Here is a 227,088-nt window from a genome sequence, read left to right on the forward strand (position 1 = left end):
GCCCGTGGTAACCGATCGGCAGGTGCTTCCAGTTGGGGGTGAGCGCCGAGCCGTCCGGCCGGAAGATCCGGCCGACGTTGGTGGCGTGGTGCTCACTGGCGTAGAAGTCGACGTAGTCCGCCACCTCGTAGGGCAGGTGCATCGTCACCGCGTCGAGCGGGTGCAGCAGGGGCTCTATGTCCGGGCGGTGCGCAGGGACGGTCACCCACGCGGTGAGCGCGCGCCGCACGTCCCGCCAGGCGGTCCGGCCCGCCGCCAGGAGCGGCATCAGGCCGGGCTGCGCCAGCAGTCGGGCGTACGGCGATCCGAGCGCCTGCGCGGCGGCTCCGGCGTCCAGCACGTGGCCGCCGATGCGGACACCGACCCTGCGGTCGTCCGGGTGCTCGGGGGTGGAGAACACGCCGTACGGGAGGTGGTGCGGACCGAAGGGGTCGCCCTCGGCCAGATCGAGCGGGCTGCTCTGCTCGGGCATCTGTTGCTGCCTCGCTTTCCAGGTCGCTTGAGGGACACGTTACGTCGGCGACGCCACCCCGCGGCAGTGCCTCAAGCCTGCGTAATGCCCGGAAAGTCACCCCGTACTCCCCTTGCCCGGGCCCGTCACCCGGCCGTGCGCGGGATCCTCTTCTCCCAGGTCCGGTGGAAGACGATCTCGTCGCCGTCCTTGCACACGACCTCGTTGGACGTGATGAAGTCGTCCGCGTCCGCGCTCGTCTCCGAACGCGTCTCGACCCGTGCGTCCCAGGACATCTCCGGCCGGTGCAGCCGGATCGTCCAGTCCGAGCGGGCCCGTGCCGACAGCGGGTCGTCCTCCTGGACCGTGTAGGTCTCCACCGCGTCCTCGGTGAATTCGAGCCCGTCCGGGTAGACCCGCGTACCGCCGTAGCGCGGATCGACCTCCAGGCGCCATTCGCCCTTGGCGACGTCGCGGACCACCAGACGCTCCGGGCGCTGCTCGTCGAGCGTGACCGGGAAGACCACCCCGAGCGGTTCCGACTGCTCCGGTTCGCCGAAGGTGATCGCCGGGTCCTCCGTGTGCCGGCGCACCGGGAGTTCGACGAGGCTGCCGTCCGCGTCGAGCGTGAAGCCGTCCGAGCCGGCCTGCGGCCAGATCCACGGCCAGTACGAGGACGAGACGGCGAGCCTGATCCGGTGGCCGGGCGGGAAGGTGTGCCCGACGCCGTTCAGCTCGAACGCCACGTCCTCGGTCTCGCCGACGGGCCAGTCCTCCGACCGGTCCCGCCCGTGCCGGGCCGACAGGTTGAGCACTCCCCGGGTCACCAGGGTCGAGGCGCCGTCCGGGGCCACGTCGCACAGCCGGGCGATCGCCTGGCCGCGCGGTACGTCCATCCGGACGCGCAGCTTCACCCGGGGCCTGCCGAGGATCTCGATGGGGGCCTCGGCGACGGGGAACTCGAAGCACACCGACTTGGCGTCCTCGTCGCGCTGGTCGGGCGGCAGGTCGGCGTCGTTGCCGAACGGGAAGAAGCGGCCCGCGTCCAGCCCCGTCTGCTGCGGCGAGCGGACGATCTGCGGACCCCCCTGGAGGGCGTACGCCACCGGTGCGACGTTCTCCGACGGCCACCGCGCGTCGCCGACCCAGCGGCCGGGCAGCGTCTCGTAGACCGTGGCGGGGCGGTGTGAGCCGCTGATCCAGGACCGCAGCAGGGGCTCGTTCATCACCCCGGTGTCCTCGTCCTTGAGGTGCTGGTCCCACCAGCGCAGCGTCTCCTGGAGGAAACCGATCGCGGGCCCCGGCGGCAGCCCCCGGTCCGGGTACTGGTGCGACCAGGGCCCGATCAGCCCACGCACCTTCCCGGGGTCCAGGTGCTCGACGAGCCGCAGGACGGTGTCGCGGTACGGGTCGTGCCAGCCGCCGACGGCCAGGACGCTCGCCTCGATGGCGCCGTAGTCCTCGCACACGCTGCCGTGCTTCCAGTAGTCGTCACGGGTCTGGTGCGACAGCCAGGTGTGGATGAACGGATCGACCGCTTCAAGCCGCCTCAGCCACATGTCCTTCCAGTCGTCGCCGACGTCGGCCGGGTCCGGGGGGCGGGAGACGAAGGCCAGCATGGTGGCCGCCCAGGCGTGCATGTCGACGGCGAGGACGGAGCCGCCCATGTAGTGGACGTCGTTGTCGTAGCGGTCGTCCGCCGAGCAGACGGTGACGACCGCCTTCAGCGGCTCCGGGGCCAGAGCGGCGATCTGGAGCGAGTTGAAGCCGCCCCACGAGATGCCGAACATGCCGACCCGGCCCGTGCACCACTCCTGCCGGGCGAGCCAGTGCACCACGGCGACGCCGTCCGCGAGCTCCGTCGCGTCGTACTCGTCGCCCGGCATGCCCTCGCTGTTGCCGTGCCCGCGCACGTCGACCCGCACGGAGGCGTAGCCGTGGCCCGCGTACCAGGGGTGGCGCTGCCAGTCGCGCGGCGCCGTCCAGTCGCTCAGCCGGTAGGGCAGGTACTCCAGCAGCGCGGGCACCGGCTCGTCCGTGACCGGCCGCCAGATCCGGGCGTACAGCTGGGTGCCGTCCGACAAGGGGATGTAGAGGTCCTCGTGGGTCGTCTCGTACGGGAATTCGGTGCGGATCTGCATGGCATACCTCAGTGGACGGGGTGCATGGTGCGCTTCAGCCAGGGAGCGGCGGCGATGACGGCCACACCGGCGGCCACCGCGATTGCGCCATTGACACCGAAGTAGGCGGGGTTGGAGACCTCGCCGTACAGCTTCACGATCTGTGCCTGGATCCCGTTGGCGAGGGCCAGGGACAGGAACCACAGGGCCATCGTCTGGCTGGCGAAGGCCTTGGGGGCGAGCTTCGTGGTGGCGGACATGCCGGAGGTCTCCAGGAGGACGTCTCCGAGCCCGAGGAGCAGGTAGGAGCCGACGATCCACCACGCGGCCATCCGGTAGGTGTCGTCGGCGTGTCCGGAGGTCGGCAGGACCATCAGGAGGAAGGACAGGCCGCCGAGGATCACCCCGATCGCGATCTTGTTCGAGGCGTGCGGCTGGCGTGGCCCCATCCGGGCCCACACGGTGGCCACGACGGGCGCCAGCGCGACCTCGAAGGCGCCCAGCGCGGAGGCGTACCAGCTCGCCGGGAAGTGGAAGCCGAAGATCTCCGTACGGGCGTTGGTCGAGGCGAGCAGCATCATCGTCGAGTACGCCTGGAAGAGGATGAAGTTGAAGACGACGGACGCGAGGAACAGCACGACGTACGGCCGCAGCCGGCCGCGTTCCTCCGCGGTCACCCGGGGGCTCCGGAACATGACCACGAAGTACACGACGGGTGCGATCACCGACACCAGGGTGAGCACGTCGACGAAGCGGTCCATGGTGAGCCACCCGGCCAGCGTCAGGGCCGTCGCCACGAGGGCGGTCACGACGACGCCCGCCGTGATCCGCAGCACCGCCCGGCGCATCGGGCCGGGCGCCAGGGCGTACTCGGCGCCGTGCTTTCGCCCGGCCAGGTGACGCCTCCCCAGTACGTACTGGATCAGACCGAGCGTCATGCCGACCGCGGCGGCCGAGAAGCCCCAGTGCCAGCTCGCGTGCTCGCCGAGCCAGCCGGTGACCAGCGGACCGGCGAAGGCGCCGATGTTGATGCCCATGTAGTAGAGCGCGAACCCGGCGTCCCGGCGCTCGTCCTCGGTGCCGTAGAGCTTGCCGACCATGGAGGCCACATTGGGCTTGAGCAGACCCGTTCCGGCGCTGATCAGGCCGAGGCCCACCCAGGTCATCGTGGCCGTCGGCACGGCCATCGCGTAGTGGCCGCAGGCGATGAGGACGCCGCCGTACAGGACGGCGCGGTAGGAGCCGAGGATCCGGTCGGCCAGCCAGCCGCCCGCCACGGAGACCAGGTAGACGAGGGTGCCGTACGCGGCGGACACGGAGGCGGCGGTGCCCGGGTCCATCCCCATGCCGCCGTTCGCGACGGTGTCGGCGAAGAAGAGGACCAGGATGGCCTGCATCCCGAGGAACGAGAACCGCTCCCAGACCTCCAGGCCGGACAGGGTCATCAGGCCCCGTGGCTGGCCGAAGAAGGCATGGTCGTCACCGGGAGGCGGGCTGGCCGGCTCGGTACCGGTCGTGGTGTGGGACAAAGCGGCAACTCCTGATCGTATGAGCTGATCCCGAACATACCGGCGGTGGCGGGAAGGCGCCCACGGTGATCCAAAGGCGACCGGATACGCTGACTTGAGTGAGGACACCGACACATCGACATTCCGTGTGATCGTCAGCAGACAGGAGATCCCCTCGTGACCGTCGTCGGGCCGTTCGGACTGCGCGTGCGGGACCAGGCGCTTGAGGCCGATGTCCAGGCCGGCTTGGCCGCTGTCGAGGCGGGGCTGCTGGACGCCACGAAGAGCGAGGTCCCGTTCATCACGGAGGCCGCCCAGCACCTCGTCAGCGCGGGCGGCAAGCGGTTCCGGCCGCTGCTGGTAATGCTGGCGTCCCAGTTCGGTGACCCGGACGCGCCGGGAGTCGTCCCCGCGGCCGTCGTCGTCGAGCTGACCCACCTGGCCACGCTGTACCACGACGACGTGATGGACGAGGCGGACGTACGCCGCGGGGTGGAGAGCGCGAACACCCGCTGGGGCAACTCCGTCGCCGTCCTGACGGGTGACTTCCTCTTCGCCCGCGCCTCGCACATCCTGGCCGACCTCGGCCCCGAGGCTGTACGCATCCAGGCCGAGGCGTTCGAGCGACTGGTCACCGGCCAGATCCTGGAGACCGCGGGCCCGCGCGACGGCCGCGACCCGGTCGACCACTACATGGACGTGCTCGGCGGCAAGACCGGTTCGCTGGTCGCCGTGTCCGGGCGCTTCGGCGCCCTGATGGCGGGCGCCGACGAATCCGTCGTCGACATCCTCACCCAGTACGGCGAGCGGCTCGGCATCGCCTTCCAGCTCGCCGACGACGTGCTCGACATCGCCTCCGACTCCCACGAGTCCGGCAAGACGCCCGGCACGGACCTGCGCGAGGGCATCCCCACCCTTCCGGTCCTCCGCCTCCGCGCACGGGCGGAGGCCGAAGGCAGACCGGACGACCTGGAGCTCGTCGAGCTCCTCGACGGCGACCTCAGCGACGACGACCGGCTCGCGGAGGCGCTGCGCAGGCTGCGCGCCCACCCGGCGCTGGAGCAGGCGCGGCGGGACACCATCCGCTACGCGCAGGAGGCGCGGGCGACGCTGGCACCGCTGCCCGAGTGCTACGCGAAGGCCGCGCTCGAAGAGCTGTGCGACGCCGTGGTGCACCGCGCGGGCTGACGCCCGACCGGCCGCGCGGGCCCCCGCCCGTTCGGCCGACCCCTACTGGATGGCCGATTTCCTGCCCCTCCGTGTCATACCGGAGGGGTAGGCACAGTTGATCCCGCGGGCTGACGCCTGAAGCCGTTCGATTTGGTCAGATGGAGAACAACCACTCCTGACCACATCGGGTGAGAATGGCGGCGGGGAGTGGACGAGTGCAACGGGATGGCAGCCGCCGACCACGGAGGTAGGGCACACATGGCACCGAACGACAGCGCGGAGACCACCGGCGAGGCCACGGGCACTGTCGTGGTCCGGCGCAAGGCAGCGCGCTACATCGTCCCCGTCGCGGTGGCGGGAGTGGCGGCGGCGACGATCGGACTCGTCCCGGCACTCGCCGACTCCGGCGACCCCCAGCTGCCGAAGATCACGGCGCAGGAACTCATCGAGAGGATCGCCGCGTCGGACGAGCAGCAGCTCTCCGGCACGGTGAAGATCAGCACCGACCTCGGCATCCCGTCCTTCGGCGGGCTCACCGACTCCTTCCTGCCGGGCGCCGGCGCGGCCGACAGCACGTCGAGCGCCGCTCCCGACACCAAGCTGATGGAGCTCGCCTCCGGTACGCACACGCTCCGCGTAGCGGCCGACGGCCCCGACAAGCAGCGCCTGTCCATCCTCGGCGAAGGCTCCGAGTACAGCCTGATCCACAACGCGGGCGAGGTCTGGGCGTACGACAGCGCGAGCAACGAGGCGTACCACGCGCAGTCCGGCCAGGCCGGGCCCAAGGGCGGGAAGGCCGAGGAGCGCACGGCGCCGGAGGGGGTGCCGACCACGCCGAAGGAGCTGGCCGAGGAGGCCCTCGCCGCGGTGGGCGACACCACGTCCGTCACCGTCGACGGCACGGCGCAGGTGGCCGGCCGCGACGCGTACCAGCTGCTGATCAAGCCCAAGCAGTCCGGTTCCACGATCCGTTCGATCCGGGTCGCGGTGGACGCCCGGAACGGCGTGCCGCTCAAGTTCACCCTGGCCCCGAGCAGCGGTGGCAAGGCCGCGATCGACGCCGGATTCACCAAGGTCGACTTCTCGAAGCCCGACGCGTCCTCGTTCTCCTTCACCCCGCCCAAGGGCGCGAAGGTGACCGAGGCCGAGGAGCTGAAGGCCGGGGCGGAGAAGGACGGTGCGGCGGACAAGGCCCACGAGGACCTGTCCGCGCTGGAGGACTTCCGGGGCCTCAACGTCATCGGCGAGGGCTGGAGCGCGGTCGCCGAGATCGACATCCCCGGTGGCTCCGGGCTCCCCGCGGGGGGCTCCGGCGATGTGCCCGCCCAGGCCCAGCAGTTCCTGGACGCCCTCGGTGACAAGGTCACCGGCGACTTCGGCTCGGGCACGGTCTTCAAGACCCGCCTGGTCAACGCGCTGATGACGGACGACGGCAAGGTCTACATCGGCGCGGTCACCAAGGACGCGCTGGTGAAGGCCGCCGACACCGCCAAGTAGTACACGCCGTACGCCACCGCCCCGCCGTACCCTCCGTACGGCGGGGCGGTGCGTACACGGCGGGAAGAGGACGAGAGCCCATGACCGACACGGCGGCCGGGACACGGGTGGCGGGGCCCGGCGGGGAGACGGCCGCGGCCGTGATCGAGACCCGCGGCCTCACCAAGCGCTACCGCGGCGGCCGGCCGGCCGTCGACGGGCTCGACCTGCGCGTCCCCGGCGGCAGCGTCTTCGGCTTCCTCGGCCCCAACGGCTCCGGCAAGACCACCACCATCCGGATGCTCCTGGGCCTCATCGACCCGAGCGCCGGCACCGCGCGCGTCCTCGGGAGCCCCATGCCGGCCGCCGCCCGCACGGTCCTCCCGCACGTCGGCGCGCTGATCGAAGGCCCCGCCCCCTACGGGTTCCTGACCGGCCGGGACAACCTGGTGCGCTACGACTCCGCGGACGCGGCGGCCGATCCGCGCACCCGCCGCGCACGCGTCGACCGCGCCCTGGAGCGGGTCGGCCTCGCGGCCGCCGCGGGCAAGAAGGCCAAGGCGTACTCGCTCGGCATGAAACAGCGCCTCGGACTCGCCGCCGCGCTCCTCCAGCCGCGCAGACTGCTCGTCCTGGACGAGCCGACCAACGGTCTCGACCCGCAGGGCATGCGCGAGATCCGCTCCCTGATCCGCGAGCTGGCGGCCGAGGGAACGACCGTCTTCCTCTCCTCCCACCTGCTCGACGAGATCGAACAGGTCTGCACCCACGCCGCGGTGATGGCACGCGGCCGGCTCCTCGTCCAGGGCCCGGTCGCCGATCTCGCCGCGGGGGCGCGCGGCCGGCTCGCCGTCACCACCCCCGACCCGGGCGCCGCCGCCCGCATCCTCGGGGAGCACGGAGCGACCGGCCTCCTGACCGACGGGGACCGGGTGAGAGCCGACGCGCCGCCCGGCGGCGTGGAACTCGCCGACCTCAACGCGGCCCTGGTGCGCGGTGGCGTCCGCGTACGGTCCTTCGGCGTCGAACGGGCCTCGCTGGAGGACGCCTTCGTCGCACTCACCGGAGAGGGATTCGATGTCGCAGGCTGAGTCCGTCGCGGCGGCACCCCGCGTGCCACGCCGCGCCTTGTGGACCCTTGGGATCCTCCGCTCCGAACTGACCATGACCCTTCGCAGGGGGCGCACCCTGGCCCTGCTGGGGGTGCTGGCCGCCGTCCCCGTACTCGTCGGGATCGCGGTGCGGATCGAGACGGGCGACGGCTCAGGGCCGGGCGGGGGAGGCGGCCCCGCGTTCCTCGCCCAGATCACCAACAACGGGCTCTTCCTGGTCTTCGCCGCACTCTCCGTGACGCTCCCCGTCTTCCTCCCGATGGCGGTCGGCGTCGTCGCGGGCGACTCCGTCGCCGGTGAGGCGAGTGGGGGCACCCTGCGCTACCTGCTGGTCGCCCCCGCGGGCCGCACCCGGCTCCTGGTGGCGAAGTACGCGTCCGTGCTGGTGTTCTGCCTCGTGGCGACGCTGGTCGTGGCGGTCTCGGCGCTCGCGGTGGGGGCGGCGCTCTTCCCCGTCGGCGAGGTCACCACGATCTCGGGGACCCGGATCGGCTTCGGTGAGGGACTCCTGCGGGCCGGACTGATCGCGGTGGTGGTGGCGGCGTCCCTGACCGGGTTCGCGGCCCTGGGACTGTTCGTCTCGACGCTCACCGACAGCGGGATCGCGGCGATGGCGGCCACGGTCGGCGTGCTGATCACCGTGCAGATCCTGGACACGATGCCGCAGCTGGAGGGGATCCACCCGTATCTCTTCCCGCACTACTGGCTGTCCTTCACGGACCTGCTGCGCGACCCGGTCCGCTGGGACGAGATCGTCGGTAACCTCGGTCTGCAGGCGGTGTACGCGGCGGTGTTCGGCTCTGCGGCCTGGGCACGGTTCACGACGAGGGACATCACCGTCTGAGCCCTGCGGGACGGACTCGTCAGGGACCGTCCGTGCCGTCGGCCGGTCGAGCCGTCCCCCGATCGGCTCGTCGCGGCACGAACGGCACGAACGGTGTACAGCACGGAACGTCACGACACGGTACGTTCCGTTTCTGCCTGGTCATTGTTCGACTTCTGGCGACGGGCTGTCAATAAGCCGCGGCCTGAATCCCCCTATGCTCACCGAATGATCACATCGCCGAGTTCCCTGCGCCGCAGCGAGCGATCACGGCGGGCGACGCTGGACGCCGCCCTGGAGTTGTGCACGGAGAAGGGGTACGGCCGGGTCACCGTCGAAGCCATCGCGGCGCGCGCCGGCGTGAGCAAGAAGACGATCTACCGCTGGTGGCCGTCAAAGGGCGCGGTGCTGCTGGAGGCTTTCACGGAGGCGCTCGTCGGTGCCACACCGTTCGTCGACACCGGCGACATCGCGGCCGACCTGCGGACGCACATCAACGGCGCGGTGCGGTTGATGTCCACGGCGCCCTACGGCCCGGCCTACGCCGGGATCCTCTCCGAGATGCACCACGACGACGACCTCGCGGCGGCCGTCAGGGACCAGCTGGTCGGCCCGCGCGTCGAAGGTGCGGTGGCGCGCCTCCGCGGCGCGCAGGAGCAGGGGCAGATTCCGGAAACCGCCGATCTCCCGCTGGCGGTGGAGATGCTCTACGGGCCCGTCTACTACCGCCACGTGCTGCGCAAGCCCGCCCAGGACGAGGCGACGGTCGCCTCCCTGGTGGCCCACGTCCTGCGGTCGCTGGGCGCCGGGGAGTAGCCGGCCGGCGTCTCCCCGGGCGGCGTCAGCTGAAGAAGGCCGCGGCCCGGGACACCGCCGCGCTGTCGGACAGGACGTCACCGGGCTTGCTGCCGTTGCCCAGCAGCACCCCGCCCCACCGCATCCGCAGGTACTGCGCGGAGGCCCGCAGCGTGCCCGCCAGGGGCTCGGCGACCGCCGGATCGTCGTCCGCGAGCGCCGTGACGCCCCACAGGGTCTTCCCGGCCATCCGCTGCTCGAAGTCGATGCCGGGTGCCTCCAGCCATCCCGACCAGTGGTCCAGGTAGCGCTTGGTGGAGGTGGACACCGCGTACCAGTACAGCGGCGAGGCGATGACGACGTCGGTCGCTGCCAGCGTCGCCTCCAGCAGGGTCGCGGCGGGGCCCTCGGGGGCCGGATGGCCACCGTCCGCGTGCCGCAGATCCTCGAAGTCGGGCAGTGGAAGGTCCCGCAGGTGCAGCCACCGCTGCCGCGACCCTGCCGGGAGCTGTTCGGCGGCGAGCCGGGCGAGCGCTTCGGTGTTGCCGTCGGCGCGGCTGCTGCCGAGCAGGAAGAGGAAGCTGCGCGTGGCCATGAGGTGATCTCCCCAGTTAGCTGCATGCGAATGTAACCAGCGTTCGCATTATATGCACACGCATTGAATCGGGGGCGGTGGTTTCAGCCGAACAGCCGCTCCAGCACGAGGGCGACGCCGTCGTCCTCGTTGGACAGCGTCACCTCGTCCGCCGCGGCCCGCAGCTCCGCGTGGGCGTTGGCCATGGCCACCCGGTGGCCCGAACGCCGGAACATCGGCAGGTCGTTGGGCATGTCGCCGAACGCCACCGCGTCCGCCGGGTCGCAGTCGAGCAGCGCGGCGGCCAGGGCGAATCCGGTGCCCTTGTCCACGCCGTGCGGCGCCAGCTCGACCGTGCCGGGCCCCGCCATCGTGACGCCGGCCAGGTCGCCCACGGCCCCGCGCGCGGCGGCGGCCAGTTCGTCGTCCGTCAGCTCCGGGTGGCGCACCAGGACCTTGATGATCGGTGCCGCCCACAGCTCCTCGCGGCGGCCGGTCCGCTGCGCGGGGAGCGAGGGGTGCGGCATCAGGTAGCCCGGCTCGATCAGGGTCCGTCCCTCGGGACCGTCCTGGTCCACCGCGGCGAACACCTGGCCGACCTCCGCCTCGATCTTGCCGAGCGCCGCGTCGGCCAGCGTGCGGTCGAGCGTCACCGAGCTCAGCATGCGGGCCGACCCGGCGTCGTACACCTGGGTTCCCTGGCCGCAGACCACCGGGCCCTCGTAGCGGAGGTCGGCGAGCAGCGCGCGTATGCCGGGAACCGCCCGGCCCGTGACGATCAGGTGCCGCGCGCCGGCCGAGGCGGCGCGGGCGAGGGCGGCGCGGGAGCGGGGGCTCACGGTGTCGTCGGAACGCAACAGGGTCCCGTCGAGGTCCGTGGCGACGAGGGAATATGCGGGTGGCGTCGGCATGGGGCAAGCCTAGGGAGATCGGCCTCCAGCCGTACGCCGCTGACCTGCGCGGACGGTCAGCCCTCTCAGTGGACGCAGAATTCGTTGCTCTCCGGGTCCAGGAGGATCTGCCACGAACCGCCCGGCACCTCCACGGTGCGCAGCACGCCCGCCCCCAGCCTCGCGAGCCGGGCCACCTCGGCGTCGCGCTGCCCGGGGGCCGTGTGCACGTCCAGGTGGAGGCGGTTCTTCACCGTCTTCGGCTCCGGCACCCGCTGGAAGAGCAGGCGCCGTCCGAGGCCCGTCCCGCTCTTCTGCTCGTACGGGTCGTCAGGATGCCGCACCGCCGCGAGATCTCGCCAGGCGCGGCGTCCGTGGGACTCGACCGTGGCCGACTCGGGCGCGGCCCCGGAGCGGAGCACCTCCTCGATCAGGGCGCTGTTGTCCTCGATCAGGTAGCCGAGGGCCTCGGCCCAGAAGTCGGCCTGGGCGTGCGGGTCGTTGGCATCGATGACGAGCTTCCAGTGCAGGGTCATGGACACCGTTCATAGCGGCTGTACGGCATCCGTGGCAACGGGCGCGCCCGGCGTCAGCGGGGCGCGTCCGGCCTTCCCTGTCCGGTCCGGCCCGGCCGGAAGGCCCCGGGCCGGTGGGCAGGACCCGCAGACGTGCGTGTCGAGGGCGGCCAGCAGCTCCTGGGCGGACCGGCGCACCGACGGGTCGCCGTCCCCGGTCAGCCGCTCGGCCGTCGCCCGTCCGGCCAGGACCGCCCGGTGGGCGTCCCGTGTCCACTCCGGGTGGTGCGCGTGCCCGTGGGAGAGGATCGTCCGCAGCAGGCCGAGCACGCCGACGCGGTCCTTCACCGTCCGCACGGCGGCCAGCTCCCACAGGAACGGCACCGTGGCCACCGTGGAGTCGAACACCGTCATGGCGCCGATCCACCGGCCCAGGTCGCTCAGCGCGTCCTCGGCGGACTCACTGTCACCCCAGGCTATTCGCGACAGCATGCCGGGGACCTGGGACGCGGAACCATGGGCATGGCGCAGCTCATGCCACGGAACGTGCCTCATGTCCGCCAGAACGGTCCCCATCCGGGGCACTCAATCAGCCTTTGCGTGTGCCGTCCACCATGCATGCCTCACCCATCCGGTCGGCCGCCCGCGCTCCGGACGCCCACGCGGCGCGGAGGTGTCGTCCGTCCGGTCCGGCGAGGCCGGAGGGCGCCGGTCAGGGCGCCGGGGTCCGCTCCGTGGCCGTCGTGCCGGTGCCCGGTGAGGCTTCGGTGCCGGTCCTCGTGGAGGGTGCGGCTCCGGTGCCGGCCGTCGTGTCCGGTGCCGGAGCCGTGTCGACGGGCGCCCCGGCCTCCGCGGCCGGCACGGCGAGGCGCAGTGCCCGGGCCCGTGTCCGCCGTGCGGTCCGCAGCGCGTCCCAGGTCAGCATCATGAGTGCCGCCCAAACGAGGGCGAAGCCCGCCCACCGCTCGGGCGGCATGGCCTCGTCGAAGTACAGGATGCCGAGCCCGAACTGGAAGACCGGCGCCAGGTACTGCAGCAGGCCCAGGAGGGACAGCGGGACCCGGATCGCCGCCGCACCGAAGCAGACGAGCGGGATCGCGGTGACGAGGCCCGTCGCGGCGAGCAGGAGGCCGTGCCCCGCACCCCCCGAGAGGAAGGTCGAGTCGCCGCGCGCGCCGAGCCACAGCAGGAAGCCGAGCGCGGGCGGGAACAGGACGGCGGTCTCGGCGGCCAGGGACTCCAGGCCGCCCATGCCGACCTTCTTCTTCACCAGGCCGTACGTCGCGAACGAGAACGCCAGCACCAGTGAGATCCACGGCGGCTGCCCGTACCCGATCGCCAGCACGAGCACCGCGGCGAAGCCTGTCGCCACCGCGGTCCACTGCGCGGGCCGCAGCCGCTCACCGAGCAGCAGGACGCCCATGGCGATGGTGACCAGCGGATTGATGAAGTAGCCGAGTGACGCCTCGACGACATGGCCGTTGTTGACGGACCAGATGTAGAGGCCCCAGTTGACCGAGATGACGGCCGAGGCGATCGCGATCAGTCCGAGCTTCCGGGGCTGGCCGACCAGCTCGCGTATCCAGGCCCAGCGGCGCAGGAACAGCAGGGCGACCCCCACGACGGCCAGCGACCAGACCATCCGGTGGGCGAGGATCTCCACCGCGCCGGACGGCTCGAGCAGTGGCCAGAAGAGGGGCACCAGGCCCCACATCCCGTACGCGCCGACTCCGTACAGCAGGCCGGCCCGCTGGTCGTTCTCTTGCTTCACGGGCCCTCCCGGCACGCTGTGCCGGCGAGCGGCCGACCGCACGACGGTAGCGCCGGAAGGGCCTCCGTGTCATAGCCGTCTCACGGAGACGGTCGTGACAGGGTCGGCTTGCGTCACACCGTGGCCACCGCGGCGGCCACCGTCTCGGCCAGCGGTGTCGTCGGCCGGCCGGTCAGGCGGGCCAGGTCGCCGCTCGTACCCGCCAGCAGCCCGCGCCCGATCGCCTCGTCGACGTCGACGAGGATCGCGGCGAAGCCCTCGGGCACGCCCGCGCCCACCAGGATCTCCTGGTGTGCGGCGGCCGGGACCTCGGTGTACGTGATCTCCTTGCCGGTGGCGGCGGAGACCGTGGCGGCGTACTCGGCCAGCGACCAGGCGACGTCACCGCTCAGCTCGTACGCGGCGCCGAGGTGGCCCTCGCCGGTCAGCACGGCGGCAGCGGCGGCGGCGTAGTCGGCCCGGGTGGCGGAGGCGACGCGACCGTCGCCCGCGTTGCCGACGACGGTCCCGTGCTCCAGGACGGGGGCCAGGTTCGCCGTGTAGTTCTCGGTGTACCAGCCGTTGCGCAGGAAGGTGTACGGCAGTCCCGATTCGAGGATCAGCTGCTCGGTCACCCGGTGCTCCGCGGCCAGCTGGAAGTCCGCTGCCGGTCCGCCCAGCACGCTCGTGTAGGCGAGCTGCGCGACGCCCGCGGCCTTGGCGGCGTCGATCACCGCGGTGTGCTGCGGGACCCGCTTGCCGACCTCGCTGCCGGAGATCAGCAGGACGCGGTCACCCGCCTCGAAGGCCCCGGCGAGGGTCTCCGGACGGTCGTAGTCGGCGATACGGATCTCGACGCCCCGGGCGGCGAGGCCGGCGGCCTTCTCCTCGCTGCGGACGACTGCGGCGATCCGGTCGGCCGGGACCGTGTCGAGCAGCTGCTCGACGACGAGACGGCCGAGCTCGCCGGTGGCTCCGGTGACAACGATGCTCATGGGGTGCTCCTTCTGGGACGCGCTGTTCCTCGTACGGACTGTTCACTCACTGTAGGACGGGCACTAACCAAACGAAAGTACCCACTTTGAAGTAAGGTACTGGCATGAGCGTAAGTGCCGAGCGGACTCCGAGCGTGAACCAGCCCATGTGCCCCTCCCGGCTGGTTCTGGAACACGTCACCAGCCGATGGGGGGTCCTGGTGCTGGCGGCGCTGCTGGAGCGCTCGTACCGCTTCAGCGAGCTGCGCCGCACGATCGGCGGCGTCAGCGAGAAGATGCTGGCCCAGACCCTGCAGACCCTGGAGCGGGACGGCTTCGTGCACCGGGACGCGAAGCCCGTGATCCCGCCGAGGGTGGACTACTCGCTCACCCCGCTCGGCAGGGAGGCCGCCGACCAGGTCTGGGGCCTGGCCCGCTGGACCGAGCGGCGCGTGGACGCCGTGCACGCGGCGCGCGAGGCGTACGACGAGGCCCGGAGCTGACTGGTCGGGTCGGCTCCGGGCCTCGTCGTACGTGTTCCGGGCCTCCGCGGCCCCGGGTGGCGGCCGGTCAGCCGACCACGGTCCAGGTGTCGTTGCCGGCGAGGAGGGTGCTCAGGTCGCCCTTGCCGTGCTGCTCGACGGCGGTGTCCAGCTGGTCGGACATCAGGCTGTCGTAGACAGGGCGCTCCACACTGCGCAGGACCCCGATGGGGGTGTGGTGCAGCGTGTCCGGGTCGGCGAGGCGTGAGAGGGCGAAGGCGGTCGTGGGGCTGGGGTTGTGGGCGTCGTGGACGAGGATCCGCGACTGGTTCTCCTCGGTCACCGCGACGACGTGCAGATCACCCGTGACCGGGTCCCGGACGACGCCCTTGGACCCCTCCGCCCCGAAGCGGATGGGCTGGCCGTGTTCGAGGCGGATGACCGCCTCCTCGGCCTTCTCCTTGTCCTTGAGGGCGTCGAAGGCGCCGTCGTTGAAGATGTTGCAGTTCTGGTAGATCTCGACGAGTGCGGTCCCGGGGTGGTCGGCGGCCGCCCGCAGCACCCCGGTGAGGTGCTTGCGGTCGGAGTCCACGGTGCGGGCCACGAAGGACGCCTCGGCGCCGAGGGCCAGGGAGACCGGGTTGAAGGGGGCGTCGAGCGAACCCATCGGGGTCGACTTGGTGATCTTCCCGACCTCCGACGTGGGGCTGTACTGCCCCTTCGTCAGACCGTAGATGCGGTTGTTGAAGAGGAGGATCTTGAGGTTGACGTTGCGGCGCAGGGCGTGGATCAGGTGGTTCCCGCCGATGGAGAGCGCGTCGCCGTCGCCGGTGACGACCCACACGGACAGGTCGCGGCGGGAGGTCGCGAGCCCTGTCGCGATGGAGGGGGCGCGGCCGTGGATGGAGTGCATCCCGTAGGTGTTCATGTAGTACGGGAAGCGGGACGAGCAGCCGATGCCGGAGACGAACGCGATGTTCTCCTTCGCCAGCCCGAGCTCGGGCATGAAGCCCTGCACCGCCGCGAGGACCGCGTAGTCACCGCAACCGGGGCACCAGCGCACCTCCTGGTCGGACTTGAAGTCCTTCATGGACTGCTTGCCCTCGGCCCTGGGGACCAGGTGGAGGAGTTCGTTGGTGTCAGGCATCGATGGCCTCCCTGAGGACGGTGGCGAGCTGCTCGGCCTTGAAGGGCATTCCGTTGACCTGGTTGTAGCTCTGCACGTCGACGAGGTACCTGGCCCGCAGGAGCATCGCGAGCTGTCCGAGGTTCATCTCGGGCACGACGACCCTGTCGTAGCGCTTCAGCACGTCGCCGAGGTTCTTCGGGAACGGATTGAGATGGCGCAGGTGCGCCTGCGCGATCGTCTCGCCGGACGCCCGCAGACGGCGGACCGCCGCGGTGATCGGCCCGTACGTCGAGCCCCAGCCCAGGACGAGCGTCGTCGCGCCCGCCGGGTCGTCGACCTCGAGGTCGGGGACCACGACGCCGTCGATCTTCGCCTGGCGGGTACGGACCATGAAGTCGTGGTTGGCCGGATCGTAGGAGATGTTGCCCGTGCCGTCCTGCTTCTCGATCCCCCCGATCCGGTGCTCCAGGCCGGGTGTGCCCGGCACGGCCCAGGGGCGGGCCAGCGTCTCCGGGTCACGCTTGTACGGCCAGAACACCTGGGTGCCGTCGGCGAGTTCGTGATTCGGGCCGGTCGCGAACCGCGTCCGCAGGTCCGGCAGGCTGTCGGCCTCCGGGATCCGCCACGGCTCCGAGCCGTTCGCCAGGTACCCGTCCGACAGCAGGAACACCGGCGTCCGGTACGTCAGGGCGATACGCGCCGCGTCCAGCGCGGCGTCGAAGCAGTCGGCCGGGGTCCTGGGCGCGACGATCGGGACCGGTGCCTCGCCGTTGCGGCCGTACATGGCCTGTAGCAGGTCGGCCTGCTCGGTCTTGGTGGGCAGCCCCGTGGAGGGCCCGCCCCGCTGGATGTCGATGATCAGCAGCGGCAGCTCCAGGGAGACGGCGAGCCCGATCGTCTCCGACTTCAGCGCCACCCCCGGGCCCGACGTCGTCGTCACCGCGAGGGAACCGCCGAACGCGGCGCCCAGCGCGGCCCCGATCCCCGCGATCTCGTCCTCCGCCTGGAACGTCCGCACACCGAAGTTCTTGTGACGGGACAGCTCATGCAGGATGTCGGACGCCGGGGTGATCGGATAAGAACCGAGATAGAGCGGGAGATCCGCCTGCCGGCCGGCCGCGATCAGCCCGTACGACAGTGCGAGATTCCCGGAGATATTGCGGTACGTACCCGTCGGGAACGCCTGGGACGCGGGGGCCACTTCGTAGGAGACCGCGAAGTCCTCGGTCGTCTCCCCGAAATTCCAGCCCGCCCGGAAAGCAGCCACATTCGCCTCGGCGATCACCGGCTTCTTCGCGAACTTGGACCGGAGGAACTTCTCCGTACCCTCCGTCGGCCGGTTGTACATCCACGACAACAGCCCGAGCGCGAACATGTTCTTCGACCGTTCGGCCTCCTTGCGGGAAAGACCGAACTCCTTCAATGCCTCGATCGTCAACGTCGTCAACGGCACGGGATGCACGTTGTACGCATCGAGCGACCCGTCCTCCAAAGGAGACGTCTCATATCCGACTTTCGCCATCGGGCGCTTCGTGAACTCGTCGGTGTTCACGATGATGTCGGCCCCGCGCGGCACATCCGCGATATTCGCCTTCAGGGCGGCGGGATTCATTGCGACCAGCACGTTCGGTGCGTCGCCCGGCGTCAGGATGTCGTGGTCCGCGAAATGCAGCTGGAACGACGACACGCCCGGCAGGGTCCCGGCGGGCGCCCGGATCTCGGCCGGGAAGTTCGGCAGGGTCGACAGGTCGTTCCCGAACGACGCCGTCTCCGACGTGAACCGGTCACCCGTCAGCTGCATCCCGTCGCCGGAGTCACCCGCGAAGCGGATGATCACCCGGTCCAGACGGCGGATTTCCTTCTCAGTGGCACCCGTTCGATCGGACTGGGGGGCGCGTTGCTCCCCGACGACAGCCTCACTGGGCTCGTCGGTCTTTCCGGCTGGGCTACTGACCTGGCTGGTCACTGAACTGGACCTCCCTCGGGGCGGCGGCTCGGGACCGGCCGGCCCGCCGGCGGTCCAGGCCCCACCTTACTTCTGTAAGGGTCGCCTTCCTTGGACCGATCATATGGTGGACGCGTTTTCGAGACATCGGTTCGTCACGCTTTGCCATGGTCACGGACCCCCCAAGCCGTCGGACGAACGCCCTCGGGGCTCATCCTTTCGTTGTAGGCCTGGGATTTCGCTGCACTGCCGCTAGATCATCCGACTTTCAGGACTTCAGATAGGTGAGAACCGCCAGAACACGCCGGTGATCCCCGTCACTGGGGGAAAGTCCCAGTTTCAGGAAGATGTTGCTGACGTGCTTTTCCACCGCTCCGTCGCTGACCACCAGCTGTTTGGCGACCGCCGAATTCGTGCGGCCCTCCGCCATCAGGCCGAGGACCTCCCGCTCGCGCGGCGTGAGCCTGACCAGCACGTCCTGCTTGCGGCTCCGGCCCAGCAGCTGCGCCACCACCTCGGGGTCCAGCGCCGTCCCGCCCCGCGCCACCCGCACCACGGCGTCCACGAACTCCCTGACCTCGGCGACCCGGTCCTTGAGCAGGTAGCCCACCCCCCGGCTGCTGCCGGCCAGCAGCTCGGTGGCGTACTGCTCCTCGACGTACTGCGAGAGCACCAGCACCCCGATGTCCGGGTACTCCTTCCTCAGCTGCACCGCGGCCCGCACCCCTTCGTCGGTGTGGGTCGGCGGCATCCGCACGTCGGCGACCACCACGTCGGGCAGCTCCTCCTGCGCGGCGAGGTCGCTCACCGTCTTGATCAGCGCCTCGGCGTCCCCCACCCCCGCCACGACATCGTGTCCGAGGTCGGTCAGCAACCGGGTGAGTCCCTCCCGGAGCAGTACCGAATCCTCGGCGATGACGACCCGCACTCTGTCCTCCACGACGCTGTTGTCCCCCACTGTCGGTACTGCTCCGTGTGCGCCGCTGTACGCGCCGCCCCTGCGGCGTCCAGCATCCCAGGATCAGGCGCCCGGGTGGGGCCGTACGCGGACCTTTCCGTCGGCGCCCGCGGGCGCCGACGGTCCTGTGCGGGCTGTGCCCCACGCGCTCAGCAGCGCCCCGGACGCCGTGGTGGCGTCCGGGGCGCTGCTGTCCGCGGCTCCGTGCGAGGCTGTCCGCTGCTCCCGGGTGCGGGGCCGGGCGGGTCAGCCCCGCCAGGGCAGCTCGGCCGTGACCGTCGTCGGTCCGCCCGCGGGGGAGCCGACGACGAGGACACCGTCCACCGCGTCCAGGCGCTCGGTGAGCCCGGCCAGGCCACTGCCCGACGCGATGTCGGCCCCACCGCGCCCGTTGTCGGTGACCTGGAGCATCAGCCGGTCCGCGGTGCGCCACACGTCGATCGAGGCGCGGGTGGCGTGGCTGTGCTTGCTGACGTTCTGGAGCAGTTCGGACACGGTGAAGTAGGCGATGCCTTCGATGGCTTGTGCGGGTCGTGATGCGAGGTCCACGGATACGTTGACGGGGACGGTGCAGCGGGAGGCGATGGCGGAGAGTGCGGCGTCCAGGCCGCGGTCGGTGAGGACGGCGGGGTGGATGCCTCGGGCGAGGTCGCGGAGTTCCTGGAGGGCGACCTTGACCTCGCCGTGGGCTTCGTCGACCATGCGTGCGGCGGCTTCGGGGTCGTCGGTGAGCTTCTCCTTCGCCAGGCCGAGATCCATGGCGAGGGCGACGAGGCGGGCCTGGGCGCCGTCGTGCAGGTCGCGTTCGATGCGGCGCAGGTCCGCGGCTGCCGTGTCCACGACCACACCCCGGTCCGACTCCAGCTCCGAGACGCGGGTCGCCAGCCGGGAGGGGCCGAGCAGGCCGGCGACCATCAGGCGGTCGACGGACGCCAGGCCGCGGATGATCCACGGGGTGACCAGGACGAGCGCCAGACCGACACCGCCGGTCACCGCCAGCTCGAAGGGGGAGTCGAGATAGACCTGGTGCGTGCGGTCCCCGTACAGCTGGATGCCGTCGATGCCCACGTACGCCGGGAAGACCCAGTGCCACAGCGGATAGGTGAACGCCGCCCAGCCGTACGACCAGAACGTCAGCGCGACGACGAAGGCGAACAGGGCCCACGGGAGGTGCAGAACCGCGTAGAGCAGGTGCCGCCAGGACGCCCCGCTCTTCAGCACCGCGCCGACCCAGGACATCAGGCCGCCCGTCCTCCCGCGCAACGGCTCCGGGTCCGCTACGTCGAGCTTCAGCAGCCCGCGCGCCCGGCCCCGTTCCATCGCGCCGAACCCCCGGCACATGACGAGCCCGGCGGCGAGTACCGGAATGCCGAGGAAGGTGATGAGCATGCCCAGCCCCAGCGACGTCATCGTGATCGCGAAGCTGAACAGCACCACGCTGATCGGCAGGCTCAGGAGAAGGTAGGCCAGCTCGCGGTAGGTGCGTGCCTCCAGGGGCGCACGCAGCACCGCCGGGAAGAGGTGCCTCGTCCGCGGTGCCTGCGGGTGGTCGCCCGATCCGGCACCGGTCCTGTGGTGGTTCCGGGTGTCCGGTCCGTATGCCGTGGCCATCAGAGGCGTCCGTCCGTTTCTTCCGAGCGGGAACTTCCCGCGGGCCTGTACATCGGCTGATATCCCCAGACTGCTCCGCCGGGCGGCTCCGCACCATGAGGGCGGTCTCCGTATCCGGCCGGGGGTTTTCCCCACCCGCGGGCGGGGGTGTCCGGACGGGCCCCGTCCCTGGCCGGGCGTGTCCGGACGGGCCCCGTCCCTGGCCGGGCGTGTCCGGACGGGCGTCCGGGGGCTCGGGGCGTGGTCCTCCCCGCTGGGCCCGGTCCGGTCAGGCGTGTGCCGCCGTGGCGTCCGAACGGTCCCGCCAGGGCAGCTCCGCGGTCACCGTGGTGGGCCCGCCCTCCGGGGAGTCCAGGACGAACAGCCCGTCGACCGCCCCCAGCCGCTCCGCCAGCCCGGCCATGCCCGTACCACCGTCCAGCCGCGCACCGCCGGCCCCGTCGTCCTGCACCTGGATCATCAGCCGGTCCGCGGTGCGCCAGACCTCTACCGAGGCCGAGCGGGCGTGGCTGTGCTTGCTGACGTTCTGGAGCAGTTCGGACACGGTGAAGTAGGCGATGCCTTCGATGGCTTGTGCGGGTCGTGATGCGAGGTCCACGGATACGTTGACGGGGACGGTGCAGCGGGAGGCGATGGCGGAGAGTGCGGCGTCCAGGCCGCGGTCGGTGAGGACGGCGGGGTGGATGCCTCGGGCGAGGTCGCGGAGTTCCTGGAGGGCGACCTTGACCTCGCCGTGGGCTTCGTCGACCATGCGTGCGGCGGCTTCGGGGTCGTCGGTGAGCTTCTCCTTCGCCAGGCCGAGATCCATGGCGAGGGCGACGAGGCGGGCCTGGGCGCCGTCGTGCAGGTCGCGTTCGATGCGGCGCAGGTCCGCGGCTGCCGTGTCCACGACCACACCCCGGTCCGACTCCAGCTCGGCGATCCTGCGTTCCAGTCCGTCGGAGGGCGACAACAGCCCGCGCGCCATCGCCCGGTCGGCGTTCGTCAGCACCCGTGCGATGAAGGGGAGCACCGGCCAGAGCACGACCAGGCTCACCAGCGTCACGGCGAACGTCACCACACCCCACGGCAGCCGCATGAACGAATACAGCAACGCCCGCCAAGCCACCGGGTCCTTCAGCCCCGACCAGAGCCAGGGGAAGAACCCGGTCTCCCGGGTGCTGCGTGCCATCGGACTCGGCTCGTCGATCCGCACCCCGAGCATGCCCCGCGCCCGCCCCCGCTCCGCCCGGCCGAGGCCGCGCGCACCCTGCAGCCCGAGGGCGAGGAGCGGCAGCCCGACCACCGTGACCGAGAGTCCCGCGCCCACACCGATCAGGAAGACGGTGTAGACGAACCCGGCGATCGCCATCGGCAGGTTGGCCAGGAGGTAGGCGATCTCCTTCCACGTCGACCCGTCGAAGGCGAAGCGCGCGGGTGGCGGAAGGTCACTGTCCGGCATGGCGGGGCTCATGGTCATACGGCCACCCTGCCGGGCCGGCGGCGCCCACGCCATGGGGTTCGTGGGTGGGGGCGAAGTAGGGATAACCCCACTACTTGTGTGACGCGGCTGCTTACCCTCTCTTTAACAGGGCCTAGACTCCCGTGCGTACAGACCGTCGAACAGGCTGAGGGAGCGAGGGGCGGACGTGGCGGACGTGCCGGGACCGACCGTTCTCGCGTCGGACTACTTCCAGAGCTACTCAGTCGTCGGACTGCTCGCCGTGGTCGGCGTGCTGTTCGTCGCCGTCGCCTTCGGGGCCGGCCGACTGCTCAGGCCCGTGGTCCCGACGCCGGAGAAACTCCTCACGTACGAGTGCGGCGTGGACCCCGTGGGGGAGGGCTGGGCCCACACCCAGGTTCGCTATTACGTGTACGCCTTCCTGTACGTGATCTTCGCCGTCGACTCGATCTTCCTGTTCCCGTGGGCGACGGTGTTCGCGGCGCCCGGATACGGTGCGACGACGCTGGTGGAGATGTTCATCTTCCTCGGCTTCCTGGCCGTGGGACTGCTCTACGCATGGAAGAAGGGCGTCCTCGAATGGGCGTGACGCGCCGGCCGAATCCCGAACCTCCCGTTTCGCTGCCCGATCCGACGCCGTTGCCCGAGCCGCAGAGGCTCGGCGTGTTGTCCCGGCTCGCGCCCGAACCTATGAAGGTGGTCCTCAACTGGGGCCGCCGCTACAGCCTCTGGGTCTTCAACTTCGGACTCGCCTGCTGCGCCATCGAATTCATCGCCGCGTCCATGGCACGGCACGACTTCATCCGGCTCGGCGTGATCCCGTTCGCGCCCGGGCCCCGGCAGGCCGACCTCATGATCGTGTCCGGCACGGTGACGGACAAGATGGCTCCGGCCGTGAAGCGGCTGTACGAGCAGATGCCCGAACCGAAGTACGTCATCTCCTTCGGCGCCTGCTCCAACTGCGGCGGCCCGTACTGGGATTCGTACTCCGTGACGAAGGGCGTCGACCAGATCATCCCCGTCGACGTGTACGTGCCCGGCTGCCCGCCCCGGCCCGAGGCGCTGCTCCAGGGCATCCTCAAGCTCCAGGAGAAGATCGCCCGCGAGTCGCTCGCCGAGAGGTACGCCACGGGGGGCCCGGGCCGCACCTCGGCCGCCGCCCTGCGCAGCGGTCTCGTCGCGGCCCCGCAGACGCCGGGGGAGGAGCGGGAGTGACCGCCGCGGACACCTACGACCGGCTGCCGGACGCGGTCACCGACATCTTCGGCGCGGAGGCAACCGCCGCGTTCGCGTACGACCTGCTGACCGTCGACGTCCCCGCCACCGCATGGACCGACGCCCTCGAGACGGCCCGCGACGTACTGGGCTGCCGCTATTTCGACTGGCTGAGCGCGGTCGACGAACCGGGCACCGGCTTCCGGGTCTGCGCCCATGTCGCGGCGCTGGGCGAGGGTACGGTCCGGCGCCTGCTGGTCCGTACGGTCGTCCCGCACGACGCGCCCACCCTGCCCAGCGCCATCGGCGTGTACGCGGGAGCGGCCTGGCACGAGCGCGAGACGCACGAGATGTTCGGCATCGGCTTCGAGGGCCATCCGCACCTGGTCCCGCTGCTGCTGCCGGAGGGGTTCGAAGGCCACCCGCTGCGGAAGGACTTCGTCCTGGCGGCCCGGGTCGCCAAGGCCTGGCCGGGCGCGAAGGAGCCGGGCGAGTCCGAACACGGGGGCCCCAAGCGGCGCACGATGCTGCCGCCGGGCGTACCCGATCCGAACGAATGGGGCCCGCTCAAGGGCCAGCTCCCGCCGGCCCCGGCCCGCCCCGCGAGGGGCGCCCGCGCGGCGGGCGACCGCCCCGTACGCCGGGCCCGCAGCGTGAGCGAGGGCTCGGCCGCGCAGCGGCCCGCCGAGACGGACCCGACTCCGGGGGCGGCTGCGGGTAGCGCGACGGATGCCGCGGCGACCCCGCGGGCCGCACCGGCGCGGCGCACCCGAAGCGCCTCCCAGGGCTCGGCCTCCCAGACCACCGGCACCCCGCCGCCGGCACCGGCCGGTGCTGGGCAGGGCGATGCGCGCCCGTCCGGTGCCGGGCAGAACGCGCCGTCCGACGCCGGGCAGATCGCACCGTCGCGGGCCGACGGGCCGGACGAGGCGTCCGTCACCGAGGCACCGGCTGACGCCGGGGCCACCGGTGCGCCGCCCAAGGGGCCGCGCGGGTCGCGCGCCGTCCGCAGCACGGATGCGCCCTGGCACCACGCCCGGCCCGCCTTCGACGGAGACCCGGAGCCGGGCTCCAGCACTGCGGGCAACGGCACTCCGGGCGAGGGCACTCCGGAGAAGCGCATCCCGGGCGAGGGCTCCACCGCCCCCGGCCCGAAGTCCGCGCCCACCACCGAGCCGCAGCCGGGGTCCGAGCCGCAGCCTGGGGCGGTGACGCAGTCGGACGCTCAGACGCAGCCGGGCGCCGGACCGCAGCCAGGCGCCGCCGAGCGCGACTCGCCGAACACGGCAGAGACCCCTGAGCAACGGCAGCCCGAGGCCCCGGAGCAACGGCAGCTCGAGGCCCCGGAGCAACGGCAGCTCGAGGAACCGCAGGCCGACTCCGGAAGCGAGTCCGAGGCCCCCGCACCGGAGCCCCAGGACGACACCGGCCCCGAGCCCGATCCTGACCCCGCGCCCCGAACCGACCGTCCCGCCGGAGGCGATACCGCGTGAACGACGTACTCGACGTCGCCCTCCGGCTCCTCATCGTCTTCGCCGTGTTCATGGTCGTCCCGCTGGTCGTCGGACAGGCCGAGCACAAGGTGATGGCGCACATGCAGGGCCGGCTCGGCCCCATGTACGCGGGCGGGTTCCACGGCTGGGCCCAGCTCGTCGCGGACGGGGTGAAGTTCGTACAGAAGGAAGACGTCGTCCCCGCCGAGGCGGACCGCCGTATCTTCCAGCTCGCCCCCGCCGTCGCCCTGCTGCCGTACCTGCTCGTGATCGTCGCCATCCCGATCGGCCCCGGGGAGGGCGCGGTCGGCCAGGTCGTCGACGCGGGCATCTTCTTCGTGCTCGCCGTCATGGGCGTCGGCGTGCTCGGCTCACTGATGGCGGGCTGGGCCTCCGCCAACAAGTTCTCCCTCCTCGGAGGCCTCCGTACCGCCGCGCAGCTGCTCGCGTACGAACTGCCGATGCTGCTCGCCGCAGCCTCCGTGGCCATGGCGGCCGGCACCGTCTCGCTCCCCGGCATCCTCGATGCCTTCGAGTGGTGGTGGCTGCCCTGGCAGATCGTCGGCGCACTGGTCTTCTTCGTGGCGGGGCTCGCCGAGCTGCAGCGTCCGCCCTTCGACATGCCGGTCGCCGACTCGGAGATCATCTTCGGCGCCTACACCGAGTACACGGGCCTTCGGTTCGCCCTGTTCCTGCTCGCCGAGTACGCCGGAATCGTCGTCCTGTGCGCGTTGACCACCGTCCTCTTCCTCGGCGGCTGGCACGGTCCGCTCGGCGACGACGGGCTCGGCTGGGTCTGGACCCTGCTCAAGACGGGTGTCCTCGCCTTCGTCGTCATCTGGCTCCGCGTCACCTATCCCCGTCTCCGCGAGGACCAGCTGCAGAAGCTCGCCTGGACCACGCTCATCCCCCTCGCCCTCGCGCAGATCGCGCTCACCGGCATCGTGAAGGTGGCGATCAACTAGTGCCTCCGATTCCCGGCGCAGGCCTGGCCAAGGGTCTCGCCGTCACCCTGCGGACCATGACGAAGCGGACCGTCACCGCGCAGTACCCCGACGTCCAGCCCGAACTGCCGCCCAGGACCCGGGGCGTCATCGGGCTGTTCGAGGAGAACTGCACGGTCTGCATGCTCTGCGCCCGTGAGTGTCCCGACTGGTGCATCTACATCGACTCCCACAAGGAGACGGTGCCCGCGGCGGCCCCCGGTGGGCGCGAACGCAGCCGCAACGTCCTGGACCGGTTCGCGATCGACTTCGCCCTCTGCATGTACTGCGGTATCTGCATCGAGGTCTGTCCCTTCGACGCGCTGTTCTGGTCACCCGAGTTCGAGTACGCCGAGACGGACATCCACGAGCTGACCCACGAGCGCGACAAGCTCCGCGAGTGGATGTGGACCGTGCCCGAGCCGCCCGCGCTCGACCCGGGAGCCGAGGAGCCGAAGGAGATCGCCGCCGCCCGCAAGACGGCGGAGAAGCTCCGCGCGGCCCAGGCCGCGGAAGAGGCGGAGGCGGCAGCCACAGCGCAGGCGGGACAGCCGGGACAGGCGGCGCAGGCAGAACGGCCGACGGACGTGGCAGAACCGGAACAGCCGAAACAGGAGGGACAGGAGTGATGCTGGCAGCCGCCGCCGGCCACCCCGGCTTCCTCTCCCCGACCGGCGTCGAGATCGCCTTCGTCCTCGTCGGCATCGTCACCCTCGGCGCAGCGTTCATCACCGTCACGACCAGGCAGCTGGTGCACGCCGCCCTCTGGCTCGTCGTGGCGCTCGGCGGGCTGGCCGTCGAATACCTCCTGCTCACGGCCGAGTTCATCGCCTGGGTGCAGGTCCTGATCTACGTCGGCTCCATCGTCGTCCTCCTCCTCTTCGGGCTGATGCTCACCAGGGCTCCCATCGGCCACTCCCCGGACGCCGATTCGGGCAACCGGTGGATCGCTCTCGGCGTGGCCGGAGCCTCGGCGATCGCCCTCGTCTGGGTCGTCGTCGACGCCTTCCGCACGACCTGGATCGACCTGGACGGGCCGGCCCAGGGCTCCACCGACGCCACCGGTGCGTTCCTCTTCCGGCACTGGGTGCTGCCCTTCGAGGCGCTGTCCGTCCTGCTGCTCGCCGCCCTGGTCGGCGCGATCGTCCTGTCCCGCAAGGACCGAGAGGACAAGAGCTGATGCACCTCGCCTATCCCGCCGTGCTCGCCGCCCTCCTCTTCTGCACCGGTCTGTACGGGGTCCTCGCCCGGCGCAACGCGATCCTCGTCCTGATGTCCGTCGAGCTGATGCTCAACGCCGTCAACCTCAACCTGGTCGCCTTCGACGTCTGGCTCCGCGACGCACTCCACTCCGGCCAGGCACTCACCCTCTTCACGATCGCCATCGCCGCAGCCGAGATCGGCATCGGCCTGGCGATCGTCCTCGCCGTCTACCGCAACCGGGGCAGCTCGGACATCGACCGTCTCCGCGACACCGCGGAGACCGACGAGGCCGAAACGCTCCCCGGCGACGCGGACGCCGACGACGCCACCCACGGCACCGCAGACCAGGCCACTGCTCCGGCAGGGAAGGCAAAGAAGGCAGAGGCCACCGCGTGACCACCACGACCCTCGCCGTCCTCGTCCCCCTCCTCCCCTTCCTGGGCGCCGCCGCCGCACTCCTCCTGGGCAGGACAGCCCCCGGCTTCGCCCGCCCGCTCGCCGTGCTGCCCACCTTCACCGCAGCCGTCATCGCCGTCGTCGTCGCAGTGCGCCAGGGCGGCGGCCGGGCCATCGACGCCTCGACACAGCTCACCCCCACCGGCTCGGTCCCCATCGACCTCGCCCTGCACCTCGACGGCTTCGCCGTCCTCACGGCCGTCCTCGTCGGACTCGTCGCCACCTGCGTACAGATCTATTCGACGGCCTATCTGCGTGACGACACCCGCTACACGTCCTACTCGGCCCTCGTCTCCCTCTTCACCTCCGCGATGCTGCTCGTCGTCTACTCCGGCGACCTGATGGTGCTCCTGGTCGGCTGGGAGATCATGGGCATCTGCTCGTACTTCCTCGTCGGCCACTACTGGGAGACGCCCGAGGCCCGCGCCGCCTCCCTCAAGGCCTTCCTCGTCACCAAGCTCGGCGACGTCCCCTTCCTCATCGGACTGTTCGCCCTGGCCGCCGACACCGGCACGTTCCGCATCACCGGCATCCTGGCGGCCGTCACGAACGGCGGACTCGACCACCCCACCCTCATCGCCCTGCTGCTCCTCGCAGGGGTCGCCGGCAAATCCGCGCAGTTCCCCCTGCACACCTGGCTGCCCGACGCGATGGCCGGCCCCACCCCCGTCTCCGCGCTCATCCACGCCGCGACGATGGTCGCCGCCGGCATCTACTTCGTGGCCCGGCTCCTCCCCGTCTTCGCCGCCTCCGGCGCGGCCCTCGTCGTCCTCGCCGTGATGGCGGCCGTCACGATGATCGGCTCCGGACTCGCCGCCCTCGCCCAGGACGACATCAAACGCGTCCTCGCCTACTCGACCATCGGTCAGCTCGGCTACATGGCCGGTGCCCTGGCCGTCGGCGACCGCGGGGCCGCCGTCTTCCACCTCATCTCCCACGGTGCGTTCAAGGCGGTCCTCTTCCTGGCAGCCGGTGTCGTCATCCACGCCGCGGGAACCAACTCGCTCGCCGCCATGTCACGCATGAGCGGCCTCACCAAGCGGATCCCCGACGCCTACTGGACGATGACCGTCGCCCTCCTCGCGCTCGCCGCCATCCCCCCGTTCGCCGGCTTCTTCTCCAAGGAAGCCGTCCTCGTCGCCGCCGAGCACACCGCCCTCGGCGACCGCGACATCGCCCCGGCCGCTGCCGGCTGGACGGTCCTCGTCGCCGGACTCCTCGCAGCGGTCCTCACCGCCGCCTACGCCATGCGCCTGTGGCTCCTCACGTTCCACGGGCGCGGCACCGAGGCCCCCGACCACGGCAGGCAGCCCGCCGCCATGACCTCCGTCCTCTGGGTCCTCGCCGTCCCCACCATGGCCTTCGGCCTCACGGCAGGCGTCATCAGCGACTGGTTCGACGGACACAGCCTCGCCCCGACCCTCACGACCGCTGTCCTCTCCACCGGCGTCGGTCTCGTCGGCGGGCTCGTCACCTACGGGGCCTGGCGCCACACCACGGCGCTCGCCGCCCGCCCGCCGGTCGGCGCGGTCGCCGCCCACCCCGACGCCGAACCCGCCCTCGTCGAGCTCGAGGCGATGACGTCGCACACCGCCGCGTACGGCACCATCGCGGACGCCCCCGACCCGTCCGACCCCGGCCGGCTCCTCCTCGGCCCCCTCCACCGTCACGCGGTCACGGGCTTCCACCTCGACGCCCTGTACTCGACGCTCTTCGTCCGCCCCGTCCAGGCCGCCGCCCGCCTCGTCCGGTTCCTGGACCGCGAGGTCGTCGACACGTACGTCCGCGGCTCGGGCAGCCTCGCCCGCGGACTCGGCACCGCCGTCCGCCGCGCCCAGACCGGCAACGTGCAGACCTACCTCGGCGCGCTGCTCGCCGGAACCCTTGTCCTGGCGATCGCCGCCGTCGTTTTTGCCAACGTCAACGCCGGGGCGTGAGCCGTGATCGATATCAGCGCATCCGTGATGCAGTTCCTTCTGGCGTTCGTCGTCGTCGCCCCGCTCCTCGGTGCCGTCGCCGCGCTCCTGCCCGCCCCGCCCGGGCTCAGGGGCAGGAACCCCGACCAGGCCGTGCTCCGCCACGGCGTGACCGTCACCGGCGCCGTTCTCCTCGCCGCTCTCGTCCTGGCCGCCGGCTTCGACCACGACCACCCGTCGAGAATGCAGGCCACCACCGACATCAGCTGGATCCCGGCACTCGACGTCCGGATCCACCTCGGCACCGACGGCATCTCGCTCCCCCTTCTCGTGCTGACCGCGCTGCTGACCTTCCTCTGCGCGCTCTACAGCTACTTCAAGCTCCCCGCAGGCCCCTCCCCGAAGGCCTTCGTCGCTCTCGTCCTCGTGCTCGAGTCCGGCACCCTCGCGACCTTCGCCGTCCTCGACCTGCTGCTGTTCTTCCTGGCCTTCGAGATGGTCCTCATCCCGATGTACTTCCTCATCGCCCGCTGGGGCGGCGACCGGAAGCAGCCCGCCGCCTGGAAGTTCATCCTCTACACCCTGCTCGGCTCCGTGGTCATGCTGCTGGGACTGCTCCTCATCGGACTGAAGAGCGGCACCTTCGACATGGTGGCACTCGCCACTGACAACGGCCGTGGCCTCACCGCATCCGTGCAGGTCGTCGCCGTACTCGCGATCGGGATCGGCCTCGCCGTGAAGACCCCGATGTGGCCTCTGCACAGCTGGCTCCCCGACGCCCACACCGCGGCCCCGACCGTCGGCTCCGTCCTTCTCGCCGGCGTCATGCTGAAGATGGGGACGTACGGCTTCGTCCGCATCCTGCTCCCCATCGCCCCCGACGGTATGCGGACCTTCGCGCCCTACCTCGCGGCGTTCGCCGTGGTCGGCATCGTCTACGGATCCCTGGCCTGCCTCGCTCTGGCCCGCCCCGGTGCCAAGGGCGACCTCAAGCGCCTCATCGCCTACTCCTCGGTCGGCCACATGGGCTTCGTGCTCCTCGGCATCGCGACCATGACCCCCACCGGGGTCAACGGCGCACTCTTCGCCAACATCGCCCACGGCCTCATCACCGGCCTGCTGTTCTTCCTGGTCGGCGCCATCAAGGACCGCTACGGCACCGCGGACCTCGACACCCTCGCCGGAGCCACCGGAGCCGCGCTCTACGGCCGCACCCCCAGGCTCGGCGGCCTCCTCGCCTTCGCGGCGATCGCCTCGCTCGGCCTCCCCGGCCTCGCGGGCTTCTGGGGCGAGATGCTCACCCTGTTCGGCGCCTTCGACCCCGCCGAGGGCCTCAACCGTCCCGCCTTCCTCACCTTCATGTCCATCGGCGCGTTCGGCACCCTGCTCACCGCCGCGTACATGCTCATCGTCGTGCGCCGCGTCTGCATGGGCGAGAAGCGGGACGAACCGCACCCGGTCGCCGACATCCAGACCTACGAATTCGCCGCCTGGACCCCCCTCGCAGCCCTCACCGTCCTCGCCGGACTCTGGCCCGCGGTCCTCCTCGGCCTCACCGACCCGGCCGTGCAGAAGCTCCTCGCAGGAGGCAAGTCGTGACCGTGGCAGCCGACAGCGCAACCGGGGCGGCAAGCCTCGTCCAGTCCGTCGACTGGCTGGCGATCGCACCCCCCGTCACCGCTGCCACGGTGGCCCTCCTCGTCCTGGTCGCCGACCTCTTCGTCGGCGAACGGCACAAGCCGCTCCTCGGCTACGGCGCCGTGGCCGGACTCGTCGCCGCGCTCGCCCTGCTCGTCCCGCTGCGCGCGGGGGACCGCTCGACGTTCTGCCTCACCGGCGGCACCCAGGCATGCAGCTACACCGCCGACCACTTCGCCCTCGTCATCCAGGCCCTCGTGCTCGGCGGCGCGCTGCTCACCGCGCTGCTCTCGATCGGTGACACCCGCAAGCTCCCCGCCGGAGAGTTCTGGTTCCTGCTGCTGGCGTCCGCGGCGGGAGCCGCGCTCCTGCCCGCGGCCCGCGACCTCGCCACCCTCGTCGTGGCCCTCGAAGTCGCCTCGCTCCCCGCCTTCGCCCTCGTCGGTATCAAGCGCGGCGACCGGCGCAGCTCCGAAGCCGCACTGAAGTTCTTCCTCTCCTCCGTCGTCGCCACCGCCGTCATGCTCCTCGGCGTCAGCTTCGTCTACGCGACCACCGGCACCCTGCACCTCACGGAGATCGCCGCGCGCCTCGACGAGGTGCCCGGCCGGTTCGACACCCTCGCCCAGGCCGGCGTCGCCCTCACCCTCGTCGGCTTCGCGTTCAAGACGGCCGCCGCGCCCTTCCACTTCTGGGTCCCCGACACCTACGTGGGAGCCCCGCTGCCCATCGCCGCCTACCTCTCGGTCGTCGGCAAGGCAGTCGGCTTCTCCGGCCTCATCCTCGTCACCGTGATCGGCTTCCCGTCGTACGCGGACGTCTGGGGACCCGCCCTCGCCGTCCTCGCGGCCCTCACCATGACCGTCGGCAACGTCGCCGCACTCCGGCAGACCGCCACCCGCGCCCGCAGCGCCGTACGCCTGCTCGCCTGGTCGTCCGTCGGCCAGGCCGGCTACCTGCTCGTCCCGATCGCCGCCGCCGCGTACTCCAGCGACGCACAGATCGGCTCCACCGTCGCCTACGCCCTCATGTACGCCGTCGTGAACCTCGGCGCCTTCGCAGTGGCCGCCCTCGTCGCCCGTACCCACCCGGGCAACCGCCTCAGCGACTACCGCGGCCTGTACGCCACCCGCCCCCTCGCCGCGCTCGCCCTGGGTTTCTTCCTGCTGTGCCTGGCCGGGCTGCCGCCCGGCATCATCGGCCTCTTCGCCAAGGTCACGGTCTTCTCCGCAGCCGTCGACGCCGGACTGGGCTGGCTCGCCGTCGTCATGGCCGTCAACGTGGTGATCGCGCTCTACTACTACCTCCAGTGGACCGCGGCACTCTTCCGCTCGCCGGAGGCGGCCGCCGGGGGGGAGGCCCCCACACAGCAGAAGCACCGTGTTCCGGCGCCGCTCACCACCGCCATCGCCCTCACCGCCGTGACCGGTATCGCCCTTTCCGGCGCACCCCAGCTCGTCCTCCGCTTCGCTGCCGTCAACCTGTTCTGACCCCCCGCAAGATCGGCTTGCTCGCCGAGGTCCGCGCAAGGCATGGTCATGCCTGCACGTCACCCAAGAAGAGCAAAAGGAGCCAGAGCGGTGCTGAACGGGTTCAAAGACTTCATCCTGCGTGGAAACGTCATCTCCCTGGCCATCGGCCTCGCCGTGGGAGCCGCGTTCACCGCCGTGGTCACCGGCTTCAGCAACGCGTTCATCGTGCCGCTGATCGCCCTCTTCACCCGGGGCACAGGCGACTTCAGCAAGGCGACGTTCACCGTGGACGGCGCGATCTTCCCCTACGGCCTGTTCATCAGCGCGGCGATCGCCTTCCTCATCACCGCCGCCGTCCTCTACTTCCTGGTCGTCGTCCCCATGGCCAAGGTCCAGAACCGCTTCACGGCCAAGGAGGAGGAGGAGAAGGCCGACATCAAGGCCGCCCTGCGCGACTGCCCCCGCTGCTTCTCCGAGATCCCCGTCGTCGCCACCCGCTGCGGCCACTGCACCAGCGACGTCGAGCCGGACGCCGAGGCCCGCGCGCTGGCAGGCCTCCCCGCGCAGCGCTGACGCCGCGCCGCGGCCCGGGGCCACACCGCAGCGCCGAACGGCGCGGCGGCGGCCCACACGGCGCGGCAGGAACGGCCACCCGTACGGCCCAGACACGGCCACCCGTACGGCACAGGGGCGGCCACCCGTCCGGCACGGGGCCGGATCCGGTCGGATCCGACCCTTCCGCCCTGCCCCCGGCCTCCACGCACAAGGGAACTAGCTCCCCCCGCCTCGCGTTGACCAGTACGGGAGGCTCCACTGGGGAGTGGAGCACCACCGAGCAAGGGTTCCCCTGCTGCACCATTTGGAGGGCGTACCGTGCACCGCCGGCACAACGGGCTGAAGACCGCCGTACTCCTCGGGGGACTGTCCGCACTCATCATCGTCATCGGCAGCTTCTTCGGACGCGCCGGCCTGATCGTGGCCCTTCTCGTCGCGCTCGCCACCAACGCCTACGCCTACTGGAACAGCGACAAGCTCGCCCTGCGCGCCATGAGGGCCCGCCCCGTCAGCGAATTCGAGGCGCCGCAGCTCTACCGCACCGTACGGGAGCTCTCGACCGCGGCCCGTCAGCCCATGCCCCGGCTCTACATCTCCCCGACCCAGGCGCCCAATGCCTTCGCCACCGGCCGCAACCCGCGCAACGCCGCCGTCTGCTGCACCGAAGGCATCCTCCAGATCCTCGACGAACGCGAGCTGCGCGGTGTCCTGGGCCACGAGCTCAGCCACGTCTACAACCGCGACATCCTCATCTCCTCCGTCGCGGGAGCCCTCGCCTCCGTCGTCATGTTCCTGGTCAACTTCGCCTGGCTCATCCCGGTGGGCCGTTCCAACGACGACGAGGGCCCCGGCATAGTGGGCATGCTCCTGATCATGATCCTCGGCCCGCTCGCCGCCTCCGTCATCCAGCTCGCCGTCAGCCGCTCCCGCGAGTTCGAGGCCGACGCGTCCGGAGCCCAGCTCACCGGCGACCCGCTCGCCCTCGCCAGTGCCCTGCGCAAGCTCGACGCCGGCACCAAACAGCTTCCGCTGCCGCCCGAACCGAGGATCGAGACCGCGAGCCACATGATGATCGCGAATCCGTTCCGTCCCGGCCGTGGCATGTCCAAGATGTTCGCCACCCACCCGCCCATGGCGGAACGCATCGCCCGACTCGAGCAGATGGCAGGTTATCGACCGTGAAGACAATCCTGAACGTCATATGGCTGGTCCTGTGCGGTTTCTGGATGTTCCTCGGCTACATCGCCGCGGGCCTCCTCCTCTGCATCACGATCATCGGCATCCCCTTCGGCCTGGCCGCGTTCCGCATCGGCGTCTACGCCCTCTGGCCCTTCGGCTACAGCGTCGTCGACCGCCACGACTCCGGCGGCCCGTCGTTCATCGGGAACATCCTCTGGCTGGTCCTGGCCGGCTGGTGGCTCGCACTCGGCCATATCTTCACCGGCATAGCCCTGTGCGTCACGATCATCGGAATCCCGCTGGGGATCGCGAACTTCAAGCTGATCCCGGTCTCCCTGATGCCCTTCGGCAAGGAGATCGTCCGCACCGACCAGCCGTTCGCGACGCGGTAGACCGGCAGCGATCCGGCAACCGAACCCGCCCCACGAGCGTCCTGGCTTGCAGGATCACGTGACGGGTAGGTTCGCGGACATGAGCATCATCAGCTGGATCATCCTCGGCCTGCTGGCCGGGGCCATCGCCAAGTTCCTCCTGCCCGGACGCGACCCCGGCGGCATCATCGGCACGACCCTCATAGGCATCGTGGGCGCGTTCCTCGGCGGCTGGCTGTCGTCCCGCTTCCTCGACCGCCCGATCAGCACCGACTTCTACGACACGGCGACGTGGCTCGCCGCCATCGGCGGCTCCCTCGTTCTGCTGATCGCCTACCGGCTGCTCTTCGGCAACTCCCGCGACCGCCGCTGAACTACGCCCCGGACCTCTCGCCCGACTCCGAACCGCCGCCCAGGCCCGTATCGCGCAACGTCAGATTGAGCCGGCCGGCCCGCATCCCCGACGCGGGGCCGGCCGATCCTTCGAGCACCTTCGTCACCCCGTGGAACGCGTACCGCGACGGACCGCCGAACACGAACAGATCGCCGGAGGCCAACTCCACATCCGTGTAGGGCCGCCCCCGGTCCTCGGTGTTCCCGAAGCGGAACACACAGGTGTCACCGAGGCTCAGCGACACCACGGGAGCATCCGAACGCTCCTCCCGGTCCTGGTGCATCCCCATCCGCGCCGCACCGTCGTAGAAGTTGACCAGCGCGGCGTCCGGTGTGTACCCGGCTCCCGCCCCGGCGTCCCCGTAGGCATCCGCCACAGCTGCCCGCCCCAGCTCCGCGAGCCAGGGCGGGAAGGCGGCGACCCGGGCCCCGTTGACGTCCTCGGCCGTCCGCGCGTACCGGTACGGCAGCCAGTGCCACCCCAGACACACGGTCCGCACCGACATCACCCCGCCCCCCGGCAGTACGGTGTGCCGCAACGGCACCGGCCCGCGCGCCCACTCACGGCACGCCTCCACCAACTCCCGCTGCCGCGCCGCCGACAGCCACCCGGGCACATGAACCGCCCCCGGCGCCACCACCGCCCGCGGCCGCGGGAACAGCCCGTCGGACGCGTACGGCGCCCCGCGCGACATCACCGGCCCGCCAGGGCGCCCTCCAGCCCCAGCAGCCGCTCCTTGCGCTCGACGCCGCCCGCGTAGCCCCGCAGCGCCCCGTCCGCTCCGATCACCCGGTGGCACGGCCGGACGACCAGCAGGGGATTGCGCCCGATCGCCGTCCCCACGGCCCGGACCCCGACGCCCGCGGATCCCACCTGCGCGGCGATCTGCCCGTAGGACATCGTCCGGCCGTACGGAATGGCGTCCAGGGCCTTCCAGACCCGTCGCTGGAACTCCGTGCCCACGCCGTCCGCGTACACGAGGTCGAAGCGGGTCAGCCGCCCCTCGAAATAGGCCGCCAACTGCCGAGCGACTCCGCTGAACAGGTCAGGGTCGTGCCGCCACCCGTCCTGGACGGTCGCGGCGCCCTTCTGCCCGGGCAGCGACAACGAGGCCAGCGCCACTCCGTCCGCCCCGCCCGCAGCGGCCCGCTCCTCACCGGCCAGCAGCAGCTCGCCCAGCGGGCTGCCGACTCGCGCGTACACCGTCGTCATCACTCGTCACACTCCCTGCCCGGTGGGCCGCGGAACGGCCCCGTCGCAACCCCGTACTCACGAGTCTGCGACCTCCGCCGCATCCCGACCGGCGGTTTTCAGACATCGCATACGCGGGCGGGGCGGGACGTGCCGACCGGCACGCCCCACCCCGCCCGAACGCCGCCGCACGCGGCGGCGGACCGTCTACCGGTAGTTGGCGAACTGCACCGCGAAGTCCAGGTCCTTGCCCTTGATCAGTGCCTGGACGGTCTGCAGGTCGTCCCGGCTCTTCGAGCTGACCCGCAGCTCGTCGCCCTGGACGAGGGCCTTGACGCCCTTCGGGCCCTCGTCACGGATGATCTTCGCCACCTTCTTGGCGTTCTCCTGGGAGATGCCCTCCTCGATCGTGGCGAAGATCTTGTACTCCTTGCCGGACAGCTGCGGTTCGCCCGCGTCCAGCGACTTCAGGGAGATCCCGCGCTTGATCAGCTTGGACTGGAAGATGTCGAGGATCGCCTTGACCCGCTCCTCGCCGTTCGCCTCCATCAGGATCTTCTCGCCCGACCACGAGATCGAGGCGCCGGTGCCCTTGAAGTCGTAGCGCTGGGAGATCTCCTTGGCGGCCTGGTTGAGGGCGTTGTCGACCTCCTGCCGCTCGACCTTCGAGACGATGTCGAAACTGGAGTCGGCCATGACGTGTGGCTCCTTGCGTCGTATGCGTTGGGGTACGCCGCAAAGCCTAGCCACCCCCGCCGGCGCCGAGCACTGATCAATCAGGTGGCGTAGCACCCCCGGGCATCGGGTATCGTTTACGACGTCGCCAAGGAGCCCCCACAGGGATCCGACGCGTCGTTCGAGGCGGTGTGCCCGAGTGGCCAAAGGGAGCAGACTGTAAATCTGCCGGCTCAGCCTACCCAGGTTCGAACCCTGGCGCCGCCACATGAACGAGAGGGCCCGTGAGCAGCAGAAATGCTGCTCACGGGCCCTCTTTCATGGGCCAGCGCTGATGAGTCCCATAAGTGCCGTAAGTCCCACGCTGTCTCACTGAATCTCGCGTGCTGACCAGCTTGGGTGGGGCAGGCGTGGGGCAGAGTTCGGGGCTACCGCCCGCCCCGCAAGGTCGCTTCGATCCGGGCATTGGCCGTCGCCGCGGCACCATCCAGGCACTTGGCGTAGACGCGGAAGAGAACGGCCACGCTGTGGCCGGCGCGCTGTGCCACCACCTGAGGTTCCACACCGGAACTCAGCCAGGTCGAGACTGCCGCGTGGCGTAGGTCATACGGCCGCTTGGCCAGCGGGGAACTCCGCTGTGCAGGAGTCAGGGCCCGCGAGCGGGCTTCCGCCCACACCTCCCCGTATCCGGTGTCCTGGACCAGCCCACCGCGCTGCGTGCGGAAGAGCCGACCATCAGGCGCGACCCCGTAGACGGTGACGTGCCAGCGGAGCAGAGCGACCAGGTCAGGCGGGATCGGTACGGAGCGCACCGCCTTCCTGGGGCGATGCTTGAGCCCGCGTCGATCGTGTGACGTGCCACTGTCGGTCCAGGCAGCACCTGAGCGTGGGCGGGTCTCACGGAGCCGCAGAGCGCCCCAGCCACGCCGGGGGAGGTCGCAGTCCGAGATGCAGAGCCCGATCACTTCGGCTGGCCGTGCAGCCGCGTAGTACATGCACCCGAAGAACGCCACCAGGCGCCGGCCTCTGGCGCTCTGCGTCCGCACGGCATCGAGGAGGGCGAGCGCCTGGCGAGGGTCAGGCACGGTCGCCGGGTCCAGCTCCTCCTCCACCTGCTCAGGTGCCTTCCACTGGACCTGGGGGAGGGGATTCTGAGATAGGCGCCCGGCGTCGACGGCGTAACCGAGCGCGTTGTGGAAGATCGCCCGCTTCCTGCGAATGGTCGAGGCAGCGGCAGTGGTTCCGTCCAGCTTCTTCGTGAGGGCATCGAGCGCGGCCCGGACGTGCATGCGGTCGGCCAGCGCGGACGTGGGCAGCGACTTGCGCTCGAACCAAGCAAGAACCGTAGCGACTTCGGGTGGGGGCTCCTCCGCCCGCCGTGTCATGTTGAACGCCCAGCCGTAAAGCGCGGTGCGCACGGTCCTGGGGTCGGCCATGCCCTTGGTGTCTGCGACCAGCGCCGGCGCGATGGTCGCCATGGCCTCGGCGAGGGTTCGCCGCGTGGAGCCGGGAGAGTGCGGCCACTTCATCTCGATGTACTGGCGTGCGTGCTGATACCAGCTCACGTCGTTGCGCTGACGCAGCTCCCGAACTGGTACGCCGGTCGCCTCATCGAAGGGTTCGCCTGCGTGGGCCGCTCGGAGCAGTTCCGCCCGTCGTCCCTCGGCAAGTGTCTTGGTGCGGAACGTCTGCGAATGCGGAGTGCCTCCGGTCTTCCACCGGAGTTCCGCGGAGCTCTGGTTACGGTCCTTTCGCTGTCGCACTGCCCAAATCCGTACGTCGTACGTCTGCATATTGCTCCCATGCGAAAGGGGCCCGTCTGCGTGACGGGCCCCATGTGGTTACTGCGGTGGTCTTACGCGGCAGCTTGCTCGCAGGACTTCCACCAGGCGTCCAGGTCGGCGCGACTGACGCGAAGGTGCCCGTTGGGCAGCTTCTGGATGCGGGGCGCCTGGCCGCGGGCGCGCATGCGGTAGAAGGCGGCGCGGCTCATGTCGATCTCTTCGAGGACTTCGGGGAGCTTGAGCATCTTGGGGCGGGCCATGGTGCGACTCCTCTTTGAGGTGGTCTCTTGTCTTCGCTCTGGTGGATCCGCCACGTCCGCCACGCCGCCACATCGCAGGTCAGAGGCCTGCGTTTGTGGCGGATAGCGGTTCTGTGGCGGATAGGTGCCGCCACACCTGTGAAGCGGCGGCACCTGAATGTGCTGGGGTTCAGCCCGCGACCGGGAAGAGCGGTGTGGCGGTTTCCGCAGACATGTGGCGGATGGCTGTGGCGGTATCCGCCACGGATTCACCCCCGCTGACCTGCGGTGTGGCGGACGTGGCGGACGTGGCGGATTCCTCCGGGGGCGGAGGGCAGTACCGGGTCCAGGCGTCCGTGAGGTCTTCCGCGTAGTAGCCCTTGGGAAAGCCGGACGGGGTGCGGATGCCCCGCGGCTTGATGGGCTTGTTGCCAGGGGTGACGTACTGGGCGAGCAGCCGGGCGAGCGTGCGGGAGCTGATCGGTTTGTCGTCCAGGTCTCCCCACGGGCCGTCGTCCATGGCCAGGAGGCATTCGAGGATGACGGCGGTGGGCATGCGGTCCGCACCACAGAAGACCCGGTCCCGCAGATCGGTGAGCAGCCGGACCCCGAGGGATGCTTCGTCGTTGTCGTGGGCCGCGTTGATCAGCTCCAGGCAGGCGGTGCGTGCGCGGGCGGGCCAGTCGCCCCCGGCGGCATCGGCGACGGCGAGCAGTGGTTCCCATACGTCGGCCGGCCGGTCGGTGACTCCCTCGGGCATCTCGGGCCACGCTTCCGCGACCTGGTCGCGGATGGTGTCGGCCCACGCGGCGAGCCGCTCGCGCAGTTCGTGGCCCTGCTTCTCGTGGATGCGCTGCCGGTAGGGCTCCACCTTCTCGTTCGGGGCGCGCTTGCGCATACGGACGATGATCGAGCGGGTCAGCACCGTGTCCGGCAGCGAGCCGAGCCCAGCCATGGCAACGGCGCAGTATGAACCGAAGACCTGCGCGTTCTGGTTGGAGCCCTCTCCCACGCACCGCAGAGCACCGCCGATGCGCCGGTACCCGGCGTTCAGGAAACCGCGTAGCGCTTCGTCCGCGCCTGCCTTCGGGCCGAAGATGGTGTCCACCTCGTCGAAGAGCACGGTGGGCAGCCCGGCGGCGGAGTCGACCAGCCGGTACAGGGCGTTCGCGGATGCCGAGACTGTGCTGACCGGTCGTGGGGTGAGGAGTTCCACGATCTCCAGCGCCCGGGACTTCCCCGACCCCGGCTCGGGCGAGAGGAACGCGATCCGGGGTGTCGTCTCGAAGCACTCCACCAGGTGCGCGTGAGCGTCCCACAGCGTGACGGCAACGTAGGCGGCCTCGGTGGGGAAGACGTTGAACCGGCGGTGGAAGGCTTCCACTTCGTTGAGGAGGGTGGCGCCGTCGAGGGGCGGTGTGTTCGGTGTCGCGTTCATGCGGCGGCGCCTTCCTGATGGGTGCGGAGCGAGCAGAGGTCGCGGTGGCGGGTGTGGTCTTCGATCAGGGCGAGTGCCTTGCGGTGTCCGGCGGCGAACCGGTTACGGCCGCACTCGCAGACGCTGGTCGCGGTGGGGACTGCGCCGCGGGGTGCGGTGATGGTGAGCCAGGCGATGGGGTAGCGGCTGTCTCCGGTGTGCTGGTCAGGGCGGACAGCAGTGGGGACGCCTTCGGCGACGACCTTCGGCGCGCCACTGCCGGATCCGGCGGGGGCCGGTTCGGCGATGCTGGGGTTGGTGGGTGTGGCAGGGAGGCTTTTCAGGTCCTGGCGTTGCTGGGGGCTCATGAGGCGGTCTCCCTCGGCCGGCAGGTCCGGATGGACCAGTTGAGGGCGCTGCGCACGGTGGAGCGGCACTCGGCAGCCGACAGTCCGGCCGACTCACCCGCAACCTGAAAAGCCTGCTCCACCTCGTGCCGGGGGAGGTCGCCCCATGCGACGAAGCGGCCCACGGCCCGGGTACTCCTGAGCAGTTGTGCGTTGCGGTCGCCCTCGGGTGCGGTGGCAACGGCCGCGGTCTCGCGTTGCAGGGCGACTTCGGCGGCCCGGTTGCCGCATCGGGGCACGTGGAGGCGTACCGGCTGCGCGGGCCGCGGTGCGGGCGTGAGAGCGGTCAGCAGCCATGCGGGGAGTTCGGCGACGGGGGCGGGGTCGGTGACCTCGTATGCCTGGCCGTTGACGGTGCTGCCGGGGGCGACGACGTTGCCGCCCCATGCCCGGGTGTCGATCCGCTTGGCCAGCTTCCCCTTGCTGCTGGTGAGCTGGATGGTGGTGGGGGCGGTGAAGTACAGGTGCGCTCCGCCGCTGGGAGTCCGCACCCGGTAGGTGGTGGGGACGGCCTGCCCGGCGCGCTCGCAGAGCGCCTTGAAGGAATCCACACCGGAAGGTGTGTCCGCATCGTCTTCAGGTTTGGGCATGTCGAGGTCGATGACGACCAGCCCCGACGGGCCCGGTGCGATACCGACGTTGAACGCCCGCACCGCCCACGCACCACGGATGCGGTCGGCGTCCAGGGTGGCGCGCTGCTCCCACTTCAGGTGGCCGGTCGTGCAGGCGCCGGTGCGGGTGCAGTGGTCCTCTCCGTGCAGTGCGGGGGCTTTGCCGCCGGGGCGCAGGGGGTGGACGTACCAGCCGAGTTCGGCGGCTCGTAACGCTGCACCGAGCAGCGCGGATCGTGCGTCATGGGTCATGCTGGTTGTCTCCAGTTCTGATGAGTGCTGGCAGACGAGAGCGGCCCCGGGATCATTGGCGTGAGATGGGGGCCGCTTTCGGCGTTCAGCTGTGGAAGCGGTTGGACGTGGGGTGTTGGTCGCACCAGTCCTCGGCGCACACCTTGTGGACCGGTTCGCGGTCGTGGGAGCGCATGGGGGTGGGTTTGCCGCAGAGCACGCACGGCAGGTTCCGGGTGGCGTCGAAGTGGCGGGCGTCCCGTCAGTCCAGGAGCGGCACGACCGGCCCCCGGTTTAGTGGTGGTTGATGGTGCCGTTGGCCTTGCCGAACATCCCGGACGCGGTGATGTTCTGTGTGATGTGCGTCGTGCCCCTCCCGGTGCCGGCCGCACTTCGGCTGAGCCGGAGGAGCATGGGGACGCCGATGGCTGCGGCGGCGATGAGGGCGACGGCGGCCCAGAGGGCTTGGCTCATGGCGATCAGTCCCGGGGCTGCGTAGGAGATTCCGATGCCGGCGGCGGCGACGCCCCCGCCGACCGTCGGCGTGAGCAGGGCGGTGGTCTTGGCCCAGGCCGGGATCGGCTGTGCGACCGGAACCGGCGGCGCGGGCGGGGCCTGCTGCGGGGTGTAGGCGAGGGTTCGGATGCCGCCGGGGAGGGTGACCATCTGGACTCCCGGGGGGATCTCGTGGGGCAGCATCGCGGGGTGTTGGGTGGGCTGCTGGGGGGTGAGGGTGGTGATCTCGTACGTGGGCTCATGCACGACGGGGCTCCTTCAGCAGCGCGGGGGACCACCCCTGAACGTCAAGGTGTGGTCCCCTGCGGCTTGTCGTGTTGCTTGTCGTCCGGCTTGTCGTGTGCCTTGTCGCTTGTCTTGTCTTGTCGCTTGTCGCCTTGCAGGTCACAAGCCGTTTCCGGCCCTCCCAGAGCCACCCAGGGTCCTTCTCCGACCGGTGGCGACAAGCGACAGGCGGTCAGCCCTCGGTGGGGTTGTCGGGGGCGTGCCGACTGTGGACGTAGCGGGCTTTCGTGCCGGTGCCGACGCGGACGGCGGTGCCGTCCTCGGTCCATGTCTTGAGCCAGCCGACGACCGTCTGGCGGGTCGTGCCGTGCGCGTCGGTGAGCGCGCGGGCGATCGCCGACGCCCCGGTGCCGTCCGGGCCTGCGGCGAGGAGCAGGGTGAGGGCGGCCTGGCGGGCGGCGTTGTCCTCGTTCTGCAGCGCCGACAGGTTCAGCCCGCCCGGTGTGGGCGGCTCGGTGTTCGTACCGGGGTGGGAGAACGTCGCGAACTCGGCGTCGATCTGCTCCCGGAACTTCCGGGCCAACGCTTCCTCCGGCGATTCCTGACCGGTCCGCAGAGCCGACAGGTTCAGCCCGCCACCAGCCGCGGGCTGCTCGGCCGGTCCGGCACCGGCGGCCGGGGTGTGCGTGGTGTCCCGCATCCACGCGGTGCGCTCCGGGTTCCACCGGTTCGCGTAGGCGTCGCCCGCGGCCTTGGCGGAGATGGCGTCGAGGGTGGGGTGCATGTTGGTGGTGGCGTGGACGATGTCGCGGATCTGGTTGGGCAGGATCCGCCAGTTCTTGAACAGGGCTGCTGCGGACTCCGGGGTGCCCATGTACCCGGCCCCCTTGTAGGGAGCCTGGTCCGGGCGGAGTCCGCGGGAGCCGGGGAAGACCTTGCTGAGGTCCATCCCTTCGACTTCCCCGCCGGTGAGGCAGACCCGGGCCTTGGCCTCGCGGCGGATCATCAGGTTCCCGAGGACGGACCCGGTGGCACCGAGGGCGGTGAGCACGGTCCGGGCCCCCATGGCGCGCAGCATCCGGATCACTTCGAGGATCTTCTTCGCGAGTTCCTTCATGCTCCGGTCGGTGCTGGTCAGGATCTCGGCGCCCTCGTCGACGACCAGCATGATCTGCGGGATCTTCGCGCTGATGGGGAGCTGGTCGGTGTTCCGCTCGGCCATGAGGTCCTGGTAGGCGACCTTGCGGCGCATCCCGACCGCCAGGGCCGCATCGAGCATCAGCACGGCTTCCTCGTAGGTGGAGGCGAGCCAGTCGATGCCTGGTCGCACTCCTTCGACCGGGGCCCCGTTGGTGTCGAGGGCGGGGCGGACCCAGGGCAGGCCGGCGGATCCGGCGTTCAGGTCGATGACCCAGGTCAGGACATCGGTGGTGCGGGCGAACCCGGCCAGGATGACGTGCACCATGTTCGTCTTGCCGGACCCGGTGGGGCCGACGACCAGCGCGCACTGTTCGCGCAGGAACACGCAGATCTCTTCGGCGTTGGTGCGGTAGCCCCACGGGATCCCGGTGTAGATCGACAACGGACTGTAGTCCGACGGGTAGGTGCGTTCCTCGGAGAGCACGTTGACCGTGGTCACATCGATCAGAACCCGCCCCTGATCGATGCCCTGGGAGGCGACCGCGGTGCAGCCGTGCGGGAGTCGGGCATCGGCGGACAGGGCGGCGGAGTGCTGGGCGATCCGGTCGTATGTGGTTCCGCCGGCGGGGAGTTCGGCGTCGATGGTGAACCCGGTGCCGGTGGGCCAGATCTCCACCGCGAGGATCCGCAGGGTGAGGTTGCAGACCCGCTGGACCCGGTCCACCCACTCCGCAGCAATCGCCCTGCGCTCCGCGGACAGTTCGTGGGAGATCTGACGTTCATCGGCGGCGATGGCCTCCAGCTCCCGCGCCTCCTCGTGGAGCAGGGTGGAGCGGGCGGCGGCGCCGATGCCCACCCCGATCGTGGCCAGCGATCCGAGGGCGGCCCAGGTGAGGGGGCCGGTGGTCATGGCCCAGGTCGTCCATCCGGCGCCTACCAGCCAGGAGGCGGAGCGCAGGGCGATGGTGCGGGCGGAGAGCCGTTCGCGCAGGCTGCTGATGGTGTGGCCGATCGCCCCGGCCGCACCGACCGTGAGGACCCAGCCCGCGGGCATGCCGGTGGCTGCTCCGGTGGTGGCGACGGCAAGGCATCCGGTGGTGGCGGACAAGGCGCCGGTCACGGGTCCGTGACCGGCAGCCCAGTCCCACACCGGCCCCGAAGAGGCGGTGTTGGTGGTCATGTCAGACGTTCCATCCCTTCTCGGCCTCGGCCCCGTTGCGCGGGTCCTCGTGGCGGGCGATGTCCTGCTCGTGGGACTGGCGGAACAGCGGACCCATGTCCTCGGCGACGGCGACGGCGGCCATGAGGGCGCCGAAGATGTCGTTGAAGCCGTCCGCGACGTCCTTCTCCAGCGGGAACTCCGAGTCGGCCCGCTCGGCCAGGACCCGCATCACGTTCGCCACGCTCGTGAGCGCGGCCGGGAGCCCTTCGACCATGGCCAGGATCTCCATGGCGTCCTCGGGGTCGTACTGACCGGCCGCGGACTCCATCTCCGCGGCGTACTCCTCGAACCGGAAACCAGACACGTTCTCTCCCTCACTCGCGCAGATGATGGGTGCTGCTGCCGACGGCAGCCTCTTGGGCCGTGCCGCCGTGTCACTGATCCGGTCGGCACTCTCGGCCGCCTCCCGGTCGACGGCGGCCTCGTCCTCCTGCAGGGCGGCGCATATGGCGTCATCCCGGCGGGTGCGCTGTTCCTCGGCGGTGCAGGTCATCCGGGCGTAGAGGCGACGCCCGGGGTACTGGAGCCAGGCCCAGCCGAGCCTCCGGCCCAGCGGGGTGGACACCATCCCGACCAGTCCAAGAGCCCCAGCGAGCAGGGCGGCGAGCAGGCGGCGTCCCTGGAACCGGGCGGCGGAACGCCACAGAGCCTTACGGGCTGCCCTCCTGACCGGTGCCTTACGCACGTCGTCACGCAGGGCGGCGACCTGCCGGGCAGCCCGCCGGTCGCGCGCCTGGCGGCTGCGCTCGACAGCCGCGCCCCGGGCCGATCCGACCCGGCCCGCGGCCCTGCTCACGGACCGGCCGACCGGCCCCCTACCCGGCATAGAAGCCGACCGGGCCGCGCTCCTGGCACCCCGGCGAGCATCCGCCAGAGACCGCCGCGCCCCGGCCGTGTCAGCCCGGCGAGCGGCCCGCGACGGAGACGACTTGCGGGCCGACTCGCGCAGCGCCTTGACCTGCCCCGCACGACTCGGCGACTTGCCCGGGGCGGCCCCGATGGATCCGTGCTCGGCCGACGACTTCCCAGCGCGGCCCGGGCTGTTCTTCGATCCGCTCGACTTGCCGGTGCCCAGGAGGGAACCAGCAGCACCACGAACGGCCTTTCCTCGACCGCGACCTGCGCTCTTACCGGCGCCGGCATTCCCGCTGCGAGCCTGGCCGGGCACCCGGCCGGATCCGCCGTGACTGGCGGTCCGGCCAACCGATCCGGCCGAAGAGCGGGACGTGCGGCCGGTGGCCTTACGTGACTTGTTGCCGCGGTGCTTGCGGGTCGCCGCCACGGTGCCGAGGACGACGGCACCGGTGGCGGCGACGGCCAGAGCGGCCGGGCCGCCTACGAGCGCGGCGGCGGCGAGCAGGGAGGTGGTGGCGTTGGTGCCGGTCACCGCGAGCGGGACAACCGGCCAGCCGCCCGGGGTGTGCTCCACCTTGGGTGCAGCCGCGGTCGGGGTCGGTGTGGGGTTGGGCTCAAGGGGCGGGATACGGGGCCCCGGGGTGGCTTCGGGGGCCACTACCGGGGTCATGGTGGTGTCGGTCATGCTGAGTGCACTCCTTGTCGGAGTAGGGGCCCGGCCGAATCTGTGGTGGAGAGGGCCGGGCCCTGCTGGTTTTCAGGCGGCGCACTGTTCTTCGGGGAAGGCGCAGGCCACACACATGCCGAGCGAAGTCGGGATGCGATAACCGGCGTCCTGGTCGCAGTTCGAGCAGACCTGCTGAGCGGCATTCGCCTTGGCCAGTGCCGCCCACCGGGCCGGAGTCATCGGCCGGACCGGCTTGGCCCGGTCGACGCGGTAGAGGTAGGCGACCAACGGGCCCCGGCGCCTGCGAGGACGTTCGAGCACGGCGGCGACGTCCTGCCCGCCCGGCCGCAGCCCCTGGGCACGAAGCTGCCGGAAGGTCGCGTAGCCGGGCGGCGCCAGGCGCCACGGGAAAACGGGCAGGGAGTTCACTGGCTCGCGCCTTCAAGCGCCCGGGTCGTCGAGTCGTCGCGCAGTTCCTGGTAGCGGGTGGAGATCCAGCCGACGGACCAGCCGGTCAGCTCGGCCGCAGCCCGCACCGCAAGTCCCGCTTCGAACGCTGCGCGGGCAGTTGCCCGGGCCTTCTCCTCGGACTGCTTCTCCGTGGCGGGGCCGGCCGCCAGGAGCGCGGCCCGATCACGCTCGGCCCGCTCCTGCCGCTCGGCCTGCACACGGCGTTCACGCTCATCGCGCTCACGACGCTCAGCAGCACGGCGTGCGGTGGCCTCTCGTTCGAGGCGTTCACGCTCAGCCTGCTGCTGTTCACGCTCACGTTCACGGCGTTCACGAGTCTCCCGCTCGGCACGCTCCCGGGCCTCGGCCCGCTCCCGCTCCTCCCGCCGCGCCGCTTCCTCCCGTGCCGTCTGTTCACGGGCGAGCAGGGCTTCATGGTCGCGCTGTTCACGCACCAACTGAGCGGCCTGCTCGCGCTCCTCCCGGTCCCGCCGCTCAGCCGTCTCACGGCGCTGGGCGGCGGCCTGCTCGCGCTCTGCCTGCTCGGCTTTCTGCCGGGCCTCCTGAGCGGTCAGGGCGGCGGTGATGGCCTGCCGGTAGGCGAGACCGGTCTCCGCCGTGACGATGAGCAGGAGCGGGGCGACCGCGTGCACGGCCACGCCGACCAGCTCTTTCTTCAACGCGGAGTCGGCCACGTTCAGGGCCAGAGTCATGCACCCGGTCATCCACCGCAGGACCACCGGCCACCGGCCCCCGTGCCCACCCAGGCGGGCCAGAACGGCATCGAGGCGGACCACGATGACGACCGCGGCGTCGACTACGAGGGGCAGGATGGGGGCGGTCCACTTGAATCCGTCCGGTGTGTGCCGCTCCATGAGCGGGGTCACCGTGAGGATCGAGAAGAGCATCGCCCCGGCCACGATCAGCCACGTCCCAACGGACAGTGCCCGTTCCGCTGAACGGATCTGAACGCTGTTCACGGCATGCCCCCGTCCCGTGAACGCACCCGGATCGAAGCCAGCAGCCGCACCGGCGACGCGTCGTCGCCGTGCGTCTCGCTGTACTCCGTCCACTCCCACTCAGCGCCGTCCGTGAACACGAACCCGAGTCCGGTGAGCGCCCGTGAACGCGCACCCACCGTCGGCACGACGGGCGTGGGACCGAAGTCATGCTCCGGCCACTGCGACCCCGGATCGTCCAGCAGAACGACGTACAGACGCCACCAGCCGCCACGGTTGGAACACTGCGCGGTGTACTCCTTCATGCGGCCACCGCGGACCCGGCGGTGGCGCCCGTCGTGGCCGGACGGCTGACCCTGCGGCGCGGGCGCCGGCCGATGGGCTGCGTCTTAAGCGGCAGCGTCCGCAGCAGGCTCGCGGCGTAGGCCGCGGTCTCCGGGTCGCTCTCCCGCAGGTCCGCCAGGACCTCGTGGGCGACGTCCAGCCGCGCGGCCCGCTCCATCGCGGACTCCGTGGCCGAACCGGTGAACAGCTCCAGATCGATCCCCAGAGCCAGCTCAATGAACTCAGTCGCGGTAACAGGCTCGCGACCAGCAACGATGGTCTTCATGGGTCGTGTTCTCCTTCGACGGTGGGACGGCCCAAAGCGGCCCCGGTGTGTCAGCACCGGGGCCGCGCCGTCATGGGTTGGGCTCCCTGCCATTGCGGGGAGCCCGGAAGTGGGTGGGTCAGCCGCGCTTGCCGTGGGTGGCGTTCAGTTCGGCGACGGCGTTCTTGCACTTGCCGGAGCTGATCCGGTCGTAGACCTTCTGGCTCCGGGCGACGGCCTTGGGGGTGGTGAGGTCGGTCGACGTGCTCTTCGGCTGCTGGCCGGACATGCGAACTCCTCATGAGGTGGAAGGTGTGGACCCGGCCGGATATCCCGGCCCCGGCTCCCCTCAGCCCCGCCCGTACGGCACCCGAAAGGGTCCGGACGGGCGGAGGAGGCAACCGGTCGCAGCGGTCGTGGGCGCTGCGAAGTGGTTGAGTAGCGCGGTTGAGCACACGGGACGGTGTCCCGTGCTGCCGCCTGCTTGGGGCACAGGAGAGGCGGCGAATCCTTGGCACGCTGTTCAGTTCTCAAAGAACGGCCGCTTCCTTTGGACCCGTTTCACGGAGCCCTCCGGGCGGTGCGAGCAGGCACGCAGATAAGACCCCGAGAGTTGTAGTCCTGGGACTGCGTGACCGCTAGTGAGACAATGCACCCACAGTCCCAGGACTGTCAACAGTCCTGGGACTGTGTTTGACTGGACAGGTCGAGAGGAGGCTGGAATGGCACCGAAGTGGCGGGAGCTCGCAGACACGCTGGCTGCTCGGATCAGGTCGGGCGAGTACGCCCCTGGTCAGCAGTTGCCGCACATCAGAGAGCTCGTCGAGGCTGGCGAGGGCTCAAAGTCCACGGTTCACGCGGCGTACAAGGCGCTGGAGGCCGAAGGGCTGGTCGCGTCATCGCGTGGGCACGGGACGGTAGTGCGACAGCAGACGCCGCTGAAGCGACTCGGCGTTGCGCGCTACGACAAGGCGAAGTGGCGCGACGGCGACCAGGTGGCGTTCATTGCCGACCGGGTAGCCACAGGCCGGGCCTACCGCCGGGGAGATCAGACGCAGACGGTCTCTCTCATCGAGGCGCCGTCGGCCGTAGCGGAGGCACACGGCCTACCGGTTGGTGCGGATGTCTACGCGCGAGCTCGCCTGGTGAAGGAGGGCGACCAGCCCACACACACCTTGACCAGCTACTACCGGCCCGAGCACGTCGAGGGTACGCGCATCGTCGACCCCACGCCGGGTCCCGCCGGCCGCGGTGGGGGATTCCGTGTCCTGTACGACGCGGGGTACGAGATCGACCACATGAAGGAGCAGCTCTTCGCGCGCGTGCCCACGTCCGACGAGGTGAAGCTCCTGCAGCTGGCCGCCGGCGAATGGGTAGTCGAGCTGCACCGCACCACGTTCACGGCGGACGACACGGTGGTCGAGTTCGCGATCGGCGTCCACGCGGCGTCCCGCTTCGCGTGGGAGTACGACTTCAAGGTGCCCGACTCGGCGCAGGGCGGAAAGGTGGAGCGGTGATCTCAGAGCAGTCCTGGGCAGACGCACGGGTGTTGTGGGACTACCACCAGATGCACCACGAGCTGCGGCCCTGCTCGGTGGCGATCGGCCTGGGCAGCCACGACCTGGGTGTGGCCGACACGACGGCAGACCTCTACAAGCGCGGCATGGCTCCCCTCATCGTCTTCACCGGCGCCACGAGTCCTACGACACGGGAGCGCATGCCGCGCGGGGAGGCCGTGCACTACCGCGATCGTGCGCTAGACCTTGGAGTCCCTAGTTCAGCCGTACTCGTCGAGTCGAAGGCACGCAACACCGGAGAGAACATCCAACTTTCGAGGCTTCTGCTCGACGGGGCGGGAGTGGATGTCGCGTCCGTGCTGCTGATCAGCAAGCCCTACGAGGAGCGGCGCGCTTACGCGACAACGCGAAAGCTGTGGCCGGAGGTCGAGGTCGTGAGCGCATCGATGCCGATGGCGTTCGACCACTACACCGATTCCATCGGGGACAGTCGAATGGTGCTTGACATGCTGGTCGGGACACTACAGCGACTGCTGATCTATCCAGTGCGTGGCTTCGCGATCGAGCAGGAAGTGCCGGACGAGATCACTGCCGCGTACGAACGGCTAATCTCGGCGGGCTTCACAACTCGTCTGATTTCAGAGAAATCATAAACCCGCAATCTCGTCGAATTTTCGGAAAGACCACCTGCGTGCGGAGTGCCCATCAGCTTCCGATGAGAATCATTCTTCCTCTTACGCTCGAATCGTTGGCTTTCAAAAGTTCTGGATGATCATAGAGTTTAGACAGGGCTTGCATGGCGATGTCAATGGAGCGATTCATGTGACCGATGGCGTCTTGATCGCTCGGTTCTGCTGCGCCATGCACGAGTTTACTCCGGATGGAATACAGACTCTTCACCTCGTCGAAGAGCTCTTTTCTGGCTGCGCGATCGTTTGGTTGCAGGAGATGCGCCAGCGCCCCAGAAAGCCGGAACACTACCTCACCCTCCCCAGTGCCAAACATATTCTCCCAGCAGACTACGGCATCCACGAATGCATCCATCGGGGAAAGTCGACTGGATACCGAAGACAGAAGGCGCCGCATGGTCATGTCGAGCTTAGGGGGATGTTCGGTAAGTCGCAGTGACCATGCCTGGACACTCCGAGCCACTTCCTCATCAAGGGCGCAAGAGCCAAACATGGAGACTGGGTTGCGAAGGTGGCTTACGCCGACACTCATTCCATACGCCAGAGGATTAAGGACCGTTGATGCTACTTCGGTTGGTGCAATGTACTTTTCGGCAGGCGACGAAAGCAGCAGTGCCAGTCGCGCAAGGTCAACCGTCCGCCTGAATTTTCTGCGGTGCTTTTCGAAATCTGACTGGTGCGTGTCCCAGCGGGCCCAGTGATCTGCATTGTGGGAGTCGCCTGCAGTCGAACTGGGGCCACGGATGCTTAGCAATTTGATTGGGGCAGAAACCTCTAGAATTGCGGTCACATGCTCGGCGCCCATGAGGCATTGGCTGTCCCGACTGGACGGCTTTCTAATTTCCCCACCCTCGAATTCGATCATGGGAGTGTTGGATAGCTCAATGTGCGCCATGCCGATGAGGCCGGGGATGGCTGTTTCCTTTTTTCGTGCAAGCGTACGAGCCAAGGTCAATGCATTCCGCAATGCGTTAAGAAATTGTTCAAGCGTTGACGGATCACGCAGGCGCAATGTTGAGTAGCGGATTATGCTTTCGGGCAGCATGGCGAGTTGCAGGCCGCCGCCGCTACCATTGGACCAAATTACCTCGGATGTGATGTCGATTCCGTCCCCTTGGTAACTTTCAGAATCTGTTACTCCGGGAAAGAGTCGGTGTAGATCTCGATCTAGCAGAATTTCCTTCACTGTTCTGCGGTGATTTGGATTGTTGAATGTCATTACTCCCGTGAAAGGCATGCGATCATCGCCCGAGGCGTTTGGGAGGAGGAGTTGAGGGTAAGTGTCGACACCCAGGAGTAGCAGATTCATCTCTAGCGAATCATCGCTTTGAATGGTGGGGATTTCGCCGCCACAATGGAGCCGCCAGGCATTTGCGGGGCTAGATCCATGACTTTCGCTGTAGGAAAGAGTTGCGGCTAGATTGAATCGGCGAATTGTTTCATCGCCGGAGTGGGCCTCGATGCCTCGAATGGTCGCTTGTAGGGCTTCGATGACCTCGTTTTGCTGGTTAGTGAATTGGATCCTTCTGTCTGAGAACTCGTCAGTCGATAGGTTTAGGCAGTACTCCATGAAAGTGTTGCCGTAGAAATGCCGTAGCTTCTCCATGCGCGCATCATAGGGCTGGTGCACCCCTCAATGCCATGTAAATGAGTGGGAGGGAACAGATTGGGCGTGACAGGCAAGCACGTGGGGCTATGCCGGAAGGAACCGCTTCGTAACCGGGCGGTGAGGGCGAGGGCCGTGTGACGCCGGTGGAGCCAGGAGATTGCGGGGCTTAACGGAGCGGGTGGTCTGTACGGACTTCCGCCGGATGACTGCAGGCAACTCTCCGGTCCCACAGGTCCATGGGCCGTCTACGGGGGGACTGGCTGACCACGACCCCTGAGCGGGCAGTTCGCCAGAGACTCCTGCGTCACTGCGGCAGTGGCCATCCTGACTTCCCCAGGTGTCCCCCAACGGCGCGGTCCGCAAAGGAATCAGCAGGTCATGCGGGTACGCGGAGCCCGCTGTAAACCTGTTGGCTGCAGTGGGCATCAAGCCGTGCGGGGTGAGCCTGGGGCTACTGAGGTGGGTTAGCGGGAAATTGCAGCTCAGAGGGGGTGGCCTGCGCGGTCTGTAAATCTGCCGGCTCAGCCCACCCAGGTTCGAACCCTGGCGCCGCCACGCGAACAGAGCCCCCGACCAGTACATCTGGTCGGGGGCTCTCTCGTTCTCCGGTGGCCGGGCCGACGGTGTCGGCCCGGCCGGAGGTCAGTTCCCGGCCACGTCCTTCACGGCCACCGTCACGGGCACGTTCCCCGAGATCAGCTCCAGCGTCAGGCCCGCCGTCGCCGGGGTGTCCAGCAGCTCCAGCAGGACCGCCGCCACGTCGTCGCGCGGGACCGGGCCGCGGCCCGTCGAGGCCTGGAGCAGGACCTGGCCCGTGCCGGCGTCGTTCGTCAGCATGCCGGGGCGCAGGACCGTCCAGGCCAGGGCTGCCCGGGAGCGTACGTACGCGTCGGCTTCGCCCTTGGCCCGCAGGTACGCGTCGAAGACCTCGGTGCCGGGATGGTCGGGATCGGCACCCATGGAGGAGATGACGATGTACCGGCGCACGCCCGCGTGCTCCGCCGCGTCGGCGAACAGCACGGCCGCGCCGCGGTCCACCGACCCCTTGCGTTCCGTACCGCTGTTCGGGCCGGCACCGGCGGCGAAGACCGCCGCGTCCGCGCCGCGCAGGGCCTCGGCAACCTCCTCGGCCGAGGCCGATTCGAGGTCCAGGACGAGGGGCTCGGCGCCCGCGGCCCGGAGGTCCTCGCTCTGCTGCGGGTTGCGGATGATGCCCACCGCTTCGTCGCCGCGGGCGGCGAGCAGCCGTTCCAGTCGTAGTGCGATCTGACCGTGTCCACCTGCAATGACAATGCGCATGCCTCCGACCGTACGCCCGAGCGCGCGCTCGTGCTCAAGGGCTGCCGCCCGGGCCGGAATCGGCGCGTCCCTGGCGGGGGAGGTCCAGGGCGGCGACGGCCTCCGAGTCGCAGTACTCGCGTACGGCGCTGGTGCGCGCCACCACCCGCCCCCGGTGCACCACGATCCTGCTGTACGCGAGGGAGAGCGCCCCGGAGAGCTGGTCCCCGCGTACGGCGAGGAGATCGGCGGGGAAGCCGGCCTCGACGCGGACGTCGGGCAGGCCCATGACCGCCCGCGCGGTGGTGGAGACGGCCTCGTAGGCGTGCTCGGGGGTGAGCCCGCTCCGGGAGGCCAGGAGGTAGGCGGCCTCCAGGGGGTCACCGCGGCCCACCGGGTTGGCGGTGTCGCGCAGGGCGCCGCTGCCCGCCGCGACCCGCACTCCGGCGGCCCGCAGGAGGCGCACCGGAGGGGTACCGCGGAGCCGCGCACCGGAACAGCCGCCCTGGGGGAGGCAGATCACCGTCACGGCCGCGGCGGCGAGACGGTCGGCGGCACGGGCCGCCGCGTCGCCGGGGAGCCGGGAGAGGCCCGCACAGGGCCCCAGGGAGACGCGGGGGCGGAGCCCGCCCGCCATGGCGGCGAGCCGGGCCAGTCGTACGGGGTCGTCGGCGTCCGTGTGGAGGTCGACCGGGCGGCCGCGTTCCGCGCCGAGGCCCAGCACCGCCTCCGCGTAGCCGGACGGGTCGGGGTCGAGGTCGGGGCAGCCGCCGATGACGCCCGCGCCCATGTCCAGCGCGTCCCGGAGCACGGCGAGGCCCTCCGCCCCCGCCACACCGGTGAGCAGCCGGGGCGCGGCGACGGCGGAGACGTCGGTGAGTCCGCGCAGGGAGCGGCGGGCCGCCAGGACGGCTTCGAGGGAGGCGAGGCCCTGCACGTCCCCGACGCGCACGTGGGCGCGCAGGGCGGTGGCCCCGTGGCTGAGCTGGAGGAGGGCGGCCTCGGTCGCGCGGCGCCGGACGTCCTCGGGGCGGTGGGAGACGGGGCCGGCGGCCGAGGCGGTGAGCGCCGTGTCGCCGTGTGCGTGGGGTTCGGCGGGGGCGGGGAGCAGCAGATAGCCGCGCAGGTCCAGGCGTGTGCCCCGGGTGGTGAGGCTGCCCGCGGTGCCGACCGCCTCGATGAGCGGCCCGTGGATCCGGACGTCGACCGTGCGCCCGTCGGTGAGCCGGACCCCGCAGAGCAGGAGCGCCGACGTGCCGGCCGGGGCGCCGGGGGCGGTTTCGCCGTTGTCGGGCCGCCGCGGCGGGCTTTCGGGCATCGCGCTCCTGGGAGGGGGTGCAAGATCACGTCACGCAGAGTGGGCCGAGCCTATTGCGGGGTCCGACGCGTCCGACGGAGGAGCGGAATAGTCGTACGAATGTGGCCCTGTGGGGCCTGCGGGGAGGGTGGGTCTCCCGGACTCGGCGGCGGGGGCGCGGGGCGGCTCGACCAGGTGGCATTGGACCTGATCAACGGCCTGATCAGGGCACCTCGACCGAGGTCTCCCGGGAGGTGGATCACGGGCCGGGCGGGGGCCGCGGAAACGGATTTGGGCGATCGGCGACAGAGCGTGTAATGTCTTCCTCGCTCGCCCCAATAGCTCAGTCGGTAGAGCGTCTCCATGGTAAGGAGAAGGTCTGCGGTTCGATTCCGCATTGGGGCTCTGGTGATCGGGTGACCCCGCTTCGGCGGGGAAGCTCGTCATCAAAGCGGTGTAGCTCAGTCGGTAGAGCAAGCGGCTCATAATCGCTGTGTCACCGGTTCAAGTCCGGTCACCGCTACTAACGGTAGCCGATTGTGGGGTCGGTCCTTCGATCGGCTACTCTTTTTTGCGTTCATCCGTCCATCCGTCCGTCCAAGGAGCACTCACGTGGCTGCCACCGACGTCCGCCCGAAGATCACGCTGGCCTGCGTGGAGTGCAAGGAGCGGAACTACATCACCAAGAAGAACCGGCGTAACAACCCGGACCGTCTTGAGATGAAGAAGCACTGCCCGCGCTGCAACTCGCACACTGCGCACCGCGAAACGCGCTAAAAACAGGCTCGTGCACGAGGCCGTCCCCACTGGGGGCGGCCTCGTGTCGTTGTATTGGGTTGTTCCTCGCCCTGTTTTCGACTTTTCATCAGGAGGTAGCGAGCTCATGGCGCTCGACCAGTCCTTCGTGGGGCGGACCTATCCGCCCACCCCGGCGTACGAGGTCGGCCGGGAGAAGATCCGTGAGTTCGCGGAGGCGGTGGGTGACACCCACCCCGCCTATGTGGACCCGGAGGCCGCCAAGGCTCTGGGGCACGCGGACGTGATCGCTCCGCCCACGTTCGTCTTCTCCATCACATTCAAGGCAGCAGGTCAGGTGGTCCAGGATCCGCAGTTGGGTCTGGACTACAGCCGTGTGGTGCACGGTGACCAGAAATTCGCGTACAAACGCCCGGTGCGGGCGGGGGACCGGCTGACGGTCACCTCGACGATCGATGCCGTCAAGTCCATGGCGGGCAACGACATCCTGGACGTCCGCGGCGAGGTGCACGACGAGTCGGGCGAGCACGTCGTGACCGCCTGGACGAAGCTGGTGGCGCGTGCCGCCGAGGAGGCGTGATGACGGCGACTGTGGAGTACGCGGCCGTCGAGGTCGGCACCGAGCTGCCGGCGCAGTCGTTCCCGGTGACCCGGGCGACGCTGGTGCAGTACGCGGGCGCATCGGGGGACTTCAATCCGATCCACTGGAACGAGAAGTTCGCACGTGAGGTCGGGCTGCCCGATGTGATCGCGCACGGCATGTTCACGATGGCCGAGGCGATCCGCGTGGTCACGGACTGGGCCGGGGACCCGGGTGCGGTCGTCGAGTACGGCGTGCGGTTCACCAAGCCGGTCGTCGTGCCGAACGACGACACGGGCGCGGTGGTCGAGGTCAGCGGCAAGGTCGCCGCGAAGCTGGACGACAACCTGGTGCGGGTGGACCTGACGGCGATGAGCGACGGCAAGAAGGTGCTGGGCATGTCCCGCGCCGTGGTCCGGCTGGCCTGAGGGCCGGAGCCGGTCACGACCGGCGGTGAGGGGCGTCTCCTTCGGGAGGCGCCCCTTCGTCGTCCGTGGCGGGCGTCCACGGTCGTCGCGGCGAAGCCCGTCCCCGCCGCCGGCCGGGTGTTTCGCCGCGTGGGGCCGGGGGAGCGGGCATCGCCTCCGCCGCCGACAGCGCTCCGTGGAGGCCGGCGGCGCTCCCGGAGTCGCCGCGCGGGCCTCCCCTTCCTCTCCGTGCGGTGCGCCGCAGGCCGGGTGAGGGCTCCCCGGCAGGCCCTCCGCGCCCCTGCGGTCCGTGGCCCCGCCCGAGCGGCGGGGCCGCGGACCGTACTCTTGTCCCCGTGCAGGAACTCCACGATGCCCCCCTCGCCCCCCTGACCACCTTCCGGCTGGGCGGCCCCGCCAACTGCCTCCTGACGGCCACCACCGATGCCGAGGTGATCGCCGCCGTGCGTGAAGCCGACGCGAGCGGCACCCCGCTGCTGATCATCGGCGGCGGGTCCAACCTGGTCATCGGGGACAAGGGCTTCGACGGGACCGCCGTGCGCATCGCCACCCGGGGCTTCGAGCTCTCCGGTACGACGCTGGAACTGGCAGCCGGCGAACCGTGGGCCGACGCGGTCGCCCGCACGGTCGAGGCGGGCCTGGCGGGCATCGAGTGCCTCGCCGGAATTCCCGGATCGGCCGGGGCGACCCCCATCCAGAACGTCGGCGCCTACGGGCAGGAGGTGTCCTCGGTCATCACCGAGGTCGTCGCCTACGACCGGCGCTCCGGTGAGACGGTCACGATCCCGAACGACGCGTGCGCCTTCTCTTACCGACACAGCCGCTTCAAGGCGGAACCCGATCGCTTCGTGGTGCTCCGTGTCCGCTTCGGGCTGGAGGACGCGGACGGGCAGTCCGCACCCCTGCGCTACCCGGAGACGGCCCGTGCCATGGGTGTCGGACAGGACGACCGCGTTCCCGTCGCCGACGCCCGCAAAGCCGTTCTGCGGCTGAGGGCCGGCAAGGGCATGGTGCTCGACCCGGAGGACCACGACACGTGGTCGGCGGGGTCCTTCTTCACCAACCCGATCCTCGACGAGGCGGAGCACAGCGCCTTCCTCGCGCGCGTCAGGGACCGCCTCGGCGAGGACACCGCACCCCCCGCCTTCCCCGCCGGAGAGGGCCGCACGAAGACCTCCGCCGCCTGGCTCATCGACAAGGCCGGCTTCACCAAGGGATACGGCACGGGCCCGGCCCGCATCTCCACCAAGCACACACTCGCCCTCACCAACCGCGGCGGAGCGACCACCGAGGACCTGCTGGCCCTGGCCCGCGAGGTCGTCGACGGGGTCCACGAGGCCTTCGGGGTCACCCTCGTCAACGAACCGGTGACGGTCGGCGTCAGCCTGTAGCGGTACGGCCGGACGAACGGAACAGCGGGGCGGGGGCCGCGCCCCGCTCCGCCTCCGCAGGATCGTCGGTCAGCGGGAGCACGGCACGGGCCGCGTCAGCCGGTCCAAGGGCTCCACACCCCTCCGCGCACCGGATGACGGGCACGCGCCGTACCACCGGCGGTCCGAACAGCTGACCACCGGCGCGCCGGACAGCGACCTCAGCGCGCCGGACAGCGGGCGCGCCCCCTCCGCGCGGACACCGATACCCGCGCCGCCCCGTCCCTGCTGCCGGCGCCCGTAGCCGGCCGCGCGCCATGGCCCGAGGGCGCCCTCGCGGCCGACGGAGGACTCCACCGCGTCGGCCGCCCGCACCCCGTTGGGCGGAATCAGCCGGCGAGCCACGCGTCGATGCCGCCCAGCAGCCTCTCGCGTACGTCGACGGGCGCCACCGACCCGCGTACGGACTGCCGCGCCAGCTCGGCCAGCTCCTCGTCCGTGAACGCGTGATGACGGCGTACGAGGTCGTACTGCGCGGCCAGCCGCGAGCCGAAGAGCAGTGGGTCGTCCGCTCCGAGCGCCATCGGGACGCCTGCGTCGAACAGAGTGCGCAGGGGTACGTCGCCGGGCTTCTCGTAGACGCCGAGTGCCACATTGGAGGCCGGGCAGACCTCGCACGTCACCCCCCGCTCCGCGAGCTTGCGCAGCAGCCTCGGGTCCTCGGCCGCCCGCACGCCGTGCCCGATCCGGCCCGCGCCCAGGTCGTCCAGGCAGTCCCGGACGCTGGAGGGGCCGGCGAGCTCACCCCCGTGCGGGGCCGCGAACAGGCCGCCCTCGCGGGCGATGGCGAAGGCGCGGTCGAAGTCGCGGGCCAGGCCGCGGCGCTCGTCGTTGGAGAGCCCGAAGCCGACGACCCCGCTGTCCGCGTACCGCACGGCGAGGCGGGCGAGCGTCCGGGCGTCCAGCGGGTGCTTCATCCGGTTCGCCGCGATCACGACCCGGATCCCGAGCCCGGTCTCGCGGGACGCGCTGTCCACGGCGTCCAGGATGATCTCGATGGCCGGGATCAGACCGCCGAGCAGCGGGGCGTACGAGGTGGGATCGACCTGGATCTCCAGCCACCCGGAGCCGTCCGCGACGTCCTCCATGGCGGTCTCGCGCACGAGCCGCTGGATGTCCTGGGGGGAGCGGAGGCAGGACCGGGCGATGTCGTAGAGGCGCTGGAAGCGGAACCAGCCGCGTTCGTCGGTGGCCCGTAGCTGGGGCGGTTCACCGCCGGTGAGCGCCTCGGGCAGGCGGACCCCGTACTTGTCCGCCAGTTCGAGCAGGGTCGTGGGCCGCATCGACCCGGTGAAGTGCAGGTGCAGGTGGGCCTTGGGCAACAGCCTTACGTCACGCTCCATTGAAGGATCTTGCCGCATGCGGTGCGTGTCGCGGTAGCCGGTTCCCTTCCTGAGTTACCTCTCGAACAAAGAAATGGCCCCCGGCCGGAGCCGGGGGCCACTCACTCACTCGGGGAGCGGGCGGATCAGTCGCGCGCCTCGCCCAGCAGCTTCTGGAGCCGCGAGACGCCCTCGGCGAGGTCCTCGTCGCCCAGGGCGTAGGACAGCCGCAGATAACCGGGGGTACCGAAGGCCTCGCCCGGGACGACGGCGACCTCGGCCTCGTCCAGGATGAGGGCCGCGAGCTCGACGGAGGTGGCCGGGCGCTTGCCGCGGATCTCCTTGCCGAGCAGCTCCTTCACCGACGGGTACGCGTAGAACGCACCCTCGGGCTCGGGGCAGAACACGCCGTCGATCTCGTTGAGCATCCGCACGATCGTGCGGCGGCGCCGGTCGAAGGCGGTGCGCATCTCCGCGACCGCGTCCAGCGGGCCGGAGACGGCGGCCAGCGCCGCGACCTGCGCGACGTTGCTGACGTTGGAGGTGGCGTGCGACTGGAGGTTGGTCGCGGCCTTCACGATGTCCTTCGGGCCGACGATCCAGCCCACCCGCCAGCCGGTCATCGCGTAGGTCTTGGCGACACCGTTGACCACGATGCACTTGTCGCGCAGCTCGGGCACGATCGCCGGGAGCGACGTGAACTCCGCGTCCCCGTAGACCAGGTGCTCGTAGATCTCGTCGGTCAGCACCCACAGGCCGTGCTCGACGGCCCAGCGGCCGATCGCCTCGGTGTCGGCCCTGCTGTACACGGCACCGGTCGGGTTGGACGGCGAGACGAACAGGACGACCTTCGTGCGCTCGGTGCGCGCGGCCTCCAACTGCTCGACGGACACCCGGTACCCGGTGGTCTCGTCGGCCACCACCTCGACCGGGACACCGCCGGCGAGACGGATGGACTCGGGGTAGGTGGTCCAGTACGGCGCCGGGACGATGACCTCGTCGCCCGGGTCGAGGACCGCGGCGAAGGCCTCGTAGATGGCCTGCTTGCCGCCGTTGGTCACCAGGACCTGGGACGGCTCGACCTCGTAGCCGGAGTCGCGCAGCGTCTTCTCTGCGATGGCGGCCTTGAGCTCGGGAAGCCCGCCCGCCGGGGTGTAGCGGTGGTACTTCGGGTTGGAGCACGCCTCGATCGCGGCGTCGACGATGTAGCCGGGGGTCGGGAAGTCGGGCTCGCCGGCGCCGAAGCCGATCACCGGGCGCCCGGCGGCCTTGAGGGCCTTTGCCTTGGCGTCGACGGCGAGGGTGGCGGACTCGGAGATCGCACCGATGCGGGCCGAGACCCGGCGCTCGGACGGAGAAGTTGCAGCGCTCATGCCCCCCATGCTCGCAGACCCGAAATGCCGTCGGCACAGGGGTTTCAGGGACCGGACAGCACTCGGACAGCATGCGGACAGGAGCGGTCGGTAGTTGTCTGTTCGACGCAGCGCCGCTGAGCACGTACACTCACCTGTCGTTGGCCTTCATCAGCCACACCGTTTTCCCACCCGGCCCACCGGGGCGGATGCGGTAGGTTGGTGGAAACCACAAAGGGTCGTAGCTCAATTGGTAGAGCACTGGTCTCCAAAACCAGCGGTTGGGGGTTCAAGTCCCTCCGGCCCTGCTACACACTCCTTCGCCAGGATGTGTGCGCATGTACGTACTTCAATGCACCGCCGTGCGGCTCCACCGGGCGCGGCACGGCCATGACCCGGAATCAGGTGAGTAGCGTGACGGACGCCGTGGGCTCCATCGACATGCCTGATGCCGAGGACGAAGCCCCCGAGTCGAAGAAGAAGTCTCGGAAGGGCGGCAAGCGCGGCAAGAAGGGCCCTCTGGGCCGTCTCGCGCTTTTCTACCGCCAGATCGTCGCCGAGCTGCGCAAGGTCGTATGGCCGACGCGCAGCCAGCTGACGACGTACACGGCCGTGGTGATCGTCTTCGTCGTAGTCATGATCGGTCTCGTCACCGTGATCGACTTCGGATTTGCGCGGGTCATCAAGTACGTCTTCGGCTGATCCCCGCGGAGGGCGCCTCACCGGCGCCCCTTTCGCATGTTCCACCCATTTGTATCCAGGAAGAAGCAGCCATCGTGTCTGACCCGAACCTGAACGACGACGCCGAGCCCACGGCGAGCGCCGTCGAGTCCGCCGAGGACGAGCTCGACATCGTCGAGGCGGCGGATGCCGTGGCCCCGGACCAGGTCGAAGCTGCTGACGCCGCCGACGGTGAGCCCGCCGAGCAGGACGCCGTGCACGTCGAGTCCGACGAGGAGGCGGAGGCCGAGGAGGCCGCCGAGTCCGACGAGGACACCGAGGACGAGTCCGCAGAGGACGAGGACGCCTCCGAGTCCGACGAGGAAGAGGCCGAGCCGGCCGCTCCCGTCGACGCCGTCACCGCCCTGCGCGAGGAACTGCGCGGACTTCCCGGCGAGTGGTACGTCATCCACACGTACGCCGGTTACGAGAAGCGCGTGAAGGCCAACCTGGAGCAGCGCGCCGTCTCGCTCAACGTCGAGGACTTCATCTACCAGGCCGAGGTGCCCGAGGAAGAGATCGTCCAGATCAAGAACGGTGAGCGGAAGAACGTCCGTCAGAACAAGCTCCCGGGATACGTCCTGGTGCGCATGGACCTGACGAACGAGTCCTGGGGTGTTGTCCGCAACACGCCCGGCGTCACCGGCTTCGTGGGCAACGCCTACGACCCGTACCCGCTGACTCTGGACGAGATCGTCAAGATGCTCGCCCCCGAGGCCGAGGAGAAGGCGGCCCGCGAGGCTGCCGAGGCCGAGGGCAAGCCGGCTCCGGCCCGCAAGGTCGAGGTCCAGGTGCTGGACTTCGAGGTCGGCGACTCGGTCACCGTCACCGACGGCCCGTTCGCGACGCTGCAGGCGACGATCAACGAGATCAACGCCGACTCGAAGAAGGTCAAGGGCCTCGTCGAGATCTTCGGTCGCGAGACCCCGGTCGAGCTGAGCTTCGACCAGATCCAGAAGAACTGACGCTTTCCGCCGACTTCTGGACACATGCCTACCGAGCAGGTCAGACAGGCTTCGCAGCCGGTCTGACCTGCTCGGTTTTTGGTCGCGCAGCTATACCCGTTATCGTTGTGCGGTATGCCTCCATCCGGATGACCGGAATGGCGGCGAAACACTCTCACTAGGACCCGGAGAGAGCAATGCCTCCCAAGAAGAAGAAGGTCACGGGGCTTATCAAGCTCCAGATCAACGCCGGTGCGGCCAACCCGGCGCCGCCGGTCGGCCCCGCACTGGGCCAGCACGGCGTCAACATCATGGAGTTCTGCAAGGCCTACAACGCCGCGACCGAGTCGCAGCGTGGCATGGTCGTGCCGGTGGAGATCACGGTCTACGACGACCGCTCCTTCACCTTCATCACGAAGACTCCGCCGGCCGCCAAGCTGATCCTCAAGGCCGCGGGTGTGGACAAGGGCTCCGGCGAGCCGCACAAGACCAAGGTCGCCAAGCTCACGGCTGCCCAGGTGCGCGAGATCGCCACGACGAAGCTCCCCGACCTGAACGCCAACGACCTCGACGCCGCGTCGAAGATCATCGCTGGCACCGCCCGTTCCATGGGCATCACGGTCGAAGGCTGAGTCAGCCCCGTAGCCCCACAGTGGTAGGACCAAGCGCTGGTCCGCACCACGACTCCACACTCTGAAAACAACAGGAGTAGAAGTGAAGCGCAGCAAGAACCTCCGCGCTGCGGACGCGAAGATCGACCGGGAGCGCCAGTACGCCCCGCTCGAGGCCGTCCGTATCGCCAAGGACACCGCCTCCACGAAGTTCGACAGCACCGTCGAGGTCGCGTTTGCCCTGGGTGTCGACCCGCGCAAGGCCGACCAGATGGTCCGTGGCACCGTGAACCTCCCGCACGGCACCGGCAAGACCGCCCGGGTCCTGGTCTTCGCGACCGGTGACCGTGCTGCGGCCGCGGAAGCCGCGGGCGCCGACATCGTCGGCGCCGACGAGCTCATCGACGAGGTGGCGAAGGGCCGTCTGGACTTCGACGCCGTCGTCGCCACGCCGGACCTCATGGGCAAGGTCGGCCGCCTCGGCCGTGTGCTCGGTCCGCGTGGTCTGATGCCGAACCCGAAGACCGGCACCGTCACCCCCGATGTCGTCAAGGCTGTCAACGACATCAAGGGCGGCAAGATCGAGTTCCGCGTCGACAAGCACTCGAACCTGCACTTCATCATCGGCAAGACGTCGTTCGATGACACCAAGCTGGTCGAGAACTACGGCGCGGCGCTGGAGGAGATCCTCCGTCTGAAGCCGTCCGCCGCCAAGGGCCGCTTCATCAAGAAGGCGACCATGAGCACGACGATGGGCCCCGGCATTCCGCTGGACTCCAACCGCGTGCGCAACCTCCTCGTCGAGGAGGACCCGGCCTCCGTCTGAGCATCCGTGCTCACGCGGTAGCCGTTTTCTCGGCATGTGACGGGCCCTGCAACCTTTCGAGGTGCGGGGCCCGTCCTCGTATCCGTAGAACCAATCGCCGAGCAAGGGGTGGAGCGATCCATGACGATCAATACGGTGCGGCGTGCGGGGGTCTCACTGGCCGCGGCAGCGGCCCTGATATCGGTGGCGGCCTGCGGCGGGCCGGACGGCTCCGCGGGCTCCTCGGGTGCGGACGGCGGCGGTGCGGTGAGCACCCAGGCCGTCGCGGCCCTGCGCCTGGTGCAGAAGGAGACGGGCGGCGCCGAGTCGGCCAGGGTCGAGGGCACCACGGTGATGGGCAGCAGCATGTCCATGAAGCAGTCCGGTGCCATCGACTGGACGGACGGGATCACCGGCGCGCTGGAGATCACGTACACCGGGGGCACGATGGGGGACGCCCTGAAGCAGGCCGGCGGTGACGGCACGATGCGGGCCCGCTACCTGAAGGACGAGTACTACGCCAACATGGGCGACGCCTTCGCGGCGAACGTGGGCGGCAAGCACTGGATCCGGTACGGCTACGCGGATCTGGCCGAGCTGGCGGGCGCCTCCGGCGAGGTCATGAGGGAGCAGATGCAGAACAGCACCCCGCAGCAGGGGGTGAACGCGCTACTGGCCTCCGGCGACGTCAAGAAGGTCGGCCAGGAGGACGTACGGGGTGTCGCCACGACCCACTACTCCGGCACGGTCGACGTGGCGGAGCTGACCGCGGAGAACTCGGCGCTCGACGCGGGGCAGCTCGCGGACTTCAAGAAGCAGCTGGAACAGCTCGGGATCACGACCGAGACGGTCGACATCTGGGTCGACCAGGACAACCTGCTGGTCAAGAAGACCGAGCGGGGCGAGACGAAGACCGGCGAGCTCAATTCGACGGTCTTCTACAGCGACTACGGCACCGCGGTGGCGGTGGAGAAGCCCGCGGCCGGTGACACGGTCGACTTCAAGGACATCCTGAAGCAGCAGGGCAGCACCGCCGGCGCCTCCTGACCCTGGTCGGCCTCTCCCAAACCTCCCGCACCGGTCGAACCGGGACGGATTTGCTCGGCGCGGCCCCGGTCGCGTACTCTCCACAGGAAGCCAAAGACCGCTGGTCGTTACCGCGCTCTCGCAAGAGGGACGGTGACCGAAGGATCCGTCGAGAACGGACGACCTGCGCAGGTGACTGTGGAAAGCTCCCGGATCTGATCCGGTCGAGCTACGCCCTGGCGCCTGCGCCGGGGCGTTTCGTCTTTCCCGGCCCCTTCTGAGCGGTCCTCATCACCCGGAAGGAGGCCGACGCTCATGGCAAGGCCCGACAAGGCTGCCGCGGTAGCCGAGCTGACGGACCAGTTCCGCAGCTCGAACGCCGCTGTGCTGACCGAGTACCGGGGTCTCACCGTGGCGCAGCTCAAGACGCTGCGTCGTTCGCTCGGTGAGAACGCCCAGTACGCCGTGGTGAAGAACACGCTGACCAAGATTGCGGCCAACGAGGCCGGGATCGACACGCTGGACGACCTGTTCGCAGGTCCGACGGCGGTTGCCTTCATCACCGGTGACCCGGTGGAGTCGGCGAAGGGTCTTCGTGACTTCGCCAAGGACAACCCCAACCTCATCATCAAGGGCGGTGTCCTTGACGGTAAGGCGCTGTCCGCCGATGAGATCAAGAAGCTCGCGGACCTCGAGTCCCGCGAGGTTCTGCTCGCCAAGCTGGCCGGCGCCATGAAGGGCAAGCAGACGCAGACTGCGCAGCTCTTCCAGGCTCTGCCGTCGAAGTTCGTCCGCACCGCGGAAGCGCTTCGCGCCAAGAAGGCCGAGCAGGGCGGTGCCGGTACGCCGGCTCCCGCCGACGCCGAGGTGGCGGAGTAACACTCCGCTCCACCGGCTCGCAGCGGGCCCGTACGCCCGCCTACAAATACATCCGGCACCTGCCGAATTAGTGGAAGGACGCCATCATGGCGAAGCTCAGCCAGGAAGACCTGCTCGCCCAGTTCGAGGAGCTCACCCTCATCGAGCTCTCCGAGTTCGTTAAGGCGTTCGAGGAGAAGTTCGACGTCACCGCCGCCGCCGCGGTCGCCGTTGCCGGTCCCGCGGGCGCCGGCCCGGCCGCCGAGGCCGTCGAGGAGCAGGACGAGTTCGACGTCATCCTCACGGGTGCCGGCGAGAAGAAGATCCAGGTCATCAAGGTCGTGCGTGAGCTGACCTCGCTGGGCCTCAAGGAGGCCAAGGACCTCGTGGACGGCGCCCCGAAGCCCGTCCTCGAGAAGGTCGCCAAGGAGGCCGCCGAGAAGGCTGCCGAGTCCCTCAAGGGCGCCGGCGCCTCCGTCGAGGTCAAGTGACCCTGCGAGTCATCTGACTCCTCAGGACCGTCCCTGCCGCAAGGCGGGGATGTCACATCGCAGAGGGCGATCACCCATCCGGGTGGTCGCCCTCTGGCGTACCCCGGGCGGCTGCCTTGATCTTCCGGCGGCGACGAGTAGGGTGATCTTCGCTGTGCGTCTCCCAGGGGGCGTCAACAGCCGTCCTGGGGGCCCAGGTGAAGATCGCCGGGGATCCGTCCCGGCCTCGGGGCCTTGACGAACCGCACGCGGCGCGCAATTCTCAGGACGCGTCGTCATCTCGATCCGCATCCGAGGCATGGATCGAGAGCGAAGAGGGCAGTAAAGAAGAGCGCACACCGCGCGAGGGCTATTCATAGGTGTTGAGAACAGCTGTTGAGAGCAACGTGGGTCTCTGAGAACCCCGACTGGACATCAGTGTGGCGTTTGGCTACACTGACCCTTTGCGCTGCCTGTTAGCTGCCTCCTGCCCGTCACCAGGGGCATGCCCACGCCTAGCATCGATGACCGATTATTCCCTGACCTTGGGATTTCTGTCTCTGTGTGCGGCTTGGGGCCGGTACGCGCGTAGTGAGTCCGAGCCCTCGGAAGGACCCCCTCTTGGCCGCCTCGCGCAACGCCTCGACCTCGAATACGAACAACGGTGCCAGCACCGCCCCGCTGCGCATCTCTTTTGCAAAGATCAGGGAGCCCCTCGAGGTTCCGAACCTCCTCGCGCTGCAGACCGAGAGCTTTGACTGGCTCCTCGGCAATGCCGCCTGGAAGGCTCGCGTCGAGGCTGCTCTGGACAGCGGACAAGACGTCCCCACCAAGTCCGGCCTGGAAGAGATCTTCGAGGAGATCTCGCCGATCGAGGACTTCTCCGGGTCGATGTCGCTCACGTTCCGCGACCACCGCTTCGAGCCCCCGAAGAACTCCATCGACGAGTGCAAGGAGCGCGACTTCACGTTCGCCGCGCCGCTCTTCGTCACGGCCGAGTTCACCAACAACGAGACCGGCGAGATCAAGTCCCAGACGGTCTTCATGGGCGACTTCCCGCTCATGACCAACAAGGGCACCTTCGTCATCAACGGCACCGAGCGTGTCGTCGTGTCGCAGCTGGTCCGCTCGCCGGGTGTCTACTTCGACTCCTCCATCGACAAGACGTCCGACAAGGACATCTTCTCCGCCAAGATCATCCCTTCCCGGGGTGCCTGGCTGGAGATGGAGATCGACAAGCGCGACATGGTCGGTGTCCGCATCGACCGCAAGCGCAAGCAGTCCGTCACCGTCCTCCTCAAGGCTCTCGGTTGGACCACCGAGCAGATCCTCGAGGAGTTCGGCGAGTACGAGTCCATGCGCGCCACCCTGGAGAAGGACCACACCCAGGGCCAGGACGACGCGCTGCTCGACATCTACCGCAAGCTGCGTCCCGGCGAGCCGCCGACGCGCGAGGCCGCTCAGACGCTGCTCGAGAACCTCTACTTCAACCCGAAGCGCTACGACCTCGCGAAGGTCGGCCGCTACAAGGTGAACAAGAAGCTCGGCGCGGACGAGCCGCTCGACGCCGGTGTCCTCACCAGCGACGACATCATCGCGACCATCAAGTACCTGGTGAAGCTGCACGCCGGTGAGCTCGAGACCGTCGGTGAGTCGGGCCGTTCGATCGTCGTCGAGACCGACGACATCGACCACTTCGGCAACCGTCGTCTGCGCAACGTCGGCGAGCTCATCCAGAACCAGGTCCGTACGGGTCTCGCCCGTATGGAGCGCGTCGTGCGTGAGCGCATGACGACCCAGGACGTCGAGGCGATCACGCCGCAGACCCTGATCAACATCCGGCCGGTCGTCGCCTCCATCAAGGAGTTCTTCGGCACCAGCCAGCTGTCCCAGTTCATGGACCAGAACAACCCGCTGTCGGGTCTCACCCACAAGCGCCGTCTGTCGGCGCTCGGCCCGGGTGGTCTCTCCCGTGAGCGGGCCGGCTTCGAGGTCCGTGACGTGCACCCGTCCCACTACGGACGCATGTGCCCGATCGAGACCCCTGAAGGCCCGAACATCGGCCTGATCGGTTCGCTCGCCTCGTACGGCCGCGTCAACGCGTTCGGCTTCATCGAGACGCCGTACCGCAAGGTCGTCGACGGCCGGGTCACCGACGAGGTCGACTACATCACCGCCGACGAGGAAGACCGCTTCGTGATCGCCCAGGCGAACGCGACGCTCTCCGAGGACATGCGGTTCACCGAGCCCCGCGTCCTCGTCCGCCGTCGTGGCGGAGAGGTCGACTACATCCCCGGTGACGACGTCGACTACATGGACGTCTCGCCGCGCCAGATGGTGTCCGTCGCGACCGCGATGATCCCCTTCCTGGAGCACGACGACGCCAACCGTGCCCTCATGGGCGCGAACATGATGCGTCAGGCGGTGCCGCTCATCAAGTCGGAGGCGCCGCTCGTCGGCACCGGCATGGAGTACCGCTGCGCCACCGACGCCGGTGACGTCCTGAAGGCCGAGAAGGACGGTGTGGTCCAGGAGGTCTCCGCGGACTACATCACCGTCACGAACGACGACGGCACGTACACCACGTACCGCATCGCCAAGTTCTCGCGCTCCAACCAGGGCACCTCGGTGAACCAGAAGGTCGTCGTCTCCGAGGGCGACCGGATCATCGAGGACCAGGTCCTCGCCGACGGGCCGGCCACCGAGAACGGTGAGATGGCGCTCGGCAAGAACCTGCTCGTGGCGTTCATGCCGTGGGAGGGTCACAACTACGAGGACGCGATCATCCTGTCGCAGCGCCTCGTGCAGGACGACGTCCTCTCCTCGATCCACATCGAGGAGCACGAGGTCGACGCCCGTGACACCAAGCTCGGCCCGGAGGAGATCACCCGGGACATCCCGAACGTCTCCGAAGAGGTCCTCGCCGACCTCGACGAGCGCGGCATCATCCGTATCGGTGCCGAGGTCGTCGCCGGTGACATCCTCGTCGGCAAGGTCACGCCCAAGGGCGAGACCGAGCTGACCCCGGAGGAGCGCCTGCTCCGTGCGATCTTCGGTGAGAAGGCGCGCGAAGTGCGTGACACCTCGCTCAAGGTCCCGCACGGCGAGATCGGCAAGGTCATCGGCGTCCGCGTCTTCGACCGCGAAGAGGGCGACGAGCTGCCGCCGGGCGTGAACCAGCTGGTGCGCGTCTACGTCGCGCAGAAGCGCAAGATCACCGATGGTGACAAGCTCGCCGGCCGTCACGGCAACAAGGGCGTCATCTCCAAGATCCTGCCGATCGAGGACATGCCGTTCCTGGAGGACGGCACCCCGGTCGACATCATCCTCAACCCGCTGGGTGTCCCGTCCCGAATGAACCCGGGACAGGTCCTGGAGATCCACCTCGGCTGGCTCGCCAGCCGCGGCTGGGACGTCTCCGGCCTCGGTGACGAGTGGGCCAAGCGCCTGCAGAGCATCGGCGCCGACCAGGTCGCCCCCGGCACCAACGTCGCCACGCCCGTCTTCGACGGTGCGCGCGAGGACGAGATCACCGGTCTCTTCGAGGCCACGATCCCGAACCGCGACGGCAACCGGCTGGTCCAGCCCTCGGGCAAGGCCAACCTGTTCGACGGCCGCTCCGGCGAGCCGTTCCCCGAGCCGGTCTCGGTCGGCTACATGTACATCCTCAAGCTGCACCACCTGGTCGACGACAAGCTCCACGCCCGTTCGACCGGCCCGTACTCCATGATCACGCAGCAGCCGCTGGGTGGTAAGGCGCAGTTCGGTGGGCAGCGATTCGGCGAGATGGAGGTGTGGGCCCTTGAGGCTTACGGCGCCGCATACGCCCTCCAGGAACTGCTGACGATCAAGTCCGACGACGTGACCGGCCGCGTGAAGGTCTACGAGGCGATCGTCAAGGGCGAGAACATCCCCGAGCCCGGCATTCCCGAGTCCTTCAAGGTGCTCATCAAGGAAATGCAGTCGCTCTGCCTCAACGTGGAGGTGCTGTCCTCGGACGGCATGTCCATCGAGATGCGCGACACGGACGAGGACGTCTTCCGCGCGGCGGAGGAGCTCGGTATCGACCTGTCCCGGCGAGAGCCGAGCAGCGTCGAAGAGGTCTGACGGGTTGGCCGGCCGGATCCCAGTGATCCGGCCGGCTCTCCCCGGACCCGTTCAGACCATTGCTGAAGTGCCCCGATTTCTCGCGTGAAGCGAGGGGGCTCGAACCCCCGAAAGAGGGATTGACGACAAGTGCTCGACGTCAACTTCTTCGACGAGCTGCGGATCGGCCTTGCCACCGCGGACGACATCCGGACCTGGTCCCACGGCGAAGTGAAGAAGCCGGAGACCATCAACTACCGCACGCTCAAGCCCGAAAAGGACGGACTCTTCTGCGAGAAGATCTTCGGTCCGACCCGGGACTGGGAGTGCTACTGCGGCAAGTACAAGCGTGTCCGCTTCAAGGGCATCATCTGTGAGCGCTGTGGCGTCGAGGTCACGCGCGCCAAGGTGCGCCGTGAGCGCATGGGCCACATCGAGCTTGCCGCTCCCGTCACCCACATCTGGTACTTCAAGGGTGTCCCGTCGCGCCTGGGATACCTGCTGGACCTCGCGCCGAAGGACCTCGAGAAGGTCATCTACTTCGCCGCGTACATGATCACGTTCGTCGACGAGGAGCGCCGCACGCGCGACCTCCCGTCGCTGGAGGCACACGTCTCCGTCGAGCGCCAGCAGGTCGAGAACCGTCGCGACTCGGACCTCGAGAACCGCGCCAAGAAGCTCGAGACCGACCTGGCCGAGCTCGAGGCCGAGGGCGCCAAGGCCGACGTGCGCCGCAAGGTGCGCGAAGGTGCCGAGCGTGAGATGAAGCAGCTGCGCGACCGTGCGCAGCGCGAGATCGACCGCCTCGACGAGGTGTGGAGCCGCTTCAAGAACCTCAAGGTCCAGGACCTCGAGGGCGACGAGCTGCTCTACCGCGAGCTGCGTGACCGCTTCGGCACGTACTTCGACGGCTGCATGGGCGCCGCTGCCCTGCAGAAGCGCCTGGAGTCCTTCGACCTCGACGAGGAGGCCGAGCGCCTCCGCGAGATCATCCGGACCGGCAAGGGCCAGAAGAAGACCCGTGCGCTGAAGCGCCTCAAGGTCGTCTCGGCGTTCCTGCAGACCAGCAACAAGCCCAAGGGCATGGTGCTCGACTGCGTGCCGGTCATCCCGCCGGACCTGCGTCCGATGGTGCAGCTGGACGGTGGCCGCTTCGCGACCTCCGACCTGAACGACCTGTACCGCCGTGTGATCAACCGCAACAACCGCCTCAAGCGTCTCCTTGACCTCGGTGCCCCCGAGATCATCGTGAACAACGAGAAGCGGATGCTGCAGGAGGCCGTCGACGCGCTGTTCGACAACGGCCGCCGCGGTCGCCCGGTCACCGGTCCCGGCAACCGTCCCCTGAAGTCCCTCAGCGACATGCTGAAGGGCAAGCAGGGCCGGTTCCGTCAGAACCTCCTCGGCAAGCGCGTGGACTACTCCGCGCGTTCCGTGATCGTCGTCGGTCCGCAGCTCAAGCTGCACCAGTGCGGTCTGCCGAAGGCGATGGCGCTGGAGCTCTTCAAGCCGTTCGTGATGAAGCGCCTGGTGGACCTGAACCACGCGCAGAACATCAAGTCGGCCAAGCGCATGGTCGAGCGTGGCCGCACCGTCGTGTACGACGTCCTCGAAGAGGTCATCGCCGAGCACCCGGTGCTGCTGAACCGTGCGCCCACCCTGCACCGCCTCGGCATCCAGGCCTTCGAGCCCCAGCTGGTCGAGGGCAAGGCCATCCAGATCCACCCGCTCGTCTGCACCGCGTTCAACGCGGACTTCGACGGTGACCAGATGGCCGTGCACCTTCCGCTCTCCGCGGAGGCGCAGGCCGAGGCCCGCATCCTGATGCTGTCCTCGAACAACATCCTGAAGCCGGCCGACGGTCGTCCCGTCACCATGCCGACCCAGGACATGGTGCTGGGCCTGTTCTTCCTCACCACGGACGAGGAGGAGCGCAAGGTCATCGGTCAGGGCCGGGCGTTCGGTTCCACGGCCGAGGCGACCATGGCCTTCGACGCCCGCGAGCTCTCGCTCCAGGCACAGGTGGACATCCGCTTCCCGGTGGGCACCATGCCCCCGCGTGGCTGGGTGCCGCCGGTCGCCGAGGAGGGCGAGCCCGAGTACCAGCCGGGTGACACCTTCCGGCTGCGTACGAGCCTGGGCCGCGCGCTCTTCAACGAGCTGCTGCCCGAGGACTACCCGTTCGTCGACTACTCGGTGGGCAAGAAGCAGCTCTCCGAGATCGTCAACGACCTGGCCGAGCGCTACCCCAAGGTCATCGTGGCGGCGACGCTCGACAACCTGAAGGCCGCGGGCTTCCACTGGGCGACCCGTTCCGGGGTCACCGTCTCTGTTGCCGACATCGTCGTCCCCGAGGCCAAGAAGGCCATCGTCAGGGGCTACGAGGAGCAGGACGAGAAGGTCCAGAAGCAGTACGAGCGCGGTCTGATCACCAAGGACGAGCGCACGCAGGAGCTCATCGCGATCTGGACCAAGGCGACCAACGAGGTTGCCGAGGCGATGAACGCGAACTTCCCGAAGACGAACCCCATCTTCATGATGGTCGACTCGGGTGCCCGAGGAAACATGATGCAGATGCGTCAGATCGCGGGTATGCGTGGTCTGGTGTCGAACGCCAAGAACGAGACGATCCCCCGTCCCATCAAGGCGTCCTTCCGTGAGGGCCTCACCGTTCTGGAGTACTTCATCTCCACGCACGGTGCCCGTAAGGGTCTGGCGGACACCGCCCTGCGTACCGCCGACTCGGGTTACCTGACCCGTCGTCTGGTGGACGTCTCGCAGGACGTCATCATCCGCGAGGAGGACTGCGGCACCGACCGCGGCCTCAAGCTGAAGATCGCGGTCAAGGGTGCCGACGGTGTCCTCCGCAAGACGGACGACGTCGAGACCTCGGTGTACGCCCGCATGCTCGCCGAGGACGTCGTCATCGACGGCAAGGTCATCGCGCCTGCCAACGTCGACCTCGGTGACGTCCTGATCGACGCCCTCGTGGGCGCCGGCGTCGAGGAGGTCAAGACCCGCTCGGTCCTGACCTGTGAGTCCGCGGTCGGCACCTGTGCCTTCTGCTACGGACGCTCGCTCGCCACCGGCAAGCTGGTCGACATCGGTGAGGCGGTCGGCATCATCGCCGCCCAGTCCATCGGTGAGCCCGGTACCCAGCTGACGATGCGTACCTTCCACACCGGTGGTGTGGCCGGTGACGACATCACGCAGGGTCTGCCCCGAGTCGTCGAGCTCTTCGAGGCCCGTACGCCCAAGGGTGTCGCCCCGATCTCGGAGGCCAAGGGCCGGGTCCGGATCGAGGAGACCGAGAAGACCAAGAAGCTCGTCGTCACGCCGGACGACGGCAGCGAGGAGACGCCGTTCCCGATCTCCAAGCGTGCCCGTCTGCTGGTCGGCGAGGGCGACGCGGTCGAGGTGGGCCAGAAGCTCACCGTCGGTGCCACGAACCCGCACGACGTGCTGCGGATCCTCGGTCAGCGCGCGGTCCAGGTCCACCTGGTCGGCGAAGTCCAGAAGGTCTACAACTCGCAGGGCGTGTCGATCCACGACAAGCACATCGAGATCATCATCCGGCAGATGCTGCGCCGCGTGACGATCATCGAGTCCGGCGACGCGGAGCTGCTGCCGGGCGAGCTCGTCGAGCGGTCGAAGTTCGAGGTCGAGAACCGTCGTGTGGTCACCGAGGGCGGTCACCCCGCCTCCGGCCGTCCGCAGCTGATGGGTATCACCAAGGCGTCGCTCGCCACCGAGTCGTGGCTGTCGGCGGCGTCCTTCCAGGAGACGACCAGGGTTCTGACCGACGCGGCGATCAACGCCAAGTCGGACTCCCTGATCGGCCTCAAGGAGAACGTCATCATCGGTAAGCTCATCCCGGCCGGTACGGGTCTGTCCCGCTACCGCAACATCCGGGTCGAGCCGACCGAGGAGGCCAAGGCCGCGATGTACTCGGCCGTCGGCTACGACGACATCGACTACTCGCCGTTCGGCACGGGCTCCGGCCAGGCCGTTCCGCTGGAGGACTACGACTACGGTCCGTACAACCAGTAAGCGAGTCGCTTGATACGACCGAAGGGCGGTCACCCCGTTGCGTACGGGGTGGCCGCCCTTCGGCGTGTCCGGGGTCAGCGCGGGGGACGTTCGTCCAGGTAGGGCTGGAGGCGCTGGAGCCGGTCCGCGTAGTCGGGGTGCGAGGACAGCAGCTTGGCGAGACCGGCGGCGCGGGGGGCGCGGGGCCCCGCAGCCGCGTACCGGGCCTCCTCGTGCGCCCGCATGGTGTGCAGGACCCCGGCGAGGGGGTGTGCGAAGCCGAGGCCGGCCGCGTGGGCGTCCGCCCGGAGCTCGGCCCTCCTGTTGACCAGGGCCAGCAGGTACGGAGCGACCGCCATCGGCAGGAGGACCATCCAGGCCGCCGCGACGAGGGCCAGCAGTCCGCAGCCGAACAGCAGGACCAGGACGCCCGTCGCGGGCAGCGAGATGACGCGTGCCACGCGCAGCGCGAACCGCGACATCGCGCGTATCGCCCGCCAGGTCAGCTCGGCCGGCTGCGCGTACCACTGGCCCAGCAGGGAGGCCCAGGCGTGGCCGCCCGTGTGGTGGCCGAGTTCGTGTGCGAGTGCGGCGGCCAGCTGCCCGTTGGGCAGGTGGTTCAGCGAGAAGGTGGTGACGCCGACGATGTGGCCGGCCGCGGCGTACGCGTTGATGTCGTCGCTCTCCTCGATCCACAGCTCGTACCGCTGGTGGTCGACTCCCGCCCGCGCCGTGACCTCGCGCCACACCGGCTCCAGCCGGGCCCGTTCGGCAGGCGTCGGGACGCGCAGCCGCAGCAGCCTGCGGGCGAGGAAGCTCTCCGTGGGGCGGTGGAAGACCAGGGCGCCGCTGAGCACCCAGACGGTGACGGGCAGCCAGGCCGCCGACCCGAAGAACGCACTCGCGAAGCCGGTCACCACGGCGAGGCTGCAGAGGAACGCGGGCACCTGGACGAGCAGCCGGCTCAGTGCGGTGGCGTCCGCGCCCCGTTGGCGGGCGGTGAGATGGACGCGCCGCTGCTCGAAGTCCATCTGGTGGGGGTGCTGCTCCGGCCGGCCCGGCAGCGGGTCCGGGGCCGGGCCGAGCTGCCCGGGGGGCGGGGGAGGCGCCGGGTCACGGGGGTACGCGGGTGCGGCGCTCACGGGCGCGCCGGGATACAGGGGTGGGGTGTCGTCCGGTGTGCCCGGGTATGCGGGTGGTGGTGCGGTGACGGCCGGTGTGCCCGGGTACGCGGGTGGTGGTGCGGTGACGGCCGGTGCGGCGGGGTACGCCGGTGGCGGTGCGGCGTCGTCCGCTGTGCCCGGGTACGCGGGTGCGGGTGCGGAGGCGAGCGGTCTGTCCGGGGTGTCGGGTGGGGGCGGGGTGCCGTCCGGTGTGCCCGGGTACGCGGGTGCGGAGGTGTCCGGGTGCTCGGGCAGGGGCAAGGAGGCAGCCGGTTCGACCGGGTGTCCGGGGTACGTCGGCGGCGGGGGTATGTCCTGGCCGGGAGAGTGGGTCATCGGGCTTGCTCCTCGGGTGTGCGGCGCGGGTGCGGGCTGACTGGCCGGGCGGCTCAGCCCAGGAGCCCCGCGACCGGGAAGAAGACGGTGCTGAGGAAGAAGGCGGCCAGGCCGATCCGTATCCAGCGGTGCTTGTCCGCGACGATGCGGCTGGTCTCCGCCAGCGAGACGAGCAGGGCGTCGGCCGGGGACCGGGCCGTGTCGGCCAGGGCCTGTGCGAGCAGGCCCTGGGACGAGGCCCGCCGGGTGTCGGCGAAGTAGGTGAGCGGCTGCCCCGGTGCCCAGGAGCTCGGCCGGTACCTGGGCAGGATCGCCATGAGCAGGGACAGCAGCGCCAGCGCCACGCAGCAGGCCCCGGCCCACCACAGCACGCTGCTGAATCCGCTGAGGTCCCACGGGCGCCAGCGCCTGGCCGACAGGAAGCCGCTGAGGACACCCACCGTCACCCCCAGTGCCCCGGCGAGTACCGCGGCCTTGCTGTCGGCGCGTGCGATCTCGCTGCGGGCGTCGGTGAGCAGCCGGACCGCCGCCTCCAGGGAGGCCGCCTCCGTGGGGACTCCGGCCGGTTCGGCGGTCATGACGGCCTGCCTTCGCGGTCCGTGGCGGAGGGCTCGTCCTGGGGCCCGGTGACGGGCTCCTGCGAGGGGGCGGTGTCGTGAGGGGGGACGAGGCTCCGCGGGGTGACGGGACCCTGTGACGGGGCCGTGAAGGGCATGGCGGGCATCGGGGGCGGGCTCGCGGCCCGTGTGGCGGGCGCGGCGGGAGGCTGCGGGGGCGGAAAGCCGTACGGCGGTGGCACGGACGGTCCGGGCGGGGCCGTGAGCGGCGGACCGTGGAGCGGCTGCCGCCCCGGATACGGTCCGAGGGCGGTGGGCGGCGGTACGTACCCGTCGAAGAGCGCCGTGCCGTGGACCGCAGCCCCGGCGAGCGGGGGGCCGGATTCGGCCGAGGGCGGAGCGGTGCCGGGCTGTCCGGGAGCGGTGCCGGGCGGCGCGGGTGGTGCGGCGTCCGCAGGTGCGTGCGGGGCGGGCGGGAGCGCCGGCTCGGGAGGTACGGCGTCCGCCGGTGGGAGCGGGGCGGGCGGGACCGGGGTCGGTACGGTGTCCGCCACACCGGGCAACCGCTGCGCGAGGATCTCGGTGACGGTCCTGAGCGCGAGCTCCTTCGGCCCGTCCAGCTCGAACGCCTCCGCGTGCTTGCCCCCGAGCAGCTCCGAGACCAGCTCCTTCTGCTGCTGGATGAGGCGCAGCTGGTCGTCGCGCATGGACTGCATCACCAGTCGGGAGTCCTCCGGGTGCTCGGAGAGGTGGAGCGCCCAGGCGTGCACACCGCCGTGCTGGAGGTGGTAGGCGTAGAAATTGATCTTCTGTGCCTGCAGGGCCTGCAGCTCCAGGTCCTGGCGGCCCGCGAGCAGCGCGTGCTGGTGCTGGAGCGCCTGCTGCTGCATGGCCAGTTCGTGCTGCTGCCGCTGGTGTTCGAGGGACCGTCCCGCCAGGAGCAGGTCCTGCTGCCGGGAGCGGAGGTCGGCCTCCAGATCGATGTCCATGCCGCGCCGGGCGATGAGGACCTGCTCCGCGCTCTGGTGCTCGATGGCCTGCTTGCGCTTCTCGTGCGCGATGTTGTCGTCGTCCCGGCGGACCCGCACGGTCCACGTGACCAGGAGTCCGGCCGTCGCGCCCAGCACGCCCTGCGCCTCGACCGCCCGCAGCACCGCCTGTTCCGCCTCGGCACTGCGGTGGACGGGGTACGTCCGGGTGACCGGCCGCGCGGCCTGCTGCAGCTCGCCGAGCAGGAGTTCGGGGACGTGGCGGTGGCCGCTCCTGACGAACACGTCGGGCTCCCGTACCTGCCAGGACAGGTCGACCGCCACGCCGAACTCGAACGCGTCGTTGTCGCTGGGCAGGGCGAGCTCCGCCCGCACCGGATGGATCCCCATGTCCACCTCGTAGACCGCGGTGTAGCGCCGGGTCGCCATGTCCGCGCGTGCGGGGCGGTGGGGAGGCAGGAAGGTGTCGTACTCGCCCCTGGCGGTGACGAACACCAGCGCGTGATCGACCTGGGTGACCGGCTTGCGGGTCACGTACTCGAAGCGCGTCAGCTGCCGCACGGTCAGCACCGGATCGGTCAGCTGTGTGTGGCGGTCGGCGCTCTGCTGCCATTCGGGCGGACGGCGGAAGTCGGCCATCGGGACTCTTCTCCTTGACGGGTGCGGCTGGTTCAGCCGGGATCGACGACGGCCAGCAGCCGGCCCGCGACCGGCGGCGGCGTCGTACCGCCGTCCTCGGCGGGCATCGTGCGCAGCAGGTGGGCGAGCCGCCTGCGGTCGGTGTCGGTCCCGACGAGATCGGGGAGCAGGGTGGCCAGGGCGGCCTCCGCGCGGGGGACACGGTCCGCCGACCACGTCCACGTGCGCAGGACGGTGAGGGCGTCGTCCGTGTGGTGGCGGTCGCGGAGGGCGGTCGTCCACAGGTCCGCGAGGCCCCGGGCCTGTGCCGCGCGCGCCGCGGACGCCAGCGCGTACCACTCGAGCAGCGGGGCCGCCGAAGCCGTCGGATCGTCGTCCTCGGGGTGCGCGCACGCGGAAAGGAAGGCGCGCAGGGCGAGGTCGCGCAGGGCGGGGTCGTCATTCAGCCAGCGACCCATCTCGGCGAGCACCTGCCCGCCGGCCGGGGAGAGCAGCAGCAGGGCTACGGACGACGCCAGTTCGTCGACCTCCTCGGCGAGCCCGGTGGTGTCGTCGCCCCGTCCGTCGCCCGCCGCGAAGTGCGTACGCGCGGCGGAGCGCAGGGCGTGCAGGGCCTCCGTCGGATGGGCGGGGCCGATCAGGGCGTAGGTGCGGATCGCCGTCCAGCGTTCCCTGCGGTCGCCGCCGGTGCACCAACTCCCCAGGATCCTCTGGATGTTGGGGGCTCCGAGAAAGTGGGCCAGCGTGAGGGCGTTGACCGCGACGAGCCGATGGCGATAGCGCCGCGAGGTGGCCCAGCGGCTGATGACGAGAGCCATCGCCGACGGCAGGTCCGCCGCGGCGAGCACGGCCGCGGTCGAGGCCGCACGGGTCCGCACGAGAGGGCGCCCGTCGTCGGCCAGCCTGTCCAGCCAGGCCACCAGGGCCGGGCGGGCCGACGGATGGCCGGTCCACACCTCGCGCAGCAGGACGAGGGCGGCGCGGTCGTCGCGGTACCGGGCCTTGCGCTGGGCGACCGGGCCCCACTCGGTCACCTCGTTCTCCTCGTACCGCTCGGCCCGCGCCCGGTCGAGCCGGCCGCTCGCCGCGTTGCCGAAGACGGGTACGCGGGGCGGTTTCGAGGGGTCCTCGGTCTTCTGGAGCAGCGCGTACAGCACATCGCTCAGCTCGGCGGTCAGGGCGTACGGGGCCTCGTTGAAGGCGGCGAGCGAGACGAGGAAGGCCTTGTCGGAGAGGGAGGCCGACGGATCGCCGAACCACTCCTCGACCTGGCTCTCCAGGGCCGCGAGCGAGAAGCGGTCCAGGTCCTGCCCGGCGGCCCGGCCGAGGGCGACGCGGGCCAGCAGCCGGGCGAACGCGGCCACCTCGCGCAGTTGGTGGCCCCGGTCGAGGAACTCCTTGACGGCGCTGTGCTCCAGCAGCGCTCCGGCGTCCGCCCCGACGTCGCCGGAGCCCTCCAGCAGTGCCGCCAGATGGGCCTCCAGGACGGCACGCGACCGCGGGGGCTGCCACTGCGCGACGGCCACGTCCTCCAGCGCCGCGGCCGTGTCCACGGTGATGACCAGATGGGCGTCCTGCTCGACGAGGCGCTCCCGCAGGGCCAGCAGATGCGTGTCGCGCAGGGGCTGATCGCGGCGGAGGGCGAGGTCGCAGAGCACGTGGCCCCGGGCTCCGTCGAGCAGCCCGGCCAGCGAGGCGGGGGCGATGTCGCGGTCGAGGGAGCGCACGGGAGTGGCACCCAGCCGGTTCAGCAGCATCAGGGCGGCGGTGCGCCGGCCGCTGAAGTGCCGGCCGGAGAGCACCAGGACACGCTCGGCCCGCAGCCGTTCCACGAGCGCGGCGAACGCCGCCCCGTCCCCGCCGGGGACGAACAGGGCCGCCGTCCGGTCCAGGCTGTCCTGCGGAACCAGGCCCGAGGTGTGCGTGTCGCCGGCCACCCCGAGCTGGTAGATCTCGGTCTTGCTGCCCATGATCACGTCACCCACGACGTGTCCGCCGCTGACACCGTGCTGGTCACGGCCGCTCAGCCCGCCCGCGAAGCGGGCCGACGCGCCGACCATGATCCCCGGGCTGTGCGCGTAGAGGTCGCGTCGTGCGCTCCAGGCGTCCTGCGGCTGTTCCTCCTCTTCCTCCGGCACGTCAGACGCGGGGGAGGGCGAGCCGTCCCCCGGCTGTGGTGCCTCCGCGTCGGGCGCCGCCGTGGACGCGGCGCCGGGGGTGGCCGAGGCATGGGCGGGCCCGTCGCCGTCCGGCCCGGACGGGTCCTGGATCATCGGCGGGCACTTCCGTCCGAGGGTCCGTCGGAGGGACGGGGGTCGCGGGGGCCCTCGGGCCGGCCGTCGCCGGTGCTGCCGAGCACGACGTCGCCGGCGACGAACCCGCCGCTCACTCCGTGCAGGTCACCGCCGACGAGACTGCCGCCGAAGGAGGGGGCGCCGCCGTGGAAGTGGAACACGGCGGCGCCTCCCGCCCCCGACGCCGGGCCGCCGGAGGGACCCCCGTCCGCCCCCTCCGGCGACCCGCCCGCGACGCCCCCGTGCGCCGCTTCCCCCGTGGCGGAGGCGACGCCCCCGTGCGCCGCCTCCGCCGTACCGGCCGCGGCGCCCCCGTCCGCCGCCGCGGCCGTTCCCGCCCCTGGCACCGTGCCGTGCAGCCAGGCCTTCATCGGCCCGTTCTTGCCGGCCACGGTGACGGGGCGGAACTCTTCCGGCACGATGCCGGGGTGTCCGTGCCGCACGATCCCGCGGTGCACGTCCTCGGACACGCACAGCGCGAGATCGCCCGTACGCTCGCGCAGCGCCGCCCTCAGTACGTCCCCGTCCAGCAGCCGGCAGGCGTGGTTCAGGTCGGACCCCACCCAGCCGTCCCGCTCGTCGATCGCGACGTACCCCGTGGCCAGGACGGCCCGCAGCCGGATCTGGGCGCTGCTCGAAGCCATCCGGTTGACCCCGTGCAGCTGTACGGGGGTCTCGGTCAGCAGCGCCCGCAGCAGTGCGGTCACCGAGGCGTTCGCGTCGATCAACTCCATGACCGCGTCGCCCCGGTCGGCGCGGATCCGCCGGTCCTCCCCGATCCCGGCCGCCGTGAGCGTGCGGTCGGCGATGTCGTAGAGCATGCGCCGCAGGTAGTTCTGCTCGATGTCGTCGCGGTCGCTGAAGCGCTCGATGTCGAACAGCAGGATGGTGCGGCTCACGGGATCGGTCATGGCTGCCTCTCGGTGATCTGCGAGTGGCAGCAGCCTGGGCCCGCCGGGACCGTACCGGTGAGGGCAGATGACCCACTGGAAGTGTGACCGTGTGTACATACGGTCGGGGCGGGGCCCGAGTGGGGAGCCCCGGGTCAGTCCCCGGGGTCCTGGGACCGGGCTATCCGGCGCAGGACGTCCGGGCGGAGGATGAGCAGGGTCCGCCGACCGGTCGACACCACCTGCCGGGCGCGCAGGTCCCTGAGCAGCCGCTGCACCATCTCCCGGGACGCCCCGACAGAACCCGCGAGCTCCTGCTTGCTCAACGGCACGGTGAGCTCGATTCCCTCCGGAGTACGGACACCGTGGGTGCGAGCCAGGTCGAGCAGCAGTACGGCGAATCGTTCCCGCACGGTCAGGGAGGCGAACTCCAGCCGTCGGCGGTCGGCGGCCCTGGTCCGGTCGGACGTCAGCCCGAGCAGGGTGAAGGACGCGGCGGGGGAGCGGGACAGGTACTCCCTGAACAGGTCGTGCTCCACCGCCACCGCCTTCACCGGTTCCAGCGCGGTGACGGTGGCCGACCTCGCGCGGCCGGTCAGGGCCGACGACTCCCCGACGATGTCCCCGGGGCCGCGCAGGGCGAGGAGAGCCTCGTAGCCGTTCGCCGCGGAGGCGGTGACCTTGGTCCAGCCCTCGGTGATCAGCAGGACGTGCGAGGACGGCTCCTGCTGGTGGATGAGCGCGGACCTCGTCCCGAAGCGGAGCACGCTGCCCAGTGCGAGCAGTGCGGTGCGGTCCGCCCGCTCCAGCCTGGCGAGAAAGGGAACGCGGTCGTCCAGCCCGTGGCCCCCCGGCGGATCCAGCATGGTCATCGTGCCCCCTGAACATCACGCGTCGGCTGTCCCGCTCCGGTGCGGACGGCCCGTCCTCGGCCCCGCACCCGTCCCGCCGTCGCGACAGCGGGACCCCGTGCCCGTCCCGCTGTCGAGGCGGCCGCGCCGGCGGCTCTCCCGCCGACGCAGCGGGCAGGTCAAACTACTGGCAGTGAACGCCGTCCGCCGGGAGAAAGCCGGTTTTGGCCCTTGGTGACGTGCCGGGGTGTTCCCGGGGGCCCCGCACGCCGCACTCCACGGCATTTGTTTTGACCCAGCTCCGTGAGGTAGGTACGCTCAAGCCTTGTGCCTGGGGTGTGCCTGGGCTCGGGTGCGTGTCCTCAACCGCATGGCGAGTCCGTAAGTGGCCACCGCAATCTGCGCTCCGCCTGCCTCACGGCAGGAGCTTGCAGTGTTCGACACACCCGACCGCGTGGGTCGGCGAGTGTTCCAGGTTAGTTTCAACGAACGGCACACAGAAACCGGAGAAGTAGTGCCTACGATCCAGCAGCTGGTCCGGAAGGGCCGGCAGGACAAGGTCGAGAAGAACAAGACGCCCGCGCTCGAGGGTTCGCCCCAGCGTCGTGGCGTCTGCACGCGTGTGTTCACGACCACCCCGAAGAAGCCGAACTCGGCGCTCCGTAAGGTCGCGCGTGTGCGTCTGACCTCCGGTATCGAGGTCACGGCCTACATCCCGGGTGAGGGACACAACCTGCAGGAGCACTCCATCGTGCTCGTGCGTGGTGGCCGTGTGAAGGACCTGCCGGGTGTTCGTTACAAGATCATCCGCGGCTCGCTCGACACCCAGGGTGTCAAGAACCGCAAGCAGGCCCGCAGCCGCTACGGCGCCAAGAAGGAGAAGTAAGAATGCCTCGTAAGGGCCCCGCCCCGAAGCGCCCGGTCATCATCGACCCGGTCTACAGCTCTCCTCTTGTCACCTCGCTGATCAACAAGATCCTCCTCGACGGCAAGCGTTCCACCGCCGAGCGGATCGTGTACGGCGCCATGGAAGGCCTCCGCGAGAAGACCGGCGCTGACCCGGTCATCACGCTGAAGCGCGCGCTTGAGAACGTCAAGCCCTCGCTCGAGGTCAAGTCCCGCCGTGTCGGTGGCGCCACCTACCAGGTGCCGATCGAGGTCAAGCCCGGCCGCGCCGCCACCCTCTCCCTGCGCTGGATCGTGGGTTACTCCCGCGCCCGTCGTGAGAAGACGATGACCGAGCGGCTCATGAACGAGCTGCTCGACGCCTCCAACGGTCTTGGCGCTGCCGTCAAGAAGCGCGAGGACACGCACAAGATGGCCGAGTCGAACAAGGCCTTCGCGCACTACCGCTGGTAGTCGCTCACCCCATCGAGACCGAGAGAAGATTGAGCCTTATGGCCACCACTTCGCTTGACCTGGCCAAGGTCCGCAACATTGGGATCATGGCCCACATCGACGCGGGCAAGACGACCACCACCGAGCGGATCCTCTTCTACACCGGCGTTTCGTACAAGATCGGTGAAGTCCACGACGGCGCAGCCACGATGGACTGGATGGAGCAGGAGCAGGAGCGCGGCATCACGATCACGTCGGCCGCGACGACCTGTCACTGGCCGCTCAATGATGTTGACCACACGATCAACATCATTGACACCCCGGGTCACGTCGACTTCACCGTCGAGGTGGAGCGTTCGCTCCGCGTCCTCGACGGTGCCGTCACCGTGTTCGACGGTGTGGCGGGCGTCGAGCCGCAGTCCGAGACCGTCTGGCGTCAGGCGGACCGCTACGGCGTGCCGCGTATCTGCTTCGTCAACAAGCTCGACCGCACCGGTGCCGACTTCCTTCGTTGCGTCGACATGATCGTCCAGCGCCTCGGCGCGGTCCCGATCGTCATGCAGCTCCCCATCGGCGCCGAGGCCGACTTCCGCGGCGTCGTCGACCTCGTGACCATGAAGGCCTTCGTTTACCCCGAAGAGGCCGTCAAGGGCGAGATGTACGACACCGTCGAGATCCCGGACAACCTCAAGGAAGCCGCCGAGGAATGGCGCGGCAAGCTCCTCGAGGCCGTCTCGGAGAACGACGACGAGATGATGGAGCTGTACCTGGAGGGCGTCGAGCCCACCCAGGACCAGCTGCACGAGGCGATCCGTCGGATCACCCTCGCGTCGAAGGGCACGGCCGACTCCGTCACGGTCACCCCGGTGTTCTGTGGCACCGCGTTCAAGAACAAGGGCGTCCAGCCCCTGCTCGACGCGGTCGTCCGCTACCTGCCTTCCCCCCTGGACGTCGAGGCCATCGAAGGCCACGACGTCAAGGACCCGGAGAAGGTCATCCAGCGGAAGCCCTCGGACGACGAGCCGTTCTCCGGCCTGGCGTTCAAGATCGCGAGCGACCCGCACCTGGGCAAGCTCACCTTCGTCCGGATCTACTCCGGTCGCCTCGAGGCCGGCACCGCGGTGCTGAACTCGGTCAAGGGCAAGAAGGAGCGCATCGGGAAGATCTACCGTATGCACGCGAACAAGCGTGAGGAGATCCCCTCGGTGGGCGCCGGCGACATCGTCGCCGTCATGGGCCTGAAGCAGACCACCACCGGTGAGACGCTGTGTGACGACAAGAACCCGGTCATCCTGGAGTCCATGGACTTCCCGGCGCCGGTCATTCAGGTCGCCATCGAGCCCAAGTCCAAGGGTGACCAGGAGAAGCTGGGTGTAGCCATCCAGCGTCTCTCGGAGGAGGACCCCTCCTTCCAGGTGCACTCCGACGAGGAGACCGGCCAGACCATCATCGGTGGTATGGGCGAGCTTCACCTCGAGGTGCTCGTCGACCGCATGAAGCGCGAGTTCCGCGTCGAGGCGAACGTCGGCAAGCCCCAGGTCGCGTACCGCGAGACGATCCGCAAGACCGTCGAGCGCATCGACTACACGCACAAGAAGCAGACTGGTGGTACCGGCCAGTTCGCGAAGGTGCAGATCGCCCTCGAGCCCATCGAGGGTGGCGACGCCTCCTACGAGTTCGTCAACAAGGTCACCGGTGGCCGCATCCCCCGTGAGTACATTCCCTCGGTGGACGCGGGTGCCCAGGAAGCCATGCAGTTCGGCATCCTGGCCGGTTACGAGATGGTCGGCGTCCGCGTCACCCTTCTCGACGGTGGTTACCACGAGGTCGACTCCTCGGAGCTCGCCTTCAAGATCGCCGGTTCGCAGGCGTTCAAGGAGGGTGCCCGCAAGGCGTCCCCCGTGCTCCTCGAGCCGATGATGGCCGTCGAGGTCACCACGCCCGAGGACTACATGGGCGATGTCATCGGCGACCTCAACTCCCGCCGTGGCCAGATCCAGGCCATGGAGGAGCGCAGCGGCGCTCGCGTCGTGAAGGGCCTCGTGCCCCTCTCGGAGATGTTCGGCTACGTCGGAGACCTCCGCAGCAAGACCTCGGGTCGCGCAAGCTACTCGATGCAGTTCGACTCCTACGCCGAGGTTCCGCGGAACGTCGCCGAGGAGATCATCGCGAAGGCCAAGGGCGAGTAACTCTTCCGAGTCCACGCTTTAGGCTTGTCACCGGAGCCCGGACGGGCATTCGTCGCACCGCGGCGAATGCCCCCGGCACCGGCATTCCAGCAAAGATCACCTGGCGCCGATGAAGCAAGGCGTACAGAACCACTCAGGAGGACCCCAGTGGCGAAGGCAAAGTTCGAGCGGACTAAGCCGCACGTCAACATCGGCACCATCGGTCACATTGACCACGGTAAGACGACCCTCACGGCCGCCATTACCAAGGTGCTGCACGACGCGTACCCGGACCTGAACGAGGCCTCGGCCTTCGACCAGATCGACAAGGCTCCTGAGGAGCGTCAGCGCGGTATCACGATCTCGATCGCGCACGTCGAGTACCAGACGGAGTCGCGTCACTACGCGCACGTCGACTGCCCGGGTCACGCCGACTACATCAAGAACATGATCACGGGTGCGGCGCAGATGGACGGCGCCATCCTCGTCGTCGCCGCCACCGACGGCCCGATGCCGCAGACCAAGGAGCACGTGCTCCTGGCCCGCCAGGTCGGCGTTCCGTACATCGTCGTCGCCCTGAACAAGGCCGACATGGTGGACGACGAGGAGATCCTGGAGCTCGTCGAGCTCGAGGTTCGTGAGCTCCTCTCCGAGTACGAGTTCCCGGGCGACGACCTTCCGGTCGTCAAGGTCTCGGCGCTCAAGGCTCTCGAGGGCGACGCCGAGTGGGGTCAGACCGTTCTCGACCTCATGGCTGCCGTGGACGAGTCCATCCCGCAGCCCGAGCGTGACGTCGAGAAGCCGTTCCTCATGCCCATCGAGGACGTCTTCACGATCACCGGTCGCGGTACGGTCGTCACCGGCCGCATCGAGCGTGGTGTCCTGAAGGTCAACGAGACCGTCGACATCGTCGGTATCAAGACCGAGAAGACCACCACCACGGTCACCGGCATCGAGATGTTCCGCAAGCTGCTCGACGAGGGCCAGGCCGGTGAGAACGTCGGTCTGCTCCTCCGTGGCATCAAGCGCGAGGACGTCGAGCGCGGCCAGGTCATCATCAAGCCGGGTTCGGTCACGCCGCACACCGACTTCCAGGCCCAGGCCTACATCCTGTCGAAGGACGAGGGTGGCCGTCACACCCCCTTCTTCAACAACTACCGCCCGCAGTTCTACTTCCGTACCACGGACGTGACGGGCGTTGTGACCCTCCCCGAGGGCACCGAGATGGTCATGCCGGGTGACAACACCCTCATGGACGTCGCGCTGATCCAGCCGGTCGCCATGGAAGAGGGCCTGAAGTTCGCCATCCGTGAGGGTGGCCGGACCGTGGGCGCCGGCCAGGTCACCAAGATCATCAAGTAGTTCCTGCTTGATCGTCTGACCTGGTAGCTCCGCACAGAGCACCAAGAAGGGCCCCGCACCTCTCGCGAGAGGTGCGGGGCCCTTCGCCGTGTGCGGGGTGCGCTGCGCTGCCGGTCAGCTGCTGGTCCGCTGCCGACCGGTCCGCTACCGGCCGGTCAGCCGCCGGGAAGGAACGCGATCACGGCGAAGGTGTCGTCCTGCCGCCGGGTGTGCAGCGTCCCGCCCAGCGTGAGCACCCGGTAGCGGAGTCCGGCCAGGCCGGTGCCCGGCCGGCCGGGCTCCGGAGCGGGCGTCCCGGCGGGGACGCCGTCGTTGCGCACCAGGAGACGGATTCCGGAGGCGTCGGACCGCAGCTCTATCTCGCACAGGGCGGCCCTGCTGTGCTGGAGGACATTGCCCACCGCCTCGCGCAGTACGAAGCGGAGGCACGCCGACACCGCCGGATCCGGCACGGCGTGCGGACGCAGCACGGTGCGCACCGCGACGCCGGAACCGGTCAGCAGGCGCTGGACGTGGGTCAGCTCCTCGCTGAGCGAGGAGCCCTCGTCGTCCGGGAGGCCGATGGCCCGTATCTCCGCGTGCAGGCGGCGGGCGTGCGCGACGATCTCGGTGAGTGCCTGCCGCGACGGGTCGGGGGGAGAGTCCTCGGGGCGGGTACGCAGCGCCGCCTCGCCCTGCACCACGATCGCAGAGAGGGACGAGCCCGCCAGGTCGTGCAGGTCCTGGCGCATCCGCGCCTGCGCCCGCTGTTCGGCCAGCCGCGCCGCCTGCTCGCGGCTGCCGTGCAGACGGGCCGAGAGCAGGGCGAGATGGCCGACGGCGAAGACGGTGCTGGCCGTGATCACCGTACTGAGCAGGACGCCGATCGCCCCGCGGTCGGTGCGGACCAGGCCCGTGTGCACCAGCAGGGGTCCGCTGACGACCACCAGCAGGGCGACCGGTAAGGACCGGGCCGGCGGCAGGGTGAGCAGCACCGCTCCGGCGAGGAAGCCCATCAGGCTGAGCCACCGGTAGTGGAAGAGCAGCAGAGGCAGGTAGGTGAGCAGTGCCTGGATCATCAGGAGTCCCCACCGCCAGCGGTACGGAAGCCGGTAGGGCGGTGGCGCGTACTGGCCGAGTAACACGGCGGGCATCAGCACCAGCAGCGACAGGCCGGTGGTCACCGAGCGCCTGCTGAGGTGGGAGCCGGCGACCTCCTGGGCGACCAGGGCCAGTGAGCAGACGACCAGGACCACCAGTGCCCCGAGCGCCACCGGGGAGCCCTGCGGCCGAGGGGCCCGACGGAGCGTCCCGCACATGTGGTCCCCTGTCCCTCGGCCGGCCCGCATCATTGTGGCCCAACCGTGGGCCGTCGAAGATCATTTCTGTGGTTCGCCGGCCCGGACCGACTCCGCCCGGGGCGACCTCCGGCAACAGGTGCCGTGGACCGGAAGAGGTCCATCCGGGAGAGGCGGGCCGGGCACGGGAGTGCCGAGCCCGGATGAAGGGAAGATCCCATGCGCGACTACCGACTGACCTCACTGCTCTTCTTCGTCCCCTTCATGGCCGTCGGCGGGATCGACCGGGTCCAGGAATCCGGCTGGTCGCCGCTGTTGGGGGCGGGCGAGATCGTCCTGGCCGTCTGCATACTCGCCGGTGCCGTCAAGGAGATCCGTGGCGGCCTGCTCCACAGGAAGACGGGACGCGCCACCGGCCGGAACGGCTGACGTCGGAGTTCGCGGCCCGCCCCGGGGCCGAGCACCCGGAGCGGTGAGACCGCCGGTGCCACCCGCCCGGCGCGGTGGGCCTCGCCACCGCGTCGCCACCGCGTCCGGCCCGCCGATGAGCGAAGGACCACGCCGGGCCCGCCCGAGGAGTGAATGACCACGCCGGGCCCCGTCCGACACGTGAACGACCACGCCCGGTCCACCGACGCGTGACCGACCACGCCGGGCCCGCCGACGCGTGAACATTTCACTCCCGCTGCGGCCCGCCACGTGGTCGGATGGGTCCGACGTGCTGCCTGGACCGCGTAGCGCGCATCGGGCGGGTGCGAGCAGGGGGACTCATGGCGGCCAGTGTGCTCACACGACGTGAGCGGGTCGAGACCGCCGCCGTATGGGTGCTCGCGGTGCTGGTGCACGGGGCGGCCTTCGTGTCCGTGGTGGTGGCCGGACCCTGGACGCTGGTGCCGTTCGTGCCGGCCCTGATCGGCTCGCTGGTGGCGGTCCGGTTGGTGCGCCGAGCGATCGCCGAAGCCCGGGCCGGGGCGGCCGGCCGGGAGTCCGGAGGCCCGGAGCGGACCGGCACCGAGCCTGACGGGCCGGGCCGGCGGGCCGCGGAGACCGGTGATAATCGGGCCCATGATCAAGGTGCTGGTGGTTGAGGACCACGCCGTCGTGCGGGCCGGGCTGACGGCCCTGCTGGCGAGGGAGATCGGCATACAGGTCGTCGGTGAGGCCGCCGACGGCCGGGACGCGCTGGACGAGGCCCGGCGCCTGTGCCCGGATGTGGCGCTCCTCGACATCGACCTGCCGGGAGCGGACGGCATCACGGTGGCGGGTGAGCTCGCCGAACGGATGCCTGACTGCCGCTCCCTGATGCTCACGGCACTGGACCGGCCCGGACATCTGGAACGGGTACTGGCGGCGGGCGCCGCCGGCTTCCTCCTCAAGACGGCGGCCCCGGCCGAGCTGTCGGACGCCATCCGGCGGGTCGCCGGGGGCGGCCGGGTGATCGACCCCCGGATGCGGGACGCCCTGCGCTCCCGGCCCAGCCCGCTGACGGACGGTGAGGCGGAGGCACTGCGGCTGACCGCCTCCGGCGCGCACGCGCGGGAGATCGCCGCCGACCTCTTCCTGAGCCTGGGGACCGTACGCAACCGGCTGTCCTCCGCCGTCGGCAAGCTGCACGCCCGCACGCTGGTCGACGCCGTCCGCATCGCCGAGGACCACGGCTGGCTGTAGCCGGACCGAGGGGCGGGCGGGACCCCCTGCGTCGCGGCCGTCTACGGGCGCCAGAGCCACGGCAGCGCGTCCGTGCCCAGCCCCGCCACAGTCGGCCGCCCCGCCTCGCCGATGTGAAGGGCCGGCCCGTCCAGGGCGGCCCGGCCCCCGGTACGCATGAGGACGCCCGCCGCCGTACGGAGCTGGAGCAGCCCCTCACCGGAGCGGCCGAGCAGTGCCGGGCCGTGCGGCGAGACGGCTGCCGTGACCGGGCCGTACCCGTCGGAACCGGGCAGCTCCGCCGTGCCTCCCGCGTGCACGGAGACCAGCGCGGCCCCGGCCTCGGCGCGGTAGAAGAGGTCCACGGATCCGTCGGCGGCGGGCAGGGCGGCCGGGGGAGTGCCGGGCACCGGGCCCGCGTCGATCTGGGTGCGAGCGGTCAGTGCGTGGCCCGGCCCGTCCTGCGTCCAGTGGTGCACCGCGTGGTGGCCGGCCCCGTGCACATGGACCCGCCCCTCGCCGTCCACCACGGCGCTGAAACCGTCCTGGACCTCGCCGCCGCCCATGTCACGCCATCCGCTCCACCGGCCGTCCCCCTCCCGTACCCGGGTGCTGAGGCCCTTCTCCGCGTTGCGGACGAAGAGGTGGATGCGACCGTCGGGCGCCGTGACCGCGACGGGCACACCGATACGCCGCCCCCCGTCCGGCCCGGGCGAGGGGGTGCCGAGACCGCGCCAGGCGAGGAAGCCGCCGCCCGGAGCGCGCTGCTCCAGCACCACGATCTCGCGCTCGTTGTCACCGCCGTGCCCGCCGAGCGCCGCGAAGCGGAGCCCGAACAGCAGCAGTCGGCCGCCGGCCGTGGTCGTCGAGCCCAGCACCGGTGCCAGCGGACCCCCGCCGAGGTCGTGCGGCGGCCCCCAGACCCCGCTGCCCGGCTCCGTCTCGCGCCACCGTACGACCCGCAGCCCCAGCACCGCGTGCGCGGCGAGTCGCCCGTCGGGGTCGGCGGAGACGGCGACCCGGGCGCCCGGGTACCGGTGGTGGGTGGAGCGGACCCACCCCTTCCTGTTGGTCAGCGGACGGTCGCCGCCCACGTTGTAGTCGCCGCAGCCTGCCGCGTTCCCGCACTCCCAGTCCGGCGAGCCGCCGTACGGGACGAGGTGCGCGGCCTTCGCGGACAGCACCACCGGCGGCAGGTTCTTGGGCCAGTGCCGGTTGTAGTACCCGCGGTAGGAGGTGGTGACGAAACCGGGTACGTCCCCGCCGCGCGCCGTCGTCCGGGCCACCCAGCGGATCATCGCGGCCCAGGCGAAACAGGCGGCCGCGGTGTGGTCGGGGTGGTCGGAGTACCCGGGCTGCTCGCTGTCCGCGCGGCGGACTGCCTCGGGGCTGCGCTGGATGTCGGGATCGGGGTCCAGGGTGTGTACGACGGTCGGCCGGTAATTCTCCAGCAGCCCGGCGAGTACGTCGACGAGTCCGTCGTACGTGTACGAACCGGCCCTGGTCAGAGGTGACCCGTCGGCGACGACGGTACGCAGCACGAGCCGCCGGTCCTGCCAGAGGCTCGGGAGCCCCGGCCGGTGACGGCCGGTGTGCATGGCCGTGTTGAGGAAGACCAGCTCGACCCGTCGTGCCCCGGCGGTGAGGGTGTTCACCTCGGCCCGTCGGCCGCCGTCGAGCTCGGCGACGGATGTCTCCCAGGGCGCGAACTTCTCCAGGCCGAGCAGTGTCGCGTACGCCTGGCGCAGTCCCTGGTGGCGGGCGGAGGAGTAGGCGCCCTTGTCCGGTGCGGGGCGCGGAGCACCCGGGACCCTGTTGACACCGTCCGCCTCGCCCGCCGTGAGGTAGACGCAGACCAGTGGCGTACCGGCGTCGACGGCCAGCCGGGTGTCCGGGTTCATGAAGTACAGGTCGTCGTCGGGGTGGGCGAGGATCTGCATCAGCAGGGCCCGCCGCCCGGTGCTGATCGGGAATCCGGGTGCCGGGTCCGGGGGAGGGTCGGTGCGCCGGGGCGGCGGCACGGAGCAGGCGGTGAGCGCGGATCCCAGGGCGGCGGCCGTGAGCAGGGCCCGTCGCCGCACGCGTGGTGCCGCCCCGCGCCGTGGCCGGTCGAGCCGCTCACCGTTTCCGGGCAGGCCGAGTTGGTCCCTCATGCTGTGCACGTCGTCCGCTCCCCCCGCAGCGGATGGGCACCTCATGGCCCGGTGCTGCGCTCTCGCGAGGGGTCAGACGGCGATCAGCCCGTCCGGGTTGCCTGCCCGGCGGCCGGAGTGCGGCCGGGGCCGCTCGCCCGGATCATGTCGGGCCCGCGTGCCCGGTGCCGCACCTCGTCGGCCGGCGACGCCCCGCGCCGCGATGCACGGCACCGGGCCCGGCTCCCTGATCCAGCCTGATCCGGCGAAGGACCCTAGCCCCGGGCGAACACTTCCTCGGTGGTGGACGCGGTGGCGGCACGGTTGAGCCAGTGGCTGAGGAGCTGGGGGTCGCCGCAGCCGGTGATCTTCTCGCGGGTCTCGTCGTCGACCTCGACGCCGCGCGCGGCGAGGACCAGGAGCAGGCTCTTCGCCTGGCCTTCGGTCCGGCCCTCTTCTCGGCCTTCGTCCCGGATTTCTTCCGAGAGGGGTGACTTGTAGAAAGAGAGGTCCACGGCCACCAGGTTCCTCCATTGTTGTGCGGCCGGACGGTTGCCCAGGCCTTGTGCGATGAGTTCGACGATGGGCTCTGCGACTGCGTCCGGGGTGTCTCGAAGCGCGGCAGACACCGTTTTCAGTATCACACCGACGTCCGGATCACCGGCATGTGTGATGGCGGACAGCGTGGCCAGCGCGAGGTCCTTGCGGGCCTCGGCCACGTCGGTGATGACCGGAATGTTGTGCGGTCCCGCTACCAGCGGGTGCAAGGTCATCGCGGGCCACTGGGGTGCGCCGAGCGGGACCGGACGGGCCGCCCATTGGGCGGTGGCGCGGTCCTGGCAGACGATCAGCAGCATGGTGGGCAGACGGTACTTCTCCAGCAGGTAGGTGAAGTAGTACGCCCAGCTGGCGAACTTGTCGGGGTCCTTCCTGCCCTGGGCCTCGATGGCGAGGAGGAAGGGCCCGTCATTCTCCGTTTCGATGCGGAGGAGGGTGTCGACCCTGCGTTCGATGGGCCACGTTTCGGTGAGGTCTGTGGGTTCGACCCGGGTGGAGGTCGACTGCGGAAAGTCGACCCCGAGCACTTCGGAGAGGCGCGAGAACAGGCTGGGGTACTCCTGGAAGATCCGGTGCATGGCTTCGTGCGGTGAGCTGACCATGGAGGTCCGTTCGGGTCGCGGGTGGTGTTCTCGGTCGTCAGGCCGCCGTGGGCAGATCGGGTCGGCAGCCGCGGCAGTGGCCCGGATGGCGGGAGCGGAAGGCCCGGTCGCAGGTGTCGCAGTTCTGGAGCGGGATGACGAGGACTCCGCTGCGTACGGGTGCGAGCTCCTGCGTCCCGGGCAGCGGTGGCGGCAGAAGCGTGGTGACGCGGTGTCGCAGGAGCTTCGCCGGGTGCTTCAGGGGGAAGGGCAGGTCGGTGACGAGGGCCTGGCGGACGGTGTCCGGGTGGGCGTCGCGTTCGAGCCAGGTGGCGACGCCGGGGGTGAGGGCCAGGACGTCGCGCTCGGAGAGCACGAGCTGCGGCGCGTGGCGGCGCAGGTCGGCGAGGATCGCGGCGGCGGCCCGGTGCAGCTCCGGTACGGCCTCCCGCGGCTGGGGCAGCGGCGGTGGCGGAGCCGTGCGTGCGGTGGGAGCCGGTCCGTGGACGGGCGCGGGCAGCGGCACCGACGTGGGCGGGGGTCGTTCGGTCGCGGGTGCCGGGGCGCGCGGTGGTACGGGAGATGCAGGGGCCGCAGGAGCTGCGGGGGCTGCGGGGGCTGCGGCGCGACCGGCACGCTGCCGGGGGATCGTGGGGGCCGGAGCCTCGGCGCCTGGCCGGTTGTACGAGACGGTACGAGTGACGACGCGCCCGTCGGGGAGGCGTACGCGGCTGCGGTGGAGGTAGCCGGTGGCCTCGAGCTCCCGCAGGGCGGCGGCGATGCGGGTCTCGCTCTCCGGAAAGCGGCCTGCGAGGACCTTGATGCCGACCTTCGCCCCGGCGGGCAGCGACTGGATGTGCACGGCGAGCCCGAGGGCGACGAGCGAGAGGCCTCGATGCTGGGCGAGATGGTTGCCGATGACGGTGAAACCCGACGCGTGCCGGACGTTGTCGTGCATGACGCCGGACGAGGGCGGGATGCCCCCGGAGACGGGGGACGGGGCGCACGGGGGCGCGCTAACCTGCTGGGTACCCATCGGGAAGCCTCTTACTTCCTCGTGGTCAGGCCCTCGGTCGGGATTGCTGTCCCGCCGGGGGCCGTCGCATGTCTGTGGTTGTCGGGGCGAGCATATGCCCGGCAACCCGCCGCAAATCCAGCCCAGTTGCCCTAATTCACCCGTGTGAGTGACCGGGTGGTGGGTGGGGTCGGGTTGGGGTGGGGAAGGTTGTTTCTTCCAGTTCTTCAAAGCTTTATGCGTCGTGGCGAGCCGGGTCGCGGACCACCGGGTCGTGGGCCTCCGCGACCCGGTGGGGGCGGTCACGGCGCGGGGTCGATCTCGGCCCAGACGGTCTTGCGCGGGAGAGGGCCCGGGATCACGCCCCAGCGGTCGGCGAGCGCCTCCACGATCAGCAGGCCTCGCCCGGTCTCCGCGTCCGGTGCAGAGGCGGCAGGCTGCGGCAGCCGCTCGCCCCGGGTGTCGGTGACCTCGATCCGCAGCAGCCCGTCGCAGTGGGCCGCCAGGCGCAGCCGGAAGTCCCGGCCCGGTAGGCGGCCGTGGAGCATGGCGTTATTGGCCAGCTCGGCGACGATCTGCGCGGCTGCCTCCGTCGGCAGTCCCCAGTCACCCAGATGCGCGGTGGTGAGCAGCCGGGCGAGCCGGGCCGCACGCCGGGTCGGTGACAGCAGCACGGTGAACTCCCGGGTGGGAGCGGACCGTTCGGTTCGGGTGGTTTCTCGGTTCACGTCACTCAGCGTGGTCGCCCCGTGCCCCCGCCGGAAGGAGTGACGTCCGTGCCGAGTGTTCTTGTCCGGGTGTGGTCCCGATCGGTCCGGCCCGTACGCCGTGACGTGCCGAGCACGGGCGCCGTTGGACACGAGCACGACGGAGGTGGGCACGCATGGGCGTGGGCGGTGGCGGCGCGGGACACGCGGACCGCACGACGGACGGCGCGGACGGCTCGCGCTGGGACACGGACCTGGAGGACGACTCCGGGGCGGTGATGAAGGCGGTCGGCCGGCAGATCAAGCTGTGGCGCGAGTCCGCCGGTCTGAGGCAGGCGGAGCTGGGTGCCGCCATCGGGTACAGCGAGGAGATGGTCTCCTGCGTCGAGCGTGGCAGACGTGCCCCGAAGCCCGAGTTCCTGGACAACGCGGACCGGGTGCTGGAGGCGGGCGGCAAGATCGCGGCGATGCGGGGGGACGTGGCGGAGGCCCGGTACCCGAAGAAGGTGCGGGATCTGGCGCGGTTGGAGGACGACGCGGTCGAACTGGGCGCGTACAGCAACCACAACATGCATGGCCTGCTGCAGACAGAGGAGTACGCGCGAGCACTGTTCGCCATGCGGCGTCCGGCATACGGGGAGGACGAGATCGACGGCCATGTGGCCGCTCGCATGGCCAGGCAGGAGATCTTCGGCCGGCGGCCTGCCCCGCTGCTCACCTTCGTCCTGGAAGAAGTGACGCTTCGACGCCCGATCGGCGGCAGGATGGTACTGCGACGCCAGATCGAACGGCTGTTGGAGAGCGGCCGGTTGCGGCACGTGGAGATCCAGGTGATGCCGACGGACCGCGAGGAACACGCCGGGATGGCCGGGGAGCTCCGTGTGCTGAAGATCAAGGACGGCACGACGGTGGGCTACTCGGAAGCGCAGCTCACCAGCCGTCTGATCTCCGATCCCAGGGAGGTCCAGATCCTTGAGATGCGGTATGGAATGATCCGGGCCCAAGCGCTCACACCGCGTGAGTCACTGGCCTTCATCGAGAAAGTGCGAGGAGAGACATGAGCCTCAAGTCCACTGGCGGAGAAGACTTCACGCCGACCTGGTGCAAGAGCAGCTACAGCAGCAACGACGGACCCGACTGCGTCGAGGTCGCGGCTGCTCCAGGTGCGGTGCAGGTGCGCGATTCCAAGAACGTGCCGGGCCCGCAGATCGGCTTCACGTCCGACGCATGGGCGGACTTCGTGACGTACACGGCCGGCGGCTGACCCCACCGGCAGGAGCGGCAGAGGTCCTGGTGCGTCTGCGGGCGGACCAGGACCTCTGTGCGTCGGGCGTGCGGTGCGACCCTGGCTTTCGGGGGTGGCCTGCCGAGTCGGACGGGCCTGGAGGGCGACTTCCGCGCGGTGACGAGCCCGGCCGGCGGATCAAGCCATGGAGCGAGTCCACCGCGATGCGACCACCGGCCGGAGAAGTGGTCAGGTGAACAGGTCCTCGGCCTCGGTCACCGAGAGCGCCCGGGCCAGCCACTGGTCGAGCACGTCCGTGTCGGTGCAGCTGCTGACGCGGTCGCTGATGTCCTGGCCGACGGGCACGCCGCGCCGTTCCAGAATCCTCACCACGGCTTCGGCCAGGCCCTCGGCCTTCCCCTCGGCGCGCAACCGCTGCGAGGTCTCCGAGCGGAAGAATGAGAGGTCGACGGCCATGAGGTCCCTCCAGATCTGGGCGGCCGGGGTCTTTCCCAGGCCGAGTTCGGTGAGTTCGCCGAAGATGACCGCGGTCTCTTCGTCGACGGTCTTCAGTGCGGCGGCCAGGGCTTTGAGTATGGCAGGCGCATTCGGATCCTTACCATGTGTGATCGCCGAGAACGCGGCGAGCGGGACGTCGCGTGCCGCCGCGGAGGGATCGGTGACCGCCGGCACGTTGTGCGGGCCGAGGACCAGGGGCCGAACGGTCAGGGAGGGCCACTGCGGGGGGCCGATGCGAATGGGCCGTGCGGCCCAGCGTGCGGTCGACTCGTCCTGGCAGACGACGAGCAGGACCGGGCCGATGCCGTACTTGGCGTTCAGGTGTGCCAGGTAGTAGGTCCAACTGCTGTGCTTGGCCGGGTCCTTCCTCACCTGGGCCTCGACGGCGAGCAGGTACCCGTCGCCGTCGGCCGTGTCCACCCGTAAGAGGGTGTCGACCCGCCGCTCCAGCGGCTTCGTCTCGGTGAGATCCGTCGGGAGGAGCGACACGGCGACGGGGTCCGGGAACGGGATGCCCAGGGTTCTGAACGTCCTGGTGAAGATGCCTGGGTCTTCCTGGAAGATCCGGTGCATCGCCTCGTGCGATGAATTGACCATGCTCCGGACGCTAGAGCCGAATCGCCCCTGGAATATGCCAAGGGCGATTCGGCTCACTCGATGCAGTGATCAGGTCGCACCTTCGTGCGATCTTCGGCTCAGTCGGAGGCGAGGGCCGTGCGCAGCGTGGCGACGGCCTGGGCGATGGCGGCCTCGGCGGCATGGGTCCCGCGCAGGGCGTTGAGCATCACGAAGTCGTGGATGACGCCCTGGTAGCGGACGGCGGTCACCGCGACCCCCGCCTCGCGGAGCTTGGCCGCGTAGGCCTCGCCCTCGTCGCGCAGGACATCGGCCTCACCCGTGATGACGAGGGCCGGGGGCAGGCCGGTGAGCTGGTCGACGGTGGCGCGCAGCGGCGATGCGGTGATCTCGGCGCGCTGCTTCTCGTCGGTCGTGTACTGGTCCCAGAACCACTGCATCGCGTCGCGGCGCAGGAAGTAGCCCTCGGCGAACTCGTGGTACGAGGGGGTGTCGAAGGCGGCGTCGGTCACCGGGTAGAAGAGCACCTGGTGGGCGAAGGCGACGTCGCCGCGCTCCTTGGCGAGCAGGGTCAGGACCGTCGCCATGTTCCCGCCGACGGAGTCGCCGGCCACAGCCAGCCGCGCGGGGTCGAGCCGGTGGGCTGCGCCCTCGGTGGTGACCCAGCGGGCGACCGCGTAGCTCTGCTCGACGGCCACGGGGTAGCGGGCCTCGGGGGACAGGTCGTACTCCGGGAAGACGACGGCGGCCCCCGCTCCGACGGCCAGCTCGCGCACGAGGCGGTCGTGGGTGTGCGCGTTGCCGAAGACCCAGCCGGCCCCGTGGACGTACAGCACGACGGGGAGCGGCCCGTCGGCGCCGGCGGGCCGGGTGATGCGGGCCCGGACGGATCCGGTCGGGCCGCCCTCGACCGTGACCCACTCCTGTGTGACCTCGGGTGCCTCGACGGGACCGGACTGCACCTCGTCCACGGTCTTGCGGCCCTCGACCGGGCCGAGGTCGAACAGGTAGGGCGGGTTCGCGGTGGCCTCGGCGAAGGCGGCCGCCGCCGGTTCCAGTACGACAGGTCGGGGGGTGGTCTGCTCGGACACGACGGACTCCTCGGGGGACGGGACGTCCACCGGAGTGGTGGACACGAGCTGAACCATAGCGCTCGACTTAGTCGTGCACAACTTAATCGAGTGCGATGTCATCGCGGGTACCCGAAGAAGTACACTGGGCGCTCCGCCGGCGCCCCACGGCTCGCCGTCGACCGCAGTGAGGAGTCAGCCCCATGGAGACCGCCGCGAACACCCCGCCCGCCGAGGGCTCGCTCCAGCTGCGGGACCAGCTCTGCTTCGCCCTCTACGCCGCCTCGCGTGCGGTGACGGCGCGCTACCGCCCCCTGCTCGACGAGCTGGGCCTGACCTACCCGCAGTACCTGGTGATGCTGGTGCTGTGGGAGCGGGACGCCGTCTCCGTGCGGGACCTGGGTGCGGCGCTGCAGCTGGAGTCGAGCACGCTCTCGCCGCTGCTGAAGCGCCTGGAGGCGAACGGCCTGGTGCGCAGGGAGCGGCGTGCGGACGACGAGCGCTCGGTGGCGGTACGCCTCACCGGGGCCGGGGTGGACCTGCGGGAGCGGGCGCGCGCGGTGCCTCTGGCCATCGGCGACGCCATGGGGCTGACGCCCGAACAGGATGCCACCGCCAAGCAGTTGCTCCGTCTGCTGACGGAGAACGTCACCCGCGGCTGACCGGTGCGCGGCCGGGGCGGGTGGAAGCGCCGCCGGACGTGAAGGACTCCGAAACGCGCCTGCGTTTGACCGTTCCCTCGCGGGGGGTAGGATCCTGCGCCCGATTGGCCAGGCTCACGCACCGTATGGCACACTAGCCAGGTTGCTCGGTTGAGTGTCAATGCTGCGCGCCTCCCGCCGGGAGGACCGGAAGCGAGTCCCACAGTACTCGTCGGCCCCATGCGGGCCGGAAGTACGGGAATCTTCCGGGAAGCGTCAGTGGGGTACTGACCAGGCGCCCGGTGGGGTTTCACCCCCGGCAGCGCGGTTTCGGCCCGCACCCCCTTGGTTGGGATTTCCTTCGGGAGATTTTCGTAGAGGGGATGCGACACGCCCGACCGCGTGGGTCGGAGGTGGAGTTACGAGAACTCCCGGGTTCCAGAGCGTTATGAGAGACAGGACTACTAGTAGCCATGGCGGGACAGAAGATCCGCATCCGGCTCAAGGCCTACGACCACGAGGTCATCGATTCCTCGGCGAAGAAGATCGTCGAGACGGTGACGCGCACTGGTGCGTCGGTCGCGGGCCCGGTGCCGCTGCCCACTGAGAAGAACGTGTACTGCGTCATCAAGTCGCCGCACAAGTACAAGGACTCTCGCGAGCACTTCGAGATGCGCACGCACAAGCGCCTCATCGACATTCTCGACCCCACGCCGAAGACGGTTGACTCGCTGATGCGCCTCGACCTCCCGGCGGGCGTCGACATCGAGATCAAGCTCTGAGGGGACGGGCCGAGATGAGCAAGAACATCAAGGGCGTCCTGGGCGAGAAGCTCGGCATGACCCAGGTCTGGGACGAGAACAACCGGGTCGTCCCGGTGACCGTCGTCAAGGCCGGGCCGTGCGTCGTGACGCAGGTCCGTACGAACGACAGCGACGGCTACGAGTCGGTCCAGATCGCCTTCGGCGAGATCGACCCGCGCAAGGTGAACAAGCCCCTCAAGGGTCACTTCGCCAAGGCCGACGTGACCCCGCGCCGCCACATGGTGGAGCTCCGCACCCCTGACGCCAGCGAGTACACGCTGGGCCAGGAGGTCACTGCCGAGGTGTTCGAGTCCGGCGTCAAGGTTGACGTCACGGGCAAGAGCAAGGGCAAGGGCTTCGCCGGTGTCATGAAGCGTCACAACTTCAAGGGCCTCGGCGCCGGCCACGGCGTCCAGCGCAAGCACCGTTCCCCCGGTTCGATCGGTGGCTGCGCCACCCCTGGGCGTGTCTTCAAGGGCATGCGCATGGCCGGCCGGATGGGCAACGAGCGCGTCACCACCCAGAACCTGACCATCCACGCGGTTGACGCGGAGAAGGGTCTGCTCCTCATCAAGGGCGCAGTCCCCGGTCCGAACGGCGGCCTCGTCCTGGTCCGTACCGCGGCCAAGGGGGCTTGAGGTAATGAGCACCATTGACATCCTTTCGCCGGCAGGCGACAAGGCCGGTACCGTCGAGCTCCCCGCGGAGATCTTCGACGCGAAGACCAGCGTTCCGCTGATCCACCAGGTCGTTGTCGCACAGCTGGCAGCTGCCCGTCAGGGCACGCACTCGACCAAGCGCCGCGGTGAAGTCCGCGGTGGTGGCCGCAAGCCTTACCGCCAGAAGGGCACCGGCCGCGCCCGCCAGGGTTCGACCCGCGCGCCGCAGTTCGCGGGCGGTGGCGTCGTCCACGGCCCCAAGCCGCGCGACTACTCGCAGCGCACCCCGAAGAAGATGAAGGCCGCCGCCCTGCGCGGTGCCCTCTCCGACCGGGCGCGTCACTCCCGCATCCACGTCGTCACCGGCGTGGTCGAGGGTGGAGTTTCCACGAAGGCCGCCAAGACGCTGTTCGGCAAGATCTCGGAGCGCAGCAACCTGCTCCTGGTCGTCGACCGCGCCGACGAGGCCGCGTGGCTGTCCGCACGCAACCTGCCCCAGGTGCACATCCTGGAGCCGGGCCAGCTGAACACGTACGACGTGATCGTCTCTGACGACGTGGTCTTCACCCAGGCCGCTTTCGAGTCCTTCGTGTCTGGCCCCCAGACCGCTGAGACCGAAGGGAGCGACGCCTGATGAGCGAGGCGACCGTTACCAGCTCGACCATCACGAGCAAGACCTACTCGGACCCGCGTGACGTTCTCGTCAAGCCGGTCGTGTCCGAGAAGAGCTACGCGCTGCTCGACGAGAACAAGTACACGTTCATCGTCGCGCCCGGCTCCAACAAGACCCAGATCAAGCAGGCCGTGGAAGCGGTCTTCTCGGTCAAGGTCACCGGGGTCAACACGATCAACCGGCAGGGCAAGCGCAAGCGGACCAAGACCGGCTTCGGCAAGCGCGCTGACACGAAGCGCGCCATCGTGACCCTCGCCGAGGGCGACCGTATCGACATCTTCGGCGGCCCGACCTCCTAACGGAGTCGAGTCGTCCGGAATCGGACGAGGACTGAGAAATGGGTATCCGCAAGTACAAGCCGACGACCCCGGGCCGTCGTGGCTCCAGCGTCGCCGACTTTGTCGAGATCACGCGGTCCACGCCGGAGAAGTCGCTGGTCCGCCCCCTGCACAGCAAGGGCGGCCGTAACAACGCCGGTCGTGTGACCGTTCGCCACCAGGGTGGTGGCCACAAGCGCGCCTACCGCGTGATCGACTTCCGTCGTCACGACAAGGACGGCGTGCCGGCCAAGGTCGCGCACATCGAGTACGACCCGAACCGCACCGCGCGCATCGCGCTGCTGCACTACGCGGACGGCGAGAAGCGTTACATCGTCGCCCCCCGTGGTCTGTCGCAGGGTGACCGCGTCGAGAACGGTCCGACCGCAGACATCAAGCCCGGCAACAACCTGGCGCTGCGTAACATCCCGGTCGGTACGACCATCCACGCCATCGAGCTGCGGCCCGGCGGCGGCGCGAAGTTCGCCCGTTCCGCGGGTGCCTCCGTGCAGCTGCTGGCGAAGGAGGGCACGATGGCCCACCTTCGTATGCCTTCCGGAGAGATCCGGCTGGTCGACGCCCGTTGCCGCGCCACCATCGGTGAGGTCGGCAACGCCGAGCAGTCGAACATCAACTGGGGCAAGGCCGGCCGTATGCGCTGGAAGGGCGTTCGCCCGACCGTCCGCGGTGTCGCGATGAACCCGGTTGACCACCCGCACGGTGGTGGTGAAGGCAAGACCTCCGGTGGACGTCACCCGGTCTCGCCGTGGGGTCAGAAGGAGGGTCGTACTCGCTCGCCGAAGAAGGCATCGAGCAAGTACATCGTCCGCCGCCGCAAGACGAACAAGAAGCGCTAGGAGCGGGTTTAGATGCCGCGCAGTCTCAAGAAGGGGCCCTTCGTCGACGGCCACCTCATCAAGAAGGTGGACGTACAGAACGAGGCAGGCACCAAGAACGTCATCAAGACCTGGTCCCGTCGCTCGATGATCATCCCGGCCATGCTGGGTCACACCATCGCGGTGCACAACGGCAAGATCCACGTCCCGGTGTTCGTCACCGAGTCGATGGTCGGCCACAAGCTCGGCGAGTTCTCGCCGACTCGCACCTTCCGCGGCCACGTCAAGGACGACCGGAAGTCGAAGCGCCGCTAAGCGCGGGGTGGAAACGACTATGACTCACACCGAAGGGACAACCATGGAAGCCAGGGCCCAGGCGCGGTACATCCGCGTCACGCCCATGAAGGCCCGCCGAGTGGTGGACCTCATCCGTGGCATGGATGCCACGGAGGCTCAGGCGGTCCTGCGTTTCGCCCCGCAGGCCGCGAGCGTGCCGGTTGGCAAGGTGCTTGACAGCGCCATCGCCAACGCTGCACACAACTACGACCACCCTGACGCCTCTTCGCTGGTCATCAGCGAGGCGTACGTGGACGAGGGCCCGACCCTGAAGCGGTTCCGTCCGCGTGCTCAGGGCCGTGCCTACCGGATCCGTAAGCGGACCAGCCACATCACCGTGGTCGTCAGCAGCAAGGAAGGAACCCGGTAATGGGCCAGAAGGTTAACCCGCATGGGTTCCGGCTCGGCATTACCACGGACTTCAAGTCCCGTTGGTACGCCGACAAGCTGTACAAGGACTACGTCAAGGAAGACGTTGCCATTCGTCGCATGATGACGAAGGGCATGGAGCGTGCCGGCATCTCGAAGGTTGAGATCGAGCGCACCCGCGACCGCGTCCGTGTCGACATCCACACCGCCCGCCCGGGCATCGTCATCGGCCGCCGCGGCGCCGAGGCCGACCGCATCCGTGGCGAGCTGGAGAAGCTGACCGGCAAGCAGGTCCAGCTGAACATCCTCGAGGTCAAGAACCCCGAGGTCGACGCTCAGCTGGTGGCCCAGGCCGTCGCCGAGCAGCTCTCCTCCCGCGTCTCCTTCCGTCGTGCCATGCGTAAGAGCATGCAGAGCACGATGAAGGCCGGCGCCAAGGGCATCAAGATCCAGTGCGGTGGCCGCCTCGGCGGCGCCGAGATGTCCCGCTCGGAGTTCTACCGCGAGGGCCGCGTGCCCCTGCACACGCTCCGTGCGAACGTCGACTACGGCTTCTTCGAGGCCAAGACGACCTTCGGCCGCATCGGCGTGAAGGTCTGGATCTACAAGGGCGACGTCAAGAACATCGCCGAGGTTCGCGCCGAGAACGCCGCGGCCCGCGCCGGTAACCGTCCGGCTCGTGGCGGCGCTGACCGCCCGGCCGGCCGCGGTGGCCGTGGTGGCGAGCGTGGCGGTCGCGGCCGCAAGCCGCAGCAGTCCGCGCCGGCAGCGGAGGCCCCCAAGGCCGACGCTCCCGCCGCCGCTGCTCCGGCTGAGAGCACCGGAACGGAGGCCTGACCGAAATGCTGATCCCCCGTAGGGTCAAGCACCGCAAGCAGCACCACCCGAAGCGCAGCGGTATGTCCAAGGGTGGCACGCAGGTTGCGTTCGGCGAGTACGGCATCCAGGCGCTGACCCCGGCGTACGTGACGAACCGCCAGATCGAGGCAGCTCGTATCGCGATGACCCGCCACATCAAGCGTGGCGGCAAGGTCTGGATCAACATCTACCCGGACCGCCCCCTGACGAAGAAGCCTGCCGAGACCCGCATGGGTTCCGGTAAGGGTTCTCCCGAGTGGTGGATCGCGAACGTCAAGCCCGGTCGGGTGATGTTCGAGCTGTCCTACCCGAACGAGAAGATTGCTCGTGAGGCGCTCACCCGCGCTGCTCACAAGCTTCCGATGAAGTGCCGGATCGTTCGGCGCGAGGCAGGTGAGTCGTGATGTCGGCCGGTACCAAGGCGTCCGAGCTGCGCGAGCTGGGCGGCGAGGAGCTCCTCAACAAGCTCCGCGAGGCCAAGGAAGAGCTGTTCAACCTCCGCTTCCAGGCGGCGACCGGACAGCTCGAGAACCACGGTCGGCTCAAGTCCGTCCGTAAGGACATCGCCCGGATCTACACCCTGATGCGCGAGCGCGAGCTGGGCATCGAGACGGTGGAGAGCGTCTGATGAGCGAGAAGACTGTGACTGAGACCAACACCGACCGCGGTTTCCGCAAGACCCGTGAGGGTCTCGTCGTCAGCGACAAGATGGACAAGACCGTCGTCGTCGCTGTCGAGGACCGCGTGAAGCACGCGCTGTACGGCAAGGTCATCCGCCGTACGAACAAGCTCAAGGCCCACGACGAGCAGAACGCTGCAGGCGTCGGCGACCGCGTCATCATCATGGAGACGCGTCCGCTGTCCGCCACGAAGCGCTGGCGCATCGTCGAGATCCTCGAGAAGGCCAAGTAATCCCTGAGGGGGTCTCCCCTCAGGAAAGTTCCGCCAGGCTCGGCGGGGACTCCTTCACCGGAGTCCCCGCCGGGAACCGGCAGACGATCAGGAGATAGACGTGATCCAGCAGGAGTCGCGACTGCGCGTCGCCGACAACACGGGTGCGAAGGAAATTCTCACCATCCGTGTTCTCGGTGGCTCGGGTCGCCGCTACGCGGGTATCGGTGACGTCATCGTCGCCACCGTCAAGGACGCGATCCCCGGTGGCAACGTGAAGAAGGGTGACGTCGTCAAGGCCGTCATCGTTCGCACCGTCAAGGAGCGTCGTCGTCAGGATGGCTCGTACATCCGCTTCGACGAGAACGCCGCTGTCATTCTCAAGAACGACGGCGACCCCCGCGGCACCCGTATCTTCGGCCCGGTGGGCCGAGAGCTGCGCGAGAAGAAGTTCATGAAGATCATCTCGCTCGCGCCGGAGGTGCTGTAAGCATGAAGATCAAGAAGGGCGACCTGGTTCAGGTCATCACCGGTAAGGACAAGGGCAAGCAGGGCAAGGTCATTGTGGCCTACCCCACGCAGGACCGTGTTCTCGTCGAGGGTGTCAACCGGGTCAAGAAGCACACCAAGGCCGGTCAGACGGCTCGCGGCTCGCAGACGGGTGGCATTGTCACCACCGAGGCCCCGATTCACGTCAGCAACGTTCAGCTGGTCGTGGAGAAGGACGGCAACAAGGTCGTCACCCGCGTCGGCTACCGCTTTGACGACGAGGGCAAGAAGATCCGCGTTGCCAAGCGGACCGGTGAGGACATCTGATGACGACCACCACTGCGCCGCGTCTCAAGACGCGCTACCGCGAGGAAATCGCCGGCAAGCTGCGTGAGGAGTTCTCTTACGAGAACGTCATGCAGGTTCCCGGTCTGGTCAAGATCGTGGTCAACATGGGTGTGGGCGACGCCGCCCGCGACTCCAAGCTGATCGACGGTGCCGTCAGGGACCTCACCACGATCACGGGCCAGAAGCCGGCCGTGACCAAGGCCCGCAAGTCGATCGCGCAGTTCAAGCTGCGTGAGGGGCAGCCGATCGGCTGCCACGTCACCCTTCGTGGTGACCGCATGTGGGAGTTCCTGGACCGTACGCTGTCGCTCGCGCTTCCGCGTATCCGTGACTTCCGCGGCCTGTCGCCGAAGCAGTTCGACGGCCGTGGCAACTACACCTTCGGTCTCACGGAGCAGGTCATGTTCCACGAGATCGACCAGGACAAGATCGACCGGGTCCGGGGCATGGACATCACCGTGGTCACCACGGCGACCAACGACGACGAGGGTCGTGCCCTGCTTCGTCACCTCGGCTTCCCGTTCAAGGAGAACTGACCGTGGCGAAGAAGGCTCTGATCGCTAAGGCCGCCCGTAAGCCGAAGTTCGGCGTTCGCGGGTACACCCGCTGCCAGCGCTGCGGCCGGCCCCACTCCGTCTACCGCAAGTTCGGCCTGTGCCGCGTGTGCCTTCGTGAGATGGCTCACCGTGGCGAGCTGCCGGGCGTGACCAAGAGCTCCTGGTAATTCTCCTTCGCCCCTCGGGGCAGGGAGGACCAGAAAGCTCTCGGTAAGTATCTGGTCGGCAGGAGCCCCTCTCTTCATGCCGTAGGCTTGAAGGGTTGGGCGCCTGCCGCCCTGACCGACTTACTACGCCGTAGGTCCCCGCACCGCACCCGTCCCGCCACTGAGTGGGGAGAGGGATGGCGCATACAGGAAACCCCGGCGAGAGAGGCCGAAGGCCAACTCATGACCATGACTGATCCCATCGCAGACATGCTCACGCGTCTGCGTAACGCGAACTCGGCGTATCACGACGATGTCGCAATGCCGCACAGCAAGATCAAGTCGCACATCGCGGAGATCCTCCAGCAGGAGGGCTTCATCACCGGCTGGAAGGTCGAGGACGCCGAGGTCGGCAAGAGCCTCGTTCTCGAGCTGAAGTTCGGGCCGAACCGCGAGCGTTCGATTGCCGGCATCAAGCGCATTTCGAAGCCGGGTCTGCGTGTATACGCAAAGTCCACCAATCTGCCGAAGGTTCTCGGCGGCCTGGGCGTGGCGATCATCTCCACGTCCCACGGTCTCCTGACCGGCCAGCAGGCCAGCAAGAAGGGCGTAGGTGGGGAAGTCCTCGCCTACGTCTGGTAGTCGGGAACGGAGGAATAGCTCATGTCGCGAATCGGCAAGCTCCCCATCCAGGTTCCCGCCGGTGTGGACGTCACCATCGATGGCCGCACGGTCGCGGTGAAGGGCCCCAAGGGCACCCTCTCGCACACCGTTGCCGCGCCGATCGAGGTCACCAAGGGTGAGGACGGCGTGCTCAACGTCGTCCGCCCTAACGACGAGCGTCAGAACAAGGCCCTTCACGGCCTGTCCCGCACGCTGGTGGCGAACATGATCACCGGCGTGACCGCGGGATACAGCAAGGCGCTCGAGATCAGCGGTGTCGGTTACCGGGTCCAGGCGAAGGGCTCCAACCTGGAGTTCGCCCTGGGCTACAGCCACCCGATCCTCATCGAGGCTCCGGATGGCATCACCTTCAAGGTCGAGTCGCCCACGAAGTTCAGTGTCGAGGGCATCGACAAGCAGAAGGTCGGCGAGGTCTCCGCGAAGATCCGCAAGCTGCGGAAGCCCGACCCGTACAAGGCCAAGGGCGTCAAGTACGCCGGCGAGGTTATCCGCCGCAAGGTCGGAAAGGCGGGTAAGTAAGCCATGGCATACGGTGTAAAGATCGCCAAGGGTGACGCCTACAAGCGTGCCGCCCTCAAGCGCCGCCACATCCGCGTCCGCAAGCACATCTCCGGTTCGCCGGAGCGGCCGCGCCTGGTTGTGACGCGTTCCAACCGCCACATGGTCGCTCAGGTCATCGACGACATCGCGGGCCACACGCTCGCGTCGGCGTCGACCCTGGACGTCTCCATCCGTGGTGGCGAGGGTGACAAGAGCACCCTGGCCAAGCAGGTCGGGGCCCTGGTCGCCGAGCGCGCCAAGGCCGCAGGCGTCGAGACCGTCGTGTTTGACCGCGGTGGTAACAGGTACGCCGGGCGGATTGCCGCTCTGGCTGACGCCGCCCGTGAAGCCGGGCTGAAGTTCTAAGCCCCGGTTCCTACGCACAGCGGACGTAACAGAGAGAGGTAAATCCAATGGCTGGACCCCAGCGCCGCGGAAGCGGTGCCGGTGGCGGCGAGCGGCGGGACCGGAAGGGCCGTGACGGTGGCGCCAGCGCCGCCGAGAAGACCGCGTACGTCGAGCGCGTCGTCGCGATCAACCGCGTCGCCAAGGTTGTGAAGGGTGGTCGTCGCTTCAGCTTCACCGCGCTGGTCGTGGTGGGCGATGGTGACGGCACCGTCGGTGTCGGATACGGCAAGGCCAAGGAAGTTCCCGCGGCCATCGCCAAGGGCGTTGAAGAGGCCAAGAAGAGCTTCTTCAAGGTTCCGCGTATCCAGGGCACCATCCCTCACCCGATCCAGGGCGAGAAGGCTGCGGGCGTCGTTCTGCTCAAGCCCGCTTCCCCCGGTACCGGTGTGATCGCGGGTGGCCCGGTGCGCGCCGTTCTGGAGTGCGCCGGCGTTCACGACATCCTGTCGAAGTCGCTCGGTTCTTCGAACCCGATCAACATCGTGCACGCGACCGTGGCGGCCCTTCAGGGCCTGCAGCGTCCCGAGGAGATCGCGGCTCGCCGTGGTCTGCCCCTCGAGGACGTCGCCCCCGCGGCTCTGCTTCGTGCACGTGCGGGAGCGGGTGCGTAATGGCTCGCCTCAAGATCACGCAGACGAAGTCGTACATCGGCAGCAAGCAGAACCACCGCGACACCCTGCGTTCGCTCGGGCTCAAGCGCCTGCACGACGTAGTTGTCAAGGAGGACCGCCCCGAGTTCCGCGGAATGGTTCACACCGTCCGCCACCTCGTGACGGTTGAGGAGGTTGACTGACATGGCGGAGAACAACCCGCTGAAGGCCCACAACCTCCGGCCTGCCCCGGGCGCCAAGACCGCCAAGACCCGTGTGGGTCGTGGTGAGGCGTCCAAGGGTAAGACGGCAGGCCGTGGTACCAAGGGTACGAAGGCTCGTTACCAGGTTCCGGAGCGCTTCGAGGGTGGCCAGATGCCCCTCCACATGCGTCTCCCGAAGCTCAAGGGCTTCAAGAACCCGTTCCGCACCGAGTTCCAGGTCGTGAACCTGGACAAGCTCGCGACGCTCTACCCCGAGGGTGGAGAGGTCACGGTGGCCGACCTGGTCGCCAAGGGCGCTGTGCGCAACAACCACCTCGTCAAGGTCCTCGGACAGGGCGAGATCTCCGTGGCACTGCAGGTTTCGGTTGACGCCGTCTCCGGCTCCGCCAAGGAGAAGATCGCCGCTGCCGGCGGCACCGTCACCGAACTCGTCTGAGACAACACGGACAAGTCGGTGGTCTGAACATCCGACCGGGGATGCCTCTCATATGGGGCATCCCCGGTTGGTCGTTCCTAGGGGGGCATGTCCGCCGGTAAGGTGGCGTCCACTTGCTGTGGTAAGTCCTGGGCAAACGCCCGGGATCCTTTGACCGTTACGTAATCGTCGATCCTCAAGACCGTCACCTCTACGCATTGCGCGGGGGTCGCAGGAGGCACCGTGCTCACCGCGTTCGCCCGGGCGTTCAAGACGCCCGACCTGCGCAAGAAGCTGCTCTTCACGCTCGGCATCATCGTGCTCTACCGTCTCGGGGCGCACATTCCCGTTCCGGGGGTGAGCTATGAGAACGTCCAGATTTGTGTTGATCAGGCCAGCAAGGGCAACAACAGCCTGTTCGGTCTGGTGAACATGTTCAGCGGTGGTGCACTGCTGCAGATCACGATCTTCGCGCTCGGAATCATGCCCTACATCACGGCCAGCATCATTCTTCAGCTGCTGACCGTCGTCATCCCCCGTCTCGAAGCCCTCAAGAAGGAGGGGCAGTCGGGCACGGCCAAGATCACGCAGTACACGCGTTATCTGACCGTGGCGCTGGCCATCCTGCAGGGCACCGGCCTGGTGGCAACCGCCCGCAGCGGGGCGCTGTTCAGCGGCTGCCCCGTCGCCGACCAGATCGTGCCGAACCAGTCGATCTTCACGACCGTCGTCATGGTCATCACCATGACCGCGGGAACGGCCGCCGTCATGTGGCTCGGTGAGCTCGTCACCGACAAGGGCATCGGCAACGGCATGTCGATCCTCATGTTCATCTCGATCGCAGCCAGCTTCCCGGGCGCCCTCTGGGCGATCAAGGAGAGCGGCAAGCTCGCCGACGGCTGGATCGAGTTCATCACGGTCATCCTCATCGGCTTCGTGATGGTCGCCCTCGTCGTCTTCGTCGAGCAGGCCCAGCGCCGTGTCCCGGTGCAGTACGCGAAGCGGATGATCGGCCGGCGGTCCTACGGCGGTACGTCCACGTACATCCCGCTGAAGGTGAACCAGGCGGGTGTGATCCCCGTCATCTTCGCTTCTTCGCTGCTCTACATCCCGGCTCTGATCGTCCAGTTCTCCAATTCCCAGGCGGGCTGGGCGACCTGGATCCAGGACCACTTCGTCAAGGGCGACCACCCGTACTACATCGCGACGTACTTCCTGTTGATCGTCTTCTTCGCCTTCTTCTATGTGGCGATTTCGTTCAACCCCGAGGAAGTCGCCGACAACATGAAGAAGTATGGTGGCTTCATCCCGGGTATCCGGGCTGGTCGACCTACCGCTGAGTACCTGAGCTACGTGCTCAACAGGATCACTTGGCCGGGATCGCTGTACCTGGGTCTGATCGCTCTGGTGCCGACGATGGCGTTGGCAGGCTTCGGCGGCGCGAACCAGAACTTCCCCTTCGGCGGGACGAGCATCCTGATCATCGTGGGTGTGGGTCTGGAAACCGTGAAGCAGATCGAGAGTCAGCTCCAGCAGCGCAATTACGAAGGGTTCCTCCGCTGATGCGAATCGTCCTCGTCGGGCCGCCCGGTGCCGGCAAGGGAACGCAGGCTGCGTACCTTGCCAAGAATCTCTCGATTCCGCACATCTCCACGGGCGACCTCTTCCGCGCCAACATCAGCCAGGGCACGGACCTTGGCAAGCAGGCCCGCGCCTACATGGACGCGGGACAGCTGGTGCCGGACGAAGTCACCATCGGAATGGCCAAGGACCGCATGGCTCAGCCGGACGCCGTCAACGGCTTCCTGCTGGACGGCTTTCCGCGCAACGTGGGCCAGGCCGAGGCGCTGGACGAGATGCTCCGGAGCGCGAGCCTCAAGCTGGACGCGGTTCTCGACCTGGAGGTCCCCGAGGACGAGGTGGTCAAGCGCATCGCGGGCCGCCGCATCTGCCGCAACGACAGCGCGCACGTGTTCCACGTGACGTACAACCCGCCGGAGACCGAGGGCGTCTGCGACGCCTGCGGCGGCGAGCTGTACCAGCGCGACGACGACAGCGAAGAGACCGTGCGCACGCGGCTCGAGGTCTACCACACGCAGACCGAGCCGATCATCGACTACTACCGGGCCCAGGGCCTGGTGGTGACGATCTCCGCGCTCGGCAAGGTCACGGACGTGACCGAGCGGGCCATGGAGGCTCTCAAGAGCTCCGACGAGGGCTGAGCCCTCCTGTTCCACCACTGCAGCCGGCCGCGGCGCCTCAGGGCGCCGCGGCCGACTGTTTGCGCCGTATCGTGGAGTACGGCTCCAACCGTTCCCCTTCGTACGCAGAGAGGCGCCGAGCAATGGTGCAGATCAAGACCCCCGAGCAGATCGCGAAGATGCGCGAGGCGGGCCTGGTGGTCGCTGCCATTCACGCGGCCACGCGCGAGGCGGCCGTGCCCGGAGCCACGACGAGGGACCTGGACGAGGTCGCGCGCAAGGTGATCGCCGATCACGGCGCCAAGTCGAACTTCCTGGGCTACGGCGGATTCCCGGCGACGATCTGCACGTCGGTCAACGAGGTCGTCGTCCACGGCATCCCCGACGAGAAGACGGTCCTGAAGGACGGCGACATCATCTCGATCGACGCCGGCGCGATCATCGACGGGTGGCACGGCGACGCGGCGTACACCGCCTTCGTGGGCACCGGTCACGCCCCGGAGCTGGTCGAGCTCTCCCGGGTGACCGAGGAGTCCATGTGGGCCGGGATCGCCGCGATGAAGGTGAACAACCGGCTCGTCGACATCTCCAAGGCCATCGAGTCCTACATCCGCCGCCAGCCCCGGCCGGCCACCGGCAAGTACGGGATCATCGAGGACTACGGCGGCCACGGCATCGGCACCGAGATGCACATGGACCCGCACCTGCTGAACTACGTCTCCCGCAAGCGCGGCAAGGGCATCAAGCTCGTCCCGGGCGTCTGCCTGGCGATCGAGCCGATGGTCTCGCTGGGTACGGCGCAGACGAAGGTCCTCGACGACGAGTGGACGGTCCTGACGACGGACGGATCCCGGTCCTCGCACTGGGAGCACTCGATCGCGCTCACGGAGCAGGGGCCGCTGGTCCTGACCGCTCCGGACTGCGGGCGTGCGAAGCTCGCGCAGTACGGCGTGGAGACGGCGCCGGACCCGCTGGGCTGAGGCCCGCACCCTCACCGGCCCGGGGCGGCCCCGCGGACGGCGTCCGGTGGGCCGCCCCGGGGCGTTCCGGCTGTCCCCGGCGCCGGAAGCGCCAGGACTGTACGGCCCACAGGTGTCTAAGGATCAGCTCGAGTGGGCAAACTTGACGGATTCGTCTTTTGGGGTCGGCTGACGTAGACTGACTCGTCGGCTCTCGTGCATCCGTGTGTCCACATGCGGCGGCCGGAGTCGATCAAGGTAGCCGATTCGAAAGGCGAAGCGTGGCCAAGAAGCAAGGTGCCATCGAAATTGAGGGCACCGTGATCGAGTCCCTCCCGAACGCGATGTTCCGGGTGGAGCTCCAGAACGGTCACAAGGTCCTCGCGCACATCAGCGGCAAGATGCGGATGCACTACATCCGTATCCTCCCGGATGACCGGGTCGTGGTGGAGCTGTCTCCGTACGACCTGACGCGTGGCCGGATCGTCTACCGGTACAAGTAGATCTTGCCGCCACCGTCGCTTCGGCGCGGTGTGGGCACTGACCCGGAGAACCTGACATCCCATGAAGGTCAAGCCGAGCGTCAAGAAGATCTGCGACAAGTGCAAGGTGATCCGCCGTCACGGTCGGGTCATGGTCATCTGCGACAACCTGCGCCACAAGCAGCGCCAGGGCTGACGCACGACCACCTGCATCTCGCAGTTCTTCGCGCGACGCACGTAAACGTACATACGCAGTGCCCGTCCACGCTTCGGCTGACGACACCTCCGGCGGGGGCCGGGGACCCGGGCGTACCACCTCTTCCCATACGGGCGGGGTCGGCGTTCGGGAGTGGTACTGCGGAAGACCCCCGAAATGACAACTGGAGCCATTGAATGGCACGCGTTTCAGGTGTTGACATCCCGCGCGAAAAGCGCGTGGAGGTTGCCCTCACCTACGTCTTCGGCATCGGGCGTACCCGGTCCAAGGAGATCCTCGCCACCACCGGCGTGAACCCCAACACCCGCGTTCGTGACCTGGCCGAAGAGGACCTGGTCAAGATCCGCGAGTACGTGGACGCCAACCTCCGCACCGAGGGTGACCTTCGCCGCGAGATCCAGGGCGACATCCGCCGCAAGATCGAGATCGGCTGCTACCAGGGCATCCGGCACCGTCGCGGTCTGCCGGTCCACGGTCAGCGCACCAGCACGAACGCGCGTACCCGCAAGGGCCCGCGTCGCGCCATCGCCGGTAAGAAGAAGCCGGGCAAGAAGTAGTCCTCAGCGGACGCACTGCGGGTGTCCGGGCCACCGGACGTTCGCAGCAACCAGCGGTCTTCGCTGTAGGACCGATCACCTCCCCTCTCCATCTGGAGTAAAGACATGCCCCCCAAGGGTCGTCAGGGCGCAGCCAAGAAGGTGCGTCGCAAGGAAAAGAAGAACGTCGCTCATGGGCACGCCCACATCAAGAGCACGTTCAACAACACCATCGTCTCGATCACGGACCCCTCGGGCAACGTGATCTCCTGGGCCTCCGCCGGCCACGTCGGCTTCAAGGGCTCGCGCAAGTCCACCCCCTTCGCCGCGCAGATGGCCGCCGAGTCGGCCGCCCGCCGCGCGCAGGAGCACGGCATGCGCAAGGTCGACGTCTTCGTGAAGGGTCCCGGCTCCGGCCGCGAGACCGCGATCCGTTCCCTCCAGGCCACGGGCCTCGAGGTCGGTTCGATCCAGGACGTCACCCCGACGCCGCACAACGGCTGCCGTCCGCCGAAGCGTCGCCGCGTCTGATCCGTCACGGCCGGTGACGGCCGTGCGTCAGTAGCGTGGGTCCGGGCGGTATGTCCCTTCGGGGGCGTGCCGCCCGTACCCTTGTTTTATCTGTCGGGCATCAAATAGTGGGTGCCCACGACTGAAGGATCACCACATGCTTATCGCTCAGCGTCCGTCGCTGACCGAAGAGGTCGTCGACGAGTTCCGCTCCCGGTTCGTGATCGAGCCGCTCGAGCCGGGCTTCGGTTACACCCTCGGCAACTCCCTGCGCCGCACGCTCCTCTCCTCGATCCCCGGTGCAGCTGTCACCAGCATCCGGATCGACGGTGTCCTGCACGAGTTCACCACCGTGCCGGGCGTCAAGGAGGACGTCACCGACCTCATCCTCAACATCAAGCAGCTGGTCGTCTCCTCGGAGCACGACGAGCCGGTCGTGATGTACCTGCGCAAGCAGGGTCCCGGCCTGGTCACCGCTGCTGACATCGCCCCGCCGGCCGGTGTCGAGGTCCACAACCCGGACCTGGTCCTGGCCACGCTGAACGGCAAGGGCAAGCTGGAGATGGAGCTGACCGTCGAGCGCGGTCGCGGCTACGTCTCCGCCGTCCAGAACAAGCAGGTGGGCCAGGAGATCGGCCGGATCCCGGTCGACTCCATCTACTCCCCGGTGCTCAAGGTCACGTACAAGGTCGAGGCGACCCGTGTCGAGCAGCGCACCGACTTCGACAAGCTGATCGTCGACGTCGAGACCAAGCAGGCCATGCGTCCCCGTGACGCCATGGCGTCGGCCGGTAAGACCCTGGTCGAGCTGTTCGGTCTGGCGCGCGAGCTCAACATCGACGCCGAGGGCATCGACATGGGCCCGTCGCCGACGGACGCCGCGCTCGCCGCCGATCTGGCCCTGCCGATCGAGGAGCTCGAGCTCACGGTCCGTTCGTACAACTGCCTCAAGCGCGAGGGCATCCACTCCGTGGGTGAGCTCGTGGCCCGCTCCGAGGCCGACCTGCTCGACATCCGCAACTTCGGTGCGAAGTCGATCGACGAGGTCAAGGCGAAGCTGGCCGGCATGGGCCTGGCGCTCAAGGACAGCCCGCCCGGATTCGACCCGACGGCCGCGGCCGACGCCTTCGGCGCCGACGACGACGCGGACGCCGGTTTCGTGGAGACCGAGCAGTACTGAGTCGCCTCCGGCTCGGGGTGCCTGTCCTTGACGGGTGCCCCGGGCCGGGCGAGGGCTTCGTCCTCAATCGCCGGACGGGCTTGAATACGGGCTGAGGCCCGCATTCGGGTGCGGACGGCCCACGCATACTTCCGTGTGGCGACCGCTTCACGGGAACTGACACCGGTACCTGGTACGGCCGGTGCAGCACACAAGGAGAAAACCATGCCTCAGCCCGCCAAGGGTGCCCGTCTGGGCGGCAGCGCTGCGCACGAGAAGCTTCTTCTCATCAACCTCGCGAAGTCGCTGTTCGAGCACGGCCGCATCACCACGACCGAGGCCAAGGCCCGCCGCCTGCGTCCGGTCGCCGAGCGTTTCATCACCAAGGCGAAGAAGGGCGACATCCACAACCGTCGCCTGGTGCTGCAGTCGATCACGGACAAGGGCATCGTGCACACGCTCTTCACCGAGATCGCCCCGCGGTACGAGAACCGCCCCGGTGGTTACACCCGCATCACGAAGATCGGCAACCGTCGTGGCGACAACGCCCCGATGGCCGTCATCGAGCTCGTCGAGGCCCTGACCGTGGCGCAGGCCGCCACCGGTGAGGCCGAGGCCGCGACGAAGCGTGCGGTCAAGGAAGACGCCCTCAAGAAGGACGAGGCTCCGGCCGAGACCGTCGAGGACGCCAAGCCGGCCGACGCCGCTGCTGAGGAGTCCAAGGACGCCTGAGCGTCCTTGGACCCCGGTACGGGTCCGCACCACCCTTCGGGGCGGTGCGGGCCCGTTCTGTTTTGAGAGGATGCGCGGGTGAGTGACGAAGCAGAGCCCGGATTCGTACGGGTACGGCTGGACCTTTCGTACGACGGGAAGGACTTCTCGGGCTGGGCGAAGCAGACCAGCAGGCGCACCGTGCAGGGCGAGATCGAGGACGCGCTGCGGACCGTGACGCGGTCCTCGGTGACGTACGACCTGACGGTCGCGGGGCGCACCGATGCCGGGGTGCACGCGCGGGGGCAGGTGGCGCACGTCGACCTGCCGGCCGCGGTGTGGGCCGAGCACGAGGAGAAGCTCCTGCGGCGGATGGCGGGGAGGCTGCCGCTGGACGTGCGGATCTGGCGGGCGGCCCGGGCACCGGCGGGGTTCAACGCCCGCTTCTCCGCACTGTGGCGCCGCTACGCGTACCGGGTGGGGGACCGGCCGGGCGGGGTGGACCCGCTGGTGCGGGGTCATGTGCTGTGGCACGACCGGCCGTTGGACGTGGACGCGATGAACGAGGCGGCCGCACTGATGGTGGGTGAGCACGACTTCGCGGCGTACTGCAAGAAGCGCGAGGGCGCCACGACCATCCGCACGCTGCAGAAGCTGCACTGGCTGCGGGACGAGGCGTCGGGGGTCCTGACGGCGACCGTGCAGGCCGACGCCTTCTGCCACAACATGGTGCGGGCACTGATCGGCGCGGCGTTGTTCGTCGGGGACGGCCGTCGGCCGCCCGGGTGGCCCGCCGAGGTGCTGGCGGCGAAGGTGCGGGACCCGGCGGTGCACGTGACCCGCCCGCACGGGCTGACGCTGGAGGAAGTGGCCTACCCGGCGGACGAGTTGCTGGCGGCCAGGGCCGAAGAGGCCCGGAACGTCAGGACGTTGCCGGGGGCCGGCTGCTGCTGACCCTTCGGTGGCGCAGTGCGCGGCGCAGCTTGGCCGCGAAGTACAGGGCGACGAAGGTCGCGGCGGCGGAGCGGAACCAGCCGATGTCGGGGGTCCACCAGGCGTACACGGCCGCCGCGGTGAACACCAGCAGCCCCAGGGCGCGCAGGATCCACCACCGGGCCGGGTGGGGTGCGGCCGGTGCGGGGGTCCCGGGGTGGACGCCGTCCTTCGTGGTCATGGTGTCCCGCATGCCTGCCAGGAACCCCCGCCGGGCCAGGACCCGGGCTCCCGGGAGAGCGGCGAGGACCTCCTGGTCGCCGCCGTACCCCGGGGGCAGCGGCGGGAGGCCCAGGGCGGCGACGAGCGCGCTCTGGTAGCGGGCCGGGTCGCCGGCGGCGCGCAGGATGTGGGCCAGGGGCCGGGGGTCGGGCAGGCCGTAGGTGCGGGCCAGGGCCGCGGCCGTGGCGGTCGCCTCAGCGTGGTCGACGGCCGGGGCGGCCGTCTCCCAGGAGTGGGACGCCACCTTCCTCCCCCGGTGCAGGAGGGCGAAGCTGCTGCGCTCGGGGGTGCGGTGCAGGACCAGGGCCGGCCAGTCCTCGCCGGTCGTGAAGTTGTCGGCGGCGGAGGTGAGCGGGTCCTCGGGGAGCAGGGCGGCGCGTGTGCCGCGTACCGGGTCCGGGACGATCTCGACGTAGGTGTGGCTGTTGCCCGCCGGAGCGGTCCGCAGGCTGTGGCCGCAGATCAGTGCGGCCTGGGCGACCTCGGCGGGGCCGGTGGCGGCGATGGCGACCGACCGGGGCGCCTGCTCCTGCTCCCAGGCCGGGGTGTCGCCGGCCGGGGGCTTGGGCGAGGGTCTGAAGAAGGGGACCTTCATCGCCAGCTCGACCCGGGTGTCGGAGCGGGCCTCCAGGAACTCGGCACGGGCGTCGCCGAAGTAGGTCCACGGGAACGTGGTGGCGTGCACGCCGATGGAACGGAAGGCGGCGAGCGCCTCCTCGTAGCGGTTCATCGACCACAGGACCAGGGCCAGGTGGTTGCGGAAGCCGGCCGCCTCCCGGTCCCCGGGCGCGTAGGCGTCGGAGAGCGCCTGGGCCCGGGTCACCGCGGCTTCGGTACGGGGGGTGTACAGGTCGGGCTCGTCCACCTCGTCGTCCGAGATCAGGTACTCCACGACGGCCTGGAGCGGCAGGGCGTGCAGCTTGGAGCCGGGCGGTGCCTGGTCGGCCGCCTCCTCGGCGAAGGCGAACATCTCCTCGTGCGAGCCGTACCACTTGCGGCACAGGTACTGGAGCGCCTGGACGTGGCAGCCCTCGTGGTGCGGATCGCGGTCGTTCGCCTCGGCCAGGTAGGAGTGGAAGACCTCGCGCGGGGCCTGGATGCCCCGGGCCTGGGTCAGGGCGATGCGCCACGGCACGGGGTCGTCGGGGTTCATCTCCGCAGCCGCGGAGATGACCGGCACGGCGTCCCGCAGCAGGGCGTGGAACGCCTGGAACTGGTCGTGCTCGACATGCCGGGCCCGGGCCCCCGTGCGGATCTTCCAGGCTTGGTAGACGTACTGGTCGGCCTTGACCAGTACGGCGTCGGGGTCCTCCGGCGACTCCTCCAGCCAGCTGTCCAGCCAGCCCGGGTGGTGCAGCGAGGCGCGGGCGAGCCCGGAGACGCACGCGTCCCTGCGCTCCCACTGGGCGTGCTCGCGGGTCGCGGCGAGCAGCTCGGCCGCCGGGGCGTGGTCACCGGCGGCGGCCGCGGTGAGTGCCGCCCGCAGCGAGGGGTCCGCGGCGTCGAGGACGACGGCTTCGTCGGGCGGCAGGTCGGCGCCTATCGCATCGCTGTGGCGCAGGACGCGCGGGATGGTGAACAGGGCGGTCAGACGCACGGCGGCGGAGTCCTCGGGACAGGGGAGGGGACGGGACGGGCGCGTGGGGGGACGGGCGGGCGGTGCCCGGCGGTCAGGTGGTGGGGGCCGCGGCGGCGGCCGATGCCTGGACCTCGCCGCGGTGGTGGATCTGGCGGAACGTGAAGTCGGTCAGGTCGTCGCCGACCGCGAACACGCCCTTGTCCGCCTTGGTGACGTTCTTGCCGCTGGTGAAGCCGCCGACGGTGAAGTAGGCGTAGCGGCCGTAGGAGTTGGCGGTGCGCCGGCAGATCGATCCGCCCCGGCAGAAGGTGGGGACGCCCGCGCCCTCGAGTGAGGCGATGCCGCCGGTCGCCTGCTGGGCCGCCTTCTTCGCCTCGGCCTCGGTGCCGAACACGGCGAGTCCGACGGTGACCGCCACGCCGTCCTTGCTGTAGGTGGCCCGGATGACCTGGTCGCAGCCGTTGCCCGTGAGGATGGGGCCGAGGGCGCCCTGGGTGGTCGCGGCGCAGCTCGTGGTCCGGTTCGTCGCTCCCTTGGCGTACACGCGGTCGCCCATCGTCAGCTTCCTGCCGGGGAAGAAGGCGTCGACGGTGACCGGAGCCCGGTCCTTCCCGGCGTCGCCTATGTAGTCCCTCGGGTCCGGCGGAGGCGCCGGGGCCACCGAGGAGAAGGAGGGCTGCGGCACGGAGGGGTCCGAGGGCAGGTCCGCGGGTCCCGGCAGCTCGCTCGCGTTCGTGCGCGGCTCGGACTTCCCGCCGGTCGTGATGACGGCCGTGGCCACGATCGCGGCCACGGCCGCCGTGGCCACGGCGCCGCCGCCGATCATCAGCCACTTCCTGCGCCGGCTCCGCGCCGCCGACTCCTCGGCCAGCGCCGCCCAGTCCGGAGTCCCGCTGTCTCCCGGCCCCCAGGAGGGCCCCCCTTGCCCAAAGCTCATGCGGCGAATCCTAGACCGACCGTTAACCGGTTGGGTCAGAGGTTCACGGGCCGTGACAATGCTGTGTATGGGACATCTCGAAGCAGGCCATCTGGAGTACTACCTACCCGACGGGCGGGTGCTGCTCGGCGACGCCTCGTTCCGGGTGGCCGACGGGGCCGTCGTCGCCCTCGTGGGAGCGAACGGAGCGGGCAAGACGACGCTCCTGAGGCTGCTCTCCGGAGAGATCCAGCCGCACGGCGGCTCGGTGTCGGTGAGCGGCGGGCTGGGGGTGATGGCCCAGTTCGTCGGCTCCGTGCGCGACGAGCGCACCGTGCGCGACCTGCTGGTGTCCGTGGCCCGGCCGGGGATCAGGAAGGCGGCGGAGGCCGTCGACGCGGCCGAGGAGCGGATCCTCACCGTGGACGACGAGGCCGCGCAGATGGCGTACGCGCAGGCGCTCAGCGACTGGGCGGAGGTGCGGGGGTACGAGGCCGAGACGCTGTGGGACATCTGCACCACGGCCGCGCTCGGCATCCCGTACGACAAGGCGCAGTGGCGCGAGGTGCGCACCCTCAGCGGTGGCGAGCAGAAGCGGCTGGTCCTGGAGGCGCTGCTGCGCGGCCCGGACGAGGTGCTGCTCCTGGACGAGCCGGACAACTACCTGGACGTCCCCGGCAAGCGCTGGCTGGAGGAGAAGCTCAAGGAGACCCGCAAGACGGTGCTCTTCGTCTCCCACGACCGGGAGCTGCTGTCCCGGGCAGCCGAGAAGATCGTCAGCGTGGAGCCCGGCCCGGCCGGCTCGGACGTCTGGGTGCACGGTGCCGGATTCGCCACGTACCACCAGGCCCGCAAGGAGCGCTTCGCGCGCTTCGAGGAGCTCCTGCGGCGCTGGGAGGAGGAGCACGCCCGGCTGAAGGCACTCGTCCTGCGGATGCGGCAGCAGGCGGCGAACAGCCCCGACATGGCGAACCGGTACCACGCGATGCAGACCCGCTTCAAGAAGTTCGAGGAGGCCGGCCCGCCCCCGGAGCCGCCGCGCGAGCAGGACATCAGGATGCGGCTGCGCGGCGGCCGGACCGGGGTGCGGGCGGTGACCTGCACGAACCTGGAGCTGACCGGTCTGATGAAGCCGTTCGACCTGGAGATCTACTACGGGGAGCGGGTCGCCGTCCTCGGGTCCAACGGGTCGGGGAAGTCGCACTTCCTGCGGCTGCTGGCGGGGGACACGGTGGCGCACACCGGGGAGTGGAAGCTCGGGGCGCGCGTCGTGCCGGGGCACTTCGCGCAGACGCACGCGCACCCGGAGCTGCAGGGCAAGACGCTCGTCGAGATCCTGTGGACGGAGCACGCCAAGGACCGGGGCGGGGCCATGTCCGTACTGCGGCGGTACGAGATGGAGCGGCAGGGGGACCAGGCCTTCGAGAGGCTGTCCGGCGGGCAGCAGGCGCGGTTCCAGATCCTGCTGCTGGAGCTGGCCGGAACGACGGCGCTGCTGCTCGACGAGCCGACGGACAACCTGGACCTGGAATCGGCGGAGGCACTCCAGGACGGTCTCGAGGCGTACGACGGTACGGTGATGGCCGTCACGCACGACCGCTGGTTCGCGAAGTCCTTCGACCGCTATCTGGTCTTCGGCTCGGACGGGGTGGTGCGGGAGTCCACGGAGCCTGTCTGGGACGAGCGGCGGGTCGTGCGGGAACGGTAGGGTCGGCGCGTTTTGACCCGTCTGGGGCGGGGCGGGTAGTGTCGAGGACTGTTATGCGTATCGGCTTCGTCGTTCTCACGCGAAGGGCCCTTACGTAGGTTCTCTGGAGCAGTTACCAGTGGCTCGCATACGGGCAGCGTCCCCGGCATTGTGCGCCCCAGCTGCATGTCGCTTCAGAGGTGCCATGTGTCTGGACCCCATCCACTGAAGAAGCGAAGGCTACGAAGTGCGTACGTACAGCCCCAAGCCCGGCGATGTCACTCGCCAGTGGCACATCATCGACGCCGAGGACATCGTCCTGGGTCGTCTGGCCACCACGGCTGCGAACCTCCTCCGAGGCAAGCACAAGGCGATCTACGCCCCCCACATGGACATGGGCGACTTCGTCATCATCATCAACGCCGAGAAGGTCCACCTCTCCGGCAACAAGAAGACCCAGAAGATGGCGTACCGCCACTCCGGGTTCCCGGGCGGTCTGCGCTCCGTGCGTTACGACGAGCTGCTCTCCAAGAACCCGGAGAAGGCCGTCGAGAAGGCCATCAAGGGCATGATCCCCAAGAACACCCTGGGTCGTCAGATGATCTCGAAGCTGAAGGTCTACGCGGGTGACCAGCACCCGCACGCTGCGCAGCAGCCGGTCCCGTTCGAGATCACCCAGGTCGCGCAGTAGTTCCGGCCTCCCCCCAAAGACGTAAAGAAAGATCTGAGGAGAATCGTGGCCGAGACCACTGTTGAGACGCCCGTCGAGGGCACCGAGGGCGAAGAGACCTTCGCCGAGGTGACCACCTTCGAGTCGGAGGTCCCCGTCGAGGGTGAGTACACCTCCGAGTCGCTCGCAGGCCGCTTCGGCGACCCGCAGCCCGCCGCCGGCCTTGGCCGTCGCAAGAACGCCATCGCCCGCGTCCGGATCGTCCCGGGCACCGGTAAGTGGAAGATCAACGGTCGCACCCTCGAGGGTTACTTCCCCAACAAGGTGCACCAGCAGGAAGTCAACGAGCCCTTCAAGGTGCTCGAGCTCGACGGCCGCTACGACGTCATCGCCCGCATCTCGGGTGGCGGCGTCTCCGGTCAGGCCGGCGCCCTGCGCCTCGGCGTGGCCCGTGCGCTGAACGAGGCGGACGTGGACAACAACCGCGCCGCGCTCAAGAAGGCCGGCTTCCTCTCCCGCGACGACCGTGCGGTCGAGCGCAAGAAGGCCGGTCTCAAGAAGGCCCGTAAGGCCCCGCAGTACAGCAAGCGCTAAATATCGCCTGCTCGACTGCTTTACACGTTCGCCCCGGCGGCACACCTCGTGCTGCTGGGGCGTTCGTCTATCGGCGCTACCGGGCGTATAACGGCTTAAGACGTTTATAGGGCTGGCGGCCTCGCCGCACCTCATTCTGCTGCGCCTTGCCTCGCTATGCCCTGTTTTGATTACTTTGGTTTTGCGGTTTCGGAGCACCTTCGGAGGACACCAGTGGGACGACTCTTCGGCACGGACGGCGTGCGCGGTGTCGCCAACGCGGACTTGACGGCAGAGCTCGCGCTCGGGCTCTCGGTCGCGGCGGCGCACGTACTGGCCGAGGCCGGCACCTTCGAGGGGCATCGGGCGACGGCTGTGGTGGGCCGCGACCCCCGCGCGTCGGGAGAGTTCCTGGAGGCCGCCGTCGTGGCCGGCCTGGCCAGCGCGGGCGTGGACGTCCTGCGGGTCGGGGTGCTGCCGACCCCTGCCGTGGCGTACCTCACCGGATCGCTCGGCGCCGACATCGGTGTCATGCTCTCCGCCAGCCACAACGCCATGCCGGACAACGGCATCAAGTTCTTCGCCCGCGGCGGCCACAAGCTCGCCGACGAGCTGGAGGACCGCATCGAGACGGTCTACGAGCAGCACCGCACCGGCGAGCCCTGGGCCCGCCCGACCGGCGGCGGCGTGGGCCGGGTCACCGACTACACGGAGGGCTTCGACCGGTACGTCGCCCACCTCATCGGCGTCCTCCCGAACCGGCTCGACGGGCTGAAGGTCGTCCTCGACGAGGCGCACGGCGCCGCAGCCCGCGTCTCGCCCGAGGCGTTCGCCCGGGCCGGGGCCGAGGTCGTCACCATCGGTGCCGAGCCGGACGGCCTCAACATCAACGACGGCTGCGGCTCCACCCACCTGGGGCTGCTCCGGGCCGCCGTCGTCGAGCACGGCGCCGACCTCGGCATCGCGCACGACGGCGACGCCGACCGCTGCCTGGCCGTGGACGCCACCGGCGAGGAGATCGACGGCGACCAGATCCTGGCCGTGCTCGCCCTCGCCATGCGCGAGGCCGGTCACCTGCGCAAGGACACCGTCGTCGGTACGGTCATGTCCAACCTCGGCTTCAAGATGGCGATGGAGCGGGAGGGCATCCAGCTCGTCCAGACCGCCGTCGGCGACCGTTACGTCCTGGAGTCGATGAAGGCCGAGGGCTTCGCGCTCGGCGGCGAGCAGTCCGGCCACGTCATCGTCCTGGACCACGCCACGACCGGCGACGGCACGCTGACCGGCCTGATGCTGGCGGCCCGGGTCGCCGCCACCGGCCGTACGCTCGCCGACCTGGCCGGTGTGATGCAGCGCCTCCCGCAGGTGCTCGTCAACGTCCCGGACGTCGACAAGTCCCGCGTGGACACCTCGCCCGAGCTGGCCGTCGCCGTCGTCGAGGCCGAGCGCGAGCTGGGCGACACCGGACGCGTCCTGCTGCGCAAGTCGGGCACCGAGCCGCTCGTACGGGTCATGGTCGAGGCCGCCGACATCGAGCAGGCGCGCGCCGTGGCCGGCCGGCTGGCCGACGTGGTGAAGTCCGCACTGGGCTGACGGGCCCTCCAGGCCCGCCGGACCATCCGACAGGCCCTCAGTCGATGCGGGACGGGCCCGGCTTCACCGCCGGGTCCGCCCGCCGCCGCGCCGCCCACAGGGCCTTCTGGAGCAGCAGTGTCAGTGTCCCCGCCACGACGATGCCGCCCAGGTTGGCCAGCAGCTGCGCCGTCGACCCCCAGGTCTGCTGGAGGTCCTGGTAGCTGAAGGCGACGGCGGCGTTGGCGGCGGCGGGCACCGTGGTCACCGAGATCGCCACACCGATCAGCGCCCCGGACTTCGCCGAGGTCAGCGAGAGCGTCCCGGCGATGCCCGCCAGGAGAGCCACCACGAACGACATCCAGTCCGGATGCCAGATGAACCCGGTGTTGGGCCGCTCCGCCGTGACCATTCCGGCGTCGAACAGCCCGAAGACGTCCATCAGCCAGGCGAACCCGGCCGTCACCACCATCGCCACGGCGAAGCCGCCGACCAGCGCCCACAGCGAGCGCCCGACCAGCCGCGGGGCGCGCTGCACCAGCGCCGTCGAGATCCCGGCCAGCGGGCCGAACTCCGGGCCGACCGCCATGGCGCCCACGATGAGGACCGCGTTGTCGAGCATCACGCCGCAGGCGGCCAGCATCGTCGCGACGGAGAGGAACGCCACGTAGGTGACGCTGAAGGTCGACTCCTCGTGGGTCACCTCGCTCAGCTCTTCCCACAGCACGGCGTCCGCACCCTCACCGGGCGCCTCCCGCTCGGCCTCGTCGGCCCGCGCGGAGAGCGTCAGGTCCATGTCCTCGACGGTGATCGAGCCGGACCTGTCGATGCCCAGCGCCCGCAGCGCGCCGATCAGCTCGTCGCCCGACTCACGCGCCACGTCGCACAGGACCACGTCGCCGGCCGGGCTGCGGGCCACTCCGGCCAGCACCACGAGATGGGCGGTGCCGACCGTGTGCTCCAGGAGCCCGACCACCTCGTCGGTGCGGTCGGCGGGCACGATGAGGCGCAGATGAAGCACGGAACGACCCCCGGGGGACTCAGAGCTTGCGCAACGACAGCCGCTGGACCTTGTGGTCCGGCCCCTTGCGCAGCACCAGCGTGGCACGGCCCCGGGTCGGTGCCACGTTCTCGAGCAGATTCGGCTTGTTGATGGTCCGCCACATGGTGCGCGCGTAGTCCAGCGCCTCCTCCTCGGAGACCTGGGTGTACTTGCGGAAGTACGAGAACGGGTTCTGGAACGCCGTCTCGCGCAGCCGTCGGAAGCGATGCAGATACCAGGTCTCGATGTCCTCGGGCCGCGCGTCCACGTACACGCTGAAGTCGAAGTAGTCCGCGAGCCCGACCCGCGTCCGGCCGTCCTTGCCGGGCAGCGCCGGCTGCAGCACGTTCAGGCCCTCGACGATGAGGATGTCGGGACGGCGCACGACGAGCCGCTCGTCCGGCACGATGTCGTAGATCAGGTGCGAGTAGACGGGCGCCGTCACCTCGTCCTTGCCGGCCTTGATGTCGGCGACGAACCGGGTCAGGGCCCGCCGGTCGTACGACTCCGGGAACCCCTTCCGCGACATCAGCCCCCGCGCCTCGAGCTCCTTCATCGGCAGCAGGAACCCGTCGGTGGTCACCAGCTCCACCCGGGGGTGCTCCGGCCAGCGCGCCAGCAGCGCCTGCAGGATGCGCGCGCTGGTGGACTTGCCGACGGCCACACTGCCCGCGACCCCTATGACGAACGGCGTCCCGCGCTGTTCCCCGTGCCCGTTGCCCGCGTCCCCGAGGAAGGTGTTCAGCGCCCCGCGCAGGCCGGAGGTGGCCTGCACGTACAGGTTGAGGAGCCTGGACAGCGGCAGGTAGACGTCCCGCACCTCGTCGAGGTCGATGACGTCACCGAGGCCCCGCAGCTTCTCCACCTCCTCCGCGGTCAGCGGCAGCGGTGTCTTGTCGCGCAGCGCGCTCCACTCCGCCCGGGTCAGGTCGACGTAGGGCGTCGGCGCGTGCTCGGTGCGGCGGGGGCTCCGTGCGGGCGAAGTGATCACGTCTTCATTGTTGCGGGAGTTTTAACGGAGTGGGGGGTGGGGTCGGTCACGTGGGGGGCGCCGAGCGCGCCTCGGGCGCGATCTCCGGTCGAGGGGGTACAGGTCCTCCTGGTGCCGTACGACTCTCCGTGCACGACCCGTGCTCACCGGTGGACGTCCGGCGGAGTGCTCGTCGGCCGCACGCCCGTACCCGTCGCCCGGCCCGTTCCTGCGCCGTGGCACTAAGGGACAGCGGCGGCGCTCACCCTGCGCGAACCGACCGCCCGCCCTGTTGGTAGCCTGCCGCACCGCCTGCCGCAGGTGACGGCTGGTCAGCCGGGCAGGTCCGTAGGCCTTACGCGACTCATGAGGTGCGAATGAAGACAAGTGGCAGAACCGGTGCTGTGGGTGTGGTTGCAGGGGCACTCGCCCTTTCGGCGTTCACAGCACCGACGGCACAGGCCGCAGGCACCGGGATCACGGTGTCGCGGATCGTCGTCAATGGAGGCAAGCCCGTCGTGGTGGGCACCTCGGACGTGAAGGAGCCGCCCGTCAGCTTCCGGGTCACCCTTCCCGCCGGATACAGCACGGCCGACTGGTTCGCGTGGTCCGCGCAGCCGTTCTTCTACCACGACACCACCCCGGCCGTGGGGGAGGCGAACGCCGACATCCGTATGAGCTACACCTGCTACGAGACGAGTGCCCGGATCGCGGACTGCGAGGGCACTCTGTACATCGATCCGTACTACGAGTTCGACTCGAACAACGACGCCACCGCCTGGAAGATCGGTGTCGTGACGCGGCTCTGGAAGCCCGACGGAGGGCTCAAGAAGGAGCAGTTCGCCACCACCTCCGGCACCCTGCAGGTGAAGCGGTGGGCGAAGGCCACCGTCAACGCCTCGCCGGAGCCGGTGACGAAGGGCAAGACACTCACGGTGACCGGCACCCTCAAGCGTGCGGACTGGGTGAAGCACTCCTACACCGGGGTGAGCGCGGCTTCGGTCAAGCTGCAGTTCCGGAAGAAGGGCAGCTCCGCCTACACCACCGTCAAGACGGTGAAGAGCAGTTCCACCGGCGCGCTGAAGACGACCGTCAAGGCGTCCGTCGACGGCTACTGGCGATGGAGCTTCGGTGGCTGGTCCACCACGGGCGCCGCGACCGCCGCCGGTGACTACGTCGACGTGCGCTGAGTGACCCGGGCGGCGCGGATGACGCGAACGGACTGAGCGATCAGGGTTCCGCCGTGCCGACGGAGCGGTGCGGCGGACTGCCGCGCGTCGTCGGCACGGCGGCCCGCCGGGGCGGGCCGCCGCACCGCTCGCGGACGGCGCAAGTGGTCAGCCGCGCTTCCGGCGCAGACCGAGGAACGCCCCCAGGGGTGCCGCGATCAGCAGCCAGATGATGACGATGGTGGCCGGGTCCGGTTCCGGCGCGTCCAGCTCCTGGGACGTGGCGACCGTCGCGATCAGCGCCCAGAGCGCGGTCGCCAGCCCCGCCAGCCAGATGAGTGCCTTGCGTGCAGGCCCCACGGGCTCGGACCGGAGGCGCCGTGGCGTGCCGCCCCCGTCCGGGCGGGGGATGCGGTCCGGGGCGCGGGGTGGCATGTGGATCACCGCTGCGGGCGGTACGGATGCGCCGATGACCGCCGTGCGTGCCGGGGTGAGGCCCTTGTAGAGCGTCGGTTCCACACGGATCTGGAAGCCGTCCAGGCCGGTGAGGTGATGGCCGCCGTCCGGGTGGACGAGCAGGGCCGCGCAGGCGTCGTAGCGGACGACCACCTGGCCGGACGGGGTGGTCAGGGTGACCGCGTCGGGGGAGACGGTCAGCACCGTGGAGTCACCCTCCAGGGAGGGGTGCCGGGTGCCCGGGGCCGGCGGGGCCTCGGGTGACCACTGCGGCGCCTCCGTGAATCCGGCCCAGTCCGCGCCCCGGCCCGGGACCTGGAGCAGGGCCGAGGAGTGCATCTCGCGGGCGACCTCGCGCAGGTCGTCCAGGGTGACGGCGGCGAGTTCGGCCCGTTGTTCGTCGGGGGTGAGATTGCGGTGTCCGGTCAGCAGGTTCAGGGCGTACGAGGGCAACTGGGCGGCTGCGAGGTCCGGGGTGTCGTACTGCTTGAGGTACTTGGCGCGGGCCGCGTCGAGCTCCGACTGCTCGATGGAGCCGGCACGCAGCCGGGCCAGGGTGTCGATCAGGCCGCCGACCACCGCGTCCTGCTTCTGGGGGAGCGCGTCGGCGTACGCGGTGATCGCCGCGAAGTCGTTGTCACGCGGGCTGTAGTCGGCGTCGGCGACGTAGGAGTAGCCGCCCTTCTGCCGCAGGTCCACGAAGAGTGCGCGGCTCAGCACCTCGGCGAAGAGTGTCGCGGCCGACGAGCGGCGGACGATCCCGTCCACGACGACACCGCCGCTGTCGCCCCTGATGTACGCCGGGGTGACGGGCAGGATCGAGACCGGGGCGGGCAGCGGGTGGGGCGGGCCGGACGGGAGGGTGAGGTCCAGGCCTTCGGGCACCGTGTCCGAGGTGATCCACAGGACCGCGTTGTCGCGGGTGAAGCGGGTGCGCGCCCAGTCGCGGACCGCGTCGGCCGTCAGGTGCCAGGGGCCGTGCTCGGTGTAGCTGCCGAGGCCGTACCCCTGGGCGCCGTAACGCCACAGCGGCAGCTGGTGGTTGGGGCCGCGGCTGCGCCCCGCGGACTCGGTGCGCAGGATCTCGCGCTCGGTCTCCAGGCGTTCCAGCGGCAGGTCGCGCAGGGCCGCGCAGACACCGTTGAGATAGGTGGTGACCTCGGCGGGTGTGCCGGTGACGTGGAAGAGCGTGTACGTGGCGGAGGTGGCGCCGTTGTAGTGCAGGTCGGACAGGCCGTGGCGGTGCAGGGCGAGGTGCTCGACGAGGTGGGTGATACCCGTGGTGGCGAGCGTCTCGTCCGCGACCCCGACCCGGAAGAAGAGGCCGGCCGTCACCGGTCCGGAGCCCGCGGCCAGTACGGTGCGGATGCCGTCCACCTCGGCCTCGCGGATGCCGACGGGCGGGGCGGCGGGAGCGGCGGGGCCGGGAGCGGTGGCGCCGGGTATCCGGGCTTCGGGGGTCACCGGGGGTGCCTGGGTTGTCTGGCTTTCCTGGGTCATCGGTTCAGCCCTTCGACAGTGCGGTCTTGCGGTGCTTGAGGAACTGGACGCGTTTGTCCCCGGCGTAGCCCCAGGGCGACTCGGTGGCCCTGTCGCCCAGGGTCCGGAAGAACGGCGCCGCCTCGCGGTGGTGGCCACCCAGGCTCAGGGCCCCGGCGAAGTCGTTGTGGTCACCGACCCAGTGGAAGCCGGGCCGGTAGTCCGGGTGCTTCACGGAGGCATCGGCAGCGGCCATGATCTCGTCGCGGACCTCGGCCGAGCGCAGGTAGGTGCTGTGGTTGTCGCCGGAGTCGTCCAGCCACCGCTCCAGATGGGCCTCGGCCACCAGGCGGCCGGCCGGGCTGCCCGCGGGCGCCGACCGCAGGCAGCCGCGGGCGAATTCGAATGCCTCCTCCCAGCTGCCGCCCCACTTCGGGCACAGCTGCTGGAGCAGCGAGGTCTGCGCGTAGATGTGGTGCGGGTGATGCTCGGCCAGTCGCTCGTAGCGCCGCCGGACCTCGCTCCCCCCGAGTTCGAGCCCGCGCGCGGTGTTCAGCCGGGCTGCCCAGGCCAGCGCATAGGTGGGGTATTCGGCGCACACGTCGATGAGCAGCCCCTCGGCGCGCCGCAGCCACGCGTGGAACTCCTGGAACTGGTCACGCGAGACGTGTTCCGCGCGGTAGGAGCTGCGGATGTCCCAGCCGACGTAGACGTACCGCACCGCCAGCAGCGTCCGGGCGAGCGGGGAGCCCGGGTTCTCGGCGACGGCCCGCTCCAGGAAGCGCTCACTGGAGCCGAGGTCGTGGAAGAGCCCTGAGGCGATCGCCCGGTCGCTCTCGTCGTCGAGGAAATCGAAGTAGGCCTCGGTCCTCGCCCAGTCGTTGTCGCGGACGGCCGCCCGCAGATCTGCGAGCGAGGGAATGTTGACACACGGATCGAACTCCGCGTGCATCGGGGGAACGGTTGGAGACATGACAATCCTCGGAGCGGGCGCGGCCGTGGGACACGCGGACTCGACCGGTTCGAGAACGCGTGGGCACAGACGGGTGACGGGCGACGGTGAGGGGGGAAGCCGCAGGTTAGCAGCCTGCGCCGACAGGCTGTCACGTGGATTTCGGTGCGCAGGACCTCCCGACACACGCCGGACCCCGGGCAGCGGCGGGCAGGGGCCTTATGGTGCCGATATGTGCGGAATCGTGGGTTACGTCGGTGGGCAGTCGGCGCAGGACGTCGTCGTCGCGGGACTGAAGCGCCTCGAATACCGGGGATACGACTCCGCAGGGGTCGCCGTCCTCGCGGACGGCGGGCTGGCCGGGGCGAAGAAGGCCGGGAAGCTCCTCAACCTGGAGAAGGAGCTCAAGGACCGGCCGCTGCCCGCCGGGAACACCGGTGTGGGACACACCCGCTGGGCCACGCACGGCGGCCCGACCGACGTCAACGCGCACCCGCACCTCGACAACGCGGGCCGCGTCGCCGTCGTGCACAACGGGATCATCGAGAACTTCGCCGCCCTGCGCGAGGAGCTCGCCGGACGCGGCCACGAGCTGGCCTCCGAGACCGACACCGAGGTCGTCGCCCACCTGCTGGCGGAGGCGTACTCCTCGGCCGGCGACCTCGCCGAGGCCATGCGCCAGGTGTGCCGGCGTCTGCACGGTGCGTTCACCCTGGTCGCGGTGCACGCCGACGCTCCCGACACGGTCGTCGGAGCCCGGCGGAACTCGCCGCTGGTGGTGGGTGTCGGGGACGGTGAGATGTTCCTGGCCTCCGACGTGGCCGCGTTCATCGCCCACACCCGGGACGCGATCGAGCTGGGCCAGGACCAGGTCGTGGAGCTCTCCAGGGACGGGGCCACCGTCACCGGCTTCGACGGCCTGCCCGCCGACGTCCACGCGTACCACGTGGACTGGGACGCCTCCGCCGCAGAGAAGGGCGGCTACGCCTCCTTCATGCTCAAGGAGATCGCGGACCAGCCGAAGGCCGTCGCCGACACGCTCCTCGGCCGGATCGACGCCTCCGGCACGCTCCACCTCGACGAGGTGCGAATCCCGCCGAGCGAGCTCAGGGAGGTCGACAAGGTCGTCATCATCGCCTGCGGGACCGCGTTCCACGCCGGGATGATCGCCAAGTACGCCATCGAGCACGTCACCCGGCTGCCCTGCGAGACGGAGCTCGCCAGCGAGTTCCGCTACCGCGACCCGATCCTGGACCGGCACACCCTCGTCGTCGCGATCTCCCAGTCCGGCGAGACCATGGACACGCTGATGGCCGTGCGGCACGCCCGCGAACAGGGCGCGAAGGTCCTCGCCATCTGCAACACGAACGGCTCGACGATCCCGCGGGAGTCCGACGCCGTCCTCTACACCCACGCCGGGCCGGAGGTCGCCGTCGCCTCCACCAAGGCGTTCCTGACCCAGCTCGTCGCCTGCTACCTCGTCGCGCTCTACCTCGGGCAGATCCGCGGCACCAAGTGGGGCGACGAGATCCGCACCGTCGTCCGCCAGCTCTCCGAGGTCCCCCGCCAGGTCGAGCAGGTCCTCGGGACCATGGAGCCCGTGCGCGCGCTGGCCCGCTCGCTCGCCGACCGGGACACCGTCCTGTTCGTCGGCCGGCACGTCGGCTACCCGGTCGCCCTGGAAGGCGCGCTGAAGCTCAAGGAGCTCGCCTACATGCACGCCGAGGGCTTCGCCGCGGGCGAGCTCAAGCACGGGCCGATCGCGCTCATCGACGAAGGGCTGCCGGTCGTCGTGATCGTGCCGTCCCCGCGCGGCCGCTCCGTGCTCCACGACAAGATCGTGTCGAACATCCAGGAGATCAGGGCCCGCGGCGCCCGTACCGTCGTCATCGCCGAGGAGGGTGACGAGGCGGTCGTCCCGTACGCCGACCACCTCATCCGGATCCCCGCTACGCCTACGCTGCTTCAGCCGCTGGTCGCCACCGTGCCGTTGCAGGTCTTCGCCTGCGAACTGGCGACGGCCCGCGGCAACGAGGTGGACCAGCCGCGCAATCTGGCGAAGTCCGTGACCGTGGAGTAGTGGATGAGGGTGAGTACGTGATCATCGGGGTCGGGATCGACGTGGCGGAGATCGAACGCTTCGGCGCGGCACTGCAGCGGACGCCGCAGATGGCGGACCGCCTCTTCCTGCAACGGGAACTGCTGCTGCCCAGCGGGGAACGGCGGGGCATCGCCTCCCTCGCGGCCCGGTTCGCCGCCAAGGAGGCGCTGGCCAAGGCCCTCGGCGCCCCGGGCGGGCTGCTCTGGACGGACGCCGAGGTGTGCGTCGAGGACAGCGGACAGCCCCGGCTGGAGGTCCGCGGCACGGTCGCGGCCCGCGCCGCCGAGCTGGGCGTGCGCAGCTGGCACGTCTCGCTCAGCCACGACGCGGGGGTGGCGTCGGCCGTGGTGATCGCGGAGGGTTGAGCACATGCGACATGCGTACAGCGTCGAGACCGTACGGGCCGCCGAACAGGCGCTGATGGCACGGCTGCCGGAGGGTGCCCTCATGCAACGCGCCGCCGCCGGCCTGGCGGTGGCCTGCGGCGACCTGCTCCGGCGCAACGGCCGGGTGTACGGGTCCCGCGTCCTCCTCCTCGTCGGCAGCGGCGACAACGGCGGCGACACGCTGTACGCCGGAGCCCGGCTGGCCCGCCGCGGGGCGGGCGTACGGGCCCTGCTGACCTCCCCGGACAAGGTCCACCCGGGCGGGCTCACTGCCCTGCTCGCGGCCGGCGGGCAGGTCCTGGACACCCCCGACGGCCTGAGCCCTGTCGACCTCGTCGTCGACGGCATCACCGGGATCGGCGGCCGGGGCGGCCTGCGCCCCGACGCCGAGGCCCTGGTGCGCGCGGCCACGACGGGCCACGCGCCCGTGCTGGCCGTCGACCTGCCCAGCGGGGTCGAGGCCGACACCGGACAGGTGCTCGGCGCGGCCGTGCGGGCGGACGCCACCGTCACCTTCGGCACGTACAAGCCGGGCCTCCTCATCGACCCGGCCGCCACCCGGGCGGGCGCGCTGCGCCTGGTCGACATCGGCCTGGGGCCCGAACTGCCCGGACGCCCCGACCTGGAGGCCCTCCAGTACGCCGACGTCGCCGCCCTCCTGCCCGTGCCCGGCGCGGAGAGCGACAAGTACCGGCGCGGTGTCGTCGGTGTGGCCGCCGGCTCGGAGCGGTACCCGGGCGCCGCGGTGCTCGCGGTCGCGGGCGCGCTGCGCGGCGGCGCCGGAGCCGTGCGCTACGCCGGTCCCGGCGCCGCCGCGGTGATCGCCCGCCATCCGGAGGCCCTCGTGCACTCCGGGCCGCCCTCGAAGGCCGGGCGGGTGCAGGCATGGGTGGTCGGGCCCGGGCTCGGCGACTCCCCGGCGGCGGCCGGGGCGGTGTCCGACGTCCTGGCCTCGGACGTGCCCGTGCTGGTCGACGCGGACGGGCTGCGGCTGATGGACGCGGGCGCCGTACGCGCGCGCACCGCCCCCACCGTGCTCACCCCGCACGCCGGGGAGGCCGCCGCGCTGCTCGGCGTCCCGCGCGAGGACGTCGAGGCGGGGCGGCTCGCCGCCGTACGCGAACTGGCCGCGCGCTACGGCGCCACGGTGCTGCTCAAGGGATCGACGACCCTGGTCGCGGAGGCCGGGGACGCCCCGGTCCGGGTCAACCCGACGGGCACGTCCTGGCTGGCCACGGCAGGCAGCGGCGACGTGCTCTCCGGGCTGACCGGCTCGCTGCTCGCCGCGGGCCTCGCCCCGCGCGACGCGGCCTCCGTGGGCGCCTATCTGCACGGGCTCGCGGCCCGCCGGGCCTCGGACGGGGCGCCGGTCGCCGCACAGGACGTCGCCGACGCCGTCCCCGCTGCCTGGCGGGACGTACGGGCCTGATCCACCCTGGCAGGAGCGGGACACGAGCCGGAAGGGTGAACGGACGTGGGCAGCAGCGACGCCGTACGGGTACGCAGGGTGTACGACCCCCCGGAGGAGGACGACGGCACACGCGTCCTCGTCGACCGGCTCTGGCCGCGCGGGGTGTCCAAGGAGCACGCGGCCGTCGACGTGTGGGCCAAGGACGCCACCCCGTCGAACGAGCTCCGCTCCTGGTACCACGAGGACCGTTCCGGTAAGCGGTACGACGCGTTCGTCGACCGCTACCGCACCGAGCTCGGCGACCCCGCCCACGAGCACGCCGTCGCCGAACTCCTCGGCCTGCTGCGCGAGGGCGGCCCCGTCACCCTGGTCACGGCCGTGAAGGACGTCGGGGCCAGTCATGTCCCGGTCCTCGCCGAGCACCTGAGGCACACACTCGAGCACGGCTGACGCCTCACCGCGCCAGGGAGGTCGAGGGCACAGGCGTACGGCTCTGAGACACTGGACGCGATATGAACGAGACAGCGTCCCTGAGAGCCCGTGCCGAGATCGACCTCGCCGCGCTGCGCGCCAACGTGCGCGCCCTGCGCGCGCGGGCGTCCGGGGCGCAGCTCATGGCCGTGGTGAAGTCCGACGCGTACGGGCACGGGGCGGTGCCCTGCGCCGCAGCCGCGCTGGAGGCGGGCGCGACCTGGCTGGGCACGGCCACCCCGCAGGAGGCGCTCGCGCTCCGCGCCGCCGGGATCGGCGGCCGGGTGATGTGCTGGCTGTGGACACCCGGCGGGCCCTGGCGCGAGGCCGTCGAGGCCGACATCGACGTCTCGGTGAGCGGCATGTGGGCCCTCGACGAGGTGGTGGCCGCCGCCACGGAGGCGGGAATCCCCGCCCGGGTGCAGCTCAAGGCCGACACGGGCCTCGGGCGGGGCGGCTGCCAGCCCGCCGACTGGCCGGAGCTCGTCTCCGCCGCCCGGACCGCCGAGGCCGCCGGCACCCTGCGCATCACCGGCCTCTGGTCGCACTTCGCCTGCGCCGACGAGCCGGGCCACCCGTCGATCGAGGCGCAACTGGGCGTGTTCCGCGACATGGTGGCGTACGCGGAGAAGGAGGGCGTCGAGCCGGAGGTGCGGCACATCGCGAACTCCCCGGCGCTGTTGACGGTGCCCGAGTCCCACTTCGACCTCGTCCGCACCGGGATCGCCATGTACGGCATCTCGCCCTCGCCCGAGCTGGGCACCCCGGCCGACTTCGGCCTGCGCCCCGTGATGACGCTCAGTGCCTCGGTGGCGCTGGTCAAGCAGGTGCCGCCGGGTCACGGCATCAGCTACGGCCACCACTACACGACCTCCGCCGAGACGACCCTCGCCCTGGTGCCGGTCGGCTACGCGGACGGTGTACCGCGGCACGCCTCGGGCAAGGGCCCCGTGCTCCTCGCCGGGCGGCGACGGACGATCGCGGGCCGGGTCGCCATGGACCAGTTCGTGGTCGACCTCGGGGGAGACACCCCGGAGCCGGGCGCCGAGGCGGTGCTGTTCGGGCCGGGGGACCGGGGCGAGCCGACCGCCGAGGACTGGGCGGAGGCGGCCGGCACGATCGCGTACGAGATCGTCACGCGCATCGGCCAACGCGTACCCCGCGTCCATCTGCACGGCGCCCCCGACCGGGGCTGACCCGACGACCGCGACGACAACGGTGAGGAGCACGGCACGGTGAGCGAGACCAGCGCGGGGGACGTGGCGGCGACGGCGGCCGTCGCGGCGGCCGGCTGGCGGCGGGCGGGCTTCGCCGGAGCGGCGATAGGCGTCATCGCCGCAGGCGCGGCGGCAGGAGTCGCGGTCGAGCGGCTCACGGTGGGCCGAGGCATGCGCAGGAAGGCCCGGCTGGCCCTGGACGCCTCCGGCCCGTACGGCTCCCTGCGCGGGATCCCGGGCCGTGCCGCCGCCGACGACGGGACCCAGCTGTACTACGAGGTCGACGAGGTCGAGGACGGCGCCCCCGGCCGCTCCGGCGCCAGGCAGGGCGCCGGAGCGAGCTCCTCGCGCCGGCGCAGGCTCTTCGGCCGCAAGGCACCCGGGCCCGTCACCGTCGTCTTCAGCCACGGCTACTGCCTCAGCCAGGACTCCTGGCACTTCCAGCGGGCGGCCCTGCGCGGCCTGGTCCGCACCGTCCACTGGGACCAGCGCAGCCACGGCCGCTCCGAGCGCGGCAGGGCGCAGGCCGACGGTGTACCGGTCGGCATCGACCAGCTCGGCCGCGACCTGAAGGCGGTCATCGACGCGGCGGCACCCGAGGGACCGCTGGTGCTCGTCGGGCACTCGATGGGCGGCATGACGATGATGGCGCTGGCCGACCGGTACCCGGAGCTGATCCGTGACCGGGTCGCAGCCGTCGCACTCGTCGGCACGTCGAGCGGGAAGCTCGGCGAGGTGAACTTCGGGCTGCCCGTGGCGGGGGTGAACGCGGTGCGCCGGGTCCTGCCCGGCGTGCTGAAGGCGCTCGGCTCCCAGGCGGAGCTGGTGGAGCGCGGCAGGCGGGCGACGGCCGACCTGTTCGCGGGGCTGATCAAGCGGTACTCGTTCGGGTCGCGGGACGTGGATCCGGCGGTGTCCCGGTTCGCGGAGCGGCTCATCGAGTCCACCCCGATCGACGTGGTCGCCGAGTTCTACCCGGCGTTCACCGAGCACGACAAGAGCGGGGCGCTGCCCGCGTTCCTCGATCTCCCGGTGCTCATCCTGGCCGGCGACAAGGACCTGGTGACGCCCAGTTCGCACAGCGAGGCCATCGCGGACCAGCTCCCCGACGCCGAGCTGGTCATCGTGCCGGACGCCGGGCACCTGGTGATGCTGGAGCACCCGGAGACGGTCACCGACCGCCTCGCGGACCTGCTGGTACGGATCGGAGCGGTTCCGGCCGAGGTGCCCTGATCCTCTAACGTTGCCCGCATGGAAGCAGCGCACAACGGCCCGGCGGCCGGCACCGCCGTACCGGGCACCGTCACCCTGGACCTCACCGTCGAGTCCCCCGAACAGATGAGGGAACTCGGCCGCCGTATCGCGGGTGTCCTGGCACCCGGCGACCTGGTGATGCTCTCCGGCGAGCTGGGCGCGGGCAAGACGACCCTGACCCGCGGGCTCGGCGAGGGCCTCGGCGTACGGGGTGCCGTCACCTCGCCCACCTTCGTGATCGCCCGGGTCCACCCACCGCTGGGCACGGGTCCCGCGCTGGTCCACGTCGACGCGTACCGCCTCGGCGGAGGGCTCGACGAGATGGAGGACCTGGACCTCGACGTGTCGCTGCCGGAGTCGGTGATCGTCGTGGAGTGGGGCGACGGGAAGGTCGAGGAGCTGTCGGAGGACCGCCTGCGCGTGCTGATCGACCGTGCGGTCGGCGACACGGACGACGAGCGCCGCACCGTGACCCTGATGGGCATCGGCGCCCGCTGGGCGGGGCTGCGGGAGGACCTGGCGCCGGCCTGACACCGGGGCGCTTTCCGACAAGCCGTCGGTAAAATGTTGCGCACGGGGCTGCGGCCGTGGTCACATGGACGTGAGCTCTGGTTAGGTCTACCTAACCATGTCTCTCGCCGAAGCCCGAGGAGGCATACATGCCGGCACCCGAGCGCGAAGTGCAGCCGCAGTCGCCGCAGGCGGATCCGCCACCGGTGTCCGCGGTGTCGATGAAGGACCTGCTGGCCTCCTGCGCCGCCGCCACGGCGGTCTCGACGCCGCCCCGCGGGGAGCCCGAGGACACCGAGGACGAGCAGGGGCTCGACGCGGCCTGACCGGCCTCCGGAGCCCCGCCGGCCGTTACGGGACGACGACGATCTTGACGCCGACCGTCGCGAACGCCCACAGCGCGTCGCCGTCCGCGCGCTTCATCCGCACGCCGCCGGTCTTCATCGTGGGATCGGGGGTCTCCATGGAGCCGTCCTGCGCCGCGCTGAAGCCCACGGACACGTCGTCGACGTTCGCGAAACGCACCACGTGCTCGATCAGCACGCCGTCCGAGCCCTTGATGGTGCCCGAACGCGAGGTCACCGTGTAGACACCGGGCAGCGGGCTCACGGAGCTCGGCATGACGGCGAACGTCCGGAGCGACTTCTCCTCGGCGTCCACGATCCACACCCGCCGGTCCTCCAGCGCGTACACGACGCGCGCCCCGGAGTCGGAGTCCTCCGGGACCGCCAGCGGCTCCTTGGGAGGGGCCGGCTTCTCGGTGGGCTCCGGTGACGCGCCGGCGGAGGTCTTCGCCGAGGGCTGGGCCACCGATTCGGGCGCGTTCGCCGACGCCTGGTAGGCGAGGAAACAGACCGCGGCCACCGCCGCGGCAGTGAGTGCGGCCACGATTCCCGAGCTGCCCCTTGCCACCGTGAACTCCCTTTTCGCGTGCCTGCCGTCGTATGTCGTACAAGCATTTACGTCGTACACGCGTGTACCCGGGCGACGGTACCAGCAGCGGAAGGGCAGACCGGGACGCCGTACGGGCATGCGTGACGGGGTCGGTGGAGCCGTAGGCTGTTCGTGTGCTCCTGCTCGCCGTGGATACCGCCACCCCCGCCGTCACCGTCGCCCTCCACGACGGGACCTCCGTCGTCGCCGAGACCGGTCAGGTCGACGCCCGACGGCACGGGGAACTCCTGCTGCCCGCCGTCGACCGGGTGCTCGCGGAGGCCGGGGTGAAGCTCGACGCCGTGACCGGCGTGGTCGTCGGGGTCGGCCCCGGCCCGTACACCGGGCTGCGCGTCGGCCTGGTGACCGCGGCCACGTTCGGCTCCGCCCTCTCCGTCCCCGTGCACGGACTGTGCACGCTCGACGGCCTCGCGTACGCCGCGCGGCGGGGCGGCCTCGAAGGCCCGTTCGCCGTCGCGACGGACGCGCGCCGCAAAGAGGTCTACTGGGCCCGGTACGAGGACGGCGAGACCTCCGGCGAACCGGCTGTCGACCGGCCCGCCGACATCACCGAACAGCTTGCCGGGCTCCCCGTCGTCGGCGCGGGCGCCCTGCTCTACCCCGAGGCGTTCCCGGACCCCCGCGGCCCGGAACACGTCTCCGCCGGCGCGCTCGCCTCCCTCGCGGCCGAACGCCTGGCAGCCGGGGCCGCGCTGCTGCCCCCGCAGCCGCTCTACCTGCGCAGGCCCGACGCCCAGGTGCCGAAGAACTACAAGGTGGTCACCCCGAAGTGACCACCGCGACCGCAGTGCTCCGCGAGATGCGCTGGTGGGACATCGACCCGGTGCTGGAGCTGGAACACGAGCTGTTCCCCGACGACTCCTGGTCGGCCGGCATGTTCTGGTCCGAGCTGGCCCGCTCCCGCGGCCCCCGGGCCACCCACCGCTACGTCGTCGCCGAGGACCCCGCCGACGGACGGATCGTCGGCTACGCGGGCCTCGCCTCGGCCGGCGACCTCGCCGACGTCCAGACGATCGGCGTCAGCCGGGGGCAGTGGGGCGGCGGCCTCGGCTCCGAGCTCCTGACCGACCTGCTCAGACACGCCACGGCCTTCGAGTGCACCGCGGTGCTCCTGGAGGTCCGGGTGGACAACACACGGGCGCAGAAGCTCTACGAACGCTTCGGCTTCGAACCCATCGGCTTCCGCCGGGGCTACTACCAGCCGGGGAACGTCGACGCACTCGTCATGCGCCTGACCGTACAAGGAACAGAGACCTGACTGATGGCTGACGAACCGCTCGTACTCGGCATCGAGACCTCCTGCGACGAGACCGGCGTGGGCGTCGTGCGCGGCACGACGCTGCTCGCCGACGCCGTCGCGTCCAGCGTCGACACGCACGCCCGCTTCGGCGGCGTCGTCCCGGAGATCGCCTCCCGCGCCCATCTGGAGTCGATGGTCCCCACCATCGAGCGCGCCCTGAAGGAGGCCGGGATCAGTGCCCGTGACCTCGACGGCATCGCCGTCACGGCCGGCCCCGGGCTCGCCGGGGCACTCCTCGTGGGCGTCTCGGCGGCGAAGGCGTACGCGTACGCGCTGAACAAGCCGCTGTACGGGGTGAACCACCTCGCCTCGCACATCTGCGTCGACCAGCTGGAGCACGGTCCGCTGCCCGAGCCGACCATGGCGCTGCTGGTCAGCGGCGGGCACTCCTCGCTGCTGTTGGCCCCGGACATCACCAGCGACGTGCGCCCGCTGGGCGCCACCATCGACGACGCGGCGGGCGAGGCCTTCGACAAGATCGCCCGGGTGCTGCACCTCGGCTTCCCCGGCGGCCCGGTCATCGACCGGCTGGCGAAGGAGGGCGACCCGAAGGCGATCGCGTTCCCCCGCGGGCTGAGCGGCTCGCGCGACCCCGCGTACGACTTCTCCTTCTCCGGCCTCAAGACGTCCGTGGCGCGCTGGATCGAGGCGAAGCGGGCGGCCGGCGAGGACGTTCCCGTACGGGACGTCGCCGCGTCCTTCCAGGAGGCCGTCGTGGACGTGCTGACCCGGAAGGCCGTGCGGGCCTGCAAGGACGAGGGCGTCGACCACCTGATGATCGGCGGCGGTGTCGCGGCCAACACACGGCTGCGCGCCCTCGCCCAGGAGCGGTGCGAGCGCGCGGGCATCCGGCTGCGGGTGCCCAGGCCCGGCCTGTGCACGGACAACGGGGCGATGGTCGCCGCGCTCGGCGCGGAGATGGTCGCCCGCAACCGCCCGGCCTCCGACTGGGAGCTCTCCGCGGACTCCTCGCTGCCCGTCACCGAACCGCACGTGCCGGGGGCGCACAGCCACACCCACACCCACGACCACGTGCACGAGATCAGCAAGGACAACCTGTACTCATGACCGTCGCGCTCATGTGGGAGGCCCGCGCCGCCGGAGGCCGGGGAGCCGAGCTCCTGGAGTGGGCCCGGTCCGCGGCGGCGGAGCTGGCCCGGCGGCCCCTGCGCAGCGAGCTGCTGCGCGCCCCGCAGGACCGGGTGCTCGTCCTCACCTGGTGGGAGGCGGCGTACGACGACGAGCTGCCTGAGCTCCCCGAGCCGGACGCCGGGCTGGTCACCCGCCCGGTGCACCGCTGGCGCTTCGAATCGCTGGGGCCGCTGGACGGCTGAGCCGTCCAGCGGCAACCGCCGGAAAGATCTCTAGGCCTTCGTACGGGCCGCGGAGCCGACCCCGCAAGGTGCCCGATCGGGCGCTGCCGCTCGCCCGGCGCGAGGGCGTGTCCCGATGAGTTTCCGGTGCGGGCCGGGTCTACCTTGCACGGTGTCCGACGACGCCGCCCACCGTGCGAAGGAGAGAGACCATGCAGAAGATCAAGCCCTGCCTGTGGTTCGACGGCCAGGCCCGGGAGGCCGCGGAGTTCTACGTCTCCGTCTTCGGCGGCGACTCACGCATCGTCGACGTCACGTACTACACCGAGGCCTCCCCGGGGGAGCCCGGGACGGTGCTGACCGTGGACTTCGTGCTCGCCGGACAGGAGTACACCGCGCTCAACGGCGGCCCGCAGTTCACCTTCAGCGAGGCCGTCTCGCTGAGCGTGGACTGCGCCGACCAGGCGGAGGTCGACACGCTGTGGGCGAAGCTCACCGAGGGCGGCGAGGAGAGCATGTGCGGATGGCTGAAGGACAGGTACGGCATGTCCTGGCAGATCATCCCGCGCGCCCTGCGCGAGGTGCTCTCCGACCCCGACAAGGCCAGGGCCGAGCGGGCGATGAAGGCCATGCTGGGCATGCGGAAGCTGGACGTCCGGGCGCTGCGGGACGCGTGAGACCCGCCCGCCCGCACGCCGTGCGAGGCCGGGCGGACGGGCGCACCCTGGAGACAGGACTTCCGGGAGGTGACCGTCATGATGGAGACCACTGTCGGATGGCATATCGAGCTGGAATTCGAAGAGGACACGCACCGCACCCGCGCGGCCGCTCTCGTGCGGCTGAGTGACGGGACCGAGGTACGGGCCCACGGATACGCCAGCCGTCATCCCTCCGACGCGGAGCAGCCGAGGGTCGGCGAGGAGATCGCGGGAGCCCGCGCGCTCAACGAACTGGCCATGAAGCTGCTCACCAAGGCGCACGACGAGATCGACGACGCGTCCGGCCGGACGTCGTACCCGCTGACCTGACACGACCCGACCTGACGCCGCGGACCCCGGGGCGGGGCCGTACGGGGGTATACCCGCCGGGGTGCTCCGGACCCGGGCGCGTCGGCGGGAGACGCCGCCCGCCGGTGGTCAGGGCCGCTTCACGGGCTGCCCGATGAGCATCGTCGGGGCCCCGGCCACCCGGGTCAGGAAGACGGTGGCGGCGTGCGGCCCCTCGAGCTTCATTCTGCGCCGCAGTTCCTCGGGTTCGACCGCGGACCCGCGCTTCTTGACGGTCAGCACACCGACCTGCCGCTCGCGGAGCAGGGCCTTGAGCTTCTTCATGTTGAACGGGAGCCGGTCGGTGATCTCGTAGGCGGTCGTGCAGTCGGAGGTGTACAGCTCGTCGTTCGTGACGTACGCGATCGTCTCGTCGACCAGCCTTCCCCCGCACCGTTCCACGACCGCGGCGACCAGATGGGCGCGAATGACGGCGCCGTCGGGTTCGTACAGGTAGCGCCCGACGGGACCGACGGGCGGGGCGGGGAGTGGGGCGTCGGCGGTCAGGGTCGCGCCCGACGGGAGCAGGGTCGCCCGGAAGCGGCCCGGGGTGAAGCCCTCGCCGAACCAGAGCACGGCCTCCTTCACGTCACCGCCGTCCGAGATCCACTCGGCCTCGGCGTCCGGCCCGATCGCCTCGTGCGGGACGCCCGGGGCGATCTTCAGGGCCGCGCGGGGAGCCTTCATCGCGGCCCCGGTCGCCCAGGAGAGCGGCGGCGAGTAGGCCTCGGGGTCGAAGATCCTGCCGCGCCCGCCGCGCCGGGCCGGGTCGACGAAGACGGCGTCGTGACCGGACGTGTCGATCCCGGTGACGTCCGCGCACCGCACCTCGACGAGGTCCTGGAGGCCGAGCGCCAGGGCGTTGGCGCGGGCGACCTCCGCGGTCAGCGGGTCACGGTCCACGGCCAGCACGGAGATGCCCGCCCTGGCCAGCGCGATCGCGTCGCCGCCGATCCCGCAGCAGAGGTCGGCCACGCTCCGCACGCCGCCGAGCCCCGCGAACCGCTCGGCGCGGTGGGTGGCGACCGAGGTCCGGGTCGCCTGCTCCACGCCGTTCGGGGTGAAGAACATCCGGTACGCGTCCGCCGCCCCGAACTTCGCCACCGCCCGCTGCCGCAGCCGCGCCTGGCCGAGCGCGGCCGACACCAGGGCGGCCGGGTGCGTACGGCGCAGCCTGGTCGCCGTGGCCAGCTCGTGGGCCGGGTCGTGGTCGCGCAGCTCCGCCAGCAGCGCCGCGCCCTCGGGCGTGCGCAGGGCCGTGAAGGCGGCGAGCGGGTCGGACGGGTCTGCGGGGTCCGCAGGGGGGTGGGCGTTCACCGGTCCATTGTGAGCCAGCCGGGGGACGTGACGGGCCCGCCGGAGGTGTCGGGGCGGGGGCCCTCTGACCGGCTGGCAGGATGCGGCGCCATGCAGCCAGTACGACAAAACGAAAAATCCGCCATGAAGCGGCACAGACCGGTCCGTGCGGTCCTGGTGGCTCTGCTGGTCGCCGCCATCGCCTCCGCGTGTGCCGAAGGGACGGACGGCGGGGGGACGGACCAGGGGCGGCGGGCCGAGCCGGCGGCCGGCCGGCCCGGAGCGGCCGCCGCTCCCCCGCCTGCGGCCGCCCGTGCCGAGCGGCTGAAGCGGCAGCAGGCCGCACGCGTGGCCGCGGCGAAGAAGTGGGGGCTGGCCGAGGTCCCGCTGGTCCCCCCGGCGCCGCCCGCCGAGAAGCCGCGCATCACCACGCGCGAGGGGTTCGAGGTCGAGGGCGGGGACGCGCTCCCCCCGGTCTTCACCACCGTCCCGACCAAGGAGCGGATTGTTTTTCTGACGATCGACGACGGCGCGGAGAAGGACCCCGAGCTGCTGAGGATGATGACGGAGCTGGGCATCCCCTACAGCGCCTTCATCAGCGACTACGTCGTGAGTGACGACTACGGGTACTTCAAGGACATGCAGGCGCGCGGCGTCACCCTCAGCAACCACACCCTCAACCACCGCTACCTGCCCGGACTCTCGAAGGCCGACCAGCGGCGGGAGATCTGCGGCGAACAGGACAAGATCGAGAAGTACTTCGGGAAGCGGCCCACCCTCTTCAGGCCGCCGTTCGGCAACTACAACGGCGACACCCTGCGCATCGCCGGGTCCTGCGGCATCGAGGCCGTTCCCCTGTGGGCGGCCGAGGCGTTCCCCGACCACATGGAGTGGCGGGAGCCGGACCGGGACCTGCACCCCGGCGACATCGTGCTCACCCACTTCCGCGGGCGCGAGGAATGGAAGGGGTCCATGACCGACATGGTCCGCAGCGTCATGAAGACGATCACGGGCAAGGGGTACGCCGTGGCCAGGCTGGAGGACTACGTCTGAGGGCACTTCCCCGCGCCCGGAACGCCGCGGCCCTCTCCCGCGTTGTCCGGGCGTGCGCCGGTCCGAGCGCGCCACGCGAGGGTGGTGAATTGGCACTCCGCTTGACCGAGTGCTAATCGCGGTCATAGTCTCAGGTCTGGCACTCCCCACTGGAGAGTGCCAGCACCACCGTGCGACAGGGCAGGTCCGGCACCCGCGACGACGGATCGACCTGGTCGCCACCCTCAGACTGTTAAACCCCGTGAGATCTCCGAAGGGGGAGACCGGATCGTGTCGACCACCAGCTCCAAGGTTGCGATCAAGCCGCTCGAGGACCGCATTGTGGTCCAGCCGCTCGACGCCGAGCAGACCACGGCTTCCGGCCTGGTCATTCCGGACACCGCCAAGGAGAAGCCCCAGGAGGGCGTCGTCCTGGCCGTGGGCCCGGGCCGCTTCGAGAACGGCGAGCGCCTTCCGCTCGACGTCAAGACCGGCGATGTCGTTCTGTACAGCAAGTACGGCGGTACCGAGGTGAAGTACAACGGCGAGGAGTACCTCGTCCTCTCGGCGCGCGACGTTCTCGCGATCGTCGAGAAGTAGTTCATCCACGTTTGCTTCTGTTCTGCGCCCCTGGCCCCCCTGCGAGATAACTAGCCGGGTGGTGAGGGGCGCAGTTCGTTCGAGAGGACAGCTCAGCCCATGGCGAAGATTCTGAAGTTCGACGAGGACGCCCGTCGCGCCCTTGAGCGCGGCGTCAACAAGCTTGCCGACACGGTGAAGGTGACGATCGGTCCGAAGGGCCGCAACGTCGTCATCGACAAGAAGTTCGGCGCTCCCACCATCACCAACGACGGTGTCACCATCGCGCGCGAGGTCGAGCTCGACGACCCGTACGAGAACCTCGGTGCCCAGCTGGTGAAGGAGGTGGCGACCAAGACCAACGACGTAGCGGGTGACGGCACCACCACCGCCACCGTGCTCGCCCAGGCGCTCGTTCGCGAGGGTCTGCGCAACGTTGCCGCGGGCGCGTCCCCGGCCGCCCTGAAGAAGGGCATCGACGCCGCCGTGAAGGCCGTGTCCGAGGAGCTCCTCGCGACCGCCCGCCCGATCGACGACAAGTCCGACATCGCCGCCGTGGCCGCGCTCTCCGCGCAGGACAGCCAGGTCGGCGAGCTCATCGCGGACGCGATGGACAAGGTCGGCAAGGACGGTGTCATCACCGTCGAGGAGTCCAACACCTTCGGTCTGGACCTCGAGTTCACCGAGGGCATGGCCTTCGACAAGGGCTACCTGTCCCCGTACATGGTGACCGACCAGGAGCGTATGGAGGCCGTCCTCGACGACCCGTACATCCTGATCCACCAGGGCAAGATCGGCTCCATCCAGGAGCTGCTCCCGCTGCTGGAGAAGGTCATCCAGGCCGGCGCCTCCAAGCCGCTCCTGATCATCGCCGAGGACGTCGAGGGCGAGGCGCTCTCCACCCTCGTCGTCAACAAGATCCGTGGCACCTTCAACGCCGTCGCGGTGAAGGCCCCGGGCTTCGGCGACCGCCGCAAGGCCATGCTCGGCGACATCGCCACCCTCACCGGTGCGACCGTCATCGCCGAAGAGGTCGGCCTCAAGCTCGACGGCGCCGGTCTGGACGTGCTGGGCACCGCCCGCCGCGTCACCGTCTCGAAGGACGACACGACCATCGTCGACGGCGGCGGCGACTCCGCCGACGTCAAGGGCCGCGTCAACCAGATCAAGGCCGAGATCGAGTCCACGGACTCCGACTGGGACCGCGAGAAGCTCCAGGAGCGCCTCGCGAAGCTGGCCGGCGGCGTGTGCGTGATCCGTGTCGGTGCCGCCACCGAGGTGGAGCTCAAGGAGAAGAAGCACCGTCTGGAGGACGCCATCTCCGCGACCCGCGCCGCGGTCGAGGAGGGCATCGTCTCCGGTGGTGGCTCCGCTCTGGTCCACGCCGTCAAGGTCCTCGAGGGCAACCTCGGCAAGACCGGCGACGAGGCCACGGGTGTCGCGGTCGTGCGCCGCGCCGCCGTCGAGCCGCTGCGCTGGATCGCCGAGAACGCGGGCCTCGAGGGTTACGTCATCACCTCGAAGGTCTCCGAGCTCGACAAGGGCCAGGGCTTCAACGCCGCCACGGGCGAGTACGGCGACCTGGTGAAGGCCGGCGTCATCGACCCGGTCAAGGTCACCCGCTCCGCCCTGGAGAACGCCGCGTCCATCGCGTCGCTGCTGCTCACGACCGAGACCCTGGTCGTCGAGAAGCCGGCCGAGGAAGAGGCCGACGCCGGTCACGGCCACGGCCACTCCCACTAGTACGGTCCGTACACAGCCGAGGCCCGGTGCCCCCGTCGCGGGGGCGCCGGGCCTCGGCCGTTCCCGTGGGCCGGCTCCGCTACTTCGGTCCGTACGTCCGGCCGGCGCGGGACGTCACTCCGCCGAGCAGGCCCCGGGGCGCCACCTTCACCAGGCCCATCAGCGCCTTGTACCGGGCGTCCGGCACCGACACCGTCCTGCCCCGGGCCAGATCCGCCAGGGCCGCCGTGACCAGCTTGTCCGCGTCGAGCCACATCCAGTCCGGGATGTTGCCCGTGCCCATCCCGGCCCGCTCGTGGAACTCGGTCCGCACGAAGCCGGGGCAGAGGGCCATCAGCCGGACCCCCGACCCCGCCAGGTCCTTCGCCGCGCCCTGGGTGAACTGCACGACCCACGCCTTCGACGCCCCGTACGTCCCCCGCGGCAGGAAGGCCGCCACCGAGGCCACATTGATCACTCCGCCGCGCCCGCGCTCCCGCATGGCGGCCGTCCCGGCCGAGGTCAGCCGCAGCACCGCCTCGCAGTGCACCTTCAGCATCGTCAGTTCATCGGCCATGGACACGTCGAGATAGCGCCCCTTGTTGCCGAAACCGGCGTTGTTCACCAGCAGGTCGACGGGGCTCACGCGGTTCGCCAGCCGTGCTTCGACCGCCTCGATCCCGGAGTCCGTCGACAGGTCGGCCGTCAGTACCTCGGCCTCGATGCCGTGCCGGTCGTGCAGCTCCGTGGCCTGGGCCCGCAGCCGCTCCGTGTCACGGGCCACCAGCACCAGGTTGTGCCCGTCACCCGCGAGGCGCCCTGCGAAGGCGGCCCCGATCCCCGCCGTAGCGCCCGTAATCAGTGCAGTCGTCATATGCGGCACGTTAGCGGCCCGCGATCGCGGGCCGCCCACCCGCCCGGAGGATGGTCACACCCCCCGGGCCGCCACGTACTCCCGCGCCTTGCGCAGCGCCTCGGGGTGCAGCGCGGACCCGGCGGCGAGCAGGCGCGGCAACAGGTCCCGCTCGGTGGTGACGGCCCGGAACTGCAGCGCCGCCGTCACCTCGTGGTCGGGGCGGTGCACGATCTCGACCGGATCGCCGGCACGGATCGTCCCCGGCTCGATCACCCGCAGATACGCGCCGGTGGCCGCCTCGCGCGTGAACCGCTTGACCCAGCCCCGCTCGTCCAGGTGACCGGCGAACGTACGGCACGGAATACGGCCCGCCGTCACCTCGAGGACCAGCTCGTCGCCGACCCGCCAGCGCTCGCCGATCCGCGCGTGGCTCACGGAGATGCCGGACGTGGTGAGGTTCTCGCCGAACGAGCCGTTGGGCAGGGGACGGCCGAGCTCCTTCTCCCAGGAGTCGAGCTCCTCGCGCGCGAAGGCGTACACCGCCTGGTCCGAGCCGCCGTGGTGGCGCAGGTCGCACACCGAGTCCCCGGCCAGCCCGCTGCCGCCGATGCCCTTGGGGCCGGGGTCGGTGACCCGCACGGGGCCGTCGGCGGGACGCTTGTCGATCCCGGTGAGCCCGTCGGCGTACGCGGCGGCCTCGGGGCGGCCCAGATTCACGGTCAGCAGCTTCATGCCGTACACGCTAACGAGTCCCCGCCCAAAGGTGCTCATGAATATCCGCACGACTCTACAAGAAGCGCTTATGGTGGAGGGATGATCGAAGCCCGTCACCTCCGCGTCCTGCGGGCCGTGGCCACCACCGGTTCCTTCTCCGCCGCCGCGCGCGAGCTGGGCTGCACCCAGCCGGCGGTCAGTCAGCAGATGAAGGCACTGGAGTCCTCCGCGGGCACCCCGCTGCTGATCCGCACCGGGCGGGAGATGCGGCTCACCGAAGCGGGGGAGGCGCTGGTGCGCCACGCCTCCGGCATCCTCGCGGGGCTGACCGCGGCCGAGGAGGAGGTCGCCGCGATCGCCGGGCTGCGCGCCGGAAGGGTCCGGCTCGTGTCGTTCCCCAGCGGCAGCTCCACGCTGGTGCCCGGAGCCCTCGCCGCACTGCGGGCCGCCCACCCCGGCACTCAGGTCTCGCTCGTCGAGGCGGAACCGCCGCGCTCGGTGGAGATGCTGCGCGACGGCGACTGCGACATCGCGCTGGCGTTCCGGTACGGGGCGACCGGTGACGAGTGGGAGGACCTCGTGGTGCGCCCGCTGCTCACGGACCGGCTGATCGGGCTGCTTCCCGAGGGCCACCGGCTGGCGGGAGCGGAGACCGTGGGCATCGGCGAGCTGGCCGAGGAGTCGTGGATCGCGGGCTGCCCCCGCTGCAGGCGCCAGCTGGTCGAGGTCTGCGAGACGTCCGGATTCACCCCCCGGATCGACTTCGCCACCGACGACTACCCGGCGGTGATCGGCCTGGTCGGGGCCGGCCTCGGCGTGGCGGTCCTGCCGGCGCTGGCCATCGAGTCCGTACGCCCCAAGGGGGCGCGCACCGTCACCGTGGAGCCGGCCGTGGAGCGGGAGATCGTCGCGCTGACCCTGCCGGACCTGGCCCGGGTCCCGGCCGTGGCCGCCACCCTGGACCAGCTTTCGCGGGCGGCCGCGCGCTGAGCGCGTGTGTCACCGCGTACCTGGTGCGCGCGTCCGACGGAGGGCGCGCCAGATCTAAAGAAACGTTTCTGCGTTCACTGGGCCGTGCGAGGTGTCAGGTGTCCCCGGACCCCTGGGCGGTGCCGTTCGCATGGGTGGAGATCAGACGGTTGCGGGCGCGGCCCATGAGCTCCTCGCGTTCGTCCTCGGTCAGGCCGCCCCACACACCGTAGGGCTCGCGGACCGCGAGCGCGTGCGCGGCGCACTCGGCGCGGACGGGGCAGCGCATGCAGACCTCCTTGGCCGAGGTCTCACGGGCGCTCCGAGCCGCCCCGCGCTCTCCTTCGGGGTGGAAGAACAGCGAGCTGTCGACCCCGCGGCAGGCAGCCAGCAGCTGCCAGTCCCACAGGTCTGCGTTGGGCCCGGGAAGGCGGGAGAAATCTGCCATTGCGTGTCCCCTCGAAACCTTGCTGCGTCGGAAACGGCAACCTCGACCGTCGTCGACCGCCGGGGTGATCCTTGTGGCCGGTGTTCCGACCGTACATCTACGGTCTTAGTAGATGTAAATATGACTGATTGTGAATCTAGCCATAGACGCCAGCAAAAGGGAAGAAAAACCGCTAAATGGGGCACGCCTGGGGGTGATGCACCGGTTGACGGGTGAATGATCTCGCGTCGCTCTCCTCCGTGCGCGGCCCCTCACTTAGAGTGCCGAACCGAAGGCTTCGACCCGTAACTCTTTCGAGTGACCGTCGTTGAGAAGGGCGAGGCGGTTGACGGAGAGCGAGCTCGGGCACATGTCCGAGGGGGTCAACCGCACAGGTGACGACTTGTATCAGCCTGGAGGCTCAAGGTGACGCGCATCAGCTGCGGAGGACGGTCATGACATCCGTCCTCGTCTGCGACGACTCCCCGCTTGCCCGAGAAGCGCTCCGCCGCGCGGTTGCGACCGTGCCCGGCGTCGAGCGTGTGACGACGGCGGCCAACGGCGAGGAAGTCCTCCGCCGCTGGGGAGCCGACCGTTCGGATCTGATTCTGATGGACGTACGCATGCCCGGTCTGGGGGGTGTGGAGACGGTCCGGCGACTCCTCTCGGCTGATCCCGGTGCCCGGATCATCATGCTGACCGTCGCCGAGGACCTGGACGGCGTCGCGCTCGCCGTAGCCGCGGGCGCCCGCGGCTACCTGCACAAGGACGCCTCGCGCGCCGAACTGCGGGCCACCGTGACCCAGGCGCTGGCCGATCCGACGTGGCGGCTCGCCCCGCGCCGGCTGCGGTCCGCCGAGATGGGGGCGGCGCCGACGCTCACCGCGCGGGAGATCCAGGTGCTCGAAGGCATGAGCCACGGCCGCTCCAACGCGGAGATCGGGCGTGAGCTGTTCCTCTCGGAGGACACCGTGAAGACGCACGCCAGGCGCCTGTTCAAGAAGCTCGGGGCCTCGGACCGCGCGCATGCGGTGGCGCTCGGCTTCCGCTGGGGCCTGGTCCGCTGATGCCCCGGCGTGACCGGTAGCTGTTCGATCCCGTCCGCACACCGGCGGACGGGGCGACGGTGGCGGCGGACCTGCGGCCGGGCCCTCCCCACCAGCGCTATGTGACGCTTCCCGGCCGATGCCGCATCCTTGAGGTGTGGAGTTCCTCGGGAACGATTCGGTCCAGCGGAAGGGGAGGGCGCAGGGGATGACATCCGGCGCACCCGCTCATAACGCTTCGGTGCACAACTCGGGACGCGATGCCGCGGATCAGACGGCGTCAAGGCACCATGGTCCGATGCGCGACGACGAGACGACGGTGATCGGTGCTCTGGTGCACCGTGCCGTCGACGGCGACGCGCAGGCCACCCACGATCTGCTGGCCCATGTCCACCCACTGGCCCTGCGCTACTGCAGGTCCCGGCTGAACCGGCTGCCCGGTGATGCCCGTCACTTCGTGGAGGACCTCGCGCAGGAGGTCTGTGTCGCGGTGCTGATGGCGCTGCCGCGGTACAAGGACACCGGCAGGCCCTTCGAAGCCTTCGTCTTCGCCATCGCGGGCCACAAGGTCGCCGACCTCCAGCGGGCCGCGATGCGGCACCCCGGATCGACGGCCGTGCCCTCCGACGAGATGCCGGAGCGGCCCGACGACTCCCTCGGCCCCGAGGAACGCGCGCTGCTCAGCAGTGACGCGGCCTGGGCCAAGAAGCTTCTCGCCAATCTTCCGGAGAACCAGCGCGAGCTGCTGGTCCTGCGGGTCGCGGTCGGACTGACCGCGGAGGAGACCGGGCAGATGCTCGGGATGTCCCCGGGCGCGGTCCGGGTCGCCCAGCACCGCGCGCTGAGCAGACTGCGGGCCCTCGCGGGGCAGTGAACGGCTCGGACCGGCCCCGGCCGGTTCGTGGAAAGCCACGAAAACGTCAAGTGATCTTGATCGTGGAATGAGACACCCCGCGAGCCCGTTAGCATGGACATCCGCACCGATCAAGGCCATTTGGGGAAGGTGTCATGACTGCAAACGTCGACGGAGTGCCCGAGAAATTCGCGACGCTCGGGCTGACATACGACGACGTGCTGCTGCTGCCCGGCGCGTCCGACATGGCGCCCGATCAGATCGATACCTCCTCGCACATCTCGAAGAACGTCCGGGTGAACATCCCGCTGCTCTCCGCCGCGATGGACAAGGTCACCGAGGCGCGCATGGCCATCGCCATGGCGCGGCAGGGCGGCGCGGGCGTTCTGCACCGCAACCTCTCCATCGCCGACCAGGCCAACCAGGTCGACCTGGTGAAGCGCTCCGAGTCCGGCATGGTCACCGACCCGATCACGGTGCACCCGGACGCGACGCTGCGCGAGGCGGACCAGCTCTGCGCGAAGTTCCGTATCAGCGGTGTCCCGGTCACCGACGCCGCGGGCAAGCTGCTGGGCATCGTCACCAACCGTGACATGGCCTTCGAGTCGGACCGCGGCCGTCAGGTGCGCGAGGTCATGACGCCGATGCCGCTCGTCACCGGCAAGGTCGGCATCTCCGGTGTCGACGCCATGGAGCTGCTGCGCCGCCACAAGATCGAGAAGCTCCCGCTGGTCGACGACGCCGGGGTCCTCAAGGGCCTCATCACCGTCAAGGACTTCGTCAAGGCCGAGAAGTACCCGAACGCCGCCAAGGACAAGGAAGGCCGGCTGCTCGTCGGCGCCGCGGTCGGCGTCGCGGGCGACGCCTTCGAGCGGGCGCAGGCGCTCGCCGAGGCCGGTGTCGACTTCATCGTCGTCGACACCGCGCACGGCCACTCCCGCCTCGTCGGCGACATGGTCGCCAAGATCAAGTCGAACACCTCCGGTGTCGACGTCATCGGCGGCAACATCGCCACCCGTGACGGCGCCCAGGCGCTCATCGACGCGGGCGTGGACGGCATCAAGGTGGGTGTCGGCCCCGGTTCCATCTGCACCACCCGCGTGGTCGCCGGTATCGGCGTCCCGCAGGTGACCGCGATCTACGAGGCCTCGCTCGCCGCCAAGGCAGCCGGTGTCCCGGTCATCGGCGACGGCGGCCTGCAGTACTCCGGCGACATCGCCAAGGCCCTGGTGGCCGGCGCGGACACCGTGATGCTCGGTTCGCTCCTCGCGGGCTGCGAGGAGTCCCCGGGTGAGCTGATGTTCATCAACGGCAAGCAGTTCAAGTCGTACCGCGGCATGGGTTCGCTCGCCGCGATGCAGACCCGGGGCGACCAGCGCTCGTACTCCAAGGACCGCTACTTCCAGGAGGGCGTGGCCTCCGACGAGAAGCTGGTCCCCGAAGGCATCGAGGGCCAGGTCCCGTACCGTGGCCCGCTGTCCGCGGTCGTGCACCAGCTGACCGGCGGGCTGCGCCAGTCGATGTTCTACGTCGGCGGCCGGACGGTGCCGGAGCTCCAGGCCAACGGACGCTTCGTACGGATCACCTCGGCGGGGCTCAAGGAGAGCCACCCGCACGACATCCAGATGACGGTCGAGGCGCCGAACTACAGCAGGAAGTAACGCATCACCGCAGGTGAGGGGCGGACCGGGGTTCCCGGGACCGCCCCTCATGTGTGTGTCGGGGATACTGGTCAGCGCAGACGTAGAGGAAAGGCCACACCATCGTGACTGAGATCGAGATCGGGCGCGGCAAGCGCGGCCGCAGGGCATACGCGTTCGACGACATCGCCGTCGTGCCGAGCCGACGCACCCGTGACCCGAAGGAGGTCTCGATCGCCTGGCAGATCGACGCCTACCGCTTCGAGCTGCCCTTCCTGGCCGCTCCCATGGACTCGGTGGTCTCCCCGCAGACCGCCATCCGCATCGGTGAGCTGGGCGGCCTCGGTGTCCTCAACCTCGAGGGGCTGTGGACCCGGCACGCCGACCCGCAGCCGCTCCTCGACGAGATCGCCGAGATGCCCGTCGAGACCGCCACCCCGCGGCTCCAGGAGATCTACTCCGCGCCCATCCAGGAGGAGCTGATCGGGCAGCGCATCAAGGAGGTGCGCGACTCCGGTGTCGTCACCGCCGCCGCGCTCTCGCCGCAGCGCACCGCCCAGTTCTCCAAGGCCGTCGTCGACGCGGGCGTGGACATCTTCGTCATCCGCGGTACGACGGTCTCCGCCGAGCACGTCTCCGGCGCGGCCGAGCCGCTCAACCTGAAGCAGTTCATCTACGAGCTGGACGTCCCGGTGATCGTCGGCGGCTGCGCCACGTACACGGCGGCCCTGCACCTGATGCGCACCGGCGCGGCCGGTGTGCTCGTCGGCTTCGGCGGTGGCGCCGCGCACACCACGCGCAACGTCTTCGGCATCCAGGTCCCGATGGCCACCGCCGTCGCCGACGTCGCCGGGGCCCGCCGCGACTACATGGACGAGTCCGGCGGCCGGTACGTGCACGTGATCGCGGACGGCGGTGTCGGCTGGTCCGGCGACCTGCCCAAGGCGATCGCCTGCGGTGCGGACGCCGTGATGATGGGCTCGCCGCTGGCCCGTGCGACGGACGCGCCCGGCCGCGGCCGGCACTGGGGCATGGAGGCCGTCCACGAGGACGTGCCGCGCGGCAAGCTGGTCGACCTGGGTTCCGTCGGCACGACGGAGGAGGTCCTGACCGGGCCTTCGCACAACCCCGACGGCTCGATGAACATCTTCGGCGCGCTGCGCCGGGCGATGGCGACCACGGGCTACAGCGAGCTCAAGGAGTTCCAGCGCGTCGAGGTCACCGTGGCGGACTCGCAGCACCGCCGCTGACGCACCGGGTACGCATACGGGAGGGCCCGGACCACACCTGTGGTCCGGGCCCTCCCGTATGCGTACCCGGTGGTTACGCCGTGGCCTTCTTGGCGCCACCGAAGGCGGCGACCGGGCCCAGGGCCAGGAAGAGGTAGGTCATGAAGTCGGCCTCCTCCTTCCAGATGTCCATGACGTCACCGAAGTGGTCGAAGAAGACCTCGGTGAAGCCGACGCCGAGACCGTCGGCCAGGATCATCGACATGGCGACGAGCTGGCCCAGGAAGACGGCGCCCAGCGAGAACACGGCGCTCGCGACCGCGACGGCCGGGTTGGAGCCGCCGACCTTGCTCGCCACGAAGCCGACCAGGAAGCCGACACCGACGGCCGCGTAGCCGACCTCGCGCTCGATGGAGCCCGCGATGACGCCGTACAGGATCGCCGCGACGATCGCCGTACCGAGGGCGGTCAGGATGCCGAGGCCCAGACCGGAGCCGCCGCGGGGGGCGGGGGCGGGCGGGTACGGGGCGCCGCCGCCGAACTGGCCGGGCTGCTGGCCGGCGAACGGGTTGCCGGTGGGCGCGCCCTGCTGCTGGCCGCCGAACGGGTTGCCGGTCGGGGCTGCCGGTGCGCCCGCGTAGGGGTTGCCGTCAGCCGGGGTGCCGGGCTGCTGCTCCGCCGCGTACGGGTTGCCTGCGGCGGGCTGACCGCCGCCGTAGGGCTGCTGCGGCGGGTTCGGCGGCTGCACGGGCTGGCTCATGATGGATGTTCCCCCTGGGACCGATGCGCACGGCTGTGCGAGATGTGACGCCGCAGGCTAGCAGTCCACGCCGACAGGGCCCACCGGAATCCTTGGGGGGACTGGCTCGTGGGTCCTTGCCCTAGAGCCGGTGCGCGGCCCCCGCCGGAGTGGCTCCCCGTGTGTCCAGGAGGAGTTGGGCCTTCACGGCCAGCCCCTGGAGGTCGTAGGTGCGGTGGTGCTGGAGCAGCACCGTCAGGTCGGCTCCGGCGGCGGCCTCGTACAGCGAGTCGGCGCGCGGGACGGGCAGTTCGCGCACGCGCCAGTCCAGTACGTGGGGGTCGTGGTAGCCGATCTGGGCGCCCATGTCCATCAGCCGGGTCGCGATCTCGCGGGCGGGGGAGGCCTCCTGGTCGGCGAGGTCCGGCTTGTAGGTGACGCCGAGCAGCAGCACCCTGGCTCCGCGGACGGACTTGCCGTGCTCGTTCAGCAGGGTGGCGCAGCGCTGGATCACGTAGCCGGGCATCCGGTCGTTGATCTCCTTGGCCAGCGAGACCATGCGCAGCGGGTGGCCGGGGGTGCGGCTGCTGTACGGGAGGCAGCCGGGGTCCATGGGGGCGCCGTGGCCGCCGACCCCGGGGCCGGGGCGGAACGGCTGGAAGCCGAAGGGCTTGGTCTCCGCGCACCGGATGACGTCCCAGAGGTCGACGTCGAGGTCGTGGCAGAGCACCGCCATCTCGTTGACCAGTGCGATGTTGACGTGCCGGAAGTTGGTTTCGAGGACCTTCGTCATCTCGGCCTCCCGCGGCCCGCGGGCCCGGACGACCTTGTCGGTCAGCCGTCCGTAGAAGGCGGCTGCCGACTCGGTGCACGCGGGGGTGAGGCCGCCGATGACCTTGGGGGTGTTGGCGTAGACGTGGGTGCGGTTGCCGGGGTCGAGGCGGCCCGGGGAGTGGGCGAGGTGGAAGTCGCGTCCGGCGCGCAGGCCCGAGCCCTCCTCCAGGAGGGGCCGCACGAGGTTCTCCGTGGTGCCGGGCGGCACGGCCGATTCCACCAGCACGGTGGTGTGGGGGCGAAGCCGGCCGGCGAGTGCGCGGGCCGCGTCGGACACGGCGGAGAGGTCCAGGGTGCGGTCGGGTCCCAGGGGGGTCGGGGCGCAGATCGCTGCGGTACGGACCCGGCCCAGCTCGGCCGGGTCCGCGGTGGGACGGAATCCTCCCGAGAGCATCCGGCGGATGTCGGAGGCGCTGAGGGACCCCTCGACCGGGGTACGGCCTGCGGAGAGCTCCTCGTACGGGCGCGGGTCGGTGTCGTAGCCGACGGTGTGGATTCCGCCGGCGACGGCGGCTTGGGCGAGGGGCAGGCCGAGGTGACCGAGTCCGATGACAGCGAGGTCTGCGGGCATGTCGAGGGCCGTCCTTCCCTAAGACCAAGAAGACAGAAAGCGCAACTGCTGGGGACAGCGCAATGTCAGACTAGGAGTAAATATGACCTATATGTCGCATTCTGTGGCTCTCATCGACCGAGTGTTGTCCACAGGCGGTGGCTGAAGTCGCGGTCCGCGGACAGAATCGAGAGGTGGGCACGGGCGCCCGGCCTCTCGGCCGGTGCCGCTCCGTGCCGGACCAGCCTGATCCACCGGGAGTACCGGGAAAACCGGGAGGCAGCAGTGAGGACAGCGACACTGGGACCGGCCGAGCGCACCCAGGCGCTCGCAGCGATGGCCGAGCGGGAACTGGACGTGCTGGTCGTGGGGGCGGGGGTGGTCGGTGCAGGGACCGCGCTGGACGCGGTCACCCGAGGACTTTCCACCGGACTGGTCGAGGCGCGGGACTGGGCGTCCGGGACGTCCAGCCGGTCGAGCAAGCTGATCCACGGCGGGCTGCGCTATCTGGAGATGCTGGACTTCGCGCTCGTACGGGAGGCGCTGAAGGAGCGCGGGCTGCTGCTGGAGCGACTGGCCCCGCACCTGGTCAAACCCGTTCCCTTCCTTTACCCCCTGCAGCACAAGGGCTGGGAGCGGTGGTACGCGGGCTCGGGCGTCGCGCTGTACGACGCGATGTCGGTGTCCTCCGGCCACGGCCGCGGCCTGCCGGTGCACCGCCATCTCTCGCGCCGCCGCGCTCTGCGGGTCGCGCCCGCGCTGAAGAAGGACGCCCTGGTGGGCGCCCTGCAGTACTACGACGCCCAGATGGACGATGCCCGCTTCGTGGAGACCCTGGTGCGTACGGCCGCTGGGTACGGCGCGCAGGTGGCGAACGGGGCGCGCGTGATCGACTTCCTGCGCGAGGGCGAGCGGGTCGTCGGCGCCCGGGTGCAGGACGTCGAAGAGGGCGGGGAGTACGAGGTCAGGGCCAAACAGGTGGTCAACGCCACCGGTGTGTGGACGGACGACACACAGGCGCTCATCGGCGAGCGCGGGCAGTTCCATGTGCGGGCGTCGAAGGGCATCCACCTCGTCGTTCCCAAGGACCGCATCCACTCCTCGACCGGTCTGATCCTGCGGACCGAGAAGTCCGTGCTCTTCGTGATCCCGTGGGGCCGGCACTGGATCATCGGCACGACGGACACCGACTGGGACCTGGACAAGGCCCACCCGGCCGCCTCCAGCGCCGACATCGACTATCTGCTCGAGCATGTGAACTCGGTGCTGAACACCCCGCTGAGCAGGGACGACGTCCAAGGGGTCTATGCGGGGCTGCGGCCGTTGCTGGCCGGCGAGTCGGACGCCACGAGCAAGCTCTCGCGCGAGCACACGGTGGCCCATCCGGCGCCCGGGCTCGTGGTCGTCGCGGGCGGCAAGTACACGACGTACCGGGTGATGGCGAAGGACGCGGTGGACGAGGCCGTGCACGGCCTCGACCAGCGGGTGGCGGAGTGCGTCACGGAGGACGTCCCGCTGCTGGGCGCCGAGGGCTACCGGGCCCTGTGGAACGCGCGCGCGAGGATCGCCGCCCGGACCGGACTGCACGTGGCCCGGGTGGAGCACCTGCTCAACCGCTACGGCTCGATGACCGAGGAGCTGCTGGACCTGATCGCGGAGGACGCGTCGCTGGGGCAGCCGCTCGCGGGCGCGGAGGACTACCTGCGGGCCGAGGTCGTCTACGCCGCGTCGCACGAGGGCGCCCGTCACCTCGACGACGTACTGACGCGGCGCACCCGGATCTCCATCGAGACGTTCGACCGGGGCACCCGCTGTGCGCGCGAGTGCGCCGACCTGATGGCGACGGTGCTGGGCTGGGACACCGGCCAGGTCGAACGGGAGGTCGAGCACTACCGCAAGCGGGTGGAGGCGGAGCGGGAGTCGCAGCGGCAGCCGGACGACCTGACGGCGGACGCGGCGAGGCTGGGGGCGCCGGACATCGTGCCCCTCTGAAACCGTCGCCGACCACGCGGTCGCCGGCGGCCGGCCGGCCGCGTGGTCCGTCGGGCCCCTCGGGCCCCTCGGGCCTTCGGGAGGCCGGTCAGGCCGTCGGGGAGGGGCAGAACTCGGCCTCCAGCAGGGCCGCTTCGCTGCCCGGGTCGGGCTCCGCGTCCGCGTTGACCCGGAAGGTGAAGACGTGCCGGCCGTCCGCGGTCGCGGCGGTCCGTACGTAGCTTCCGGTGATGTGCCCGTTGTGCCCCCAGACGGTGGTACCGCAGGAGAGCGTCTGCGGATAGACGCCCATGGCGTACAGGCCCTGCGCGGCACGGGTGTCGAGCAGGGCGATCAGCTGGGCGGGAGGCAGCAGCCGGCCGCCCAGCAGGGCCGCGTAGAAGCGGTTGAGGTCGGCGAGCGTGGAGACCAGCTCCCCGGCCGCGCCCGCGACCCTCGGGTCGATGGCCGTGACGTCACGCAATGTGCCGTCGGCGGAGCGGTGGTAGCCGCGGGAGTGCGGGACGGGCAGGGTGCTGAGGGCGCCGGGGAGCGAGGTGCCGGACAGCTGGAGGGGGGTGAGGAGGCGGCTCTGTATCTCGGCGGCGTAGGGATGTCCGGTGACGCGCTGGACGACCAGGCCGAGCAGGACGTAGTTGGTGCTGGAGTACGCGAACGCGCCGGGTGCCCCCGCCGGTGAGTGGGAGAGGGCGGCGCGGATCGCCGTGCCGGGTGTCAGCGGCTGGGCGGACGGGCCTGCGGTACCCGTGACGGCGGGGTCGGAGGAGGGCAGCGCCTCGGTGTAGTCGTAGAGACCGCTGGTGTGAGTGAGGAGCGATCGCAGGGTGATGCGGGCCCCGTCGTTGCCGTGACCGTGTATCAGGCCCGGCAGATACACCTCGACGCTGTCCGACAGCCGCAGCCGGCCCTCGCCGGCGAGTTGCAGGACCACGGTCGCGACGAACGTCTTGGTGATGCTGCCCGCCCGGAAGCGGTCGCCGGACCGGATCCCGGTCCCCGCAGAGCCGTATGTGCCGTACGGTGCCGAGGTGCTGGGGCCTGCCAGAAAGGCGGCCGCCGGGGCGCCGCCCTCGACGAGGAGGCGGTGCAGGTAGGACGATGCGGGCGTGAGGTGTGGTTCGCTGGGCAGGCTCGCGGTTCCCGCGGGGAGCAGGGTCAGCACCAGCAGGGTGGTGAGCAGCGCCCTGAGTATCGGCACGGCAGGGGCTCCTTCCTCCGGCCACATCATGGCCGACCCCGGACCCGGGACCATGACCGGTCCCGGGGTGAGGGACAATGAACGCTCTGCCAGGGCGGGTTGATCGCAGAGGGGACGCATGTCGGAGGCGGAGCAGGCGCAGGGTTCCCAACGGGACAAGGACGGACGTCTCCTCGCGGGGCGGTACCGGCTCGGGGAGGTGCTCGGCCGGGGCGGCATGGGCACGGTCTGGCGCGCTGCCGACGAGACGCTGGGCCGCACGGTCGCGGTGAAGGAACTGCGGTTCCCCTCGGCCATCGACGAGGACGAGAAGCGCCGGCTGATCACGCGCACCCTGCGTGAGGCGAAGGCGATCGCGAGGATCCGCAACAACAGCGCGGTGACGGTCTACGACGTGGTCGACGAGGACGACCGGCCGTGGATCGTCATGGAGCTCATCGAGGGCAAGTCGCTCGCCGAGGCGATCCGTGAGGACGGGACGCTGACACCGAGGCGCGCGGCCGAGGTCGGTCTGGCCATCCTCGACGTGCTGCGCTCGGCGCACCGCGAGGGCATCCTGCACCGCGACGTGAAGCCGTCCAACGTGCTCATCTCCGAGGACGGCCGGGTCGTCCTGACCGACTTCGGTATCGCCCAGGTCGAGGGCGACCCCTCGGTCACCTCGACGGGCATGCTCGTCGGCGCACCTTCGTACATCTCGCCGGAGCGTGCCCGCGGGCACAAGCCGGGGCCGCCCGCCGACCTGTGGTCGCTCGGCGGACTGCTCTACGCGAGCGTCGAGGGCTGCCCGCCGTACGACAAGGGTTCGGCCATCGCCACGCTGACGGCCGTGATGACCGAGCCGGTCGATCCGCCGAAGAACGCGGGTCCGCTGGAGGAGGTCATCTACGGCCTGCTGGTCAGGGATCCCGACCAGCGTCTGGACGATGCCGGAGCGCGCGTCCTGCTCAACAAGGTGATCAACGCTCCCGAACCTCCCGTCACGCCTCCGGCCGATTCCACCCAGGTCATGGCGCTGCCCGGGACCACCGGCCCCAAGAGCGGTCCCAAGGGCGGCAGCAGGAAGAAGGCTGCCGCCGCGGCCGCGGCCGCAGCAGCCGCGTCCACGGCCGGACCGGCGAAGGCGGCCGGGACGGGAGGTTCCGCGTCCGGCACGGGCACGGCGCCCGGCGGCACAGGATCCGGGGCCGGCGCGGCCACCGGCTCCGGTACGGGCTCCGCCACCGGCGAGAGCGCCAAGGACCGGCTGCGCGGCGCGCTGAAGTCGGTGCGGAACGCGAAGGCCCCGGCTGCCGCCACGGCCTCCGCCTCCGGGCCGGCCGTACCGAAGCGCCCGGCGGGCCCGCCCGCCGCACCGCGCGCCTCGATCACGGACGTCGTGCCGCGCCGCACACTCGCGATCATCGCCGGTGTCGTCGTGCTGGCCGTCCTCGGTACGGTCCTCGCACTCACCCTCGGCGACGACGGCGAGAGCGGGAACGACGGCTCGGCCAAGGGCGACACCGCGGCGACGGCGGGAGTGACGGACGGCGGCGACGCCGACAGCGACTCCGGCAAGGGCGAGGACACCGGCACCGACCAGGGGAACGGCAAGGACGGCCAGGGCGAGGACAAGGGCAAGGCGTCCACCGAGCCCTCGCCCACCCCGGAGGCCGAGGAACCGGCGGCCCCGGACCCGGACGCCCTGCCGGCCGGGTACAGGAAGGTCACCGACAAGCGGTTCCACTTCACGATGGCGATGCCCGAGAGCTTCAAGCGCAACGGCATAGCGGGAAGCAATTCGGGCGGCATCTACAACGACGGCGGCGGCTTCCCGCGGGTCCAGATCGACTACAACTCCTCTCCCGGGGACGACGCGGCCGCCGCGTGGCGCGGGCTGATGGGCGCGGTCGCCGGAAGCAGCAGCGGCTACGAGCACATCGGCATAAAGAAGGTCGAGTTCAACGGGTACCCGACCGTCGCCGACTGGCAGTTCACGCGCAACCAGCAGGGGATACGGGTCCACGTCCTCAACCGGGGCTTCAAGGTCGACGCCACCCACGGCTACTCGATCATGATCAGCTGCAAGGCGAGCGAGTGGGACGGCGAGGAGTGCACCACGCTGCGCGAGACGGCGTTCGCCACGTTCGCGCCCAAGGACTGACGGGGCGGTAGGCCCGGCCGCGCCGAACGGAACGGCCGGGTTGCCCCGACCCGGCCGCGCCGTCGACACTTGCCACGTATCGTGAGAGGCAATGGGCCGTACGCAGCCGGGATCATGGGTCAATTGCACAGCAAGTGACCGCAATTGACGGATTCTTGCGGTCTCCGTGACCGGGGGACAGTGCGCTCTGGGGAGGCGTTGTGGACGACTATGCGGGTCGGGTCCTTGCCGACCGCTACCGCCTTCCGCTGCCCCCGTCCGATGCCTACGAACTGGTCGAGACCCGGGCGTTCGACACCTACAGCGGCCAGGAAGTCCTGATACGGCAGGTGCCGTTGCCGGAGGTCGTGGACGCGGAAGTGGTCGACGCCGACGGGCTCCCCGCAGCGGCCAGGCGTGCCACCGGGCGTACGGTGCGGCGGTCCACGGACCCCGCGGTCCGCCGGGCCATCGAGGCCGCGCAGGCGGCCGCGCAGGTGCCCGACCATCCGCGTCTGGACCAGGTCTTCGACGTGTTCGCCGAGGCCGGCTCGCTCTGGATAGTGAGTGAACTGGTCGCGGCCCGGCCGCTCGCCGCGCTCCTCGCGGAGCGCCCGCTCAACCCGTACCGGGCCGCCGAGATCGGCTCCGACGTGCTCACCGCCCTGCGGGTGCTGCACGCGCACGGCTGGACCCACCGCAACATCACCGTCCGCACGGTGCTCGTCTGCGACGACGGCCGGGTCGTCCTGACCGGTCTGGCGGCGGGTGCGGCCGAGGAGGCGCTGTGCGGATACGTCCCCGTGCCGCAGTCCGACGACGAGGACGACTACGGGCCGCCGGCGGTGGCATCGGGTCCCACCGGTCCGTACGTACCGCCCCCGCCCTCCGAGGTGGAGGCGCCCGCGACACCCTCCGCCGGAGTGCCCGCCTCGCGTCACCCCATGGAGATCGAGGCCGCGCCGCCCGCGGCCGGCGACGGCGCGGACCGGGAGGGCCAGGAGCTGGTCCCGAGGCCGGCGCATCCCGCCGTCCCGGTGGCGGAGCCCGGGGCGGGGAGCCCCGCACAGCTGCGCGCCGCCCGCGCCGGAGCCATCGCCGCCTATCGCGCGGGCGCCCGCGCCGCGGCCCGGGTCACCGAGGACCCGCAGGCCCCTGGCGCCGAGGACCCGCACACCCGTGGCGCCGAGGCCCCACAGCGGGTCACCGAGGAGCAGCGGCGCGACGGCAACGACAGCGGGGTCGGCCCCGCCGGCCCCGCCGCGGGACTGCCGCAGCTGCCCGCCGCCTGGGGCCGCGCGGCCGACGCGCCGTACGACCCCTATGACGACGAGGACGACGACGAGGAGGACGACGGACCCGGTGCCGGGCCCGGCACCGGCCCCGGCGGGCACGACGGCCCCCGGCCCCCCGGCCGCCGCGTCCACCTCGCCGGAACCTGGGGCGACGGCGCCGGCTCCGGCCGCCCCGTGCCCGCGGGAGGCTCGGGCGGCTCCGGTGAGGACGCGCTGCGCGCCGACTCCCGCCGGCTCGGCAGCGGCCCGGTGGAACGGCAGGACCGCCTGCCCCGGCCGGTGCCCGCATCCACCCCCTCCGGCGGCTGGGACGAGGTCGTCGCCGGCGGAGCCGGTACCCCCGCCTACCGCGGCCCCGCCACCCCGCTCGCCGCCGAACGCGCCCGGCAGGCCCGTATCGCCGTCGTCGGCGCCGTCACCGAGCGGTGGGCGCCCGAGCAGGCGGGCCCCGTCCACGACAACTGGCAGCTCGCCCCGCCCATCGGCCCCTCCACCGACCTGTGGGCGCTCGGTGCGCTCCTCTACCGCGCCGTGCAGGGCCACGCCCCCTACCCGGAGGAGAACGCCGCCGAGCTCGTCCAGATGGTCTGCGGCGAGCCGCCCGCCTTCGCGGAGGAGTGCGGCCCGCTGCGCCCCGTCGTCGAGTCGCTGCTGCGCCAGGACCCGACGGAGCGACCGGACTTCGAGGAACTGCGCGGCTGGCTGCGCTCCCTCGTACGCTCGGCCCCCGAGCCCGAGGCGGGCACGGACGTCGTACCGCTGCCGCCCACCGACGCCACCCGGCTGCCCGTCGTGCGCCGCCGGGGCGAGCTGGTGCGCAGGCGCCGGGGCCGCGGCGCGACGCACGGCAGGCACCGCCAGCAGAAGCCCCAGCGGTACGAGAAGCAGCCGAGGTACGACAAGCCGCCGCGCGCGCCCCGTGAGCCCAAGGGCCCCAGGGTGCTGCGCCAGCCGCCGCCCGGCAGGCAGCCCGGCGGCCGGGCGCCGCGACGGCTCGGACGTCTCCTGCTCGTGCTGATACTCCTCGCCATGGCCGCCGCCGTGGCCTACGCGTTCATGTTCATGCCCAAGGCCGGATCCGAATCGGGCACGGACACGGGGGCCCGGAAGCAGCCCTCCGGTTCCGCCGCCCCGGCGGAGCCGGATCCCGGGCCGAGCCCGTCCGCCGAGGAGCCGGACAAGGCCGGTTCCCAGGCACCCCAGACCAGCCGCTCCGCCGTGGCGCTCGCCTCGGGCTACGTCCTGCGCAAGGACGCCGAGGGGTTCGAGGTCGCCGTGCCGAAGGACTTCCAGCGGAGCCCCGCCACCACCGACCGTCAGATCCGGTACGGCAGCGACGGGTTCACGGTGCTGATCGTGCCCGGCCGCGACACCGTCAAGGCCAACGGCGACGACCCGCTGGACTACCAGCGGAGCCGCGAACCCGAGCTGAAGCCCTTCCGGGAGTCCAGCTGGGCCACGTCCACGGGCCTGCGCCGGGTCGACGTCGGCCGGCAGGCGATGGCGGAGGGGCAGTTCACCTGGCAGGAGAGCGGCGGGCGCGAGGTGTACGTCCGCAACCTGGCGATGATCGTGGACGGCAGGTACCACATCCTCCAGGTCATCGGCCCGGAGGACGAGCGGGACAAGGTCTCCGACATCTACGAGCAGGCCATCTCCGCCTACCGTGTGGGGTCCTGACCGCCCGACAGCACACGCGGCGCCGAGCATCACAGTGCGGTCTCGTGGGCGAGGGGCGGTTACGCGGCACCGCTTCCCGTCCGTAACCTGTCATTCGAAGGAATGGGGCGGGGGCACACGTGGAACATGCGCAGGGGACGGACGCGGGAATCGTACTGGCGGGGCGGTACCGGCTCGGTGAGGTCCTGGGCCGCGGCGGCATGGGCAAGGTGTGGCGGGCCCACGACGAGGTGCTCCACCGGACGGTGGCCGTCAAGGAGTTGACGGCCGGTTTGTACGCCGCCGAAGCGGACCGGGTCGTGCTGCACGCCCGTACGCAGAAGGAGGCGCGTGCCGCCGCCCGGATCACCCACCCCGGGGTCGTCACGGTCCACGACGTCATCGAGTACGACCAACGCCCCTGGATCGTCATGCAGTACGTCGACGGCCCCTCGCTCGCCGACGCCGCGAAGGAGACCGGTGAGTTCGAGCCGCGCGAGGCGGCCAGGATCGGGCTCCACGTGCTGAGCGCCCTGCGGGCCGCGCACGGCGCCGGGGTGCTGCACCGGGACGTCAAGCCGGGCAACGTACTGCTCGCGCGCGACGGGCAGGTGCTGCTGACCGACTTCGGGATCGCCGCGATCGAGGGCGACTCCACCATCACCAGGACGGGCGAACTCGTCGGCTCCATCGACTACCTGGCACCCGAACGCGTGCGCGGCGGCGATCCGGGCCCCGCGTCGGACCTCTGGTCGCTGGGGGCCACGCTCTACACGGCCGTCGAGGGGCGCTCGCCCTTCCGCCGCACCTCCCCGATCTCCACCATGCAGGCCGTCGTCGCGGAGGAACCCCCGCCGCCACTGCGGGGCGGTGCGCTGGCACCCGTGATCACGGCACTGCTGCGCAAGGACCCCGCCGACCGGCCGACGGCCGAGGAGACGGAGCGCATGCTGCTGGACGCGATGGAGGGCCGCAAGCCCCGCGCGGCGCAGGCGCACGTGCCGACGCAGCGGATCTCGGAGGAGGACCTCCTGGCCTCCTCGGTGCCCGACGGGTCGACGGCCCACCTCGCGCGGCCGGTGCCCGAGCCGGCCGCGCCCCCGTACACCCCGGCGTCCGCCGCCCGGCGCGGCGGGGGACGGTGGCGCACCGTCCTGCTGGTCGTCGCCGTGGCCGCGCTGCTCGGCGGGGCGGCCGGGCTGGCCGCGATGAAGTTCGCGGGCGACGGAGGGAGCGGCGGCACGGGGGAGCGGAGCACCGCCGGCCCGTCCGCGACGGCCGGGGGCGGCGGTGAGGGGGACGCGGACCCGAAGCCCGCGGCGAAGGAGATACCCGACGGCTGGCAGCGGGTGGTGGACCCCGAGGGCTTCAGCCTCGCGGTCCCCGAGGGATGGACGCGGCAGACGGACGGCGGCCAGATCGACTACACCCCGGACGGCGGGGCGCACCGCATCCGGATCAGCCTCGACCCGGAGCCCGACTTCGACAACTCGTACACGCACATGCTGAGCATCGAGAAGGACCTCGCCGAGCGCCTTCCCGGGTACGAGCGGCTGACCCTGCGGTCGAACACCTTCCGAGACCGGCCGGGCTCCCTGTGGGAGTTCACCTGGGTGGAGTCCAAGGACCATCCGGGCGCACGTCACGGGATCGACCAGATGTACTTCGGCGAGACGGGCGGTCCGGAGTACGCGCTCTACATGACGGGGCCCGAGGAGGACGCGGTCGAGAACCGGCAGCGCTTCGAGACGATGCTGCGCAGCTGGCAGCCGCCGGAGCAGGACGGCTGACGACGCCCGGCCCCGGGTCCGTCACCGGTACGGCGGGGCGCGGAGGCGGGCCCGCGGCCCATCCGGCCCCACGCGGCGGCGAAATGACGCGTCCCCGGGGCAGGGGATGCCGAAGCCCCCACGATTCCCCGCGCAGTCGGAAGATAGCCCCTGATCAGCAGTTATTCCGCCAGTGATCACTGGCTTGGTCTCCGGGCGGGGTCGGGGACAGTTGTAGGGTCTGTGAAAAGCTGTTACCGACGGGTACCCAAAGTGTTGCGGTGGACATACTCTCGCCCTCATGACGGACTCGCAGGCCTCCACGACCACAGCCCCCGGCACGAGTGCCGGCACCAACCCGGTGGCTGCCGCCCCCATGGGGGTGCGCACCGCAGCCGATGTGGTCACTCCCGAGGTGATCGCCCAGCTGACCCGTGGTGTCGTCGGGTCCGGCCGCACGGCCAACCACATGCCCTTCACCGGGGACAAGCTGGCCGACCTGCCCGAGTCCACCCCCGAGGACGTGGCGACCGCCTTCGAGCGCGCCCGCGCCGCCCAGCCCGCCTGGGCGGCGACCTCGATCCGTGCCAGGGCGGCGGTGCTGCTGCGCTTCCACGACCTGGTCCTGCAGCGGCAGTCGGAGGTCCTCGACCTCATCCAGCTGGAGACGGGCAAGGCCCGGCTGCACGCCCACGAGGAGGTGCTGGCCGTCGCCGTCTCTGCCCGCCACTACGGGCGCAGGGCCGCCGCCTACCTGAAGCCGAAGCGGCACACCGGAGTCGTCCCGGCCCTCACGAAGGTCACCGAGCTGCGCCAGCCGCGCGGGGTGATCGGCCAGATCGCCCCCTGGAACTACCCGCTCGAACTCTCCGTCGGCGACGCGCTGCCCGCCTTCGTCGCCGGCAACGCCGTCGTGATGAAGCCCGACACGGAGACCGCGCTGACCGCCCTGTGGGCCCGTGACCTGCTGGTGGAGGCCGGACTGCCCGCCGAGGTGTTCCAGGTCGTCATCGGGGAGGGCCCCGTCGTCGGCCCCGAGGTCGTCGAACGCGCCGACTACGTCTCCTTCACCGGATCGACCGCCACCGGCCGTGACGTGGCCCGGCGTGCCGCGGCCCGGCTCGTCGGCGTCTCGCTGGAGCTCGGGGGCAAGAACCCCATGATCGTCCTCGCCGACGCCGACCTGGAGAAGGCCGCCGCGGGTGCCGTCCGGGCCTGCTTCTCGTCCGCCGGACAGCTCTGCATCTCGATCGAGCGCCTGTACGTCCACGCGTCCGTCGCGGACGCGTTCGTGGAGCTCTTCGCCGCCCGTACGAAGGCCATGCGCCTGGGCAACTCCCTGGCGTACGGCGCCGACATGGGCTCCCTCGTCGGCGAGCGACAGCTGGAGACCGTCACCCGGCACGTCGCCGAGGCCGTGGAGAAGGGTGCCACGCTCGTCGCGGGCGGCGTCGCCCGCCCGGACGTCGGCCCGTTGTTCTACGAGCCGACCATCCTCGACAACGTCCAGGAGCCCATGGCCGTCTGCACCCAGGAGACCTTCGGGCCCGTCGTCTCGGTCTACCGCTTCACCGACGAGGACCAGGCGGTCTCCCTCGCCAACGCCACCCCGTACGGCCTGAACGCCAGTGTCTGGACCAAGGACGGACGGCGCGGCCACCGGATCGCCGCCCGGCTGCGGGCCGGCACCGTCAACATCAACGAGGGCTACGCGCCCGCCTACGGCAGCGTCCAGTCCCCGATGGGCGGCATGAAGGACTCCGGTCTGGGCCGGCGGCACGGCTCCGAGGGCATCCTCAAGTACACCGAGGCCCAGACCGTCGCCCAGCAGCGGCTGATCCCGCTCGGTCCGGCGTTCGGGATGGACGACGAGAAGTACGCAGCGGTGATGAGTCTCGGCCTCAAGGCGATGAAGGCCGTCGGGCTGCGCTGAGCCCTCCGGCCCGCCCGCCGCCCGGCACCCCCTTTCCTGCCTTTCCTTCCCTTTCCGCACCGAGGAGAGCCATGTCCCAGGACAGTGCTGCCCAGACGCAGGACCCGCCCGCCGAGGGCCCCGACGGCGACGCCGCGTACGACTACGACGTCCTCGTCGTCGGATCGGGTTTCGGCGGCGCGGTCTCGGCCCTGAGACTGAGCGAGAAGGGCTACCGGGTCGGTGTCCTGGAGGCGGGCCGCCGGTTCACGGCCGCGACCCTCCCCAAGAACTCCTGGGACATCAAGAACTACCTGTGGGCCCCGGCCCTCGGCCTGTTCGGCATCCAGCGCGTCCACCTGCTCGGGAAGGTGATGGTGCTGGCCGGTGCGGGCGTCGGCGGGGGGTCCCTCAACTACGCCAACACGCTGTACGTGCCGCCCGCGCCCTTCTTCGAGGACCGGCAGTGGGCCGGCATCACGGACTGGCGGGACGAGCTCGCGCCCTACTACGACCAGGCGAAGCGGATGCTCGGGGTCCGGCTGAACCCGACCATGACCCCGGCGGACGTCCACCTCAAGGCGACCGCCGAGGCCATGGGTGTCGGCGACACCTTCCACTTCGCCCCGGTCGGCGTCTTCTTCGGGGACGGCCGGGACGCCGACGGCACGTCCCTGGCGAAGCCCGGCGCCTCGGTCGCCGACCCGTACTTCGGCGGCGCGGGCCCCGCACGCAAAGCCTGTTCCGAGTGCGGCGAATGCATGACGGGCTGCCGCCACGGGGCGAAGAACACCCTCAACGAGAACTACCTGTACCTCGCGGAGAAGGCCGGTGCCGTCATCCACCCGATGACCTCCGTCGTCGCGGTCACGGAGGACCCGGACGGCGGCTACCGCGTGTCGACCGTCCCCACGAACCGTCGCAGGAAGGCGAAGCCGGCCGTGCTGCGGGCGCGGAAGGTGGTCGTGGCGGCGGGTACGTACGGGACCCAGACCCTGCTGCACGCCATGAAGGACGAGGGGCTGCTGCCGCGGATCTCGGCGAAGCTCGGTGAGCTGACCCGGACGAACTCCGAGGGCCTGGTGGGCGCGCAGACCAGTGACCGCCGCTACCGCAAGAAGCACGGCACCGCCAAGGCCGACTTCACCCGGGGCGTCGCCATCACCTCGTCGATCCACCCCGACGAGAACACCCACATCGAACCGGTGCGCTACGGCAGGGGATCCAACGCGATGGGCGCGCTGACCATCCTCCAGGTGCCCTACAGCAGGCACCGGGTGCTGAGCTGGTTCGGCAACGTGGCCCGGCACCCGTGGCTCACCGCGCGTTCGCTCTCCAACCGCCGGTGGTCGGAGCGGACCATCATCGGCCTCGTCATGCAGTCCGTGGACAACTCGCTGATCGCCTACCGCAAGCCGGGCGGCATCGGCAAGGGCCTGCTCACCGCGCGGCAGGGGCACGGGGCGCCCAACCCGACGCAGATCGCGGAGGCGACGCAGGGCGCGACGCTCCTCGCCCAGGAGATCAACGGCTTCGCCGGGTCGAACGTCGGGGAACTGATGGGCACCCCGCTCACCGCGCACTTCCTCGGCGGTTGCCCGATCGGGGCGAGCGCCGAGGAGGGGGTCATCGACCCGTACCACCGGGTGTACGGGCACCCGGGCATCTTCGTCGTCGACGGTTCGGCGGTCTCCGCCAACCTGGGCGTCAACCCGTCGCTGACCATCACCGCGCAGGCCGAGCGCGCGATGTCCCTCTGGCCCAACAAGGGCGAGCCCGACCCGCGTCCGGCCCAGGGCCTGGCGTACGAGCGGCTGGCCGCGGTGGCGCCGAAGGCGCCCGCTGTGCCCGAGCAGGCCTTCGGCGCTCTGAAACTGCCGTTCCTGGCGGTGCCCGCGGTGCCGCCGAGGTCACCCGCCCCAGGGGCCGATGCTCCAGGGGCCGGTGGTCCGGGGACGATCACGGCCGGGACCACCGCTTCGGAGGCCACGGCGACGAGGGCCGGTGCTCCCGGGCCCACCGCGGCCGGGACCACCACCCCGGAGTCCACCGCGACCGGGGCCTGAGCGAGGAGACACCAAGGGGCTGCACCCCCCTCCGAGTGCAGCCCCTCAGGCTTTCAGCGGTGCGGCGCCCTACGCGGCGGCGTCACCGTTGTTGCGGCGCCGCACGACGAACATCGCGCCCGCGCCGAGCACCACGGCCGTGCCGCCCGCGAGGGCGAACATCGGCGTCGTGGAGGACGAACCGGTCTCGGCGAGCGTGCCGCTCAGCTGGGTGGTGTGGGCAGGCTTCTCGGCCGGAGCCGGAATCTTGCCACCCTCCTGCGGCTTCTTGCCGTCGTCGTCACCGGCGTCGACGATCTGGAACTTGTACGCGACGTCGCTGAAGCACGGCAGGGTCTCGAAGTCCTCGCCGAAGACGAGTCCGCCGCCGAGGCTGAAGCCGGCGCCCAGGGGCGCACTCGCCTGCACCTTGATGCGCAGGGCGATGTCGACCTCGTACCCGGGCTTGATCGCGTCGGACTCGCCGACGTAACCGGACGAGGTGCCCAGCTCGTCCAGGTCCTCCCAGGTGCCCTCTTCCTCGTTGAGCGCCTGGAGCCGGACCTGCTTGGAGCTGAAGAGCTCCTCGCCGGCCTTGTCCGCCGAGGCACCCGCGAAGAAGACCACGTTCTTCACGGTCTTCTTCGAGTTGTTGTAGATGTTGAACGTGAACGTGTCCCAGCCACTGCCCCGGACGATCTTCCCGGAGAGGCCGTTGACGGACAGGTTCAGCGGGCTCGGCTCGCACTCACCGAGCTCCTCGTCCCCCTCCTCCTCTTCCTCTTCCTCCTCCTCGGACTCGGAGGCGCTCGGCGTCGGGGACACCGACGCGGTCTCCGACCCGGTGGGGGCGGGGGACGTGGTCTCGGGGGTCTCCTCGGCCGGCTCGGTGGTTTCGGGGGCCTCGGGGGAGTCCGTCGCGGACGGCGAAGCGGACCCGGTCTCCTCTGCGGGCGCCGTCTCGCCGGGCGTCTCGTCCGGGGTGGCGGTGGCGGAGGTGGTGTCGGTCGGCGTCGGGGTGCCCGACGCGAACGCGGCCGGCGCCGACAGCAGGACGACGGGGGCTATGACGGCGGTCGCGGCAGCGACTGCCATGGTGCGGCGGAGCTTCAAATGGTGCCTCAGCGGGTCCGTGGTACCGCTTGGGTCAGCGGTACGGCGAGAAGGAGTGAACGGGCCTGCCGTTGTGGGGCACGGAACGAGCCGGTGTGTTCGACATGCATGACCTGCGGACCGGAGAAACGGTTGTCCTGGATCTCACAGGAACTTTATGTGGCGCTCGCCACACTCGGGCCTGTGCTCCGCTCCGTGATCATGGCCCGTGCGACTCTTCGTACTGCTGCGCGGTCGGACTTCTCGTGCGTCACAGCAGTAACACAGCTTCTGCCGATCCCCAGAGGTGCGCGATGACACGCCTTTCCCCGAGAACCGCGCTGCGCCGCACCGGGAGCGGCCTCGCCGCCGCCGGGCTGCTCACGGCCGGTTCGCTCGCCCTGGGTGCTCCGGCGCAGGCGGCCGACCCCGTCCTCACACTCGGCGGTCCCGCCGCGACGGCCCTCCACCCCTTCCCGGAGGACGGGTCCCCGCGGAGCTCCTCGCTGACGCTCACCGTCGACGACCCGGCTCAGGACGGCTCCGGGTACGAGGGCGAGGTGACCTACACCGTCGACCTGGGCGGGATCGCGGGCATCGCCGACGTCTCCGTCGCCGAGGACACCGGAGCGGACTGCAGGATCACCGGTGCCACGGCCGTCTGCCGTGACCAGGGTGTCCACCCCGGCTCCGTCGCCGACTTCGACCTCACGGCGGCCGAGGGCGGCGCGGAAGGCGCGACCGGCACCGTCACGGTGACCGGCGCCGCGGACGGGGTCACCTTCACCCCGTTCTCCACCGAGGTGACCATCGGCGGCCCCGACCTGGTCATGAAGAGGCTCCCGTTCGAGCAGACGCTCGTGCCGGGGGACGTGCAGCCGGCCCCCATCACGTTCGCCAACGAAGGCACGACGGCCGCCGACGGTGTTCTGCTGACCCTGGTGTACTCCCGCGGCCTGGAGATCCCCGAGCGCTACGCCAACTGCGAGTACAGCGACGGGGCGGGGCAGCGGTCACCAGGCGCATTCGCCTGGTCCACCGCGCTGTGCTCGGTCGAGGGCGCGTACGAGCCGGGCGCCGTGTACACGCTCGCGGTACCGCTGTCGGTCGAGGCCACCGAGCGCGCGTACCTCGACACGTTCGTCTACCGCATCGCCGAGGACAGCGCCTCCCAGCGCTCCGCGCAGCGCGCGGGAGCGCCCTTCACCCGGGGCACAGGTCCGGAGCTGGCCCTGAAGAAGGTCACCGCCTCCGCCCGCGGCGCGGACCTCGACCCCCGGGACAACCAGCAGGAGGCCGACTTCCGCACGGAGAACACCGCCGACTTCGTGGCGACCGGCGGCAGGAGGACGGGCTCCGTGGGCGAGACCGTCACCGCGGAGGTGGGGTTCCGCAACGAGGGGCCGGCCTGGATCGGCCACCTCCGCTCCGGCGAGCCGGTCGCCGCGGTCGACTTCACCGTCCCCGAGGGCGCCGAGGTCACCGGGAAGCCGGCCTCCTGCAAGGGCGTGACGGCCACGGGCGCGTACCGCGAGCAGCAGCTCGGCGCACCCCGCTACGTCTGCGACACGGCCATGGCGGTGCGCGACGGAGCGGAGACCGGGCTCCCGTTCGCTCTGAGGATCACCGAGGTGGTTCCGGACGCCACCGGCGCGGTCACCGTCAGGAACACCCGCCTCGCCGCTCCCGGGCTGCCCTTCGACCCCGAACCCGCCAACAACACCGCGCAGCTGGTGCTGAACCCCGTGAAGGCGTCGGGGGACACCGGCGGCACCTCGCACGGCACCACCGGAACGAGCGGCTCCACCGGCGGTGACACCCCGGGCTCGACGTCCGGGACGTCCGGCAGCCCGGGTGCGTCGTCCACCTCCGGCTCCACCGGTTCCCACCTCTCGGCCGGTCCGGCGTCCGCGGACACGGGCGGTGGTCTCGCCTCCACCGGTTCGGTCGCGTTGACGGCATCCGTCGCGGCGGCCATGGCGCTGGTGGCGGGCGGGGTGCTGTACGTGACGACCCGGCGCCGCGTCGGGCGGGGCTGAGGCCCGCACCCGTACCCGCCCCGGACCGAGGACGGCCGGCCCCGGGCGTCCCCGGGACCGGCCGCACGAGGGTGACCGGCCTGCTGTCCCCTGCCGTCCGGTCACACACGCCGGAACGCGGTCCCACGACGTACCTGCGGTACGTCACACGTCCCGACGGAGCCCTGCGTGGTTCTCTGCCGCTGCCGCCCCTGGCTGGCACGGACACACGGATCAACGACGCCGCCCGGAGACCGGTCACGCGCCGTACGGGTGAGACCGGTGCCGAACGCGGGTGCGGCCGTACAGCCCTCCCGTACGTCACACCCGGCCGCGGCACAGCTCCAGCAGCGTCATGGCCAGTGCCGTTCCCGGCTTGCCCAGGGCGTCGCTGTAGTGGCCGAGGACGTCCATCTCGCGGGAGAGGTTCACCCGGCGGCCCCCGGACGTGATCCTCGCCTCCTGGATGACCGCGGAGACGGCCATCCGTTCCTGGACGAGACCGATGATCCGGTCGTCCAGGGCGTCGATGCGCGACCGGGCGCCGCCGATCAGGGAGGCCGCCTCGTCGGTGTGCGCGCCGGTCCGCTCGGCGGCGGTCTTCGTGGGGGTCGTCTTCGTGGTGGTGGTGCTGTTCATCCGTGACTCCTGAGGGGTGCGGCCCCCGGAGCGACGGGCCCCGAACGCCAGAACGCCCCGGGCCTGTCGGCCCGGGGCGCCTGGAACGTTGCTCGTCAGTTGCTCAAGCAGCACGACCATGGCAGCCGGCGGGCCGGGTGCCATAGGTAAAGACGAAGGTCGTGTGCTGACGCATGGGGGCAAGTATGGCCCCGCTCCGGGACCGGGTCCACGCGGGGCCCGGATGGTGAGACGGGAGCCCGGCAGGGGGTGGTCCCACGGCCGGTAGAATTGGGAGGACCGACCCCCTCTCCACCGCCGGAAGGCCGCCCCGTGCCAGCAGCGCCCCCCGCCGCCCCCGACACCACCACCGACGTGGTTCTGGTTGTCGACTTCGGCGCCCAGTACGCCCAGCTCATCGCCCGCCGGGTCCGTGAGGCCCGGGTCTACAGCGAGATCGTCCCGTCCACGATGCCGGTGGCCGAGATGCTGGCCAAGAACCCCCGGGCGATCATCCTGTCCGGCGGTCCGTCCTCGGTGTACGCGCAGGGCGCGCCCAGCCTCGACCGTTCGCTGTTCGAGGCCGGGGTCCCGGTCTTCGGCATGTGCTACGGCTTCCAGCTGATGGCCACCACGCTGGGCGGCACGGTCGACGACAACGGCGCCCGCGAGTACGGCCGCACCGCGCTCGCCGTCTCCAAGGCCGGCTCCACCCTGTTCGAGGGCACGCCCACCGAGCAGTCGGTGTGGATGTCGCACGGCGACGCCTGCTCCGCCGCCCCCGAGGGCTTCACCGTCACCGCGTCCACGGACGTCGTCCCGGTCGCCGCCTTCGAGAACGACGAGAAGAAGCTGTACGGCGTCCAGTACCACCCGGAGGTCATGCACTCGACCTACGGCCAGCAGGTACTGGAGCACTTCCTCTACCGGGGCGCGGGCATCGAGCCGACCTGGACGACCACCAACGTCGTCGAGGAGCAGATCGCCCTGATCCGCGAGCAGGTCGGCACCAAGCGCGCCATCTGCGGCCTCTCCGGCGGCGTCGACTCCGCGGTCGCCGCGGCCCTCGTGCAGAAGGCCATCGGCTCCCAGCTCACCTGCGTGTACGTCGACCACGGTCTGATGCGCAAGGGTGAGAGCGAGCAGGTCGAGAAGGACTTCGTCGCCTCCACCGGCGTCAAGCTGAAGGTCGTCGACGCCGAGAAGCGCTTCCTCGACGCGCTGGCCGGCGTCTCCGACCCGGAGCAGAAGCGGAAGATCATCGGCCGCGAGTTCATCCGAGTCTTCGAGCAGGCACAGGCGGAGATCATCGCCGAAGCCGCAGAGGGCGAGGACGTCGCCTTCCTCGTGCAGGGCACCCTCTACCCGGACGTCGTCGAGTCCGGCGGCGGCACCGGCACCGCCAACATCAAGTCCCACCACAACGTGGGCGGCCTCCCCGAGGACATCGAGTTCCAGCTCGTCGAGCCGCTGCGCCAGCTGTTCAAGGACGAGGTCCGGATGGTCGGCCAGGAGCTCGGCCTGCCGGAGGAGATCGTCCAGCGCCAGCCGTTCCCCGGCCCCGGCCTCGGAATCCGCATCGTCGGTGACGTCACCAAGGAGCGGCTCGACCTGCTGCGCGAGGCCGACGCCATCGCCCGCGAGGAGCTGACCGCGGCCGGCCTGGACCGCGACATCTGGCAGTGCCCGGTGGTCCTCCTGGCGGACGTCCGCAGCGTCGGAGTCCAGGGCGACGGCCGCACGTACGGTCACCCGATCGTGCTGCGTCCCGTCTCCTCGGAGGACGCGATGACGGCCGACTGGTCGCGCCTGCCGTACGAGACCCTGGCCAAGATCTCCACCCGCATCACCAACGAGGTCGCCGACGTCAACCGTGTCGTCCTCGACGTGACGAGCAAGCCGCCGGGCACCATCGAGTGGGAGTAGTCCCACGGCGGTCCGCTTCCGGACCGCCCGGACCCGTGCCGACGCCGCTGCCCTCCGGGGTGGCGGCGTCGCCGCGTTCCGGGGACGCGCGGGTGGATCCGGTCCCGCCCGTCCTCCCGGCCCTGCCCGTGACCCGGTCCGCCCGGGGCGAAAAGCGGTCGTCCGGCCCGCCGACGGCGTGGCAGGATCCGCGCCCATGTCCGCCGACGAAGCCCGCACCCTCATGTCCGCCCCGGGGAACGACCACCTCACGTGGAACACCCCGCTCTCCGAAGAGCACGCCGCCCGTCTGATCGCCGCCTGCGCACCCGCTCCGGGGGCGCGGATCGCGGATTTCGGCAGTGGATGGGGCGAGTTGCTGATGCGCCTCGTGGAGGCGGCACCCGGGAGCACCGGGGACGGCGTCGAGACCGACCCGGAGGCGGTGGCACGCGGACGGCGTCTGGCCGGGGAGCGGGGGCTCACCGGCCGGGTGCGCTTCCACGAGGTGCCCGCGGCCGAGTACCCGGGGGCCGGATACGACCTGGCCGTCTCCATCGGCTCCGCGCACGCCTGGCCCGGCGGCACCCCCGAGGCACTCGAGGCGCTGCGGGCCGCGGTGCGCCCCGGCGGGCGGATCCTCCTCGGGGACGGGTTCTGGGAGCGTGAGCCCTCGGCGGCAGCCCTGGAGGGGCTCGGCGCCGAGCCGGGCGACTTCGGCACACTCCTCGGTCTGGTCCGGCGGGCGGAGGCCGCCGGCCTGCGGGCGCTCCAGGTCACCGTCGCCGATCAGCGCGAATGGGACCTCTTCGAATCCGCCGCCAACATCGGCCGGGGCGAGCGCTGGGCACTGGCCCACCCCGGCCATCCGCTGCAGGCCGACGTGACGGCGGCCGTCGACGCCCGCCGCACCGGCTACTACGGGGGATACCGTGGAACGCTGGGTCTCGCGTACCTCGTGCTCAGCGCCTGACATTCGTACATGTGGACGACATGTACGCGCAGCCCGCCCCAGTGCGGGACGGGCCCGCTCCGTACGGCACAATTCGCAATAATCACAAGTGAGTTGGTTGTACCGGGGCGGGAAAGGGCGGAGCTCTCCGTGGCGTTGGACGAGGCGAGAACGAGCAGCACGCACGGCGGTGGCTGTACGTGCGGCGACTGCCCGCACGGAGCACGCGAAGGACATCGGCGCGCGGTGGCGGCCTTCCTCGTGAAACGGGACGAACTGGCGGCCGGCAAGGGCCTGCCCGCCGGGGTCGCCCAGTCCGCGTCGGCGTCCCGGCAGTGGGTGTCGGACGAGCTGACCGAGTCGGCCCGCGCCGTCGCCGAACGCAGCCGCGAGGCCGGCGACGTCTGGCTCCACGTGGTCTGGCGGCGCACCCTCGCCCTCGTCTGGGGCGGCGTCGCCCTGCTGATCATCGGCGAGGCCGTCACCGCCATCGGCGCCGGCTGGTCCACCGCACGCACCGCCGGCCTGATCGCCGGCCTCGTCACCGCGGGCCTGCTGACCGGTGCCGCACGCCTCCACCGGGCCCGCGGCGGTCTCCTCGCCCCCCTGATCGGCGAGGACAACCGGCTCTCCACCTCGCGCACCGTCGCCGCCTCCTGGGTGCTGCTCGCGGTCTTCGCCGTCCTCGTCCTCGCCCTCCAACTGGCCGGCGCCTCCGACCACGCCGACCGGGACGAGCTGATCGAGGGCCTGGACCTGGTCCGTTCGGCCGGCGTGCTGACCGTGCTCGCGCTGGTGTGCGCCGTCGCCGTTCTCGTACGCCGGGTGGTGACCGTGCGCGTCCTGGGACAGCGGCTGCAGAAGCTGCGCGCCGACCGGCCGCGGGCCGCCGACCTGCTCACCGACGACTCCGGGCGCGGCAGCTTCACCGATGTGCAGTACGTGCTCGTCAGCGCCGTCGCCGTGCTGTTCGCCGCCGTCCGCCTCGCCCGCCGCCCCGAGCAGCTGCCCGACCTCCCGTGGGGCCTGGCCATCCTGGTGGCCGTCTCCGCCGCGACGTACTTCTCCGGGAAGTACGCGGAGGGCGGCCGTCCGGTCATCCTGTCGGTCGTGCGGGCCCGGGAGGCCGGGGACCTGGACGCCCCGATCCGCACCGGCGACGACATCGAGATCCGCGGCGCCGGCTTCGTACCGCCCGGCGCGGGCAGCCCGGACCGGCTGGCGCGGGTGGTCGTCCGGATCGGCCGGGTGCATGTCCACGTGCCCCTGATCCCGGTCGCCGGAGGCTTCGCCAACCCGGCCGACACGGTGCTGACGGTGCCCGTACCGGTCGAGGTCGAACCGGGCATCGTGGACGTCCAGGTCATCACGGCGGCGGGTGTGGAGACCAACCCCTGCTCGATCGACGTCACGGACTGAATCCACCGGACCGCGCACCTGGTGAGCCGCGCCCGTACGGCGTACGTATGGTCTGTTCGAAGGGCCAACGGAAGGCGGGGCAGTGATGCACGGGTACGGCGGCGGTTCCTACGGACTGAACGAGCCGAGAAGTATGCGGGACCGGGCGCGGCAGTACGCGCTGCTGCCCCTGCGGATCTTCCTCGGCGTCACCTTCGTCTACGCGGGGCTCGACAAGCTGACCGACAGCGCGTTCATGTCGGCGGGCGGAGCCGGGTCCATCGGCGAGATGATGAACGCCGTACGGGACACCTCGGCGATCCCGGGCCTCGTCGACCTCGCGCTGAAGAGCCCCGAGGGCTTCGGATACGCCATCGCGTTCGGCGAGCTCGCCGTCGGTCTGGGCACCCTCCTCGGGTTGTGGGCACGGCTCGCGGCCCTCGGCGGTGCGCTGATCTCGCTGAGCCTGTGGCTGACCGTGAGCTGGCAGACCGAGCCGTACTACTACGGCAACGACCTGATCTACCTCATGGCCTGGCTGCCGCTGCTGCTCGCGGGCGCCGCCGAATTCTCCGCCGACGCCCTCCTCGCGTCACGGCGGCGGCGCAGCCGGTAGCTCAGCCACGTCACCGCGGCCGAGAGCCCGAGCCCTCCGAGGAACACCGGGGCGGCGAACGTCCACGGAACGTCCCAGGCGCCCGCGGCGTCCGCCGCGTAACCGCCGGCCAGGGCGAGCATCGTCAGGCCCGCCACCGCGCGGCCGGGCCGGATCTCATGGCGCAGCACGGGTGACCTCCACCTGTCCGATACCGACTTCCATGCGCAGCTCGACCGTGCCGGCCGGTTCGCTGCCCTTCTCGGGTCCGATCGTCCTCCGCGTCCGCCGGTCGGGGGCGACGTCCACGTCCTCGCGGGTCTCGGAGGGCAGCTGGACGTCGCCCAGCCCCACCTGGGCGTACAGCTTCACGGTCACCCCGCGCGGTACGACGACACGGGCGCGCCCCACCCCGACCCCCAGGCCGGTGCGCAGCGTGTCGCCCTCCGGGACGATCACCCCGGAGAGATCGAGCTCCGCGGCCCCGGTGCCCAGCTCGTACCGCGGCTGTACCGCAGCCACCGAGGCCGGACGCCAGTCCTCGCGCACCCAGTCGGTGCCGATGTCCTTCGGTACGGCCGAGGCACCCGCCAGCAGTCCCGCCGTGATCACCGCCAGCACGATCGTGCCGAAACCCGTCCGGCCGAGGACGGAGGCGATCAGCAGGCCGAGGCCGAACACGGCGAGCGCCGCGGCGAGCCCGAGCTGCAGGCTCGTCCCCAGCGGCTGCCGGTCCCAGCTCAGCCCCGTACCCAGGCCGCCCGCGACCAGCGCGAGCAGGAAGACGACACCGCCGATCGAGCGTGGCCCCCGGGTCCCCGGCGCACGGTGGGGCGCGCGGTACGGGGAGTCCGGGGCCGCCCCGCGGCTGCCCTTCGCCGCCGCGTCGGGCGCCGCGTCCGCGGGTCCCCACAGATAGCCGGGCCCCACCGGGCCCGTCGTGCCGTCCTTGACGATCGGATCCCGCCACCAGGACGGGCTGCCCGGCGTCGGCGGCGCCTTCACCTCGGGCGGCGCTCCGTGGCCCGCCGCGTGCGCGGCACTTCCCGGTGCCTGCGCCGCCGCGCCCGGTGGGTCCTCGGGGGCCGTCCTGCGGTGCTGCGTCCACACGGAGAAGCCGATGACGGCCAGCGACAGCATCGCGGCGAAGGCCAGCATCCCGCCGTTGTGCAGCATCGACAGGAGCAGCCCGCAGCCCACCAGCGCCAGCAGCAGCGCCACCAGGGAAGCACCCTCGACCCGGCCCGACAGCAGCCGTCGTGCCTCGTTCTCCTCCTCGCCCTCCAGGGGGAGGAGGAGCCAGGCGAAACCGTAGAAGATCAGGCCGATGCCACCGGTCACCGACAGGACGCCCAGCACGATCCGGAAGATCACCGGGTCCACGTCGCAGTACCGGCCGAGTCCGCCGCACACCCCGGCCACCACCTTCTGCCGCGGGCTGCGCTCCAGCTGCGGTTTCGGCCCGGAGGGCGGCGAGACGCCGGACGCGGTGTCCTGGGGAACGGTCATGGCTCCATGGTGACGGCCCGTACGGCCCCGCGGGACCCGCGACGACCCTGGCCGATCCCTGATATTGCCCCCGGCACCCCGTGAGGGGCCGCCCGCGGACCCGGATCCGCCGCCCGTCCACGCCCGCGCACGGAACAGCGGCTTCTCAGGGTCGGTTCCGGGGCCGACCCTGATGCCACGACCGGCCGGGACATGTGACGATCGGTGCATGCCAGCCGCCACGACCCGAGCCCCGGGCCCCCACGCACCGGACCTGGAGGAGCCGACGCTGCGCAAGCTGTACCGCAGCGCCGACGGACGGCTGCTCGGCGGCGTCGCCCGCGGGCTCGCCGGTCACCTGGGACTGCCCGTCGCCTGGGTGCGCTTCGTCTTCCTCGGGCTGTTCTTCGCGGACGGTCTCGGAGCCCTCCTCTACGCCGTGTTCTGGATCGTCGTCCCGCTCGGAGTGGGCGGGGTGGAGACCACGCGGTCCGTCTTCGAGACGTCCGTCTTCGAGACCGCCCCGGACGGCCGGCGCAGGCTCCGCAAGCCCGACAAGGGCCAGGTGTTCGCCCTGGTCGCGCTGCTCGTCGGCGCTGTGGTCTTCGTCGGGAACGTCGACATGGGCAGCGAGGCCGACCGCTACATCTGGCCGACCCTGCTGATCGGAGCGGGCTCCGTCCTGGTCTGGCGCCAGGCGGACAACGCGCGCCGGGCCCGCTGGATCGAGGTGGGCCGCCGCCGACGGGTGCTCCAGCTGGCCCGCGGCCTGGCCGGCGTCGCCCTCGTCGGACTCGGCCTGGCCGTCTTCATGGTGGTCCGCGGCTCGGCGGCCCAGCTCGGCAACGTACTGACCGCCGCCATCGCCGTGCTCACCGGCATCGCGCTGCTGGCGGGCCCCTACCTGGTGCGGATGACGCAGGACCTCTCCGAGGAGCGGCTGATGCGCATCCGGGCCCAGGAGCGTGCCGAGGTCGCGGCCCACGTCCACGACTCCGTCCTGCACACCCTCACCCTGATCCAGCGCAGCGCCGACGACGGCGGCGAGGTCCGCAGGCTCGCCCGTGCCCAGGAGCGCGAGCTGCGCAACTGGCTGTACAACCCGGAGGGCACCGGCAAGGACGAGGACGACGAGCCCACGAGCCTCGCCGAGGCGGTCAAGCGGGCCGCCGCCGAGGTCGAGGACAAGCACGGCGTACCGCTGGAGGTCGTCGTCGTCGGCGACTGCCCCCTCGACGAGAAGCTGGCCGCCCAGATGCAGGCCGCCCGCGAAGCGATGGTCAACGCCGCCAAGTACGGTGGCGAGGGCGGCGCCGTCCAGGTCTTCGCGGAGGTCGAGGGCCGCACGGTCTTCGTCTCCGTACGGGACCGGGGGCCGGGTTTCGACCTGGACGCCGTACCGGACGACAGGATGGGCGTACGAGAATCAATCATCGGCCGGATGCAGCGCAACGGCGGTACGGCGCGACTGCGTTCGGTGCCCGGCGGGGGCACGGAAGTCGAGCTGGAGATGGAGAGGGCGAGCCAATGACCGAGAACACCGAAGCCACCGGGGGCCCGGAGCGACGGGTACGGGTCGTGCTCGTCGACGACCACCGGATGTTCCGCACCGGCGTCCAGGCCGAGATCGGCCGCACCGAGGAGACCGGGGTCGAGGTCGTCGGCGAGGCCGCCGACGTCGACCAGGCGGTCACCGTGATCACGGCGACCCGCCCCGAGGTGGTCCTCCTCGACGTCCACCTCCCCGGCGGCGGCGGCGTCGAGGTGCTGCGGCGCTGCGCCCCGATGATGGGTCAGGTGGAGAACCCGGTGCGCTTCCTGGCGCTGTCCGTCTCGGACGCCGCGGAGGACGTCATCGGAGTCATCCGGGGCGGCGCCCGCGGGTACGTCACCAAGACCATCACCGGTACCGACCTGATCGACTCCGTCTTCCGGGTCCAGGACGGCGACGCGGTGTTCTCGCCGCGACTGGCGGGCTTCGTCCTCGACGCCTTCGCCTCGACGGACGCGCCGCCGGCCGACGAGGACCTGGACCGGCTGACGCAGCGCGAGCGCGAGGTGCTGCGGCTCATCGCCCGGGGTTACGCCTACAAGGAGATCGCCAAGCAGCTGTTCATCTCGGTGAAGACCGTCGAGTCGCACGTCTCGGCGGTGCTGCGCAAGCTCCAGCTCTCCAACCGGCACGAGCTGACCCGGTGGGCGACGGCGCGACGGCTGGTCTGAGCCCGCCGGGCCGCGGAGGCGGGGCCGGCGTCGGCAGGGGCCGCGTCGGCGCACGGCCGGGTCCACCCCGTCTCCGGGCCCGCCACCGGCCTCGGGGCCGGCCCGGGGCGGTCGGGGTCGGGTCCGGACCGGCTGCCGGTTTTTCAGGGGGTTTCCTGGGGGGCGTCCCGGTCCGCGTCCTGGACGAGTGAGATGTTGATCTTCTCGCCGACCCTGCGGTACCCGACGCCCGCGTAGATCCGCTCGACCTCCGGGCTGCCCGGCTCCAGCCAGACGGTGTGGCAGCCGCGTCCGAACGCCGTGGTGGTCAGCCAGGCGGACAGCGCGGCACCGACACCACGGCGGCGGAAGGATTCTGCGACCGCGAGGCCGGCCAGTTCGCTGATGCCGTCGACCGGCACCGAGCAGCCGCCCGCTCCGGCGGGTTCGGAGCCGAACACGGCGAGCGCCGCGACGCCTCCGCCTGCCACGGCCCCGCGCAGCCAGGCGATCTCGCCGTCGTCGGGGCCCCCTTCACCGCCGAACCCCGTGTGCTGGACGGCCGCGGCGGCGGTGAACTCCGCGTCGGTCACGGGCTCGGCGATCCGGAGCCCGTCCACCGGCTTCGGTGGGAGGAGCCCGTCCGTGGTGCAGGCGAGCACCGGGGCATGGCTCTCCACGGTGAAGCCGGCGGCCAGCAGGGCCGGTCCGACGGCGGGCGCCCAGGACGGCAGGTACTCCAGGCGGGGCAGCCGGCCCCGCTCGCGGAACGCCGCGACGAGGTCGGCGACCTCCTGCGCGCTCGGTTCCGCCCCCCGGTCCGGGATGGCGTAGTTGGCGAACTTCAGCTCCCAGTCCGGGTTGTGGCGCACCGTGAAGGGGCCGATCCGGTAGTGGTCGGGGGAGCGGAGGGTGAGCGCACGCGCGTAGTTCTGGACATCGGCGTCCAAGGGCACGGGGAGCCTTCTCTCTCGCGGGATCCGGTCGGCGCCGGCCGGTCGGCGCGGAGCCTATGCCACCCGGGCCGCACCCGCGAAAGGCATTTCGCTGATCGGCGCCACGCGCACCGGTGCGCCCGGACGCGGGGCGTGGATCATCTGGCCGCCTCCGATGTAGAGCCCGACGTGGGTGATCCCGGAGTAGAAGAACACCAGGTCCCCCGGAGCCAGTTCGGAGCGCGACACCCGATGGCCCGTGTTGATCTGGGTGTACGTGGTGCGGGGCAGCGAGACGCCCGCGGCCTTCCAGGCGGCCTGGGTGAGGCCGGAGCAGTCGAAGGACGCGGGGCCGGTGGCGCCCCAGACGTACGGCTTGCCGAGTGCCCCGTACGCGAAGGCGACGGCCTGTGCCGCACGGGGGTTGGGGGCGGCGACGGAACCGCGCGGGGTGTGGCGGTCGGCCCGCACGGCCGGGCCGCCGTGCCCGGCGTCCGCGGAGCGCTCGTAGTCGGCGCGCTGGGCGGCGGTCAGGGTGGCCAGGAGCCTCTGGGCGTCGGCGAGCCTGGTGCGGACCGCTACCTTGTGCTTCTTGAGATCGGCCTGGCGGGACGCCAGGACCGCGAGCTCGTCCTCGGCCCGGGCGCGCAGCTGGGCCACCTCGCCGATCTGCCGGCGTACGCCCTGGAGGGCACCGGCCTGGCGGTCGCCGGCCCGGTCCAGGTACGAGGCCCGCTCCAGGTACTCGTCGGGGTCGGAGGAGAGGGCCAGCCGGACGGCGGGGTCGATGCCGCCGCTGCGGTACTCCGCCGCGGCGAACGAACCGAGCGCGTTGCGTGCGGCGTTGAGGCGGTCGGTCCTGCGTGCGGCCTCGTCGCGCAGCGCGTCGAGGGACCTGGCCGAGGCGGCGGCCTTCTCCTTCGCGCCGTTGTACTTCTCGGTGGCGACCTCGGCGTCGTGGTACAGCCGGTCCACCTTCGCCCTGACCTGGGCCGGGGAGAGCTGGGGATCGGCCTGGGCGGCGCCCTCCAGGGCGGTCGCCGCCGCCCCTGCGAACGCCAGAGTGGCTGCGGTGCGGGCAGCAGGGCCGGTGAAGAAGCGCTGCTTGGGCTTGCGGTGAGCGGCTTTGCGATGGGCGGCCACGAGGGCGTGGGTCCTTCCGTTCGACTGCCCGTCGGGGAAGTGCCGGCGGGCCCGCCAGGAGATCCGTCGGCGGGCCACCAAAGGGGGAGTGGGTCCACCGCCGGATCTCCTGGCGGGGCGACCGGGGTGCCGCCCTGTACGGGGGCGGCGGTGAAGAACCGGTCACCTGGGATGGACGCTAAGCCCGAGGCATGGGGAAGAGGCGTAATGACGACTATTGACTCAATCTGACGTTTCGATCTCTTCGAATGACCGGAAAAATCAACCGGAGTCCGGCAATTCGTGCCAGGTGCGAGCGAACTCGTAAGGAAGTCCTACCTGGCCGAAGAGTGGTGATATGCCCGCGGCTAGGCTGCGGCCATGGACGTACTCATCAATGTCTTCGTGGCCCTGCACATCATCGGTATCGCCTCCCTGCTGGGCGGCTTCCTGACCCAGATGAAGGCCATGGGGGCGGGCACGGCCCGCTTCGTGCCCGCCATGCTGCACGGGGCGCTGACCATGCTGGTCACGGGGATCGCCCTCGTCGGGCTCAACCAGGCCGACGACCAGACGGTGAACAACGTCAAGATCGGCATCAAGCTGGTGATCCTGATCGTGATCCTGGCGCTCGTCTACGTGAGGCGGGACGAGGAGCGGGTGGGGAAGGGCGAGTTCGCCGCCGTCGGCGGGCTGACGGTCGCCAACATCTTCATCGCCACGCTCTGGACCTGAGTGGGCCCGTCCGGCGCGGTCCGCTTCCCTGAGCGGACCGGCCCCCGGTCCAGGGGCCGGTCCGTGCTTCGCGGGCGGGGCCGCCCGGTGTGCGCGGCGAGCGGGGCGGGCGTACGAGCCGTTCGGGCCCGTACGCCCGCCCCCGTAACGCCCGCCCTGCGTGCGCCCCCCGTATGCCCGCCGTGCGCCCGTCCGCCGTTACGCCGGGCGCACGCTGCCGTAGATCGGCATGGAGTAGATCGACTCCTCGCGGACGTTCGCGCCCGGCTTCGGTGCGTGGATCATCATGCCGTCGCCCTTGTAGATGCCGACGTGGCTGATGTCGTCGTAGAAGAAGACCAGGTCGCCCGGCTGCAGATCCGCCGTGGCCACCCGGGTGCCGACCTTCACCTGGTCCCAGGTCGTGCGGGGCAGGTCGACGCCCGCCGCCTTCCAGGCGGCCTGGGTCAGGCCGGAGCAGTCGTACGAGGACGGGCCCGTCGCCCCCCAGACGTACGGCTTGCCGATCTGGGCCCGGGCGAAGGACAGGACCTTGTCGGCCTTGGACGCGTAGCCGCTGTCGGATCCGGTGCCGCTGCCCGTCCCCGTGCCGGAGTCCGCCTCCCCCGCGGAGGCTTCCTCCTCCGCCGCCCGGTCTGCCTCCGCCTTCGCCTTCGCGGCGGCGGCCTGCTGGCGGGCGAGCTCCTCCGCCTTGCGCTCGGCCTCCGCCTCCTTCTTGCGCTCCAGCTCCGCGAGGCGTGCCTTCTCCTCGGCGGTCAGCTTCGACAGCAGGGTGCGGGCCTCGGCCAGCTTGTTCTGCACCTGCTGCTTGCTGCTGCGCAGCGTGGCCTGCGACTCGGTCAGCGTCTCCAGGCTCTTCGTCGCCTCGACCCGCTTGGCCGCCGCCTCGTTCTGCTGCGTGCGGAAGTCGCCGACCGCCTTCTGCTGCTGGGCGGTCATCCGCGCCATCAGCTGGTCCTGGTCGAAGTACGCCTGCGGGTCGTCCGCGAGGAAGAACGTCGCCGTCGGGGCGATCGCACCGCCGCGGTACTGGGCGGCCGCGTAGTGGCCCAGCTCCCGGCGCGTCTCGTTGAGCTTGTCGGCCCGCTTCGCCGCGGCCTCCAGGAGGCTGTCGACCCTGGAGCGCTGCTGCGCGGACGCGGTCTTCGCCTTGTTGTACTGCTGCGTCGCGGTGCCCGCCTGGCGATACAGGTCGTCGACCTTCTTCTGTACTTCCTCGACGCTGGGTTTCGGCTCCGTCGGAGCGGCCGTCGCGCTCTGCGTCGAGAGCAGGGTGACGGAGGCCAGCGCCGCCGTCGTGAAGCCGACGGCGGGGGTGGTGCTGCGCACCCGCGTGCGCGGCTTGCGATGCGATGCCAAGACCGGCATCTCCTTCCGTGGACCGCCTACCGGGTTAGCTGTCGGGTTCGGGCGGAACGGAAGGCTGCCCTACGGTCCTGGGGGCGGACCGATTCACCCCGGTGCTGCGTGTGGGTCCCCGGTTCCGGCCCCCGCGAGGGCGGCACGGATTCGGCGGGGGCGCCCGTGTGGCGTAGGTCGCCTCAAAGGGGTACGGGTCACCCGTCGGAGCACGCTAACCAACCCGTGGTGTCCCTGTGAAGGTTGATGTTCGATATGCCCGATACATTTCTGTGACCTTCGCACACCGGCTGTCCGCGGGGCGGTTCCGGGCCCGGAATTCCTACGCACCGTGGGCGGACGGTCTCCGTACGCTTACGGATCCGGCCCTCGTGCCGAATGCGGCCCCGGGGTGTCGGTGCGGCGGCCTAGACTCGTCAAGCGATGAGCAGCCTCTTTGACGACAGTTTCCTGACCGGCCTCCAGCAGGCGGACGAAGGCCCCCCGCCGCCCCCCGAGGGCCAGGCGCCCGAAGCGGTGCCGGAGGGCCTCTTCGAGGACGTCTTCGACACGCCTCCGCCGCCGCGCGACGCGTACTACCGCGACGGCGCCCCGCGCCCCGTCGTCGACTCCGCCGCGCTGCTCGACGGGCTGAACACCGAGCAGCGTGCCGCCGTCGTGCACGCCGGATCCCCGCTGCTCATCGTGGCCGGGGCGGGCTCGGGCAAGACCCGGGTGCTGACGCACCGGATCGCCCACCTGCTGGCCGAGCGCGGGGTGCACCCGGGGCAGATCCTGGCGATCACCTTCACCAACAAGGCCGCCGGTGAGATGAAGGAGCGCGTCGAGCAGCTCGTCGGGCCGCGCGCCAACGCCATGTGGGTCATGACGTTCCACAGCGCCTGCGTGCGGATCCTGCGCCGCGAGTCGAAGCTTCTCGGCTTCACCTCGTCGTTCTCGATCTACGACGCCGCCGATTCCAAGCGCCTGATGGCGCTGGTCTGCCGCGATCTGGACCTCGACCCCAAGCGCTACCCGCCGAAGTCGTTCACGGCGAAGGTCTCGAACCTGAAGAACGAGCTGATCGACGAGGAGACCTTCGCCGGTCAGGCCGCCGACGGCTTCGAGAAGACGCTGGCCCAGGCCTACGCGCTCTACCAGGCGCGGCTGCGCGAGGCCAACGCCCTGGACTTCGACGACATCATCATGACGACGGTCCACCTGCTCCAGGCGTTCCCCGACGTCGCCGAGCACTACCGCCGCCGCTTCCGGCACGTCATGGTCGACGAGTACCAGGACACCAACCACGCGCAGTACACCCTGGTGCGTGAGCTGGTGGGCCCGGCCGGCGAGGCCGACGCCCCGGGCGAGCTGTGCGTCGTGGGCGACGCGGACCAGTCGATCTACGCCTTCCGCGGCGCGACCATCCGCAACATCCTCCAGTTCGAGGAGGACTACCCGGACGCGAAGACGATCATGCTGGAGCAGAACTACCGCTCCACGCAGACCATCCTGTCCGCGGCCAACGCCGTCATCGAGCGCAACGAGAGCCGCCGCCCCAAGAACCTCTGGACGAACGCGGGCGCCGGCACCCGGATCACCGGCTACGTCGCCGACACCGAGCACGACGAGGCGCAGTTCGTCGCCGACGAGATCGACCGGCTGACGGACACCGGGGACGTGAAGGCGGGCGACGTCGCCGTCTTCTACCGCACGAACGCCCAGTCCCGTGTCTTCGAAGAGATCTTCATCCGTGTCGGGCTGCCCTACAAGGTCGTCGGGGGAGTGCGCTTCTACGAGCGCAAGGAGGTCAGGGACGTCCTGGCCTACCTCCGGGTCCTCTCCAACCCCGAGGACACCGTCCCGCTGCGCCGCATCCTCAACGTGCCCAAGCGGGGCATCGGCGACCGCGCCGAGGCGATGATCGACGCGCTGTCGCTGCGCGAGAAGATCTCCTTCCCGCAGGCGCTGCGCCGCGTCGACGAGGCGTACGGCATGGCGGCCCGGTCGGCGAACGCCGTGAAGCGGTTCAACACGCTCATGGAGGAGCTCCGCACGATCGTGGAGTCGGGGGCGGGGCCGGCGGTCGTGGTGGAGGCCGTCATGGAGCGGACCGGCTACCTCGCCGAACTCCAGGCGTCCACCGACCCGCAGGACGAGACCCGCATCGAGAACCTCCAGGAGCTCGCCTCCGTCGCCCTCGAGTTCGAGCAGGAGCGGGCGGAGGACGAGGGCGCGGGCACGCTCGCCGAGTTCCTGGAGAAGGTCGCGCTCGTCGCCGACGCCGACCAGATCCCCGACGAGGACGAGGACGGCTCCGGTGTCGTCACGCTGATGACGCTGCACACCGCCAAGGGCCTCGAATTCCCCGTGGTGTTCCTGACCGGCATGGAGGACGGTGTCTTCCCGCACATGCGCGCGCTGGGTCAGGTGAAGGAGCTGGAGGAGGAGCGCCGGCTCGCTTATGTCGGCATCACGAGGGCCCGTGAGCGGCTGTACCTGACCCGGGCCTCCATGCGCAGCGCCTGGGGACAGCCTTCGTACAACCCGCCGTCGCGGTTCCTGGAGGAGATCCCGGACCAGCACCTGGAGTGGAAGCGCAAGGGCCCGATGGCGGCTCCGGCGGGACCGACGTCGGGGATCACCTCGTCGCTGTCCTCGTCGCGCTCCAAGGCGGGGCCCTCGGGCTTCGCGACCCGGCGCTCCGCGGACAAGCCGGTGGTCACGCTGGTGGCGGGGGACCGCGTCACGCACGACCAGTTCGGTCTGGGCACGGTGACGGCCGTCGAGGGGTTCGGGGACCAGGCGAAGGCCACGGTCGACTTCGGCGACGAGCGCCCGAAGAAGCTGCTGCTGCGGTACGCACCGGTCGAGAAGCTCTAGGAGCCGGACCGGCGGAGGCGGCGGAGGGGCCCGGGTCCACGCCCGGGCCCCGGGGTCTCAGGTGGGACTGAGGCCGTGACTGCGGAGCCACGCCAGCGGGTCGATCGCCGCACCGCCGCCGGGCCGCACCTCGAAGTGCAGGTGCGGGCCGGTGGAGTTGCCCGAGTCCCCCGAGTACGCGATGACGTCACCGGCCTTGACCGGGCCGGAACGGATCTTCGCGGCGCTGAGGTGGCAGTACCAGGTCTCGGTGCCGTCGGCCGCGGTGACGATCACCATGTTCCCGTAGGCGCTGTTCAACTGGGTGCGGACGGTGCCGTCGGTCGCCGCCATCACGGGGGTGCCGAGCCCCACGGGGAAGTCGATGCCCGTGTGCGCGGACATCCAGTTCACTCCCGCCTGGCCGTAGTAGGCGCTGAGACCGTGCTGATTGACCGGCAGGGCGAACTTGGGGCGCGCCGCCTCGCGGCGTGCGGCCTCGTCCTCGCGCTTCTTCTTGTCCGCTGCCTGGCGCACCTTCAGGTCGATGCGCTCCTGGGTGCGGCTGGCGCGGTCGGCGAAGTTCTCGGCGTCGGCGCTGAGATTGGCGAGCTGGGTGTCGAGCTTGTTGTTGGCGACGGCCGGCTCGATCGTCTCGGCGGCCGCCACGGACGTGGAGTCGTCCTTCTGCTCCTCGGCACCGCCGACGCCGCTCACTGAGGCCGCGGCGATTCCCGCGACGCTCATGACGCAGGCGGAGGGAACGGCGACGGTGAGGAGCGCGGAGCGCTTCGCCGGGGTGCGGCGCCGGCCGCGGCTGCCGCCGCGGGGGGCGGAACGGCCCACGGGGTGCGCCGCCGGGGCGGGGCGGGGCGCGGTCACGTCGATGACGTCAGCGGTCTCGGTGACCGCGTCGTGGTGACCGGCCGGGGTGTACGCCTCGGCCGGGCTGTACGCGTCGGCGGGGTCGTGCTGGTCAGCCGGGCTGTAGGCGTCGGCCGGGTCGTAGGTGTCGGCCGGGTCGTACCGGTCGGCGGGGTCGTACGCAACGGAATCCGTGTGTGCCTCGGACTCCGCTTCCGGGGCCGTGGTCCCGGGGGTTGCGTCCGTGTGGTCCTGGCCGAACTCGGCGGTCCCGTACGGCTCGTAGGGAGCGGCCTGGTGTTCGTATGCGGGATACGACGTCTGTTCGGGTGCGTACGCAGCGGTCTCGGGCGTGCCGCCGGTGTTCCATGCGGTGGCGTCGTAGGTGCCCGTGTCGGCCGTTCCGTACCCGGAGGTCTCGAAGACCGGTGCCGTGTAGGTGCCCGTGGCGTAGGCCGTGCTGCTGAACGTCGAGGTGGGGAAGGCCCCGGTGTCGCCCGCCGCCCACTGGTCCGCCTGGCCCGTGTGGTCCCAGCCGGTGGTGTCCCACTGGCCCGTGGCGTCCGCCCCGGGGTGCGCCGCCTGCGCAGGGATCCCGGCCTCGGGCATCCAGGTGGCAGTGGTGTCGTACGTCTGCTGCGGGGCCTGCGCCGCGTAGGCGTCGTACGAGGCCTGCTGGTGCGCTCCGGTGTCCCACTGGCCGCCGTGCTGCGCGGTGTCGTACTGGCCCGTCGTCTGAGGGGCGCCGGTTGCGTGAGCGGTGTCGTAGCCGCCGTGGGTGTTGTCGTACGCGGTGGTGTAACCGCTGCCGTACGCCGTTTCGTGACTGCCGTCCTGATGGTCCGACAGGGACCCGAAGAGCGGATCGGTGTCGAAGCCTCCGGTGGACCGGCTGTCGTATCCGGCGTATCCGGCGTGGGGGTGCTGGTCGTTCACCAACTTCTCTCTCGCCTCGGCAGCAGGACCTGTTCTGGGTCCGGTGGGGGAATCCCAGGGGTGAGCAGTGGCCGCGACTGTACCCGGCGGTATGCGACGACGACAATCTTCAGCAGGTTTTACGGCCGCAGGAAACGGGCAATCGAACGCCTTTCGGCGAACTCCGGAAACATGCTTGGCCCTATGTTCGAAATTAGTTCTATTTCGTCGGTCCCCCTCAGGCCGCGGAAGCCGCTCCTGGGGTGCTGAGAGATGCCGAATCGTCCGATTCGAGTGCCTGGCGGATCGCGGATGCGACCGCGGGGTGCACGGTCAGCGCCAGATGGCCGATGCCGGTGACCCGCACATTCACCGTGTCGAGGTCGGGGTGGTCGATGCAGGCGGTCTCGACCGGAACCATCACCCGGTCTAGCTCGCTCCAGAAGCTGACGAACCGGGTCCGGCAGCCGGGGGCCGGACGGCGCAGTTCCTCGATCAGGTCCGAGCCGCTGCGCATCTGGCGGACGATGGGGTGCGCGCCCGCCACCGGGGCGACGGCGGTGCCGCTGTGCGGGGTGCCCAGGGTGACGAGCGTGCGCACCCGCCGGTCGCCGCCGAGCCGCTGTACGTAGTACCGCGCGATCAGACCGCCGAGGCTGTGCCCCACGATGTCGATCTCGCGGTGCCCCGTACGGGCGCAGATCTCCTCTACGTGCCGGCCCAGCAGCTCGGCCGCCGTGCGGATGTCGCAGGTCAGCGGGGAGTAGTTGAGGGACTCCAGATGGTGCCAGCCGTGCCGGGAGAGGGAACGGCGGAGCAGGACGAAGACGGAGCGGTTGTCGATGAAGCCGTGCAGCAGCACCACGGGCGGGCGGTCGTCGGCCGACGGCTGTTCGAGCCTCCCGGCCGACGGGGCGACGGTGCCGACGGCTTCGGCCGAACGGGTGAGGGGAGGAGTCGCCGCGGGCGACGCCCCGCCGTGGTCGCCGGACGGGTCATCGGTCCCGGGGTCGACGGCCGGGCTGGGCGCGACCGCGGGGGTCCTCCGCCGGGGTGTGAGGCCGGAGGGGTAGATGAGCACATGCCCGGCGAGGATCGCCAGCTCGAGGGCGGTGGCCCTCACCAGCGCCGATGACAGCCAGGCGGGGCGCAGACACGTCAGGCGCAGTAGTAGGGGTGGGAAGGACAGGACCTTCATGGCCGACCTCCTGCACTGGCACGCGGGGGAGGCGGCTCCCTGCCCCGTACGCCCTCACGGGGTGTCGCGGTGGAGGCGGGCTGCGGCCCTGCTCGGCCGGGGGTCGTACCACCGTGCCGTGCGGCTGACGGCGCGGTGGTACGACGACCTCGTAGCGGCTCCCCTCGCGACCGCCCCTGCACGGCCCGAGGGCCGCCTGACGCAGGGTGCGACGCTTGGCGAACATGTCCCACGTGTGATTTCCCCCTCCCCGCCCACCGCGAAACGGCGCCGTACGAGATGCTGTGGATAACGTTCGTTCACATCCCCGGCCCTTCAGGCACGGGAGACGCATCTGGAGGCAGTGATGGGTGTGACCGGTCCGATCCGTGTGGTGGTGGCCAAGCCGGGCCTCGACGGCCACGACCGCGGGGCGAAGGTGATCGCGCGGGCGCTGCGGGACGCGGGCATGGAAGTCATCTACACGGGGCTCCACCAGACTCCCGAACAGATCGTGGACACGGCGATCCAGGAGGACGCCGACGCGATCGGCCTGTCCATCCTCTCCGGTGCGCACAACACGCTCTTCGCGAAGGTCATCGCCCTCCTGAAGGAGCGCGAGGCGGAGGACATCAAGGTGTTCGGCGGCGGCATCATCCCCGAGGCGGACATCCCTCCGCTGAAGGAGCAGGGCGTCGCGGCGATCTTCACCCCCGGGGCCACGACGGCGTCGATCGTCGACTGGGTCAACACCCACGTCCGTCAGGGCGCGGAGGCCTGAGCCGGGCCCGGGGGATCTCCGGGCCGCTGCCACTCCACGGGGCCGCTGCCATTCCGCCGGGCCGCCTGCCGGATCGCGTGTCGGATCGTGCGTCGACCGGAGCGCCTGCGCTCCGGGCCCGGAGCGGCCCTGCACCGGCCGGGAGCGGCCCTGAGGGGGCCCATCGGGGTGCGGCCGTCGGGTCCCGTGCGGCCTGCCCGGAGCGCGTGCCCGTCGGCGGGAGCCCTCGACTGCCCGGGGCGAGTGCCTGGAGGCAGGAGCCCGGGCTGACAGGGGCCCGGATGTCGCCCGTGGGAGTCCGCCCCGGGCCGCCGGGGCCGGGTGCGGCAACTGCCGGTCGCCCGTCGCACGCACGGTGGGCCGCCGGCCAGCCGCCCGTCCCGATCCGTCCTGTCCGGCCCGTCAGACGGCGCCGGGCCCGCCGACGTCCGTGCCGTCCGGGGCGTCGGGTGTCAGCTCCGCGTCCATGGCCGCGCGCAGGCGCAGGGTGGAGACCAGGCGCTGGAACGCCTCCGACCAGTAACCGCCCGCGCCCGGTGAAGCGCCCTCCGGTTCGTCGGGAGTGGTGGTGAGCACCTCCAGCCGGCCCGCCTCCGCAGGGTCCAGGCACCGCTCGGCGAGGCCCATCACCCCGCTGAAGCTCCACGGGTAGCTCCCCGCGTCCCGGGCGATGTCCAGCGCGTCCACCACCGACCGGCCGAGCGGCCCGGCCCACGGGACGGTGCAGACGCCGAGCAGCTGGAAGGCCTCGGACAGACCGTGTGCCGCTACGAAGTCCGCCACCCACAGGGCCCGTTCGGCCGGGGGGAGAATGGCGAGGAGCTTCGACCGTTCCGCCAGGGACGCCGTCCCGGGGCCGTTCGCCGGCGGGGTCGAGGGGGCGCCGAGCAGGGCCCGCGCCCAGTCCGGATCCCGCTGTCGCACGGCCGCCCGACACCAGGCGGCGTGCAGCTCCGGCCCCCAGCCGTCGGCCACGGGCAGCGCGACGATCTCCTGAGCGGAGCGGCCCCCGAACCGCTCCCCCCAGACGGCCAGGGGGCCGGCCTCCACCAACTGGCTCAGCCACCACGACCTTTCACCGCGGCCGGAGGGAGGCACCGGCACCACACCGTCGCGCTGCATGGCGGCGTCGCACTCGTGCGGGGCCTCCACGGCGACGGACACGGCGGCACCCGTACGGTCAGGATTCACGCAGGACGTGGCTCGGTCCGCCATCCGCCGTGCGAGCGCCGATTCCGGCAGGGCCGACAGCAGTTCGGCGGCCGTGGCGCGGACATTACGGCTGCGGTCCGCCAGCGCCACCTCCAGGAACGACTCGTCGTCGCCGCGGAGGCCCGTCCGCAGTGAATCGAGGAACATCAGCCTGTCCTCGGCGCGCTCCGTGGACCAGGTGGTGGCGAGCAGTTCCCGCGCCGCGGCGGGATCCTCCGCCCGAACGGCGGCGAGGAGCGCGACCCGCTCCGCGAACAGGCCCTCCTCCCACAACCGGCGCACCGCCTCCGGGTCCTCGACGGCGGGCCGACGCGCATGCCCCGGTGAGGTCCGCAGCGCGAACCTCCACTCCGGATTCAGCCCGGCCAGCCAGAGCCCGCGCGGGCCGGCGAACTCCAGCACGGCCGGTCGCAGGTCCGTGCGCGCCCGCGCCGCGTCCAGCAGCGCCGGCAACAGGTCCGCCGGAGCACGGAATCCGCGCGCTCCGGCGGACGCCAGCCACTGCGGGATGAGCTCGGTGAGGTCGGGGGCGGTACCCCGCCGCCCGGCGGCCGCGGGTGCGGACCGGTCGGCGAGCAGCTGCGCGAGCCGGCGCCGGGCGGCTGCGGGAAGCGGTGGCCGGGGGTCCGCCGGGGCGGGTTCCGGCGCGGGCGCCCCGGACGCCGGGAGCAGTGCGGCACGACGCCGCACGGTGTGGAGCGCCGCCGCGTCCAGCAGGGCAGCCGGTCCGTCCGCGGCACCGGCGCCCCGCGGACCGGCCCGCAACGGGCGCCGGTCGGTTCCGAGCAGTGCCGAGGTGACGAGTTCTTCCCACGGGGTGTGCACGGGCGTGGCGGCCGTCGAGGTGGCGGTGGAAGACATCGGTACCTCCGGTTGTCCGGGAAGTCGTGGATCAGGAGATGGGGTCGCGTCAGACGAGCGCCACGGTCGTGCCCGCCCCCACGTCGTCCGCGGCCTCCGGGCACCAGGCGGCGAGCGGGTCGAAGCCGCGGTGCCCGCACTCGCCGAACACCGTCACAGGGCGGCCCCCGGAGAGCGCCACGAGCCTCCACAGGCCCGGTCGGGACACCGCGGAGGAGGCGAGCGGCAGGGCGGAACCGTTCGTCGCCCCGACCAGCTGCCAGCCGCCGCCGTCCCCCGACGGCACGGGCACGACCTCGCTGAGGGTGGCCGGCCACGAGTCCAGCCACGGATCGTCCAGCAGGGCACGCCCGTACGCGGCGGCGGCGTCGGCCGTCGTCCCGCCGGCCGGCGGTGCCGTGGCGGCGACGGGGGTGCCGAACCGCTCCCCCAGCTCGGCCCGCAGCCGGCCCCCGCCCGGATACGGCGTCACCTCGGCATCGATCGTCACGCCCACCGGCAGCGACAGGCCGGGCGAGCGGCCTGCGGCCCCGAACGACAACAGCAGCGCCGTGCGCCCCGACCGGCTTCCGTGCAGCCAGGTGCGGCGGGCGACGACCCTGCCGTCCGGTGTGTCGTACTGAGCGAGGACCATCCACCGGTCACGGACCGCGGGGCCCTCCGCGGGGAGCGTCAGCCCGACCCTCGTACGCACGGTCGCCGCCAGCGGGCCGGGCAGCCGGTCGAGCCCCAGCCACGCCGAGTCCAGCAGGTGCAGCAGCGCGCACTCCTCCAGGAGTCGCGTCGGCCAGCCCGGACCCGACGCCGGTATCGAGCCCAGCTCACGCACCCGCCCGGCGAGTCCCGGAGCCTGTGCGTCGACCATCCGGGCCGCGGTCTCCTCCCACTGGCCGTACCCGGGACGGCCGGCCGCCGCCAGCCCGCCGCGCAGCAGGTCGTCGAGACGCTGCTCCAGCTCCTGTGCACCCCCCGTGATCCGCGCGGCACGGCGGTCGGCCCGCTTCCTCGCCGCCTCCGGATCCGCCGGACCCGCAGGGGGGCGTCCGCCCGCCGGGGCCGCCGCGCGTCTGCGGCGGTCCTCCCACCACTCCTCGGCCCAGTCCGGCGCCCGCGCCTCGCCCGGCCGTAACGCGGCGTCGTCGGAGGCCCAGAGGAGCAGCAGCCCCAGCGCGTGCTTGCACGGGAACTTCCGGCTCGGGCAACTGCACGTGTACGCGGGCCCGTCCATGTCGATCGCCGTGCGGTACGGCGTGCTGCCGCTTCCCCGGCACAGCCCCCACAGCGTCCTCCCACCGCCGGGGCCCGCCGCCGACCACGAGCGCCCCGAGCCGAGTCTGCTGCCCGCCTTCCGTGATGCTTCGTCAGGAGCCATGGCCAGCACCTGGTCCACCGTCCAGCGCGCCACCGGGCCGGTGGCGGGCGAGGATTCTCCCCCGTGAGATAGCAGCATGGGTACGACGGTAGGACGCCCCTCTGACAATGCGCCCCGACCTGCGACTTCACCTGGCCCAGGACGTCCTGGGCAGCGCCGTGCGCACGTCCTCGGGGAGAGGAGCGTGCGGAGACCGGCCTACGGCGGGTGGAACGGCCGTGCGGCCGTCGCCCACCGGGCGGTCCACCCGGCCCGGGCCCACGGCCGGGGCCGATTGTCAGTGGCATGGTGCACGGTGGATCCACATCGGGTCGAACGATCTGGAGGGGGATCCATGACCGCGTCCGCATCCGTGCACACCGCAGCCGCCGACAGCGGCGGTGAGGTCCTGAGGCCGCATGCCGAGAACGTCTTCGCCGACGAGCTGAAGGCGCTCGCCGCAGCCGACGACCGTCCCAGGCCCGCCCGTTGGAAGCTGTCGCCCTGGGCCGTCGCCACCTACCTCCTCGGCGGTTCGCTCCCGGACGGCACGGTGATCACGCCGAAGTACGTGGGCCCGCGCCGTCTCGTCGAAGTGGCCGTGACCACGCTCGCCACCGACCGTGCCCTGCTCCTCCTCGGCATGCCGGGCACCGCCAAGACCTGGGTGTCCGAGCACCTCGCCGCAGCGGTCAGCGGAGACTCGACCCTGCTCGTCCAGGGCACCGCGGGCACACCCGAGGAAGCCGTCCGCTACGGGTGGAACTACGCGCAGTTGCTGGCCCACGGACCCAGCCGCGACGCGCTCGTGCCGAGCCCGGTCATGCGCGCCATGTCCGAGGGCATGACCGCCCGGGTCGAGGAGCTCACCCGCATCCCCGCCGATGTGCAGGACGCGCTCATCACCATCCTGTCGGAGAAGACGCTGCCCGTCCCCGAGCTGGGCCAGGAGGTCCAGGCCGTACGCGGCTTCAACCTCATCGCCACGGCGAACGACCGGGACCGCGGGGTCAACGAGCTCTCCAGCGCCCTGCGCCGCCGCTTCAACACCGTCGTCCTGCCACTGCCCGGGACCCCCGAGGCGGAGGTGGACATCGTGTCCCGGCGCGTCGGCCAGATAGGGCGTTCCCTCGACCTTCCGGCGGCCCCCGACGGCATGGCCGAGATCAGGCGCGTCGTCACGGTCTTCCGCGAACTGCGCGACGGCATCACGACGGACGGCCGTACCAAGCTCAAGTCGCCCTCCGGGACGCTGTCCACCGCCGAGGCCATCTCCGTCGTCACCAACGGCCTCGCGCTGGCCGCCCACTTCGGCGACGGCGTGCTGCGGTCCGGCGACGTCGCGGCCGGCATCCTCGGCGCTGTCGTCCGGGACCCCGCGGCGGACCGCGTGGTCTGGCAGGAGTACCTGGAGACCGTGGTCCGCGAGCGGGACGGCTGGAAGGGCTTCTACCGCGCCTGCCGCGAGGTCTCCGCATGACGGTCCGCACGACGGGTTCCGCCATGTCCGGCGGCCCGCTGCTGCTCGGAGTGCGCCACCACGGGCCGGGCTCGGCCCGTGCCGTCCTGGCCGCCCTGGATTCCGTACGGCCGCGCGCGGTGCTCGTCGAGGGCCCGCCCGAGGGCGACGCGCTCCTGCCGCTGGCCGCCGACGAGCGGATGCGGCCGCCCGTGGCGCTGCTGGCCCACGCCGTGAACGACCCGGCGCGCGCCGCGTTCTGGCCGCTGGCCGACTTCTCGCCCGAGTGGGTGGCGATCCGATGGGCGCTGGCGCACCGGGTTCCCGTGCGCTTCGTGGACCTGCCCGCCGCCCATTCCCTCGCCATGACGGAGCCGCCGGCCGGCCGGCCGGCGGACACGGTCCTCGATCCGATCGCCGTCCTCGCCGGGACGGCAGGCTACGACGACCCGGAGCGCTGGTGGGAGGACGTCGTCGAGCACCGTTCCACGGACGGTGCCCCGGCCGACCCGAGGGCTCCGTTCGCCGCCCTCGCCGAGGCGATGACGGCACTGCGCGAGGCGTACGGGGACGGAGGACAGCCACGGGACGCCGTCCGGGAGGCCCATATGCGCATCCAGCTGCGCACCGCCCGCAAGGAGTTCGGCGACGACATCGCCGTCGTCTGCGGTGCCTGGCACGTCCCCGCTCTCGCCACCAGGACGACCCTCGCCGCCGACCGGGCCCTCCTCAAGGGGATCCCCAAGGTGAAGACGGAGCTGACCTGGGTGCCCTGGACCCATCGCCGGCTCGCCCGGCACAGCGGATACGGCGCGGGGGTCGCCTCGCCCGGCTGGTACGGGCACCTCTTCGGCGCACCCGACCGGCCCGTCGAGCGCTGGATGACGAAGGTCGCGGGAATGCTGCGCGAGGAGGACAGACCCGTCTCCTCCGCCCACGTCATCGAAGCCGTCCGCCTCGCCGGGGCGCTGGCCGCCCTGCGGGACCGTCCGTTCCCCGGCCTCACCGAGGCCACCGACGCGGTCCGGGCCGTCATGTGCGAAGGGTCCGACGTGCCGCTCGCCCTCGTCCACGCCCGGCTCGTCGTCGGCGAGACCCTCGGCGAGGTACCGGACACCGCGCCCGCCGTACCCCTCCAGCGCGACCTGACCCGGCACCAGCGGACCCTGCGGCTCAAGCCGGAGGCGCAGGAGCGGGAGCTGGGCCTCGATCTGCGCAAGGACACCGACGCGGCCCGCAGCAGACTGCTGCACCAGCTGCGGCTCCTGGGCATCAGCTGGGGCGAACCCGTGGCCGGCCGGGGCAGTACGGGGACGTTCCGGGAGAGCTGGCGGCTGCGCTGGGAGCCGGAGCTGTCCGTACGGATCGCGGAAGCCGGCGTGTGGGGCACCACGGTGCTCTCCGCCGCGACCGCCAGGGCCGAGTCGGAGGCCGCCTCGGCGACCACGCTCGCCGACGTCACCGCGCTGGCCGAGCGCTGTCTGCCGGCCGGGCTGACCGAGGCGCTGTCCCTCGTCATGAGAGCCCTCGCCGACCGGGCGGCCCTCGACGCGGACGTAGGCCACCTCGCCGACGCCCTGCCCGCCCTGGCCCGCTCCCTGAGGTACGGCGACGTGCGGTCCACGGACACGACGGCCCTGGGTGAGGTCGCCGTCGGCCTCGCGGAGCGGATCTGTGTCGGCCTGCCGCCCGTCTGCACCGGCCTCGACGCGGACGGCGCGGTGGAACTGCAGCACCGGATCGAGGGGGTGCACACGGCGGTCGGGATGCTGGCCGCCGCCGTGCCCGCGGACGGGCTGCGGGAGCGCTGGGCCGGCGTCCTCGGCAAGCTGTCCGCCCGGGACGCGGTCGCGGGTGTGATCCGGGGCCGTGCCACGCGCCTCCTCCTGGACGACGGGCGGCTCGCCGAGGAGGAGGCGGCACGGCTGATGAGTCTGGCGCTCTCACCCGGCACACCACCGGCCGACGCCGCGGCCTGGATCGAGGGCTTCGTGGGCGGGGCGGCGGGCGGCGGCATGCTCCTCGTCCACGACGAGCGGATCCTCGGACTCGTCGACACCTGGCTGACCGGCGTACCGGCCGATCTGTTCACCGATGTGCTGCCGCTGCTCCGCCGTACGTTCTCAGCCTACGAACCAGGAGTACGGCGCACCCTGGGCGAGCTCGTCCGCCGCGGTCCGTCCGCCGCGGCGGCGCGCGGTGCGGACACGGCCGGCATGCCGGGCTTCGGCCCCGGCCTCGATGAGGAGCGGGCGGACGCGGTGCTCCCGGTGCTCCGGTTGCTGCTCGGGCTCGACGACGCGGCGACGGGCGGGGCGACCCGATGACGACGGATCGTGCGGATGCGAGCGAAGGGGAGAACACGATGACGACGCCCCCGGCCGCCGACGAGCGGCTCAGGCGCTGGCGCATGGTGCTCGGCGCGGACGCCGCAGAGAGCGCCGGGCACACACTCACCGGACGTGACGTCCCCATGGACGGCGCGCTGACCGCGCTGTACGGCGGCGGGAAGAAGCCGGGCGGCCGGGGCGGCGGCGACCGCTCCGCGGGACTCGGGTCGTCGGCCCCGTCCGTCGCCCGCTGGCTCGGCGACATCCGTACGTACTTCCCGAGCTCCGTCGTCCAGGTCATGCAGCGTGACGCGATCGACCGCCTCGGGCTGTCCGCCCTGCTGCTGGAGCCCGAGATGCTGGAAGCCGTGGAGCCCGACGTACATCTCGTCGGCACACTGATCTCGCTCAACAAGGCCATGCCGGAGACGACGAAGGAGACCGCACGGGCCGTCGTGCGCAAGGTCGTCGACGACCTGGAGAAGCGCCTGGCCAGCCGCACCAGGGCGACACTCACCGGAGCCCTGGACCGCTCGGCCCGTATCGGCGCACCGCGTCACCGGGACATCGACTGGGACCGCACCATCCGGGCCAACCTGAAGAACTACCTGCCCGAGCACGGCACGGTCGTCCCCGAGCGCCTCATCGGATACGGGCGCGCGAACCGGGCCGTGCGGAAGGACGTCATCCTCTGCATCGACCAGTCCGGGTCCATGGCGGCCTCCGTCGTCCACGCCTCGGTCTTCGGAGCGGTGCTCGCGTCCATGCGCACCCTGACGACCCGGCTCGTCGTCTTCGACACGGCCGTGGCCGACCTCACCGATCAGCTCGACGACCCGGTCGACGTGCTGTTCGGCACCAGGCTCGGCGGCGGTACGGACATCAACCGCGCGCTCGCCTACTGCCAGTCGAAGATCACCCGGCCCGCCGACACCGTCGTCGTGCTCATCAGCGATCTCTACGAGGGAGGCATCCGCGACGAGATGCTCAAGCGGGCCGCCGCGATGAAGGCATCCGGTGTGCAGTTCGTGACGCTGCTCGCCCTCTCCGACGAGGGCGCGCCCGCCTACGACCGGGAGCACGCGGCCGCGCTGGGGGCGCTCGGCGCACCGGCCTTCGCCTGCACGCCGGACCTCTTCCCGGAGGTCATGGCGGCCGCGATCGAGAAGCGGCCCCTGCCGATACCGGCCACCACCTGAGGAGGCCGCCGCCTACGGAGGCCACCACCTGCCGCCGGATCCGCCCGGACCCGCGCCGACCCCGTGCCGGCCCCACCCCGCGCCGACACGGCCGTCACCGGCCCAGCGCTGCCCCGCGGGCCACCGGTGCCGTACGAGCCGGCCCGCTCCCGCCGGGTCGCCACCGGTGTCACGCGGGCCGGCGCCGGTCGCGCACGAGCCGTCACCGATCCGGACGGGCAGACCGACGGTCCCGACCGGCCCGACACCGCTCCGACCGTCCGGCGGCCGCGACCCGGGGGGCACGCTTCCCGGCCCGGGAACCGCCCGGGCGCCCCGGCGAGCACTCCGTTTTGTCCCTCGCGCCCCGGTCACCAGCGCGGTCTGTGACTGTTATCACCGCGCAGGTGCTATCCGCAATTTAGGGTCCGGCCGAGCGCGGGGATAACCTGCCGGATGGACATGCCGCGTACTCGGACACCGTGTGCGCCTCCCTAGTGACTGCGCAGTCACGTTGCCCTCGCGGCACGCCCACGCAGAAAACGAACCGCGAGACCACTAAAAGGGACGGACGCGCGTGGACCTGTTCGAGTATCAGGCGAGGGACCTCTTCGCCAAGCACGGTGTACCGGTGCTGGCCGGTGAAGTCATTGACACGCCTGAGGCAGCCCGCGAGGCGACCGAGCGGCTGGGCGGCAAGTCCGTCGTCAAGGCGCAGGTGAAGGTCGGTGGCCGAGGCAAGGCCGGCGGCGTGAAGCTGGCGGCAGACCCGGATGAGGCGGTCGCTCGCGCGACCGACATCCTCGGCATGGACATCAAGGGCCACACGGTCCACAAGGTGATGATCGCCGAGCTGTCCCCGGAGATCGAGGCGGAGTACTACGTCTCGTACCTCCTCGACCGCACCAACCGCACCTTCCTCGCCATGGCGTCGGTGCAGGGCGGCATGGACATCGAGGAGGTCGCGGAGAAGACTCCCGAGGCCCTCGCGAAGGTCCCGGTCAACGCCGTCGACGGCGTGGACATCGAGAAGGCCCGCGAGATCGTGGCCCAGGCGAAGTTCCCGGCCGAGGTGGCCGAGGGTGTCGCCGAGGCCATGGTGACCCTGTGGGACACCTTCGTCGCCGAGGACGCGCTCCTCGTCGAGGTCAACCCGCTGGTGAAGACCAAGGACGGCCGCATCCTGGCGCTGGACGGAAAGGTGTCTCTCGACGAGAACGCCGACTTCCGCCAGCCCGGCCACGAGGCGCTCGAGGACAAGGCCGCGGCCAACCCCCTCGAGGCCGCCGCCAAGGCCAAGAACCTCAACTACGTCAAGCTCGAGGGCGAGGTCGGCATCATCGGTAACGGTGCCGGTCTGGTCATGTCGACCCTGGACGTCGTCGCGTACGCCGGTGAGAACCACGGCAACGTGAAGCCCGCCAACTTCCTCGACATCGGTGGCGGCGCCTCCGCAGAGGTCATGGCGAACGGCCTCGAGATCATTCTCGGCGACCCGGACGTCAAGTCCGTCTTCGTCAACGTCTTCGGTGGCATCACCGCGTGCGACGAGGTCGCCAACGGCATCGTCCAGGCGCTGGAGCTGCTCAAGACCAAGGGTGAAGCGGTCACCAAGCCGCTCGTCGTGCGCCTCGACGGCAACAACGCGGAGCTGGGTCGCAAGATCCTCTCCGACGCCAACCACCCGCTGGTGCAGCGCGTGGACACCATGGACGGCGCGGCCGACAAGGCCGCCGAGCTCGCCGCGGCTGCGAAGTAAGGAAGAGGGACTCAGACCACCATGGCTATCTTCCTCACCAAGGACAGCAAGGTCATCGTCCAGGGGATGACCGGCTCGACGGGCATGAAGCACACCAAGCTCATGCTCGCCGACGGCACCAACATCGTCGGCGGCGTGAACCCGCGCAAGGCCGGCACGACCGTCGACTTCGACGGCACCGAGGTACCGGTCTTCGGCTCCGTCGCCGAGGCGATGGAGAAGACCGGCGCGAACGTGTCCGTCCTCTTCGTGCCGCCGGCCTTCTCGAAGGCCGCCGTCATCGAGGCGATCGACGCAGAGATCCCCCTCGCCGTCGTGATCACCGAGGGCATCGCCGTCCACGACTCGGCCGCCTTCTGGGCGTATGCCGGCGCGAAGGGCAACAAGACCCGGATCATCGGCCCGAACTGCCCGGGTCTCATCACCCCCGGTCAGTCCAACGCGGGCATCATCCCGGGCGACATCACGAAGCCCGGCCGTATCGGTCTCGTGTCCAAGTCCGGCACGCTGACCTACCAGATGATGTACGAGCTCCGTGACATCGGCTTCTCGTCCGCCGTCGGCATCGGTGGCGACCCGGTCATCGGTACGACGCACATCGACGCCCTCGCGGCGTTCGAGGCCGACCCCGACACCGACCTCATCGTGATGATCGGCGAGATCGGCGGCGACGCCGAGGAGCGTGCGGCCGACTACATCGCGAAGAACGTGACGAAGCCGGTCGTCGGTTACGTCGCGGGCTTCACCGCGCCCGAGGGCAAGACCATGGGCCATGCCGGCGCCATCGTCTCCGGCTCCTCCGGCACGGCCGCCGCCAAGAAGGAGGCCCTCGAGGCCGCCGGCGTGAAGGTCGGCAAGACGCCGACCGAGACCGCCAAGCTGGCGCGCGAGATCCTCGGCGGCTGACCGCGCGCCGTGGCGGCCCGTCCGCCGCGGCACCGCGTCACCCGTGGCAACGGCGCGGGCCCGCACCCCTCATCCAGGGGGTGCGGGCCCGCGCCGTTGCCGTCATCGGTCAGGGGATCCGCGGCACCAGGCGTTCCGGACCGTGCGCGAGCTCGCCGCGCAGTGCCTTCTGCAGCTTCAGATCCTGCGGTGTGAGCCGCTGCGGGCCGCCCCGCGGGGGTACGCCGCCCACCCGTTCGGCGGGTGCCAGCGGCTGCTCGTACTGGGCGGGGGTCGTCTTCAGCGTGAACACCGTCGTACCGATCAGCACCGCGCAGAAGCAGATCGCCGCCCGCGTCCAGAGCTCGGCCCTGCGCTCGCTGCCCCGGCGGACCGCCCGGGCCGGGGGCCGGGCGGGCTCCTGGTCGACCGCGGACAGGGCCAGGGTGCCGAGCCGCTCGTGGAGCAGCGCGGACTGTTCACCGGGCGAGGTGGGACCGGCCAGCTCGGGGATCCGTTCGGCGAGCGCGGCCCGTGCGTTCATCAGCCGGTTCGCCGCGGCGGGGGTGCTCGCCTCGGTCTCCGCCGCCGTCTCCGGCAGGTCCAGCCCCACACCGTCGTAGAGCAGCAGGGTGCGACGGTACGAGGGCGGCAGCTCCAGCAGCGCGTCGAGGAGGGCACGGCGTCCCGGATCGTCCGGGCGCGTGTCGGGCCGGCGGTGTGCGCGGCGCAGCCGGTGCCAGGGGGACATCGCGTACTCGTGGGCGGCCGCCCGCACCCAGCCGGCCGGGTCGCGGTCCCTGGCGACCTCGGGCCAGCGGTGCCAGGCGAGCTGGAAGGCGTGCTCGACGGCCTCCCGGGACAGCTGCCGGCGCCCGGTCAGCACATAGGTCTGACAGACGAGGGCGGGCGCGGTGTGTGTGTACAGAGCGTCGAACGCCTCCTCGGCCGTCGGGGCCCCCGGCCGAGGGGCGGCAGGGGCGGTCGCGCCCGGTGGCGGGGAGGTCGCTGCCGGTGCGGCGGGGGAGGGCCCGGCCGGTGCGGAGGCGGTGGTCCCGGTGCCCGAGGTGGCACCGGTGTCGGGCTCGTTCGGGGACATCGTGGCGCTCCCGGTGGCTTCGACGGAGGGGGGCGAGGCGTCCCGCACCGCGGCGCGGGACGCGTCGGCGCCGATCAGCCCGGCGTACGCCGTGCGCCGGCGTCCCCGTGGGCTGGTGCGCCCTGATTCCCAGGCGCGGACGGTGGCAGGCGTGACGCCCACGGCCGCCGCCACCTGCTCCTCACTCAGTGCTCTGGCCTCACGCAGCCTGCGGCGCTCCTCGGGGGAGGGCAGGGGGGCGGCGGCCGGACCGGTGGTTCTCCGTGTCATACCCGGCCCTCGGCGGCACCACAATGGGTGAAAAAGTACATAAACGTATATTGGGCGACACAGCGGCCGTTCGCCCGTTACACGAAATAAGCGCGTGTCGTTGGCAGCATGGCCGGGTGACCCAAGTGACCGAGCGCAGCCCGATGTTGCCGGCCGACCGGAGCAGGTCCGCCGTACTGGCCTCCGCGTTTGCACGCGGGGCGATCGCGGCGGGGCTCGGGCTGGGCTCGCTCGCCGTGCTGGTCGTGGTGCTGTGGATCATCTCCCCGTACCCCGACAGTGGCCCGGGCGGCGCCCTGCACGTCGCGGCCGGGCTCTGGCTCCTCGCGCACGGCGCCGAGCTCGTCAGGTCCGACACCCTCGGCGGACATCCGGCCCCCGTGGCGACCGTCCCGCTGCTGCTCGTCATCCTGCCGGTGTGGCTGGTGCACCGCGCCGCCCGGGATTCCGCGGAGAGCGACGAGGATCCGTCGGGGGAGCACTCGGCGATCGGTGCGTTCTGCGCGGTGAGCGCCGGATACCTGCTGGTGGCGATGGCTGCTGCCGCCTACGCGCAGGGCGGCTGGCTGCCGGCTGAGCGGACCTCGCTCGCCTTCCCGCTCGCCGTCGTGGTGACCGGTGCGGCGGCGGCCGGGGTCTGGGCGGCGCACGGGCACCCGCTGGGTCCACTGCTGGCCTGGGCGCCGCTCGCCGTGCAGGAGGCCGCTGCCCGAGCCCGCTTCAGGGACGCGGCGGAGACGGCCCTCCGGGCGGCGACGGCGGGGGTGGTGGTGCTGCTGGGTGGCGGGGCGCTGCTCGTCGCCGTGGCACTGGTGTGGCACGCGGGTCCGACGCAGGAGTCGTTCCTGGCGCTGTCGGGACACTGGGCGGGCCGGGTCGCCGTCCTGCTGCTGGCGCTGGCGCTCGTGCCGAACGCGGCCATGTGGGGGGCCGCCTACGGGCTCGGGCCCGGCTTCGCCCTCGGTACGGCCTCCACGGTCACCCCCCTGGCCTTCACCGGGCGGCCCGCCCTGCCGGACTTCCCGTTGCTCCACGCCGTCCCGGCGCAGGGCCCGGGGACGATGGCGAACTGGGCGGCCGTGGCAGTGCCCGTCGCCGCCGGCCTGGCCGTCGCCCGCTTCACCGCACAGGGGGCGGCGCCCGTCCGGGGGGAACGGCGGGGCGCCTGGAGGTTCGGTGTGACGGCGCTGGTGGCGATGCTCGCGGCCATGGGCTGCGGTGCGGGTGCGGCGGTGCTCGCGGCGGCGTCGGGCGGCCCGCTGGGTACGGGGGCACTGGCGGAGTTCGGCCCGGTGTGGTGGCTGGTGGGCCCTGCCGCGCTCGCCTGGACGGCCCTGATCGGTGTCCCGGCGGCGCTGCTGCTCAGGGCGTGGAGACTGCGGGAGAACCCATGGCGCTGGCGGCGGGACCTGGCCGCGGACCTGGCCGAGGCGCCGGCCGGGAAGCGGGCCGTGGGGAAGACCGGGACGCCGACCGAGGAGAGGGCGGCGAGGAAGGAGCGGAAGAGAGCGGAGAAGAGGGCGGCGAAGGAGGAGCGGCGGAGGGCCCGGGCGGTGTCCGGCCGGCACGAGCCGGAGGAGGGGGCGGCGGAGCCGTACGAGTTCCTGTCGGCCGACCCGTGGCACGAGGACGGTGCGAGGAAGGCCCGGTGGGCCTCGCTCCGGAAGGTTTCCGGCGGCTTGATGGCGGACGTCCCCGCAGACCGGGACACCGTCTCATGGCCCGGTCCGGTTCCCGGCCCCGAGGCGGACCCCGGCCCGAAGGCCGATCCCGGCACCGGCCCCGGTCCTGATCACAGGGCGGACCCCGGTCCTGCCCCCGGCCCCGTACCCACGAAGGACTCCGGACCCGGCCCCCGGGAAGGCCCCGCACCCGCACCCGCCCCCGAGGCCGACCTCGATCCCGTTCTCGCCCCCGGCGCCGAAGCAGAACCCGGTCCCCGCCCCGGCCCCGGTCCCGCACCCGATCCCGCCCCCGGCACCCTTCCGGACCTCGGCCCCGCACCGGAAACGGGCCCCGTTCCCGAACCGGGTCCCACTCCTGAGACCGGCCCCGTACCCACGAAGCACTCCGCTCCCGGCCCCGTCCCCCGGACCGGCTCCACCCCCTGAACGGGGCCCGGCCGGGTTCGGGATGCCCGAGGGCACCTGAACCCGGCCGGAAGGCCGTCGGCCGACTGTCCCTCCCGGGACTACTTCTTCACGCCGAAGAGGGGCTCGAGCGGATCGGGCAGCAGATCGTTGCAGGCCAGGGCGCCCGTCTTGGTGAGGGAGTCGTTCACGCAGGTGTAGTAGTCGCGGTAGACCAGCTCGACCGTGTAGCTGGTGGCGACGATCGTCAGCGCGAGGAGCGCGGTCACCAGGCCGCTCACGGCCGCCGTCGTCTGCTGCCGACGGCTGATCTGTCCGGAGCCGGAGGCCGGGCCGGGGGCGGCGCCCGTACCACCCGGAGCCGTCCCGGACACCGCTGCGGCCGCCGGGGTGCGGTCCTGGGCCCCGCCGGACGTCGCCGCGTCGGACACCCCGGCCTTCCGCGGCCCCGTGCGCAGGGCGCTGATCGACCAGTACACGGCGAGGGCGCCGAGGAGCAGGGCGATCTCCTGGAAGTCGAAGAGAGCGAAGAAGAACGCCCACATACCGCCCAGCACCGCGTAGCGGGCGCGCCGCTGAGCAGGGTCGGTGGGGTCCCAGCGCATTCCGCCGGAACCGCCTGCGGGTCCGCCCTTGCCACCCTGCCCGCCGGTACCGCCGGAGCGGCTGCCGAAGCCGCCGTTCTGCCGGCCCGGCTGGTGGTCGCTCCACTGACTGCCCCAGGCGGGGCGGTCGTCGGACGGGCCGTCACCGCCGTCCCCGTTGCCCTGGTCCCCCGCGCCGGGGGACGGGTGGCGGGGCTGCCACGGCTGGTCGGGCCGGTCCTCGGGCGGCGCGGCGAACGGATTGTCGTCCGTGGGCGCGGGGGCGGACCCGGAGGCGGAGGAGGACCCCGAGGCGGAGGAGGGCCCCGACGCGGGCGAGGAACCCGAGTCCGAGGAGGAACCCGACGAGGAGGAGTCCGGCGACGAGGGCCGGCGTTCCCGCATCAGCGCGGATGTCCGCTCGGGCAGTGGGTGGCCAAAGGCGGTGCGGCGGCGGTCCGGCATGTGGTGAACGTCTTCCCCATCTCGTCATGTCCGCCCTGAGGACGGTTGCCTGTCACCTGACGCTACCTCCCGGCCGCGCCCCCGTCCCGTGGGGGCCGCCGGGTGTGCCGGTATCGTTGCTGACGGTCGGCCCGTTCGTAGAGTTCCCCGTATCGCGGGGCGAGTTTCTTTCGTACGACCATACAAACGCATCCTCGGTACGTCGCACCTGCCTTACCACGCGAGAAAGGGCCCCGCTGTGGCCTCCCCGCCCCCCTCCACCGCTCCGGCCCGTCTGGTCGTGCTGGTCTCCGGCTCCGGCACGAATCTGCAAGCGCTGCTCGACGCGATCGGTGACGACCCCGAGCACTACGGTGCCCAGGTCGTCGCGGTCGGTGCCGACCGCGACGGCACCGGCGGACTCGAGCGTGCCGAGCGTGCCGGGCTCCCCACCTTCGTGTGCAGGCTCGGCGCGTACGCGAGCCGTCCGGAGTGGGACGCCGCGCTGACCGCCGCCGTGGCGGAGCACCGCCCGGACCTCGTCGTGTCCGCGGGATTCATGAAGATCGTGGGCAAGGACTTCCTCGCCGGGTTCGGCGGCCGGATCGTCAACACCCACCCCGCCCTGCTGCCCAGCTTTCCCGGTGCCCACGGGGTGCGTGACGCCCTCGCCTACGGCGTGAAGGTCACCGGGTGCACCGTCCACTTCGTCGACGACGGCGTCGACACCGGTCCGATCATCGCGCAGGGCGTGGTCGAGGTGACCGAAGAGGACACGGCGGAGGGCGAAGCCGCTCTCCACGAACGCATCAAGGAAGTCGAGCGCAAGCTGCTCGTCGAGGCCGTAGGGCGGCTCGCCCGCGACGGCTATCGCATTGAGGGACGAAAGGTTCATCTCGGTCATGTCGGTGAATAAGCCCATCCGCCGCGCCCTGGTCAGTGTCTACGACAAGACAGGGCTCGAAGACCTCGCCCGCGGTCTGCACGAGGCCGGTGTCGAGCTGGTCTCCACCGGCTCCACCGCCGGGAGGATCGCAGCCGCCGGAGTGCCGGTCACCAAGGTCGAGGAGCTCACCGGCTTCCCCGAGTGCCTCGACGGCCGTGTGAAGACGCTGCACCCCCGGGTGCACGCCGGCATCCTCGCCGACCTGCGCCTGGACGCCCACCGCGAGCAGCTCGCCGAGCTCGGCGTGGAGCCGTTCGACCTCGTGGTCGTCAACCTGTACCCGTTCAAGGAGACCGTCGCCTCCGGCGCCTCCGACGACGAGTGCGTGGAGCAGATCGACATCGGCGGTCCGTCGATGGTCCGCGCCGCCGCCAAGAACCACCCGTCCGTGGCCGTCGTGACGAGCCCCGAGCGCTACGCCGACGTCCTGGCCGCGGTCAAGGCCGGCGGCTTCGACCTGACCGCCCGCAAGCGGCTCGCCGCCGAGGCCTTCCAGCACACCGCCGCGTACGACGTGGCCGTCGCCTCCTGGTTCGCCGACGGCTACGCCCCCGCCGACGACTCGGGCTTCCCCGACTTCTCCGGTGCGACCTTCGTGCGCAAGAACGTCCTGCGCTACGGCGAGAACCCGCACCAGCCCGCCGCGCTCTACACCTCCGGCACCGGCGGCCTCGCCGAGGCCGAGCAGCTGCACGGCAAGGAGATGTCCTACAACAACTACACGGACACCGACGCCGCACGCCGTGCCGCGTACGACCACACCGAGCCGTGCGTCGCGATCATCAAGCACGCCAACCCGTGCGGCATCGCGATCGCGGGCGACGTCGCCGAGGCACACCGCAACGCCCACGCCTGCGACCCGCTGTCGGCGTTCGGTGGTGTCATCGCCGTGAACCGTCCGGTGACCGTCGAGATGGCCGAGCAGGTCGCGGAGATCTTCACCGAGGTCATCGTCGCCCCGGCGTACGAGGACGGCGCGGTCGAGGTCCTCGCCCGCAAGAAGAACATCCGGGTGCTCCGCTGCCCCGACGCCCCGGCCTCCACGGTCGAGGTCAAGCCGGTCGACGGGGGCGCGCTCCTCCAGGTCACCGACCGGCTCCAGGCCGAGGGCGACGACCCGGCCAACTGGACCCTCGCCACGGGTGAGGCGCTCTCCGCGGACGAGCTCAGGGAGCTCGCCTTCGCGTGGAAGGCCTGTCGCGCGGTCAAGTCCAACGCGATCCTGCTGGCCAAGGACGGTGCCTCCGTGGGCGTCGGCATGGGCCAGGTCAACCGCGTCGACTCGGCCAAGCTCGCCGTCGAGCGGGCCGGCGAGGAGCGGGCGCGCGGTGCGTACGCCGCGTCGGACGCGTTCTTCCCCTTCCCCGACGGCCTGGAGATCCTCACCGCCGCCGGTATCAGGGCCGTGGCCCAGCCGGGCGGCTCGGTCCGCGACGAGCTCGTCATCGAGGCCGCGAAGAAGGCGGGCGTGACCATGTACTTCACCGGAACGCGTCACTTCTTCCACTGAGGTCCCGCCGGGCACCCGGTGGGCGATCCACCGAGGACCCACCGTGCTCCGCCGCAGGCCGCATCCGCTCCGGGTGCGGCCTGCGGCGCGTCCCGGCGTACGGAATCCGGTCGTCCCTCTGTTCTAATGAATGGCCTTTGCCGGGCGGCCGCAGCCTGCGGGATCGGCGCGGCCGGCAGTGACCAGTGAGCGATCCGTTGCGGGGGCATCGTTGCTTGAGCTGAACAAGAGCGAGACACAGACGCCCGGAGACGTCCCAGGGGACGAGGACGGGGACAGGAAGCCGGAGAAGGCCGCCGGCCCGCTGCACCCGGCACCGCTGCGCCCGTACCTGATCGTCGCCGCCCTCCTCTGCGCGCTCTACTTCCTCTACGCCTACCTGCGGTACAGCCACTTCCAGTCGCCCTCCTGGGACCTGGGGATCTTCGAGCAGGAGGTCCGCGCGTACGCCGGGTTCAACGCCCCGGTCGTCGACATCAAGGGCCCCGGCTATCTGATACTCGGCGACCACTTCAGCCCGCTGGTCGCGCTCCTCGTCCCCCTCTACTGGATCTGGCCGTCGGCCGTCGCCCTGCTCTTCGCGCAGGCCGCCCTGTTCGCCGTCTCCGCCGTCATCGTCGGGCGCACCGCCCAGCAGCTCCTGGGCGGCCGTTCCGGTCTCTGCGTCACGGTCGCGTACGGACTCTCCTGGGGACTCCAGGAAGCGGTGAAGGCCGACTTCCACGAGATAGCCCTCGCCGTCCCGCTGATCGCCCTCGTGTGCCGGGCCCTCCTCCTGGAGCGCCCGCGGGCCGTCGTCCTCTGGGCGCTGCCCCTGGTCCTGATCAAGGAGGACCTCGGTGTCACCGTCGCGGCCGTCGGCGCCCTCCTCGCCCTCCGGGGCCGGCGGGTCCAGGGCTTCCTGCTGGCGGCCTTCGGGGTGTTCGCGTTCGCGCTGACGGTCCTCGTCCTCATACCGGCGGCCAGCAGCGCGGGGTCGTACGACTACTGGAAGAAGATCGAGAGGAACGGCGAGCAGGAGGTCTCCCTGCTCGACTCCGTCCTGGGCGCGCTCGGCTCCTCCGTCAAGGTGGAGATGCTGGTCTTCCTGGTCGGCATCACCGCCTTCATGGCGCTGCGTTCCCCGCTGATCCTGCTCGTCGTGCCCACGCTCGGCTGGCGTCTGCTGTCCCAGGACTCCAACCACTGGGGCATGGTCTGGCACTACAGCGCGATCCTCATGCCGGTGGTCTTCCTGGCCATGGCCGACGGCGTCCGCCGCAGCCGCGCCTCGAAACGGCCCTGGCTCGTCTCCTACGCGAACGTCGCCGTCCCCGTCGCCACCGCGATCGCCGTGACCCTCACCCAGCACCTTCCGCTCCGCGAGCTGCTGCGCCCGGAGACGTACAGGGCCGACGCGCGCACCGAGGCGGCCCGATCGGCGCTGGACGCCATCCCCGTGGGTGCGCGAGTGGAGACCGACATCACGCTGATGGCGCACCTGACCGGTGACCGCACGGTCTACTGGGTCGGCGGAGCCCCGGGCGCGGCGCCCGACGTCGTCGCGATCAACCTGGACTTCGGCTGGTCGAGGCCGATCGACGACCCGGTGGAGTACGCCGAGCAGCTCCACCCCGAGGCGCGCTACCGGCTCACGCACCGGGCGGGGTCCTTCGTCGTGATGGAGCGGACGACGCCGGCGCCCGGAAAGGGCTGAGGGCCGCACACCCGCGGGTGCACGGCCCTCACGCGACGGGCGCGTACGCGCCGGTCAGTACTGCGCCTGCTGCTGCCGGTTGAACCAGGCACCGCCGTCGGACTTCGCCACGAAGACGGTGACGAGGACGGCCAGCACGGTGTAGACGAGGCCCACCAGGATGAGGATGAACGGGTAGATGCCCAGCAGGGCCGTGACGATGCCGAACACGATCGTGGTGATGCGGACGCCGTTGCCGCCCTTGGAGAGCTTGAGGCCCAGCACCAGGGCGAAGACGCCCCAGGCCAGGATGACCAGGACGGTGGCCCACGCCGCGCCGTTGGACCAGTTGGCCACCTCCTGGAACTGGATGTCGTCCCTCAGCGTCGGATCGTCCTTGGCCTTCCCGATGGCGAAGGCGACGAAGGCCGCGAAGACGGCTCCGAGGACCTGGAAGCCGGCGATGACGAAGAGCATGACGCGCGCGGCCTTCACTCCGCCGGGCATCTCGGTGGGGGCGCCCGGGTAGCCGTATCCGCCCTGGACGGGCGGTGCCTGCGGGTAGCCGTAGCCCTGCTGCGGGACGCCCTGCGGGGTCTGCTGCGGATAGCCGTAGCCCGGCTGCTGCCCGCCCTGCTGCTGGCCGTAGGGGTTGTTGGGGTCGCCGAAGCTCATGGCGGTCTTCCTCCGTTGCGGATGTGCGGGGACGACGCGGCCCGGGCGGAGGAATGCTGCGCAATCTGAACGGCTGGTCCCCCCGACACTGTCCGCGGTACTGCGCGCCTCATCGTCGCCGTGACGTCGGCTTTCTGTCCAGCCGATTCGCCGATGTGTTGTGCAAGTGCAACCAAGCGTCCGCGTGGGACCCCGCAATTGGTATGCGGGCGGGGTCATCCGCGAGGATAGGAGTCATGACTGCCCAGATTCTCGATGGCAAGGCCACCGCAGCTGCGATCAAGTCCGATCTGACCGTCCGCGTGGCGGCTCTCAAGGCGCGGGGAGTCACACCCGGCCTGGGGACCCTGCTCGTCGGCGACGATCCGGGCAGCCGGTGGTACGTGAACGGCAAGCACCGCGACTGCGCCGAGGTCGGGATGGGCTCCATCCAGCGTGAACTCCCCGAGACCGCCACCCAGGAGGAGATCGAGGACGTCGTACGGGAGCTCAACGCCGACCCCGAGTGCACCGGTTACATCGTGCAGCTCCCCCTCCCCAAGGGGATCGACACCAACCGCGTCCTGGAACTGATGGACCCGGCCAAGGACGCCGACGGCCTGCACCCGATGAGCCTGGGCAAGCTCGTACTGAACGAGTCGGGCCCGCTGCCCTGCACCCCGCAGGGAGTCGTCACCCTGCTCCGCCGCCACGGCGTGGAGATCAACGGCGCGCACGTGGTCGTCGTCGGCCGCGGAGTCACCATCGGCCGGCCCCTTCCGCTGCTGCTGACCCGCAAGTCCGAGAACGCCACCGTCACCCAGTGCCACACCGGTACCCGTGACCTCTCGGCGCACCTGCGCCAGGCCGACATCATCGTGGCCGCAGCCGGAGTCGCCCACCTGATCAAGCCCGAGGACGTGAAGCCGGGCGCGGCCGTGCTCGACGTCGGCGTCAGCCGGGACGAGAACGGGAAGATCGTCGGCGATGTGCACCCCGGTGTGGCCGAGGTGGCCGCCTGGGTCGCGCCCAACCCCGGGGGCGTCGGCCCCATGACCCGTGCCCAGCTCCTGGTCAACGTGGTCGAGGCGGCCGAGCTCGCCGTCGCCGCGGCCTCTGCCCCAGCTGCCGGCTGACCGGGACCGGAAGGAACACCATGGGTGCTGGTACGAGTCCGGCGGACGGTTCGCACGCCCCCGGTGGAGCCGAGGATGCCGGGCCCGCCGCCGGCGGGCCCGAGGAGACGGCCGTCACCGGCGCGGCCCGTGCGGCCGACGGTACGGCCGACGAGCCGGCCGAGTCGGGTGAGGGCGGCGGCTCGACGAGGGCGCCGTCGCGCCGTTTCTCGCTGACCCACGACACCGCCCGCCCGGAGGGCGGCGGCCGGGCGGCGCCGGGGGACGCGCCCGCCCCCGCACGGCAGTGGCCGCTGCTCACGGTGCTCTGCACCGCGGGGGCCGGGCTGCTGCTCGTGGGGACCGACCCGTTCGCCGAGGCCTTCCGGATCGGGGCGATGCTGATCGGCGTGGCCCTCCTCGTCGGAGCGGTGCTCCGCTGGGTGGTCCCCTCCGTCGGCATGCTGGCCGTGCGGTCCCGGTTCACCGATCTCGTCACGTACGGCCTCATGGGCTCGCTGATCGTGCTGCTGGCGCTGATGGCGCAGCCCAAGCCGTGGCTCTACGTCCCGATCCTGCAGGACATCGTCCACTTCACGATCCGCTAGGCCCGCCCGCCCGCCCCCGGCTCCCGGGCGGACGCCGCCCCGCCGTCGATGGGGCCCTGAGGAACGGTGTCCGTCCCCTCCCCCGAGAAGGGACGGACACCGGACGGGGCGCACCGGTGCGAGAAGCCCCGTATGAGGCGACTTGAGCGGCCTTGCCCCGTCCTGCCTCCAGCGTCATGTACATGAGGTGCCTCGATCAAGGGGTGCCCCGCGCCTGTGGCACGGAAGTGACCATTCCGCCATCGTGTGATCGCTTGGCGACGATGTGCGACGACCGGCGTGTACGGCGCTCGACGGGGCGCGCGGTACTGCCTTGTGCACCCGTGCACCCCTTTGTCCGGAACTGACACCCCGCCTGCGCGCATCCTTCCGGGTAGTCCGGGACGGCCGCGAGGTGGCACAGGTCCGGACGGTGCCGGCAGGGCCCGGTGCCGGGGGACGGGCGCTCCGGGGCACGACCGGAGGAATCGACTGGGGGAAGCAATGCCTCGTTGGAAGACGCTGCCGGAGGAACTCGACCCGCAGGTGCGGGAGTTCGCCGGCCAGTTACGCAGACTGGTCGACCGCAGCGGGCTCAGCCCGGCCGCGGTCGCCGACCGTACGGGCTACAGCAGGACATCGTGGGAGCGCTATCTGAACGGCAGGCTGCTCGCCCCCAAGGGGGCGATCGTCGCGCTCGCCGAAGTGACCGGCACCCATCCGAACCACCTGACGACCATGTGGGAGCTGGCCGAGCGCGCCTGGAGCCGCTCCGAGATGCGCCACGACACGACGATGGAGGCCGTCCGGATCTCCCAGGCCCGCGCGGCACTCGGCGAGACCGGCGCCACCGCGGCCGGTGGCGGGAGCGGCCGCCCGGGGGTCGCGGGCGTCTCCACCGTCGCCGGACCCGCGGACGAGGTGCGTGCCGGGGGGCGCCCGCCGTCCGTACCCGTCCAGCGCGGGACCGCTCCGCGAGGGCCGCAGGGCCGCGCTCCGGGGACGCCGCGGCCGGACCGGCCCGAGGGGGCGGGCGGCGGCCGTCGCACGCTGACGATGTTCCTCGTGGGCGTCGTCGGCGCGCTCCTGGTGATAGCCGCGGCGGTGCTGCTCACCGACCTGGGCGGGAACGGCGGCGGGAAGGCCGTGGCGTCCCCGTCCGGGGGTCCGGGCACCGGTGCGCGGGAGCTGCCTGCCGGGGTCGGGTGCAGCGGCGCCTCGTGCACCGGACGGGACCCCGAAGCCATGGGGTGCGGCGGACAGTCCGCCGACACGGTCGCCAGGGCCACGGTCGGCTCCACTCCGGTCGAGGTCCGCTACAGCAGGACGTGCGGGGCCGCGTGGGCGCGCATCACACAGGCGGCCCCGGGCGACACCGTGCGGATCAGCGCGGGACGTTCCGGGCAGGACGGCACGGTGGACGCCGACGCGGACGCCTACACGCCGATGGTCGCCGTGCGGAAGGCGTCCGACGCGAAGGCCTGCGCGACCCTCGCCGCCGGGGCGACCGGCTGCACCGGGCCCGGGTGAGGGGCGGCCCCGCATGCGCTGCGTGACCGGCTGTGTGCGGTCCCACAGGGGGGCGGGCGGCCGGGAAGGTGCGGGTCGGATAGCCTGACCGCTGGATATCTCTTCACGTCAAGATTCAGAGGTATCCCACACCAGGGGCAGGGACCCCCACCGCCAGCTGTCTAACGGAGATCGCCATGACCCGCACTCCCGTGAATGTCACCGTGACCGGCGCAGCCGGCCAGATCGGCTACGCGCTGCTCTTCCGCATCGCCTCCGGCCACCTGCTCGGCCCGGACGTGCCGGTCAACCTGCGACTCCTCGAGATCCCGCAGGGTCTGAAGGCCGCCGAAGGCACCGCGATGGAGCTCGACGACTGCGCCTTCCCGCTGCTGCGCAACATCGAGATCACGGACGACGCCAACGTCGGCTTCGCCGGTGCGAACGTCGCCCTCCTGGTCGGCGCCCGCCCGCGTACGAAGGGCATGGAGCGCGGGGACCTGCTCTCCGCCAACGGCGGCATCTTCAAGCCGCAGGGCAAGGCCATCAACGACAACGCCGCGGACGACATCAAGGTCCTCGTCGTCGGCAACCCGGCCAACACCAACGCGCTCATCGCGCAGGCCGCCGCCCCGGACGTACCGGCGGAGCGCTTCACCGCGATGACCCGCCTGGACCACAACCGCGCGATCTCGCAGCTGGCGGCCAAGACCGGTGCCGCGGTCTCCGACATCAAGCGGCTGACCATCTGGGGCAACCACTCGGCGACGCAGTACCCGGACATCTTCCACGCGGAGGTCGCCGGCAAGAACGCCGCCGAGGTCGTCAACGACGAGGTGTGGCTGGCCGACACCTTCATCCCGACCGTCGCCAAGCGCGGCGCCGCGATCATCGAGGCGCGGGGCGCCTCCTCGGCGGCCTCGGCCGCCAACGCGGCCATCGACCACGTGCACACCTGGGTCAACGGGACCGCCGAGGGCGACTGGACCTCGATGGGCATCCCGTCGGACGGCTCCTACGGCGTCCCCGAGGGCATCATCTCCTCCTTCCCGGTCACCACGAAGGACGGGAAGTACGAGATCGTGCAGGGCCTGGACATCAACGCCTTCTCCCGTGCGCGCATCGACGCGTCGGTGCAGGAGCTCACCGAGGAGCGCGACGCGGTCCGCGAGCTCGGCCTGATCTGATCCGTCACGTCCGAAGGGGCGCCCCGGGCAGCACACGCTGCCCGGGGCGCCCCTTCGCCGTACGGGCTCAGGCGCCCCGCAGCCGTTCGGCGAGCCCGCGCACGGCGTCCGCGGCCCGTCGCTGCAGCAGCGGGCCGAAGGTGACCCGGGCCGCGCCCAGCGCGCCCAGCCGGCGGGCGTCGGACGGCCCGTCGGGTGTGCCGTTGGCGTTGAGCGGGACGGGCACGGCGGCGGCCAGCCGGGGCAGGTCGCCCGCCGGGGCTGCGATCGGGTAGACGCAGTCCGCGCCGGCGGCCGCGTACAGCCGGGCGCGCACGAGCGTCTCGCCGACCACGTCCGTACCGGCCGGGACGCCCCGGATGTACGTGTCGACGCGGGCGTTGACGAAGAGGCGCCCGCCCGCCGCGGCCCGCACCCCGGCGAGCCGGTCCGCCTGCCGCCGGGCTTCGAGGAGGACGCCGCCGGCCGAGTCCTCCAGATTGCAGCCCACCGCACCGGCTTCCAGGAGGCGCTCCACCAGCTCCTCCGCGGCCAGCCCGTACCCGCCCTCCACGTCGGCCGACACGGGTACGGACACGGCCCGGGTGATCCGGGCCACCGCCGCGAACATCTCGGCGGCGGGCGTGTGCCCGTCCTCGTGGCCGAGGGAGGCCGCCACCCCGGCGCTCGGTGTCGCCAGTGCCGGGAAACCCGCGTCCTCGAAGGCGCGGGCACTCGCGGCGTCCCACGGGCCCGGCAGGACCAGGGGGTCGCCGGGAGGGCGGCCGTGGTGCAGTGCGCGGAAGACGGACACGGGCTCGTTCATCGGCGCTCCGGGAAGGGCGGGCGGGCGGGGGGACTGCGGGGAGCGGGCCGTGCCCTCAGTGCTTGATGTCGCCGGGCGTGTAGTGACCGGGCACCTGACGGGTGGCCACGCCGAAGCGGTTCCACGCGTTGATCACGGTGATGGCGGCGATCAGTTGGGCGAGCTCCGCCTCCTCGAAGTGCTTGGCGGCGTTGGCGTACACCTCGTCGGGCACGAAGCCGTCGGTCAGGACCGTCACGGCCTCCGTCAGCTCGATCGCCGCGAGCTCCCGCTCCGTGTAGAAGTGCCGCGACTCCTCCCAGGCGTCGAGCTGGATGATCCGCTCGACGGACTCGCCCGCGGCCAGCGCGTCCTTGGTGTGCATGTCCAGGCAGAGGGCGCAGCGGTTGAGCTGCGAGGCGCGGACCTTCACCAGCTCGCGCAGCGTGGGGTCCAGACCTTTGCAGGAGGCCATGTCCAGCCGGACCATGGCCTTGTAGACGTCGGGAGCGAGCTGGGCCCACGCGAGGCGGGCGGGGTGCTCGGGGGCGTGGGCGGCGGATGTGTGCTGGTGGGTCGTCATGACTCAGACGCTACGGCTCGGGTGGCGCACCGGTATGGTCCATTTCCATGACGGATTCCTGGGCCGCTTTCGGCGCCGACCTGCACCTCGAACCCGTCGGCCCGGGGCTGCGCAGCGGGCTGATGGACGCGCTCAGGGAAGCGGTTCGCACGGGACGGCTGGCCCCCGGCACCAGACTTCCCTCGTCACGGACGCTCGCCGCCGATCTCGGGGTCGCGCGCAACACCGTCGCCGACGCCTACGCCGAGCTGGTCGCCGAGGGCTGGCTCACCGCGCGGCAGGGCTCGGGGACGAGGGTCGCCCGGCGGGCGGCCGCGCCCGCGCCGGCCGTTCGGGCGTCCCGGCCCCGGCAGACGGGACGGCCCGCCCACAACCTGGTGTCCGGATCGCCGGACCTCTCGTCGTTCCCCCGCACGGAATGGCTCAAGGCCGCCCGGCGCGCCCTCGCAGCCGCCCCCGACGAGTCCTTCGGGTACGCCGGTCCGCAGGGCCGCGTCGAGCTGCGCACCGTCCTGGCGGAGTACCTGGCGCGGGCGCGCGGGGTGTACGCGGATCCCGGGCGCATCGTGATCTGCTCCGGGTTCGTCCACGGGCTGACGCTGATGGGGAAGGTGCTGCGGCAGCGCCGGGTGCGGGAGGCCGCCGTCGAGTCGTACGGCCTCGACATCCACCGGAACCTGCTGGCCGGGACCGGGTTGCGCACCCCCTGCCTGCCCGTGGACGGGCTCGGGGCCGTGACCGGGGAGCTGGGCGGGATGCGGGGCGTGGGCGCGGTGCTGCTGACCCCCGCGCACCAGTTCCCGACCGGTGTCCCCCTCCACGCCGGGCGGCGGACCGCGGTGATCGACTGGGCGCGGTCCGCGGAGGGACTGGTCCTGGAGGACGACTACGACGGGGAGTTCCGCTACGACCGGCAGCCGGTGGGTGCGCTGCAGGCACTCGATCCGGAACGCGTCGTCTACCTGGGGACGACCAGCAAGTCGCTGGCGCCCGCCCTGAGACTGGGCTGGATGGTTCTGCCCTACGGGCTGGTGGGGGAGTTGAACGCGGCGAAGGGCGGCACCGACTGGACGTCCGGGGTGCTGGACCAGCTCACCCTCGCGGAGTTCATCGCGTCGGGGGCGTACGACCGGCACGTGCGCTCCATGAGGCTGCGCTACCGGCGCCGCCGGGACCAGCTCGTCGGGGCACTCGCCGAGCGGGCGCCGGACATCAGGGTCAGTGGTATCGCTGCGGGGCTGCACGTCGTGCTCGAACTCCCCGAGGGCACCGAACAGCCGGTCGTCCAGGCCGCGGCCCGGCAGGGGCTCGCCCTGCAGGGCCTCTCGGGCTTCCGGCACCCCGACGCGCACGGCCGCGACGGGCTGGTGATCGGCTACGGTTCCCCGTCCGAGAGCGGATGGGCGGGAGCCCTGGACGCGCTCTGCAGGGTGTTGCCGTAGGCCCGGACGCCCGCACGTGCGAGGGCGACGTGCACACCGGGTTCCAGCCAGGACGGCCAGCCATCTAATCTGACGGGAAGCTCGGTGGCCGACTGGCAGCCGGTGTCTCGCGGTACGACGGGGGAGAGCAGAACATGGACAGGCGCAGGCTGAGGTCGGGCACCGTCGTGCTCGGCGGCATGGGAGTACTCGCGGCAACGCTCACCGCATGCGGATCGGAACCGGACGAGCGGTGCGTCGACCGGGTGACCCAGGAGATCCTGCCGAGCTACGAGTGCGAGGACAGCAGCGGCAGCGGTTCCTACTACTACGGGGGCAGCAGCCACAACAACCGTGTGTCCGGGGGCAGTTTCAACAAGTCCGCGGTCGAGAGCGGCGGATTCGGTTCCTCCAAGTCCAGCGGCGGCTGAGACGTCGTGGAGCGCCGCACCACCGAGCCGCGTCCCGGCTGGCAGGAGACCGTCGAGGAACAGGGGCTGATCTACCCCCTGACCCGCTACCCGGACGGGTCGCTGCGCCCCTACTGGGACGAGAGTGCCTACTACGTCTTCTCGCTGCCCGAGGTCGAGGCGCTGGAAGAGGTCGTGGAGGAGCTCCACGCGATGTGCCTGGCCGCGGCCGCGCACATCGTCGACCACGACCGCTTCGCCGCCCTGGGCATCACCGACCGCCGGCTGGCGGGGCTGATAGCCGAGTCCTGGCGCAGACGCGACGAGCTCCCCTCCTTGTACGGCCGGTTCGACCTGCGCTACGACGGCAGCGGCCCGGCGAAGATGCTGGAGTACAACGCCGACACCCCCACCTCGCTGGTGGAGGCCGCCAGCCCCCAGTGGTTCTGGATGGAGGAGCGCTTCCCCGGCGCCGACCAGTGGAACTCCCTGCACGAACGCCTGGTCGACGCCTGGAAGCGGCAGGCGGCGCTGCTGCCGCCGGGGCCCCTGCACTTCGCGCACTCCGACGGCGACGAGCTGGGCGAGGACCTGATGACCGTCGCCTACCTCCGTGAGACCGCGGCGCAGGCCGGGATCGACACCCGGGCGCTCTCCGTCGAGAAGATCGGCTGGGACCGGCTGGCCGGCCGGTTCGTCGACGAGAGGCTCCGCTTCATCCGCAGCTGCTTCAAGCTCTACCCGTGGGAGTGGCTGACGACCGACCGGTTCGGGCCGCACGTCCTGGACACCCTCGACAACGGGGGCGGCACGGGCACCACCTGCTGGATCGAGCCCGCCTGGAAGATGCTGCTCTCCAACAAGGCCCTGCTGGCCATCCTGTGGGAGCTGTATCCGGGGCACCCCAATCTGCTGCCCGCCTACCTCGACGGCCCCAGGGAACTGGCCGCCGAGGGCGGAGCGGGCTGGGTGGCCAAGCCGCTGCTCGGCCGGGAGGGCGCCGGGGTCACGCTCCACGAGCCGGGCAGCGCACCGGCGCCGCGCGACGAACCGTGCTGCTACCAGGAACTGGCACCGCTCCCCGACTTCTCGGGCAACCGCGTCGTGCTCGGCGCCTGGGTGGTCGAGAGCGAGGCGGCCGGGCTCGGCATCCGGGAATCGGCGGGGCCGGTCACGGACGAGTACGCCCGCTTCCTGCCCCACGTCATCCTCTGACCCCGGTCCGGGGCGGGGCTCCGGCCCGGTCCCGGGCGGGGCTCAGCCGGCCAGGACGCCGCGGAGCTGGTCCAGGCCCCAGTCCAGGTCCTCCTTGCTGATCACCAGCGGAGGGGCGATCCGGATCGTGGAGCCATGGGTGTCCTTGACCAGCACACCGCGCTCCATCAGCCTCTCCGAGATCTCCCGGCCGGTCCCGAGCTCCGGCGCGATGTCGACCCCGGCCCACAGCCCCCGGCCCCGTACGGCACGCACCGCGCCGCCGCCGGCCAGCAGCCCCAGCTCGCGGTGCAGGTGGTCGCCCAGCTCCGCCGCGCGCTGCTGGAACTCACCGCTGCGGAGCATCGCGATCACCTCCAGCGCCACGGCGCACGCCAGCGGATTCCCGCCGAACGTGGATCCGTGCTCGCCGGGGCGGTGGACGCCCAGCACCGCGGCCGACGAGACCACGGCCGACACCGGCACGACACCGCCGCCGAGCGCCTTCCCCAGCACGTACATGTCGGGGACGACGCCCTCGTGCTCCAGCGCGAAGGTCCTGCCCGTGCGGCCGAGCCCCGACTGGATCTCGTCCGCCACGAACAGCACGTTCCGCTCCCGGGTCAGCTCCCGCACCCCGGCGAGATAGCCCGCCGGCGGCACGATCACCCCTGCCTCGCCCTGGATCGGCTCCATCAGGACCGCCACGGTGTTCTCGGTCATCGCGGCGGCGAGCGCGGTCAGGTCCCCGTACGGCACGATCTCGAAGCCCGGCGTGTACGGACCGAAGTCGGCCCGCGCCTCCGGATCCGTGGAGAAGCTGATGATGGTGGTGGTCCTGCCGTGGAAGTTGTCCGCGGCGACGATGATCTTGGCCATGCCGTCCGGGACGCCCTTGACGCGGTAGCCCCACTTGCGCGCGGTCTTCACCGCCGTCTCCACCGCCTCCGCCCCGGTGTTCATGGGCAGGACCATCTCCATGCCGCACAGCTCGGCCAGCTGCGCGCAGAAGTCGGCGAACCGGTCGTGGTGGAAGGCGCGCGAGGTCAGCGTGACGCGCTCCAGCTGGGCCCTGGCCGCGTCGATCAGACGCCGGTTGCCGTGGCCGAAGTTGAGCGCCGAGTATCCGGCGAGCATGTCCAGGTACCTGCGGCCCTCGACATCGGTCATCCAGGCGCCGTCCGCCGAGGCGACGACGACCGGCAACGGGTGGTAGTTGTGCGCGCTGTGCGCCTCGGCGGAGGCGATGGCGTTCTCCGTGGTCGACACGGGATCTCCGTTCGTCGTGCGGCAGGGGCGGGGTGTGCCCACTTTGTATCGTCGGTCGCGGCACGGACGGGGAAACCTCCGCCCGCGCGGCGCGCCCCTCGTGCGCCCCCGCGGCGGTTTCCGTTCTGCCCGCCGCGGTGCCTGGACGACCGGGCATCCGTGCGCCCCCGGTCTTCGACGCACCGGTTGCCGGAGATCCCCTCCGCACCTGAGACAATGGGGCCATGGCCTCTGATCGACCCCGCGTGCTCTCCGGAATCCAGCCCACCGCAGGCTCGTTCCACCTCGGCAACTACCTCGGCGCGGTCCGCCAGTGGGTGGCGCTGCAGGAGTCCCACGACGCCTTCTACATGGTCGTGGACCTGCACGCGATCACCGTTCCGCAGGACCCCGCGGAGCTGCGGGCGAACACCCGGCTCGCCGTCGCCCAGCTGCTGGCCGCCGGTCTCGACCCCGAGCGCTGCACGCTCTTCGTCCAGAGCCACGTCCCCGAACACGCCCAGCTCGGCTGGATCATGAACTGCCTCACCGGTTTCGGCGAGGCCTCCCGCATGACGCAGTTCAAGGACAAGTCCGCCAAGCAGGGCGCCGACCGCGCGACCGTGGGCCTCTTCACCTACCCGGTGCTGCAGGTCGCCGACATCCTGCTCTACCAGGCCGACCAGGTCCCGGTGGGCGAGGACCAGCGCCAGCACATCGAGCTCACGCGTGATCTCGCCGAGCGCTTCAACGGCCGCTACGGACAGACGTTCACCGTCCCGGCGCCGTACATCCTCAAGGAGACGGGCAAGATCTTCGACCTCCAGGACCCGGCGGTCAAGATGAGCAAGTCGGCCTCCACGCCGAAGGGCCTCGTCAACCTCCTGGACGACCCGAAGGCCACCGCCAAGAAGGTCAGGAGCGCGGTCACCGACACGGACACCGTGATCCGCTTCGACCCGGAGAAGAAGCCCGGCGTCAGCAACCTCCTGGGCATCTACTCCACCCTCACCGGCACCGCCGTCGCCGATCTGGAGCAGAAGTACGAGGGTCAGGGGTACGGCGCGCTCAAGACCGACCTCGCCGAGGTCATGGTGGAGTTCGTCACTCCCTTCCGCACCCGTACGCAGGAATACCTGGACGATCCGGAGACGCTGGACTCCCTCCTGGCCAAGGGAGCGGAGAAGGCCAGGGCCGTCGCGGCGGAGACACTGGCGCAGACCTACGACCGCATGGGACTTCTGCCCGCGAAGCACTGAGTCCAAGGACCCTGGCGAGATCATGGTCCCAGGGGTCACACTGGCGTCGGCACGACTGTCGGCCGACCGGAAACCGGCCATCGACGATTGAGGAGAACGACGTGGGGACCGTAACGCTCGGCGTTTCGATCGCGGTCCCGGAGCCCTACGGCAGCCTGCTCCAGGAGCGGCGCGCGAGCTTCGGGGACCCTGCCGCGTACGGCATTCCCACCCATGTCACCCTTCTCCCGCCGACCGAGGCCCGGTCGGCGGACCTGCCGGCGATCGGGGCGCACCTCGCCCAGATCGCCACGGCCGCCCGGCCCTTCCCGATGCGGCTGTCCGGGACAGGCACCTTCCGGCCGCTGTCCCCGGTCGTCTTCGTCCAGGTCGTCGAGGGCGCCTCGGCCTGTTCCTGGCTCCAGAAGCGGGTCCGGGAGGCCTCGGGCCCCCTGGTCCGCGAGCTCCAGTTCCCGTACCACCCGCACGTGACCGTGGCGCACGGCATCGCCGAGGAGGCGATGGACCGCGCGTACGAGGAGCTCTCCTCGTACGAGGCGGCGTGGACCTGCGGTTCCTTCGCGCTCTACGAGCAGGGCGCGGACAGCGTCTGGCGCAAGATCAACGAGTTCCCGTTCCGGGCGGGCGGCGGGACACCCGCCGTGCCCGTCCAGGGCGGCTGCTCCCTCGACCAGCCGTCCCTGCAGTCCTGACCGACCCCCGCTGCTGCGACCCCACCGGGTGCTACCGCACCGGCAGCCGCCGGAACAGCGGGCGCGGCACGTGCCGCAGGGCCGACATCACGACCCGCAGGGCACCGGGCACCCACACCGTCTCCGAGCGCCGCCGCAGGCCCGTCACGATCGCGTCCGCGACCGCGCCCGGGGTCGTCGCGAGCGGCGCCTCCTCGCGCCCCGCCGTCATCCTGGAGCGTACGAAGCCCGGGCGCACGACCATGACGTGCACCCCGGTCCCGTGCAGTGCGTCCCCGAGCCCCTGCGCGAAGGCGTCCAGGCCCGCCTTGCTGGAGCCGTAGATGAAGTCGGCCCGCCGGGCGCGCTCACCCGCCACCGAGGAGAGCACCACCAGCGAGCCGTGGCCCTGCGCCTGGAGTGCGCCCGCGCACACGAGGCCGGCGGACACCGCCCCCGTGTAGTTGGTCTGCGCGACCCGGACCGCGGAGAGCGGCTCCTCCTCGTCCCGCGCCTGGTCGCCCAGGATGCCGAACGCCAGCAGCACCATGTCGATGTCGCCCTCGGCGAAGAGCTTTCCGAGCACCTCCTCGTGCGATCCGGAGTCGAGCGCGTCGAAGGCGACGGTACGGACGTCGGCGCCCAGCTCGCGCAGCTCGGCGGCGGCCCGCTCCAGGGCGGGGGAGGGCCGTCCGGCCAGCCTGACCGCGCGTGTGCGGCGGGCGATCAGCCGGCGCGCCGTGGCCAGACCGATCTCCGAGGTGCCGCCGAGGACGAGCAGGGACTGCGGGGCACCGAAGGCGTCCTTCACAGGGAACTCCTAGTGGGGATGACGGGGCGGGCGGTCGGGCGGAGCGGGGGCCGGGGGTTCAGAGCGCGAGGCGGCGGGACAGGTCGGACCGGAAGGCTCCGCCCGGGTCCAGCTCCTGGCGCAGGGCCCGGAAGGCGGGCAGCCGCGGGTACATCGCGGCGAGCACGTCGGGCCGCAGCCGGGCGTCCTTCGCGAGGCAGACCCGGCCGTCGGCCGCTGCCACCTCCTCGTCCAGCCCGTCCAGCAGGCGTGCCAGACCGGGCAGCCCCGCGGGCAGCCCGAAGGAGAGGGTCCAGCCCGGCGCGGGGAACGAGAGCCAGCCGGTGCCGCCCTCGCCGAACCGTTTGAGCACGGCGTGGACGGCGGGACAGCGGCGCACGGAGAGCCGCCGGACGATGCGGTACAGCGTCTCCCCGTGCCTGTCCCCGACGGTGAACTGGTACTGCACGAAGCCGCCCCGGCCGTAGACGCGGTTCCAGTGCGGAAGGGCGTCCATGGAGTGGAAGAACGCGGAGATCTTCCGGAGCTCCCCGGTGCGGGCCGCGGGAGCGGTGCGGTGGCGGAGCTCGTTGAGGAGGGTTGCGGAGGTCCGCCCGAGCAGCCCCTCCGGCAGGAACGCGGGGGCGGCGGGCAGCTGCAACGGCCGGAACGCCAACGGCATGCGCCGTGCGTGCGCCGGGAGCGCGTCCAGAGGTGCGTGCTCCCCCCGGGTGAGGACGGCGCGCCCTGTGGCCCTTCCCCGCGCCAGGAGATCGATCCGGGCGGCCGCGTACGGGGCGTCGTCGGCGGTCGCGGTGAGGCGGGCCATTGCCTCGTCCAGCCCGGCGGCTCGTTCGGTGGCGACCGACATCAGCGACGTGGCGACCGGACGCAGGACGAGGGTGGCGGAGAGGATGACCCCGGTCAGCCCCAGACCGCCCGCCGTGGCGTCGAACAGATCGGTGCCCGGCAGGACCGTACGCACCTCGCCCTCCGCGGTGAGCAGCTCCAGGGCCCGCACGTGCCGGGCGAAGGAGCCGGCGGTCAGGTGGTTCCTGCCGTGGACGTCGGAGCCGATCGCCCCGCCGACGGTGACATGGCGGGTGGCGGGTGTGACGGGGAGGAACCAGCCGAGCGGCAGGACCACCTCCATCAGGTGGTGCAGGCTCACCCCGGCGTCGCAGACCACCGTGCCCGTGACGGCGTCGACCGACCGGATCCGGTCCAGCGCGGTCATGTCGACCACCGAACCGCCCGCGTTCTGCGCG

The 227,088-nt window shown here is 70.9% G+C and carries 217 protein-coding genes, 4 tRNA genes and 1 riboswitch (2 of these 222 only partly in view); of the genes, 141 read left to right on the forward strand and 80 right to left on the reverse strand.

Annotated elements, in window-relative coordinates; translation table 11 throughout:
- The 3 genes from fahA to OG927_RS19270 form a co-directional block, all read right to left on the reverse strand.
- On the reverse strand, positions 1-472 hold the 5' portion of the coding sequence (fahA, locus tag OG927_RS19260) for a fumarylacetoacetase (RefSeq protein ID WP_056796792.1). The gene continues 758 nt to the left of window position 1, outside the view; 472 of the gene's 1,230 nt are visible here — the first part of the coding sequence; it begins with the start codon at positions 470-472; its stop codon lies beyond the left edge, outside the window.
- Between the two features lie 125 nt (positions 473-597).
- Entirely contained in the window at positions 598-2,592 is a 1,995-nt protein-coding gene (locus OG927_RS19265) for a CocE/NonD family hydrolase (protein WP_209469928.1), read from the reverse strand.
- Positions 2,593-2,600: 8 nt separating this feature from the next.
- Complete coding sequence (locus OG927_RS19270; RefSeq protein WP_056796786.1) at positions 2,601-4,100, reverse strand: peptide MFS transporter; 1,500 nt, start codon at positions 4,098-4,100, stop codon at positions 2,601-2,603.
- 156 nt (positions 4,101-4,256) lie between these two features.
- On the opposite strand from OG927_RS19270, the gene OG927_RS19275 reads away from it, so the two are divergent.
- From OG927_RS19275 to OG927_RS19295, 5 genes are all read left to right on the forward strand, one after another.
- Positions 4,257-5,267, forward strand: coding sequence for a polyprenyl synthetase family protein (locus tag OG927_RS19275; protein WP_056796783.1), 1,011 nt, complete (start codon positions 4,257-4,259; stop codon positions 5,265-5,267).
- Positions 5,268-5,507: 240 nt separating this feature from the next.
- Positions 5,508-6,746 (forward strand): LolA family protein, encoded by a 1,239-nt coding sequence (locus tag OG927_RS19280; protein WP_330320525.1) that lies wholly within the window; start codon positions 5,508-5,510, stop codon positions 6,744-6,746.
- Positions 6,747-6,826: 80 nt separating this feature from the next.
- Positions 6,827-7,816, forward strand: a complete 990-nt coding sequence (locus OG927_RS19285; protein ID WP_330320526.1) for an ABC transporter ATP-binding protein — start codon at positions 6,827-6,829, stop codon at positions 7,814-7,816.
- A complete protein-coding gene (locus OG927_RS19290) occupies positions 7,803-8,681 on the forward strand; it encodes an ABC transporter permease (protein WP_330320527.1) in 879 nt (292 codons plus the stop codon). The genes OG927_RS19285 and OG927_RS19290 overlap by 14 nt, the downstream gene beginning before the upstream one ends.
- Before the next feature lie 207 nt (positions 8,682-8,888).
- Entirely contained in the window at positions 8,889-9,476 is a 588-nt protein-coding gene (locus OG927_RS19295) for a TetR/AcrR family transcriptional regulator (RefSeq protein WP_124281410.1), read from the forward strand.
- A 25-nt stretch (positions 9,477-9,501) separates the two neighbouring features.
- On the opposite strand, the gene OG927_RS19300 is transcribed toward OG927_RS19295, so the two are convergent.
- The 6 genes from OG927_RS19300 to OG927_RS19325 form a co-directional block, all read right to left on the reverse strand.
- Positions 9,502-10,050 carry a flavodoxin family protein gene (locus OG927_RS19300; RefSeq protein WP_056796764.1) on the reverse strand — a complete coding sequence of 183 codons (549 nt, stop codon included), beginning with the start codon at positions 10,048-10,050 and terminating at the stop codon, positions 9,502-9,504.
- A gap of 83 nt (positions 10,051-10,133) precedes the next feature.
- Positions 10,134-10,940: an HAD family hydrolase gene (locus tag OG927_RS19305; protein WP_056796761.1), complete on the reverse strand. Its 807-nt coding sequence runs from the start codon at positions 10,938-10,940 to the stop codon at positions 10,134-10,136.
- A gap of 65 nt (positions 10,941-11,005) precedes the next feature.
- Positions 11,006-11,455, reverse strand: coding sequence for a VOC family protein (locus tag OG927_RS19310; RefSeq protein WP_056796757.1), 450 nt, complete (start codon positions 11,453-11,455; stop codon positions 11,006-11,008).
- Between the two features lie 9 nt (positions 11,456-11,464).
- Positions 11,465-12,010: a hypothetical protein gene (locus tag OG927_RS19315; RefSeq protein WP_241191769.1), complete on the reverse strand. Its 546-nt coding sequence runs from the start codon at positions 12,008-12,010 to the stop codon at positions 11,465-11,467.
- Positions 12,011-12,146: 136 nt separating this feature from the next.
- Positions 12,147-13,205, reverse strand: a complete 1,059-nt coding sequence (gene rarD, locus OG927_RS19320; protein WP_056796754.1) for an EamA family transporter RarD — start codon at positions 13,203-13,205, stop codon at positions 12,147-12,149.
- Positions 13,206-13,318: 113 nt separating this feature from the next.
- Positions 13,319-14,179, reverse strand: coding sequence for an SDR family oxidoreductase (locus tag OG927_RS19325; RefSeq protein ID WP_330320528.1), 861 nt, complete (start codon positions 14,177-14,179; stop codon positions 13,319-13,321).
- 104 nt (positions 14,180-14,283) lie between these two features.
- Here OG927_RS19325 and OG927_RS19330 point away from each other — a divergent pair, with 104 nt between their 5' ends.
- A complete protein-coding gene (locus tag OG927_RS19330; protein WP_056796749.1) occupies positions 14,284-14,661 on the forward strand; it encodes a winged helix-turn-helix transcriptional regulator in 378 nt (125 codons plus the stop codon).
- A 67-nt stretch (positions 14,662-14,728) separates the two neighbouring features.
- Here OG927_RS19330 and OG927_RS19335 read toward each other — a convergent pair whose 3' ends face one another.
- The 5 genes from OG927_RS19335 to OG927_RS19355 all read right to left on the reverse strand — a co-directional run bounded on the left by OG927_RS19335 (position 14,729) and on the right by OG927_RS19355 (position 21,742).
- Positions 14,729-15,787 (reverse strand): 2-oxoacid:ferredoxin oxidoreductase subunit beta, encoded by a 1,059-nt coding sequence (locus OG927_RS19335; protein ID WP_319101718.1) that lies wholly within the window; start codon positions 15,785-15,787, stop codon positions 14,729-14,731.
- Positions 15,780-17,735 carry a 2-oxoacid:acceptor oxidoreductase subunit alpha gene (locus OG927_RS19340; protein WP_330320529.1) on the reverse strand — a complete coding sequence of 652 codons (1,956 nt, stop codon included), beginning with the start codon at positions 17,733-17,735 and terminating at the stop codon, positions 15,780-15,782. Before OG927_RS19340 ends, OG927_RS19335 begins: the two co-directional genes overlap by 8 nt.
- A 247-nt stretch (positions 17,736-17,982) precedes the next feature.
- Positions 17,983-18,642 (reverse strand): response regulator transcription factor, encoded by a 660-nt coding sequence (locus OG927_RS19345; protein WP_056797751.1) that lies wholly within the window; start codon positions 18,640-18,642, stop codon positions 17,983-17,985.
- A gap of 276 nt (positions 18,643-18,918) precedes the next feature.
- Positions 18,919-20,283, reverse strand: a complete 1,365-nt coding sequence (locus OG927_RS19350) for a sensor histidine kinase (protein WP_330320530.1) — start codon at positions 20,281-20,283, stop codon at positions 18,919-18,921.
- A gap of 268 nt (positions 20,284-20,551) precedes the next feature.
- Positions 20,552-21,742, reverse strand: coding sequence for a sensor histidine kinase (locus OG927_RS19355; protein WP_330320531.1), 1,191 nt, complete (start codon positions 21,740-21,742; stop codon positions 20,552-20,554).
- A gap of 169 nt (positions 21,743-21,911) precedes the next feature.
- On the opposite strand from OG927_RS19355, the gene OG927_RS19360 reads away from it, so the two are divergent.
- The 14 genes from OG927_RS19360 to OG927_RS19425 all read left to right on the forward strand — a co-directional run bounded on the left by OG927_RS19360 (position 21,912) and on the right by OG927_RS19425 (position 34,578).
- Positions 21,912-22,313: an NADH-quinone oxidoreductase subunit A gene (locus tag OG927_RS19360; RefSeq protein WP_033297557.1), complete on the forward strand. Its 402-nt coding sequence runs from the start codon at positions 21,912-21,914 to the stop codon at positions 22,311-22,313.
- On the forward strand, positions 22,304-22,939 hold the full coding sequence (locus tag OG927_RS19365) for an NADH-quinone oxidoreductase subunit B (RefSeq protein ID WP_056796739.1): 636 nt from the start codon (positions 22,304-22,306) through the stop codon (positions 22,937-22,939). Before OG927_RS19360 ends, OG927_RS19365 begins: the two co-directional genes overlap by 10 nt.
- The gene (locus tag OG927_RS19370) at positions 22,936-24,432 is read left to right on the forward strand and encodes an NADH-quinone oxidoreductase subunit C (RefSeq protein WP_330320532.1); all 1,497 of its coding nucleotides are present in this window, start codon (positions 22,936-22,938) and stop codon (positions 24,430-24,432) included. Before OG927_RS19365 ends, OG927_RS19370 begins: the two co-directional genes overlap by 4 nt.
- Entirely contained in the window at positions 24,429-25,397 is a 969-nt protein-coding gene (locus OG927_RS19375; protein WP_056796733.1) for a complex I subunit 1/NuoH family protein, read from the forward strand. Before OG927_RS19370 ends, OG927_RS19375 begins: the two co-directional genes overlap by 4 nt.
- Complete coding sequence (locus tag OG927_RS19380) at positions 25,397-26,044, forward strand: NuoI/complex I 23 kDa subunit family protein (protein ID WP_330320533.1); 648 nt, start codon at positions 25,397-25,399, stop codon at positions 26,042-26,044. The genes OG927_RS19375 and OG927_RS19380 overlap by 1 nt, the downstream gene beginning before the upstream one ends.
- On the forward strand, positions 26,044-26,595 hold the full coding sequence (locus tag OG927_RS19385; protein ID WP_056796727.1) for an NADH-quinone oxidoreductase subunit J family protein: 552 nt from the start codon (positions 26,044-26,046) through the stop codon (positions 26,593-26,595). Before OG927_RS19380 ends, OG927_RS19385 begins: the two co-directional genes overlap by 1 nt.
- The gene (gene nuoK / locus OG927_RS19390; protein WP_056796724.1) at positions 26,595-27,014 is read left to right on the forward strand and encodes an NADH-quinone oxidoreductase subunit NuoK; all 420 of its coding nucleotides are present in this window, start codon (positions 26,595-26,597) and stop codon (positions 27,012-27,014) included. The genes OG927_RS19385 and nuoK overlap by 1 nt, the downstream gene beginning before the upstream one ends.
- Positions 27,011-29,011, forward strand: a complete 2,001-nt coding sequence (locus tag OG927_RS19395; protein WP_056796721.1) for an NADH-quinone oxidoreductase subunit 5 family protein — start codon at positions 27,011-27,013, stop codon at positions 29,009-29,011. Before nuoK ends, OG927_RS19395 begins: the two co-directional genes overlap by 4 nt.
- 27 nt (positions 29,012-29,038) lie before the next feature.
- Positions 29,039-30,589: a complex I subunit 4 family protein gene (locus tag OG927_RS19400; protein ID WP_209471280.1), complete on the forward strand. Its 1,551-nt coding sequence runs from the start codon at positions 29,039-29,041 to the stop codon at positions 30,587-30,589.
- A complete protein-coding gene (locus OG927_RS19405; RefSeq protein WP_330320534.1) occupies positions 30,586-32,118 on the forward strand; it encodes an NADH-quinone oxidoreductase subunit N in 1,533 nt (510 codons plus the stop codon). Before OG927_RS19400 ends, OG927_RS19405 begins: the two co-directional genes overlap by 4 nt.
- Before the next feature lie 90 nt (positions 32,119-32,208).
- Positions 32,209-32,673, forward strand: a complete 465-nt coding sequence (gene mscL, locus OG927_RS19410) for a large conductance mechanosensitive channel protein MscL (RefSeq protein ID WP_056796712.1) — start codon at positions 32,209-32,211, stop codon at positions 32,671-32,673.
- Between the two features lie 300 nt (positions 32,674-32,973).
- Positions 32,974-33,837 (forward strand): zinc metalloprotease HtpX, encoded by an 864-nt coding sequence (htpX, locus tag OG927_RS19415; RefSeq protein WP_056796706.1) that lies wholly within the window; start codon positions 32,974-32,976, stop codon positions 33,835-33,837.
- Positions 33,834-34,226 (forward strand): YccF domain-containing protein, encoded by a 393-nt coding sequence (locus OG927_RS19420; RefSeq protein WP_056796703.1) that lies wholly within the window; start codon positions 33,834-33,836, stop codon positions 34,224-34,226. The genes htpX and OG927_RS19420 overlap by 4 nt, the downstream gene beginning before the upstream one ends.
- Before the next feature lie 79 nt (positions 34,227-34,305).
- Complete coding sequence (locus tag OG927_RS19425; protein ID WP_056796700.1) at positions 34,306-34,578, forward strand: GlsB/YeaQ/YmgE family stress response membrane protein; 273 nt, start codon at positions 34,306-34,308, stop codon at positions 34,576-34,578.
- Between the two features lies 1 nt (position 34,579).
- Here OG927_RS19425 and OG927_RS19430 read toward each other — a convergent pair whose 3' ends face one another.
- From OG927_RS19430 to OG927_RS19440, 3 genes are all read right to left on the reverse strand, one after another.
- Positions 34,580-35,293 (reverse strand): alpha-ketoglutarate-dependent dioxygenase AlkB family protein, encoded by a 714-nt coding sequence (locus OG927_RS19430; protein WP_209469919.1) that lies wholly within the window; start codon positions 35,291-35,293, stop codon positions 34,580-34,582.
- A complete protein-coding gene (locus OG927_RS19435; RefSeq protein WP_056796694.1) occupies positions 35,293-35,811 on the reverse strand; it encodes a methylated-DNA--[protein]-cysteine S-methyltransferase in 519 nt (172 codons plus the stop codon). The genes OG927_RS19430 and OG927_RS19435 overlap by 1 nt, the downstream gene beginning before the upstream one ends.
- Positions 35,812-35,997: 186 nt before the next feature.
- A complete protein-coding gene (locus tag OG927_RS19440; protein ID WP_056796691.1) occupies positions 35,998-36,486 on the reverse strand; it encodes a YajQ family cyclic di-GMP-binding protein in 489 nt (162 codons plus the stop codon).
- A 164-nt stretch (positions 36,487-36,650) separates the two neighbouring features.
- On the opposite strand from OG927_RS19440, the gene OG927_RS19445 reads away from it, so the two are divergent.
- Positions 36,651-36,732, forward strand: a tRNA-Tyr gene (locus OG927_RS19445).
- Positions 36,733-36,893: 161 nt separating this feature from the next.
- Here OG927_RS19445 and OG927_RS19450 read toward each other — a convergent pair.
- From OG927_RS19450 to OG927_RS19510, 13 genes are all read right to left on the reverse strand, one after another.
- Complete coding sequence (locus OG927_RS19450) at positions 36,894-38,258, reverse strand: tyrosine-type recombinase/integrase (protein WP_330320535.1); 1,365 nt, start codon at positions 38,256-38,258, stop codon at positions 36,894-36,896.
- A 62-nt stretch (positions 38,259-38,320) separates the two neighbouring features.
- Positions 38,321-38,509: a helix-turn-helix transcriptional regulator gene (locus tag OG927_RS19455; protein WP_103517788.1), complete on the reverse strand. Its 189-nt coding sequence runs from the start codon at positions 38,507-38,509 to the stop codon at positions 38,321-38,323.
- A gap of 169 nt (positions 38,510-38,678) precedes the next feature.
- On the reverse strand, positions 38,679-39,926 hold the full coding sequence (locus OG927_RS19460; protein WP_330320536.1) for a DUF3631 domain-containing protein: 1,248 nt from the start codon (positions 39,924-39,926) through the stop codon (positions 38,679-38,681).
- Positions 39,923-40,273 carry a hypothetical protein gene (locus OG927_RS19465; RefSeq protein WP_330320537.1) on the reverse strand — a complete coding sequence of 117 codons (351 nt, stop codon included), beginning with the start codon at positions 40,271-40,273 and terminating at the stop codon, positions 39,923-39,925. The genes OG927_RS19460 and OG927_RS19465 overlap by 4 nt, the downstream gene beginning before the upstream one ends.
- Positions 40,270-41,175, reverse strand: a complete 906-nt coding sequence (locus tag OG927_RS19470) for a bifunctional DNA primase/polymerase (RefSeq protein ID WP_330320538.1) — start codon at positions 41,173-41,175, stop codon at positions 40,270-40,272. Before OG927_RS19470 ends, OG927_RS19465 begins: the two co-directional genes overlap by 4 nt.
- A 273-nt stretch (positions 41,176-41,448) precedes the next feature.
- Entirely contained in the window at positions 41,449-41,916 is a 468-nt protein-coding gene (locus tag OG927_RS19475; protein WP_330320539.1) for a hypothetical protein, read from the reverse strand.
- A gap of 211 nt (positions 41,917-42,127) precedes the next feature.
- Complete coding sequence (locus OG927_RS19480) at positions 42,128-44,215, reverse strand: hypothetical protein (protein WP_330320540.1); 2,088 nt, start codon at positions 44,213-44,215, stop codon at positions 42,128-42,130.
- Between the two features lies 1 nt (position 44,216).
- A complete protein-coding gene (locus tag OG927_RS19485) occupies positions 44,217-45,797 on the reverse strand; it encodes a hypothetical protein (RefSeq protein ID WP_330320541.1) in 1,581 nt (526 codons plus the stop codon).
- A 72-nt stretch (positions 45,798-45,869) separates the two neighbouring features.
- Positions 45,870-46,208 carry an RRQRL motif-containing zinc-binding protein gene (locus OG927_RS19490; RefSeq protein ID WP_330320542.1) on the reverse strand — a complete coding sequence of 113 codons (339 nt, stop codon included), beginning with the start codon at positions 46,206-46,208 and terminating at the stop codon, positions 45,870-45,872.
- Positions 46,205-47,209, reverse strand: a complete 1,005-nt coding sequence (locus tag OG927_RS19495) for a DUF2637 domain-containing protein (RefSeq protein ID WP_330320543.1) — start codon at positions 47,207-47,209, stop codon at positions 46,205-46,207. The genes OG927_RS19490 and OG927_RS19495 overlap by 4 nt, the downstream gene beginning before the upstream one ends.
- Positions 47,206-47,493 (reverse strand): DUF6303 family protein, encoded by a 288-nt coding sequence (locus OG927_RS19500; RefSeq protein WP_330320544.1) that lies wholly within the window; start codon positions 47,491-47,493, stop codon positions 47,206-47,208. The genes OG927_RS19495 and OG927_RS19500 overlap by 4 nt, the downstream gene beginning before the upstream one ends.
- Entirely contained in the window at positions 47,490-47,798 is a 309-nt protein-coding gene (locus OG927_RS19505) for a hypothetical protein (RefSeq protein ID WP_330320545.1), read from the reverse strand. Before OG927_RS19505 ends, OG927_RS19500 begins: the two co-directional genes overlap by 4 nt.
- A 118-nt stretch (positions 47,799-47,916) precedes the next feature.
- Positions 47,917-48,066: a hypothetical protein gene (locus tag OG927_RS19510; protein ID WP_330320546.1), complete on the reverse strand. Its 150-nt coding sequence runs from the start codon at positions 48,064-48,066 to the stop codon at positions 47,917-47,919.
- A gap of 433 nt (positions 48,067-48,499) precedes the next feature.
- On the opposite strand from OG927_RS19510, the gene OG927_RS19515 reads away from it, so the two are divergent.
- Together OG927_RS19515 and OG927_RS19520 are read left to right on the forward strand one after the other, a co-directional pair.
- Positions 48,500-49,294, forward strand: coding sequence for a GntR family transcriptional regulator (locus OG927_RS19515; protein ID WP_330320547.1), 795 nt, complete (start codon positions 48,500-48,502; stop codon positions 49,292-49,294).
- Entirely contained in the window at positions 49,291-49,947 is a 657-nt protein-coding gene (locus OG927_RS19520; RefSeq protein WP_330320548.1) for a YdcF family protein, read from the forward strand. The genes OG927_RS19515 and OG927_RS19520 overlap by 4 nt, the downstream gene beginning before the upstream one ends.
- Before the next feature lie 52 nt (positions 49,948-49,999).
- On the opposite strand, the gene OG927_RS19525 is transcribed toward OG927_RS19520, so the two are convergent.
- From OG927_RS19525 to OG927_RS19535, 3 genes are all read right to left on the reverse strand, one after another.
- Positions 50,000-51,589: a hypothetical protein gene (locus OG927_RS19525; RefSeq protein WP_330320549.1), complete on the reverse strand. Its 1,590-nt coding sequence runs from the start codon at positions 51,587-51,589 to the stop codon at positions 50,000-50,002.
- 645 nt (positions 51,590-52,234) lie between these two features.
- Entirely contained in the window at positions 52,235-52,891 is a 657-nt protein-coding gene (locus tag OG927_RS19530) for an SDR family oxidoreductase (protein ID WP_124281401.1), read from the reverse strand.
- Between the two features lie 34 nt (positions 52,892-52,925).
- The gene (locus OG927_RS19535) at positions 52,926-54,188 is read right to left on the reverse strand and encodes an amidohydrolase family protein (RefSeq protein ID WP_330320550.1); all 1,263 of its coding nucleotides are present in this window, start codon (positions 54,186-54,188) and stop codon (positions 52,926-52,928) included.
- Positions 54,189-54,499: 311 nt separating this feature from the next.
- On the opposite strand from OG927_RS19535, the gene OG927_RS19540 reads away from it, so the two are divergent.
- The 6 genes from OG927_RS19540 to OG927_RS19565 all read left to right on the forward strand — a co-directional run bounded on the left by OG927_RS19540 (position 54,500) and on the right by OG927_RS19565 (position 57,322).
- A tRNA-Thr gene (locus tag OG927_RS19540) sits at positions 54,500-54,572 on the forward strand.
- Between the two features lie 45 nt (positions 54,573-54,617).
- A tRNA-Met gene (locus OG927_RS19545) sits at positions 54,618-54,690 on the forward strand.
- 89 nt (positions 54,691-54,779) lie between these two features.
- Entirely contained in the window at positions 54,780-54,944 is a 165-nt protein-coding gene (gene rpmG / locus OG927_RS19550) for a 50S ribosomal protein L33 (protein ID WP_003956487.1), read from the forward strand.
- 106 nt (positions 54,945-55,050) lie between these two features.
- The gene (locus tag OG927_RS19555) at positions 55,051-55,503 is read left to right on the forward strand and encodes a MaoC family dehydratase N-terminal domain-containing protein (RefSeq protein WP_056796679.1); all 453 of its coding nucleotides are present in this window, start codon (positions 55,051-55,053) and stop codon (positions 55,501-55,503) included.
- Positions 55,503-55,931: a MaoC family dehydratase gene (locus OG927_RS19560; protein ID WP_056796675.1), complete on the forward strand. Its 429-nt coding sequence runs from the start codon at positions 55,503-55,505 to the stop codon at positions 55,929-55,931. The genes OG927_RS19555 and OG927_RS19560 overlap by 1 nt, the downstream gene beginning before the upstream one ends.
- Positions 55,932-56,266: 335 nt before the next feature.
- A complete protein-coding gene (locus OG927_RS19565; protein ID WP_330320551.1) occupies positions 56,267-57,322 on the forward strand; it encodes a UDP-N-acetylmuramate dehydrogenase in 1,056 nt (351 codons plus the stop codon).
- Positions 57,323-57,690: 368 nt separating this feature from the next.
- Here the strand turns inward: OG927_RS19565 and OG927_RS19570 are convergent, their stop codons facing one another.
- The gene (locus OG927_RS19570) at positions 57,691-58,704 is read right to left on the reverse strand and encodes an adenosine deaminase (protein WP_330320552.1); all 1,014 of its coding nucleotides are present in this window, start codon (positions 58,702-58,704) and stop codon (positions 57,691-57,693) included.
- Positions 58,705-58,829: 125 nt separating this feature from the next.
- On the reverse strand, positions 58,830-60,056 hold the full coding sequence (locus OG927_RS19575; RefSeq protein WP_056797746.1) for a pyridoxal phosphate-dependent aminotransferase: 1,227 nt from the start codon (positions 60,054-60,056) through the stop codon (positions 58,830-58,832).
- Positions 60,057-60,270: 214 nt separating this feature from the next.
- Between OG927_RS19575 and OG927_RS19580 the strand changes: the two genes are divergently transcribed.
- From OG927_RS19580 to OG927_RS19625, 10 genes are all read left to right on the forward strand, one after another.
- Positions 60,271-60,343, forward strand: a tRNA-Trp gene (locus tag OG927_RS19580).
- A gap of 106 nt (positions 60,344-60,449) precedes the next feature.
- Positions 60,450-60,737 carry a preprotein translocase subunit SecE gene (gene secE, locus OG927_RS19585; RefSeq protein ID WP_056796664.1) on the forward strand — a complete coding sequence of 96 codons (288 nt, stop codon included), beginning with the start codon at positions 60,450-60,452 and terminating at the stop codon, positions 60,735-60,737.
- Between the two features lie 74 nt (positions 60,738-60,811).
- Positions 60,812-61,720, forward strand: coding sequence for a transcription termination/antitermination protein NusG (nusG, locus tag OG927_RS19590; RefSeq protein ID WP_330320553.1), 909 nt, complete (start codon positions 60,812-60,814; stop codon positions 61,718-61,720).
- Positions 61,721-61,896: 176 nt separating this feature from the next.
- The gene (gene rplK / locus OG927_RS19595; protein WP_024494105.1) at positions 61,897-62,331 is read left to right on the forward strand and encodes a 50S ribosomal protein L11; all 435 of its coding nucleotides are present in this window, start codon (positions 61,897-61,899) and stop codon (positions 62,329-62,331) included.
- Positions 62,332-62,413: 82 nt separating this feature from the next.
- Positions 62,414-63,136: a 50S ribosomal protein L1 gene (gene rplA / locus OG927_RS19600; RefSeq protein ID WP_056796660.1), complete on the forward strand. Its 723-nt coding sequence runs from the start codon at positions 62,414-62,416 to the stop codon at positions 63,134-63,136.
- 120 nt (positions 63,137-63,256) lie between these two features.
- Positions 63,257-64,162, forward strand: a complete 906-nt coding sequence (locus tag OG927_RS19605; protein ID WP_124281398.1) for a LolA-like protein — start codon at positions 63,257-63,259, stop codon at positions 64,160-64,162.
- A gap of 294 nt (positions 64,163-64,456) precedes the next feature.
- A complete protein-coding gene (rplJ, locus tag OG927_RS19610) occupies positions 64,457-65,020 on the forward strand; it encodes a 50S ribosomal protein L10 (protein WP_056796653.1) in 564 nt (187 codons plus the stop codon).
- Positions 65,021-65,106: 86 nt separating this feature from the next.
- Positions 65,107-65,490 (forward strand): 50S ribosomal protein L7/L12, encoded by a 384-nt coding sequence (gene rplL, locus OG927_RS19615; RefSeq protein WP_056796650.1) that lies wholly within the window; start codon positions 65,107-65,109, stop codon positions 65,488-65,490.
- A 600-nt stretch (positions 65,491-66,090) separates the two neighbouring features.
- On the forward strand, positions 66,091-69,576 hold the full coding sequence (gene rpoB, locus OG927_RS19620; protein WP_056796647.1) for a DNA-directed RNA polymerase subunit beta: 3,486 nt from the start codon (positions 66,091-66,093) through the stop codon (positions 69,574-69,576).
- 129 nt (positions 69,577-69,705) lie between these two features.
- A complete protein-coding gene (locus tag OG927_RS19625) occupies positions 69,706-73,605 on the forward strand; it encodes a DNA-directed RNA polymerase subunit beta' (protein WP_056796644.1) in 3,900 nt (1,299 codons plus the stop codon).
- Between the two features lie 74 nt (positions 73,606-73,679).
- Here the strand turns inward: OG927_RS19625 and OG927_RS19630 are convergent, their stop codons facing one another.
- The 6 genes from OG927_RS19630 to OG927_RS19655 all read right to left on the reverse strand — a co-directional run bounded on the left by OG927_RS19630 (position 73,680) and on the right by OG927_RS19655 (position 81,324).
- Positions 73,680-75,083, reverse strand: coding sequence for a M48 family metalloprotease (locus OG927_RS19630; protein WP_330320554.1), 1,404 nt, complete (start codon positions 75,081-75,083; stop codon positions 73,680-73,682).
- 53 nt (positions 75,084-75,136) lie between these two features.
- The gene (locus tag OG927_RS19635) at positions 75,137-75,661 is read right to left on the reverse strand and encodes a Pycsar system effector family protein (RefSeq protein ID WP_056796641.1); all 525 of its coding nucleotides are present in this window, start codon (positions 75,659-75,661) and stop codon (positions 75,137-75,139) included.
- Positions 75,658-77,268, reverse strand: a complete 1,611-nt coding sequence (locus OG927_RS19640) for a hypothetical protein (protein WP_330320555.1) — start codon at positions 77,266-77,268, stop codon at positions 75,658-75,660. Before OG927_RS19640 ends, OG927_RS19635 begins: the two co-directional genes overlap by 4 nt.
- Before the next feature lie 32 nt (positions 77,269-77,300).
- Positions 77,301-79,541, reverse strand: coding sequence for a hypothetical protein (locus OG927_RS19645; RefSeq protein ID WP_330320556.1), 2,241 nt, complete (start codon positions 79,539-79,541; stop codon positions 77,301-77,303).
- Positions 79,538-80,473, reverse strand: coding sequence for a hypothetical protein (locus OG927_RS19650; RefSeq protein WP_330320557.1), 936 nt, complete (start codon positions 80,471-80,473; stop codon positions 79,538-79,540). The genes OG927_RS19645 and OG927_RS19650 overlap by 4 nt, the downstream gene beginning before the upstream one ends.
- A gap of 134 nt (positions 80,474-80,607) precedes the next feature.
- A complete protein-coding gene (locus OG927_RS19655; protein WP_330320558.1) occupies positions 80,608-81,324 on the reverse strand; it encodes a Crp/Fnr family transcriptional regulator in 717 nt (238 codons plus the stop codon).
- 493 nt (positions 81,325-81,817) lie between these two features.
- Between OG927_RS19655 and rpsL the strand changes: the two genes are divergently transcribed.
- The 4 genes from rpsL to tuf all read left to right on the forward strand — a co-directional run bounded on the left by rpsL (position 81,818) and on the right by tuf (position 86,171).
- The gene (gene rpsL, locus OG927_RS19660) at positions 81,818-82,189 is read left to right on the forward strand and encodes a 30S ribosomal protein S12 (RefSeq protein ID WP_003948652.1); all 372 of its coding nucleotides are present in this window, start codon (positions 81,818-81,820) and stop codon (positions 82,187-82,189) included.
- 2 nt (positions 82,190-82,191) lie between these two features.
- The gene (gene rpsG / locus OG927_RS19665; protein WP_014154599.1) at positions 82,192-82,662 is read left to right on the forward strand and encodes a 30S ribosomal protein S7; all 471 of its coding nucleotides are present in this window, start codon (positions 82,192-82,194) and stop codon (positions 82,660-82,662) included.
- Between the two features lie 38 nt (positions 82,663-82,700).
- Complete coding sequence (gene fusA, locus OG927_RS19670) at positions 82,701-84,830, forward strand: elongation factor G (protein ID WP_056796628.1); 2,130 nt, start codon at positions 82,701-82,703, stop codon at positions 84,828-84,830.
- Between the two features lie 147 nt (positions 84,831-84,977).
- A complete protein-coding gene (gene tuf, locus OG927_RS19675) occupies positions 84,978-86,171 on the forward strand; it encodes an elongation factor Tu (protein ID WP_056796624.1) in 1,194 nt (397 codons plus the stop codon).
- Between the two features lie 155 nt (positions 86,172-86,326).
- Here the strand turns inward: tuf and OG927_RS19680 are convergent, their stop codons facing one another.
- Positions 86,327-87,424 (reverse strand): sensor histidine kinase, encoded by a 1,098-nt coding sequence (locus tag OG927_RS19680; protein WP_330320559.1) that lies wholly within the window; start codon positions 87,422-87,424, stop codon positions 86,327-86,329.
- 243 nt (positions 87,425-87,667) lie between these two features.
- Between OG927_RS19680 and OG927_RS19685 the strand changes: the two genes are divergently transcribed.
- The 3 genes from OG927_RS19685 (at position 87,668) to OG927_RS19695 (ending at position 89,116) form a co-directional block, all read left to right on the forward strand.
- Positions 87,668-87,877, forward strand: a complete 210-nt coding sequence (locus OG927_RS19685; RefSeq protein ID WP_056796618.1) for a hypothetical protein — start codon at positions 87,668-87,670, stop codon at positions 87,875-87,877.
- Between the two features lie 341 nt (positions 87,878-88,218).
- The gene (locus tag OG927_RS19690) at positions 88,219-88,536 is read left to right on the forward strand and encodes a hypothetical protein (RefSeq protein WP_063887964.1); all 318 of its coding nucleotides are present in this window, start codon (positions 88,219-88,221) and stop codon (positions 88,534-88,536) included.
- A complete protein-coding gene (locus OG927_RS19695) occupies positions 88,514-89,116 on the forward strand; it encodes a response regulator transcription factor (protein WP_319104873.1) in 603 nt (200 codons plus the stop codon). The genes OG927_RS19690 and OG927_RS19695 overlap by 23 nt, the downstream gene beginning before the upstream one ends.
- A gap of 41 nt (positions 89,117-89,157) precedes the next feature.
- Here the strand turns inward: OG927_RS19695 and OG927_RS19700 are convergent, their stop codons facing one another.
- The 4 genes from OG927_RS19700 to OG927_RS19715 form a co-directional block, all read right to left on the reverse strand.
- A complete protein-coding gene (locus OG927_RS19700; RefSeq protein WP_330321334.1) occupies positions 89,158-91,248 on the reverse strand; it encodes a PIG-L family deacetylase in 2,091 nt (696 codons plus the stop codon).
- 254 nt (positions 91,249-91,502) lie between these two features.
- Complete coding sequence (locus OG927_RS19705) at positions 91,503-92,387, reverse strand: RpnC/YadD family protein (RefSeq protein WP_319104871.1); 885 nt, start codon at positions 92,385-92,387, stop codon at positions 91,503-91,505.
- Positions 92,388-92,424: 37 nt separating this feature from the next.
- The gene (locus OG927_RS19710) at positions 92,425-93,402 is read right to left on the reverse strand and encodes a helix-turn-helix domain-containing protein (protein WP_209469906.1); all 978 of its coding nucleotides are present in this window, start codon (positions 93,400-93,402) and stop codon (positions 92,425-92,427) included.
- A gap of 281 nt (positions 93,403-93,683) precedes the next feature.
- Positions 93,684-94,109, reverse strand: a complete 426-nt coding sequence (locus tag OG927_RS19715) for an ATP-binding protein (RefSeq protein ID WP_330320560.1) — start codon at positions 94,107-94,109, stop codon at positions 93,684-93,686.
- A 155-nt stretch (positions 94,110-94,264) separates the two neighbouring features.
- Between OG927_RS19715 and OG927_RS19720 the strand changes: the two genes are divergently transcribed.
- Both OG927_RS19720 and OG927_RS19725 read left to right on the forward strand, forming a co-directional pair.
- On the forward strand, positions 94,265-95,149 hold the full coding sequence (locus OG927_RS19720; RefSeq protein WP_209469904.1) for a helix-turn-helix domain-containing protein: 885 nt from the start codon (positions 94,265-94,267) through the stop codon (positions 95,147-95,149).
- The gene (locus tag OG927_RS19725; RefSeq protein WP_209469903.1) at positions 95,146-95,352 is read left to right on the forward strand and encodes a DUF397 domain-containing protein; all 207 of its coding nucleotides are present in this window, start codon (positions 95,146-95,148) and stop codon (positions 95,350-95,352) included. The genes OG927_RS19720 and OG927_RS19725 overlap by 4 nt, the downstream gene beginning before the upstream one ends.
- Before the next feature lie 210 nt (positions 95,353-95,562).
- Here the strand turns inward: OG927_RS19725 and OG927_RS19730 are convergent, their stop codons facing one another.
- Together OG927_RS19730 and OG927_RS19735 are read right to left on the reverse strand one after the other, a co-directional pair.
- A complete protein-coding gene (locus OG927_RS19730; RefSeq protein WP_330320561.1) occupies positions 95,563-96,429 on the reverse strand; it encodes an RpnC/YadD family protein in 867 nt (288 codons plus the stop codon).
- A 98-nt stretch (positions 96,430-96,527) separates the two neighbouring features.
- On the reverse strand, positions 96,528-97,499 hold the full coding sequence (locus tag OG927_RS19735; protein WP_056797734.1) for an alpha/beta hydrolase: 972 nt from the start codon (positions 97,497-97,499) through the stop codon (positions 96,528-96,530).
- Positions 97,500-97,681: 182 nt separating this feature from the next.
- On the opposite strand from OG927_RS19735, the gene OG927_RS19740 reads away from it, so the two are divergent.
- From OG927_RS19740 to truA, 32 genes are all read left to right on the forward strand, one after another.
- Positions 97,682-98,140, forward strand: coding sequence for a MarR family winged helix-turn-helix transcriptional regulator (locus OG927_RS19740; protein ID WP_124281385.1), 459 nt, complete (start codon positions 97,682-97,684; stop codon positions 98,138-98,140).
- Positions 98,141-98,592: 452 nt separating this feature from the next.
- The gene (rpsJ, locus tag OG927_RS19745) at positions 98,593-98,901 is read left to right on the forward strand and encodes a 30S ribosomal protein S10 (RefSeq protein WP_003948644.1); all 309 of its coding nucleotides are present in this window, start codon (positions 98,593-98,595) and stop codon (positions 98,899-98,901) included.
- A gap of 14 nt (positions 98,902-98,915) precedes the next feature.
- Positions 98,916-99,560, forward strand: coding sequence for a 50S ribosomal protein L3 (gene rplC, locus OG927_RS19750; protein WP_056796596.1), 645 nt, complete (start codon positions 98,916-98,918; stop codon positions 99,558-99,560).
- Positions 99,561-99,564: 4 nt separating this feature from the next.
- Positions 99,565-100,215: a 50S ribosomal protein L4 gene (gene rplD / locus OG927_RS19755; RefSeq protein ID WP_056796592.1), complete on the forward strand. Its 651-nt coding sequence runs from the start codon at positions 99,565-99,567 to the stop codon at positions 100,213-100,215.
- Positions 100,215-100,553, forward strand: coding sequence for a 50S ribosomal protein L23 (gene rplW / locus OG927_RS19760; protein ID WP_031096361.1), 339 nt, complete (start codon positions 100,215-100,217; stop codon positions 100,551-100,553). The genes rplD and rplW overlap by 1 nt, the downstream gene beginning before the upstream one ends.
- A 38-nt stretch (positions 100,554-100,591) precedes the next feature.
- The gene (gene rplB / locus OG927_RS19765) at positions 100,592-101,428 is read left to right on the forward strand and encodes a 50S ribosomal protein L2 (protein ID WP_056796589.1); all 837 of its coding nucleotides are present in this window, start codon (positions 100,592-100,594) and stop codon (positions 101,426-101,428) included.
- 12 nt (positions 101,429-101,440) lie between these two features.
- Positions 101,441-101,722 carry a 30S ribosomal protein S19 gene (gene rpsS / locus OG927_RS19770; protein WP_023539342.1) on the forward strand — a complete coding sequence of 94 codons (282 nt, stop codon included), beginning with the start codon at positions 101,441-101,443 and terminating at the stop codon, positions 101,720-101,722.
- Positions 101,723-101,765: 43 nt separating this feature from the next.
- Positions 101,766-102,113, forward strand: a complete 348-nt coding sequence (rplV, locus tag OG927_RS19775) for a 50S ribosomal protein L22 (RefSeq protein ID WP_026290933.1) — start codon at positions 101,766-101,768, stop codon at positions 102,111-102,113.
- Positions 102,113-102,949, forward strand: coding sequence for a 30S ribosomal protein S3 (rpsC, locus tag OG927_RS19780; RefSeq protein ID WP_014047784.1), 837 nt, complete (start codon positions 102,113-102,115; stop codon positions 102,947-102,949). Before rplV ends, rpsC begins: the two co-directional genes overlap by 1 nt.
- A 5-nt stretch (positions 102,950-102,954) precedes the next feature.
- Positions 102,955-103,374, forward strand: coding sequence for a 50S ribosomal protein L16 (gene rplP, locus OG927_RS19785; protein WP_014047785.1), 420 nt, complete (start codon positions 102,955-102,957; stop codon positions 103,372-103,374).
- The gene (gene rpmC, locus OG927_RS19790; protein WP_033297602.1) at positions 103,374-103,598 is read left to right on the forward strand and encodes a 50S ribosomal protein L29; all 225 of its coding nucleotides are present in this window, start codon (positions 103,374-103,376) and stop codon (positions 103,596-103,598) included. Before rplP ends, rpmC begins: the two co-directional genes overlap by 1 nt.
- Positions 103,598-103,882: a 30S ribosomal protein S17 gene (gene rpsQ / locus OG927_RS19795; protein WP_031096375.1), complete on the forward strand. Its 285-nt coding sequence runs from the start codon at positions 103,598-103,600 to the stop codon at positions 103,880-103,882. The genes rpmC and rpsQ overlap by 1 nt, the downstream gene beginning before the upstream one ends.
- Positions 103,883-103,982: 100 nt before the next feature.
- Positions 103,983-104,351, forward strand: a complete 369-nt coding sequence (rplN, locus tag OG927_RS19800) for a 50S ribosomal protein L14 (protein WP_003966950.1) — start codon at positions 103,983-103,985, stop codon at positions 104,349-104,351.
- Positions 104,352-104,353: 2 nt separating this feature from the next.
- The gene (rplX, locus tag OG927_RS19805) at positions 104,354-104,677 is read left to right on the forward strand and encodes a 50S ribosomal protein L24 (protein ID WP_056796587.1); all 324 of its coding nucleotides are present in this window, start codon (positions 104,354-104,356) and stop codon (positions 104,675-104,677) included.
- Positions 104,677-105,234: a 50S ribosomal protein L5 gene (rplE, locus tag OG927_RS19810; protein WP_014047789.1), complete on the forward strand. Its 558-nt coding sequence runs from the start codon at positions 104,677-104,679 to the stop codon at positions 105,232-105,234. The genes rplX and rplE overlap by 1 nt, the downstream gene beginning before the upstream one ends.
- Before the next feature lie 2 nt (positions 105,235-105,236).
- A complete protein-coding gene (locus OG927_RS19815) occupies positions 105,237-105,422 on the forward strand; it encodes a type Z 30S ribosomal protein S14 (protein ID WP_003948630.1) in 186 nt (61 codons plus the stop codon).
- A gap of 222 nt (positions 105,423-105,644) precedes the next feature.
- Positions 105,645-106,043 (forward strand): 30S ribosomal protein S8, encoded by a 399-nt coding sequence (rpsH, locus tag OG927_RS19820; protein ID WP_014154584.1) that lies wholly within the window; start codon positions 105,645-105,647, stop codon positions 106,041-106,043.
- 21 nt (positions 106,044-106,064) lie between these two features.
- Positions 106,065-106,604 carry a 50S ribosomal protein L6 gene (rplF, locus tag OG927_RS19825; protein ID WP_056796584.1) on the forward strand — a complete coding sequence of 180 codons (540 nt, stop codon included), beginning with the start codon at positions 106,065-106,067 and terminating at the stop codon, positions 106,602-106,604.
- Positions 106,605-106,607: 3 nt separating this feature from the next.
- Positions 106,608-106,991 carry a 50S ribosomal protein L18 gene (gene rplR / locus OG927_RS19830; RefSeq protein ID WP_056796580.1) on the forward strand — a complete coding sequence of 128 codons (384 nt, stop codon included), beginning with the start codon at positions 106,608-106,610 and terminating at the stop codon, positions 106,989-106,991.
- 47 nt (positions 106,992-107,038) lie between these two features.
- Positions 107,039-107,644 (forward strand): 30S ribosomal protein S5, encoded by a 606-nt coding sequence (rpsE, locus tag OG927_RS19835; RefSeq protein ID WP_056796577.1) that lies wholly within the window; start codon positions 107,039-107,041, stop codon positions 107,642-107,644.
- A complete protein-coding gene (rpmD, locus tag OG927_RS19840) occupies positions 107,644-107,826 on the forward strand; it encodes a 50S ribosomal protein L30 (protein ID WP_018550611.1) in 183 nt (60 codons plus the stop codon). Before rpsE ends, rpmD begins: the two co-directional genes overlap by 1 nt.
- Before the next feature lies 1 nt (position 107,827).
- Complete coding sequence (rplO, locus tag OG927_RS19845) at positions 107,828-108,283, forward strand: 50S ribosomal protein L15 (protein WP_056796574.1); 456 nt, start codon at positions 107,828-107,830, stop codon at positions 108,281-108,283.
- Positions 108,284-108,505: 222 nt separating this feature from the next.
- Positions 108,506-109,825 (forward strand): preprotein translocase subunit SecY, encoded by a 1,320-nt coding sequence (gene secY, locus OG927_RS19850; RefSeq protein ID WP_056796571.1) that lies wholly within the window; start codon positions 108,506-108,508, stop codon positions 109,823-109,825.
- The gene (locus OG927_RS19855; RefSeq protein WP_056796569.1) at positions 109,825-110,484 is read left to right on the forward strand and encodes an adenylate kinase; all 660 of its coding nucleotides are present in this window, start codon (positions 109,825-109,827) and stop codon (positions 110,482-110,484) included. The genes secY and OG927_RS19855 overlap by 1 nt, the downstream gene beginning before the upstream one ends.
- A 122-nt stretch (positions 110,485-110,606) precedes the next feature.
- Positions 110,607-111,443 (forward strand): type I methionyl aminopeptidase, encoded by an 837-nt coding sequence (gene map / locus OG927_RS19860; protein WP_330320562.1) that lies wholly within the window; start codon positions 110,607-110,609, stop codon positions 111,441-111,443.
- 260 nt (positions 111,444-111,703) lie between these two features.
- A complete protein-coding gene (gene infA / locus OG927_RS19865) occupies positions 111,704-111,925 on the forward strand; it encodes a translation initiation factor IF-1 (protein ID WP_014047798.1) in 222 nt (73 codons plus the stop codon).
- A 61-nt stretch (positions 111,926-111,986) separates the two neighbouring features.
- Complete coding sequence (gene rpmJ / locus OG927_RS19870) at positions 111,987-112,100, forward strand: 50S ribosomal protein L36 (RefSeq protein ID WP_003956441.1); 114 nt, start codon at positions 111,987-111,989, stop codon at positions 112,098-112,100.
- 197 nt (positions 112,101-112,297) lie between these two features.
- Positions 112,298-112,678 (forward strand): 30S ribosomal protein S13, encoded by a 381-nt coding sequence (gene rpsM / locus OG927_RS19875; RefSeq protein ID WP_014047799.1) that lies wholly within the window; start codon positions 112,298-112,300, stop codon positions 112,676-112,678.
- A 105-nt stretch (positions 112,679-112,783) separates the two neighbouring features.
- Positions 112,784-113,188, forward strand: a complete 405-nt coding sequence (rpsK, locus tag OG927_RS19880; protein WP_003956432.1) for a 30S ribosomal protein S11 — start codon at positions 112,784-112,786, stop codon at positions 113,186-113,188.
- 136 nt (positions 113,189-113,324) lie between these two features.
- Entirely contained in the window at positions 113,325-114,347 is a 1,023-nt protein-coding gene (locus tag OG927_RS19885) for a DNA-directed RNA polymerase subunit alpha (protein WP_003966937.1), read from the forward strand.
- Positions 114,348-114,551: 204 nt separating this feature from the next.
- Positions 114,552-115,058 (forward strand): 50S ribosomal protein L17, encoded by a 507-nt coding sequence (gene rplQ / locus OG927_RS19890; RefSeq protein ID WP_056796563.1) that lies wholly within the window; start codon positions 114,552-114,554, stop codon positions 115,056-115,058.
- 78 nt (positions 115,059-115,136) lie between these two features.
- Positions 115,137-115,991 (forward strand): tRNA pseudouridine(38-40) synthase TruA, encoded by an 855-nt coding sequence (truA, locus tag OG927_RS19895; protein ID WP_330320563.1) that lies wholly within the window; start codon positions 115,137-115,139, stop codon positions 115,989-115,991.
- Here the strand turns inward: truA and OG927_RS19900 are convergent.
- Together OG927_RS19900 and OG927_RS19905 are read right to left on the reverse strand one after the other, a co-directional pair.
- The gene (locus OG927_RS19900; protein ID WP_330320564.1) at positions 115,960-117,849 is read right to left on the reverse strand and encodes a hypothetical protein; all 1,890 of its coding nucleotides are present in this window, start codon (positions 117,847-117,849) and stop codon (positions 115,960-115,962) included. The two genes, truA and OG927_RS19900, sit on opposite strands and share 32 nt — an antisense overlap.
- Positions 117,850-117,922: 73 nt before the next feature.
- On the reverse strand, positions 117,923-118,768 hold the full coding sequence (locus tag OG927_RS19905; RefSeq protein WP_124281383.1) for a hypothetical protein: 846 nt from the start codon (positions 118,766-118,768) through the stop codon (positions 117,923-117,925).
- A gap of 67 nt (positions 118,769-118,835) precedes the next feature.
- Between OG927_RS19905 and OG927_RS19910 the strand changes: the two genes are divergently transcribed.
- From OG927_RS19910 to glmM, 4 genes are all read left to right on the forward strand, one after another.
- On the forward strand, positions 118,836-120,455 hold the full coding sequence (locus OG927_RS19910; protein WP_056796547.1) for an ATP-binding cassette domain-containing protein: 1,620 nt from the start codon (positions 118,836-118,838) through the stop codon (positions 120,453-120,455).
- A 226-nt stretch (positions 120,456-120,681) separates the two neighbouring features.
- Complete coding sequence (rplM, locus tag OG927_RS19915) at positions 120,682-121,125, forward strand: 50S ribosomal protein L13 (protein ID WP_031096418.1); 444 nt, start codon at positions 120,682-120,684, stop codon at positions 121,123-121,125.
- A 45-nt stretch (positions 121,126-121,170) separates the two neighbouring features.
- Positions 121,171-121,698, forward strand: a complete 528-nt coding sequence (rpsI, locus tag OG927_RS19920) for a 30S ribosomal protein S9 (protein ID WP_056796543.1) — start codon at positions 121,171-121,173, stop codon at positions 121,696-121,698.
- A gap of 213 nt (positions 121,699-121,911) precedes the next feature.
- Positions 121,912-123,270 carry a phosphoglucosamine mutase gene (glmM, locus tag OG927_RS19925; protein ID WP_124281382.1) on the forward strand — a complete coding sequence of 453 codons (1,359 nt, stop codon included), beginning with the start codon at positions 121,912-121,914 and terminating at the stop codon, positions 123,268-123,270.
- A 37-nt stretch (positions 123,271-123,307) separates the two neighbouring features.
- Here glmM and OG927_RS19930 read toward each other — a convergent pair whose 3' ends face one another.
- Positions 123,308-124,270 carry a DUF389 domain-containing protein gene (locus OG927_RS19930; RefSeq protein ID WP_330320565.1) on the reverse strand — a complete coding sequence of 321 codons (963 nt, stop codon included), beginning with the start codon at positions 124,268-124,270 and terminating at the stop codon, positions 123,308-123,310.
- Positions 124,271-124,289: 19 nt separating this feature from the next.
- Complete coding sequence (coaA, locus tag OG927_RS19935; protein ID WP_056796530.1) at positions 124,290-125,282, reverse strand: type I pantothenate kinase; 993 nt, start codon at positions 125,280-125,282, stop codon at positions 124,290-124,292.
- Between the two features lie 383 nt (positions 125,283-125,665).
- Between coaA and OG927_RS19940 the strand changes: the two genes are divergently transcribed.
- Positions 125,666-126,451, forward strand: coding sequence for a hypothetical protein (locus OG927_RS19940; protein ID WP_107103322.1), 786 nt, complete (start codon positions 125,666-125,668; stop codon positions 126,449-126,451).
- Positions 126,452-126,598: 147 nt separating this feature from the next.
- Here the strand turns inward: OG927_RS19940 and OG927_RS19945 are convergent, their stop codons facing one another.
- Positions 126,599-128,386 (reverse strand): M16 family metallopeptidase, encoded by a 1,788-nt coding sequence (locus tag OG927_RS19945; RefSeq protein ID WP_330320566.1) that lies wholly within the window; start codon positions 128,384-128,386, stop codon positions 126,599-126,601.
- Between the two features lie 4 nt (positions 128,387-128,390).
- Complete coding sequence (locus tag OG927_RS19950; RefSeq protein WP_124281380.1) at positions 128,391-129,338, reverse strand: hypothetical protein; 948 nt, start codon at positions 129,336-129,338, stop codon at positions 128,391-128,393.
- A gap of 211 nt (positions 129,339-129,549) precedes the next feature.
- On the opposite strand from OG927_RS19950, the gene glmS reads away from it, so the two are divergent.
- The 8 genes from glmS to OG927_RS19990 all read left to right on the forward strand — a co-directional run bounded on the left by glmS (position 129,550) and on the right by OG927_RS19990 (position 136,993).
- Complete coding sequence (gene glmS / locus OG927_RS19955; protein WP_209469896.1) at positions 129,550-131,397, forward strand: glutamine--fructose-6-phosphate transaminase (isomerizing); 1,848 nt, start codon at positions 129,550-129,552, stop codon at positions 131,395-131,397.
- 17 nt (positions 131,398-131,414) lie between these two features.
- Positions 131,415-131,783 (forward strand): holo-ACP synthase, encoded by a 369-nt coding sequence (locus OG927_RS19960; protein WP_056797727.1) that lies wholly within the window; start codon positions 131,415-131,417, stop codon positions 131,781-131,783.
- Positions 131,784-131,787: 4 nt separating this feature from the next.
- Complete coding sequence (locus OG927_RS19965) at positions 131,788-133,233, forward strand: NAD(P)H-hydrate dehydratase (protein WP_330320567.1); 1,446 nt, start codon at positions 131,788-131,790, stop codon at positions 133,231-133,233.
- Positions 133,234-133,278: 45 nt separating this feature from the next.
- Positions 133,279-133,665 carry a DUF488 domain-containing protein gene (locus tag OG927_RS19970; protein WP_056796511.1) on the forward strand — a complete coding sequence of 129 codons (387 nt, stop codon included), beginning with the start codon at positions 133,279-133,281 and terminating at the stop codon, positions 133,663-133,665.
- Between the two features lie 62 nt (positions 133,666-133,727).
- Positions 133,728-134,882 carry an alanine racemase gene (gene alr, locus OG927_RS19975; protein WP_056796507.1) on the forward strand — a complete coding sequence of 385 codons (1,155 nt, stop codon included), beginning with the start codon at positions 133,728-133,730 and terminating at the stop codon, positions 134,880-134,882.
- 39 nt (positions 134,883-134,921) lie between these two features.
- The gene (locus tag OG927_RS19980) at positions 134,922-136,136 is read left to right on the forward strand and encodes an alpha/beta fold hydrolase (protein ID WP_056796505.1); all 1,215 of its coding nucleotides are present in this window, start codon (positions 134,922-134,924) and stop codon (positions 136,134-136,136) included.
- Between the two features lie 18 nt (positions 136,137-136,154).
- Positions 136,155-136,688 carry a tRNA (adenosine(37)-N6)-threonylcarbamoyltransferase complex ATPase subunit type 1 TsaE gene (gene tsaE / locus OG927_RS19985; protein ID WP_056796501.1) on the forward strand — a complete coding sequence of 178 codons (534 nt, stop codon included), beginning with the start codon at positions 136,155-136,157 and terminating at the stop codon, positions 136,686-136,688.
- Between the two features lie 128 nt (positions 136,689-136,816).
- Positions 136,817-136,993 (forward strand): hypothetical protein, encoded by a 177-nt coding sequence (locus tag OG927_RS19990; RefSeq protein WP_164494132.1) that lies wholly within the window; start codon positions 136,817-136,819, stop codon positions 136,991-136,993.
- 25 nt (positions 136,994-137,018) lie between these two features.
- Here the strand turns inward: OG927_RS19990 and OG927_RS19995 are convergent, their stop codons facing one another.
- Positions 137,019-137,558, reverse strand: coding sequence for a hypothetical protein (locus OG927_RS19995; protein WP_206431785.1), 540 nt, complete (start codon positions 137,556-137,558; stop codon positions 137,019-137,021).
- A 176-nt stretch (positions 137,559-137,734) separates the two neighbouring features.
- On the opposite strand from OG927_RS19995, the gene tsaB reads away from it, so the two are divergent.
- The 6 genes from tsaB (at position 137,735) to OG927_RS20025 (ending at position 141,262) form a co-directional block, all read left to right on the forward strand.
- Positions 137,735-138,394 (forward strand): tRNA (adenosine(37)-N6)-threonylcarbamoyltransferase complex dimerization subunit type 1 TsaB, encoded by a 660-nt coding sequence (gene tsaB, locus OG927_RS20000; RefSeq protein ID WP_241191765.1) that lies wholly within the window; start codon positions 137,735-137,737, stop codon positions 138,392-138,394.
- On the forward strand, positions 138,391-138,879 hold the full coding sequence (gene rimI, locus OG927_RS20005; protein WP_056796494.1) for a ribosomal protein S18-alanine N-acetyltransferase: 489 nt from the start codon (positions 138,391-138,393) through the stop codon (positions 138,877-138,879). Before tsaB ends, rimI begins: the two co-directional genes overlap by 4 nt.
- A 3-nt stretch (positions 138,880-138,882) precedes the next feature.
- A complete protein-coding gene (tsaD, locus tag OG927_RS20010) occupies positions 138,883-139,989 on the forward strand; it encodes a tRNA (adenosine(37)-N6)-threonylcarbamoyltransferase complex transferase subunit TsaD (RefSeq protein WP_124281374.1) in 1,107 nt (368 codons plus the stop codon).
- A complete protein-coding gene (locus OG927_RS20015) occupies positions 139,986-140,255 on the forward strand; it encodes a hypothetical protein (protein ID WP_124281373.1) in 270 nt (89 codons plus the stop codon). Before tsaD ends, OG927_RS20015 begins: the two co-directional genes overlap by 4 nt.
- Before the next feature lie 191 nt (positions 140,256-140,446).
- The gene (locus OG927_RS20020) at positions 140,447-140,911 is read left to right on the forward strand and encodes a VOC family protein (RefSeq protein ID WP_056796483.1); all 465 of its coding nucleotides are present in this window, start codon (positions 140,447-140,449) and stop codon (positions 140,909-140,911) included.
- 78 nt (positions 140,912-140,989) lie between these two features.
- On the forward strand, positions 140,990-141,262 hold the full coding sequence (locus OG927_RS20025) for a DUF1876 domain-containing protein (protein ID WP_056797721.1): 273 nt from the start codon (positions 140,990-140,992) through the stop codon (positions 141,260-141,262).
- A gap of 108 nt (positions 141,263-141,370) precedes the next feature.
- On the opposite strand, the gene OG927_RS20030 is transcribed toward OG927_RS20025, so the two are convergent.
- Positions 141,371-142,597, reverse strand: a complete 1,227-nt coding sequence (locus tag OG927_RS20030; protein WP_124281372.1) for a THUMP-like domain-containing protein — start codon at positions 142,595-142,597, stop codon at positions 141,371-141,373.
- Positions 142,598-142,720: 123 nt separating this feature from the next.
- Here OG927_RS20030 and OG927_RS20035 point away from each other — a divergent pair, with 123 nt between their 5' ends.
- The 3 genes from OG927_RS20035 (at position 142,721) to groL (ending at position 145,930) form a co-directional block, all read left to right on the forward strand.
- Positions 142,721-143,629, forward strand: a complete 909-nt coding sequence (locus tag OG927_RS20035) for a polysaccharide deacetylase family protein (protein WP_206431754.1) — start codon at positions 142,721-142,723, stop codon at positions 143,627-143,629.
- A 270-nt stretch (positions 143,630-143,899) separates the two neighbouring features.
- The gene (groES, locus tag OG927_RS20040; RefSeq protein ID WP_003966899.1) at positions 143,900-144,208 is read left to right on the forward strand and encodes a co-chaperone GroES; all 309 of its coding nucleotides are present in this window, start codon (positions 143,900-143,902) and stop codon (positions 144,206-144,208) included.
- 99 nt (positions 144,209-144,307) lie between these two features.
- Positions 144,308-145,930: a chaperonin GroEL gene (gene groL / locus OG927_RS20045; RefSeq protein ID WP_056796472.1), complete on the forward strand. Its 1,623-nt coding sequence runs from the start codon at positions 144,308-144,310 to the stop codon at positions 145,928-145,930.
- A gap of 79 nt (positions 145,931-146,009) precedes the next feature.
- On the opposite strand, the gene OG927_RS20050 is transcribed toward groL, so the two are convergent.
- Together OG927_RS20050 and OG927_RS20055 are read right to left on the reverse strand one after the other, a co-directional pair.
- Entirely contained in the window at positions 146,010-146,783 is a 774-nt protein-coding gene (locus OG927_RS20050) for an SDR family NAD(P)-dependent oxidoreductase (protein ID WP_056796469.1), read from the reverse strand.
- A gap of 54 nt (positions 146,784-146,837) precedes the next feature.
- Positions 146,838-147,497: an MOSC domain-containing protein gene (locus OG927_RS20055; RefSeq protein WP_056796465.1), complete on the reverse strand. Its 660-nt coding sequence runs from the start codon at positions 147,495-147,497 to the stop codon at positions 146,838-146,840.
- Between the two features lie 81 nt (positions 147,498-147,578).
- Between OG927_RS20055 and OG927_RS20060 the strand changes: the two genes are divergently transcribed.
- The gene (locus OG927_RS20060; RefSeq protein WP_056796461.1) at positions 147,579-148,469 is read left to right on the forward strand and encodes a LysR family transcriptional regulator; all 891 of its coding nucleotides are present in this window, start codon (positions 147,579-147,581) and stop codon (positions 148,467-148,469) included.
- Between the two features lie 94 nt (positions 148,470-148,563).
- Here the strand turns inward: OG927_RS20060 and OG927_RS20065 are convergent, their stop codons facing one another.
- Positions 148,564-148,896, reverse strand: a complete 333-nt coding sequence (locus OG927_RS20065; protein WP_056796459.1) for a WhiB family transcriptional regulator — start codon at positions 148,894-148,896, stop codon at positions 148,564-148,566.
- 434 nt (positions 148,897-149,330) lie between these two features.
- Between OG927_RS20065 and OG927_RS20070 the strand changes: the two genes are divergently transcribed.
- From OG927_RS20070 to OG927_RS20085, 4 genes are all read left to right on the forward strand, one after another.
- Complete coding sequence (locus tag OG927_RS20070; protein ID WP_003948568.1) at positions 149,331-149,942, forward strand: response regulator transcription factor; 612 nt, start codon at positions 149,331-149,333, stop codon at positions 149,940-149,942.
- Positions 149,943-150,219: 277 nt separating this feature from the next.
- Entirely contained in the window at positions 150,220-150,795 is a 576-nt protein-coding gene (locus OG927_RS20075; protein WP_056796454.1) for a sigma-70 family RNA polymerase sigma factor, read from the forward strand.
- 134 nt (positions 150,796-150,929) lie between these two features.
- Positions 150,930-152,435 carry an IMP dehydrogenase gene (guaB, locus tag OG927_RS20080; RefSeq protein ID WP_056796451.1) on the forward strand — a complete coding sequence of 502 codons (1,506 nt, stop codon included), beginning with the start codon at positions 150,930-150,932 and terminating at the stop codon, positions 152,433-152,435.
- A 104-nt stretch (positions 152,436-152,539) separates the two neighbouring features.
- Complete coding sequence (locus tag OG927_RS20085) at positions 152,540-153,664, forward strand: GuaB3 family IMP dehydrogenase-related protein (protein WP_056796448.1); 1,125 nt, start codon at positions 152,540-152,542, stop codon at positions 153,662-153,664.
- 73 nt (positions 153,665-153,737) lie between these two features.
- Here the strand turns inward: OG927_RS20085 and OG927_RS20090 are convergent, their stop codons facing one another.
- The gene (locus tag OG927_RS20090) at positions 153,738-154,403 is read right to left on the reverse strand and encodes a hypothetical protein (RefSeq protein ID WP_056796444.1); all 666 of its coding nucleotides are present in this window, start codon (positions 154,401-154,403) and stop codon (positions 153,738-153,740) included.
- Positions 154,404-154,524: 121 nt separating this feature from the next.
- Complete coding sequence (locus OG927_RS20095; RefSeq protein ID WP_056796441.1) at positions 154,525-155,787, reverse strand: nucleotide sugar dehydrogenase; 1,263 nt, start codon at positions 155,785-155,787, stop codon at positions 154,525-154,527.
- 264 nt (positions 155,788-156,051) lie between these two features.
- On the opposite strand from OG927_RS20095, the gene OG927_RS20100 reads away from it, so the two are divergent.
- A complete protein-coding gene (locus OG927_RS20100; RefSeq protein ID WP_056796438.1) occupies positions 156,052-157,758 on the forward strand; it encodes a glycerol-3-phosphate dehydrogenase/oxidase in 1,707 nt (568 codons plus the stop codon).
- An 88-nt stretch (positions 157,759-157,846) separates the two neighbouring features.
- On the opposite strand, the gene OG927_RS20105 is transcribed toward OG927_RS20100, so the two are convergent.
- Complete coding sequence (locus OG927_RS20105; protein WP_408058077.1) at positions 157,847-158,956, reverse strand: serine hydrolase domain-containing protein; 1,110 nt, start codon at positions 158,954-158,956, stop codon at positions 157,847-157,849.
- Positions 158,957-159,074: 118 nt separating this feature from the next.
- On the opposite strand from OG927_RS20105, the gene OG927_RS20110 reads away from it, so the two are divergent.
- The 5 genes from OG927_RS20110 (at position 159,075) to OG927_RS20130 (ending at position 169,779) form a co-directional block, all read left to right on the forward strand.
- A complete protein-coding gene (locus OG927_RS20110) occupies positions 159,075-161,099 on the forward strand; it encodes a serine/threonine-protein kinase (protein ID WP_330320568.1) in 2,025 nt (674 codons plus the stop codon).
- 200 nt (positions 161,100-161,299) lie between these two features.
- Positions 161,300-164,053 (forward strand): protein kinase, encoded by a 2,754-nt coding sequence (locus OG927_RS20115; protein WP_330320569.1) that lies wholly within the window; start codon positions 161,300-161,302, stop codon positions 164,051-164,053.
- A gap of 119 nt (positions 164,054-164,172) precedes the next feature.
- The gene (locus OG927_RS20120) at positions 164,173-165,822 is read left to right on the forward strand and encodes a serine/threonine-protein kinase (RefSeq protein WP_056796426.1); all 1,650 of its coding nucleotides are present in this window, start codon (positions 164,173-164,175) and stop codon (positions 165,820-165,822) included.
- 280 nt (positions 165,823-166,102) lie between these two features.
- Positions 166,103-167,734 (forward strand): succinic semialdehyde dehydrogenase, encoded by a 1,632-nt coding sequence (locus OG927_RS20125; protein ID WP_056796423.1) that lies wholly within the window; start codon positions 166,103-166,105, stop codon positions 167,732-167,734.
- Positions 167,735-167,805: 71 nt separating this feature from the next.
- Entirely contained in the window at positions 167,806-169,779 is a 1,974-nt protein-coding gene (locus tag OG927_RS20130) for a GMC family oxidoreductase (protein WP_330320570.1), read from the forward strand.
- A gap of 69 nt (positions 169,780-169,848) precedes the next feature.
- On the opposite strand, the gene OG927_RS20135 is transcribed toward OG927_RS20130, so the two are convergent.
- The gene (locus OG927_RS20135; protein WP_330320571.1) at positions 169,849-170,853 is read right to left on the reverse strand and encodes an LAETG motif-containing sortase-dependent surface protein; all 1,005 of its coding nucleotides are present in this window, start codon (positions 170,851-170,853) and stop codon (positions 169,849-169,851) included.
- 311 nt (positions 170,854-171,164) lie between these two features.
- Here OG927_RS20135 and OG927_RS20140 point away from each other — a divergent pair, with 311 nt between their 5' ends.
- Positions 171,165-172,889 (forward strand): peptidase, encoded by a 1,725-nt coding sequence (locus OG927_RS20140; protein ID WP_330320572.1) that lies wholly within the window; start codon positions 171,165-171,167, stop codon positions 172,887-172,889.
- 300 nt (positions 172,890-173,189) lie between these two features.
- Here the strand turns inward: OG927_RS20140 and OG927_RS20145 are convergent, their stop codons facing one another.
- A complete protein-coding gene (locus OG927_RS20145) occupies positions 173,190-173,507 on the reverse strand; it encodes a chorismate mutase (protein ID WP_056796415.1) in 318 nt (105 codons plus the stop codon).
- Positions 173,508-173,819: 312 nt separating this feature from the next.
- On the opposite strand from OG927_RS20145, the gene guaA reads away from it, so the two are divergent.
- From guaA to OG927_RS20165, 4 genes are all read left to right on the forward strand, one after another.
- Positions 173,820-175,412, forward strand: a complete 1,593-nt coding sequence (gene guaA / locus OG927_RS20150) for a glutamine-hydrolyzing GMP synthase (RefSeq protein WP_056796412.1) — start codon at positions 173,820-173,822, stop codon at positions 175,410-175,412.
- Positions 175,413-175,608: 196 nt separating this feature from the next.
- Positions 175,609-176,364, forward strand: a complete 756-nt coding sequence (locus OG927_RS20155; RefSeq protein ID WP_056796408.1) for an SAM-dependent methyltransferase — start codon at positions 175,609-175,611, stop codon at positions 176,362-176,364.
- A gap of 129 nt (positions 176,365-176,493) precedes the next feature.
- Positions 176,494-177,762: a hypothetical protein gene (locus OG927_RS20160; RefSeq protein ID WP_209469883.1), complete on the forward strand. Its 1,269-nt coding sequence runs from the start codon at positions 176,494-176,496 to the stop codon at positions 177,760-177,762.
- 85 nt (positions 177,763-177,847) lie between these two features.
- Positions 177,848-178,357, forward strand: coding sequence for a DoxX family protein (locus OG927_RS20165; protein WP_330320573.1), 510 nt, complete (start codon positions 177,848-177,850; stop codon positions 178,355-178,357).
- 156 nt (positions 178,358-178,513) lie between these two features.
- On the opposite strand, the gene OG927_RS20170 is transcribed toward OG927_RS20165, so the two are convergent.
- Positions 178,514-179,845, reverse strand: a complete 1,332-nt coding sequence (locus tag OG927_RS20170; protein WP_330320574.1) for a PspC domain-containing protein — start codon at positions 179,843-179,845, stop codon at positions 178,514-178,516.
- A gap of 208 nt (positions 179,846-180,053) precedes the next feature.
- On the opposite strand from OG927_RS20170, the gene OG927_RS20175 reads away from it, so the two are divergent.
- Both OG927_RS20175 and OG927_RS20180 read left to right on the forward strand, forming a co-directional pair.
- On the forward strand, positions 180,054-181,355 hold the full coding sequence (locus OG927_RS20175; RefSeq protein WP_056796391.1) for an ATP-binding protein: 1,302 nt from the start codon (positions 180,054-180,056) through the stop codon (positions 181,353-181,355).
- Positions 181,352-182,047 carry a LuxR C-terminal-related transcriptional regulator gene (locus OG927_RS20180; protein WP_056796387.1) on the forward strand — a complete coding sequence of 232 codons (696 nt, stop codon included), beginning with the start codon at positions 181,352-181,354 and terminating at the stop codon, positions 182,045-182,047. The genes OG927_RS20175 and OG927_RS20180 overlap by 4 nt, the downstream gene beginning before the upstream one ends.
- A gap of 143 nt (positions 182,048-182,190) precedes the next feature.
- Here OG927_RS20180 and OG927_RS20185 read toward each other — a convergent pair whose 3' ends face one another.
- Both OG927_RS20185 and OG927_RS20190 read right to left on the reverse strand, forming a co-directional pair.
- A complete protein-coding gene (locus OG927_RS20185; protein WP_330320575.1) occupies positions 182,191-182,982 on the reverse strand; it encodes a GNAT family N-acetyltransferase in 792 nt (263 codons plus the stop codon).
- A 54-nt stretch (positions 182,983-183,036) separates the two neighbouring features.
- Entirely contained in the window at positions 183,037-184,104 is a 1,068-nt protein-coding gene (locus OG927_RS20190; RefSeq protein WP_056797717.1) for a C40 family peptidase, read from the reverse strand.
- Between the two features lie 360 nt (positions 184,105-184,464).
- On the opposite strand from OG927_RS20190, the gene OG927_RS20195 reads away from it, so the two are divergent.
- Positions 184,465-184,818, forward strand: a complete 354-nt coding sequence (locus OG927_RS20195; RefSeq protein ID WP_056796381.1) for a hypothetical protein — start codon at positions 184,465-184,467, stop codon at positions 184,816-184,818.
- Between the two features lie 198 nt (positions 184,819-185,016).
- On the opposite strand, the gene OG927_RS20200 is transcribed toward OG927_RS20195, so the two are convergent.
- On the reverse strand, positions 185,017-186,186 hold the full coding sequence (locus OG927_RS20200) for a C40 family peptidase (RefSeq protein ID WP_056796378.1): 1,170 nt from the start codon (positions 186,184-186,186) through the stop codon (positions 185,017-185,019).
- Positions 186,185-186,343, reverse strand: a riboswitch (cyclic di-AMP (ydaO/yuaA leader). (Overlaps the previous gene by 2 nt.)
- A gap of 257 nt (positions 186,344-186,600) precedes the next feature.
- Between OG927_RS20200 and pcrA the strand changes: the two genes are divergently transcribed.
- Positions 186,601-189,039 carry a DNA helicase PcrA gene (gene pcrA, locus OG927_RS20205; protein WP_056796375.1) on the forward strand — a complete coding sequence of 813 codons (2,439 nt, stop codon included), beginning with the start codon at positions 186,601-186,603 and terminating at the stop codon, positions 189,037-189,039.
- Positions 189,040-189,096: 57 nt separating this feature from the next.
- Here pcrA and OG927_RS20210 read toward each other — a convergent pair whose 3' ends face one another.
- Together OG927_RS20210 and OG927_RS20215 are read right to left on the reverse strand one after the other, a co-directional pair.
- Entirely contained in the window at positions 189,097-190,818 is a 1,722-nt protein-coding gene (locus tag OG927_RS20210; protein WP_209469879.1) for a M23 family metallopeptidase, read from the reverse strand.
- Positions 190,819-191,035: 217 nt separating this feature from the next.
- Positions 191,036-191,995: an esterase/lipase family protein gene (locus tag OG927_RS20215; RefSeq protein WP_330320576.1), complete on the reverse strand. Its 960-nt coding sequence runs from the start codon at positions 191,993-191,995 to the stop codon at positions 191,036-191,038.
- A 346-nt stretch (positions 191,996-192,341) separates the two neighbouring features.
- Here OG927_RS20215 and OG927_RS20220 point away from each other — a divergent pair, with 346 nt between their 5' ends.
- Positions 192,342-192,755 carry a cobalamin B12-binding domain-containing protein gene (locus OG927_RS20220; RefSeq protein WP_056796366.1) on the forward strand — a complete coding sequence of 138 codons (414 nt, stop codon included), beginning with the start codon at positions 192,342-192,344 and terminating at the stop codon, positions 192,753-192,755.
- 402 nt (positions 192,756-193,157) lie between these two features.
- Here the strand turns inward: OG927_RS20220 and OG927_RS20225 are convergent, their stop codons facing one another.
- Positions 193,158-194,828, reverse strand: coding sequence for a DUF5691 domain-containing protein (locus OG927_RS20225; RefSeq protein WP_056796363.1), 1,671 nt, complete (start codon positions 194,826-194,828; stop codon positions 193,158-193,160).
- A gap of 49 nt (positions 194,829-194,877) precedes the next feature.
- Complete coding sequence (locus tag OG927_RS20230) at positions 194,878-196,278, reverse strand: SWIM zinc finger family protein (RefSeq protein WP_330320577.1); 1,401 nt, start codon at positions 196,276-196,278, stop codon at positions 194,878-194,880.
- Between the two features lie 256 nt (positions 196,279-196,534).
- Between OG927_RS20230 and OG927_RS20235 the strand changes: the two genes are divergently transcribed.
- The 5 genes from OG927_RS20235 to sucD all read left to right on the forward strand — a co-directional run bounded on the left by OG927_RS20235 (position 196,535) and on the right by sucD (position 203,811).
- Positions 196,535-197,659 carry an ATP-binding protein gene (locus OG927_RS20235; protein WP_330320578.1) on the forward strand — a complete coding sequence of 375 codons (1,125 nt, stop codon included), beginning with the start codon at positions 196,535-196,537 and terminating at the stop codon, positions 197,657-197,659.
- A complete protein-coding gene (locus tag OG927_RS20240) occupies positions 197,656-199,965 on the forward strand; it encodes a DUF5682 family protein (protein WP_330320579.1) in 2,310 nt (769 codons plus the stop codon). The genes OG927_RS20235 and OG927_RS20240 overlap by 4 nt, the downstream gene beginning before the upstream one ends.
- Before the next feature lie 38 nt (positions 199,966-200,003).
- Positions 200,004-201,167, forward strand: coding sequence for a VWA domain-containing protein (locus tag OG927_RS20245; RefSeq protein ID WP_330320580.1), 1,164 nt, complete (start codon positions 200,004-200,006; stop codon positions 201,165-201,167).
- Between the two features lie 556 nt (positions 201,168-201,723).
- Positions 201,724-202,905 carry an ADP-forming succinate--CoA ligase subunit beta gene (sucC, locus tag OG927_RS20250; protein WP_056796348.1) on the forward strand — a complete coding sequence of 394 codons (1,182 nt, stop codon included), beginning with the start codon at positions 201,724-201,726 and terminating at the stop codon, positions 202,903-202,905.
- Between the two features lie 21 nt (positions 202,906-202,926).
- The gene (sucD, locus tag OG927_RS20255; RefSeq protein ID WP_056796344.1) at positions 202,927-203,811 is read left to right on the forward strand and encodes a succinate--CoA ligase subunit alpha; all 885 of its coding nucleotides are present in this window, start codon (positions 202,927-202,929) and stop codon (positions 203,809-203,811) included.
- A 109-nt stretch (positions 203,812-203,920) separates the two neighbouring features.
- Here the strand turns inward: sucD and OG927_RS20260 are convergent, their stop codons facing one another.
- A complete protein-coding gene (locus tag OG927_RS20260) occupies positions 203,921-205,159 on the reverse strand; it encodes a sigma factor-like helix-turn-helix DNA-binding protein (protein ID WP_330320581.1) in 1,239 nt (412 codons plus the stop codon).
- Positions 205,160-205,302: 143 nt separating this feature from the next.
- Between OG927_RS20260 and OG927_RS20265 the strand changes: the two genes are divergently transcribed.
- Positions 205,303-207,270 (forward strand): cell division protein PerM, encoded by a 1,968-nt coding sequence (locus OG927_RS20265; protein ID WP_330321336.1) that lies wholly within the window; start codon positions 205,303-205,305, stop codon positions 207,268-207,270.
- 80 nt (positions 207,271-207,350) lie between these two features.
- On the opposite strand, the gene OG927_RS20270 is transcribed toward OG927_RS20265, so the two are convergent.
- Complete coding sequence (locus OG927_RS20270; RefSeq protein ID WP_209469873.1) at positions 207,351-208,298, reverse strand: hypothetical protein; 948 nt, start codon at positions 208,296-208,298, stop codon at positions 207,351-207,353.
- Positions 208,299-208,536: 238 nt separating this feature from the next.
- Between OG927_RS20270 and purN the strand changes: the two genes are divergently transcribed.
- The 3 genes from purN (at position 208,537) to OG927_RS20285 (ending at position 212,429) form a co-directional block, all read left to right on the forward strand.
- Complete coding sequence (purN, locus tag OG927_RS20275; protein ID WP_056796334.1) at positions 208,537-209,193, forward strand: phosphoribosylglycinamide formyltransferase; 657 nt, start codon at positions 208,537-208,539, stop codon at positions 209,191-209,193.
- Entirely contained in the window at positions 209,180-210,733 is a 1,554-nt protein-coding gene (gene purH, locus OG927_RS20280; RefSeq protein ID WP_056796331.1) for a bifunctional phosphoribosylaminoimidazolecarboxamide formyltransferase/IMP cyclohydrolase, read from the forward strand. The genes purN and purH overlap by 14 nt, the downstream gene beginning before the upstream one ends.
- Before the next feature lie 211 nt (positions 210,734-210,944).
- Entirely contained in the window at positions 210,945-212,429 is a 1,485-nt protein-coding gene (locus OG927_RS20285; protein ID WP_330320582.1) for a DUF2079 domain-containing protein, read from the forward strand.
- Positions 212,430-212,483: 54 nt separating this feature from the next.
- Here the strand turns inward: OG927_RS20285 and OG927_RS20290 are convergent, their stop codons facing one another.
- Positions 212,484-213,083 (reverse strand): hypothetical protein, encoded by a 600-nt coding sequence (locus tag OG927_RS20290; protein WP_330320583.1) that lies wholly within the window; start codon positions 213,081-213,083, stop codon positions 212,484-212,486.
- Positions 213,084-213,319: 236 nt separating this feature from the next.
- Between OG927_RS20290 and OG927_RS20295 the strand changes: the two genes are divergently transcribed.
- The 4 genes from OG927_RS20295 (at position 213,320) to OG927_RS20310 (ending at position 217,460) form a co-directional block, all read left to right on the forward strand.
- Positions 213,320-214,198, forward strand: a complete 879-nt coding sequence (locus OG927_RS20295) for a bifunctional methylenetetrahydrofolate dehydrogenase/methenyltetrahydrofolate cyclohydrolase (RefSeq protein ID WP_056796321.1) — start codon at positions 213,320-213,322, stop codon at positions 214,196-214,198.
- A 20-nt stretch (positions 214,199-214,218) separates the two neighbouring features.
- On the forward strand, positions 214,219-214,785 hold the full coding sequence (locus OG927_RS20300) for a DUF3017 domain-containing protein (protein ID WP_056796320.1): 567 nt from the start codon (positions 214,219-214,221) through the stop codon (positions 214,783-214,785).
- A 483-nt stretch (positions 214,786-215,268) separates the two neighbouring features.
- On the forward strand, positions 215,269-216,294 hold the full coding sequence (locus OG927_RS20305) for a helix-turn-helix domain-containing protein (protein WP_330320584.1): 1,026 nt from the start codon (positions 215,269-215,271) through the stop codon (positions 216,292-216,294).
- A gap of 176 nt (positions 216,295-216,470) precedes the next feature.
- On the forward strand, positions 216,471-217,460 hold the full coding sequence (locus tag OG927_RS20310) for a malate dehydrogenase (RefSeq protein ID WP_056796315.1): 990 nt from the start codon (positions 216,471-216,473) through the stop codon (positions 217,458-217,460).
- Between the two features lie 67 nt (positions 217,461-217,527).
- On the opposite strand, the gene OG927_RS20315 is transcribed toward OG927_RS20310, so the two are convergent.
- Together OG927_RS20315 and OG927_RS20320 are read right to left on the reverse strand one after the other, a co-directional pair.
- Entirely contained in the window at positions 217,528-218,265 is a 738-nt protein-coding gene (locus tag OG927_RS20315; protein ID WP_209469871.1) for an isocitrate lyase/PEP mutase family protein, read from the reverse strand.
- 55 nt (positions 218,266-218,320) lie between these two features.
- Positions 218,321-218,827: a carboxymuconolactone decarboxylase family protein gene (locus tag OG927_RS20320; RefSeq protein WP_056796309.1), complete on the reverse strand. Its 507-nt coding sequence runs from the start codon at positions 218,825-218,827 to the stop codon at positions 218,321-218,323.
- A 47-nt stretch (positions 218,828-218,874) separates the two neighbouring features.
- Here OG927_RS20320 and pdxR point away from each other — a divergent pair, with 47 nt between their 5' ends.
- The 3 genes from pdxR to OG927_RS20335 all read left to right on the forward strand — a co-directional run bounded on the left by pdxR (position 218,875) and on the right by OG927_RS20335 (position 221,873).
- Positions 218,875-220,269, forward strand: coding sequence for a MocR-like pyridoxine biosynthesis transcription factor PdxR (gene pdxR / locus OG927_RS20325; protein WP_056796307.1), 1,395 nt, complete (start codon positions 218,875-218,877; stop codon positions 220,267-220,269).
- A 134-nt stretch (positions 220,270-220,403) separates the two neighbouring features.
- Positions 220,404-220,679 carry a hypothetical protein gene (locus OG927_RS20330; protein ID WP_056796299.1) on the forward strand — a complete coding sequence of 92 codons (276 nt, stop codon included), beginning with the start codon at positions 220,404-220,406 and terminating at the stop codon, positions 220,677-220,679.
- 6 nt (positions 220,680-220,685) lie between these two features.
- Complete coding sequence (locus tag OG927_RS20335; RefSeq protein ID WP_056796297.1) at positions 220,686-221,873, forward strand: glutathionylspermidine synthase family protein; 1,188 nt, start codon at positions 220,686-220,688, stop codon at positions 221,871-221,873.
- A 42-nt stretch (positions 221,874-221,915) separates the two neighbouring features.
- On the opposite strand, the gene rocD is transcribed toward OG927_RS20335, so the two are convergent.
- On the reverse strand, positions 221,916-223,121 hold the full coding sequence (rocD, locus tag OG927_RS20340; RefSeq protein WP_330320585.1) for an ornithine--oxo-acid transaminase: 1,206 nt from the start codon (positions 223,119-223,121) through the stop codon (positions 221,916-221,918).
- 224 nt (positions 223,122-223,345) lie between these two features.
- Here rocD and trpS point away from each other — a divergent pair, with 224 nt between their 5' ends.
- Positions 223,346-224,359 carry a tryptophan--tRNA ligase gene (trpS, locus tag OG927_RS20345; RefSeq protein ID WP_056796290.1) on the forward strand — a complete coding sequence of 338 codons (1,014 nt, stop codon included), beginning with the start codon at positions 223,346-223,348 and terminating at the stop codon, positions 224,357-224,359.
- A 101-nt stretch (positions 224,360-224,460) separates the two neighbouring features.
- Positions 224,461-225,051, forward strand: a complete 591-nt coding sequence (locus tag OG927_RS20350; protein ID WP_056796286.1) for a 2'-5' RNA ligase family protein — start codon at positions 224,461-224,463, stop codon at positions 225,049-225,051.
- A 31-nt stretch (positions 225,052-225,082) separates the two neighbouring features.
- Here the strand turns inward: OG927_RS20350 and OG927_RS20355 are convergent, their stop codons facing one another.
- On the reverse strand, positions 225,083-225,841 hold the full coding sequence (locus tag OG927_RS20355; RefSeq protein WP_056796285.1) for a decaprenylphospho-beta-D-erythro-pentofuranosid-2-ulose 2-reductase: 759 nt from the start codon (positions 225,839-225,841) through the stop codon (positions 225,083-225,085).
- 58 nt (positions 225,842-225,899) lie between these two features.
- Positions 225,900-227,088, reverse strand: partial view of an FAD-binding oxidoreductase gene (locus tag OG927_RS20360; protein ID WP_330320586.1) — the 3' portion only. 161 nt of this gene lie beyond the right edge of the window; 1,189 of the gene's 1,350 nt are visible here — the last part of the coding sequence; its start codon lies beyond the right edge, outside the window — the gene reads right to left on this strand; the stop codon is at positions 225,900-225,902.

Origin of the sequence: Streptomyces clavifer (assembly GCF_036345975.1) — a bacterium.
GTDB classification, from domain to species: Bacteria; Actinomycetota; Actinomycetes; order Streptomycetales; family Streptomycetaceae; genus Streptomyces; species Streptomyces clavifer.

Excerpts from the sequence above, each read along its gene's own strand:
- OG927_RS19265 (WP_209469928.1), bottom strand. The coding sequence starts at position 2,592 with ATGCAGATCCGCACCGAATTCCCGTACGAGACGACCCACGAGGACCTC.
- OG927_RS19280 (WP_330320525.1), top strand. The coding sequence starts at position 5,508 with ATGGCACCGAACGACAGCGCGGAGACCACCGGCGAGGCCACGGGCACT.
- OG927_RS19285 (WP_330320526.1), top strand. The coding sequence starts at position 6,827 with ATGACCGACACGGCGGCCGGGACACGGGTGGCGGGGCCCGGCGGGGAG.
- OG927_RS19290 (WP_330320527.1), top strand. The coding sequence starts at position 7,803 with ATGTCGCAGGCTGAGTCCGTCGCGGCGGCACCCCGCGTGCCACGCCGC.
- OG927_RS19295 (WP_124281410.1), top strand. The coding sequence starts at position 8,889 with ATGATCACATCGCCGAGTTCCCTGCGCCGCAGCGAGCGATCACGGCGG.
- OG927_RS19300 (WP_056796764.1), bottom strand. The coding sequence starts at position 10,050 with ATGGCCACGCGCAGCTTCCTCTTCCTGCTCGGCAGCAGCCGCGCCGAC.
- OG927_RS19305 (WP_056796761.1), bottom strand. The coding sequence starts at position 10,940 with ATGCCGACGCCACCCGCATATTCCCTCGTCGCCACGGACCTCGACGGG.
- OG927_RS19310 (WP_056796757.1), bottom strand. The coding sequence starts at position 11,455 with ATGACCCTGCACTGGAAGCTCGTCATCGATGCCAACGACCCGCACGCC.
- OG927_RS19315 (WP_241191769.1), bottom strand. The coding sequence starts at position 12,010 with ATGGGGACCGTTCTGGCGGACATGAGGCACGTTCCGTGGCATGAGCTG.
- OG927_RS19325 (WP_330320528.1), bottom strand. The coding sequence starts at position 14,179 with ATGAGCATCGTTGTCACCGGAGCCACCGGCGAGCTCGGCCGTCTCGTC.
- OG927_RS19330 (WP_056796749.1), top strand. The coding sequence starts at position 14,284 with ATGAGCGTAAGTGCCGAGCGGACTCCGAGCGTGAACCAGCCCATGTGC.
- OG927_RS19335 (WP_319101718.1), bottom strand. The coding sequence starts at position 15,787 with ATGCCTGACACCAACGAACTCCTCCACCTGGTCCCCAGGGCCGAGGGC.
- OG927_RS19350 (WP_330320530.1), bottom strand. The coding sequence starts at position 20,283 with ATGGCCACGGCATACGGACCGGACACCCGGAACCACCACAGGACCGGT.
- OG927_RS19355 (WP_330320531.1), bottom strand. The coding sequence starts at position 21,742 with ATGACCATGAGCCCCGCCATGCCGGACAGTGACCTTCCGCCACCCGCG.
- OG927_RS19365 (WP_056796739.1), top strand. The coding sequence starts at position 22,304 with ATGGGCGTGACGCGCCGGCCGAATCCCGAACCTCCCGTTTCGCTGCCC.
- OG927_RS19385 (WP_056796727.1), top strand. The coding sequence starts at position 26,044 with ATGCTGGCAGCCGCCGCCGGCCACCCCGGCTTCCTCTCCCCGACCGGC.
- nuoK (WP_056796724.1), top strand. The coding sequence starts at position 26,595 with ATGCACCTCGCCTATCCCGCCGTGCTCGCCGCCCTCCTCTTCTGCACC.
- OG927_RS19400 (WP_209471280.1), top strand. The coding sequence starts at position 29,039 with ATGCAGTTCCTTCTGGCGTTCGTCGTCGTCGCCCCGCTCCTCGGTGCC.
- OG927_RS19425 (WP_056796700.1), top strand. The coding sequence starts at position 34,306 with ATGAGCATCATCAGCTGGATCATCCTCGGCCTGCTGGCCGGGGCCATC.
- OG927_RS19430 (WP_209469919.1), bottom strand. The coding sequence starts at position 35,293 with ATGTCGCGCGGGGCGCCGTACGCGTCCGACGGGCTGTTCCCGCGGCCG.
- OG927_RS19435 (WP_056796694.1), bottom strand. The coding sequence starts at position 35,811 with ATGACGACGGTGTACGCGCGAGTCGGCAGCCCGCTGGGCGAGCTGCTG.
- OG927_RS19440 (WP_056796691.1), bottom strand. The coding sequence starts at position 36,486 with ATGGCCGACTCCAGTTTCGACATCGTCTCGAAGGTCGAGCGGCAGGAG.
- OG927_RS19450 (WP_330320535.1), bottom strand. The coding sequence starts at position 38,258 with ATGCAGACGTACGACGTACGGATTTGGGCAGTGCGACAGCGAAAGGAC.
- OG927_RS19455 (WP_103517788.1), bottom strand. The coding sequence starts at position 38,509 with ATGGCCCGCCCCAAGATGCTCAAGCTCCCCGAAGTCCTCGAAGAGATC.
- OG927_RS19460 (WP_330320536.1), bottom strand. The coding sequence starts at position 39,926 with ATGAACGCGACACCGAACACACCGCCCCTCGACGGCGCCACCCTCCTC.
- OG927_RS19465 (WP_330320537.1), bottom strand. The coding sequence starts at position 40,273 with ATGAGCCCCCAGCAACGCCAGGACCTGAAAAGCCTCCCTGCCACACCC.
- OG927_RS19470 (WP_330320538.1), bottom strand. The coding sequence starts at position 41,175 with ATGACCCATGACGCACGATCCGCGCTGCTCGGTGCAGCGTTACGAGCC.
- OG927_RS19480 (WP_330320540.1), bottom strand. The coding sequence starts at position 44,215 with ATGACCACCAACACCGCCTCTTCGGGGCCGGTGTGGGACTGGGCTGCC.
- OG927_RS19485 (WP_330320541.1), bottom strand. The coding sequence starts at position 45,797 with ATGACCGACACCACCATGACCCCGGTAGTGGCCCCCGAAGCCACCCCG.
- OG927_RS19500 (WP_330320544.1), bottom strand. The coding sequence starts at position 47,493 with ATGAAGGAGTACACCGCGCAGTGTTCCAACCGTGGCGGCTGGTGGCGT.
- OG927_RS19505 (WP_330320545.1), bottom strand. The coding sequence starts at position 47,798 with ATGAAGACCATCGTTGCTGGTCGCGAGCCTGTTACCGCGACTGAGTTC.
- OG927_RS19510 (WP_330320546.1), bottom strand. The coding sequence starts at position 48,066 with ATGTCCGGCCAGCAGCCGAAGAGCACGTCGACCGACCTCACCACCCCC.
- OG927_RS19515 (WP_330320547.1), top strand. The coding sequence starts at position 48,500 with ATGGCACCGAAGTGGCGGGAGCTCGCAGACACGCTGGCTGCTCGGATC.
- OG927_RS19525 (WP_330320549.1), bottom strand. The coding sequence starts at position 51,589 with ATGGAGAAGCTACGGCATTTCTACGGCAACACTTTCATGGAGTACTGC.
- OG927_RS19530 (WP_124281401.1), bottom strand. The coding sequence starts at position 52,891 with ATGCGCATTGTCATTGCAGGTGGACACGGTCAGATCGCACTACGACTG.
- OG927_RS19535 (WP_330320550.1), bottom strand. The coding sequence starts at position 54,188 with ATGCCCGAAAGCCCGCCGCGGCGGCCCGACAACGGCGAAACCGCCCCC.
- OG927_RS19555 (WP_056796679.1), top strand. The coding sequence starts at position 55,051 with ATGGCGCTCGACCAGTCCTTCGTGGGGCGGACCTATCCGCCCACCCCG.
- OG927_RS19560 (WP_056796675.1), top strand. The coding sequence starts at position 55,503 with ATGACGGCGACTGTGGAGTACGCGGCCGTCGAGGTCGGCACCGAGCTG.
- OG927_RS19570 (WP_330320552.1), bottom strand. The coding sequence starts at position 58,704 with ATGGAGCGTGACGTAAGGCTGTTGCCCAAGGCCCACCTGCACCTGCAC.
- OG927_RS19575 (WP_056797746.1), bottom strand. The coding sequence starts at position 60,056 with ATGAGCGCTGCAACTTCTCCGTCCGAGCGCCGGGTCTCGGCCCGCATC.
- rplK (WP_024494105.1), top strand. The coding sequence starts at position 61,897 with ATGCCTCCCAAGAAGAAGAAGGTCACGGGGCTTATCAAGCTCCAGATC.
- OG927_RS19605 (WP_124281398.1), top strand. The coding sequence starts at position 63,257 with ATGACGATCAATACGGTGCGGCGTGCGGGGGTCTCACTGGCCGCGGCA.
- rplJ (WP_056796653.1), top strand. The coding sequence starts at position 64,457 with ATGGCAAGGCCCGACAAGGCTGCCGCGGTAGCCGAGCTGACGGACCAG.
- rplL (WP_056796650.1), top strand. The coding sequence starts at position 65,107 with ATGGCGAAGCTCAGCCAGGAAGACCTGCTCGCCCAGTTCGAGGAGCTC.
- OG927_RS19630 (WP_330320554.1), bottom strand. The coding sequence starts at position 75,083 with ATGACCCACTCTCCCGGCCAGGACATACCCCCGCCGCCGACGTACCCC.
- OG927_RS19635 (WP_056796641.1), bottom strand. The coding sequence starts at position 75,661 with ATGACCGCCGAACCGGCCGGAGTCCCCACGGAGGCGGCCTCCCTGGAG.
- OG927_RS19640 (WP_330320555.1), bottom strand. The coding sequence starts at position 77,268 with ATGGCCGACTTCCGCCGTCCGCCCGAATGGCAGCAGAGCGCCGACCGC.
- OG927_RS19645 (WP_330320556.1), bottom strand. The coding sequence starts at position 79,541 with ATGATCCAGGACCCGTCCGGGCCGGACGGCGACGGGCCCGCCCATGCC.
- OG927_RS19650 (WP_330320557.1), bottom strand. The coding sequence starts at position 80,473 with ATGACCGATCCCGTGAGCCGCACCATCCTGCTGTTCGACATCGAGCGC.
- OG927_RS19655 (WP_330320558.1), bottom strand. The coding sequence starts at position 81,324 with ATGACCATGCTGGATCCGCCGGGGGGCCACGGGCTGGACGACCGCGTT.
- rpsG (WP_014154599.1), top strand. The coding sequence starts at position 82,192 with ATGCCTCGTAAGGGCCCCGCCCCGAAGCGCCCGGTCATCATCGACCCG.
- fusA (WP_056796628.1), top strand. The coding sequence starts at position 82,701 with ATGGCCACCACTTCGCTTGACCTGGCCAAGGTCCGCAACATTGGGATC.
- OG927_RS19685 (WP_056796618.1), top strand. The coding sequence starts at position 87,668 with ATGCGCGACTACCGACTGACCTCACTGCTCTTCTTCGTCCCCTTCATG.
- OG927_RS19690 (WP_063887964.1), top strand. The coding sequence starts at position 88,219 with ATGGCGGCCAGTGTGCTCACACGACGTGAGCGGGTCGAGACCGCCGCC.
- OG927_RS19695 (WP_319104873.1), top strand. The coding sequence starts at position 88,514 with ATGATCAAGGTGCTGGTGGTTGAGGACCACGCCGTCGTGCGGGCCGGG.
- OG927_RS19700 (WP_330321334.1), bottom strand. The coding sequence starts at position 91,248 with ATGAGGGACCAACTCGGCCTGCCCGGAAACGGTGAGCGGCTCGACCGG.
- OG927_RS19705 (WP_319104871.1), bottom strand. The coding sequence starts at position 92,387 with ATGGTCAGCTCACCGCACGAAGCCATGCACCGGATCTTCCAGGAGTAC.
- OG927_RS19710 (WP_209469906.1), bottom strand. The coding sequence starts at position 93,402 with ATGGGTACCCAGCAGGTTAGCGCGCCCCCGTGCGCCCCGTCCCCCGTC.
- OG927_RS19720 (WP_209469904.1), top strand. The coding sequence starts at position 94,265 with ATGGGCGTGGGCGGTGGCGGCGCGGGACACGCGGACCGCACGACGGAC.
- OG927_RS19725 (WP_209469903.1), top strand. The coding sequence starts at position 95,146 with ATGAGCCTCAAGTCCACTGGCGGAGAAGACTTCACGCCGACCTGGTGC.
- OG927_RS19730 (WP_330320561.1), bottom strand. The coding sequence starts at position 96,429 with ATGGTCAATTCATCGCACGAGGCGATGCACCGGATCTTCCAGGAAGAC.
- OG927_RS19740 (WP_124281385.1), top strand. The coding sequence starts at position 97,682 with ATGGAGACCGCCGCGAACACCCCGCCCGCCGAGGGCTCGCTCCAGCTG.
- rpsJ (WP_003948644.1), top strand. The coding sequence starts at position 98,593 with ATGGCGGGACAGAAGATCCGCATCCGGCTCAAGGCCTACGACCACGAG.
- rplC (WP_056796596.1), top strand. The coding sequence starts at position 98,916 with ATGAGCAAGAACATCAAGGGCGTCCTGGGCGAGAAGCTCGGCATGACC.
- rplD (WP_056796592.1), top strand. The coding sequence starts at position 99,565 with ATGAGCACCATTGACATCCTTTCGCCGGCAGGCGACAAGGCCGGTACC.
- rplW (WP_031096361.1), top strand. The coding sequence starts at position 100,215 with ATGAGCGAGGCGACCGTTACCAGCTCGACCATCACGAGCAAGACCTAC.
- rplB (WP_056796589.1), top strand. The coding sequence starts at position 100,592 with ATGGGTATCCGCAAGTACAAGCCGACGACCCCGGGCCGTCGTGGCTCC.
- rpsS (WP_023539342.1), top strand. The coding sequence starts at position 101,441 with ATGCCGCGCAGTCTCAAGAAGGGGCCCTTCGTCGACGGCCACCTCATC.
- rplV (WP_026290933.1), top strand. The coding sequence starts at position 101,766 with ATGGAAGCCAGGGCCCAGGCGCGGTACATCCGCGTCACGCCCATGAAG.
- rpsC (WP_014047784.1), top strand. The coding sequence starts at position 102,113 with ATGGGCCAGAAGGTTAACCCGCATGGGTTCCGGCTCGGCATTACCACG.
- rplP (WP_014047785.1), top strand. The coding sequence starts at position 102,955 with ATGCTGATCCCCCGTAGGGTCAAGCACCGCAAGCAGCACCACCCGAAG.
- rpmC (WP_033297602.1), top strand. The coding sequence starts at position 103,374 with ATGTCGGCCGGTACCAAGGCGTCCGAGCTGCGCGAGCTGGGCGGCGAG.
- rpsQ (WP_031096375.1), top strand. The coding sequence starts at position 103,598 with ATGAGCGAGAAGACTGTGACTGAGACCAACACCGACCGCGGTTTCCGC.
- rplX (WP_056796587.1), top strand. The coding sequence starts at position 104,354 with ATGAAGATCAAGAAGGGCGACCTGGTTCAGGTCATCACCGGTAAGGAC.
- rplE (WP_014047789.1), top strand. The coding sequence starts at position 104,677 with ATGACGACCACCACTGCGCCGCGTCTCAAGACGCGCTACCGCGAGGAA.
- rpsH (WP_014154584.1), top strand. The coding sequence starts at position 105,645 with ATGACCATGACTGATCCCATCGCAGACATGCTCACGCGTCTGCGTAAC.
- rplF (WP_056796584.1), top strand. The coding sequence starts at position 106,065 with ATGTCGCGAATCGGCAAGCTCCCCATCCAGGTTCCCGCCGGTGTGGAC.
- rplR (WP_056796580.1), top strand. The coding sequence starts at position 106,608 with ATGGCATACGGTGTAAAGATCGCCAAGGGTGACGCCTACAAGCGTGCC.
- rpsE (WP_056796577.1), top strand. The coding sequence starts at position 107,039 with ATGGCTGGACCCCAGCGCCGCGGAAGCGGTGCCGGTGGCGGCGAGCGG.
- rpmD (WP_018550611.1), top strand. The coding sequence starts at position 107,644 with ATGGCTCGCCTCAAGATCACGCAGACGAAGTCGTACATCGGCAGCAAG.
- rplO (WP_056796574.1), top strand. The coding sequence starts at position 107,828 with ATGGCGGAGAACAACCCGCTGAAGGCCCACAACCTCCGGCCTGCCCCG.
- OG927_RS19855 (WP_056796569.1), top strand. The coding sequence starts at position 109,825 with ATGCGAATCGTCCTCGTCGGGCCGCCCGGTGCCGGCAAGGGAACGCAG.
- map (WP_330320562.1), top strand. The coding sequence starts at position 110,607 with ATGGTGCAGATCAAGACCCCCGAGCAGATCGCGAAGATGCGCGAGGCG.
- rpmJ (WP_003956441.1), top strand. The coding sequence starts at position 111,987 with ATGAAGGTCAAGCCGAGCGTCAAGAAGATCTGCGACAAGTGCAAGGTG.
- rpsM (WP_014047799.1), top strand. The coding sequence starts at position 112,298 with ATGGCACGCGTTTCAGGTGTTGACATCCCGCGCGAAAAGCGCGTGGAG.
- rpsK (WP_003956432.1), top strand. The coding sequence starts at position 112,784 with ATGCCCCCCAAGGGTCGTCAGGGCGCAGCCAAGAAGGTGCGTCGCAAG.
- OG927_RS19885 (WP_003966937.1), top strand. The coding sequence starts at position 113,325 with ATGCTTATCGCTCAGCGTCCGTCGCTGACCGAAGAGGTCGTCGACGAG.
- rplQ (WP_056796563.1), top strand. The coding sequence starts at position 114,552 with ATGCCTCAGCCCGCCAAGGGTGCCCGTCTGGGCGGCAGCGCTGCGCAC.
- OG927_RS19905 (WP_124281383.1), bottom strand. The coding sequence starts at position 118,768 with ATGAGCTTTGGGCAAGGGGGGCCCTCCTGGGGGCCGGGAGACAGCGGG.
- OG927_RS19910 (WP_056796547.1), top strand. The coding sequence starts at position 118,836 with ATGGGACATCTCGAAGCAGGCCATCTGGAGTACTACCTACCCGACGGG.
- OG927_RS19945 (WP_330320566.1), bottom strand. The coding sequence starts at position 128,386 with ATGACCCAGGAAAGCCAGACAACCCAGGCACCCCCGGTGACCCCCGAA.
- OG927_RS19950 (WP_124281380.1), bottom strand. The coding sequence starts at position 129,338 with ATGTCTCCAACCGTTCCCCCGATGCACGCGGAGTTCGATCCGTGTGTC.
- glmS (WP_209469896.1), top strand. The coding sequence starts at position 129,550 with ATGTGCGGAATCGTGGGTTACGTCGGTGGGCAGTCGGCGCAGGACGTC.
- OG927_RS19965 (WP_330320567.1), top strand. The coding sequence starts at position 131,788 with ATGCGACATGCGTACAGCGTCGAGACCGTACGGGCCGCCGAACAGGCG.
- alr (WP_056796507.1), top strand. The coding sequence starts at position 133,728 with ATGAACGAGACAGCGTCCCTGAGAGCCCGTGCCGAGATCGACCTCGCC.
- tsaE (WP_056796501.1), top strand. The coding sequence starts at position 136,155 with ATGGAAGCAGCGCACAACGGCCCGGCGGCCGGCACCGCCGTACCGGGC.
- OG927_RS19990 (WP_164494132.1), top strand. The coding sequence starts at position 136,817 with ATGCCGGCACCCGAGCGCGAAGTGCAGCCGCAGTCGCCGCAGGCGGAT.
- tsaD (WP_124281374.1), top strand. The coding sequence starts at position 138,883 with ATGGCTGACGAACCGCTCGTACTCGGCATCGAGACCTCCTGCGACGAG.
- OG927_RS20015 (WP_124281373.1), top strand. The coding sequence starts at position 139,986 with ATGACCGTCGCGCTCATGTGGGAGGCCCGCGCCGCCGGAGGCCGGGGA.
- OG927_RS20020 (WP_056796483.1), top strand. The coding sequence starts at position 140,447 with ATGCAGAAGATCAAGCCCTGCCTGTGGTTCGACGGCCAGGCCCGGGAG.
- OG927_RS20025 (WP_056797721.1), top strand. The coding sequence starts at position 140,990 with ATGATGGAGACCACTGTCGGATGGCATATCGAGCTGGAATTCGAAGAG.
- OG927_RS20035 (WP_206431754.1), top strand. The coding sequence starts at position 142,721 with ATGAAGCGGCACAGACCGGTCCGTGCGGTCCTGGTGGCTCTGCTGGTC.
- groL (WP_056796472.1), top strand. The coding sequence starts at position 144,308 with ATGGCGAAGATTCTGAAGTTCGACGAGGACGCCCGTCGCGCCCTTGAG.
- OG927_RS20050 (WP_056796469.1), bottom strand. The coding sequence starts at position 146,783 with ATGACGACTGCACTGATTACGGGCGCTACGGCGGGGATCGGGGCCGCC.
- OG927_RS20055 (WP_056796465.1), bottom strand. The coding sequence starts at position 147,497 with ATGAAGCTGCTGACCGTGAATCTGGGCCGCCCCGAGGCCGCCGCGTAC.
- OG927_RS20060 (WP_056796461.1), top strand. The coding sequence starts at position 147,579 with ATGATCGAAGCCCGTCACCTCCGCGTCCTGCGGGCCGTGGCCACCACC.
- OG927_RS20065 (WP_056796459.1), bottom strand. The coding sequence starts at position 148,896 with ATGGCAGATTTCTCCCGCCTTCCCGGGCCCAACGCAGACCTGTGGGAC.
- OG927_RS20070 (WP_003948568.1), top strand. The coding sequence starts at position 149,331 with ATGACATCCGTCCTCGTCTGCGACGACTCCCCGCTTGCCCGAGAAGCG.
- OG927_RS20075 (WP_056796454.1), top strand. The coding sequence starts at position 150,220 with ATGCGCGACGACGAGACGACGGTGATCGGTGCTCTGGTGCACCGTGCC.
- guaB (WP_056796451.1), top strand. The coding sequence starts at position 150,930 with ATGACTGCAAACGTCGACGGAGTGCCCGAGAAATTCGCGACGCTCGGG.
- OG927_RS20090 (WP_056796444.1), bottom strand. The coding sequence starts at position 154,403 with ATGAGCCAGCCCGTGCAGCCGCCGAACCCGCCGCAGCAGCCCTACGGC.
- OG927_RS20095 (WP_056796441.1), bottom strand. The coding sequence starts at position 155,787 with ATGCCCGCAGACCTCGCTGTCATCGGACTCGGTCACCTCGGCCTGCCC.
- OG927_RS20110 (WP_330320568.1), top strand. The coding sequence starts at position 159,075 with ATGTCGGAGGCGGAGCAGGCGCAGGGTTCCCAACGGGACAAGGACGGA.
- OG927_RS20125 (WP_056796423.1), top strand. The coding sequence starts at position 166,103 with ATGACGGACTCGCAGGCCTCCACGACCACAGCCCCCGGCACGAGTGCC.
- OG927_RS20130 (WP_330320570.1), top strand. The coding sequence starts at position 167,806 with ATGTCCCAGGACAGTGCTGCCCAGACGCAGGACCCGCCCGCCGAGGGC.
- OG927_RS20135 (WP_330320571.1), bottom strand. The coding sequence starts at position 170,853 with ATGGCAGTCGCTGCCGCGACCGCCGTCATAGCCCCCGTCGTCCTGCTG.
- OG927_RS20140 (WP_330320572.1), top strand. The coding sequence starts at position 171,165 with ATGACACGCCTTTCCCCGAGAACCGCGCTGCGCCGCACCGGGAGCGGC.
- OG927_RS20145 (WP_056796415.1), bottom strand. The coding sequence starts at position 173,507 with ATGAACAGCACCACCACCACGAAGACGACCCCCACGAAGACCGCCGCC.
- OG927_RS20155 (WP_056796408.1), top strand. The coding sequence starts at position 175,609 with ATGTCCGCCGACGAAGCCCGCACCCTCATGTCCGCCCCGGGGAACGAC.
- OG927_RS20165 (WP_330320573.1), top strand. The coding sequence starts at position 177,848 with ATGCACGGGTACGGCGGCGGTTCCTACGGACTGAACGAGCCGAGAAGT.
- OG927_RS20170 (WP_330320574.1), bottom strand. The coding sequence starts at position 179,845 with ATGACCGTTCCCCAGGACACCGCGTCCGGCGTCTCGCCGCCCTCCGGG.
- OG927_RS20175 (WP_056796391.1), top strand. The coding sequence starts at position 180,054 with ATGCCAGCCGCCACGACCCGAGCCCCGGGCCCCCACGCACCGGACCTG.
- OG927_RS20180 (WP_056796387.1), top strand. The coding sequence starts at position 181,352 with ATGACCGAGAACACCGAAGCCACCGGGGGCCCGGAGCGACGGGTACGG.
- OG927_RS20195 (WP_056796381.1), top strand. The coding sequence starts at position 184,465 with ATGGACGTACTCATCAATGTCTTCGTGGCCCTGCACATCATCGGTATC.
- OG927_RS20200 (WP_056796378.1), bottom strand. The coding sequence starts at position 186,186 with ATGCCGGTCTTGGCATCGCATCGCAAGCCGCGCACGCGGGTGCGCAGC.
- pcrA (WP_056796375.1), top strand. The coding sequence starts at position 186,601 with ATGAGCAGCCTCTTTGACGACAGTTTCCTGACCGGCCTCCAGCAGGCG.
- OG927_RS20215 (WP_330320576.1), bottom strand. The coding sequence starts at position 191,995 with ATGAAGGTCCTGTCCTTCCCACCCCTACTACTGCGCCTGACGTGTCTG.
- OG927_RS20220 (WP_056796366.1), top strand. The coding sequence starts at position 192,342 with ATGGGTGTGACCGGTCCGATCCGTGTGGTGGTGGCCAAGCCGGGCCTC.
- OG927_RS20225 (WP_056796363.1), bottom strand. The coding sequence starts at position 194,828 with ATGTCTTCCACCGCCACCTCGACGGCCGCCACGCCCGTGCACACCCCG.
- OG927_RS20230 (WP_330320577.1), bottom strand. The coding sequence starts at position 196,278 with ATGCTGCTATCTCACGGGGGAGAATCCTCGCCCGCCACCGGCCCGGTG.
- OG927_RS20235 (WP_330320578.1), top strand. The coding sequence starts at position 196,535 with ATGACCGCGTCCGCATCCGTGCACACCGCAGCCGCCGACAGCGGCGGT.
- OG927_RS20240 (WP_330320579.1), top strand. The coding sequence starts at position 197,656 with ATGACGGTCCGCACGACGGGTTCCGCCATGTCCGGCGGCCCGCTGCTG.
- OG927_RS20245 (WP_330320580.1), top strand. The coding sequence starts at position 200,004 with ATGACGACGCCCCCGGCCGCCGACGAGCGGCTCAGGCGCTGGCGCATG.
- sucD (WP_056796344.1), top strand. The coding sequence starts at position 202,927 with ATGGCTATCTTCCTCACCAAGGACAGCAAGGTCATCGTCCAGGGGATG.
- OG927_RS20260 (WP_330320581.1), bottom strand. The coding sequence starts at position 205,159 with ATGACACGGAGAACCACCGGTCCGGCCGCCGCCCCCCTGCCCTCCCCC.
- OG927_RS20265 (WP_330321336.1), top strand. The coding sequence starts at position 205,303 with ATGTTGCCGGCCGACCGGAGCAGGTCCGCCGTACTGGCCTCCGCGTTT.
- OG927_RS20270 (WP_209469873.1), bottom strand. The coding sequence starts at position 208,298 with ATGCCGGACCGCCGCCGCACCGCCTTTGGCCACCCACTGCCCGAGCGG.
- purH (WP_056796331.1), top strand. The coding sequence starts at position 209,180 with ATGTCGGTGAATAAGCCCATCCGCCGCGCCCTGGTCAGTGTCTACGAC.
- OG927_RS20290 (WP_330320583.1), bottom strand. The coding sequence starts at position 213,083 with ATGAGCTTCGGCGACCCCAACAACCCCTACGGCCAGCAGCAGGGCGGG.
- OG927_RS20295 (WP_056796321.1), top strand. The coding sequence starts at position 213,320 with ATGACTGCCCAGATTCTCGATGGCAAGGCCACCGCAGCTGCGATCAAG.
- OG927_RS20300 (WP_056796320.1), top strand. The coding sequence starts at position 214,219 with ATGGGTGCTGGTACGAGTCCGGCGGACGGTTCGCACGCCCCCGGTGGA.
- OG927_RS20305 (WP_330320584.1), top strand. The coding sequence starts at position 215,269 with ATGCCTCGTTGGAAGACGCTGCCGGAGGAACTCGACCCGCAGGTGCGG.
- OG927_RS20310 (WP_056796315.1), top strand. The coding sequence starts at position 216,471 with ATGACCCGCACTCCCGTGAATGTCACCGTGACCGGCGCAGCCGGCCAG.
- OG927_RS20315 (WP_209469871.1), bottom strand. The coding sequence starts at position 218,265 with ATGAACGAGCCCGTGTCCGTCTTCCGCGCACTGCACCACGGCCGCCCT.
- OG927_RS20320 (WP_056796309.1), bottom strand. The coding sequence starts at position 218,827 with ATGACGACCCACCAGCACACATCCGCCGCCCACGCCCCCGAGCACCCC.
- pdxR (WP_056796307.1), top strand. The coding sequence starts at position 218,875 with ATGACGGATTCCTGGGCCGCTTTCGGCGCCGACCTGCACCTCGAACCC.
- OG927_RS20330 (WP_056796299.1), top strand. The coding sequence starts at position 220,404 with ATGGACAGGCGCAGGCTGAGGTCGGGCACCGTCGTGCTCGGCGGCATG.
- trpS (WP_056796290.1), top strand. The coding sequence starts at position 223,346 with ATGGCCTCTGATCGACCCCGCGTGCTCTCCGGAATCCAGCCCACCGCA.